The 228,850-nt window shown below is 73.5% G+C and carries 210 protein-coding genes, 3 tRNA genes and 2 pseudogenes (1 of these 215 cut by a window edge); 134 read left to right on the forward strand and 81 right to left on the reverse strand.

Annotated elements, in window-relative coordinates; all coding sequences use genetic code 11:
* Positions 1-51: 51 nt before the first annotated feature.
* The 9 genes from PH189_RS13540 to PH189_RS13580 all read right to left on the reverse strand — a co-directional run bounded on the left by PH189_RS13540 (position 52) and on the right by PH189_RS13580 (position 9,579).
* Positions 52-996 (reverse strand): alpha/beta fold hydrolase, encoded by a 945-nt coding sequence (locus tag PH189_RS13540; protein WP_274189330.1) that lies wholly within the window; start codon positions 994-996, stop codon positions 52-54.
* A 578-nt stretch (positions 997-1,574) separates the two neighbouring features.
* The gene (locus PH189_RS13545; protein WP_274189331.1) at positions 1,575-2,981 is read right to left on the reverse strand and encodes an NADH-quinone oxidoreductase subunit N; all 1,407 of its coding nucleotides are present in this window, start codon (positions 2,979-2,981) and stop codon (positions 1,575-1,577) included.
* 43 nt (positions 2,982-3,024) lie between these two features.
* Positions 3,025-4,530: a complex I subunit 4 family protein gene (locus PH189_RS13550; protein WP_274189332.1), complete on the reverse strand. Its 1,506-nt coding sequence runs from the start codon at positions 4,528-4,530 to the stop codon at positions 3,025-3,027.
* A gap of 2 nt (positions 4,531-4,532) precedes the next feature.
* A complete protein-coding gene (locus tag PH189_RS13555; protein WP_274189333.1) occupies positions 4,533-6,347 on the reverse strand; it encodes an NADH-quinone oxidoreductase subunit 5 family protein in 1,815 nt (604 codons plus the stop codon).
* A 2-nt stretch (positions 6,348-6,349) separates the two neighbouring features.
* On the reverse strand, positions 6,350-6,655 hold the full coding sequence (locus tag PH189_RS13560) for an NADH-quinone oxidoreductase subunit NuoK (protein ID WP_274189334.1): 306 nt from the start codon (positions 6,653-6,655) through the stop codon (positions 6,350-6,352).
* Positions 6,652-7,215, reverse strand: a complete 564-nt coding sequence (locus PH189_RS13565; protein ID WP_274189335.1) for an NADH-quinone oxidoreductase subunit J — start codon at positions 7,213-7,215, stop codon at positions 6,652-6,654. The genes PH189_RS13560 and PH189_RS13565 overlap by 4 nt, the downstream gene beginning before the upstream one ends.
* Before the next feature lie 2 nt (positions 7,216-7,217).
* Complete coding sequence (locus tag PH189_RS13570; protein WP_274189336.1) at positions 7,218-8,159, reverse strand: NADH-quinone oxidoreductase subunit H; 942 nt, start codon at positions 8,157-8,159, stop codon at positions 7,218-7,220.
* The gene (locus PH189_RS13575; RefSeq protein WP_274189337.1) at positions 8,156-9,238 is read right to left on the reverse strand and encodes a hypothetical protein; all 1,083 of its coding nucleotides are present in this window, start codon (positions 9,236-9,238) and stop codon (positions 8,156-8,158) included. Before PH189_RS13575 ends, PH189_RS13570 begins: the two co-directional genes overlap by 4 nt.
* Positions 9,229-9,579, reverse strand: a complete 351-nt coding sequence (locus PH189_RS13580) for an NADH-quinone oxidoreductase subunit A (RefSeq protein ID WP_378014975.1) — start codon at positions 9,577-9,579, stop codon at positions 9,229-9,231. The genes PH189_RS13575 and PH189_RS13580 overlap by 10 nt, the downstream gene beginning before the upstream one ends.
* Positions 9,580-9,829: 250 nt before the next feature.
* Here PH189_RS13580 and PH189_RS13585 point away from each other — a divergent pair, with 250 nt between their 5' ends.
* From PH189_RS13585 to PH189_RS13600, 4 genes are all read left to right on the forward strand, one after another.
* Positions 9,830-10,111 carry a metal-sensitive transcriptional regulator gene (locus PH189_RS13585; protein ID WP_274189338.1) on the forward strand — a complete coding sequence of 94 codons (282 nt, stop codon included), beginning with the start codon at positions 9,830-9,832 and terminating at the stop codon, positions 10,109-10,111.
* 127 nt (positions 10,112-10,238) lie between these two features.
* Positions 10,239-10,463 carry a heavy-metal-associated domain-containing protein gene (locus PH189_RS13590; protein ID WP_274189339.1) on the forward strand — a complete coding sequence of 75 codons (225 nt, stop codon included), beginning with the start codon at positions 10,239-10,241 and terminating at the stop codon, positions 10,461-10,463.
* Positions 10,464-10,693: 230 nt separating this feature from the next.
* The gene (locus PH189_RS13595) at positions 10,694-11,518 is read left to right on the forward strand and encodes a hypothetical protein (RefSeq protein WP_274189340.1); all 825 of its coding nucleotides are present in this window, start codon (positions 10,694-10,696) and stop codon (positions 11,516-11,518) included.
* A gap of 159 nt (positions 11,519-11,677) precedes the next feature.
* Positions 11,678-13,897: a heavy metal translocating P-type ATPase gene (locus PH189_RS13600; RefSeq protein WP_274189578.1), complete on the forward strand. Its 2,220-nt coding sequence runs from the start codon at positions 11,678-11,680 to the stop codon at positions 13,895-13,897.
* A gap of 73 nt (positions 13,898-13,970) precedes the next feature.
* Here the strand turns inward: PH189_RS13600 and PH189_RS13605 are convergent, their stop codons facing one another.
* From PH189_RS13605 to PH189_RS30485, 3 genes are all read right to left on the reverse strand, one after another.
* Complete coding sequence (locus PH189_RS13605) at positions 13,971-14,177, reverse strand: beta propeller repeat protein (RefSeq protein ID WP_274189341.1); 207 nt, start codon at positions 14,175-14,177, stop codon at positions 13,971-13,973.
* A 204-nt stretch (positions 14,178-14,381) separates the two neighbouring features.
* Entirely contained in the window at positions 14,382-15,029 is a 648-nt protein-coding gene (locus tag PH189_RS13610; protein WP_274189342.1) for a DUF305 domain-containing protein, read from the reverse strand.
* A gap of 119 nt (positions 15,030-15,148) precedes the next feature.
* Positions 15,149-15,823 carry a DUF6153 family protein gene (locus PH189_RS30485; RefSeq protein WP_345332704.1) on the reverse strand — a complete coding sequence of 225 codons (675 nt, stop codon included), beginning with the start codon at positions 15,821-15,823 and terminating at the stop codon, positions 15,149-15,151.
* 88 nt (positions 15,824-15,911) lie between these two features.
* On the opposite strand from PH189_RS30485, the gene PH189_RS13615 reads away from it, so the two are divergent.
* From PH189_RS13615 to PH189_RS13630, 4 genes are all read left to right on the forward strand, one after another.
* Positions 15,912-16,415, forward strand: coding sequence for a hypothetical protein (locus PH189_RS13615; protein WP_274189343.1), 504 nt, complete (start codon positions 15,912-15,914; stop codon positions 16,413-16,415).
* A 173-nt stretch (positions 16,416-16,588) separates the two neighbouring features.
* On the forward strand, positions 16,589-17,662 hold the full coding sequence (locus PH189_RS13620) for an NAD-dependent epimerase/dehydratase family protein (protein WP_274189344.1): 1,074 nt from the start codon (positions 16,589-16,591) through the stop codon (positions 17,660-17,662).
* 316 nt (positions 17,663-17,978) lie between these two features.
* The gene (locus tag PH189_RS13625; RefSeq protein ID WP_274189345.1) at positions 17,979-18,761 is read left to right on the forward strand and encodes an N-acetylmuramoyl-L-alanine amidase family protein; all 783 of its coding nucleotides are present in this window, start codon (positions 17,979-17,981) and stop codon (positions 18,759-18,761) included.
* A gap of 110 nt (positions 18,762-18,871) precedes the next feature.
* Entirely contained in the window at positions 18,872-19,276 is a 405-nt protein-coding gene (locus PH189_RS13630) for a cupredoxin domain-containing protein (RefSeq protein WP_274189346.1), read from the forward strand.
* Positions 19,277-19,455: 179 nt separating this feature from the next.
* Here PH189_RS13630 and PH189_RS13635 read toward each other — a convergent pair whose 3' ends face one another.
* Together PH189_RS13635 and PH189_RS13640 are read right to left on the reverse strand one after the other, a co-directional pair.
* Positions 19,456-20,160, reverse strand: coding sequence for a DinB family protein (locus PH189_RS13635; protein WP_337994155.1), 705 nt, complete (start codon positions 20,158-20,160; stop codon positions 19,456-19,458).
* A gap of 472 nt (positions 20,161-20,632) precedes the next feature.
* Positions 20,633-21,376: a PIG-L deacetylase family protein gene (locus PH189_RS13640; protein WP_274189347.1), complete on the reverse strand. Its 744-nt coding sequence runs from the start codon at positions 21,374-21,376 to the stop codon at positions 20,633-20,635.
* 169 nt (positions 21,377-21,545) lie between these two features.
* On the opposite strand from PH189_RS13640, the gene PH189_RS13645 reads away from it, so the two are divergent.
* The gene (locus tag PH189_RS13645) at positions 21,546-22,010 is read left to right on the forward strand and encodes an ArsI/CadI family heavy metal resistance metalloenzyme (RefSeq protein ID WP_274189348.1); all 465 of its coding nucleotides are present in this window, start codon (positions 21,546-21,548) and stop codon (positions 22,008-22,010) included.
* A 46-nt stretch (positions 22,011-22,056) separates the two neighbouring features.
* On the opposite strand, the gene PH189_RS13650 is transcribed toward PH189_RS13645, so the two are convergent.
* Complete coding sequence (locus PH189_RS13650; protein ID WP_274189349.1) at positions 22,057-22,665, reverse strand: sigma-70 family RNA polymerase sigma factor; 609 nt, start codon at positions 22,663-22,665, stop codon at positions 22,057-22,059.
* 1,840 nt (positions 22,666-24,505) lie between these two features.
* On the reverse strand, positions 24,506-24,646 hold the full coding sequence (locus tag PH189_RS13655) for a hypothetical protein (RefSeq protein WP_274189350.1): 141 nt from the start codon (positions 24,644-24,646) through the stop codon (positions 24,506-24,508).
* 633 nt (positions 24,647-25,279) lie between these two features.
* On the opposite strand from PH189_RS13655, the gene PH189_RS13660 reads away from it, so the two are divergent.
* A complete protein-coding gene (locus PH189_RS13660; protein ID WP_274189351.1) occupies positions 25,280-26,608 on the forward strand; it encodes a phenylacetate--CoA ligase family protein in 1,329 nt (442 codons plus the stop codon).
* Here PH189_RS13660 and PH189_RS13665 read toward each other — a convergent pair.
* Positions 26,605-26,868, reverse strand: a complete 264-nt coding sequence (locus PH189_RS13665; RefSeq protein WP_274189352.1) for an SHOCT domain-containing protein — start codon at positions 26,866-26,868, stop codon at positions 26,605-26,607. The genes PH189_RS13660 and PH189_RS13665 overlap by 4 nt on opposite strands.
* A 252-nt stretch (positions 26,869-27,120) precedes the next feature.
* Here PH189_RS13665 and PH189_RS13670 point away from each other — a divergent pair, with 252 nt between their 5' ends.
* Entirely contained in the window at positions 27,121-29,736 is a 2,616-nt protein-coding gene (locus tag PH189_RS13670) for a heavy metal translocating P-type ATPase (protein ID WP_274189353.1), read from the forward strand.
* Between the two features lie 134 nt (positions 29,737-29,870).
* On the opposite strand, the gene PH189_RS13675 is transcribed toward PH189_RS13670, so the two are convergent.
* A complete protein-coding gene (locus PH189_RS13675; RefSeq protein ID WP_274189354.1) occupies positions 29,871-30,623 on the reverse strand; it encodes an NADH-quinone oxidoreductase subunit N in 753 nt (250 codons plus the stop codon).
* Positions 30,624-30,667: 44 nt separating this feature from the next.
* On the opposite strand from PH189_RS13675, the gene PH189_RS13680 reads away from it, so the two are divergent.
* Positions 30,668-30,988: a hypothetical protein gene (locus tag PH189_RS13680; protein WP_274189355.1), complete on the forward strand. Its 321-nt coding sequence runs from the start codon at positions 30,668-30,670 to the stop codon at positions 30,986-30,988.
* Between the two features lie 10 nt (positions 30,989-30,998).
* On the opposite strand, the gene PH189_RS13685 is transcribed toward PH189_RS13680, so the two are convergent.
* The 5 genes from PH189_RS13685 to PH189_RS13705 all read right to left on the reverse strand — a co-directional run bounded on the left by PH189_RS13685 (position 30,999) and on the right by PH189_RS13705 (position 34,417).
* Entirely contained in the window at positions 30,999-31,163 is a 165-nt protein-coding gene (locus tag PH189_RS13685; RefSeq protein ID WP_274189356.1) for a hypothetical protein, read from the reverse strand.
* Entirely contained in the window at positions 31,160-31,720 is a 561-nt protein-coding gene (locus PH189_RS13690; protein WP_274189357.1) for a hypothetical protein, read from the reverse strand. The genes PH189_RS13685 and PH189_RS13690 overlap by 4 nt, the downstream gene beginning before the upstream one ends.
* A gap of 153 nt (positions 31,721-31,873) precedes the next feature.
* A complete protein-coding gene (locus tag PH189_RS13695) occupies positions 31,874-33,373 on the reverse strand; it encodes an alpha/beta hydrolase (RefSeq protein WP_274189358.1) in 1,500 nt (499 codons plus the stop codon).
* A gap of 15 nt (positions 33,374-33,388) precedes the next feature.
* Positions 33,389-33,895 (reverse strand): DUF6448 family protein, encoded by a 507-nt coding sequence (locus PH189_RS13700; protein WP_274189359.1) that lies wholly within the window; start codon positions 33,893-33,895, stop codon positions 33,389-33,391.
* A gap of 126 nt (positions 33,896-34,021) precedes the next feature.
* Positions 34,022-34,417: a hypothetical protein gene (locus PH189_RS13705; RefSeq protein WP_274189360.1), complete on the reverse strand. Its 396-nt coding sequence runs from the start codon at positions 34,415-34,417 to the stop codon at positions 34,022-34,024.
* 650 nt (positions 34,418-35,067) lie between these two features.
* Between PH189_RS13705 and PH189_RS13710 the strand changes: the two genes are divergently transcribed.
* The 3 genes from PH189_RS13710 (at position 35,068) to PH189_RS13720 (ending at position 37,691) form a co-directional block, all read left to right on the forward strand.
* On the forward strand, positions 35,068-35,760 hold the full coding sequence (locus tag PH189_RS13710) for a 2-thiouracil desulfurase family protein (RefSeq protein ID WP_274189361.1): 693 nt from the start codon (positions 35,068-35,070) through the stop codon (positions 35,758-35,760).
* Positions 35,761-35,943: 183 nt separating this feature from the next.
* Complete coding sequence (locus PH189_RS13715; protein WP_274189362.1) at positions 35,944-36,690, forward strand: alpha/beta hydrolase; 747 nt, start codon at positions 35,944-35,946, stop codon at positions 36,688-36,690.
* A 329-nt stretch (positions 36,691-37,019) separates the two neighbouring features.
* Positions 37,020-37,691, forward strand: coding sequence for a GOLPH3/VPS74 family protein (locus PH189_RS13720; protein WP_274189363.1), 672 nt, complete (start codon positions 37,020-37,022; stop codon positions 37,689-37,691).
* 143 nt (positions 37,692-37,834) lie between these two features.
* On the opposite strand, the gene PH189_RS13725 is transcribed toward PH189_RS13720, so the two are convergent.
* A complete protein-coding gene (locus PH189_RS13725) occupies positions 37,835-38,407 on the reverse strand; it encodes an L-2-amino-thiazoline-4-carboxylic acid hydrolase (protein ID WP_274189364.1) in 573 nt (190 codons plus the stop codon).
* Positions 38,408-38,739: 332 nt separating this feature from the next.
* Between PH189_RS13725 and PH189_RS13730 the strand changes: the two genes are divergently transcribed.
* The gene (locus PH189_RS13730) at positions 38,740-39,600 is read left to right on the forward strand and encodes an alpha/beta fold hydrolase (protein WP_274189365.1); all 861 of its coding nucleotides are present in this window, start codon (positions 38,740-38,742) and stop codon (positions 39,598-39,600) included.
* Here PH189_RS13730 and PH189_RS13735 read toward each other — a convergent pair.
* Both PH189_RS13735 and PH189_RS13740 read right to left on the reverse strand, forming a co-directional pair.
* A complete protein-coding gene (locus tag PH189_RS13735) occupies positions 39,483-40,133 on the reverse strand; it encodes a site-specific integrase (RefSeq protein WP_274189366.1) in 651 nt (216 codons plus the stop codon). The genes PH189_RS13730 and PH189_RS13735 overlap by 118 nt on opposite strands.
* Positions 40,134-40,557: 424 nt before the next feature.
* Positions 40,558-40,632, reverse strand: a tRNA-Arg gene (locus tag PH189_RS13740).
* A gap of 51 nt (positions 40,633-40,683) precedes the next feature.
* On the opposite strand from PH189_RS13740, the gene PH189_RS13745 reads away from it, so the two are divergent.
* On the forward strand, positions 40,684-41,682 hold the full coding sequence (locus tag PH189_RS13745) for an NAD(P)-binding domain-containing protein (protein WP_274189367.1): 999 nt from the start codon (positions 40,684-40,686) through the stop codon (positions 41,680-41,682).
* On the opposite strand, the gene PH189_RS13750 is transcribed toward PH189_RS13745, so the two are convergent.
* Together PH189_RS13750 and PH189_RS13755 are read right to left on the reverse strand one after the other, a co-directional pair.
* The gene (locus PH189_RS13750) at positions 41,679-42,458 is read right to left on the reverse strand and encodes a DUF305 domain-containing protein (RefSeq protein WP_274189368.1); all 780 of its coding nucleotides are present in this window, start codon (positions 42,456-42,458) and stop codon (positions 41,679-41,681) included. The genes PH189_RS13745 and PH189_RS13750 overlap by 4 nt on opposite strands.
* On the reverse strand, positions 42,455-43,135 hold the full coding sequence (locus PH189_RS13755) for a DUF3105 domain-containing protein (protein ID WP_274189369.1): 681 nt from the start codon (positions 43,133-43,135) through the stop codon (positions 42,455-42,457). Before PH189_RS13755 ends, PH189_RS13750 begins: the two co-directional genes overlap by 4 nt.
* 376 nt (positions 43,136-43,511) lie before the next feature.
* Between PH189_RS13755 and argS the strand changes: the two genes are divergently transcribed.
* From argS to PH189_RS13885, 26 genes and pseudogenes are all read left to right on the forward strand, one after another.
* Positions 43,512-45,164 carry an arginine--tRNA ligase gene (gene argS / locus PH189_RS13760; RefSeq protein WP_274189370.1) on the forward strand — a complete coding sequence of 551 codons (1,653 nt, stop codon included), beginning with the start codon at positions 43,512-43,514 and terminating at the stop codon, positions 45,162-45,164.
* 37 nt (positions 45,165-45,201) lie between these two features.
* The gene (gene lysA / locus PH189_RS13765; RefSeq protein ID WP_274189371.1) at positions 45,202-46,635 is read left to right on the forward strand and encodes a diaminopimelate decarboxylase; all 1,434 of its coding nucleotides are present in this window, start codon (positions 45,202-45,204) and stop codon (positions 46,633-46,635) included.
* The gene (locus PH189_RS13770) at positions 46,636-47,997 is read left to right on the forward strand and encodes a homoserine dehydrogenase (RefSeq protein WP_274189372.1); all 1,362 of its coding nucleotides are present in this window, start codon (positions 46,636-46,638) and stop codon (positions 47,995-47,997) included. It begins immediately after the preceding gene.
* A gap of 95 nt (positions 47,998-48,092) precedes the next feature.
* Entirely contained in the window at positions 48,093-49,109 is a 1,017-nt protein-coding gene (gene thrC / locus PH189_RS13775) for a threonine synthase (RefSeq protein WP_274189580.1), read from the forward strand.
* 32 nt (positions 49,110-49,141) lie between these two features.
* Entirely contained in the window at positions 49,142-50,035 is an 894-nt protein-coding gene (gene thrB / locus PH189_RS13780; protein WP_274189373.1) for a homoserine kinase, read from the forward strand.
* Between the two features lie 420 nt (positions 50,036-50,455).
* A complete protein-coding gene (gene rho, locus PH189_RS13785) occupies positions 50,456-52,639 on the forward strand; it encodes a transcription termination factor Rho (protein ID WP_378014977.1) in 2,184 nt (727 codons plus the stop codon).
* 126 nt (positions 52,640-52,765) lie between these two features.
* Positions 52,766-53,206 (forward strand): SRPBCC family protein, encoded by a 441-nt coding sequence (locus PH189_RS13790; RefSeq protein ID WP_274189375.1) that lies wholly within the window; start codon positions 52,766-52,768, stop codon positions 53,204-53,206.
* 45 nt (positions 53,207-53,251) lie between these two features.
* Positions 53,252-54,313 (forward strand): nitroreductase family protein, encoded by a 1,062-nt coding sequence (locus PH189_RS13795; protein WP_274189376.1) that lies wholly within the window; start codon positions 53,252-53,254, stop codon positions 54,311-54,313.
* Positions 54,310-55,863 carry a phenylacetate--CoA ligase family protein gene (locus PH189_RS13800; protein ID WP_274189377.1) on the forward strand — a complete coding sequence of 518 codons (1,554 nt, stop codon included), beginning with the start codon at positions 54,310-54,312 and terminating at the stop codon, positions 55,861-55,863. The genes PH189_RS13795 and PH189_RS13800 overlap by 4 nt, the downstream gene beginning before the upstream one ends.
* A 137-nt stretch (positions 55,864-56,000) precedes the next feature.
* Complete coding sequence (rpmE, locus tag PH189_RS13805) at positions 56,001-56,222, forward strand: 50S ribosomal protein L31 (protein ID WP_274189378.1); 222 nt, start codon at positions 56,001-56,003, stop codon at positions 56,220-56,222.
* A gap of 93 nt (positions 56,223-56,315) precedes the next feature.
* Complete coding sequence (prfA, locus tag PH189_RS13810; RefSeq protein ID WP_274189379.1) at positions 56,316-57,458, forward strand: peptide chain release factor 1; 1,143 nt, start codon at positions 56,316-56,318, stop codon at positions 57,456-57,458.
* Positions 57,459-57,463: 5 nt separating this feature from the next.
* Complete coding sequence (gene prmC, locus PH189_RS13815; RefSeq protein WP_274189380.1) at positions 57,464-58,282, forward strand: peptide chain release factor N(5)-glutamine methyltransferase; 819 nt, start codon at positions 57,464-57,466, stop codon at positions 58,280-58,282.
* An 11-nt stretch (positions 58,283-58,293) separates the two neighbouring features.
* Complete coding sequence (locus PH189_RS13820) at positions 58,294-58,938, forward strand: L-threonylcarbamoyladenylate synthase (RefSeq protein ID WP_274189381.1); 645 nt, start codon at positions 58,294-58,296, stop codon at positions 58,936-58,938.
* 97 nt (positions 58,939-59,035) lie between these two features.
* Positions 59,036-60,322 carry a serine hydroxymethyltransferase gene (locus PH189_RS13825; protein WP_274189382.1) on the forward strand — a complete coding sequence of 429 codons (1,287 nt, stop codon included), beginning with the start codon at positions 59,036-59,038 and terminating at the stop codon, positions 60,320-60,322.
* Between the two features lie 54 nt (positions 60,323-60,376).
* Positions 60,377-61,510 (forward strand): glycosyltransferase family 4 protein, encoded by a 1,134-nt coding sequence (locus tag PH189_RS13830; protein ID WP_274189581.1) that lies wholly within the window; start codon positions 60,377-60,379, stop codon positions 61,508-61,510.
* Positions 61,511-61,549: 39 nt separating this feature from the next.
* Positions 61,550-62,071: a Cg1360 family ATP-synthase-associated protein gene (locus PH189_RS13835; RefSeq protein WP_274189383.1), complete on the forward strand. Its 522-nt coding sequence runs from the start codon at positions 61,550-61,552 to the stop codon at positions 62,069-62,071.
* Positions 62,072-62,161: 90 nt separating this feature from the next.
* Positions 62,162-62,467 carry an AtpZ/AtpI family protein gene (locus PH189_RS13840; protein ID WP_274189384.1) on the forward strand — a complete coding sequence of 102 codons (306 nt, stop codon included), beginning with the start codon at positions 62,162-62,164 and terminating at the stop codon, positions 62,465-62,467.
* A complete protein-coding gene (gene atpB / locus PH189_RS13845; protein ID WP_274189385.1) occupies positions 62,464-63,291 on the forward strand; it encodes a F0F1 ATP synthase subunit A in 828 nt (275 codons plus the stop codon). Before PH189_RS13840 ends, atpB begins: the two co-directional genes overlap by 4 nt.
* Before the next feature lie 85 nt (positions 63,292-63,376).
* Complete coding sequence (atpE, locus tag PH189_RS13850; protein WP_116706531.1) at positions 63,377-63,583, forward strand: ATP synthase F0 subunit C; 207 nt, start codon at positions 63,377-63,379, stop codon at positions 63,581-63,583.
* Between the two features lie 40 nt (positions 63,584-63,623).
* Positions 63,624-64,226, forward strand: a complete 603-nt coding sequence (gene atpF, locus PH189_RS13855; protein ID WP_274189386.1) for a F0F1 ATP synthase subunit B — start codon at positions 63,624-63,626, stop codon at positions 64,224-64,226.
* Positions 64,223-65,071 (forward strand): F0F1 ATP synthase subunit delta, encoded by an 849-nt coding sequence (locus PH189_RS13860; protein WP_274189387.1) that lies wholly within the window; start codon positions 64,223-64,225, stop codon positions 65,069-65,071. The genes atpF and PH189_RS13860 overlap by 4 nt, the downstream gene beginning before the upstream one ends.
* A gap of 61 nt (positions 65,072-65,132) precedes the next feature.
* Positions 65,133-66,743 (forward strand): annotated as a pseudogene (gene atpA, locus PH189_RS13865) (F0F1 ATP synthase subunit alpha); the annotation flags it as partial.
* Between the two features lie 122 nt (positions 66,744-66,865).
* Positions 66,866-67,912: a F0F1 ATP synthase subunit gamma gene (locus PH189_RS13870; protein WP_274189388.1), complete on the forward strand. Its 1,047-nt coding sequence runs from the start codon at positions 66,866-66,868 to the stop codon at positions 67,910-67,912.
* Between the two features lie 11 nt (positions 67,913-67,923).
* On the forward strand, positions 67,924-69,378 hold the full coding sequence (atpD, locus tag PH189_RS13875; RefSeq protein ID WP_274189389.1) for a F0F1 ATP synthase subunit beta: 1,455 nt from the start codon (positions 67,924-67,926) through the stop codon (positions 69,376-69,378).
* On the forward strand, positions 69,378-69,776 hold the full coding sequence (locus PH189_RS13880) for a F0F1 ATP synthase subunit epsilon (protein WP_274189390.1): 399 nt from the start codon (positions 69,378-69,380) through the stop codon (positions 69,774-69,776). The genes atpD and PH189_RS13880 overlap by 1 nt, the downstream gene beginning before the upstream one ends.
* Positions 69,777-69,795: 19 nt before the next feature.
* On the forward strand, positions 69,796-70,239 hold the full coding sequence (locus PH189_RS13885; RefSeq protein WP_274189391.1) for a DUF2550 domain-containing protein: 444 nt from the start codon (positions 69,796-69,798) through the stop codon (positions 70,237-70,239).
* A 4-nt stretch (positions 70,240-70,243) separates the two neighbouring features.
* Here PH189_RS13885 and PH189_RS13890 read toward each other — a convergent pair whose 3' ends face one another.
* A complete protein-coding gene (locus PH189_RS13890; RefSeq protein WP_274189392.1) occupies positions 70,244-70,987 on the reverse strand; it encodes a FadR/GntR family transcriptional regulator in 744 nt (247 codons plus the stop codon).
* 64 nt (positions 70,988-71,051) lie between these two features.
* Between PH189_RS13890 and PH189_RS13895 the strand changes: the two genes are divergently transcribed.
* Genes PH189_RS13895 through rutA form a run of 8 tightly spaced genes read left to right on the forward strand, consistent with a single transcriptional unit; the run spans position 71,052 to position 79,146 of the window.
* Positions 71,052-71,594: a MaoC family dehydratase gene (locus PH189_RS13895; RefSeq protein WP_274189393.1), complete on the forward strand. Its 543-nt coding sequence runs from the start codon at positions 71,052-71,054 to the stop codon at positions 71,592-71,594.
* Positions 71,591-72,820, forward strand: a complete 1,230-nt coding sequence (locus PH189_RS13900; RefSeq protein ID WP_274189394.1) for a CaiB/BaiF CoA transferase family protein — start codon at positions 71,591-71,593, stop codon at positions 72,818-72,820. Before PH189_RS13895 ends, PH189_RS13900 begins: the two co-directional genes overlap by 4 nt.
* Complete coding sequence (locus tag PH189_RS13905; RefSeq protein WP_274189395.1) at positions 72,820-73,983, forward strand: acyl-CoA dehydrogenase family protein; 1,164 nt, start codon at positions 72,820-72,822, stop codon at positions 73,981-73,983. Before PH189_RS13900 ends, PH189_RS13905 begins: the two co-directional genes overlap by 1 nt.
* Complete coding sequence (locus PH189_RS13910; RefSeq protein WP_274189396.1) at positions 73,980-74,174, forward strand: hypothetical protein; 195 nt, start codon at positions 73,980-73,982, stop codon at positions 74,172-74,174. The genes PH189_RS13905 and PH189_RS13910 overlap by 4 nt, the downstream gene beginning before the upstream one ends.
* Positions 74,171-75,568: an amidase gene (locus tag PH189_RS13915; protein ID WP_274189397.1), complete on the forward strand. Its 1,398-nt coding sequence runs from the start codon at positions 74,171-74,173 to the stop codon at positions 75,566-75,568. Before PH189_RS13910 ends, PH189_RS13915 begins: the two co-directional genes overlap by 4 nt.
* 53 nt (positions 75,569-75,621) lie before the next feature.
* The gene (locus tag PH189_RS13920) at positions 75,622-77,013 is read left to right on the forward strand and encodes an MmgE/PrpD family protein (RefSeq protein WP_274189398.1); all 1,392 of its coding nucleotides are present in this window, start codon (positions 75,622-75,624) and stop codon (positions 77,011-77,013) included.
* On the forward strand, positions 77,006-78,070 hold the full coding sequence (locus PH189_RS13925) for an LLM class flavin-dependent oxidoreductase (protein WP_274189399.1): 1,065 nt from the start codon (positions 77,006-77,008) through the stop codon (positions 78,068-78,070). The genes PH189_RS13920 and PH189_RS13925 overlap by 8 nt, the downstream gene beginning before the upstream one ends.
* Before the next feature lie 23 nt (positions 78,071-78,093).
* Complete coding sequence (rutA, locus tag PH189_RS13930; protein ID WP_274189400.1) at positions 78,094-79,146, forward strand: pyrimidine utilization protein A; 1,053 nt, start codon at positions 78,094-78,096, stop codon at positions 79,144-79,146.
* 54 nt (positions 79,147-79,200) lie between these two features.
* On the opposite strand, the gene PH189_RS13935 is transcribed toward rutA, so the two are convergent.
* Positions 79,201-79,713: a hypothetical protein gene (locus PH189_RS13935; RefSeq protein ID WP_274189401.1), complete on the reverse strand. Its 513-nt coding sequence runs from the start codon at positions 79,711-79,713 to the stop codon at positions 79,201-79,203.
* Between the two features lie 140 nt (positions 79,714-79,853).
* Here PH189_RS13935 and serA (PH189_RS13940) point away from each other — a divergent pair, with 140 nt between their 5' ends.
* Positions 79,854-81,053, forward strand: a complete 1,200-nt coding sequence (gene serA, locus PH189_RS13940) for a phosphoglycerate dehydrogenase (protein WP_274189402.1) — start codon at positions 79,854-79,856, stop codon at positions 81,051-81,053.
* A gap of 55 nt (positions 81,054-81,108) precedes the next feature.
* Here serA (PH189_RS13940) and PH189_RS13945 read toward each other — a convergent pair whose 3' ends face one another.
* Entirely contained in the window at positions 81,109-82,812 is a 1,704-nt protein-coding gene (locus PH189_RS13945) for a heparan-alpha-glucosaminide N-acetyltransferase domain-containing protein (protein WP_274189403.1), read from the reverse strand.
* A gap of 290 nt (positions 82,813-83,102) precedes the next feature.
* Between PH189_RS13945 and PH189_RS13950 the strand changes: the two genes are divergently transcribed.
* Genes PH189_RS13950 through sbnB form a run of 3 tightly spaced genes read left to right on the forward strand, consistent with a single transcriptional unit; the run spans position 83,103 to position 91,629 of the window.
* Positions 83,103-87,908: a Pls/PosA family non-ribosomal peptide synthetase gene (locus tag PH189_RS13950; RefSeq protein WP_274189404.1), complete on the forward strand. Its 4,806-nt coding sequence runs from the start codon at positions 83,103-83,105 to the stop codon at positions 87,906-87,908.
* Positions 87,909-87,935: 27 nt separating this feature from the next.
* Positions 87,936-90,557 carry an amino acid adenylation domain-containing protein gene (locus tag PH189_RS13955; protein ID WP_274189405.1) on the forward strand — a complete coding sequence of 874 codons (2,622 nt, stop codon included), beginning with the start codon at positions 87,936-87,938 and terminating at the stop codon, positions 90,555-90,557.
* Between the two features lie 43 nt (positions 90,558-90,600).
* A complete protein-coding gene (gene sbnB / locus PH189_RS13960) occupies positions 90,601-91,629 on the forward strand; it encodes a 2,3-diaminopropionate biosynthesis protein SbnB (protein WP_274189406.1) in 1,029 nt (342 codons plus the stop codon).
* Positions 91,630-91,645: 16 nt separating this feature from the next.
* Here the strand turns inward: sbnB and PH189_RS13965 are convergent, their stop codons facing one another.
* Positions 91,646-92,251, reverse strand: a complete 606-nt coding sequence (locus tag PH189_RS13965; RefSeq protein ID WP_274189407.1) for an FHA domain-containing protein — start codon at positions 92,249-92,251, stop codon at positions 91,646-91,648.
* 160 nt (positions 92,252-92,411) lie between these two features.
* Between PH189_RS13965 and PH189_RS13970 the strand changes: the two genes are divergently transcribed.
* The 3 genes from PH189_RS13970 to PH189_RS13980 all read left to right on the forward strand — a co-directional run bounded on the left by PH189_RS13970 (position 92,412) and on the right by PH189_RS13980 (position 96,095).
* Positions 92,412-93,869, forward strand: a complete 1,458-nt coding sequence (locus tag PH189_RS13970) for a serine/threonine-protein kinase (protein WP_274189408.1) — start codon at positions 92,412-92,414, stop codon at positions 93,867-93,869.
* 174 nt (positions 93,870-94,043) lie between these two features.
* A complete protein-coding gene (gene sbnA / locus PH189_RS13975; protein ID WP_274189409.1) occupies positions 94,044-95,054 on the forward strand; it encodes a 2,3-diaminopropionate biosynthesis protein SbnA in 1,011 nt (336 codons plus the stop codon).
* A gap of 66 nt (positions 95,055-95,120) precedes the next feature.
* Complete coding sequence (locus PH189_RS13980) at positions 95,121-96,095, forward strand: TauD/TfdA family dioxygenase (protein ID WP_274189410.1); 975 nt, start codon at positions 95,121-95,123, stop codon at positions 96,093-96,095.
* Between the two features lie 183 nt (positions 96,096-96,278).
* On the opposite strand, the gene PH189_RS13985 is transcribed toward PH189_RS13980, so the two are convergent.
* Positions 96,279-97,583 (reverse strand): D-arabinono-1,4-lactone oxidase, encoded by a 1,305-nt coding sequence (locus tag PH189_RS13985; protein ID WP_274189411.1) that lies wholly within the window; start codon positions 97,581-97,583, stop codon positions 96,279-96,281.
* A 23-nt stretch (positions 97,584-97,606) separates the two neighbouring features.
* Between PH189_RS13985 and PH189_RS13990 the strand changes: the two genes are divergently transcribed.
* Entirely contained in the window at positions 97,607-98,779 is a 1,173-nt protein-coding gene (locus PH189_RS13990; RefSeq protein WP_274189412.1) for an alanine racemase, read from the forward strand.
* Between the two features lie 8 nt (positions 98,780-98,787).
* On the opposite strand, the gene PH189_RS13995 is transcribed toward PH189_RS13990, so the two are convergent.
* The gene (locus PH189_RS13995) at positions 98,788-99,369 is read right to left on the reverse strand and encodes a cob(I)yrinic acid a,c-diamide adenosyltransferase (protein WP_274189413.1); all 582 of its coding nucleotides are present in this window, start codon (positions 99,367-99,369) and stop codon (positions 98,788-98,790) included.
* 159 nt (positions 99,370-99,528) lie between these two features.
* Here PH189_RS13995 and murA point away from each other — a divergent pair, with 159 nt between their 5' ends.
* Entirely contained in the window at positions 99,529-100,797 is a 1,269-nt protein-coding gene (gene murA / locus PH189_RS14000) for a UDP-N-acetylglucosamine 1-carboxyvinyltransferase (protein ID WP_274189414.1), read from the forward strand.
* A gap of 43 nt (positions 100,798-100,840) precedes the next feature.
* Here the strand turns inward: murA and PH189_RS14005 are convergent, their stop codons facing one another.
* Positions 100,841-101,137 carry a hypothetical protein gene (locus tag PH189_RS14005; RefSeq protein WP_274189415.1) on the reverse strand — a complete coding sequence of 99 codons (297 nt, stop codon included), beginning with the start codon at positions 101,135-101,137 and terminating at the stop codon, positions 100,841-100,843.
* 150 nt (positions 101,138-101,287) lie between these two features.
* Between PH189_RS14005 and PH189_RS14010 the strand changes: the two genes are divergently transcribed.
* On the forward strand, positions 101,288-103,303 hold the full coding sequence (locus PH189_RS14010; RefSeq protein WP_274189416.1) for a protein meaA: 2,016 nt from the start codon (positions 101,288-101,290) through the stop codon (positions 103,301-103,303).
* 22 nt (positions 103,304-103,325) lie between these two features.
* On the opposite strand, the gene PH189_RS14015 is transcribed toward PH189_RS14010, so the two are convergent.
* Positions 103,326-103,697 carry a nuclear transport factor 2 family protein gene (locus PH189_RS14015; RefSeq protein ID WP_274189417.1) on the reverse strand — a complete coding sequence of 124 codons (372 nt, stop codon included), beginning with the start codon at positions 103,695-103,697 and terminating at the stop codon, positions 103,326-103,328.
* A gap of 116 nt (positions 103,698-103,813) precedes the next feature.
* Between PH189_RS14015 and PH189_RS14020 the strand changes: the two genes are divergently transcribed.
* Positions 103,814-104,221 carry a PaaI family thioesterase gene (locus tag PH189_RS14020; protein WP_274189418.1) on the forward strand — a complete coding sequence of 136 codons (408 nt, stop codon included), beginning with the start codon at positions 103,814-103,816 and terminating at the stop codon, positions 104,219-104,221.
* Positions 104,222-104,316: 95 nt separating this feature from the next.
* Positions 104,317-104,985 (forward strand): alpha/beta fold hydrolase, encoded by a 669-nt coding sequence (locus PH189_RS14025; RefSeq protein WP_274189419.1) that lies wholly within the window; start codon positions 104,317-104,319, stop codon positions 104,983-104,985.
* A gap of 7 nt (positions 104,986-104,992) precedes the next feature.
* Here the strand turns inward: PH189_RS14025 and PH189_RS14030 are convergent, their stop codons facing one another.
* Both PH189_RS14030 and PH189_RS14035 read right to left on the reverse strand, forming a co-directional pair.
* A complete protein-coding gene (locus PH189_RS14030; protein WP_274189420.1) occupies positions 104,993-106,054 on the reverse strand; it encodes a methyl-accepting chemotaxis protein in 1,062 nt (353 codons plus the stop codon).
* A 108-nt stretch (positions 106,055-106,162) separates the two neighbouring features.
* Positions 106,163-106,648, reverse strand: a complete 486-nt coding sequence (locus PH189_RS14035) for an NUDIX domain-containing protein (protein WP_274189582.1) — start codon at positions 106,646-106,648, stop codon at positions 106,163-106,165.
* Positions 106,649-106,742: 94 nt separating this feature from the next.
* Between PH189_RS14035 and nucS the strand changes: the two genes are divergently transcribed.
* From nucS to PH189_RS14070, 7 genes are all read left to right on the forward strand, one after another.
* Positions 106,743-107,402 (forward strand): endonuclease NucS, encoded by a 660-nt coding sequence (gene nucS, locus PH189_RS14040; protein ID WP_274189421.1) that lies wholly within the window; start codon positions 106,743-106,745, stop codon positions 107,400-107,402.
* A 5-nt stretch (positions 107,403-107,407) separates the two neighbouring features.
* Complete coding sequence (locus tag PH189_RS14045) at positions 107,408-107,899, forward strand: HIT family protein (protein WP_274189422.1); 492 nt, start codon at positions 107,408-107,410, stop codon at positions 107,897-107,899.
* A gap of 98 nt (positions 107,900-107,997) precedes the next feature.
* A complete protein-coding gene (locus PH189_RS14050; protein ID WP_274189423.1) occupies positions 107,998-109,506 on the forward strand; it encodes an aldehyde dehydrogenase family protein in 1,509 nt (502 codons plus the stop codon).
* A 180-nt stretch (positions 109,507-109,686) separates the two neighbouring features.
* Positions 109,687-110,832, forward strand: coding sequence for an MBL fold metallo-hydrolase (locus PH189_RS14055; protein ID WP_274189424.1), 1,146 nt, complete (start codon positions 109,687-109,689; stop codon positions 110,830-110,832).
* Positions 110,829-112,289 (forward strand): MFS transporter, encoded by a 1,461-nt coding sequence (locus PH189_RS14060; RefSeq protein ID WP_274189425.1) that lies wholly within the window; start codon positions 110,829-110,831, stop codon positions 112,287-112,289. Before PH189_RS14055 ends, PH189_RS14060 begins: the two co-directional genes overlap by 4 nt.
* A 60-nt stretch (positions 112,290-112,349) precedes the next feature.
* Complete coding sequence (locus PH189_RS14065; RefSeq protein ID WP_274189426.1) at positions 112,350-114,134, forward strand: 3-hydroxyacyl-CoA dehydrogenase family protein; 1,785 nt, start codon at positions 112,350-112,352, stop codon at positions 114,132-114,134.
* A gap of 14 nt (positions 114,135-114,148) precedes the next feature.
* Entirely contained in the window at positions 114,149-114,433 is a 285-nt protein-coding gene (locus PH189_RS14070) for a hypothetical protein (protein WP_274189427.1), read from the forward strand.
* Between the two features lie 4 nt (positions 114,434-114,437).
* On the opposite strand, the gene PH189_RS14075 is transcribed toward PH189_RS14070, so the two are convergent.
* The 3 genes from PH189_RS14075 to mce all read right to left on the reverse strand — a co-directional run bounded on the left by PH189_RS14075 (position 114,438) and on the right by mce (position 117,562).
* A complete protein-coding gene (locus tag PH189_RS14075; RefSeq protein WP_274189428.1) occupies positions 114,438-115,595 on the reverse strand; it encodes a DivIVA domain-containing protein in 1,158 nt (385 codons plus the stop codon).
* 64 nt (positions 115,596-115,659) lie between these two features.
* Positions 115,660-116,991: a crotonyl-CoA carboxylase/reductase gene (gene ccrA / locus PH189_RS14080; protein WP_274189429.1), complete on the reverse strand. Its 1,332-nt coding sequence runs from the start codon at positions 116,989-116,991 to the stop codon at positions 115,660-115,662.
* A gap of 121 nt (positions 116,992-117,112) precedes the next feature.
* Positions 117,113-117,562, reverse strand: coding sequence for a methylmalonyl-CoA epimerase (gene mce, locus PH189_RS14085; RefSeq protein WP_274189430.1), 450 nt, complete (start codon positions 117,560-117,562; stop codon positions 117,113-117,115).
* A 115-nt stretch (positions 117,563-117,677) separates the two neighbouring features.
* Between mce and meaB the strand changes: the two genes are divergently transcribed.
* A complete protein-coding gene (gene meaB, locus PH189_RS14090) occupies positions 117,678-118,631 on the forward strand; it encodes a methylmalonyl Co-A mutase-associated GTPase MeaB (RefSeq protein WP_274189431.1) in 954 nt (317 codons plus the stop codon).
* A gap of 22 nt (positions 118,632-118,653) precedes the next feature.
* Here the strand turns inward: meaB and PH189_RS14095 are convergent, their stop codons facing one another.
* A complete protein-coding gene (locus PH189_RS14095; protein WP_274189432.1) occupies positions 118,654-119,553 on the reverse strand; it encodes a M56 family metallopeptidase in 900 nt (299 codons plus the stop codon).
* A 32-nt stretch (positions 119,554-119,585) separates the two neighbouring features.
* Entirely contained in the window at positions 119,586-120,017 is a 432-nt protein-coding gene (locus PH189_RS14100; protein WP_337994156.1) for a BlaI/MecI/CopY family transcriptional regulator, read from the reverse strand.
* Between the two features lie 95 nt (positions 120,018-120,112).
* On the opposite strand from PH189_RS14100, the gene PH189_RS14105 reads away from it, so the two are divergent.
* From PH189_RS14105 to cydC, 3 genes are read left to right on the forward strand one after another with little or no spacing between them, the layout of a single operon-like run.
* Positions 120,113-121,543 (forward strand): cytochrome ubiquinol oxidase subunit I, encoded by a 1,431-nt coding sequence (locus tag PH189_RS14105; RefSeq protein ID WP_274189434.1) that lies wholly within the window; start codon positions 120,113-120,115, stop codon positions 121,541-121,543.
* 9 nt (positions 121,544-121,552) lie between these two features.
* Positions 121,553-122,515 carry a cytochrome d ubiquinol oxidase subunit II gene (gene cydB, locus PH189_RS14110; RefSeq protein ID WP_274189435.1) on the forward strand — a complete coding sequence of 321 codons (963 nt, stop codon included), beginning with the start codon at positions 121,553-121,555 and terminating at the stop codon, positions 122,513-122,515.
* Entirely contained in the window at positions 122,512-125,838 is a 3,327-nt protein-coding gene (gene cydC, locus PH189_RS14115) for a thiol reductant ABC exporter subunit CydC (protein WP_274189436.1), read from the forward strand. Before cydB ends, cydC begins: the two co-directional genes overlap by 4 nt.
* Here the strand turns inward: cydC and PH189_RS14120 are convergent.
* On the reverse strand, positions 125,814-126,317 hold the full coding sequence (locus PH189_RS14120; protein WP_274189437.1) for a MarR family winged helix-turn-helix transcriptional regulator: 504 nt from the start codon (positions 126,315-126,317) through the stop codon (positions 125,814-125,816). The two genes, cydC and PH189_RS14120, sit on opposite strands and share 25 nt — an antisense overlap.
* A gap of 60 nt (positions 126,318-126,377) precedes the next feature.
* Here PH189_RS14120 and PH189_RS14125 point away from each other — a divergent pair, with 60 nt between their 5' ends.
* Together PH189_RS14125 and PH189_RS14130 are read left to right on the forward strand one after the other, a co-directional pair.
* Positions 126,378-126,695 (forward strand): thiamine-binding protein, encoded by a 318-nt coding sequence (locus tag PH189_RS14125; protein ID WP_274189438.1) that lies wholly within the window; start codon positions 126,378-126,380, stop codon positions 126,693-126,695.
* A 90-nt stretch (positions 126,696-126,785) separates the two neighbouring features.
* Complete coding sequence (locus PH189_RS14130; RefSeq protein WP_274189583.1) at positions 126,786-127,742, forward strand: tetratricopeptide repeat protein; 957 nt, start codon at positions 126,786-126,788, stop codon at positions 127,740-127,742.
* A gap of 100 nt (positions 127,743-127,842) precedes the next feature.
* On the opposite strand, the gene PH189_RS14135 is transcribed toward PH189_RS14130, so the two are convergent.
* From PH189_RS14135 to PH189_RS14160, 6 genes are all read right to left on the reverse strand, one after another.
* Entirely contained in the window at positions 127,843-129,225 is a 1,383-nt protein-coding gene (locus tag PH189_RS14135) for a neutral zinc metallopeptidase (RefSeq protein WP_274189439.1), read from the reverse strand.
* A 47-nt stretch (positions 129,226-129,272) separates the two neighbouring features.
* Positions 129,273-131,501: a 1,4-alpha-glucan branching protein GlgB gene (glgB, locus tag PH189_RS14140; RefSeq protein WP_274189440.1), complete on the reverse strand. Its 2,229-nt coding sequence runs from the start codon at positions 131,499-131,501 to the stop codon at positions 129,273-129,275.
* On the reverse strand, positions 131,498-132,934 hold the full coding sequence (locus PH189_RS14145; RefSeq protein WP_274189441.1) for a maltokinase N-terminal cap-like domain-containing protein: 1,437 nt from the start codon (positions 132,932-132,934) through the stop codon (positions 131,498-131,500). The genes glgB and PH189_RS14145 overlap by 4 nt, the downstream gene beginning before the upstream one ends.
* Positions 132,934-134,742, reverse strand: a complete 1,809-nt coding sequence (treS, locus tag PH189_RS14150; RefSeq protein ID WP_274189442.1) for a maltose alpha-D-glucosyltransferase — start codon at positions 134,740-134,742, stop codon at positions 132,934-132,936. The genes PH189_RS14145 and treS overlap by 1 nt, the downstream gene beginning before the upstream one ends.
* An 82-nt stretch (positions 134,743-134,824) precedes the next feature.
* Complete coding sequence (locus PH189_RS14155) at positions 134,825-135,334, reverse strand: FxsA family protein (RefSeq protein WP_274189443.1); 510 nt, start codon at positions 135,332-135,334, stop codon at positions 134,825-134,827.
* A 183-nt stretch (positions 135,335-135,517) separates the two neighbouring features.
* A complete protein-coding gene (locus PH189_RS14160; protein ID WP_274189584.1) occupies positions 135,518-137,626 on the reverse strand; it encodes an alpha-1,4-glucan--maltose-1-phosphate maltosyltransferase in 2,109 nt (702 codons plus the stop codon).
* A 1,934-nt stretch (positions 137,627-139,560) separates the two neighbouring features.
* Between PH189_RS14160 and glgP the strand changes: the two genes are divergently transcribed.
* Positions 139,561-142,104 (forward strand): alpha-glucan family phosphorylase, encoded by a 2,544-nt coding sequence (gene glgP, locus PH189_RS14165; protein ID WP_274189444.1) that lies wholly within the window; start codon positions 139,561-139,563, stop codon positions 142,102-142,104.
* A gap of 50 nt (positions 142,105-142,154) precedes the next feature.
* Here the strand turns inward: glgP and glgX are convergent, their stop codons facing one another.
* Positions 142,155-144,200, reverse strand: coding sequence for a glycogen debranching protein GlgX (gene glgX / locus PH189_RS14170; protein WP_274189445.1), 2,046 nt, complete (start codon positions 144,198-144,200; stop codon positions 142,155-142,157).
* Between the two features lie 154 nt (positions 144,201-144,354).
* Between glgX and PH189_RS14175 the strand changes: the two genes are divergently transcribed.
* From PH189_RS14175 to PH189_RS14195, 5 genes are read left to right on the forward strand one after another with little or no spacing between them, the layout of a single operon-like run.
* Entirely contained in the window at positions 144,355-145,119 is a 765-nt protein-coding gene (locus PH189_RS14175; protein WP_274189585.1) for an ABC transporter ATP-binding protein, read from the forward strand.
* 55 nt (positions 145,120-145,174) lie between these two features.
* A complete protein-coding gene (locus PH189_RS14180; RefSeq protein WP_274189446.1) occupies positions 145,175-145,954 on the forward strand; it encodes an enoyl-CoA hydratase/isomerase family protein in 780 nt (259 codons plus the stop codon).
* Complete coding sequence (locus PH189_RS14185; protein WP_274189447.1) at positions 145,951-146,892, forward strand: class I SAM-dependent methyltransferase; 942 nt, start codon at positions 145,951-145,953, stop codon at positions 146,890-146,892. Before PH189_RS14180 ends, PH189_RS14185 begins: the two co-directional genes overlap by 4 nt.
* A complete protein-coding gene (locus PH189_RS14190; protein WP_274189448.1) occupies positions 146,892-148,085 on the forward strand; it encodes a THUMP-like domain-containing protein in 1,194 nt (397 codons plus the stop codon). The genes PH189_RS14185 and PH189_RS14190 overlap by 1 nt, the downstream gene beginning before the upstream one ends.
* A gap of 21 nt (positions 148,086-148,106) precedes the next feature.
* Positions 148,107-148,439, forward strand: a complete 333-nt coding sequence (locus PH189_RS14195) for a TraR/DksA C4-type zinc finger protein (protein ID WP_274189449.1) — start codon at positions 148,107-148,109, stop codon at positions 148,437-148,439.
* On the opposite strand, the gene PH189_RS14200 is transcribed toward PH189_RS14195, so the two are convergent.
* A complete protein-coding gene (locus PH189_RS14200; RefSeq protein ID WP_274189450.1) occupies positions 148,430-149,368 on the reverse strand; it encodes a nucleoside hydrolase in 939 nt (312 codons plus the stop codon). The two genes, PH189_RS14195 and PH189_RS14200, sit on opposite strands and share 10 nt — an antisense overlap.
* Entirely contained in the window at positions 149,356-150,219 is an 864-nt protein-coding gene (locus PH189_RS14205) for a ribokinase (RefSeq protein WP_274189451.1), read from the reverse strand. Before PH189_RS14205 ends, PH189_RS14200 begins: the two co-directional genes overlap by 13 nt.
* Before the next feature lie 23 nt (positions 150,220-150,242).
* On the opposite strand from PH189_RS14205, the gene PH189_RS14210 reads away from it, so the two are divergent.
* A complete protein-coding gene (locus PH189_RS14210) occupies positions 150,243-150,992 on the forward strand; it encodes an acyltransferase (RefSeq protein WP_274189452.1) in 750 nt (249 codons plus the stop codon).
* 28 nt (positions 150,993-151,020) lie between these two features.
* Here PH189_RS14210 and PH189_RS14215 read toward each other — a convergent pair whose 3' ends face one another.
* Positions 151,021-152,253, reverse strand: coding sequence for a glycosyltransferase family 4 protein (locus tag PH189_RS14215; RefSeq protein WP_274189453.1), 1,233 nt, complete (start codon positions 152,251-152,253; stop codon positions 151,021-151,023).
* Between the two features lie 75 nt (positions 152,254-152,328).
* Positions 152,329-153,876, reverse strand: a complete 1,548-nt coding sequence (locus PH189_RS14220; RefSeq protein ID WP_274189454.1) for a 1,4-alpha-glucan branching protein domain-containing protein — start codon at positions 153,874-153,876, stop codon at positions 152,329-152,331.
* A 117-nt stretch (positions 153,877-153,993) separates the two neighbouring features.
* Here PH189_RS14220 and PH189_RS14225 point away from each other — a divergent pair, with 117 nt between their 5' ends.
* On the forward strand, positions 153,994-154,317 hold the full coding sequence (locus PH189_RS14225; protein ID WP_274189455.1) for a hypothetical protein: 324 nt from the start codon (positions 153,994-153,996) through the stop codon (positions 154,315-154,317).
* On the opposite strand, the gene PH189_RS14230 is transcribed toward PH189_RS14225, so the two are convergent.
* Complete coding sequence (locus tag PH189_RS14230) at positions 154,295-155,065, reverse strand: class I SAM-dependent methyltransferase (protein WP_274189456.1); 771 nt, start codon at positions 155,063-155,065, stop codon at positions 154,295-154,297. The two genes, PH189_RS14225 and PH189_RS14230, sit on opposite strands and share 23 nt — an antisense overlap.
* Positions 155,066-155,185: 120 nt before the next feature.
* Here PH189_RS14230 and PH189_RS14235 point away from each other — a divergent pair, with 120 nt between their 5' ends.
* The 6 genes from PH189_RS14235 (at position 155,186) to PH189_RS14260 (ending at position 161,988) form a co-directional block, all read left to right on the forward strand.
* A complete protein-coding gene (locus PH189_RS14235; RefSeq protein WP_274189457.1) occupies positions 155,186-155,602 on the forward strand; it encodes a DoxX family protein in 417 nt (138 codons plus the stop codon).
* Between the two features lie 437 nt (positions 155,603-156,039).
* Positions 156,040-157,485, forward strand: a complete 1,446-nt coding sequence (locus PH189_RS14240) for a lysine N(6)-hydroxylase/L-ornithine N(5)-oxygenase family protein (RefSeq protein ID WP_274189458.1) — start codon at positions 156,040-156,042, stop codon at positions 157,483-157,485.
* Positions 157,482-158,243, forward strand: coding sequence for an SDR family NAD(P)-dependent oxidoreductase (locus PH189_RS14245; protein WP_274189459.1), 762 nt, complete (start codon positions 157,482-157,484; stop codon positions 158,241-158,243). The genes PH189_RS14240 and PH189_RS14245 overlap by 4 nt, the downstream gene beginning before the upstream one ends.
* An 81-nt stretch (positions 158,244-158,324) precedes the next feature.
* A complete protein-coding gene (locus PH189_RS14250) occupies positions 158,325-159,587 on the forward strand; it encodes an isochorismate synthase (protein ID WP_274189460.1) in 1,263 nt (420 codons plus the stop codon).
* Complete coding sequence (locus PH189_RS14255; RefSeq protein WP_274189461.1) at positions 159,584-161,314, forward strand: (2,3-dihydroxybenzoyl)adenylate synthase; 1,731 nt, start codon at positions 159,584-159,586, stop codon at positions 161,312-161,314. Before PH189_RS14250 ends, PH189_RS14255 begins: the two co-directional genes overlap by 4 nt.
* Complete coding sequence (locus PH189_RS14260) at positions 161,311-161,988, forward strand: isochorismatase family protein (RefSeq protein ID WP_274189462.1); 678 nt, start codon at positions 161,311-161,313, stop codon at positions 161,986-161,988. Before PH189_RS14255 ends, PH189_RS14260 begins: the two co-directional genes overlap by 4 nt.
* Before the next feature lie 39 nt (positions 161,989-162,027).
* On the opposite strand, the gene PH189_RS14265 is transcribed toward PH189_RS14260, so the two are convergent.
* Positions 162,028-162,195 carry a hypothetical protein gene (locus tag PH189_RS14265; RefSeq protein ID WP_274189463.1) on the reverse strand — a complete coding sequence of 56 codons (168 nt, stop codon included), beginning with the start codon at positions 162,193-162,195 and terminating at the stop codon, positions 162,028-162,030.
* Positions 162,196-162,455: 260 nt separating this feature from the next.
* On the opposite strand from PH189_RS14265, the gene PH189_RS14270 reads away from it, so the two are divergent.
* The 7 genes from PH189_RS14270 to PH189_RS14300 all read left to right on the forward strand — a co-directional run bounded on the left by PH189_RS14270 (position 162,456) and on the right by PH189_RS14300 (position 168,376).
* Positions 162,456-163,238 carry an electron transfer flavoprotein subunit beta/FixA family protein gene (locus PH189_RS14270; protein WP_274189464.1) on the forward strand — a complete coding sequence of 261 codons (783 nt, stop codon included), beginning with the start codon at positions 162,456-162,458 and terminating at the stop codon, positions 163,236-163,238.
* 30 nt (positions 163,239-163,268) lie between these two features.
* Positions 163,269-164,228 (forward strand): electron transfer flavoprotein subunit alpha/FixB family protein, encoded by a 960-nt coding sequence (locus tag PH189_RS14275; protein WP_274189465.1) that lies wholly within the window; start codon positions 163,269-163,271, stop codon positions 164,226-164,228.
* Between the two features lie 147 nt (positions 164,229-164,375).
* Positions 164,376-165,563 (forward strand): cysteine desulfurase family protein, encoded by a 1,188-nt coding sequence (locus tag PH189_RS14280; protein ID WP_274189466.1) that lies wholly within the window; start codon positions 164,376-164,378, stop codon positions 165,561-165,563.
* Positions 165,564-165,600: 37 nt separating this feature from the next.
* Positions 165,601-166,674, forward strand: coding sequence for a tRNA 2-thiouridine(34) synthase MnmA (gene mnmA, locus PH189_RS14285; protein ID WP_274189467.1), 1,074 nt, complete (start codon positions 165,601-165,603; stop codon positions 166,672-166,674).
* A 74-nt stretch (positions 166,675-166,748) separates the two neighbouring features.
* On the forward strand, positions 166,749-167,213 hold the full coding sequence (locus tag PH189_RS14290; protein WP_274189468.1) for a hypothetical protein: 465 nt from the start codon (positions 166,749-166,751) through the stop codon (positions 167,211-167,213).
* Between the two features lie 11 nt (positions 167,214-167,224).
* Positions 167,225-167,581 (forward strand): PRC-barrel domain-containing protein, encoded by a 357-nt coding sequence (locus tag PH189_RS14295; RefSeq protein WP_274189469.1) that lies wholly within the window; start codon positions 167,225-167,227, stop codon positions 167,579-167,581.
* 9 nt (positions 167,582-167,590) lie between these two features.
* Positions 167,591-168,376 carry an enoyl-CoA hydratase/isomerase family protein gene (locus PH189_RS14300; protein ID WP_274189470.1) on the forward strand — a complete coding sequence of 262 codons (786 nt, stop codon included), beginning with the start codon at positions 167,591-167,593 and terminating at the stop codon, positions 168,374-168,376.
* Here the strand turns inward: PH189_RS14300 and PH189_RS14305 are convergent.
* Genes PH189_RS14305 through PH189_RS14325 form a run of 5 tightly spaced genes read right to left on the reverse strand, consistent with a single transcriptional unit; the run spans position 168,361 to position 175,095 of the window.
* Positions 168,361-169,527, reverse strand: a complete 1,167-nt coding sequence (locus PH189_RS14305) for a xanthine dehydrogenase family Fe-S subunit (protein ID WP_274189471.1) — start codon at positions 169,525-169,527, stop codon at positions 168,361-168,363. The genes PH189_RS14300 and PH189_RS14305 overlap by 16 nt on opposite strands.
* Complete coding sequence (locus PH189_RS14310; protein ID WP_274189472.1) at positions 169,524-170,378, reverse strand: FAD binding domain-containing protein; 855 nt, start codon at positions 170,376-170,378, stop codon at positions 169,524-169,526. The genes PH189_RS14305 and PH189_RS14310 overlap by 4 nt, the downstream gene beginning before the upstream one ends.
* Before the next feature lie 15 nt (positions 170,379-170,393).
* The gene (locus tag PH189_RS14315) at positions 170,394-171,173 is read right to left on the reverse strand and encodes an enoyl-CoA hydratase/isomerase family protein (RefSeq protein ID WP_274189473.1); all 780 of its coding nucleotides are present in this window, start codon (positions 171,171-171,173) and stop codon (positions 170,394-170,396) included.
* Positions 171,164-173,563, reverse strand: coding sequence for a xanthine dehydrogenase family protein molybdopterin-binding subunit (locus PH189_RS14320; protein ID WP_274189474.1), 2,400 nt, complete (start codon positions 173,561-173,563; stop codon positions 171,164-171,166). The genes PH189_RS14315 and PH189_RS14320 overlap by 10 nt, the downstream gene beginning before the upstream one ends.
* Positions 173,563-175,095, reverse strand: a complete 1,533-nt coding sequence (locus tag PH189_RS14325; protein WP_274189475.1) for a class I adenylate-forming enzyme family protein — start codon at positions 175,093-175,095, stop codon at positions 173,563-173,565. Before PH189_RS14325 ends, PH189_RS14320 begins: the two co-directional genes overlap by 1 nt.
* Positions 175,096-175,192: 97 nt before the next feature.
* On the opposite strand from PH189_RS14325, the gene PH189_RS14330 reads away from it, so the two are divergent.
* A complete protein-coding gene (locus tag PH189_RS14330) occupies positions 175,193-175,723 on the forward strand; it encodes a PadR family transcriptional regulator (RefSeq protein ID WP_274189476.1) in 531 nt (176 codons plus the stop codon).
* Here PH189_RS14330 and PH189_RS14335 read toward each other — a convergent pair.
* On the reverse strand, positions 175,720-176,946 hold the full coding sequence (locus PH189_RS14335; protein WP_274189477.1) for an acyl-CoA dehydrogenase family protein: 1,227 nt from the start codon (positions 176,944-176,946) through the stop codon (positions 175,720-175,722). The genes PH189_RS14330 and PH189_RS14335 overlap by 4 nt on opposite strands.
* A 104-nt stretch (positions 176,947-177,050) precedes the next feature.
* Complete coding sequence (locus tag PH189_RS14340) at positions 177,051-177,968, reverse strand: helix-turn-helix domain-containing protein (RefSeq protein WP_274189478.1); 918 nt, start codon at positions 177,966-177,968, stop codon at positions 177,051-177,053.
* A 145-nt stretch (positions 177,969-178,113) separates the two neighbouring features.
* On the opposite strand from PH189_RS14340, the gene PH189_RS14345 reads away from it, so the two are divergent.
* Together PH189_RS14345 and PH189_RS14350 are read left to right on the forward strand one after the other, a co-directional pair.
* Positions 178,114-179,547 (forward strand): HNH endonuclease signature motif containing protein, encoded by a 1,434-nt coding sequence (locus PH189_RS14345; RefSeq protein ID WP_274189479.1) that lies wholly within the window; start codon positions 178,114-178,116, stop codon positions 179,545-179,547.
* 16 nt (positions 179,548-179,563) lie between these two features.
* On the forward strand, positions 179,564-179,857 hold the full coding sequence (locus tag PH189_RS14350) for a DUF222 domain-containing protein (protein ID WP_274189480.1): 294 nt from the start codon (positions 179,564-179,566) through the stop codon (positions 179,855-179,857).
* Here PH189_RS14350 and ykgO read toward each other — a convergent pair.
* Genes ykgO through rpmG form a run of 3 tightly spaced genes read right to left on the reverse strand, consistent with a single transcriptional unit; the run spans position 179,848 to position 180,243 of the window.
* Positions 179,848-179,970 carry a type B 50S ribosomal protein L36 gene (gene ykgO, locus PH189_RS14355; RefSeq protein WP_274189481.1) on the reverse strand — a complete coding sequence of 41 codons (123 nt, stop codon included), beginning with the start codon at positions 179,968-179,970 and terminating at the stop codon, positions 179,848-179,850. The genes PH189_RS14350 and ykgO overlap by 10 nt on opposite strands.
* A gap of 17 nt (positions 179,971-179,987) precedes the next feature.
* Complete coding sequence (locus PH189_RS14360) at positions 179,988-180,071, reverse strand: uS14 family ribosomal protein (protein ID WP_274189586.1); 84 nt, start codon at positions 180,069-180,071, stop codon at positions 179,988-179,990.
* 7 nt (positions 180,072-180,078) lie between these two features.
* A complete protein-coding gene (rpmG, locus tag PH189_RS14365) occupies positions 180,079-180,243 on the reverse strand; it encodes a 50S ribosomal protein L33 (RefSeq protein WP_274189482.1) in 165 nt (54 codons plus the stop codon).
* A 59-nt stretch (positions 180,244-180,302) separates the two neighbouring features.
* On the opposite strand from rpmG, the gene mrf reads away from it, so the two are divergent.
* Together mrf and PH189_RS14375 are read left to right on the forward strand one after the other, a co-directional pair.
* Positions 180,303-181,595 carry a ribosome hibernation factor-recruiting GTPase MRF gene (gene mrf, locus PH189_RS14370; RefSeq protein ID WP_274189483.1) on the forward strand — a complete coding sequence of 431 codons (1,293 nt, stop codon included), beginning with the start codon at positions 180,303-180,305 and terminating at the stop codon, positions 181,593-181,595.
* On the forward strand, positions 181,592-181,966 hold the full coding sequence (locus tag PH189_RS14375) for a hypothetical protein (RefSeq protein WP_274189484.1): 375 nt from the start codon (positions 181,592-181,594) through the stop codon (positions 181,964-181,966). Before mrf ends, PH189_RS14375 begins: the two co-directional genes overlap by 4 nt.
* Here PH189_RS14375 and PH189_RS14380 read toward each other — a convergent pair.
* On the reverse strand, positions 181,947-182,807 hold the full coding sequence (locus tag PH189_RS14380) for a 3-methyladenine DNA glycosylase (protein ID WP_378015026.1): 861 nt from the start codon (positions 182,805-182,807) through the stop codon (positions 181,947-181,949). The genes PH189_RS14375 and PH189_RS14380 overlap by 20 nt on opposite strands.
* Before the next feature lie 117 nt (positions 182,808-182,924).
* On the opposite strand from PH189_RS14380, the gene PH189_RS14385 reads away from it, so the two are divergent.
* The 7 genes from PH189_RS14385 (at position 182,925) to PH189_RS14415 (ending at position 191,591) form a co-directional block, all read left to right on the forward strand.
* Entirely contained in the window at positions 182,925-183,857 is a 933-nt protein-coding gene (locus PH189_RS14385; RefSeq protein ID WP_274189486.1) for an ArsR/SmtB family transcription factor, read from the forward strand.
* Positions 183,854-184,939 carry a uroporphyrinogen decarboxylase/cobalamine-independent methonine synthase family protein gene (locus PH189_RS14390; protein WP_378015025.1) on the forward strand — a complete coding sequence of 362 codons (1,086 nt, stop codon included), beginning with the start codon at positions 183,854-183,856 and terminating at the stop codon, positions 184,937-184,939. Before PH189_RS14385 ends, PH189_RS14390 begins: the two co-directional genes overlap by 4 nt.
* A gap of 27 nt (positions 184,940-184,966) precedes the next feature.
* Entirely contained in the window at positions 184,967-185,908 is a 942-nt protein-coding gene (locus PH189_RS14395; protein ID WP_274189487.1) for an NAD(P)-dependent oxidoreductase, read from the forward strand.
* 107 nt (positions 185,909-186,015) lie between these two features.
* Positions 186,016-186,750, forward strand: coding sequence for a hypothetical protein (locus PH189_RS14400; protein ID WP_274189488.1), 735 nt, complete (start codon positions 186,016-186,018; stop codon positions 186,748-186,750).
* A 46-nt stretch (positions 186,751-186,796) separates the two neighbouring features.
* The gene (ligA, locus tag PH189_RS14405; protein ID WP_274189588.1) at positions 186,797-188,962 is read left to right on the forward strand and encodes an NAD-dependent DNA ligase LigA; all 2,166 of its coding nucleotides are present in this window, start codon (positions 186,797-186,799) and stop codon (positions 188,960-188,962) included.
* A 233-nt stretch (positions 188,963-189,195) separates the two neighbouring features.
* Positions 189,196-190,014: a 3-keto-5-aminohexanoate cleavage protein gene (locus PH189_RS14410; RefSeq protein ID WP_274189489.1), complete on the forward strand. Its 819-nt coding sequence runs from the start codon at positions 189,196-189,198 to the stop codon at positions 190,012-190,014.
* A 185-nt stretch (positions 190,015-190,199) separates the two neighbouring features.
* Positions 190,200-191,591 carry an FAD-binding oxidoreductase gene (locus PH189_RS14415; RefSeq protein WP_274189490.1) on the forward strand — a complete coding sequence of 464 codons (1,392 nt, stop codon included), beginning with the start codon at positions 190,200-190,202 and terminating at the stop codon, positions 191,589-191,591.
* Between the two features lie 6 nt (positions 191,592-191,597).
* Here the strand turns inward: PH189_RS14415 and PH189_RS14420 are convergent, their stop codons facing one another.
* A complete protein-coding gene (locus PH189_RS14420; protein WP_274189491.1) occupies positions 191,598-192,257 on the reverse strand; it encodes an ACT domain-containing protein in 660 nt (219 codons plus the stop codon).
* Positions 192,258-192,555: 298 nt separating this feature from the next.
* On the opposite strand from PH189_RS14420, the gene gatC reads away from it, so the two are divergent.
* The 4 genes from gatC to PH189_RS14440 all read left to right on the forward strand — a co-directional run bounded on the left by gatC (position 192,556) and on the right by PH189_RS14440 (position 196,577).
* Positions 192,556-192,852 (forward strand): Asp-tRNA(Asn)/Glu-tRNA(Gln) amidotransferase subunit GatC, encoded by a 297-nt coding sequence (gatC, locus tag PH189_RS14425; RefSeq protein WP_274189492.1) that lies wholly within the window; start codon positions 192,556-192,558, stop codon positions 192,850-192,852.
* Complete coding sequence (gatA, locus tag PH189_RS14430; RefSeq protein WP_274189493.1) at positions 192,849-194,402, forward strand: Asp-tRNA(Asn)/Glu-tRNA(Gln) amidotransferase subunit GatA; 1,554 nt, start codon at positions 192,849-192,851, stop codon at positions 194,400-194,402. The genes gatC and gatA overlap by 4 nt, the downstream gene beginning before the upstream one ends.
* Complete coding sequence (gatB, locus tag PH189_RS14435; RefSeq protein WP_274189494.1) at positions 194,399-195,907, forward strand: Asp-tRNA(Asn)/Glu-tRNA(Gln) amidotransferase subunit GatB; 1,509 nt, start codon at positions 194,399-194,401, stop codon at positions 195,905-195,907. The genes gatA and gatB overlap by 4 nt, the downstream gene beginning before the upstream one ends.
* Positions 195,908-196,088: 181 nt before the next feature.
* Entirely contained in the window at positions 196,089-196,577 is a 489-nt protein-coding gene (locus PH189_RS14440; RefSeq protein WP_274189495.1) for a hypothetical protein, read from the forward strand.
* 115 nt (positions 196,578-196,692) lie between these two features.
* Here the strand turns inward: PH189_RS14440 and PH189_RS14445 are convergent, their stop codons facing one another.
* The gene (locus PH189_RS14445; RefSeq protein WP_274189496.1) at positions 196,693-197,862 is read right to left on the reverse strand and encodes a PQQ-dependent sugar dehydrogenase; all 1,170 of its coding nucleotides are present in this window, start codon (positions 197,860-197,862) and stop codon (positions 196,693-196,695) included.
* A 197-nt stretch (positions 197,863-198,059) separates the two neighbouring features.
* On the opposite strand from PH189_RS14445, the gene PH189_RS14450 reads away from it, so the two are divergent.
* From PH189_RS14450 to PH189_RS14460, 3 genes are all read left to right on the forward strand, one after another.
* Positions 198,060-198,263 carry an alpha-ketoglutarate-dependent dioxygenase AlkB gene (locus PH189_RS14450; RefSeq protein ID WP_420791495.1) on the forward strand — a complete coding sequence of 68 codons (204 nt, stop codon included), beginning with the start codon at positions 198,060-198,062 and terminating at the stop codon, positions 198,261-198,263.
* Positions 198,264-198,287: 24 nt separating this feature from the next.
* On the forward strand, positions 198,288-199,217 hold the full coding sequence (locus PH189_RS14455) for a 2-hydroxyacid dehydrogenase (RefSeq protein WP_274189497.1): 930 nt from the start codon (positions 198,288-198,290) through the stop codon (positions 199,215-199,217).
* A gap of 96 nt (positions 199,218-199,313) precedes the next feature.
* Complete coding sequence (locus PH189_RS14460) at positions 199,314-199,496, forward strand: hypothetical protein (RefSeq protein ID WP_274189498.1); 183 nt, start codon at positions 199,314-199,316, stop codon at positions 199,494-199,496.
* A 55-nt stretch (positions 199,497-199,551) separates the two neighbouring features.
* Here the strand turns inward: PH189_RS14460 and ilvD are convergent, their stop codons facing one another.
* The 5 genes from ilvD to PH189_RS14485 all read right to left on the reverse strand — a co-directional run bounded on the left by ilvD (position 199,552) and on the right by PH189_RS14485 (position 204,584).
* The gene (ilvD, locus tag PH189_RS14465) at positions 199,552-201,393 is read right to left on the reverse strand and encodes a dihydroxy-acid dehydratase (protein WP_274189499.1); all 1,842 of its coding nucleotides are present in this window, start codon (positions 201,391-201,393) and stop codon (positions 199,552-199,554) included.
* Between the two features lie 43 nt (positions 201,394-201,436).
* Positions 201,437-202,240 carry a PH domain-containing protein gene (locus PH189_RS14470; protein WP_274189500.1) on the reverse strand — a complete coding sequence of 268 codons (804 nt, stop codon included), beginning with the start codon at positions 202,238-202,240 and terminating at the stop codon, positions 201,437-201,439.
* A gap of 366 nt (positions 202,241-202,606) precedes the next feature.
* Complete coding sequence (locus tag PH189_RS14475; RefSeq protein WP_274189501.1) at positions 202,607-203,377, reverse strand: hypothetical protein; 771 nt, start codon at positions 203,375-203,377, stop codon at positions 202,607-202,609.
* Positions 203,358-204,254: a hypothetical protein gene (locus tag PH189_RS14480; RefSeq protein WP_274189502.1), complete on the reverse strand. Its 897-nt coding sequence runs from the start codon at positions 204,252-204,254 to the stop codon at positions 203,358-203,360. Before PH189_RS14480 ends, PH189_RS14475 begins: the two co-directional genes overlap by 20 nt.
* A gap of 12 nt (positions 204,255-204,266) precedes the next feature.
* A complete protein-coding gene (locus tag PH189_RS14485; RefSeq protein ID WP_274189503.1) occupies positions 204,267-204,584 on the reverse strand; it encodes a hypothetical protein in 318 nt (105 codons plus the stop codon).
* A 337-nt stretch (positions 204,585-204,921) separates the two neighbouring features.
* Here PH189_RS14485 and PH189_RS14490 point away from each other — a divergent pair, with 337 nt between their 5' ends.
* From PH189_RS14490 to lysS, 8 genes are all read left to right on the forward strand, one after another.
* On the forward strand, positions 204,922-206,817 hold the full coding sequence (locus PH189_RS14490) for an acetolactate synthase large subunit (RefSeq protein WP_274189504.1): 1,896 nt from the start codon (positions 204,922-204,924) through the stop codon (positions 206,815-206,817).
* On the forward strand, positions 206,814-207,320 hold the full coding sequence (gene ilvN, locus PH189_RS14495) for an acetolactate synthase small subunit (RefSeq protein ID WP_274189505.1): 507 nt from the start codon (positions 206,814-206,816) through the stop codon (positions 207,318-207,320). Before PH189_RS14490 ends, ilvN begins: the two co-directional genes overlap by 4 nt.
* A 40-nt stretch (positions 207,321-207,360) precedes the next feature.
* Positions 207,361-208,383, forward strand: a complete 1,023-nt coding sequence (gene ilvC, locus PH189_RS14500) for a ketol-acid reductoisomerase (RefSeq protein WP_274189506.1) — start codon at positions 207,361-207,363, stop codon at positions 208,381-208,383.
* A gap of 246 nt (positions 208,384-208,629) precedes the next feature.
* On the forward strand, positions 208,630-210,225 hold the full coding sequence (serA, locus tag PH189_RS14505) for a phosphoglycerate dehydrogenase (RefSeq protein ID WP_274189507.1): 1,596 nt from the start codon (positions 208,630-208,632) through the stop codon (positions 210,223-210,225).
* Positions 210,226-210,408: 183 nt separating this feature from the next.
* The gene (locus PH189_RS14510; protein WP_274189508.1) at positions 210,409-211,455 is read left to right on the forward strand and encodes a 3-isopropylmalate dehydrogenase; all 1,047 of its coding nucleotides are present in this window, start codon (positions 210,409-210,411) and stop codon (positions 211,453-211,455) included.
* A gap of 26 nt (positions 211,456-211,481) precedes the next feature.
* Positions 211,482-211,784 carry a hypothetical protein gene (locus PH189_RS14515; RefSeq protein ID WP_274189509.1) on the forward strand — a complete coding sequence of 101 codons (303 nt, stop codon included), beginning with the start codon at positions 211,482-211,484 and terminating at the stop codon, positions 211,782-211,784.
* A gap of 28 nt (positions 211,785-211,812) precedes the next feature.
* Positions 211,813-212,604, forward strand: a complete 792-nt coding sequence (locus tag PH189_RS14520; protein WP_274189510.1) for a fumarylacetoacetate hydrolase family protein — start codon at positions 211,813-211,815, stop codon at positions 212,602-212,604.
* 54 nt (positions 212,605-212,658) lie between these two features.
* Complete coding sequence (gene lysS / locus PH189_RS14525) at positions 212,659-214,311, forward strand: lysine--tRNA ligase (RefSeq protein WP_274189511.1); 1,653 nt, start codon at positions 212,659-212,661, stop codon at positions 214,309-214,311.
* 3 nt (positions 214,312-214,314) lie between these two features.
* On the opposite strand, the gene PH189_RS14530 is transcribed toward lysS, so the two are convergent.
* Positions 214,315-215,064 (reverse strand): AIM24 family protein, encoded by a 750-nt coding sequence (locus PH189_RS14530; protein WP_274189512.1) that lies wholly within the window; start codon positions 215,062-215,064, stop codon positions 214,315-214,317.
* Positions 215,065-215,317: 253 nt separating this feature from the next.
* On the opposite strand from PH189_RS14530, the gene PH189_RS14535 reads away from it, so the two are divergent.
* On the forward strand, positions 215,318-216,613 hold the full coding sequence (locus PH189_RS14535; RefSeq protein WP_274189513.1) for an MFS transporter: 1,296 nt from the start codon (positions 215,318-215,320) through the stop codon (positions 216,611-216,613).
* A 3-nt stretch (positions 216,614-216,616) separates the two neighbouring features.
* Here the strand turns inward: PH189_RS14535 and ileS are convergent, their stop codons facing one another.
* The gene (gene ileS, locus PH189_RS14540; RefSeq protein WP_274189514.1) at positions 216,617-219,754 is read right to left on the reverse strand and encodes an isoleucine--tRNA ligase; all 3,138 of its coding nucleotides are present in this window, start codon (positions 219,752-219,754) and stop codon (positions 216,617-216,619) included.
* Positions 219,755-219,930: 176 nt separating this feature from the next.
* On the opposite strand from ileS, the gene PH189_RS14545 reads away from it, so the two are divergent.
* A tRNA-Gln gene (locus PH189_RS14545) sits at positions 219,931-220,002 on the forward strand.
* A gap of 48 nt (positions 220,003-220,050) precedes the next feature.
* Positions 220,051-220,123: transfer RNA gene (locus PH189_RS14550), tRNA-Glu, on the forward strand.
* 89 nt (positions 220,124-220,212) lie between these two features.
* On the opposite strand, the gene PH189_RS14555 is transcribed toward PH189_RS14550, so the two are convergent.
* Complete coding sequence (locus PH189_RS14555) at positions 220,213-220,677, reverse strand: GNAT family N-acetyltransferase (protein WP_274189515.1); 465 nt, start codon at positions 220,675-220,677, stop codon at positions 220,213-220,215.
* Positions 220,678-220,688: 11 nt separating this feature from the next.
* Positions 220,689-221,096 (reverse strand): SAM-dependent methyltransferase, encoded by a 408-nt coding sequence (locus PH189_RS30490; protein WP_378015023.1) that lies wholly within the window; start codon positions 221,094-221,096, stop codon positions 220,689-220,691.
* Positions 221,097-221,260: 164 nt separating this feature from the next.
* Between PH189_RS30490 and PH189_RS14570 the strand changes: the two genes are divergently transcribed.
* Positions 221,261-223,180, forward strand: a complete 1,920-nt coding sequence (locus PH189_RS14570; RefSeq protein ID WP_274189516.1) for a S9 family peptidase — start codon at positions 221,261-221,263, stop codon at positions 223,178-223,180.
* 31 nt (positions 223,181-223,211) lie between these two features.
* On the opposite strand, the gene PH189_RS14575 is transcribed toward PH189_RS14570, so the two are convergent.
* Positions 223,212-223,598: a MerR family transcriptional regulator gene (locus PH189_RS14575; RefSeq protein WP_274189517.1), complete on the reverse strand. Its 387-nt coding sequence runs from the start codon at positions 223,596-223,598 to the stop codon at positions 223,212-223,214.
* 56 nt (positions 223,599-223,654) lie between these two features.
* Between PH189_RS14575 and PH189_RS14580 the strand changes: the two are divergent.
* The 6 genes and pseudogenes from PH189_RS14580 to PH189_RS14600 all read left to right on the forward strand — a co-directional run.
* Positions 223,655-224,356, forward strand: a pseudogene (locus PH189_RS14580) (NAD(P)-dependent oxidoreductase); the annotation flags it as partial.
* 71 nt (positions 224,357-224,427) lie between these two features.
* Positions 224,428-224,526, forward strand: coding sequence for an imine reductase family protein (locus PH189_RS30495; RefSeq protein WP_378015029.1), 99 nt, complete (start codon positions 224,428-224,430; stop codon positions 224,524-224,526).
* Positions 224,527-224,824: 298 nt separating this feature from the next.
* On the forward strand, positions 224,825-225,037 hold the full coding sequence (locus PH189_RS14585; protein ID WP_274189519.1) for a hypothetical protein: 213 nt from the start codon (positions 224,825-224,827) through the stop codon (positions 225,035-225,037).
* A gap of 193 nt (positions 225,038-225,230) precedes the next feature.
* Entirely contained in the window at positions 225,231-225,527 is a 297-nt protein-coding gene (locus PH189_RS14590) for a DUF3040 domain-containing protein (protein ID WP_274189520.1), read from the forward strand.
* A 65-nt stretch (positions 225,528-225,592) separates the two neighbouring features.
* Positions 225,593-226,297, forward strand: coding sequence for an alpha/beta fold hydrolase (locus PH189_RS14595; RefSeq protein ID WP_274189521.1), 705 nt, complete (start codon positions 225,593-225,595; stop codon positions 226,295-226,297).
* Positions 226,298-226,464: 167 nt separating this feature from the next.
* Positions 226,465-227,913, forward strand: coding sequence for a ferredoxin reductase family protein (locus PH189_RS14600; RefSeq protein WP_274189522.1), 1,449 nt, complete (start codon positions 226,465-226,467; stop codon positions 227,911-227,913).
* 196 nt (positions 227,914-228,109) lie between these two features.
* Here the strand turns inward: PH189_RS14600 and PH189_RS14605 are convergent, their stop codons facing one another.
* Positions 228,110-228,850, reverse strand: partial view of a polysaccharide deacetylase family protein gene (locus tag PH189_RS14605; protein WP_274189523.1) — the 3' portion only. 150 nt of this gene lie beyond the right edge of the window; only the last 741 of its 891 coding nucleotides appear in the window; its start codon lies off the right edge, out of view — the gene reads right to left on this strand; its stop codon occupies positions 228,110-228,112.

A 228,850-nucleotide genomic window follows, 5' to 3' on the forward strand; every position in this document is an offset into this window, starting at 1 on the left:
CGCACACCAAGATCTTGTCAGAGCCCTACCCGACGATTCATCAGACACGCCCTAGGGCCCGGCGGCCGAGGGCTCCCTGCCGGCGCGTCCGCGGCGGCCGGCGGGGCGCGCCGCGAGCAGCGCCTCCAGCTCGGCGACGAATCGCCCGGGCTGCTCGACGTGGGGCAGGTGCCCGCAGGCGCGGAACAGTGCCAGCCGACCCCGGGGCAGGCGGTTCACCGCGACCCGGGCGTGGTGGGCGGGCAGGACGAGGTCCCACGTCCCCCACATGACCAGGGTCGGCATCGTCAGGGTGTCGAGCTCGTCGAGCAGGACGTCGCGCTGCCCGAAGGCGCTGAACAGGGCGCGGGCCAGGGCGGTGGAGGCCTCGAGCTGTCCGGGGCGCCGGCCGAGGGCGTGCGCCTCGGTGAAGAAGTCGGCGGGCACCCGCCAGGGCTGGGCGAACAGCATCGCCGCCGACATCATCGTGCGCTGCAGGTGCCCTCCGGGGAGGCGGCTGAGCATGATCGCCCATTCGCCGAGGCCCGGGAGCGTGTCCAGGGCGATGAGCGGGTTCACCGCGCGCCCGAGCCCCGCGCTGGCCACCAGCGTCAGCGTCCGCACCCGGTCGGGGTCGGCCAGGGCCAGGTGCAGGGCCACGGCGCCGCCGACGGAGTGCCCGACCAGGTCGACACCGTCGATCCCGAGGGCGTCGAGGAACTCGGCCACCGACGCGGCGAGGTCACGGTTGGGGGCGTAGCCGTCCAGCGGCGGAGCGCTCTCCCCGTGCCCGGGCAGGCTCACCGCGATCACCCGCCGGTGGCCGGCCAGGGCCGGCATCACGTGCCGCCAGCTGGCGGCGTTCTGCTCGTGACCGTGCAGCATCACCAGCACCGGGCCGCTGCCGGCCTCGAGATAGCGGGTGTCGACACCGCGGACGACGACTCGGCGCTCCCGCACGGCGAGGTCGTCGCCCGCTCCGGACGGAACGGGCAGGCGCGAGGTACCGGTGGCCACGATCGACACGGGACTCCCTGGAATCCGGACGGCAACGACACGGAGTCCTCGGGGCTGGGACGACACCGACCACACGGGTACCCGCCGCCGATCACCCGAACCGCGCGCGGGACCCCGGGACCACCAAGCCCCCGACGACCACGTGTCGGACGCGGGGCACTCCCGACACCCTCGCTGCGTTTCCGCTCGTAGCGCATCGCCTCCCGACGTTGAGCACCGCGATGACGAGGTGCTCACGCGTCTGGAAGGGCCAGGCTCGGCCGACTGGGGCCGCTTCGAAGGCGCGGTCACGCGGGGTAGGTGGCGCCGCATCGCCCGTGGTCATCGGACCGGCCGCCGCGGTCGCGGTCGCACCCCGAGCCGCCGGGACGTCAACTGCCGCCTGGCCGGAACCATCGGTGCCGCCGGTGTCCCCTCCGGCCGCCAGGGCACTGCGTCGCCGCCTTCACCGGTCGCCGGAACGGCGAGCCCGAGCATCGCTCAGCGCTCCGGGGTCCTGCACGCCACGCGGTCGAGCGTCTCGATGGCGGTGGGCTCCGCACCATGCCCCACGTGGGCCGACGTCGCCGACGACCGGGTCACGACGCGGCGAACAGAGGCAGGATCAGACCGGCGGCGACGCCGAGGACCAGCGAGAGAGTCGCGGCGGTGACTGCGCCGTGGCGCGCCGTGCGGGATTCGCTGCTCTCGTCGGCGGGCTCCGGCGACTCGTCGCGGAACAGCGGGGCGATCCAGCGCAGGTAGTAGAAGAGTGAGGCGACGGTGTTGACCGCGGCGAGTACGGCGAGCCAGGCCATGCCGCCGTCGAAGGCCGCGGTGAAGGCGGTGAGCTTGCCGACGAACACGGCCGTGGGCGGGGTCCCGACCAGCCCGAGCAGGCTCACGACGAGGGCGATCGCGAGGAGTGGTCGACGCCGGCCGAGCCCGCGGAACTCGTCGACGGTGCGAGCAGGGTGTGCGGCCACCGCGGCGAAGGCCCCGATGTTCGTGAGCGCGTACGCGGCGAGATAGAAGAGCAGGGCCGGCTGGGCCTCGGGGGTGCGGGCACCCACGGCGATGATGATCAGCACGTAGCCGACCTGCGAGACCGTGGAGTAGGCGAGCAGTCGCAGGACGGACGACTGGCTGAACGCGGCGAGGTTCCCCAGGCTCATGCTGACCGCGGCGATCACCGCAATGAGCAGCGGCCAGGGCACGATGTCCTCCGGCACGTCCAGGAGGAGCCGCCACATCGCCGCCAGTGCCCCGATCTTCGGAATCGTGGTCAGGACGGCGGCCACCGGTGGGGGCGTGCCGTCGGTGACGTCCGGAACCCAGAAGTGGGCGGGGACGGCCCCGGCCTTGAACGCCAGGCCCGCGAGCACGGCGACCAGACCGACGGCCGCGGGTCCCGCTGCTCCTGTCGCGAGCCCCTCGGGCAGGGTGTCGTAGCCGGTCGTCCCCGCCGCCCCGTAGAGCAGCGTGGTGCCGGCGAGCATGGTGACCCCGGCGAAGGCGCCCGAGAGGTAGTACTTCAGCGCGGCCTCGGTGGTCGCGCCCGACTTGGCCCAACCCGCGAGGGCGTACAGCGGGACGCTCGCGAGCAGGAAGGCGGCGAAGAGCAGCAGGAGGTCCGCGGCGCCCGCCATCAGGACCGCTCCGAGACCACCGAGCAGGACGAGCGCGGTGAACTCGCTCTCGCGCGGGTGCGCGGCCACGGCGTCGCGGGACCACCACAGGATCAGGGCGACCGAGACCAGCACGATCGCGCGGACGGCGTGGGTCGTCGTGTCGAGGACGTAGGTGTCGAAGGTCGTGCTCGGCGGCTTCGTGGCGGCGGTGATCGTCCCGATCAGGCCCACCCCGACGGCGACCAGGGCGAGGACGCGCACGCGTCCTTGCCGGCGGCGCGGTGTCCACGCACCGACGAGCACGGCGAGGACGGCTCCGGCGAGCAGCGCCAGCTCCGGGATCAGGGTGGCGGGGTCCTCGTTCATCATGACCATGGCCCCTCCCGGCGACCGACGGGTGACGCCGCCGTCGGGCCGTTCATCGCGCGACCAGCTCGTTGAGCACTCGCGACGCCGGATCGATCGTGTCGAGCAGCGTCCGCGGCACCAGCCCGATCAGCGTGGCCAGCAGAAGCAGCGGGACGATCGCCGCGAGCTCGCGGGCCCGGAGGTCGGGGAAGGGACGCGGCGTGCCGGGCGCGTCGGGGTAGCGCAGCCCGCCGAGCAGCATCCGGGAGAGAGCCACCAGGAACAGTCCGGCGGTGAGGAGGATGCCGACGACGGCGATCGCGGTCGCCACCGGCGTCGCACCCAGCGCGCCGGTGAAGATCTGGAACTCGGCGATGAACCCGGAGAAGCCGGGGAGCCCGAGCGAGGCGAAGGCAGCCACCGCGAACAGGCCGGCGAACCGCGGCGTGCGCGCCGCCAGGCCGCCGTAGGCACCCATGTCGTAGGTGCGGCCACGTTCGTGCAGCGCGCCCGCGAGCAGGAACAGCGCCCCGGTGATCAGCCCGTGCGACACCATCTGGGTCACCGCGCCCGTGGTGGCGAGCTGCCGAGCCTGCGCATCGGTTTCGGCGACCAGGCCCGCGGCGCCGACGCCGAGCAGCACGTAGCCCATGTGGTTCACCGAGGTGTAGGCGATCATGCGCTTCAGGTCGGTCTGGGCGAGCGCGACCAGCGCGCCATAGATGACCGAGACCACGCCGAGCACCACCACGACGCCGGCGAACTGCCGCCACGAGGCTGGCAACAGTGGCATCGCGATGCGGACGAAACCGTAGGTCCCCATCTTCAGCAGCACGCCGGCCAGCACCGCGGAGCCCGCGGCCGGGGCCTCGGTGTGTGCCGGCGGCAGCCAGGTGTGGAACGGGACGAGCGGGGTCTTCACCGCGAGCCCCATACCGATCGCCAGGAGCGCGGCCCCGGCGACGGGACCTCCGGCGGTCAGCGGGTTCTGCGCGGCGAGCGCGGGGATGTCGAAGGTGTGGGGCGTCGCCGCGAGATAGATCAGGATGAACCCGAGCAGCAGCGCGAGCGAGCCCAGGAACGTGTAGAGGAAGAACGTCAGCGCCGCCGAGCGCGCCCGGGAGCCCTGGCCCCATCCGGCGATGACGAAGTACATGAACACGATCGACAGGTCGAAGAACAGGAAGAACAGGATGAGATCGAGGGCGACGAAGACACCCACGCTCACGGTCTGCAGCGCCAGGAACAGCAGCACGTAGGACTTCGGCCGTTGGTGCTCGCGAAGCGAGTAGATCGCGGCCGCCGTGAACACGACGACGGTCATCGCCACGAGTGGGAGCGAGAGCCCGTCGACCCCGAGGTGGTACGAGATGCCCGCGCTGGGGATCCAGGCGACCTGCTCGACGAACCCGTAGCCGCTGGGGGGGAGCTGCAGCCACATCACGGCGACGAGCACGAGCTGCACCAGGCCGGTGACCACCCACGGCACGGTGTAGCGGCGCGGTGTGCTCGTGTCGGGGAGCGCGGCGAGAGCGAGCGCCACGACGGCGGGCAGGAACACGACGATGGAGAGCACGGTCAGCTCACCCCGATCAGGAGCACGGCGAGGGCGGCCAGCACGCCGAAACCGACGGCGGCCTGGGCGTAGTACTGGTGCAACTGGCCCGTCTGGGGCCGGCGAGCGGTGCGGCCGAGAGCTCGGGCACCCGCCGCCACGCCGTCGACGCCCCGGTCCAGCCCCCGCTCGACGTGCCGGTCGATCAGGGCCGCGACACGGACCGCGTCGCGTCCCGTCCCGAGCACGACGCGGTGGTGGAGCGCGTCGTCGCCGCGGGCGAGCGCGGCAGCCAGTTGCCGCGTCGGCCGGACGAGGAGCACGACGGCCAGCCGCTCGAGCCGCAGCCACGAGAGGAGCAGAGCGGGTTCCGGGAGCCGCCCTGCGACCCGCCACGTCACCCCGATGCCGACGACGGCGACCGCACCGGAGACGAGCAGCTCGAGGCCGCTCGGCGCCGGGTCCGGCCGGAAGACGGCAGGGCCCAGGGCGAGCAGCCCCGCGGCCGCCGCGGCCACCGCGAGCGCCACAGCCACGACGGCCTGGACCCGCTCGCCGGCGGGTGCGACGGCCATGTCCTCGACGGGGTTGGGCGAAGGGTGCCAGACGAACCACAGAGCTTTGGCCGCGTAGCCGGCCGAGACCAGGCCTGCGGCCAGACCGACGGCGTAGAGCGAGGGGCCAGTCGCCATCGCGCCCGCCAGGACGGCGTCCTTGCTCACCCACAGCCCGGTCGGTGGCACTCCGGCGAGGGTCACCGAGCCGACGGTGAAGGCCGCGCCGAGGACGGGGTGGCGGCGCGCGGCCCCTCGGAGGTCGTCGAGTCGGCGGCTGCCGACGCGCACGAGCCACGCGCCGGCCACCAGGAAGAGCAGGCTCTTGGTCGCCGCGTGTGCGACGGTCTGGAGCACGCCGGCGGGCACGGCTCCGACGCCGGCGGCGAGCACCATGAACCCGATCTGGGCCGAGGTCGAGGCGGCGAGCAGCTGCTTGAGGTCGTCCTGCGCGAGGGCGACGAGACCGAGCAGCAGCGCCGTGCTCACGCCGACCCACGCCACCAGCGGCGCGGCCCACCCAGTGGCCTGCAGGCCGGCCGTGGTCCGGAGGAGCAGGTAGGCGCCGGCGGCGACCATCGTCGCCGAGTGCAGCAGCGCCGACACCGGGCTCGGGCCGTGCATGGCCCCCGAGAGCCAGAAGCTGAACGGCAGCTGCGCGGACTTGCCGAGCGCGGCGACCACGATGCCGGCGACCGCGAGGTCCCGCCATCCGCCGGCCACGAGGGGCAGCGCGTCGATCGCGAGGGTCGGCACACCGCCGGCGAGGAGCGCACCTGCGGCGAGGTACAGCCCGAGGTCGGCGGTGCGCGTGGTCAGGAACGCGGTCCTCGCACCACGGGCCGCTTCAGGGTCGCTGGTGTGGTGGGCGATGAGGGCCCAGCTGACGGCGCCCATGACCTCCCACGCGGCGAGCAACGGCGGGAGAGTGGTCGCGGTGACGGTGGCGAGCATCGCCCCGGCGAAGACGAGCATGAGGCCGACGAACCGGCCCGATCCCAGCGCTGGCTCGCCCGCGGCGAAGGCCAGCACCGCGAGCAGGGCGACCGCGACCAGCACGACCATGACCGCCGACAGCTCGTCCACGGCGAAGCCGGCCGCGACGCCGTCGAACAGCGGCAGGCCGATGTGTGGACGCTGCAACGCCGCGACCACGGCCAGGCCCACGGTCGCGGCGGCGACCGCGAGCCCCACCGGGACCGCAGCGCGAGGTGGGCGCACCACCACCAGCGTGACGCCGCCGATGAGGGGAACGAGAAGCAGGGCCACGAGGAGGACGTCCATGGTCAGCCCCGCAGCTCAGCGGCGTCGTCGGTCATGTCGATGCGCTTCGCGCGGTAGATCGCGGTCGTGACCGCGAACCCGGCCGCCATCTCGATGGCCATCGCCGTCACAACGATGACGATCAGCACCTGACCTTCGGTGCCCGCGGGCGCCAGGAAGTACCAGAACGCCGCCGCGCCCAGGATGACCCCGTTGAGCAGGAGCTCGAGGCCCATCATGAGCATGACGATCGACTGCTGGGTCAGCGCTCCGAAGAGCCCGACGGAGACCAGCGCCGCGGCGACGACGAGGTAGGCCTGCAGGTTCATCGCCCGACACCGCCCCGGTCCCGGTCGTCGGACTCCGCCGCGCCGAGGTCATCGCCCAGCCGGTCGTACCGACCTCGGCCAGTCGCCAGCACGACACTGCCCACGATCGTGGCGAACAGCGTCACGCCGAGCGTCATCATCGTCAGCATCTGGCCGCTCATGAGGCTCTCGCCGAGGGCCATCGTGAGGTCTGGAGCCGGCACGCCACCACGAACTGGCCAGTCCACCACCAACGCACCCGCCGCGAGTGCGACGAACACGGTTGCTGCGATGGCCACGGCACCGCGTGTGTTGTGGAACATCGTCATGGTCATGAGCCCGGCCGGGTTCATCATGTACATGATCATGAAAACAGCCATGACGACCATCTCGATGACCATCATCAGCACGATGACCACGCCGAGGTACTGAAGTCCGGTCATGAGCACGAGGCCGGCGACCGCGAGGAACGAGAGCAGCAGCAGGAACGTCGCGCGCGCCATCGAGTCGACGCGGAAGACCAGCGCGCCCGCCACGATCGCCGTGGCCGCGAGGACCACGAACAGGGCAAGAGTGATCATCGTCAGACTCCTCCTTCGCCGAGCACGACGAGGGTCACGACGAGCGCCTGGGCGATGGTGGCCGGCGTGAGGACCACCAGGGAGAACTCCGTCCAGCGCTCCATGCGGATGGTCGGAATCCGGTGGCGCAGCCCGACCAGCGCCGCCAGCACAGCCAGGGTCTTCACCAGCACCCAGGCCCACGCCGGCAGCCACGGGCCGTGCCCCCCGCCGAGGAACAGCGGCACCGCCATGGCCGCTGCCGCGACCAGCAGGAGCCACCGCCCGGTCAGGACGACGAGCCGGTCGACGCCTCCGAGCTCCGCCGCCGCCCCGCCGGCGAGGTCGCGCCCGACGGGCGCGCCGAACGGGCCCCAGAACGCCATGGCCGCCACGCTGAGCAGGAAGGCCACGAACGCCACCGGCATGATCACGACGAACCACAGTCCCTGCTGAGCGGCGACCACGTCGCTGACACGCAGGCTCTGCGCCCCGATCGCGGCCGTGATGAGGGCGAACATGTGCGGGAGCTCCCAGCCCAGGCCCTGAGCCACGAAGCGGTAGCCACCGATCAGCGACATCGTGCTGTTGGCGCCCCAGCCGACCAGCCACACCGCGGCCCACGCGAACACCTCCATCGCGTTGAACCACACGATCCCCACCCCGAGATCAGCCACGGGGCGTAGCCCGAGCGGGAGAACCGCGGCGGCCAACAGTGCCGCGATCGGGAGGACCGCGCCCCCGACCCCGCGCAGCAGCTCGTCACCGGCCACGGCGCGTCGGCGCTGCCCCACGAGCAGTCGCAGGGCCTCGCGCCCGGGGAGGGCGGCGGCGGTGGTCCAGGGTACGGGGCGACCCGCCGCCCGCCCGGCGACAACGACGTCCGCGGCGACCGCTGCCCACGCGACGGCGAGCAGGAGGACCGGCAGGAGGACCGCCCAGCCGAGTGGCAGTGCGACGTTCACGACGCACCGCCCTGATCCGTCGGCCGCGCCAGAGCGGGTTGGGGGAGCGGGTCCGCGACGGCGACGATCAATCTCGCCGCGGCGAACTCGACGCCCACCAGTCGGGCGTCGAGCGAGGGGAGGTCGGTCGCGACCGGCGCCTCGGCGCCGGCCCCTGCGACGGCCGCCCTGGCCGAGAGCAGCTTGTCGTCGAGGGCCTCGAGGACCTCGCTGCGTCCGGCGCCGGCGGACCGGAGCACCCATCGCAGGAGCCGCGACCGCCGGACCCGGCGGCGCAGGTCGTCGAGCTCCTCGAGGATGCGCACGGTCTCGCCCCCGCCGAAGAGCAATACGTCCCGTAGCCCGCGGGCCCGTGCGGCCGGGCCTTCCCAGCCGCTGAGGGCGAGGACGCGCGCCGCGGAGTCGAGCGCTCGGGCCGCGTCGGGCTGGCGCTCGACGGCAGCGACGTCGTCGAGGAACCGCGAGCGTGCCTCCTGGATGACGTCGCCCTGCAGGACGATGTCGACGACCAGCCCGCTCGGCCACTCGGGCAGCACGGGACCGAGCGGGACGTGCAGCTGATCGAGGGCGAGCCCGTCACGGTCCTCACCGAGGTCGGCCATCGCCAGCCCGCCGGGCAGCTCCATGCCGCCGTCGTGATGGTGATGGCCGTGCTCGCCGGGCTCGTCGTGGCCGCTCTGCTCGCTAATGTCATGGCCCTGCTCCGGGGGGAAAACGCCGGTGTGTATCGCCGGCAGCCCGGAGCGGGGTGCGTGGGCCCGTTGCGCGGCGAGGTCCGCCAGCTCCTGGACGGAGTCGTCGAGCGCCGAGGAGACCTCGTCCTCGTCTGTGATCCATATCTGACTGCGAGGGGCGGGCACTCCGGTCCAGACGCCGTCGATGACGGCTCGGAGCTCCGGGCCGGGCCGTCCGATGACCACCACGACATCCGCGTCGGCCGGCGCGGACGCCACGGGCCACCCGCGCCGAGCCACTTCCTGCTCGACCCGCGCGCGGAGCCGGTCGGTACCGAGTCCGCCGATGATCAGGACGTGGGGCCGCGCGGCGGCTGCACGCAGGAGGGCTCGCCTCAGGTCCATCGGAGCGCCCCTTCGCGCCAGGCGTAGAGCACGCCGGCCATGAGGAGCGCGAGGAAGCCGAACATCTCGACCACCGCCGCCGGGCCCTTCTGCGCGACGACCAGGGTCCAGGGGTACATGAAGATCATCTCCATGTCGAAGGCCAGGAAGACCATGGTCACGACGTACCAACGGACGTGGAACCGGGAGACGGGGTGCTCGACCGGCGGCAGGCCGCCGGCGTGCGGCAGAACGTCGGTCAGCGGCGCCGCGACGCTGACGGCACGCGCCAGAATTCGCACTCCGGTGACCAGTAGGACCCCGAAGGCCAGCATCACCAGGGCCGGCGTCAGTGTGTCCACCGTGGCTCCCTCTCGCTGCACTAATACCCCAGGGGGGTACGGGCATGTGAAGCGACGATAGGGGGTAGGGGTATAAGACACAAGGGCGTCGAGGGCCGCCTTCTCTCGGGGAGTCGTCCGTGCGGCGGCAGTTGAGCCCGTCTGCCAGGAAGTTCCGGGTCGGCCGCACGGGTCCGCGCATCGCGACACCCGATCGCGCTTGACAAGCTACCCCCGGGGGGTATCGTCGACCGCGACGAGAGGACCGGTGATGAACGGTTACGCCGCGGAGAAGGACGCGTATCTGAAGCGGTTGCGCCGCATCGAAGGACAGGTGCGCGGCATCGCCAAGATGGTCGACGAGGACAAGTACTGCATCGACATCCTGACCCAGGTCTCAGCCGCGACCAGCGCCCTCGAGAACGTCGCGCTCGGCCTGCTCGACGACCACCTCAGCCACTGCGTGGCCGAGGCAGCCGCGCAGGGTGGCGACGTGGCGAACGAGAAGATCTCCGAGGCCAGCGCAGCGATCGCGCGACTGGTCAAGTCCTGATCGCTCTCGGGGAGACGGCGTAGTCCGTCTTCCACGCCAGCCCTGCGCTCGCCCGCCTCGGGCGGACGCGCACGCCCATCCCCCCTCTGACCGTCCTCGGGCGGTCGACGAGAACGGAGACGACCCCGTGAGCGAGACCAGCACCTACTCCGTGACCGGAATGACCTGCGACCACTGCGTGGCCTCGGTCCGGGAGGAGGTCGGGGGAGTTCCGGGCGTGTCGGACGTCGATGTCGATCTCCCCACCGGTCGCGTGGTCGTGACCGCGGCGATCTCGGTCGACGACGACGCTGTCCGCGCCGCGGTGGAGGAGGCCGGCTACCAGCTCGAAGGTTCGGGGAGGACGTCGTGAGCACGACGAGCCCGGAGAGGTCGGAGCAATCGACGACCCGTTCCGTCGATCCTCCCGATGCGCCGGCGATGGGGCCTCCCTCGTGGTGGTCGCGGCTCGATCGCCCCGCTGTCCGTCTTCTCGGGTTCGCCCTCGCGCTCGTGCTCGCCCTCGCCGTGGGTGGAGGAGTCGCCGCGGTCGCAGCACCCACCCCGGCTCCCGCGCCAGCCCTGCCACCCACTCCCGCACCCGTGCAGGGGGAAGCCGGGCCGGGCGCCCCCACCACCGCGGGAACCGACGTCAGCGGCCTCGCCGTCGCCAAGGACGGCTACACCCTCGACGTCCTCGCCGCGCCCGAGCAGGCCGACAGCCCCGGCGAGCTCACGTTCCGGGTCCTGGGTCCGACCGGTGCACCCGTGACGGCCTTCACCCCCACCCACGACAAGCCACTGCACCTGATCGTGGTGGGACGCGATCAGAGCGGTTTCCAGCACCTCCACCCGGTCATGGACGCGAACGGCACCTGGCGCACCACGACGACCTTCGCCGCCAGGGACCACCGGGTGTTCGCGGACTTCGCGCCGGACGGGCGCAGCGAGGCGCTGACCCTCGGCCGCGACATCGCGGTCGCCGGTACCTACCGCCCGGTGCCCCTGCCGCCCCCGTCCACCACCGCCACCACCCCGGACGGCTATACGGTGACCCTGACGGGCGCCCTCGTCCCCGGGACCCAGAGCCCGCTGACGCTGTCGGTCTCGCGTGACGGAGCACCCGTGACGGATCTGCAGCCCTACCTTGCCGCCTACGGCCACCTCGTCGCCCTTCGGACCGGTGACCTCGCCTACCTGCACGTGCACCCCACCGGGAGCCCCGGCGACAGCCGCACTCCGGCGGGGCCGGCCATCCAGTTCCTCGCCGAGGTGCCCTCGGCCGGTCCGTACCGGCTCTACCTCGACTTCGCCCACCAGGGTGTCGTCCGCAGCGCGGAGTTCACGGTCGTTGCGGCGACCGGCCCCGGGACGCCGGTCAGCGCCCCGGGCGGCCACGGCGACTCGGGTGCACCCCATGGCCATTGATCGCCCACCGTCGACCGTCGAGGGCGGGCTCTCCGAGGCTGCCGAGGAAGGACACGCGGGATGAGCACCGTCACCGAGAACACCGGCGCGGACGCCGCCGGCGCCTCGCCCGACCAGCGAGACACCCCGATCCAGCAGGTCGAGCTCGTCCTCGGCGGCATGACGTGCGCCTCGTGCGCGAACCGCATCGAGCGCAAGCTCAACAAGCTCGACGGAGTCCAGGCGTCGGTCAATTTCGCCACCGAGAAGGCACGCGTCTCCGTGACGTCCGACATCACCACCTACGACCTCATCGGCGCGGTGGAGGCGGCCGGATACACGGCATCCGTTCCGGCGCCGCCGTCGGGGGGTGAGGACAACGACACCGAGGCCGACGGGGACCGCGGAGGTGAGGCGGACAGCCTGCGGACCCGGCTGGTCGTCTCCCTCGTCCTCTCGATCCCCGTGGTCGTCCTCGCGATGGTGTCGGCGGTGCAGTTCACCTACTGGCAGTGGGCGTCTCTCGCGCTCGCCGCCCCAGTGGTCGTGTGGGGCGCTCTGCCGTTCCACCGCGCCGCCTGGGCGAACCTGCGCCACGGCACCGCGACCATGGACACCCTCATCTCGCTCGGCACCCTCGCTGCCTTCGGCTGGTCGCTGTATGCGCTCTTCCTCGGCACCGCCGGAGTGCCCGGGATGGTGCACCCGTTCGAGCTGTCCATCGAGCCGACCGACGGCGCCGGCAACATCTACCTCGAGGTCGCGGCCGGGGTCACCACGTTCATCCTCGCCGGCCGCTGGTTCGAGGCGAGGGCCAAGCGCCGCGCGGGGGCCGCGCTACGCGCACTGCTCGAGCTCGGCGCCAAGGACGTCGCCGTGCTTCGCGACGGCGTCGAGCACCGGATTCCCGTCGAGCGGCTGGCCGTCGGCGACCGCTTCGTCGTCCGGCCCGGGGAGAAGATCGCCACCGACGGCGAGGTCGAGGACGGCAGCTCTGCAATCGACGCCTCCATGGTCACCGGCGAGTCGGTGCCGGTCGACGTCGGCATCGGCGACACCGTCATCGGCGCCACCGTGAACGCCGGCGGCCGCCTCGTCGTCCGAGCTACGCGGGTCGGCGCGGACACCCAGCTGGCGCAGATGGCGCGCCTGGTCGAGGACGCCCAGACGGGCAAGGCCGCCGTCCAGCGCCTCGCCGACCGCGTCTCGGGCGTCTTCGTCCCGATCGTCATCCTGCTCGCGGCCGCCACCCTCGGCTTCTGGCTGGCCGCCGGGATCGGGGCCGCGGGCGCCTTCACCGCGGCCGTCGCGGTCCTGATCATCGCCTGTCCTTGCGCCCTGGGCCTGGCCACACCGATGGCGCTGATGGTCGGCACCGGTCGAGGTGCTGCCTTGGGCATCCTCATCAAGGGCCCCGAGGTGCTCGAGTCGACCCGCCGCGTCGACACCGTGGTCCTCGACAAGACCGGCACGATCACCGAAGGCCGCATGTCCCTGGTCGACGTCCACCCCGTCACCGGAGAGGACGCCGCCGAGGTCCTCCGCCTCGCCGGAGCCCTCGAGGACGCCTCGGAACACCCGGTCGCCCGAGCCATCACCGCCGCGGCCCGCGGCCGCTCGGACCGGCCCCTCTCCGCCGTCGAGGAGTTCGCCAACGACGAGGGCCTCGGGGTGCACGGCACCGTCGGCGGCCACGCGGTCCTCGTCGGGCGGCCACGGCTGCTCGAGGACTGGTCGGTGGACGTGCCGGCCGACCTCGCCGCGGTGAAGTCGGACGCCGAGGCCCGCGGACACACGGTCGTGGCTGTGGCGTGGGACGGCGAGGCGCGCGGGCTGCTGTCGGTCGCCGACACGGTGAAGGAGGGCAGTGCCGACGCTGTGCGCGGGTTGCGTGCTCTTGGTCTGACCCCGGTCCTGCTGACCGGCGACGCGGAGCCGGCCGCCCGTGCCGTCGCGTCGGAGGTCGGTATCGACCCGGGGCGGGTCATCGCCGAGGTCATGCCCGCCGACAAGGACGAGGTGATCGCCCGCCTCCAGGAGGAGGGAAGGGTTGTGGCCATGATCGGCGACGGTGTCAACGACGCCGCAGCGCTCGCGCGGGCCGACCTGGGGCTGGCCATGGGCACCGGCACCGATGTCGCGATCGAGGCCAGCGACCTCACCCTGGTGCGCGGAGACCTGCGGGTCGGGGTCGACGCCATCCGGCTCTCCCGCCGCACGCTGGCGACCATCAAGGGCAACCTGTTCTGGGCGTTCGCCTACAACACCGCGGCGCTGCCGCTGGCCGCGGCCGGGCTGCTCAACCCCATGCTCGCCGGTGCGGCGATGGCCTTCTCCTCGGTCTTCGTCGTGGCCAACAGCCTCCGTCTACGGCGTTTCCGCGCTCGCGGCATCGCGTGACACACCCGGGACGCGCTCCCGGAGACGTTCCGTGCGGGCGTCCTCGCGTGTGTTCGCCGACGTCGGCGGCGGGTCAGGTGGCCAACGCCGCGATGGTGGAGAACGCCCTCCCGCCGTCACGGCTCTCGTGGATGCCTCCGGCGGTCGCGGCCAGCACACGCCCCTGCCCGACGGCGGTCAGCGACTGCGCCCGACCTCCCGGGACGGTGGCGCGCGGGAGCCAGGTGGCTCCCCCGTCGGGGCTCGCGAGTAGGCGGGCATCGGGAGTCAGCCCGAACAACTCGCCGTCCGCCGGCCGACACGATCGCTCGACGGTAGCGCCGAGGAGTCCTGGTCACATTCGCCTCCTCTCAAGGCAACGGAGGCCGCCGCGTGTCGCTCTGCGCGAGCACGCGGTGGACGACGGATCCGGGTTCGGGGACGGGCGCCCACGTGCCGGGCCGTGGGGGGAGACGGACGGCCGCGGCCGCCCGTCCCCGACCGGTCAGACCCTGCTGAGCAGGGCCTGCATCTCGGAGATCTCCTGCTGTTGATCGGCGACGATGGCGCCGGCGAGCTGCTTGGCCTGCGGGTTCAATCCCTGGGCCTGCTCGGTCTGGGCCATCTGGACAGCACCGTTGTGGTGCTCGACCATCATCTGCAGGAACATCCGGTCGAACGCCGGGCCGGACTGCGCGGCCAGCTGCTGCATCTGGGCCTCACTCATCATCCCCGGCATGGGCATGCCTCCCATCGGCATCCCGGGCATCCCCGGCATACCAGGCATCGCCGTGCTGCCCGGCTGCGGCAGCGGTGCCCCCCACGCGGCGAGCATCTGGTTCATCTGCTCGATCTCGGGGCCCTGGGCCTGTTCGATTCGGGCGGCCAGGTCCTTGATCTCTTGAGAGGCTGCGCGCTCCGAAGCCTGCGCGGACATGGCGATGGCCTGCGTGTGGTGGGGGATCATGCCCTGGGCGAACATCATGTCCGCCTCGTTGTGCTCGGGCGAGATCGGCGCAACGGCCGACTGGGACGAGACTGACGGCGAGGCGGCGGGACCGTCCGCCGGGGCTGTCGACGAGCCGGAACAACCCGCAGTCAGGGCCGTGGCGGTGGCGGCGGCGATGACGCCGCCGATGAGACGTGCATGCACGACGATTCTCCTTCGGCTGAGCACCGGCCGATGCGCACTGGTCGGTGCCTGAAGACAGGGCTCGGCGCCGCTGCACGGGTCCGTGATCTCGTGGACACGCGTGCAGGCGGTGGGCCGGCCTACAGCCGAAGGAGTTGGAGCTCCGCGAGCCTCGACGAGGTTGGTGGAGCGCGCGGCTCCGCGGATGCCATGTGACCGGTCTGCGCGGTACTGCGACGCGGTAGTCGCCACCACGACGCGACGAGGACGAGCACGAGGAGCAGGATCGCGGCGCCGAGCAGTGCCACGAGGCACATGTGGAGCAGCGACCCTGAGTGGTCGTGGCCGCTTCCGCCGGGGTGGTGGTGCAGGACGGCGGCGCTGCTCCTGACGAGCATGCCCGCCGGGGTGTCGGGGCCCCTCGCCTGCTCGCTGTCGAAGGCAGCCGCCGGGACCGGGGCAAGGTCGTGATCATGGTGTGCGGTCGGCGGCGCCGCGGTGGGTCCGGCCATCGAATGAGCGGCGGGCCCAGCCTGCGGTGGGCTCGGGCTCGCGTGCTGATGGGCCCCCACGACGTGGTGCATGAGGACCAGCCCGAGTGCGATCACCAGGAGAGCGAGCCGGCCGGACCAACTGGTCGACACTCGCCCCGACGCCGCGTTCGAGCGGAGCCGCGAGCTGCCGTGCCAGCGGATCACGCCGTCGACGATACCGAAGACGACCGGCGCGCCAAGGGCACTCCTGCGCCGGTCGGCGTCACGGGTGGAGGACACCCGTGACCATGGGCCGCGAGTAGCTCGTCTGGCCATCACCATCGAGTGCTAGCGTCGCGCCGTGTCCGGTTCGGTTGCGACTCAGCGTGACCACTCGCGCGTACGCGCCGCTCTGCTGGCCGCGTCGTCCGTGCTCGTGCTCGTCGTTGCTGTCGGCTTCGACCTGCTCGCCGATGAACCCCCGACCCATGCCCTTGCGGTCGGCTTGGTCGCGTTGGTCGTCGGCATCGGACGGCTCTGGTTGCCGGGCCGATTCCGGGGCGCATTCGCGGCGGCCAACCTCGCGGTCGTTGGACAACCTGCGGTGCACGCCCTGGGCAAGGTGACCCAGGCCGGCACCGAGTGGCTGCCGCACTCGCACGGATGGCCCCAGAGCTTCTCCACCGTCGCGCTCCACGTCGTCGTCGCGCTCCTCGTCGTTGCCGTCGCCGCGAGCGAACCCGCATGCTGCTACGTCGTCTCCACCGTCGTGCTCGTGCTCGCCCGGGTCCGGCACCTCCCTGCCACGCCGATCTCGACGTGCGTCATCACGACCGAGCGCGGTGCCGGACCCCGAGCACGCGAGCACCATCTGCTCTTCTCCCGACAGGTTCACCGACGCGGGCCTCCGATGCTTTCCGTGCTCGCTTCCTGATCGACGGCTGACTCCACCACCTCCGAGGTTCCCGCTTCGTGAGGACTGCGTGTGCGCCCCGAGGACGTCCCGCGCGCCGCGCAACTCCGTATTGATCATCGACGCGAGCTTCACAGGAAACCGTCGGCGCCGGGTGCACACACGCACCCGCCACCCCTGTGAGGACCTCACTCATGACCGGCGCTCTCGCTGCGGACCTTCCCCGTCCCCGGCCCGCCACGACCTTGTCCGACATCCCGAGCCTGGCCTCTCGTCGAGTCCTGGTGACCGGAGCCCGTGGCTTCATCGGCGGGCATCTCCTCGCGCGGCTCCTGGACGTCGGCGCAGACGTGCACGCTGTCGTCCGCGCGGGTCGCGCTCCGACCGGTACCCCGCGCCCCGGCCTTCCCGGGCATCGCCGTGTGACGTGGCACGAGGGAGACCTCGCCGACGCCGAAGCCGCTGACCGCATCGTTCGGAAGAGCAACCCGGAGGTCGTTCTCCACCTGGCCAGCACCGTCGCCGGCCACCGCAGTGCCGAGGTCCTGGGCACCATGCTCGAGAACAACACGCGGGCCGCGGTGAACGTGATGACCGCGGCGCACCGCTCGGGCACCAGGAGGGTCGTCCTCGCCGGCTCGGTGGAGGAACCGCACGCGGGTGAAGCGCCGTGCTCGCCCTACGCCGCGGCGAAGGTCGCGGCGACCGCCTGCGCTCAGCTGTTCCATCAGCAGTGGGACCTTCCGGTGACCGTCCTGCGCCCCGCCATGGTCTACGGGCCGAGCCAGCCCGACGAGACGAAGCTGCTCCCCTACGTCATCGGAAGCCTGCTCGAGGGTCGTGCACCGCGCTTGAGCAGCGGTACGCGACCCATCGACTGGGTCTACGTCGACGACGTTTGTGACGCGTTCCTGCTCGCCGCCGTCCACCCCTCGGCGCCGGGGCTCGTGGCCGACATCGGATCGGGCACCTCGACCACCATTGCGGACACGGTGCGGATGGTCGCCACGCTCATCGGTTACGAGGGCGCCTTCGGGTTCGGCGAGCTCGCGGACCGGGCGAACGACGTCGCCCACCTCGCCGACCCGTTACCGGCTCTCGACGGACTGGGCTGGCGCTCCACCACGTCTCTCACGCACGGCTTGACCCAGACGGTGCACTGGCATCTCACGCGCCACGACGCTCATCATGAACGGGCCGGTGTGCCTGGGAAGTCTCAGGCCGAGGTCCGAAGCCTGTTCCGCCTCCATGTGCAGGGCCGCACGTGACCGCCTCTGATCGGAACAGACCGGCCTCGGTGAGGCCGACGTGACGTCTCGTCGTGACGACCGCACCCCGACGGAGCCGATCTGCCGCCCGAGAACGACGCATGGAGCGCGGAGTGCCGCCGGGACACCTGGTCTCCGCGAGGACAAGAGTCGGGCTCGGCGACGTGGTCGGTCTGGCCATCGGATGGCCCGTCGGCAGCACGGTGCACGGCGCGGGCTCCTTGCGGCGCTCGTGGGGGCCACCCTCGCTGCATGGTCGGTCCTGAGTGCGCAGTTCGTGAGCGAGACTCCTCGGCCGGAGGAACGACCGGTAGCGATGCCGGTGACGCCGTCGTCGATCGTCCTCGATGCTCGGTCCTTCGCTCCGGGAGGATGCATCGCCTTTCCGTCCGGCCCTGCATCGCGGGGCACGGTCCTGGTGGACGCAGGGCATGGTGGGCCTGACCCCGGTTCCGTCGGTACCACGCTCGACGGCCGAACCGTCGCCGAGAAAGATCTGACCCTGCCGGTGGCCCTCGCCGTGGCCTCCCGCCTACGAACAGCCGGATTCTCCGCGGTGCTGTCGCGTTCGACGGACGAGCTCGGCAGCACGATCGAATCCGACGACGTGCAGAACGGATCACTGACGACTGCCGCGAGCCAGGAGGACCTCGTCGCCCGCGTGCGGTGTGCCAACGTCGCGCGCGCCGACGCGCTCGTCTCGGTGCACTTCAACTCCTTCGACGATCCCGCGGTGACGGGCTCGGAGACCCTGTACGACGTCGACCGCCCGCTCGCGCCCCGCAGCCGCGCGCTCGCTCAGTCCCTGCAGACCAACATTCGCGCCGGCTTGGCGGCACTCGGCGAGCCCTCGCCCGACCGCGGCGTCATCGACGACTCGTCGGGTAGCGAGGCCGGGGGCGGCGATCTCGTCCTCCTCGGGCCTGGCGTCCCCGGCTCGAACGACGAGCCGAGCGCGATGCCGGGGGCGCTCGTCGAGCCCCTGTTCCTGACCAACCCGGCCGATCTGACGGCGGTGGCGACTCCGCGGGGCGTCGACATCCTCGCGGGTGCCATCAGCTCCGGGGTCGAGGACTACCTCGACGAGGAACGTCGATGACGCGCGACGAGGTTGTCCGTGCGCCACAGGGTGTGTCGGGCCGCGGGGGCGCGGGACGCAGCCGAGCACCGCATGGGGGACGAGTAAGGCGTAGAGCCGCGGCGCTGCTCATGGGCGCCGTGGTGATCGGTCTCGTGACGGGATGCGGCAACACGGTCACCCCAGCTGCTGCCGTGCCCCCCAGTGCGACGCCGGCCGCGCCTTCCGACGGAGCGAACGACGACGATGCTCCGCCGATCGTGACACCGCCGAACGGCACGGTCGTCTCGATCCTCTTCGAGCGGGGTCGACTCGCTCGGAAGTCGGACCAGGTCGAAGTCGGAAGGGGCAGCACGGTGTTGCTCGCGGTGTCGACCGATGTCGCTGACGAGATTCACCTGCATGGCTACGAACGCGTTGCCCCGACCAAGCCGGGAGAGCGAGCTGTCCTCGAATTCACGGCGGATCGGTCGGGCGTCTACACGGCTGAGCTCGAGCGCAGTGGTGTGAGCTTGCTCGTAGTCACCGTTCCTTAGCGGCGGCTTGCTCCGGCTCCCGATGGGCGAGGGACCGCGGCGCCTGCCGCCGGGGGTGGGGTTCCTGCGCCTGCTGCCCGTCGCGACCTGCGGGCTTCTCGTGGTCGTCATGGCCGCAGTAACGACCACGTCCGCGAATTCTGGTCCGACCTCCTGGCACGCGTTGGACGCCCTCCACCTCAGGTCGTCTCGGTCGTCTCGAGGGTGAGCTGTTGGCGGTGGAAGTCGAAGTGCTGAGTCGGGAAGCGGTAGACGTCGGCGAGGGTCATGTAGGGCGTGAAGAACGGGTCCCATCGTGTGGGGTAGTGCATCCCGCGGGCGAGATCGGCGTCGGTCTCGGTGTCGAGGCGGCGGCGCAGAGCGGCGATGACCCGGTCGAACAGCATGGTCTGCCCGGTCCGGCCCAGAGCGGTCCCGCCGGCCCAGGAGCCGAGGTAGTTGGCGAGGTCGAACGGGCGGGTACCGGCGTCGAGGACGGCCGCGAAGCCGCGGCTGACGCCAGGTGGCAGCCGCCCGAACAGCCGGACGAGATTCCCCAGGGCGCGAATGATCAGGTAGCCCAGCAGCATGTGGAATAGCAGTTGTTGGTTGTTCCACCTCGTGCCGTCGGAGCGGCGCTTCAAGTCGGCACGTGACGCACGCGCGTGCAGATCGTGGAACGTCGATCGCGCGTGTTCGAGCTCGTGGTGAACCGCCTGTCGGTCCATCGGTGCAGTTTGCGCTTCATCGAGACAGTGACGCGAGGACTGGATGACGGCGGCGCCGAAGCCGTTGGCGACCTCCTGGGTGGGGGTGGCCGATCTCCGTGAGCCCTGCCTTCTCGAGCTCGGCGCGATAGCGCTGCGGGCCGTCACTCCGGTGTGGCCCTGACCGATGTGGCCCACTCCGCGACGGTGGCTGCGTCGGCCTGGTCGTCGGCCACGAGGTCGGACACGCCGACCCGTCTGCCGGGTCGCCATCTGCTGCTCGCGCCGAACTGAGCCTGAGCAGTGGGACGCGCCCACGCTGTGCCGCAAGCGCAGCGTGCGCGACTCGTCGCCCACATCATCAGCTACGACGACCTCGGACCGGTCGGGCTCGTCGGGCGCTTGGCGGCCGGGCGGTTCAACCCCGATCAGGCCAACCAGGTCGGAGTCGACCAGTACACGACCCTCAGCTCGGACGAGCTGCTCGCGGAGCTATCTCCCCATCGACCGGATGCCGCCGGTTGTCACCCACGTGCGAGCTCGGTCCTCGGAGAGGCCCGCGGCCACCAGCCGGTCGAGCACGGTGGCGCCCACCGTCTTCCTCGAGCGCCGTCGCCGCGGCCAGATTGCGTGACGCTACCCAGAGTCGGAAGGACGGCCCTGGCAGTCGTTACAGGCCCTGGAGCTGTATCTGGCCGAACGCGACGGCGTGCGGAACGCCGAGGGCCGGCCCGGCCATTGCGGTCATGCCACGCACGAACGTCTCGGGGTCGAAGTCGCGGCCCAGCCCACGCAGGTATGCCTCGTGCGCACGGAGCGAAGCAACCCCGGGCTCGAGGGCGTCGGTGACGTCGACCGCGTGGGTGGGCTCGTTCGCGCCCATCACGTAGACGTGGCGTACTCCGTCCCACGGCGCGTAGCCGTCGTCGAGCAGCTCCGAGAAGATCCACCGGTTTCCGGCGTCGCGCGCGGCATCGAGCACCGCGACGCCGACGGCCCGGTGGTCGGCCTGGTTCAGGATGTGCTGCCCGGCGCCCATGCCGTAGGTCAACTCGAAGGTCGCGGTGACCAGCACCTCCGGGCGGAACCGACGAATCTCGCGGGCCATGTCGCGGCGCAGGTCCAGGCCACCCTCGACGACGCCATCGCGGTGTCCGAGGAAGGCCACGTCGCCCACCCCGACGAGTGCGGCACTCGCGACCTGCTCCTTCTGCCGCACCGGCCCAGCCTCGGCCGGGTGGAGACCGTCGATGCCTGCCTCGCCGTCGGTGACGATGACGTAGGCGACCGACCGGCCGGCCCGGGTCCAGCGCGCGATCGCGCTGGCCGCGCCGTACTCCAGGTCGTCGGGGTGGGCGACGATGGCCATCGCCCGACTCCAGTCCTCCGGCACGACCTGCAGCTGACCGTTCATTACGCACCTCCGAGGACGTCCTGTGTGATGCCGGTACCGACGACGACCACCCGCGAAGGACGCGGCTGCGTCCCTCGCGCTCTGCTGCCGTCAGTGGCGGTGACACCACGGTGACCGGGGACCCGACGGGGGTGACCCGGCCGGGTGCCGGAGATCAGGGAGACCCGACATGACCACCACCCGCGTCCAGCTCGCGCTCAACGTCACCGACCTCGCGGCCGCGACGTCCTTCTACACCGCGCTGTTCGGCGTGCCGCCGCACAAGCAGCGCGAGGGCTACGCGAACTTCGCCGTCGAGGACCCGCCCCTGAAGCTGGTGCTGATCGAGAAGCCGGAGGAGGGCGGGCACCTCAACCACCTCGGGGTCGAGGCCGAGTCCCCCGACGAGGTGACCGCGGCGCTGACCCGCTTCCGCGACGCCGGTCTCGAGGCGACGCTGGCCGAGCACGACGTGTGCTGCCACGCGGCCCAGGACAAGGTGTTCGTCACCGCTCCGGACACACCCACCGGCTGGTGGGAGTACTACGCCGTCACCGACGATGCGCCCGCCAACCCCGACGGGGAATCGACATCGGTGTGCGCCGCCGCGTGCGAGGCGAAGGCCGCCGCTGCCGGCGGGACGTGCTGTAGCTGACCGCAGCGGGTCGGGGTCCCGCCGTCAACGGGACCCCGACCCGGGCTCAGCCACACGGACAGCCGGCCGGTCGGGTGTAGTCCATCGGGGTGCCCTGCGCGTCGAGAGTCAGCTCGCAGCACCGACCGAGCAGCTCGGCCAGTCGACGCCGGCCACGCTGCACCCTCGACTTCATCCCCGAGACCGACACGCCCTCGCGTCCGGCGGCCTCGACCTGGGTCAGCCCCTCCAGATCGGTCAGCTCCAGCGCCCGGCGCTGCTCGGGTGGCAACCCCTCGAGCAACGGCCGCATGCACAGTGCCAGCTCCCGCAGAACCGTCGGGTCGTCCTCGTCGTCGACCTCGCCGGCGAGCTCGGCAGCGTCGTCGGGCAGCGCGCGCTCCCGGGCACGCTCTCGCTCGGCCCGCCGGTACTCGTCGACGATCGCGTTGCGAGTGATCCGCCAGACCCACCGGGTCAGGTGCTCTCGGTCCTCGACCCGACCGAGGTTGCGGTGGATGCGCAGCACGATCTCCCCGAGAACGTCCTCCGCGCGCTGCGGATCAGCGACCCGTCGATGCACGAACGCGCGCAGCTGCGCCCCGAACTCCCGCCAGACGTCCTCGGTCGTCCGGCTGCCCGAACCGGCCACCGTCTCGTGGGTTGATGCCGTCATGCCGACCCCCGTACATGGGTGCGGGATAGAGATGGACAGTCCCACAGACGACAGACCCGTCGAAAGGACGCAGCACCGGCACAGAAGCAGCCCGTTGCAGGGCGACTACACAGTCGATCGCGGAGGCCGAGATCGCCGACAGCCCTTCGACGGTCCCGTTCCTGAGCAACGAGCCGCTCGATGGACGCGGCCGACGCTGGTGGCCGAGGCCCGCTTCCGGTCCTGGTCCGACGACGGGTCCTGCGGCACTGCTCCTGGCGAGGGCTGCGCTCCGACCGACACCCCGACGACCTGGGCGCTGGTCTCCCGACGGCTCATCGGGGGAAGCCGCTCCTCGAGGACACCGCTGGCACAACGGTCGACGCTAGGGCGGGTGGTCGGTGACATCGCGGCGGCTGACCGGGCTCTCGTAGCCCGCGGGTAGCGGCCGCGGAACCCGCGCGCACCGCGAGTAGGAGGATTCGTCCTACGATTCGTCCCACGCGGACTCGGGCCGGTAACGATCCCGAGGACCTTTCGCTGGTCAGAACGTGGTGCCCCCGGCAGGATTCGAACCTGCGCCACCGCCTCCGGAGGCCGGGCGACCGGGTGGTCGTGAGCGTCCTGCCTCGTCCTCAAGGCGGCGCCGAGTCGCGCCGGAGGCCTCTGGTGGCCTCTGACAGCCCTTCGTTCGTCCCACGAGCCGTCCCATGGGTCGACTGCCCTCGGGCCGAGAACGTCATCGCCGAGGGCATGCTCGCCGACAAGACCATCGTCGGTCGCTCGGCTCCACATGGCCATTGAGGCCGGCGACCTCGCGCTTGTCCACGTGACGTCCGCGCCGCGGTCTGGTCTGCACCTTCGCCTACAACGTCGCCGCCCTACCCCTCGCCGCGGTCGGCCTGGTCATCCCCAAGCTAGCCGCTTCTGTATCATCGCTTTCCGCTCGATAAACGACACGTTGACCTCTTCGTATAGTCCTGCCTGATCCTGCTCGTACTCTCCGAGGCAGACTTGAAGCTCACGGAAGACTCGGCTGGGCCGAGGGACAGGCTCTCCCACTTCGTAGTTCGCGAATGCAGTCCTGAGCTCCCGTGCGATATAGCCGATTATCGAGCTCTGGCTAAGCCTATCGGAATCTTCAATGATCCTCACTGCTAGAGTCAGCTTGCTCTTCAGTTCATCAGAAAGAAAGAGGCCTGCAACGACCAGCTCGTTTCCTACTTCTTCCCGTTTACTCTCGAGAGTCAGCCAGAGGTTCGTATTGGAATCGCCTCCGTCAAGGTGAGGCTCGGCATCGAGCGCCGTCCTCGCCTCGAGCGTCAGGCTCCAAAGTGTCGATGAGAGTGAAACACGTACCCGCCGCTCGAACTTGTCGAAGTCGAGAATCTTTGGCCGAGTCCGCGGCGAGGGTCCTGCGATGCTGGCGCGTTGTTGAGACGTAAGTCGAGACCCCTCCGACTATCGTCCCCGCAAGTCCGGAGCTAGCTGCAATAATCGCGCTCAACGTTGCTGGGTCCAACAGTCCGCACCCTTCTGCCGAACTAGTATCCCCGGGAGCGTGGAGGGGCCCGATCCGCGCGTGCATCCCGGGTCGCGTTTACTCGTACCACCCCGGGCACGCCTGAGATCGAATCGCATCCGGAGCGCTGCCGCGGGACGGTCCGGCTTCTTCAACGAAGAGTCCCCGACCCCTACTCGCCTTCGGCCATCGAGGAGTATGACCCGACAACCTTGGCCCGACTGGTGGAGCTGTTTTTGCGGAGGCAGCGTCGTCGAGCCTAGTAGACGCGAACTACACGCACCTGAAGCAAGAACCGGCCCGCCCGGCCATTCTTAACTGGTTGCAGACCGGGGTTCCTCAAAAGGAGATATCCAGATAGTAGCCGAAGAACCGGGACGCGTCCTTCGATCGGTTCTCGGCGCCTACGCCGGGATCGTCGCCCAACGGGGCGAGCACGGTGCCGAACTCGGCGCGTTGCTCCATCGTGCGGGCGAGCACCTAACAGCGAGGAGTTGGTGGACGGGCTTCTTCGACGAGCGCTGACCTCCGCCGTCGAGTCACGCCGGGTGCGGGCGGATGTGGATGTGGATGTCCTAATCACTTACTGCCGGCATGCGCTGGGAGCGGCGGCGGAGCTGTCGGCGGAGGGCGTCGATCGTCTCCTCGAGCTCACTCTGGCGGCGTTGAGACCGGACAGTGCCGGTTCGGAATCCTCCAGAGGCGCAACGGCCTATGTGAGTCGGCCTGATGTCCGACATGTTGACCACCCCTGCGTCGACAAGGGCCGACACGTGTAGCGACGTCTCGGGCAACAGGGAATCGGCGTCGCGACGGCGGAGGAGACTCTAGGTCTCCGACGCCGGCACCCGGCCCCGGCAGTTGGTCCCCCCGCGGCGGCCAGCCGCGTGCCATGGACCCGCCTCTCGTGCACATCGCCTCAGCGGACGCGCTGGTTCGGCTCGAGATGCTCGCGCGTCTACCGGAGCGGATCGGGCCGCTGGGTGCCGAAGAATGGGTCCTGACGGCCCTGTTGCCCGTCGATTGGACGGCCAGGCTCGGCCAAGTCGTCAGTCGAGGGAGATATCGATGGTCCAAGCAGCCGTCCCACACCGATTCCGCAACTCCACGCTGGTGCTGCGGGTCCTGGCTCGTCGGCAGCGGCTTCGGCGTCGGGATCACTGGAGCCGGGCTGCATTGCTCGCCCACCAATCTCGCGCACTCTCCGAGCTGCGGGCGTTCGCGTGTGACCGGTCCGCGTTCTACCGGCGGTTCCACCGAGGCATAGGCGATGCGCCGCTGGGGGAACTGCCGGTGTTGACCAAGGCGCTCGTCATGGAGCACTTCGACGAGGTGTGTACGCGGCCCGAGGTCCGCATCGCCGACGTGGAGCGCTACCTCCAGGTCGCATCGGTCGACGAGCTCCTGGGTGGTCGCTACTACGTCGCGGCCACAGCCGGCACGACCGGTCGACGGGGCGTGTTCGTGTGGAGTCCCGCGGAGTGGGTGGACGTCGTCGCGTCCTACAACCGGGCGTTCGACTGGGCCGGCTCCACCGCCGGGCTGATGCGTCGAGTGAGAACCGCGGTGGTGAGCTCGACGAACCCCTCGCACCAGTCGGCGCGGGTGGGCGCCTCGGTGCACAGCCGCTGGTTGCCGACCCTGCGCCTGGACGCCGGCGACGCGCTGCCGACCCTCGTCGAGCGGCTCAACAGCTGGCAGCCGGAGATGCTGATCGGTTACGCCTCGATCCTGCGCTCACTGGCTGTGGAGCAACTCGCCGGCCGTCTCTCCCTCGCCCCCAGGTTCGTGTTCTCCGCGTCCGAGGTGCTCACCGCGTCGACCCGCGCGCTGGTCGAACGCGCTTGGGGTCCCCCGCCCCACGATGTCTACGGAGCTACCGAGACCTCCGGCATCGCCGCGGAGTGCGGCGAGCACCAGGGCATGCACGTGTTCGATGACCTCGTGGTGCTCGAGGTCGTCGACCACGAGAACCGGCCCGTTCCCGCCGGCCAGTACGGGGCGAAAGTGCTGGTCAGCGTCTTGTTCTCGCGCACGATGCCCCTGATCCGTTACGAGATGAGCGATAGCGTGCAGCTGGCCGCCGAGGGCGACTGTGGATGCGGACGGCCGTACATGCTGCTCAAGGGCATCCAGGGCCGCGTCCAGGAGACACTGCGTTTCCCCACGCCCGGCGGCGGCACCCGTGACGTCCAGCCCGTGACGTTCCACCACGTGATGGACACCGTCACGGTCGCGGGCTGGCAGATCGTCCAACGGTCGGCCGGGCTCGAGGTCGTGCTCGCCCGACCCGGCGATGTCGACACCGCGGTCCTGGCGGCGTCGCTGAGCTCAGCCCTGGAAGCCCAAGGTGTCGTCGCGCCTCCCGTGACGGTTCGAGCCGTGGAGACCATTCCGCACACCGCTCTGGGAAAGGCGCCCCTGATCGTGCGAGGAACCTAGGGCTTGGCGCGTGAACGTGTACCGGAGGTCATGATGTCCACACGACGTCGGTATTCCTCGTCGTCGATCTCTCCGCGCGCGAAGCGCTCGTCGAGGAGTTGCTGGGGCGTCGGTCGCTCGGTAGTGACCTGACCAGCCCGCCCGATGTAGCGGACGAGTGCGACGATCCCGAAGATGATCAACGCCCAGAACAGCACCACGCTGACGGTCATGAGCCCGTAACCCCAGCCGTTCATGCCTGGGCCGTACCACCACATCATGTCCCTCGACCTTCCTCCCGCGTCCCGCCGGTTCTGCTGGTCGTAGCCGACGCTGCCGCGGACGGCCCAGCCTCCTTCGAACGATGCTGAGCTTTCGTGGGGCTCGAGGGATCGGGCAGGGCCCGGCGTCGGCAGCACGGCGAGTCAAAAGGCCCTCGTCCGTACCGCCGTCAGTCCCTGTCCGGACGAACTCGTCGGTGGTGACGATCGACAGCATCTGCGAGGCGCACTGTGTTGCTGAGGGAGCCGTCGATGAGCACGATCGAGGTCGCGGTGCTGCTCGCTGCGGTCGTGGTGATCCTCGGGCTGGGCTGGTTCTTCTTCGGACCCCGCCGCGCTCTCGCCGCCACCCTCAGCGGTGGCGTGCAACGCGTCGAGGTGACGGTGCACGGTGGCTATCAGCCCGAAGTGATCCAGGTGCGGCAGGGGCTACCCGTGGAGTTGGTGTTCGATCGGCAGGAGAGCGGCGACTGCACCTCGCGCGTCGTGTTCCCCGACTTCGGAATCAGCGCGGCGTTGCCGGCGTACTCCCGCACCACCGTGGCGTTGGATCCGGCGCAGCCCGGGACGTTCCCGTTCGCCTGCGGCATGAACATGATTCACGGGTCGCTCGTCGTCGAGACCGCCGAGACCGCCGAGACCGCCGAGACCGCCGAGACGCCCGAGCCCGCGGCCCCGACCTCGGCGGACGAGGAGACGTCGGGACCACGCTCGACCACGGCGCCGGCCTCGCGCGATGCGACCGAGGACGAAGCCGCACAGGCGCGGGAACGGCGCGCGGAGATCACTGATCTGACCCGACGGCTGATCGTCGGGACCGTCCTCACTCTCCCCGTTCTCGTCGCGGTCATGGCTCATGACCTGTTCGGTGCCGACTGGGTGCCGGGCGTGCTACTCGACCGTTGGGTGCAGCTGGCGCTGATCACTCCGGTGATGCTCTACACCGGCTGGCCGATCCACCGGACCGGGTGGCTCAGCCTGGCCCACCGCAACGCCGACATGAACAGCCTCATCACCCTGGGCACGCTCGCGGCCTACGGCTACAGCCTGCTCGTCACCGTCGCCCCGGGCCTGCTGCCCGAGGACGTCCGCGAGGTCTACTTCGAGGCCGTCGGGGTGATCCTCACCCTCATCGTGCTGGGTCGGTTGCTCGAGGCCCGCGCGAAGGCCGGCACCGGCGAGGCCATCCGCGCCCTGCTCGGCTTGCAGGCACGAACCGCCCGCGTCGTCCGCGGGGGGATCGAGACCGAGGTCGGCGTCGACGAGGTCGTCGTCGGGGACGAGGTCCTCATCCGCCCCGGGGAGAAGATTCCCGTCGACGCCACCGTGGTCTCGGGGAGCTCCGCGGTGGACGAGTCCATGGTCACCGGCGAACCGATCCCGGTCACCAAGCACGCCGGCGACCTGGTCGTCGGCGCCACCATCAACACCACCGGCTCCCTTCGCGTGCAGGCTGCCAAGGTGGGCGCCGACACGATGCTGGCCCAGATCGTGCGGATGGTGCAGCAGGCGCAGGCGTCCAAGGCACCCATCCAGCGCCTCGCCGACGCGACGTCTGCCTACTTCGTGCCCGTCGTCATCGCCGTCGCCGTCGTCACGTTCGCCGTCTGGTACCTCGCCGGACCACCACCGGCGCTCACCCTCGCGCTGGTGTCCGCGGTCGCCGTGCTGATCATCGCGTGTCCGTGCGCCCTCGGCCTGGCGACACCACTTTCGATCATGGTAGGTACCGGGAAGGGCGCCCGGGCCGGCATCCTCATCCGCTCCGCCGAAGCCCTGGAGACCGCACAAGAGCTCGACACCGTCGTGCTGGACAAGACCGGCACCATCACCGCCGGCCGACCGGCCCTGACCGACATCCGAGCCATCGGCACCGTCGCCGAAGATGACCTGCTGCGCCTCGTCGCCGCCGCCGAGGCCGACAGCGAGCACCCACTGGCCACTGCCATCGTCACCGCCGCCCATATCCGCGGGCTCAGCGACGCCACCGCGGACCGGTTCACCTCGATCACCGGTAAGGGTGTCCACGCCACCGTCGAGGGTCACGACGTCCTGGTCGGCACCCGGCTCCTGACCGACAACGGCGTCGACACCGCCTTGCTCGACCCGATCGCCGCCGAGCTCTCCGCAGAGGGCAAGACGCCGATCATGGCCGCGGTCGACGGGCAACCCGCAGGTGTGGTCGCCGTGGCCGACACCGTCAAGGACGACTCCGCCGCCGCCGTCGCCGCCCTGCACCACCTCAGGCTCGACGTCGTCATGATCACCGGGGACAACGCACGGACCGCTGCGGCGATCGCCCGCCGAGTCGGTATCCGGCGGGTGCTCGCCGAGGTCCTCCCCGAGCACAAGGCCGACGAGATCCGCCGATTGCAGGCAGAGGGCCGGCGCGTCGGCATGGTCGGGGACGGGATCAACGACGCGCCCGCCCTCGCGCAGGCCGACGTCGGCCTGGCCATCGGCACCGGCACGGACATCGCGATCGAGGCCGCCGACGTCACCCTGATCTCCGGCTCGCTGGCCGGCGTCGTCACCACCATCCGGCTCTCCCGAGCCACCATGCGTAACATCCGGCAGAACCTGTTCTTCGCCCTGGTCTACAACGCGATCGGCATCCCCGTCGCCGCCGGCGTCCTCTACCCCCTGCTCGGCCTGCGGCTCAGCCCCATGCTCGCCGCCGCCGCCATGGCCCTGAGCTCGCTGTCCGTGGTCGGCAACGCCAACCGGCTGCGCCGGCACCACGCCACGCCCCTGGCCAACGCGCCGGTCGGCGTCGTCGAACCGATCGTCGAGACGGGGGCGGAGCTCGAGCGGCACGGCTCGGTCCGACGAGTGGCCAGCTCGTCCCCACGTGTGGCAAGTCGCTGACACCCGTCTCGGGACGGCCGCTGCTCGGTGTCGCCACAGGGCCGACGTCGAGCTGCGTCGGACGGCGTGCGATGCCGGCACCGGCCTGTGAGCCGCGCTTCACAGCCTCACCATCACCCCCGCGTAGGTGCCGGTCACGACGCGGCGAACAGGGGAAGGATCAGACCGGCGGCGACGCCGAGGACCAGCGAGAGAGTTGCGGCCGTGACCGCGCCGTGGCGCGCCGCAGGGGATTCGCCGGTCTCATCCGTGGACTCCGGCGACTCGTCGCGGAACAGCGGGGCGATCCAGCGCAGGTAGTAGAAGAGTGAGGCGACGGTGTTGACCGCGGCGAGTACGGCGAGCCAGGCCATGCCGCCGTCGAAGGCCGCGGTGAAGGCGGTGAGCTTGCCGACGAACACGGCCGTGGGCGGGGTCCCGACCAGCCCGAGCAGGCTCACGACGAGGGCGATCGCGAGGAGTGGTCGACGCCGGCCGAGCCCGCGGAACTCGTCGACGGTGCGAGCAGGGTGTGCGGCCACCGCGGCGAAGGCCCCGATGTTCGTGAGCGCGTACGCGGCGAGATAGAAGAGCAGGGCCGGCTGGGCCTCAGGGGTGCGGGCACCCACGGCGATGATGATCAGCACGTAGCCGACCTGCGAGACCGTGGAGTAGGCGAGCAGTCGCAGGACGGACGACTGGCTGAACGCGGCGAGGTTCCCCAGGCTCATGCTGACCGCGGCGATCACCGCAACGAGCAGCGGCCAGGGCACGATGTCCTCCGGCACGTCCAGGAGGAGCCGCCACATCGCCGCCAGTGCCCCGATCTTCGGAATCGTGGTCAGGACGGCGGCCACCGGTGGGGGCGTGCCGTCGGTGACGTCCGGAACCCAGAAGTGGGCGGCCATGGCGTTCTGGGGCCCGTTAGCCGCTGGTGGGCAGCTGCAGCCACATGACGGCGACCGACACCAGCACGATCGCGCTCCGAGCACGACGCGATGGTGGCCTACGGCTTCGTCCGCATCGCGATGCCGCTGCTGCCGGCGTCGTGGCGGCAGTTCGCCGGCGTGGTCGTGGTGCTCGGGGAGTCGACCATGTCGGCGGCGCGGACGGCGCCGCGTGGATCCCGAGCGCGGGCAACACGAGGACGGAGAGCACGTCAGCTCACCCCGATCAGAATCACGGCGAGGGCGGGCAGGCGCTCGGTGACATCGAGGTCGAGGTCGAGGTCGAGGTCGAGGTCGAGGTCGAGGTCGAGGTCGAGGAAGCGTGAGCGTGCCTCCTCAGGGCGAGCCCGTCGCGGTCCTCGCCCGTCGGGCGCGACGTCGCCGGCGGGGCGGCCGCGGAGGCGCCAGGAACAGCAGCACGTAGGACATCGAAATGGTCGTCATGGCCATACCGGCGAGGGCGAGGACGCGCGCCGCGGAGTTGAGCGCTCGGGCCTTCACCGTCGGCGCCGTGCCGGCGCGTGGCTCGTGCGCGTCGGAACCCGCCGAAAACACGATCGGCTCGGCGCGTGGCCGGATGCACGACACGACGCCGCCGGGTACCGCTCCTCGCCAGGGGGCCTCCGGCGCGAACCCCAATAACCGCTGAATCGACGAGCCGTGGTCAATGAGCCGTTCTCTAGGGCCACGGCGACCAGAGCGACGGCCGCGGGTCCCGCTGCTCCCCCCGTGGCGAGCCCCTCGGGCAAGCCGTCGTAGCCGGTCGTCCCGGCCGCGCCGTAGAGCAGGGTGGGTCGGCGTGAGCACGGCGCTGCTGCTCGGTCTCGTCGCAGGTCACGAAGCCCCGCGCTGCCATAGGCGAGGGCGATCACCAGGATGGCCAGCAGAGCGAAGATGGGATTATCCGCCATCATGGCCACCACCATGAGCGGATCCAGGTCGCCCAGCTCGGCGTCGGTGCCGATGAGGTTGGTGGTGCCCAGAAAGGCACCGGGGCCGACGACGATGAGGGTGGGGCCGAGTCCGAACGCCAGTACCAGAACATAGAAGACCCGCACCGCGTGCCTCGCGGGGAAAGCACGAGGGGGCATGTGTTGCCTGTCTTCATGTTGCGGCCTGCCCTCCTCCCACGGCCCCTCGCCGATACCCCTCGACCCGGGGACTCCAGGACGGGCACACGCCCGGGGCAAGTCGGCCCTTTCCATCATTCGTCATCCGGGCGACCCCGTCGTCGGTGCGGTGGCTTTCCAGTCATGGGGCGAGGCCAGCAGCCCCAGGAAGCGGTCGACGTCGTACATCGCGGCTTGGGCGGCCGGTGAGAACGTTGGCAGGAACATGTCGAAGGCGTGGTCGGTGCGGGGGAACTCCACGTACACCGACGGGACTCGGGCCTCCTGGAGCTTGCGATGCAGCGCGACCTCTCGACCGTGCCTCGAGAGGTAGACGTCGTGCTCGCCGACGAATTGGAGGGTGGGGGGCGTGCCCGGACCGACATGAGTGATCGGCGACACCCGTCGGTAGAGCTCGGACCAGTCCTCGGGCTGACCGCCGAGCAACACCTGAGGGGCCCAGTCCCCGGTGTCGTCCACGGCGAGCTCGGACCCGGAAAAGCGTTCCAGGAGCTTGGTGAGCAGCCTGGCGACACGCTTCTCCACCGCGGTCCGGTTGACGGCGACCTTGCTCTCCGGCCGGTAGTCGCCAGCGAGGTAGTAACCGACCACACCCCGCACGGTGAGGTCCATCCCGCGGACGTCTTCCGGGGTCAGCAGCGGATGCTCGGGCGTATAGGCGGCGAGCAGCGCCAGGTGCGAGCCTCCCGATCCGCCCCCGAGGACGATGTGCCGAGGGTCGACGCCGTACTGGTCGGCGTGGCGCTTGAGCCAGGCCACCGCTCGCTTCACGTCACCCTGCATGCCGGGCACGTTGGTCTCGGGTATCAATCGGTACGAAACATCCATCACCACGTGTCCCTGGACGGCCAGATGCCGGAACCAGGGTTCGGTCGGCCCGCCCTTGTCGAACGCCGTGTAGCCACCGCCGTGGGTGTAGATGAAGCCGAGACCGGAGGGCGGAACCCCGTCCGGAGGCGACCAGAGGTCAGCGAGCAGGCTCCGGTGGGTGCCCGGCAGGGTCGCGAAGGCGACGTCTCGCACGACGCGCGCCCCCGACGGGACCGGGACCTTCCAGGTCCAGCGCCGAGCCAGCATCGCGCCCTGGATCCGGGCGGGAATCCGGTCGCGCCACTTCGTGCCGAACGCGGCACCGAAGTCACCCTCTGCCGTCACCACCTGGCGGGTGTACATCGCGTTCACCGCAGCGGCGCTGAGGCCTGCCACGACAACCAGGGGAGCGCCAGGGCCGGTCCGCTTCGTCGCGACGCGGTGCGTCCCGCCCTCCAGCCAGAGTGCGGACAGGCCGCAGGCCGCTCCGATCGCTCCCGCCGCAGCCAGGAAAGGCGCCAGCGCGGCGCAGAGCAGCTTGGGTATCGACAGCAGGAACGCACCGGGCCCGAGCCTCGAGCTCGAAACCCGGTAGAACTGGCTGCTGCCCAGCGCCAGCGCCGAGAGCGAGAGCGTGCCGCCGACGATCTTCGACGTCCGGATTGCGCTTTTCATCTCCTCACCTCCGTCGTTCGCATGGCCGAGAGGGACATCGGCTCCGGGGGCAGAGCGAAGCTGTGAGGAGCGCCCTCCCCGGCGACCTCGAGGCACAGATCCGAGCTGTGTTCAGGCCTCGTGGCGTCCCTCATCCGCCCGTGCGTGCGCCTCGCTGAGCGCCTGCCGGTACAGACCGTGCGCCCACACCTGCAGGCCGAGCGCGGCCTCGACGTACTCCCGGGCCCGAGGAACGCTCTCGCCGGAGCGCTCCTTGAGCGCCATCGCGTGCGTGTGTCGACGTTGGAGCTGGTCGCGCACGATCCCGCACAACACCTCGCCGAGCTGATCGGGCCTGCCCGACTCGAGAGCGTGCTCCGCGGCGGGAATCACCGGGCCGACGTCCCCACCCGCCGGCTTGAGCCCGGTGAACGGTGCCCCCTCACCAGCCCGGTGCAGGCGCACGGCCGTCTCAAAGAACCAGCGGTCGGCCACCTCGCGGGCCGCCGGCCCGAGCGCACGCGCAGCGACGGCGAGATCGAAGGCCCGACGCAGCTCCGCTTCATCCTCCGCCGGGACATACGGCGCAACGCGCTGCACCTCTCCGGACGTCACCGCCTCCCGAGCGGCGGTGACCACCGGCCCATCCAAGGAATCGCAGTGCGGGGGCATCCTGCTCACCTCCTTGCCTCGGCAACGACGTGCCGGGCTGCGGCTGATCCACCTGACCCGCCGCAGCGAAAGAGCGCTGATCGAGTGGCGCCATCACGCTCCCGCCATGACGTGCCCGTTGACCCATCGTTCCAGGGCGGGCACCCCGAGCAGGACCAGAACGCCTGCGCTACCGAGTGCGTGGATCAGCACGTTGAACCATGGGGTGATCTCATCGGCCTGCTGGGCGGCAACCCAATAGGGGATCAGCACGATCAAGCCGAGGACCGCTGAAGCGAGCGCGACGTTCTCCCACCAAGGCATCCTGGTGAACAACCCGTAGGTGGCCAAGGTGAAGCCGGCGAGCACGGCGAGCGCGAGGACCTGCGTCACCGCCCACCAGGCTCCCCGCGTCGGGATACCCGGGCTCGCGAACATCGGGGTCAACCACAAGAACGTGGTACCGAAAAGGAACAACGCGACCCCACCAACAGAGCGGATCGTGAACACCGTACCCACCTCCGCCGCCGACTCTGTGACCTCCGGAAGCGATTCGGCGAGGGGTCGACGGTCCCGTCCCTGACGGCCCTTGGTCCGCCCGAGTGCGCCCGACGTTCCCTGTGCGAACCCGGCCGTGGTGATGCGAGATCGGGCCGCGAGGGATCGGCGCCGTCACCGTCGTGAGCCGCCTCGTTCCGAGGTGCCTTGGGGCTCGACGACCTCGCGCCAGTGCTCGAACGCTCCACACATCGCGCCCCACGAACACCGTCCTCCGGGTGCCGGCGGGACGTCCTACCGTGACCGACCGTCCGCCGCCTCCCAGGGTGTGAACGGCGCCCGATGGCGGTACCGACGAAGGAGTTTTCCGATGGGCGGCCGCAAGCGGAAGACATCTTCTCGGGTCAGTCTCGTGGCCCGCAGCGAGAAGGTCGTGGACCCGCACTCGGTCCGCATCCGGCGCATGGCTGTTGGGCGGACCCGTGGCAACGATCGCCAGCTGCCACTCGTCGGGTTGGTCCCCGGGCCGATGCTGGCCCGTATCGGGGTCGTCGTCCTGGCGCAGACGAGGATCCGCCGTTCGTGGGCCGCCAGGACCGGGCGTTCTCGGTCGAGCACCGAGCCGGCCTGCGCCGCGCCCGAGGCACGGGCAGAGCGACTCCATGGCTGAGCGACGCAGGAGCGAGGTGGCCTGGGAGACGCGGCTGGGCGACGCGCGCGGCCGCCGGGTCGTCTTCCTGTCCCACTGTCTGCTCAACGAGAACACCCGGTACCTCGGCGGCGCCGCCCGGCCCGGCTGCGTGCGGGAGATCGTCGACGCCTGCGCCGAAGCCGGCCTGGGGATGGTGCAGCTGCCCTGCCCGGAGGAGCAGGCCTGGGGTGGAGTGCACAAGCGCCGGCTCCTGCGGCTCTACGGCTCGGCCCGCTGGCTGCCGCGCCCGCTGCGCCGTGCCGCGCTGCCGGTGCTGTTGGCCTACACGCGCTGGGTCTACAAGCGATTGGCGCGAGACGCCGTACGACAGATCGCCGACTACCGGCGCACCGGGCACGAGGTCGTGGCCCTCGTCGGTGTCGACGGCTCACCCTCATGCGGAGTGCGCCGGAGCCTCGACATCCGGGTGGCACTGGAACGTCTGGCTGAGGCCGATCGCGAGTCGCTCACGACCGACCGGGTCAACGCCATCCTGCGCGCCACGTCGGTCCCCGGGGAGGGGATGTTCACCGAGCAGGTGCGTCGACGACTGCGGGCCCGGCGGATCGGCGTGCGCTTCGTGGCGCACGACCTTCAGCGCGAGCTCGACGGGGAGCCCTCATCCGCCGCGACCGCGCTGCGGGACATCACCGGCCGACGCTGACGGCGCGCTCACAGTCGCCGGCCGTACTCGTCGCACCCCAGGAGCACCCGCGAGGCGAGCCGACACGGAGCCGGATGACTCCGCGGACCAGGACCTTGCGCCCTGTCGTCCGCCACGAGGTGAGCGTGCCCTGTCCTCGACCCGTCGGTTCGACGGCACCCACACCCGCACGAGGTGGAGCACATGTCCGTTCGCGAGGAATTCTTCGATTCCCACGGCTCCCGATGTGCCGCCGACCTCTACCTCCCCGATGAGCGCATCCGTCCGGTGCCCTGCGTCGTTCTCGCACACGGCGGCAGCGGCACCAAGCGACTGGGTCTTCCCGCCTACGCCGAGAAGTTTGCCGCCGGCGGGATCGCGGCGCTCGTCTTCGACTACCGCGGATTCGGCGCCAGCGAGGGACAGCCACGCCAGGTCATCGACGTCGCCGCCCAACGCGCCGACTACCTCGCCCGCACTCTGCAGTTCACCCTCGCCGCGATCCGTGATCGCCGGCGTGCTCGCCGCGGGGAACCGCCGTTGCTGGTCCCGGTCGTAGCTCCCCCCGGGCAGGTGGCGGTGTTCACCGAACCCGACGCGAGAAGGACGTTCGAAGCCCTCGGCGGAGAAGCCACGGGGTGGCGCAACGAACTCGCCCCGCGGTTCTTCTTCGCACTTCCCCGATACGAGCCCGGCACCGCCGAGCGACTGCACATGCCGCTCCTCGTGTGTCTGGCGGACCACGACCTGCAGGCGTCCAGCGCGTTCGCCGCGCGGATCGCAGCGACGGCGGCGTGTGTCGACATCCGGCACTACCCACTGGGTCATTTCGACGTCTACCGGAACCCGGCCTTCGAGCAGATCAGCGACCTACAACTGGCGTTTCTCCGCGCGAACCTCCGCTCCCGCGCCGCCGTCGACTCGACGGGAGGCGCGCTCACGGCCCTGTGAAGAGATCTATTCCGTTCTCACGAAGGTCTTGCGGGCTCGGAGTGGAGGAGGTCGCGGCGGCGCCCCCGGTGCCGACCAGGTGTCGACGCTCCCGTCGAACGGCAGCACCGGTCGGCGCCTCCCGCCGAGACGGTCGAACGGAGATCTCACGGCAGGTGTCCCGCGTCCCCCGGCCCGTTCTGCGGTCTCGTCCTGCACCGGCCGGGCCGTCCTCGTCCACGGGCTGGTTCCGAACCGGGAGGCTCGGCGTGCACCCGGGCCGATGGACTCGTCCTGACGTGGTCGTAGGACCGTGTCGGCCACGCGCGGGAAGACCCCACGGTCGAGGCATGCTCATCGCCGAGGACCTCCTGCTGCTCCTGACCGCCGACGACAGCGGGAAGCTGGCTGCCGACGGCACGAACGTGAACATCGCACTCGGTGGGGCGTTGCTGGCCGAGCTCTCACTCCTCATGCGCGTCGACGTCGCAGGCTCCGACGAGCAGGTACGCGAAGGCCGACTGGCAGTCCGGGATTCCAGTCCCACCGGGGACGGCGTGCTCGACGAGGCCCTGGCCACCGTCGGCCACAAGGAAGGCGAGAAACCGCAGAGCGTCGTGGCCACGCTGGGCAAGCGAGTCCGGCCACGGCTCTACGAGCGGCTCGCCGAGGGCGGCCTGGTCCGAGCGGAGCAGGGCCGGATCCTCGGGATCTTCCCGGTACACCGGTGGCCCGCGGAGCACGCCGACCACGAGACGGCCCTCCGAGCCGACGTCCTCACCGCCCTGCGCCACGGCGTGACCACGGATGCCAGGACCCGAGCGCTCATCTCTCTCCTGTGCGCGCTCAAGGCCGTGCACAAGGCGGTGGCTTCGGAGTCCGTCGGGCTCTCCAGGCGGGAGCTTAACGAGCGCGCCAAGCGGATCGCCGGGGACGACTGGGTGGGGAAGGCCGTCCGGTCGGCGATCAACAGCGAGGACGCGGCGATCTACGCAGGAGGAGGGGCCGCCCACGGTTTCTGACCGCACTCCCGTATAGCCCGATCAGCTGCACAACGTCATCGCCACCACGCTGGTGCAGCGGCACCACGCCGCCATCGGCCGGTGGCGGGCGCGCGCCGCTTCGCGCCAACCGCCGGCAAACCAGAGCCACCGCCCCACGGCGCTCAGCGGGGGAGCCGTGGGGACCGCTTCTGGACCGGTTGGACCTGCCCGACGTCGCGATCGCCGACGACGTACCGGAAGTCGCACCGGTCGGCACCTCCGGCCAGGGTGCCGGTGCGCAGGAGCACCTCCCCGTGCCCCTCGGCCATCCGCAGGTCCTGGTCGCACAGGACCCGCTCACAGAACGTCCCCTCGCCGCGGCCGCCCAGGTAGTCGGCGTACAGGCAGCGGCGCACGTCGAAGGCGTAGCAGCCAGGGGCGTCGACGTCGGTCATCACCCAGTCGGGGCGGCGGTAGAACGCCCGCCGAGCCAGCTGCTCGCGCAGCCGGGTCCGCGCCAGCCGACTTCCGGGGTGCACCGTCGCGGCCACCAGGTTCAGCGGCTGCTGCAGCCAGCGCATCAGCCGGTACATCGTGTCGGCCAGCAGCTTCTCCGCCTGATCCATCGGCATCCCCGAGTGCACCAGGGCATCTCGAAGCGCCAGCAGGTAGGACGCGATGCGGAGATCGACGCGTCCGGCGCGGGTGCCGGCCAGGGCCGGCGGCAGCTGGTAGCGCTCGGCGGTCAGCGCCACGACATCGGCGGCACCGTCCCTTCCCAGCAACCTCCCGAGCGCACCGCGCGCGATCACGCCGAACAACACGGGGGGCCGCTGCGCCACGGCGCGGCGGGCAGGAGGAACGGCATGCACTCGATCCGGCTCGGTCATACGGTCGAGGCTGCGCGTGGAGCATCTCCCGGGGCAGGGCCGGATCGCCCGGCAGAGGGGGCCTTCGGCACGGACTAACCCGGCCTGAGGAGAGTCGTTTGGACCCGCCGGGCGAGCCCTCGGGCGGTGTCCGTCGAGCGTCGGTCCGACGAGCCTCGGTCCCCACGACGACCGTTCCGGCGAGGCGGGTGAGCACGGTGATCTCACAGACAGCCGCGACCAGCGAGCAGCTGGGGGCTCGATTCGAGGCGTTCTGGCAGCGGTTCCCCTACCGGCAGGTGCCGGTCGACGGCGTGGAATGGCACTACGTGGACACAGGCGGCGACGCCCCGCCGATCCTTATGCTGCCCGGCGGCAGCTACCGACCGGACAACTACTTCCAGCTGATCGACGCTCTGGCCGACGACTTCCGGATCATCTCCCCGGCCTATCCACCGGTGTATCCGCTGCGGCGCGTGCTGGACGGGGTGGCCGGGGTGCTGGACGACGCTGGGCTGGACGCGGTGACGGTGTTCGGGTGCTCCTACGGCGGCTACGTGGCCCAGGCCATGGCCCAGGCCATGCCCGAGCGCGTGCGCGAGCTGGTGCTCGCCCAGACCGGCACCCGCCACTTCGCCGGGCCGGGCACGATGCGCGTCTTCCTCCCGCTGTTCGCGGCGATGCCGCTGTCGATGATCCGGGCGTTCACCTGGCGGCTGTGGACCCGCTGGTTCACCGCTCCGGCGCAGTCCGAGGCGTTCTGGCGAGCTCGGCTGCGGACCGAGCTGATGGAGATGTCCCGCCCCCAGCACGTCGCCGGCGTGCGCAACATCGTCGACTTCATGGCCACCTGCACACCGGCGCCCGGCTGGCTGCAGCCCTGGCACGGTCGGGTGCTCATCCTGGAGGCGACCCAGGACCAGGCCTTCTCCGCCGAGCAGCGCGAAGAGCTGCGGCTGGCCTACCCGGAGGCGACCGTGCGGCCACTGACCGCCGGCCACACCGCCCTGTTCACCGCCCCGGACCAGTTCACCGCCGAGATTCGCCGCTTCTTCGAGGAGGACGGCGGGCACCCGTGAGCGGGGCCCTGCCGTTGCGGCTCGCGGTGCGCCTTGAGGAGCTCGACCGTGTGCTCGTCGAGGGCGACCTTGCGTCGTTGATTGGTCTTGGACCTCTTCTCCTTGAGCCCCGCCTTCGTCTGCGCGTTCGCCTGGTGCACCCACAGCAGCCCACGGTCGAAGTCGATGTGACGCCAGCGCAGCGCCGAGACCTCGCTACGGCGCGGGCCAGTCAGCATGGTCAACCAGAGCAGCACTCCCCACTCCGGGTCGCTCCAGGCGGCGTTCATGAGCCGGGCCGCCTCGTCGGCGCTGGGCGGGTCGGGCTCGGTGCGGCGTGGAGCCGCTGCTTCCGCCATGGCTGCCTTGTTGACCGCGAGGTGCCGCCAGCGCACGGCTCGGTCGAGCGCGCCGCGGATGATGCAGTGCACCTTGCGCGTAGTGCTCGTGCTGAGCGGTTGGCAGATGTGGCCCCCACGCGGCTTGCCGTTGCACGCCAGATCACGGCAGCGGTGGAGCCGCGCGTAGAAGCGCTCGAGGAGCTCTGCGTCCAACCTTCCCGCCGGCAGATCGCGCCGACGGTCGGGAGCACGTAGAGACGGATCAGGTCGTCGTAGCGCTCGCGGGTGGTGTCTTCGAGCACGACGACCTCGAGCCACTGCTCCACAGCCCGTCGCACCGTGATCTCGGACTTGGGGTGCTGATCGTCGTCGACCTGACGCTGCAGCCGCGTCAGCGCCTTCTCTGCCTCGGCGTAGGTGCCCACCGTCTCGCGCAGACGTCGCGGACGACCGGTGAGTGGGTCGGTGCCGGCATAGACCCAGGCGCGATGGGAGCCGCTCGGAAGTTGCTCGATCCAGCCGCGCCGACGGCGCGTGCGAGGTGGCATGGGGCGAGAGTAGGAACGTTCGTCCCACGACTCGTCCCACGCGGACTCGGGCCGGTCACGACCCGAGGACGTTTTCGCTGGTCAGCCTATGGTGCCCCCGGCAGGATTCGAACCTGCGCCACCGCCTCCGGAGGGCGGTGCTCTATCCCCTGAGCTACGGGGGCGGACCGGGGCTGAGCCTAGCGCACGGGCCGCCGAGGACCGACGCTCGGGTGATGGCACACGCAGAGATCCATCGGGACCGTCGCATCGACTCGGCGGACCTCGCCGTCCTGTCCGGACGCACGATCGCGGTGATCGGTTTCGGCAACCAGGGCGCGGCTCAGGCGGCGAACCTGCGCGACTCGGGGTTCGCGCCGCTGGTCGGCAACCGGGACGACGAGTACGCGACCTCGGCCGCGGAGGAGGGCTTCGACCTGCGCCCGATCGCCGACGCCGCGGCGGCCGCCGACATCGTGCTGCTGCTGGTCCCCGACGAGGAGCAGCCCGAGCTCGTGCGTAGCGAGGTCGCGCCCGGCCTGCGCGCGGGCGACACGCTCGTCGTCGCCAGCGGCTACAACTGGCACTTCGGCCAGCTCGAGGTGCCCGAGGGCGTCGATGTCGTCATGGTCGCGCCACGCATGATCGGCGCGGCGGTGCGCGACCGCTACGTCGACCGGCACGGGTTCCCGTGCTTCGTCTCCGTCGAGCGCGACGCGAGCGGGCACGCGTGGGAGACGACGATGGCGATCGCGCGCGCCATCGGCGGGACGCTCGGCGGCGCGATCGTCTCGAGCGCCCGCGAGGAGGCGGCGCTGGATCTGTTCAGCGAGCAGGCGATCTGGCCCGCGATCCTCGACGTGATGCGCACCGCCCACCGGGTCGCCGTGGAGGCGGGGTTCACCGAGGAGGCCGTGCTCAACGAGCTCTACCTCTCCGCCGAGCCCGCCGAGGTGTTCGCCCGTATCGCCCGCGAGGGGGTGTTCGGCCAGCTCGGGCTGCACTCGCGGACCTCGCAGTACGGGCAGCTGCGGTCGCTGTCGGCGCTCGACGAGGGCGGCGAGCTGGCCGATCGCTTCCGGCACGTGATGCACGACGACATCCTGTCCGGGGCCTTCGCGCAGGAGTGGAGCCGTCCCGAGGCGGGGGAGCGGCTCGACGCGATGCGCGACGAGGTCGGGGCCACGCGGCTCGCCACCGCCGAGGCCGAGGTCCGCGCCCGCCTGGACTCCTAGTTCATGCCGTGCATGCCCGCGTGCGCGTCGACCGGGGCGGGCAGGGGAGCGGCGCCGCGCTGGGCGAGCATCTGCGTCATCACCGCCGCCTCGGAGGTCTGGGACGCCACCATGCTCTGGGCGAGCGCCCGGACCGCGGGCACCGAGGCCTCGTCGGCGGCCGCCTGCATCATCGGCAGGCCGCCCTGGTGGTGACGCAGCATGAGTTGGAGGAACACGACGTCGAGCGCGGATCCGGTGGACGCGCGCAGCCGCGCGAGGTCCTCGGGCGAGGCCATCCCGGGCATCGCCGGCGTCGCCATGCCCATCCAGCCCATGTACTGGCCCGAAGGCGGGGTCAACGGCTGGCCCCAGAGCGTCAGCCAGCCCTGCATGCGGCCCACCTGGGCGGTCTGCGTCGACTCGATGTCGAACGCGAGCTGGCGGATCTCGGGGTTCGCGGTGTTGTTCCGCGCCCACACGGCCATCTCCACGCCCTGGCCGTGGTGGGCGTTCATGTCCTGCAGGAACCCGACGTCGATCGAGCCCTCGGCGGGCCCGTAGGTCGTCGCGGTGGAGCGCCCCAGGGCGATGCCGCCGATGACGCCGGCGAGCACCAGCACCAGCGCGAGGCCGCCGGCGACGAACGCCTTGGCCCAGGTCGGGCTGGCCGACCACCAGCCTCCGCCGGAGCCGCCGTCGTCCGCACCGTCGTCGTCGACCGGAGGCGGCGGCGGGTCGGTGCGGTCGCTCACGCTCGCCGGGGTGTCGGTCATGTCGATGCGGGTGGCGCTCATCCGCCGTTGCCCGCGGCCGCGCCGCGACCGTCCATCGTCACCGCGTCCGGCGGCGGGGGCGAGGGGTCGAACGGGGGCGGGTTGTCCGGGTCGAAGTAGCCCGGGCCGAGAGCGTCGCAGCTCGCCCCGACCTCGGGGTACTGGTACTGGTTCTGGCGCAGCGACTGGATGAACTGGTCGATCCGCGGGTCGTTGGGGTCGGAGACCTTGAGCTCGTGGCCCCACGACTGCAATGCGATCGGCTGGTCGAGGCCGGGGTACGGCGACATCATCGTGTAGTCCTGGCCCTGGACCCGGCCGGCCAGCGCCTGCACCCCCGGGCCCTGCACGCGCGCCGGGTCGTAGGCGATCCACACCGCGCCGTGCTCGAGGGAGTGGACCATGTTCTCGGTGCGCACCGGGGTCGGGTAGACCACGCCGGTGCAGGCCGCCCAGTAGGCGTCGTGCGGGCCGCCGAACGGGGGCGAGCGGTCGTAGGCCACGCGCTGTTGTGCGGTGACGTGCTGCTGGCCGGCGTACTGGCCGGTGACGATGCCCGGGATGGCCAGAGACGGGTCGCGGTTGCTGTCGCTCGGGCGCCAGGCGCTGACCTCGCCCTCGCGCATCAGCGCGAAGCCGATGACGCCGACGGCGAGCAGCACGACGACGGTGATCGCGCCGAGGAGCAGCCACGGCACCTGCCGACGGGTCCCGGGGGCGGGGCGCTTGCCGCGGGTGACGGGGTTGGGTCCCCGCTTCGCGCCCGGGCGCTGGCCGTTCTTCGCGCCGCCCCGAGCGCCGCCCCGAGCGCCGCCCTGGCCGTTCTGTCTGCGCTGACCGCCCGAGGACGACCGCCCCGAGGACGGCGTTCCCGACCCGGCCGACCCGGATCGACGACCGGAACCACCACTCGCCATGGCACCGAGTCTACGGAGCACGCGGTGACGCTCGAGGGACGGGTACACACCCGCGGTGATCACCGCTCGTCCTTCACGCGGCCATCACCGCAGCGTGTGACCAGTGCGCTGCCCTGGCCCGGAGGTCGGCCGCGCCCCGGTCCCTAGAATCAGCGGGGTGACCCCCGCTGCCCTGGCCGACCTGCTGCACGCCGTCGCCGTGGACGTGCTCACCGAGCGCGGCCTCGACACGGCGGTGCTGCCGGACACGGTCACGGTGGAGCGCCCGCGCAACCCCGAGCACGGCGACTACGCCACCAACCTCGCGCTGCGCTCGGCGAAGAAGGCCGGGGTGGCGCCCGCCGAGCTGGCGGGCTGGCTGGCGACGCGCCTCGAGGACACCGACGCGATCGCCACCGCCGAGGTCGCGGGCCCCGGCTTCCTCAACCTGCGCCTCGCCGCCGACGCCCAGGCCGGGATCGTCGACGCCGTGCTCACTGCCGGCGAGGCCTACGGTCACACCGACGCGCTCACCGGCTGGGCGATCAACCTCGAGTTCGTCTCGGCGAACCCCACCGGTCCCATCCACCTCGGGGGCACGCGCTGGGCCGCGGTCGGCGACGCGCTGGGCCGGGTCCTCGCGTCGCAGGGCGCCGCGGTCACCCGCGAGTACTACGTCAACGACGCCGGCGCGCAGATCGACCGGTTCGCCGAGTCCCTGCTCGCGGCGGCCGAGGGACGTCCCGTGCCCGAGAACGGCTACGGCGGGGCCTACATCGCCGAGGTCGCGCAGAAGGTCGTGACGGCTTCCGAGGGCCTGCTCGACCAGCCCGAGGCCGAGAAGCTCGCCGCGTTCAAGCGCCTCGGCGTCGAGGCGATGCTCGAGGAGATGCGCGCGAGCCTGGAGTCGTTCGGCACCCACTTCGACGTCTGGTCCTCCGAGCAGGCGCTGCACAGCTCGGGCGCGGTCGAGCGGTCGGTGCAGGAGCTCAAGGACGGCGACGCCCTGTACTTCGCCGACGGCGCATGGTGGCTGCGCTCCTCGGACCACGGCGACGACAAGGACCGCGTCGTCATCAAGAGCGACGGGAGTCCGGCGTACATCGCGGGCGACATCGCCTACTACCGCGACAAGCGCGCCCGCGGCGCCGACCTCGCGATCTACATGCTGGGCGCCGACCACCACGGCTACATCCACCGCCTCAAGGCCGTGGCCGCGGCGTTCGGCGACGACCCGGCGCGCGTCGAGGTGCTGATCGGCCAGCTCGTGAGCCTCGTGCGCGACGGCCAGCCGGTGAAGATGTCCAAGCGCGCCGGCACGATCATCACGCTGGAGGACCTCGTCGACGCCGTCGGCGTGGACGCGGCGCGCTACACGCTGGCGCGCTCGTCGGTCGACCAGGTGCTCGAGATCGACCTCGACCTGATCTCGAGTCGCACGAACGAGAACCCCGTGTTCTACGTGCAGTACGCGCACGCCCGGCTCGCGTCGCTGGCCCGCAACGCCGCCGACCTGGGTGTCTCCGCGGAGAGCCCGGACCTCGCGCTGCTGACCCACCCGCGCGAGGGCGACCTCATCCGCACGCTGGGGGAGTTCCCGCGCGTGCTGTCCTCGGCCGCGAACCTGCGCGAACCCCACCGCGTCGCGCGCTACCTCGAGGAGCTGGCGGGCGCCTACCACCGGTTCTACGACACCTGCCGCGTCCTGCCGCAGGGCGACGAAGTCCCGGGAGCCCTCCACACGGCCCGCCTTGCGCTCTGCTCCGCCGCGCGCCAGGTGCTCGCCAACGGTCTCGGCCTGCTCGGTGTGAGCGCGCCCGAGCGCATGTGACCCACCCGTCCACCCACCAGGTCTGGTTGAACCCACGATGACCCGCGCCCACCCTGCCGGGCCCCGCCACGCCGACGTGATCCCGCAGCACGAGGACGCCGGTGGGCCGCCGCCCGAGGCCGCCCTCGACGCCCTGCCGGCCGCCGTGTGGCCCCGGAACGCCGCCCGCGAGGCCGACGGCGTCGTCCGCCTCGCCGGCGTCGACGTCGTTACCCTCGCCCGCGAGCACGGCACCCCGCTGTTCGTCGTCGACGAGGCCGACTTCCGCTCACGGTGCACCGAGCACGCCGCCGCCTACGGCGACCCCGCGCTCGTGCACTACGCGAGCAAGGCGTTCCTGACCACGGAGATCGCGCGCTGGGTGGCGGACGAGGGTCTCGGGCTCGACGTGTGCACCGAGGGCGAGCTGCGCACGGCGCTGCGCGCGGACTTCCCGCCCGAGCGCATCACGGTGCACGGCAACAACAAGAGCCGCCACGAGCTCACCGCCGCGCTGGACGCCGGCGTCGGCGCGATCGTGCTCGACTCCTACGTCGAGATCGCCCGCCTCGACGAGATCGCCCGCGACCGCGACGTCCGCGCTCAGGTCATGGTGCGGGTGACGGTCGGCGTCGAGGCCCACACCCACGAGTTCATCGCCACCGCGCACGAGGACCAGAAGTTCGGGTTCTCGCTGGCCGCGGGCGACGCCGCCGAGGCCGTGCGCCGGGTGCTGAAGTCGCCGGGGCTGCACCTCGTGGGCCTCCACAGCCACATCGGCTCGCAGATCTTCGACGCCGACGGCTTCGAGCTCGCCGCCCGCCGGGTGATCGGCCTGCTCGCCGAGATGCGCGACGAGCACGGCTCCGACAACCCCGCCGTCGCCGACGCGCTGACCACGGTCGACCTCGGCGGCGGCATGGGCATCGCGTACACGGTCGCCGACAAGCCCCGCTCGCCCGCCTGGCTGGCCGGGGAGCTGCGGGCGATCGTCGAGCGCGAGTCCGCGCGGGTGGACCTGGTGCCGCCGCGGATCGCGGTCGAGCCCGGCCGCGCGATCGCCGGCCCGGGCACGGTGACGCTCTACGAGGTCGGCACCGTCAAGGACGTCGAGCTCGGCGGAGGTGCGCGCCGCCGGTACGTCAGCGTCGACGGCGGGATGAGCGACAACATCCGCACCGCGCTCTACGACGCCCACTACGACTGCCGGCTGGTCTCCCGGCACGCCACCGGGGCGCCGCCGGTGCGCTCCCGGGTGGTCGGCAAGCACTGCGAGTCCGGCGACGTCGTCGTGCGCGACTGCTGGCTGCCCGCCGACGTCGCGCCCGGCGACCTCGTCGCGGTGGCCGCGACCGGGGCCTACTGCTACGCGATGTCGAGCGCGTACAACAAGGTCCCGCGCCCCGCGGTCGTCGCGGTGGCGGACGGCACGTCGCGCACGCTGCTGCGGCGCGAGACCCTCGACGACCTGGCGCGACTGGAGGTGGGATGAATGGTCGGCAACGAGGGGCGAGCGATCAACGTCGCACTCCTGGGCTGTGGCGTCGTCGGGTCGCAGGTGGTCCGCCTGCTCACCGAGCAGGCCGACGAGCTGGCCGCCCGCATCGGGGCGCCGCTGCACCTCGTGGGCATCGCGGTCCGCCGACCCCAGCGGCACGCCGACGTGCCCGCGGACCTGCTGACCACCGACGCGGCCGGGCTGGTCGCCCGCGACGACGTCGACATCGTGGTCGAGCTGGTCGGTGGCATCGAGCCCGTGCGCGGGCTGCTGCTCACGGCGCTGAAGAACGGCAAGTCGGTGGTCTCGGCGAACAAGGCGCTGCTGGCCGAGGACGGCGCGGCCCTCGCGGCGGCCGCGGACGAGTCCGGCGCCGACCTCTACTACGAGGCCTCCGTCGCCGGCGCGATCCCACTGCTGCGGCCGATCCAGCAGTCGTTGGCCGGCGACCGCATCCGGCGCATCGCCGGCATCGTCAACGGCACCACCAACTTCATCCTCTCGGCCATGGCGACCTCGGGCGCGAACTACACCGAGGCGCTCGAGGAGGCCGGCCGGCTGGGCTACGCCGAGGCCGACCCGACCGCCGACGTCGACGGCTACGACGCGGCGTCGAAGGCCGCGATCCTCGCCAGCCTCGCCTTCCACACCCGGGTGACCGCCGACGACGTCTACCGCGAGGGCATCCGCGACGTCTCCGCCGCCGACATGGCCGCGGCGAAGGCGCTGGGCTGCACGGTGAAGCTCCTCGCGATCTGCGAGCAGTCCGACGGCGCCGTGACGGCCCGCGTGCACCCGGCCATGATCCCGCGGTCGCACCCGTTGGCCTCGGTGTCCGGGGCCTACAACGCGGTGTTCATCGAGGCCGCCGCCGCGGGCCAGCTCATGTTCTACGGCCAGGGCGCCGGCGGACCGGAGACCGCGAGCGCCGTGCTGGGCGACCTCGTCGCGGCGGCGCGCAACCGTGTCATCGGCGGGCGCGGGCCGCGCGACTCCGCCCACGCGCACCTGCCCGTGCTGACCATGGGCGAGACCCGCACCCGCTACCACGTCGCGCTCGACGTCACCGACCGCGCGGGCGTCCTGGCCCAGGTCGCGGGCGTGTTCGCCGACCACGACGTGAGCATCGCGACCGTGCGCCAGGAGGGACGGGGCCAGAACGGGGGTGACGCGGGTGATGGCGTCCCGAACACCCGGGACGCCACACTGGTGATCGTGACCCACTCGGCGACGGACGCGGCCCTCGCGAGCACCGTCGAGGCGCTCACCGGCCTCGACGCCGTGCAAGGGGTCGCGGGAGTGCTGCGCGTCGAGGGCCTGGGACGTCCCGTGACCGAGCTGGGAGGTGCGTCGTGACCGGTGTGGTCGGTGGGGCTTTCGCCGGGGGTCCGGGGGTGGCACTCGGCGCCCGCGTCGAGTGGCCCGGGATCATCCCCGCCTACCGGGACCGCATGCCCCGGGTCCAGGACGGCTGGGAGGTCGTGACGCTGCGCGAGGGCGGGACACCGCTGCTGCCGGCGCCGCACCTCTCCGAGCTGACCGGGTGCGAGGTCCACCTCAAGATCGAGGGCGCGAACCCCACGGGCTCGTTCAAGGACCGCGGCATGACCGTGGCCATGACCGAGGCCCTCGCGGGCGGCGCGAAGGCCGTGATCTGCGCGTCGACGGGCAACACCTCGGCGTCGGCGGCCGCCTACGCGACGCGCGCCGGGATGACGTGCGCCGTCCTCGTGCCCCAAGGCAAGATCGCGCTCGGCAAACTCGCCCAGGCGACGGTGCACGGGGCGCGGATCCTGCAGCTCGAGGGCAACTTCGACACGTGCCTGGAGCTCGCCCGCCGCGCCGCCGAGCAGTACCCGATCGCGCTGGTCAACTCGGTGAACCCGGCGCGCATCGAGGGGCAGAAGACCGCGTCGTTCGAGATCTGCGACCAGATGGGTCGCGCGCCGGACATCCACGCGCTGCCCGTCGGCAACGCCGGCAACATCACGGCCTACTGGCGCGGCTACACCGAGTACGCCGGTGACGGCGTCGTGGCCGGCACCCCCCGCATGCTGGGCGTGCAGGCCGCGGGCGCCGCACCGCTCGTGCACGGTGCGCCCGTGACCGACCCGGAGACCCTCGCCACCGCCATCCGGATCGGCTCGCCCGCGTCCTGGGACGGGGCGATCGCGGCGCGGGACGAGTCCGCCGGCGAGATCATCGCGGTGGACGACGACGCCATCCTCGAGGCCTACCGTCTGCTGGCGGCCCGCGAGGGCGTGTTCGTCGAGCCGGCCTCGGCCGCCTCGGTGGCGGGGCTGCTCGCGAAGTCCCGGGCCGGGCGCCTCGACACGGGGCAGCTGATCGTCGCGACGGTGACCGGGCACGGGCTGAAGGACCCCGCCACCGCGCTCGCGGACGCCGCCGAGCCCGTCGTGCTCCCCCCGCACGTGGACGCGGTGGCCGACGCCCTGGGCCTGCGCTGAGCGCCGGGGCGCAGGTCGCGCAGGAGCCGGCCGTGCCGGCCCGCGCCACCGCGCGCGTCCGGGTGCCGGCGACGTCGGCCAACCTCGGTCCCGGCTTCGACACGCTCGGGCTGGCCCTGGGTCTGTGGGACGAGGTCGAGCTCGGCGTCGTCGACGCCCCGTCCTGCACGGTCGACGTCGAGGGCGAGGGCGCGGGCCGGGTGCCGCGCGACGGCCGGCATCTCGTGCTGCGGGCCGCGCACGCCACCTTCGACCGGGCCGGCGCGCCGCGGGCCTCGCTGCACCTGCGATGTCGTAACGCGATCCCGCACAGCCGGGGTCTCGGTTCGTCGGCGGCCGCGGCCGTGGCGGGGATCGTCGCGGCGCGCGCGCTGCTCGCCGACACCCACCCGCTCGACGACGCCGCGGTGCTCGACCTCGCGGCCGGGTTCGACGGGCACGCCGACAACGTCGCGGCCTGCCTGTTCGGGGGCCTCGTCGTCAGCTGGGGCCACGAGGGTTCGTGGCACGCCGCCCACCTGACGCCGCACCCGGCGCTGCGACCGGTGGCGCTGGTCGCCGACCGCTCGAGCTCCACCGAGGCCACGCGCGGACTGCTGCCCGACCGTGTCCCGCACGCGGACGCGGCGTTCACCGCGGCCCGGTCGGCGCTGATGGTCCACGCCCTGACCTGCGAGCCCGAGCTGCTGCTCGCCGCCACCGAGGACCGGCTGCACCAGCCCTACCGACGCCCCGCGTACCCCGAGACCGCGTCGGCGGTCGATCATCTGCGGGCGGCCGGCATCCCCGCGGTGGTCTCCGGGGCGGGGCCGACGGTGCTCGCGCTGACCCTCGACGGACGGCTTCCCGACGACCTCGACACCACCGGCTTCGCCGTCCGCCCGCTCGCGGTGGACACCGAGGGCGCGCGGGTCGAGACGCGCTGACCGGGCGTCGCCGTCCGACACCGCCGCGCGGGGGGTGGTTGTTGCCGGTGCCCACGACGGGGTCTACATTGACGGTCACAGCGACCACGCGTGTGGCGCGTCGGTGCCCTGGTTCCGTCATCGTTCGGGGCCAATCTCTCCTTCAGTCGCCGGGATGCCTGGCGGCCGGACACTCATGATCGCTGTACGACAACTCCGCGGGTCCTCCCGCCCGGGGCCGGTGATCCTCATCGGACCGCCGGACCGGCCCGGACCCGCGAGACGCCCCGCCCCGTGCGGGACGGACACATCCGCTGGTCAGGGTGGTCCCCGGGCCGGTCAGGAAGGACCTGCGTGACCGAAACCGACGTCATCTCCACCGACGCCGAGGGATCCTCGGCCTCCGCGCCCGAGCGGCGCCGTCGGGGAGGTGTCTCCGGCATGGTGCTGGCCGAACTGCGCGAGCTCGCGACCTCGCTCGGCGTCTCCGACACCACCGGGATGCGACGCAACGACCTCATCTCCGAGATCAAGCGGCGGCAGTCCGGCAGCGGGGACCAGCTCCCGCTCGCCGAGGGCGCCTCCGAGGGATCGACGGGCTCGAGCGCTCCCACCGAGAGCCCCGCCGAGAGCCCGACCCCGGCCGACGAGCCGGCCGCCGAGGGCGCCCCCACACGCCGCCGCGGCACCCGCCGTCGCGCCACCGCCGCCTCCGGCCCCCCGCCGGCCGGCGACGAGGCGCCCGCGACCAGCGGCGATGCCCGCGAGGCCAGCACGGTGACCGCCGCCTCCGACGCGCTGCCCGGCGCCGAGGCCGCGGCGGCCGCGGCCACCGAGGCGCCGTCCCCGAACGGCTCGTCCAGCTCGTCGGAGAGCTCCGGCTCGTCCCGGCGCGGCCGTCGCGGCGCGCGCCGCGAGGCGGGTCCGGGGGTCGGCGACGCCGAGTCCGGCAGCGCTCCCGCAGCGGCTGCCGAGACCCCCGCGGAGAACCCCACCGAGAGCCCCGCCGGCACTACGGACGTCGAGGCCGCCGCGGCGACCTCCACCGAGCCGGCCCCCGCGCCGACCACCACCCCCGACACCGACGGTGACGGGCGTGGCGGGCAGCAGGGCGGCGAGCAGGGCGGCGGCCAGTCCCGTCGTCAGCGCGAGCGAGACCGCCAGCAGGGCGGTCGGCCCGAGCAGAACGGCCAGCAGGGCGGCGGCCGCGGCCAGCAACAGGGTGGCGGCCAGCAGGGCGGCGGCAACCAGCAGGGCGGCGGCCAGCAGGGCGGCGGCCAGCAGGGCGGCGGCAACCAGCAGGGTGGCGGCCAGCAGCAGACGAACCAGCGCGACGACGACGACGAGGACGAGGACGGTGGTGGCCGTCGCCGCGGCCGTCGCTTCCGCGACCGTCGCCGCAACCGCAATGACCGCGGGGACCGCCCGGAGCGCAACGACCGCGGTCAGGGCGGCGGCGGGGGCGAGCCGGAGGTCCGCGACGACGACGTCCTCATCCCGGTCGCCGGCATCCTCGACGTGCTCGACAACTACGCGTTCGTCCGCACCTCGGGCTACGCGTCGGGGCCGAACGACGTCTACGTCTCGATGTCGCTGGTGCGCAAGCACGGCCTGCGCCGCGGTGATGCCGTCACCGGCCAGGTCCGCCAGCAGCGCGAGGGCGAGCAGAACCGGCAGAAGTTCAACCCGCTGGTCCGCATCGACTCGATCAACGGGCTGGACCCGGAGGCGGCGCGCAAGCGCCCCGAGTTCACCAAGCTCACCCCGCTCTACCCGAACGAGCGGTTGCGCCTCGAGACCGAGTCGCACCTGCTGACCACCCGTGTGATCGACCTGGTCATGCCCGTCGGCAAGGGCCAGCGCGCGCTGATCGTCTCGCCGCCCAAGGCCGGCAAGACGATGGTGCTGCAGGCGATCGCCAACGCGATCACCACGAACAACCCCGAGGTCCACCTCATGGTCGTGCTCGTCGACGAGCGGCCGGAGGAGGTCACCGACATGCAGCGCTCGGTGAAGGGCGAGGTCATCGCCTCGACCTTCGACCGGCCGCCGTCGGACCACACCTCGCTCTCGGAGCTGGCCATCGAGCGGGCGAAGCGCCTGGTCGAGATGGGTCACGACGTCGTCGTCCTGCTCGACTCCATCACCCGCCTGGGCCGCGCCTACAACCTGGCGGCCCCGGCGTCCGGGCGCATCCTGTCCGGCGGTGTCGACTCGACGGCGCTCTACCCGCCCAAGCGGTTCCTGGGGGCGGCGCGCAACATCGAGGACGGCGGCTCGCTGACCATCTTCGCGACGGCCCTGGTCGAGACCGGGTCGACGATGGACACGGTGATCTTCGAGGAGTTCAAGGGCACCGGCAACGCCGAGCTCAAGCTCGACCGCAAGCTCGCCGACAAGCGCATCTTCCCCGCGATCGACCCCGACCCGTCGGGCACGCGCAAGGAGGAGCTGCTGCTCTCGCCGGACGAGATGGCGGTGACGCACCGGCTGCGGCGCGTCCTGGCCGCGCTGGACTCCCAGCAGGCCATCGAGCTGGTCCTCGACCGTCTGCGCAAGTCGCGGACGAACATCGAGTTCCTCATGCAGGTCGCCAAGACGACGCCCGGCAAGGACGACGAGTAGGACGACCGGCCCCAGGCGCTGAACCGTCTGCGCACGCCTCCCGAGAACGAACGGCGCTTTCGCTGCTTCCGAAGCAGCGAAAGCGCCGTTCGTTCGTCCGGGGGCCGGCGCGCGATGATGGCCACCATGGACACCGACCAGGTGGTGAGCGCCCGCCGCGAGATCGACGCCGGGGCCGAGGTGATCTTCGAGTTCATCGCCGACCCGGCGCGTCAGCCGGAGTGGGACGGCAACGACAACCTCGCCGAGGCGGCGCCGGGGCAGCGTGTGCGCGCCGTCGGCGACGTCTTCACCATGCGGCTGACCAACGGCGGCCTCCGCGACAACCACGTGGTGGAGTTCGAGGAGGGCCGGGTCCTGGCGTGGCAGCCGTCGGACCAGGGTTCGCCGCCGGCCGGTCACCGGTGGCGGTGGGAGCTCGAGCCCCTCGGCCCGGGCCGCACCGCGGTCACCCACACCTACGACTGGACGCAGCTCACCGACGAGGGCCGCTTCGCCCGGGCGCGCGCCACGACGTCCGACCGGTTGGCGGCGTCGCTCGAACGGCTCGCGGCGAGGGTTGAGTAGTTCCACCGGAGACCCGGGGCGGGGTCGGCGGCGAGGCTCCACGGCATGACAGAGCAGCCCGGCGCCGGCCTCCCCGGTCCCTGGACGGCGATCCTCGACGAGGCGCGCCGCTACCCCTCGCCGCACAACTCCCAGCCGATCACCGTGCGGGTGCACGACGACCGCCGAGCGGAGTTCTTCTACGACCTCGACCGCGGCCTGCCCGCCGAGAACTTCGGCATCCCGTTCGCGCACGTCTGCGCCGGGGTGTTCCTCGAGTCCCTCGCGACGGTGGCGGCGGCGCACGGTTGGGCGGTCCGCGAGACCCTGCGCCTCGCCGGGATGGACTTCTCGTCCCCGCAGCGCCAGCACCTGCTCGGCGGCCTGGAGCTCACGCCCGCCCCGGTCACCGACGCGGCCCGCGAGCAGATGGCGGCGTTCCGCAGGCGCCGGACCTCGCGTCGCCCCTACGACCGCCGTCTGGTCGACCGGGCCGTCCTGGAGGAGGTCCCGGCGCTCGCGGGCGGGATGGGCCAGCGGTTCGGGTGCACCGACGAGCAGGTCCTCGTCGACGACCTCATCCGGATCAACCAGGAGACGCTCTTCGACGACCTGCGCGACGACGCGGTCCACGAGGAGATCCTCACCTGGATCCGCACGTCGAAGCGGCAGGCGGCCGCCACCCGCGACGGGCTCTCCGCCGAGACCATGCTGATCCCCGGCCCCCTGCTCCGGATCGCGATGCGCCACCGGTGGCTGTGGGACCTGCCCCTGGTCGGCGGCCTCTTCCGCCGGGTCTACCTCGCGACGATGCGCGGGGTCCGCGAGCTGGGCTGGCTCACCGGCCCCTTCGAGACCCCGGCCGACCACGTCGAGGCCGGCCGCTGCTTCCTGCGCCTCTGGCTCGCCTTCACCCGCCACGGCGTCGACCTGCACCCCTTCGGCACCGTCATCACCAACCCGCGCTCGCACGCCGCGTTCGTCGAGCGGACCGGGATCGACGAGTCCGGCGGCCGGATGGCCTGGATGCTCTTCCGCTACGGCACCGGGAAGCCGCCACCCCGGGCCCGGCGACGGACGCTCGACGCGATGCTGCTGGACCGCGAGACGACGGCGGTGGCGTCATGAGGCTCCTGTGGTGGTGCCAGGAGATGGTCATCGACCTGCTCGGGCGGTTTCCGAGGACCCACGCCCTGCTGCTCGCCCCCGGGTTCGAGCGTCTGCGCTGGTGGCTCGGCCGCCGCCGTGCCCAGCGCACCGTCGCCCGCGCCGTCCGCCGGGTGCCGGCCTACCGGGCGTTCCTGGCCGAGCGGGGTGTCTCGTCCCGCGCCCTCCCGCGTTCCCTCTCGGCCCTGCCCGAGACCGACAAGAGCAGCTACATCACCCGGTATCCCATCCCCGAGCGGTGCGTGGGCGGGCGGCTCCCGCGGCGCGGGGTCGTCGTCGACGAGTCCTCGGGCTCGACGGGCACCCCGACCAGCTGGGTGCGGGGGCCGGTGGAGCGACGGGCGTCGCGCGAGGTCCTGCGCGTCGGCTTTCTGCGCCATGCCTCCCCCGATGCCACCCCGGACCGCCCGGTGTTCGTCATCAACGCCTTCTCGCTCGGGGCGTGGGCGACGGGGATGAACGTGACCGCCGCGCTGACCCGGGTCTCGACGATCAAGTCCTGCGGGCCGGACCGCGACAAGATCATCAACACGATGCGGGAGTTCGGCACCCGCTACACGTACGTCATCACGAGCTACCCGCCGTTCCTCAAGGGCCTGCTCGAGGACGACCGGCTCGACTGGGCGGCCTACGACGTGGTCTGCGCCTTCGGGGGCGAGGGGATCAGCGAGGGCATGCGCGACCACATCCTGCGCCGCGCCCGGAAGGTCGTGGGCGCCTACGGGGCCAGCGACCTCGAGATCAGCATCGCCGTCGAGACCGAGTTCACGATCGCGCTGCGCCGGGCCGTCGCCGCCGACCCGGCCCTCGCCACCGCTCTGACCAGGCAGGACGAGTACGGCGTGCTCCCGAACATCTTCCAGTTCAACCCGTACGCCTACCTCGTCGAGGAGAACGACGAGGGCGAGCTGGTCGTCACCATCACCCGTCCGCAGAACGTCGACCCCCGGATCCGCTACAACATCCACGACCGCGGGCACGTGCTGCGGATGCGTGACGTGCTGCCGGTGCTGCGCCGCTTCGGGCTCACCGACGTGCTGGACGAGCGGGTGCTCGATCTGCCCCTGCTGCTGCAGTACGGGCGCAGCGACCACTCGGTGGACTACAACGGCGCGGTCGTGCCACCCGACGGGGTCCGCGACGCCGTGGCCGCCGACGCCGAGCTGGTGGAGGCCGTCGAGAACCACCGGGTCGTCTCGTTCGAGGACCGCGCCGGCGACCGGCGTCTGCACCTGGCCCTCCAGCTCGCCGACGGCCGTGCGCTGGTCGACCCCGCGGCGGCCGCCCGCCGGCTGCTCGCGGCGATGCGGCGCGCCAACCGCGACCTGGACAACGCGATCCGGACGAGCTCGCCGGGCACCGAGCCCACGGTCGGGGTCTACCCCTTCCGGACCGGCGTCTTCGCCGGTGACGGGGGCCGGCTCAAGAACGAGTACGTGTGGATCCTCGACGCCCCGGGGGCCGAGGCGGCGGGTCTCGACGAGCAGGTCGTGGCCGCCCGGACGGGGTGACGACGCGGGAACAACACGACCCCCGAGGTGGTTGTGCAGCTCAGCGGGCGGTCCTGCGAGAATGGCCCGCACATCAGGTACCGGTTCACCCCAGCACGCACGGGGACCCGGCGACCACGACGCGAGAGGACCAGACCGTGAAGAGCGGCATCCACCCCGATTACCACGAGACCTCGGTGCTCTGCAGCTGCGGGAACTCGTTCACCACCCGGAGCACGAAGCCCGGTGGGAACATCACCGTCGAGATCTGCGCCGCGTGCCACCCGTTCTACACGGGCAAGCAGCGGATCATGGACACCGGCGGTCGTGTGGCCCGCTTCGAGGCGCGCTACGGCAAGCGCACCCCGACCAAGAAGTAGCTCCCGCGACGCCCGTCGCCCCTGCGCCACGCGCGGGGCGGCGGGCGTTCTGCGTGTTATGGGGCAGTTTCACCTCACGAGAGGAGGCGCGCGATGGCATCGCAGGCACCGGCGGACTCGATGACGTCGTCGCCCGGCGTCACGGCCCTGCTCGAGGAGCACGCGGGGCTCGAGGCGCGCCTCGCCGACCCCGACGTGCACGCCGACCAGGCGCTCGCGCGCTCGCTGGGCCGCCGCTACGCCGCGCTCGCCCCGGTCGTCGCCACCGTGGCGGAGCTGCGCGCGGCCGAGGCCGACCTCGCCGACGCGCGCGAGCTCGCCCGGGAGGACGCCGCGTTCGCCGCCGAGGCCACCGAGCTCGAGGCGCAGGTCGGGACGCTGCGCGACCGCCTGTCCGAGCAGCTGGTGCCCCGCGACGCGGCGGACGCGAACGACGTGGTGGTCGAGGTGAAGTCGGGGGAGGGCGGCGAGGAGTCGGCGTTGTTCGCCGGCGACCTGCTGCGCATGTACTCCCGCTACGCCGAGCGCCGGGGCTGGAAGGTCGAGGTGCTCTCGGCGACGGAGTCCGACCTCGGCGGCTACAAGGACGTCACCGTCGCCGTCACCGCGCCGGGCAACAGTGCTTTCGACGATCCTGGCCGCGAGGGCGTCTGGGCCTGGCTGAAGTACGAGGGCGGGGTGCACCGGGTGCAGCGCGTCCCGGTCACCGAGTCCCAGGGCCGCATCCACACCTCGGCGGCCGGCGTGCTCGTCTACCCCGAGGTGGACGCCGCCGCCGACGTGGAGATCGACGAGAAGGACCTGCGCGTCGACGTCTTCCGGTCGTCGGGCAAGGGTGGGCAGGGCGTCAACACCACCGACTCCGCGGTCCGGATCACCCACCTGCCCACCGGCGTGGTCGTCTCCTGCCAGAACGAGCGCTCGCAGCTGCAGAACAAGGCCCGCGCGATGGACGTGCTCCGCAGCCGCCTGCAGGCGATCGCCGACGAGGCCGAGGCGGCCCAGGCGTCGGCCGACCGCCGCAGCCAGGTCCGCACCGTCGACCGCTCCGAGCGCGTGCGCACCTACAACTACCCGGAGAACCGGATCTCCGACCACCGCGTCGGCTACAAGTCGCACGACCTCGACCGGGTGCTCGACGGCGACCTCGACGCGGTGCTCGACGCCCTGCGCGCCGCGGACCGCGCCGAGCGGATGGCACAGACCGGGCCGTCGGCGGACGAGCCGGGCTCCTGAGCCCCGTGGATGCCGTCGCCCGGGCGGCCGCCCGGCTCGTCACGGCGGGCGTCGCCTCCCCGCGCGTCGACGCCGAGCTGCTCGTCGCCCACGTCCTGGGCGTCCCGCGCGGCCGTCTGCTGCTCGCGGACCCGCCGGACGAGGCGCAGCGCGCGGTGCTCGAGGCCCTCGTCGTCCGCCGCGCCGCCCGTGAGCCGCTGCAGCACCTGCTCGGCACCGCGGTGCTCGGTCCGGTCGAGGTGGCCGTGGGTCCGGGCGTCTTCGTGCCGCGCCCCGAGACCGAGGTGCTGCTGGAGCGCGCACTCCGGATGCTCGATGCCGACCCACCGATCGTCGTCGACCTCTGCACGGGCACCGGCGCGCTCGCCCTCGCGCTGGCCCGCGCCCGCCCGGACGCCGTGGTCCACGCCGTCGAGACCGCGCCCGAGGCCCTGACCTGGGCCGCGCGCAACCTCGCCGGCTCGGGCGTCACGCTGCACGACGCCGACGTGACGCGGCCCGGTGTCCTCCCAACGCTGGACGGCACCGTCGACCTCGTGACCTGCAACCCGCCCTACGTGCCCGAGGGGCTGGCCGTGCCGCCCGAGGTGCACGCCGACCCGCACGGCGCGGTGTTCGCCGGCCCCGACGGCCTGGAGGTGATCCGTCCCGTCGCCGCGCTGGCCCACCGGCTGCTGCGGCCCGGGGGAGCGGTGGCGCTCGAGCACGACGACTCCCACCCCCTCGCGGGGCGCGAGGTGCTCGCCGGCGCCGGGTTCGCCGACGTGACCACGCACGACGACCTCACGGGGCGCCCCCGCGTGACGACGGCGCGCCGGTCCTAGGCTGGCCCGCCGTGAGCACGACGTACGACTGCGAGGACCCCGCGACCCGACCCACCGGTCTGGCGGCGGCGGCCGCGGCGGTGCGGGCGGGACGGCTGGTCGTCGTCCCCACCGACACCCTCTACGGGATCGGCGCGGACGCCTTCTCGGCGCGCGCGGTGGCCGACCTGCTGGCCGCCAAGCAGCGCGGACCGGACATGCCCGTCCCGGTGCTGGTGGGCAGCTGGTCGACGATCGACGGGCTGGTCGGCGCCGTGCCGCGCGTCGCCCGCGACCTCGTCGAGGCGTTCTGGCCCGGCGGGCTCTCGATCGTCCTGCCGCACGCCCCGAGCCTGGCCTGGGACCTCGGGCGCACCCGCGGCACCGTGATGCTGCGCATGCCCCTGCACCCGGTGGCCCTCGAGCTGCTGCGCGAGGTCGGCCCCATGGCCGTGAGCAGCGCGAACGTCTCCGGGCGCGAGCCGGCGACCACGGTGACCGACGCCCGCGAGCAGCTGGGCGAGAGCGTCGAGGTCTACCTCGACGGCGGGGTGTGCGCGACGGGCGTGGCCTCGACGATCGTCGACCTCACCGGCGACGTCCCGCGCCTGCGCCGCGAGGGCGCCGTCACCGCCGACCAGGTCTCCGAGGTCATCGGCTCCCCCGTCTCCCTGTGAGCATCCGCCCCCATCGGGGCGGATGCCCACGTGGGGATGTGACCCAGGTTCCAGGGGCGGGGCGCGCTGCGGTGAATGGCCGGTAACGTGAGGCGTCATGGCAGCCGACTCGCAGCACTTCTGGGGACCGGACTACGACGCTCTGCGGGCCGTCGACCCCGAGATCGCCCAGGTCGTCGACGACGAGCTCACCCGGCTGCGCGGCGGACTGCAGCTCATCGCCAGCGAGAACCTCACCAGCCCGGCCGTCCTCGCGGCGCTGGGCTCGACGCTGTCGAACAAGTACGCCGAGGGCTACCCCGGCCGCCGCTATTACGGCGGCTGCGAGGTCGTCGACCGCGCCGAGGAGATCGGCATCGAGCGCGCCAAGGAGCTCTTCGGCGCCGAGCACGCCAACCTCCAGCCGCACTCCGGCGCCAACGCCAACCTCGCGGTCTACGCGGCGTTCTGCCAGCCCGGCGACAAGGTGCTGGCGATGTCCCTGCCGCACGGCGGGCACCTCACGCACGGCGCGAAGGTCAGCTTCTCGGGCAAGTGGTTCGAGCCGGTGCCCTACACCGTCCGCGAGGACGACGGGCGCATCGACTACGACCAGGTGCGCGACCTCGCGCTCGAGCACAAGCCGAAGATGATCGTCGCCGGCGCCACCGCCTACCCGCGCCTCATCGACTTCGCGACGTTCCGCCAGATCGCCGACGAGGTCGGCGCGAAGCTCTGGGTCGACGCCGCCCACTTCATCGGCCTCGTCGCCGGCCAGGCCATCCCCAGCCCGGTGCCGTACGCCGACGTCGTCACCTTCACGACGCACAAGGTCCTGCGCGGCCCGCGCGGCGGCATGCTCGTCTCGAAGGCCGAGCACGCGAAGGCGCTGGACAAGGCTGTCTTCCCGTTCCTGCAGGGCGGGCCGCTCATGCACGCCGTGGCCGGCAAGGCCGTCGCCCTGGCCGAGGCGGCGACGCCGGACTACCAGCGCTACGCCCGCCAGGTCATCGCCAACGCCCAGGCCCTGACCTCGGGCCTCGAGACCCAGGGCATGCGCGCGATCTCCGGCGGCACCGACACCCACCTCGCGCTGCTCGACCTGCAGCCGCTCGGGGTCACGGGCAAGGAGGCCGAGGCCCGCAGCGGGCTCGCCGGCATCACGCTGAACAAGAACGCGATCCCGTACGACCCGCAGCCGCCGATGACGGCCTCGGGCATCCGCGTCGGGTCGCCGTCCATCACCACGCAGGGCATGACGGAGTCCGAGATGGGCGACGTCGCGCGGCTGATCGCCTCGGCCGTGACGGCCGACGAGACCAGCGAGGTGGGCAAGAAGGCCCTCGCCGACGTGCGCGACGAGGTGACGGCCCTCGTGTCGCGCTTCCCCGCGTACCCCCGCTAGACGAGAGCGGGTCTACCCTCGGGCTCCGTGGGCCCGTCAGCGGATTTCGCCCCGATGGGGCTCCCGATCCGGGAGTACCTCCTGGTCGGGCTCTGCGCGGCGGTCGTCACCTACCTGCTCACAGGGCTGGTCCGCCGCCTCGCCATCCGGGCCGGCGCGATCGCGGTGCCGCGCGGGCGGGACGTCCACACGGTGCCGATCCCGCGCCTCGGCGGCATCGCGATCTACCTCGGTGTGGTGGCCGGGGTGTTCGTGGCCAGCCAGCTCCCGGTCCTGCGGCGCGCCTTCGACTACTCGAACGAGACGGTCGCGGTGCTCGTCGCCGGCGGGCTCATCGTCACCGTCGGGGCCCTCGACGACCGCTACGGCCTCGACGCGCTGACCAAGCTCGCGGGTCAGGCCACCGCCGCGGGCGTCCTCGTGCTCATGGGCGTGCAGTGGACGGCGGTGTACCTGCCCTGGGGCGGCACCGGCGGGAGCACCGGTTCGGTGCTGCTGCTCGGGCAGGACCAGGGCGTGCTCATCACCGTGTTCCTGTGCGTGCTGCTGGTCAACGCGATGAACTTCGTCGACGGCCTCGACGGCCTGGCCGCGGGCATCGGCACGATCGCGGCCACCGCCACCTGCGCATTCGCGCTCGGGCTGCTCGGCCAGCAGAACGGCGACGTCAACGCGTACCCGCCGGCCCTCATCGCGGCGGTGCTCGCCGGGGCGTGCGCCGGCTTCCTGCCGCACAACTTCCAGCCCGCCCGGCTGTTCATGGGCGACTCCGGCTCGATGTTCATCGGGCTGACGCTCGCGGCGGCCACCACCACCGCGTCGGGGCGCACCAACTACTCGACCACCGGTGCCACCGGCGCGCTCGCCCTGGTCACGCCCCTGATCGTCGTCGCCGCGGTCGTCTTCGTGCCGCTGCTCGACCTGCTCATGGCCGTGGTGCGGCGCACCCGGGCGGGCACCAGCCCGTTCGCGCCGGACAAGATGCACCTGCACCACCGGCTGCTGGAGATCGGCCACTCCCAGCGCCGCGCCGTGCTCCTGATCTACCTGTGGGCCGGGGTGCTCGCGTTCGGGGCCGTCGCCCTGGCACTGATCGACAACGCGTTCGTGGTGGTCTGGATCGTCACCGTGGGCGTGCTGGTCGCCGTGCTGGCCTCCGCCGTCCCCCGCCTGCGCCCCCGCGCCTGACTCCCCGACACCTCCCCCGAGGAACCGATGACAGACCCGATGACCAGCCCCGAGCCGGACCCCACGCCCCCCGTGACCCCGCCGTCCGCCACACCCGACGGCACCACGGCCAACCCGCTCAACCCGTCCCCGCTCAACCCGTCGGCGACGCCCGCGAACACCGCCCAGGTCCTCGAGGCCAGCCGGGCGATGCTGTTCGGCGGCCTGTGGCCGGCGATCGCCGTCGCGGTGCTCGCCGCGGTGGTCGCCGGGCTGCTCGCGGGCACGACCGGGGTCGTCGCGGCGATCGTCGGCGCCGTCGTCGTCATCGCGGTCTGCTCGCTCGGACCGCTCGTGATGCGCTGGACCGCCGCCGCCGACCCGATGGTCGTCATGGCCGCCGCGCTCGTCTCGATGATGGGCAAGCTCGGCCTGCTGCTGGTCGTCTTCCTCGTGCTCCAGGCCCTCGGCGTCGTCGACACGCGCATCGCCGCGCTCGCGCTCGGCCCGACGGCGCTGGCGTTCATCGTCGGCGAGGTGATCGCCTTCGCACGGCTGAAGACACCCACGATCGCGGTGTGATCGTCGCCCGAACGGCCGTCCCCTACTCGGCGGTGTGGCCTCCGACGGCCCGTAGTGGACGGGGACGAACCTGCTGATATGGTGCGCCCGATGGCGCAGGACAGCCTCCGCGGTGATGCGGGACGCACCCCTCCGAAGGGGTCCGCGGACCAGTCACCGTCGGAGGCCTGGACGGTGCTCTCCCATCTGATCACCGGAATCCTGGTGTTCGGACTGGCCGGATGGGGAATCGACACCCTGCTCTCGACGCGCTGGTTCCTGCTGGTCGGGCTCCTGCTCGGCGGGGCCGCGTCCTTCAGCTTGATCTACATCCGCTACCTTTACATCCCCCCTGAGCCCCTCGGTGGACCCGGTGAACCCGCCGGCCCGGAGGACCGGAAGGAGCAGCACGGGTGATCTCGTCGTTGACGCAGGTACCGGCGCCACCGGTCCCGCCTCCGATGCCTGCCGAGGGCTTCAAGGCCCCCGGCGTCGAGGACTTCAACCTCCCCCCGATCTTCGAGGGCATCCCGGTCCTCGAGTGGTTCGACAAGGTCTCGATCCAGTTCATCGTCGCCGCCCTCTTCGTGTGGGCCTTCTTCGCGCTCGCGACGAAGGACCCGAAGGTGGTCCCCGGGCGGCTGCAGTTCCTCGCGGAGAAGTTCCAGGGGATCGTCCGGGACCAGATCGCCCGGGACAACATCGGTCCCGAGTTCCGCAAGTACGTGCCCTACCTGGTCGCGCTCTTCGCGTTCATCCTCGTGAACAACGTCTTCGGGATCCTGCCCTTCGTGCAGTTCCCGTCGTTCTCGCACCCGGGCATGGCGTACGCCCTCGCCGCCATCACGTGGCTGATCTACAACTACGTCGGCATCAAGAAGCAGGGCTTCGGCGGCTACGTCCGGCTCATGACCTGGCCGCCCGGGGTACCGGCCTGGGTTCGGGTCATCCTGACCCCGATCGAGTTCCTCTCCAACTTCATCCTGCGGCCGGTCACGCTCTCCCTGCGGCTCTTCGGCAACATGCTGGCGGGCCACCTGCTGCTGCTGGTCTTCATCTTCGGCGGCGAGTACATGCTGACCGTCGCGGACGACCTCATCCTCAACGTGCTCTCGCCGTTCGCGTTCCTCTTCGCGATCGTCATGACGTTCTTCGAGGCCTTCATCCAGGTGGTGCAGGCCTACATCTTCACGGTCCTCACGGCGTCGTACATCGGTGCGTCGCTGGCCGACGAGCACTGAGCTCCACACCGATCCACCGGGTCGCCGAAACCACCGGCGCCGTCCCTCCCCGATTCAGCGAACGAACACCGGAAAGGAACCCCTCATGGTTCAGGGCAGCCTCAACATGGTCGGCTACGGCCTCTCCGCCGTCGGCCCCGGTATCGGCGTCGGCATCGTCTTCGCCGCGTTCATCAACGGCGTGGCGCGTCAGCCCGAGGCCCGCGGCCAGCTGCAGACCATCGCGTTCATCGGCTTCGCCCTCTCCGAGGCGCTGGCGATCATCGGTCTGGTCCTCGCGTTCGCCATCTGATTCCCCCTGACCGGTCGCCGGAGGGGCGGGAGGTGAACACATGAGTGCCATCGAGGTGCTCGCCGAGCAGCCGGCGGGCGAGCCGTACGCCGCGTTCCCGCACGTCGCGGAGATCATCGTCGGCCTGATCGCCTTCTCGCTGCTCGTCTACGTGATCGGGAAGTTCGCGTGGCCGAACGTCGTGACCTCGCACGAGGACACGAAGAAGCAGATCGAGGGCGGCATGGCCCGGGCCGAGGCCATGGAGGCCGACGCCAAGGCGGAGCTCGCACGCAGCCGTCAGCGGCTCGCCGGTGTCGACGACGAGACCGCGCGCATCCGTGACGACGCACGGGCCGATGCCGAGCGCATCGGCCAGGACATGGACGCCAAGGCGCGCGACGAGGCCGAGCGCATCAAGGCCCAGGGCCAGCAGTCCCTGGACGCCTCGCGCTCACGCACGATCTCGGACCTGCGTGCCGAGACCGGGCACCGCTCGGTGGAGCTGGCCCGGCGCATCGTCGAGTCCTCGCTGTCCGACGACCGGAGCCGCGGGGAGAGCGTCGACCGCTTCCTCGCCGAGCTCGAGGCCATGGGCGGCTCGACAGGTGGACCAGCAGGCGGGACCGGCAACGGTGCCCGCGGGAACGGGGGCCAGGCATGAGTGCCTCCACCGCCGGCGTCCTCGCCGACTTCCACGCCGCGAGCCGTGACGCGCTCGAGGCCACGCGCCGTCGCCTCTCCGAGGTCACGGCGCAGGCGACGGCGGGCGACCTCGACACCGTCGCCGAGCAGCTCGACTCCCTGGCCGACCTCCTCGGTCGCGAGGGCGAGCTGCGACGCACGCTCGCCGACGCGTCGCGCACCGCGGAGGACCGTGAGGGCCTCGCCGACCGGCTGATCGGTCGTCAGGTCACCTCGACCACCGGGGACATCGTGAAGACCGCGGTGTCGTCGTCGTGGTCGCGGCCCGAGGACCTCGTCACGGGTCTGCGCACCGTCGCCCGTGAGGCCCTCCTCGTCTCGGCCGAGCGTGACGGCCGGCTCGACGCCGTCGAGGACGAGCTGTTCCGGCTCGGTCGCATCGTCGGCGGCTCGCCCGACCTCGAGCGGCTGCTGGCCGACCCGGCCGCCGACGCCGAGGGCAAGCAGCGGGTCCTCGACCAGCTGCTCGCCGACCGGGCCGAGCCCGTCACCCGCAAGCTCGCCGCCCAGCTCGTCGCCCACCCGGTGGCTCGCGGCATCGCCCAGGGCCTCGAGCGCCTGGCCGAGCTCGCGGCCGAGCGCCGCGAGCGGTCGGTCGCCACGGTGCGCTCGCCCATCGCCCTCTCGGACCAGCAGCAGCAGCGGCTGGCCGACGCCCTGACGCGCATCTACCGTCGGGACATCACCCTGCACCTCGAGGTCGACCCCGGCATCGTCGGCGGTCTCGTGATCCAGGTGGGGGACGAGGTCATCGACGGCAGCGTTGCCGGACGGCTCGACGAGCTCGGCCGAAGACTGGGCTGAACTGTCGGCTCGCCTGACGTCGACCAACGAACCCCCCTAACGACTAGCGAGAGCGGAAGCCATGGCCGAGTTGACCATCTCCTCCGACGAGGTCCGTAGCGCGATCGAGGACTACGTGTCCTCGTACTCCGCGGACTCGACCCGTCAGGAGGTCGGCATCGTCGCCTCGACGGGCGACGGCATCGCATACGTCGAGGGCCTTCCCTCGACCATGACCAACGAGCTCCTCGAGTTCCCCGGAGGCGTGCTGGGCCTGGCCCAGAACCTCGAGGAGCGCGAGATCGGCGTCGTCATCCTCGGTGAGTACGAGACCATCGAGCAGGGCCAGCAGGTCACCCGCACCGGCCGCGTGCTGTCGGTGCCGGTCGGCGACAACTTCCTCGGCCGGGTGGTCAACCCCCTCGGCCAGCCCTTGGACGGGCTCGGCGACATCGAGTCCGAGGGCGAGCGGGAGATGGAGCTGCAGGCGGCCACGGTCGTCCAGCGCCAGGGCGTCACCGAGCCCCTGCAGACCGGCATCAAGGCGATCGACGCCATGACCCCGGTCGGCCGCGGCCAGCGCCAGCTGATCATCGGCGACCGCAAGACCGGCAAGACCGCGGTCTGCACCGACACGATCATCAACCAGCGCGAGGCCTGGGAGACCGGCGACCCGGAGCAGCAGGTCCGCTGCGTCTACGTCGCCGTCGGCCAGAAGGGCACCACGATCGCCGGTGTCCGCCAGGCCCTCGAGGACGCCGGCGCGATGGAGTACACGACCATCGTCGCCGCCCCGGCCTCCGACCCGGCCGGCTTCAAGTACATCGCCCCGTACGCCGGCTCGGCGATCGCCCAGCACTGGATGTTCCAGGGCAAGCACTGCCTGATCGTCTTCGACGACCTGTCGAAGCAGGCCGAGGCCTACCGCGCGATCTCGCTGCTGCTGCGTCGCCCGCCGGGCCGCGAGGCCTACCCGGGCGACGTCTTCTACCTGCACTCCCGGCTGCTCGAGCGGTGCGCGAAGCTCAACGACGAGCTCGGCGCCGGCTCGCTGACCGGCTTGCCGATCGTCGAGACCAAGGGCGGCGACATCGCGGCCTACATCCCGACGAACGTCATCTCGATCACCGACGGCCAGTGCTTCCTCGAGGCCGACCTGTTCAACCAGGGCCAGCGGCCCGCGCTGAACGTCGGGAACTCGGTGTCGCGCGTCGGCGGTGACGCCCAGATCAAGGCGATGAAGTCCGTCGCCGGCCGTCTGCGCGTGGAGCTGGCGCAGTACCGCGAGCTGGAGTCCTTCGCAGCCTTCGGCTCCGACCTCGACGCCACCTCGCAGGCGCAGCTCGACCGCGGTGCCCGCCTCATGGAGCTGCTCAAGCAGGGCCAGGGCGAGCCGTACCCGGTCGAGGAGGAGGTCGTCGGCATCTTCCTCGGCACCCGTGGTCACCTCGACTCGGTGCCGGTCGAGGACGTCAGCCGCTTCGAGACCGAGTTCCTCGAGCACGTGCGTCGCGACGGCAGCGTGCTCGCCGCGATCCGCGACACCGGCAAGCTCTCCGACGAGGATGAGGAGCGGCTGAACAAGACCGTCTCCGAGTTCAAGCAGCAGTTCGCCACGGAGTCCGGCGAGGCCGTCGAGGACGACGGCGGCACCGGCGAGCTCGCCACCGGCGACGGGTCGTCCGACGAGTCGTCGGAGGGTTCCTCCGAGGAGTCGTCCGAGAGCTCGTCGCAGAGCTCGGACGAGAGCTCGGACGGGACCTCGGACGAGAGCTCGGACGAGAACGCCGACTCGGGCGCGAGGAGCTAGACGGCATGGCCGCATCCCTCCGCGTCCTGCGACGGCGCATCCGGTCGACCAAGAACATCGCCCAGATCACCAAGGCGATGGAGATGGTCGCGGCTTCGCGCATCGTGAAGGCGCAGGCCCGCGTCCACGCCGCGCGGCCGTACTCCGACGAGTTCACCCACGTCCTGAAGACGGCAGCGAAGGCCGGCGCCAGCGACCACCCCCTGCTGGTGGCGCGCGAGGAGCCGGGCCGGACGGGCGTCCTGGTCGTCACGAGCGACCGCGGCCTGTGCGGCGGCTACAACGCCAATGTGCTGCGCGAGGCCGAGCGGCTCATGCGCGAGCTGGACAGCGCGGGCAAGGAGCCCCAGCTGTTCGTCATCGGCGGCAAGGGCACCGCCTACTTCCGCTTCCGCAAGCGGGACATGGCCGGGCAGTGGACGGGCTTCTCCGAGGTCCCCGACTACCCGAACGCCACCCGGGCCGCGGACACCATGACCGCCTGCTTCCTCGCCGGGAGCGCCGAGACGGTCCAGGGCGAGTCCGAGGACGAGCAGCAGGGCTCGAGCAGTGGCTCGGGCGAGGGCTCCGGTGAGGGCGGTTCCTCGCGGTCCTCCTCGTTCGTCCCGCCGGAGGAGGCCGAGGGCCTCGACGGGGTCGACGAGCTGCACGTGGTCTACACCGCGTTCAACTCCCTCGCGAGCCAGCGGGTCACCTCCTCGCAGATCGCCCCGCTGGAGCTGGAGGAGGACGACGAGTCCTCCGACGGCGAGTCCGACGGGTCCGGTTCGGGGGACTCGCAGGAGCGGCAGGCCGAGTACGAGTTCGAGCCGGAGCCCGAGGTGCTCTTCGACCGGCTCATGCCCAAGTACCTCCGCGCGCGTGTGTTCGCGGCCCTGCTCGACGCCGCGGCGTCCGAGTCGGCGGCCCGGCAGCGCGCCATGAAGGCGGCGACGGACAACGCCAACGACCTGGTCGACAACCTGACCCGGGAGGCGAACCAGGCCCGCCAGGCCCAGATCACGCAGGAGATCAGCGAGATCGTTGGCGGCGCCAACGCCCTCGCCGAGTAGGGGAGCTGACGATGACCCAGTCCACCGCCCCGGCCGAGGGCACCGAGCAGAACGGCTCGCAGGGTGCCGTCGGCCGCATCACCCGCATCCTCGGGCCCGTCGTCGACGTGGAGTTCCCGCGCGGCGAGGTGCCCGAGCTCTTCAACGCGCTGACCACCGAGGTCACGCTCGGCGAGAACACCAAGACGCTGACCCTGGAGGTGGCCCAGCACCTCGGCGACAACCAGGTCCGCACGATCTCCATGCAGCCGACCGACGGTGTCGTGCGTGGCCACGACGTGCAGGACCTCGGCCGCCCGATCACGGTGCCCGTCGGCGACGTCGTCAAGGGCCACCTGTTCAACACCCTGGGCGACTGCCTCGACGACCCGGGCTACGCCTCGGACGCCGAGCGCTGGAGCATCCACCGCGACCCGCCGGCGTTCGACCAGCTCGAGGGCAAGACCTCGGTGCTCTGGACCGGCCTCAAGGTCGTCGACCTGCTCACCCCGTACGTCGAGGGCGGCAAGATCGGCCTCTTCGGCGGTGCGGGCGTCGGCAAGACGGTGCTCATCCAGGAGATGATCCAGCGCATCGCCCGCAACTTCGGTGGCACCTCGGTGTTCGCCGGCGTGGGCGAGCGGACCCGTGAGGGCAACGACCTGTGGGTCGAGCTCGGCGAGGCCGACGTCCTCAAGGACACCGCGCTCGTCTTCGGTCAGATGGACGAGCCGCCGGGCACCCGCATGCGCGTCGCCCTCTCGGCCCTGACGATGGCCGAGTACTTCCGCGACGTGCAGGAGCAGGACGTCCTCCTGTTCATCGACAACATCTTCCGGTTCACGCAGGCCGGCCAGGAGGTCTCGACCCTGCTGGGCCGCATGCCCTCGGCCGTCGGTTACCAGCCGACGCTGGCCGACGAGATGGGCGAGCTGCAGGAGCGGATCACCTCGACCCGCGGCCGCTCGATCACCTCGATGCAGGCGATCTACGTGCCCGCCGACGACTACACCGACCCGGCGCCGGCCACCACGTTCGCCCACCTCGACGCGACCACGGAGCTCTCCCGTGGCGTGTTCGCCAAGGGCATCTTCCCGGCGGTGGACCCGCTGACCTCGACCTCGACGATCCTCGACGCGCAGTACGTCGGCGAGGACCACTACCGGGTCGCCCGCGAGGTCATCCGGATCCTGCAGCGCTACAACGACCTGCAGGACATCATCGCCATCCTCGGCATCGACGAGCTCTCCGAGGAGGACCGCCTCACCGTCGCCCGCGCGCGGCGCATCGAGCGCTTCCTCGGTCAGAACATGTACGCCGCCGAGCAGTTCACCGGCGAGCCGGGCTCGTTCGTCGACGTCAAGGACACCGTCGAGGCGTTCGACAAGATCGCCAAGGGCGAGTACGACAACTACCCGGAGCAGGCCTTCGCGATGTCCGGCGGTCTCGACGACGTCGAGGCCAACGCGAAGAAGTACTCCTCCTGATGGCGACCATGGAGGTCGCCATCGTCGGCGTCGAGAAGCGGTTGTGGTCGGGGGAGGCGAGCTTCGTCTCCGCCCGCACGGTCGACGGCGACATCGGTCTGCTGCCCGGGCACCAGCCGATGATCGCCGCCCTCGACGAGGCAGGCGTGGTGCGGATCGACCCCAGCGAGGGCGAGTCGTTCCACGCCGCGGTGTTCGGCGGGTTCCTCTCGGTCACCGCGGAGTCGGTGACCATCCTCGCCGAGCTGGCCGAGATGGCCGAGGAGGTCGACGTCGCGGCGGCGCGGGACGAGCTCCAGCGCGCCGAGGGCGGCGGGGACGACTTCGACGACGCGGCAGCCGCCGCGGCCAGGGCGCGAGCGCGTCTCCGGGCCGCCGGCGAGTCCCCGGACCGCTGAGGGACGGCGAGCAGCACCCGTGGGCGTGACGATGATCGCCGAGTTGGCGGCCATCGTCGTGCTCGCGGTGCTGCTCGTCGTCGCCCTGCTGGTGCTGCGCCGCATCCGGCTCCTGCGCCGGGGCGGCGTCGACGTCGCCCTGCGCGGGGCGCGGGACACCGAGGACCTCCGCGGGTGGCACTCGGGGCTCGGGCGCTACCGGGGCAACGAGTTCCGCTGGTACCGCATCAGCGGCCTGAGCTCCGGACCGAACGTGGTCCTCGACCGCACGCGCCTCGAGATCACCGACCGGCGCGCCCCGATCGACGGCGAGATGCACCCCGCCGGCTCGACGGTGCTGACCTGCCGCAACGGTGCCGACGTGTGGGAGCTGGCGATCAGCGCCGACGCGCTCACCGGCTTCTCGTCGTGGCTCGAGTCCACCCCGCCGGGACGCTCCACGGGCTACCGGCAGGCGAGCTAGCGACTCACGTCCAGAAGCCGTCGCGCTCGTAGAGCCGCCGGAGCTCGACGATGTGGTCCCGCATCGCCTCCTCGGCCTCGCCCGCCCGGCCCTGCGCGATGTGATCCGCGATCTCGCGGTGGCAGGCGTCGACCTTGTCCCACTCGCCCGGCTCGACGCCGGCGCGGCGCAGGCGCGTGCGCAGCACGTCGTTCACCGGCTGGCCCATGAGCGTCAGCATCAGGTTGCCCGTGGCCATGAGCAGCGTCGTGTGGAAGTCGAGGTGCCCGACGAAACCGCTCGGGTCGCGGTCGTCGCGCCGGGCCGCGGCCGCGGTCCGCACGGCCTCGACGGTCTCGGCGTCGGCCCGCTGGGCGGCCAGCCGCGCGGCCGCGGGCTCCAGCAGCAGGCGGGCCTCGAGCAGGTCGCTGACGTGCAGCTGCGGGGTCATCACGAGCACACCGAGCGCGCTGCCGACGTCCTCGACGACACGCGCGGGATCGGGCTCGCTGACGAACGTGCCGCCCTGGACGCCGCGGTGGGTCTCGACGAGATGCTGGCTGGACAGCACCCGCAGCGCCTCGCGCGCCGTGCTGCGGCTGACCCCGAACGCCCGGCCGAGTTCAGCCTCGTTCGGCAGCCGGGTGCCCGACGGCAGGGTGCCGGCGAGGATCTGGGTGCGCAGCTCGTCGGCGACCTGCCGGTACGCGGGCCGCACGCGCTGCACGCGCAGGTGTGCGACCGGAGCGGTACTCGAGGTCCTGGGCACGGTCCGAGGGTAGTCGCTCGCCGGTGCTTGTGGCAGATACGTCAGACGTTTAGCGTCCCCGGGCATGTCCGTCGTGGCGGGGTGGCAGGGCCGGTTCTTCGAGGACTTCGTGGTGGGTGACGTCTACCAGCACCCGCTGGGACGCACGATCACCGAGACCGACAACACCTGGTTCACGTTGCTGACGATGAACACGAACCAGGCGCACTTCAACGCCCAGGTCGGCGCGGAGTCCGAGTTCGGTCGAATGCTCGTCGCGTCGCCCCTGACGATCTCGATCGTGATGGGGCAGTCGGTGTCGGACACCAGCCAGAACGCGTTCGCGAACCTCGGGATCGACGAACTGCGCCTCACCGCGCCGGTCTTCGCGGGCGACACGCTCTACGCCGAGTCGCTCGTGCTGTCCGCGCGCGGCTCGGGCAGCCGCCCGGACGCCGGCATCGTCGGCGTGCGCACCCGCGGGCTCAACCAGGACGGCGTCGAGGTCCTGACGTTCAAGCGCGCCTTCTACGTGCACCGGCGCGACGCCCCGCGCGCGGCGGCGCCGTTCCCGCAGGCCGCGACGCCCCTGTCCCTGGAGAACGAGGCGCTGGAGAACGAGCAGTGAAGCCCCTCGAGGACATCCGGATCGTCTCGCTCGAGCAGTACGGCGCCGGGCCGTTCGGGTCGATGCACCTCGCCGAGCTCGGCGCCGAGGTCATCAAGATCGAGGACCCGTCGTCGGGCGGCGACGTCGGGCGCTACGTGCCGCCGTACGCCCAGGACGGCGACTCGCTGTTCTTCGAGTCGTTCAACAAGAACAAGTCGTCGGTGCTGCTCGACATCCGCGCCGACGCCGGGCGCGAGGTGTTCCACGACCTGGTCCGCAGCGCCGACGCCGTGTACTCCAACCTGCGCGGCGACGTCCCGGCGAAGCTCGGCATCCGGTACGCCGACCTGGCCGACGTCAACCCGCGGATCGTGTGCTGCTCGCTGACCGGGTTCGGCATGACCGGACCCCGCTCCGGCGAGCCCGGCTACGACTACGTGCTGCAGGCGCTCGGCGGCTGGATGTCGCTCACCGGGGAGCCCGGCGGCGCGCCGCAGAAGGCGGGCCTGTCGCTCGTGGACTACAGCGGCGGGTTCGTCGCCGCGATCGCCCTGCTCGCCGGCATCCACGCCGCGCGCCGCGACGGCGTCGGCACCGACTGCGACCTGTCCCTCTACGACACCGCGGTGAGCCTGCTGACCTACCCCGCGACGTGGCATCTCACCGAGGGCTACACGCCGGCGCGCACGCACCACTCGGCCCATCCGTCGCTCGTGCCGTTCCAGGCGTTCGAGGCGGCCGACGGCTGGCTCGTCGTGGGGTGCGCCAAGGAGAAGTTCTGGCAGCGGCTCACCGTCGTGCTCGAGCGCCCCGACCTCGCCGAGGACCCCCGCTTCGCGACGTTCCGCGACCGCGACGTGCACCGCGACGTCCTCGTCCCGGTGCTCGAGGAGCTGTTCGCGGCGCGCGACGTGGGGGTCTGGATCGCGGCGATGGGCGCGGCGGGCATCCCGTGCGCGCCGATCCACGACGTCGGCGAGGCCCTCACCGACCCCCACACCGCCGCGCGCGGGCTCGTGGCCGAGACCGGGCACGCCCACTGGGGGACCGTGCGGTCGCTGCGCTCGCCGGTGCGCGTCGGTCCGCCCGGCGACGACACGCGGCCGGCCCGCGGCGGCCCCGCGATGGGCGAGCACACCCGGTCGGTGCTGCGCGGGATCGGCTACGACGACGAGCAGCTGGCCGCGCTGCGCGACGCGGGCGCGTTCGGCACCCACGACATCGGGTTCGGGGAGGACCGCTGATGGACTTCCGGCTGAGCGACGAGCAGCGCCTCTTCCGCGAGACCCTGCGCACGTTCGTGGACCGCGAGATCGTGCCGGTCGCGCGCGACTGGGAGCACGAGGGCCGCTACCCCACCGAGATCGTCGAGGGCATGCGCGGACTCGGGCTCTTCGGGCTCGCGGTGCCCGAGGCCTACGGCGGGCTCGAGGCGGACACCGTGTCGTTCGCGCTGACGTTCGAGGAGATCTCTCGCGGCTGGATGGGCATCGCCGGCATCCTCGGGAGCCACTCGGTGTCCTGCTGGATGATCGCCCGCCACGGCACCGAGGAGCAGAAGCAGCGCTACCTCCCGGAGCTCGCGACGGGGGAGCGGCGCACCGCGATCGCGCTCACCGAGCCGGGCGCGGGCACCGACCTGCAGAGCATCACCACCACGGCCCGGCGCGACGGTGACGACTACGTCGTCCGCGGCACGAAGATGTGGATCACGAACGCCCGCCACGCCGATCCGCTGCCGGTGCTGGTGAAGACCGATCCCGGTGCCGAGCCGGCCCACCGTGGCATGAGCATGCTGCTCGTCGACGCGGGCGCGCCCGGGCTCGAGATCACCAAGGACATGGGCAAGCTCGGCTACAAGGGCACCGAGTCCTGCGAGGTCGTGCTCGACGACGTGCGGGTGCCGGCCACGCAGCTGCTCGGCGGGGTCGAGGGCCGCGGGCTCCAGCAGGCGCTGTCGTCCCTGGAGACCGGGCGCATCAACATCGCCGCACGCTCGGTGGGCATCGCCCAGCGCGCCTACGACGAGTCGCTGTCCTACGCCCGCGAGCGCCAGGCGTTCGGGCACGCGATCGGCGACTTCCAGGCCGTGCAGCTGCGCCTCTCGGCCATCGCGGTGCGCCTGCAGGCCGCCCGCCTGATGACCTACTGGGCGGCGTCGCGCATGGACGAGGGCGTGCGGATGGACACCGAGTCGGGCATGGCGAAGATCTTCGCCTCGGACGCGGCGCTGGAGTGCGCCACCGACGCCATGCGCATCCACGGCGGCTACGGCTACTCGACGGAGTTCGAGGTGGAGCGGCTCTACCGCGACGCCCCGCTGATGTCGATCGGCGAGGGCACGAACGACATGCTGGGCACCGTCGTCGCGAGGTCCCTGCTGGCGGGGAAGGCGACGATCCGGTGAGCGTTCCCGATCCGGCCGAGCTGGCCGCCCTCGCGGCCCGCCTCGGGTACCGGATCGACGACGAGGTCGTCCTCGCGCTGCGCGCCGCGGTGGTCGGGACCGAGGACGCCGTCGCGAGGCTGCGGGCCCGGCCGCTGCCGGCCGACGGGGCGGCGGATCCGGCGCACGGCGACGCGTGGTTGCGCCGGTGAGCGATCTCGACGCCGTCGGATTGCTCGATGCGTACGCCGCGGGCACTCTCGATCCGGTCGACGCCGTGGACGACGCACTCGCGCGTCTCGCGGCGGCGCACGAGGCGCTGAACTGCACCATCCGGGTCCTCGACGACCGCGCCCGCGCCGCGGCGGAGGAGTCCGTGCGCCGCTGGGCGTCCGGCACCCCGCGGCCCCTGGAGGGTGTGCCGTTCGGGGTCAAGGACGTCATCGACGTGGCGGGTGTGCCGACCACGGCCGGCTCCTGGTGCCACGGCCTCGACGGAGATGCGCCCGCGGCGACGTCGGCAACCGTCGTCCGGCGCCTCGAGGAGGCCGGGGCCATCGCGGTCAGCAAGGACGCGACCACCGAGTTCGCCGTCGGCGGCCCGCACCCGCCGCGCTTCGGCGCCGTGCGCAACCCGTGGGACCACGAGCGCTGGGCGGGCGGGTCGTCGACCGGCTCGGCGGCCGCGGTCGCGGCGCGCGCCGTCCCGTGCGCGCTCGGCACGGACGTCGGCGGGTCGGTGCGCCTGCCCTCGGCGTGGTGCGGCCTGACCGGGCTCAAGCCCACCGCGGGCGCGATCCCGCGCACGGGGGTCTTCCCGCTGTCGTGGACCACGGAGACGGTCGGCCCGATCGCCCGCAGCGCCCGCGATGCGGAGCGGCTGTTCGCGGTGCTGCGCGGACCCGACGGCGCCGACCCGCGCAGCGGGCCGCTGCCGTCGTTCGACGTCCCGGAGGGTGGCCATCTCACCGGCCTGCGGATCGCCGTGCCCGGGGGCGCGTTCACCGAGCTCTGCGACGCCGCCGTGCGGGCCGGGGTCGCGCACCTCGTCGACGTGCTCGTCGCGGCCGGTGCCGAGGTCGTGCCGGGCGAGGTCCCGTCGGCGGCCGAGGCCCTGCCGATCGGCTACCAGGTCGTGTTCACCGAGGCGGCGACGCTGCACCGCGTCGACGCCGACCGCTGGGACCGCTACGACCCGGTCGTGGTGCGGCGGATCAGCCAGGGGATCGTCACGCCGGCGGTCGACTACCTGCGTGCCCTGCAGTTCCGCGTCGAGCTGCAGCGCGAGCTCGACGCGGTGTTCGCCGGCGCCGAGCTCCTCGTGGTGCCCACCTGCCCGTCCACCGCGCCCCGGCTGCCCGACGGCACCGTCGTCGTCGACGGCGAGGAGTTCCCGCTCTACGCCGCCCAGTCGCGCTCGACGATGCTCGGCAACCTCACCGGCGCCCCCGGGCTCGCCGTGCCGACCGGGCTCGCGCCCGACGGCTGCCCGGTCTCCGCCCAGCTCGTGGCCGCTCCGCACCGGGAGGCCACGGCGCTGTGGGCGGGGCGCGTGTTCCAGGAGCGCACGGGCCACCACCTCGTGGCACCCCCTTCCGCCACCTAAACGTCTGACGTATGTTGCTGTGGTCCCGGTCACCGCACCCCCTGGAGCGGCTCGTGTCGTTGGAGAGCCCCACCCGGACCGCGCTCGCCGGTCGTGTCGCGGAGTTCGCCGCCGCGCTCGACCCGGCCGACGTCCCGGACGAGGTCCTCGAGCGCGCCCGTCACCTGGTGCTCGACGCGGTCGGCCTGGCGTACGCCTCCACCGCCTATCGCTTCTCCGGCGTGGCCCGCGACGCGCTGGCCACGTTCGGCGGCGGTGACCACCCGGTGCTCGGCATGCCCGACCGGCTCTCCCCGCGCGACGCCGCCGTGCTCAACGGCGTGCTCGTGCACGGGATGGACTTCGACGACACCCACATCCCCGCCGTCACCCACGTCTCCGCCGCCGCGCTCCCGGCCGCGCTCTCCGCGGCCACGGTCGCCGGGGCGAGCACGCGCGAGATGCTGCTGGCCTACGTCCTGGGCGTCGAGGTCTCGGCGCGTGTCGGGCTCGGCGGCGCCGGCGGCTTCCACGACGTGGGCTTCCACCCCACGGCCGTCGCCGGGGCGTTCGGGGCCGCGGTCGCGGCGGGCCGGCTGACCGGGCTGGACGCCGACGGCCTCGTCGCCGCGCAGGGCGTCGTCGGGTCGATGTCGGCGGGCCTGCTGGAGTTCCTCGAGGACGGGTCGTGGACCAAGCGCCTGCATCCGGGGTGGGCGGCGATGTGCGGTCTGACCGCCGCGGCGTTCGCCCGCGCGGGCTGGACCGGCCCGGCCGCCGTGTACGAGGGCCGCTTCGGGCTCTACGCCACGCACCTCGCCGGCCGGTCGCACCGCCCGGAGGCGGTGGGGGAGGACCTCGGCACCCGCTGGGAGCTGATGCGCACCGCGGTGAAGCCGTACCCGATCTGCCACTTCAACCACGCGTTCGCCGACGCGGCGCTGGTGCTGCGCTCCGAGCACGGCATCGACGCCGCCGACGTCCGCGCGATCCGCTGCGCGATCCACCCCGTGCCGGGCAAGGTCGTCTGCCAGCCCCCGGAGAACAAGTGGGTGCCGCGCGACGAGTACGACGCCAAGTTCAGCCTGCCGTTCGTCGTGTCGGCGGCGCTCGCGCGCGGGCGGTTCACGCTCGCCGAGCTGGAGGACGAGGCCCTCGCCGACCCCGGGATCCTCGCGCTGGCGCGGAAGGTCGAGGTCGTCGACGACCACGAGGGCCTGTTCCCCGACGCCTACTCCGGGCGCGTGGAGATCGAGCTCGCCGACGGGCGCGTCGTCGCGCACCGCGAGCAGGTGAACCGGGGCCACGACCAGCGCCCGCTGACCAACGCCGAGATCGTCGAGAAGTTCGAGGGGACGATCGGGCGGGTCGCCGACGCCGCGACGGCCGAGCGCGTGCGCGCCGCGGTGCTGGCGCTCGGCGACGACCGTCCCGCCGCCGAGTTCGCCGAGGCGTGCCGTGGCTGACCTCCCGGGCGAGCGGCGTGTGCGGGCGGGGGTCTTCCTCACCCACCAGCAGCCGCCGGGCCGCGACCCCCTCGTCGCCCTCGACGAGCAGCTGAGCCTGGTGCGCACCGCCCGCGACGCGGGCATGGACTCGGTCTTCGCCGGCCAGCACCACCTCGCGGAGTCGATGGCGCACATCCAGCCGCTGCCGTGGCTCGCGCGGCTGGCCGCCGAGGCGGGCGACATGACCGTCGGCACCGGGATCCACCTGCTCGCCCTGCACAACCCCGTCGACACCGCCGAGGCCTACGCGGGCCTCGACGTCGTGTGCGGCGGCCGGTCGGTGCTCGGGGTCGGGCTCGGCTACCGGCAGGTCGAGTACGACGCCTTCGGCATCCCGCCCGACCAGAAGGTCCGGCGGTTCACCGAGAACCTCCGGATCGTCGAGGCGCTCTGGCGCGGCGAGGCCGTGTCGGCCGATCTGCCCTGGACGCGCCTCGACGGCGTACGCACCACGTTCCGTCCCGTGGCCCGGTCGTCCCCACCGATGAGGCCGCCGATCTGGATGGCGGCCAACTCCGACGGCGCGGTACGGCGGGCGGCCCGTCTCGCCGACACCTGGATGATCAATCCGCACGCCACCCGGGCCACCGTCGCCCGGCAGCTGGAGCTGTTCCGGGCCGAGCGGCAGGCCGCCGGACGCGGCCCGGTCGGCGAGCTCCCGCTGATCCGGGAGGTGTTCTGCGCCCCCACGCGCGAGCAGGCCCTCGAGCAGGCCATGCCGTACCTGGCGCGGAAGTACGAGGTCTACGCCGACTGGGGCCAGGACCGTGTCATGCCCGGGACGGAGTCGTTCCGGGTCGGTTACGACGACCTCTCCCGCGACCGTTTCGTGGTGGGGTCTCCGGAGGACTGCACCGCGGCGCTCCTCCCGTGGCGCGACGAGCTCGGCGTCGACCACTTCGTGTTCCGCACCGACTGGGCCGGCATGCCGGTCGAGGCGGCGCGGACCTCCCTCGACCTCCTCGCCCGCGAGGTGGTCCCGGCGCTGCGCGCGCTCCCCCTCCCCGTTCCCTGACCCCGCAGGAAAGAGAGCTCCTCGTGGACTTCGGCGTCTTCATCCCGATCGGCAACAACGGCTGGCTCATCTCGGAGAACTCCCCGCAGTACATGCCGACCTGGGAGCTCAACAAGAACGTGGTGCAGGAGGCCGAACGCCAGGGCTTCGCGTTCGCGCTCTCGATGATCAAGTTGCGCGGTTTCGGCGGGAAGACCGAGTTCTGGGACCACAACCTCGAGTCGTTCACGCTGATGGCGGGTCTCGCGGCGGTCACCGACCGGATCAAGCTCTACGCCTCGACCGCGGTGCTGACGCTGCCGCCGGCCCTCGTGGCGCGGATGGCCTCGACGATCGACCAGATCGCGCCCGGCCGCTTCGGGGTCAACATCGTCTCCGGCTGGGCCAAGGGCGAGTACGAGCAGATGGGGCTCTGGCCCGGCGACGACTACTTCGGCTACCGCTACGACTACTCCACCGAGTACGTGAAGGTCCTGCGCGACCTGTGGGAGACCGGGCGCTGCGACCTCGACGGTCAGTACTTCCAGATGGACGACTGCGTGCTCTCCCCGAGGCCCTCGGGCAAGGTCGACATCGTCTGCGCCGGGCAGTCGGAGCGGGGGATGAGGTTCTGCGCCGAGTACGGCGACTACAACTTCATCCTCTCGCCCGGGGTGAACAACCCGGAGGTCTACCGGGAGCCCACCGAGCGTCTGGCCTCCTTCGCCAAGGAGACCGGCCGCGACGTCCGGTCGCTGCCGCTGTTCATGGCGATCATGGCCGAGACCGACGAGGAGGCCCACGCGAAGTGGCGCTCCTACAACGAGGGCGCCGACGCCGGCGCGCTCGGCTACATGGCCGACGAGGGCAGCGCCGACACGACCGCCGACGGGTCGGGCACCGCGCGGACGATCAACCTCCCCGAGGGCGCGGTCAACTTCAACATGGCCACCCTCGTCGGCTCGTACGAGTCGGTCGCGCGACAGGTCGACGAGGTCGCCAAGATGCCCGGCGTCCAGGGGATGATGTTCACCTTCGACGACTTCGAGCAGGGCGTGCACGACTTCGGCACGCGCGTGAAGCCCCTGCTCGGCTAGGACTCCGGTGGCGGACTCCGTGCCCCCCGCGGGGTCCGTCACCGGGGGCTCGGCTCAGGCGCGTTCCTGGGCCGCCAGCACCGCCTCGCGGAACCGCGTGACGTCGGGGCCGCTGCCGGTCGGGACGTGGCGGGTCGTGCGCCGGGTGGCGCCCAGCGGCGTGCTCGTCACCGTCAGGGCGTCCTTCGGCGGCCCCGGCGGGCTGCCGTGTGTGCGCCGCTGCATCCCGGCCGGCGGGGTGGCGACCTCGAGCTCGGCGAGCCGGTGGAAGCTGACGCGCGTCGTGGGCCCGATCCTCTCGCCGCCGTCGTCGCCGCCCTCGCGGTAGGAGATGATCAACAGCTCGGGCGTCAGGAGCATCTCGACCGTGTGGCGCTCCGTCTGCAGGCCCCGGCCACCGGGGCGCGGGCCCAGCGTCTCCTCGTCGGTGCGCAGCCCGTGCGTCGTCTCGGGGAGCGGGTCGCGGTCCAGCCCCCGGAGCTCGGCCTGGGCGCGGATGAACGCCGCCATGGCGGGCGGGAGCTCCTCGACCGTGAGGGGCCGGGGCGTCAGGTTGCGGGCGGCCACGGCGTCACGGTGGTGCAGCCGGGGGCGGGGGTCAACGCCGGACCGTCCGCGAGCGGGCGGCGCCGTGTCACCGTTCTGCCGGACGCGATGGACCGGGCTGCCGTCTGTGACAGGCCGCACCGCTGTCTTAGTCTCAAGGCGTGAAGGCGCTGCTCCTGGAGAACATCCATCCTGTGGCCGCGGAGGCGTTCCGTGCTCAGGGTGTCGAGGTCGATGCGCGTTCGGGCGCGATGAGCGGGCCCGAGCTGGCTGATGCCCTGTCGGGGGTGTCGGTGCTGGGGATCCGGTCGAACACCACGATCTCCCCCGAGGTGCTCGAGGCGGGCAAGGATCTGCTGGCGGTGGGGTGCTTCTGCATCGGCACCAACCAGGTGGATCTGAACGCGGCGGCCGAGCGTGGGGTGGCGGTGTTCAACGCGCCGTTCTCGAACACTCGCAGTGTGGTGGAGCTGGTGCTCGGGGAGATCATCGCGCTGGTGCGGCGGCTGCCGGAGAAGAACGCGCGGATGCACGAGGGGGTGTGGGACAAGTCCGCGCGCGGCAGCCACGAGTTCCGGGGCCGCACGTTGGGGATCGTGGGGTACGGCAACATCGGGACCCAGTTGTCGAACATCGCCGAGGCGGTGGGGCTGCGGGTGATCTTCTTCGACACCGCGGACCGGCTCGCGCACGGCAACGCCCGCAAGGTGGAGTCGTTGGAGGCGTTGCTGGCCGAGGCCGATGTGGTGAGCCTGCACGTGGACGGGCGGCCGGGGAACGCGGGGTTGTTCGGGGCGGAGCAGTTCGCGTTGATGAAGCCGCGGTCGATCTTCATCAATGCCTCGCGCGGGATGGTGATCGATGACGAGTCGTTGCGGGAGCATCTGCTCTCGGGGCACATCGCCGGGGCGGCGATCGACGTGTTCCCGATCGAGCCCAAGGCGCAGGGCGACGTCTTCGAATCACCGTTGCGGGGGTTGGACAACGTGATCCTGACTCCGCACGTGGGTGGGTCGACCCAGGAGGCGCAGGAGGAGATCGGCGGGTTCGTCTCCACCAAGTTGCTGCAGTTCGTGGGCACGGGCCGGACGGCGCTGTCGGTGAACCTGCCGGAGGTGGCGCTGCCCGCGGCGCCGACGGCGTCGCGGATGGGTTACCTGCACACCAACACCCCCGGAGTGCTGGCCGGGATCAACCAGGTGCTGCTCGACAGCGGGGTGAACGTGGTGAGCCAGGCGCTCTCCACCCGCGGCGAGCGTGGCTACGTGCTCACCGACACCGACAGCCCCGTCCCCGAGGACACGCTCGCCGAGCTGCGCCGCTCGCCGCACACCGTGTGGCTGCGCACCTGGACGCCCTGACGCCGACCTCGGGCCGATGTCAGGGCTTCCGTCACGGCCTCGGCCGGGGTGAGCCTCAGTCGTCCTCGGTCCCGGACTGTCCCTCGTCCTGGGGGACGGTCGCGTCCTCGTCGGACGGGACCGGCTGGTCGGCCTCGGGAGCGTCCCCGGCGACGTCGGACCCCGGGCCGTCGACCCCTGCACCGTCGACCCCTGCACCGTCGACCTCCGCGCCGTCGACCTGCTCGCTCGTGGCCGATGACGAGGACGTCTCGGCCGTCGGGTCCCCGGCGACCGCGAAGGCGCCACCCACGATGGCCGCGAGCACGAGCGCGGCGACGAGGCCCGCCCGCCACGGGCGGGTCGGTGCGGGTCGACCGGTCGACCGGCTCGACGGTGCGGGGGCGACGACGTCGGTGAGCGTGCTGACCCCGGCCTCGAGGGGACCGCGCCCGACGAAGCGCTGCCAGAGCAGGCCGACGGCCAGCGCGACCGTGACCTGGGCGAGGTAGAGCGCCCAGGGCGCGGCGGCCTCGGCGGCGAGTCCCGCGACGACGACGTGGAGGGTGTAGAAGGTCAGCGTCATCGAGCCGGCCGCGGCCAGCGGGGACCGCGCCGCGTCGGCGATCCGGGCCCACGAGGACGAGCCTCCCCGGGCGAGGGCGCGGTCGACGAGCAGCATGGCGCCGAGCACCGCCAGCGAGGTCCCCACGGTGCGCGCCAGGTCGAGCGGGGTCGACGAGTGCGCGGTGTCGACCGCGAGCCACCACCAGGTGGTGGCCGGGGTGACGCCGTTCGGTCCCTCCGTGAGCGCGGCCCGCAGCTCCTCGGCGGGCAGGCCCGGGTCGGCGAGGATCCGGCCCAGGCCGCCGGCGGTCACCAGCGCCAGGTGGGACACGGCCGCGGCGGCCGCGACGAGTGCCACACCGCAGGCCGCGAGCACGGCGGCGGTGCGCGTGGTGGCGAGCGAGCAGCGTCCCACCGCCATGCCGACGCAGAGGTAGGTCAGCCAGGGCCAGATCGGGTACGCGCCGGTGAGGAACAGGGTGGTGAGGAGGCCGGCGGGGTCGGTGACGAGCGCGGTGAACGACGGATCGATCAGTTCGGCGGGGGGCATGCCGGTGCGCAGGAGATGGCTCGTGATCGGGGCGACCACGGCGAGCACGGCGCCGAGCGCGAACAAGGCGCGCGTCGGCAGCAGGATCAGCGGGATGGCGAGCAGGAACAGCACGCCGTAGTAGGTCAGGATGATGTCGACGTCGCCGAGTGCCGCCTCGCCGAGCGCCAGGCCGAGCACGCCGACGGTCAGGCCCCGCACCGCCAGGCGCGCGGCGTGGGTCCCGAACGTCCCGGCGTCGACGGTGACCTGCCGGCGACCGGTCAGGAGGGCGACCGACACCCCGACGAGGAGACCGAACAGCGCCGCCGAGGTCCCGCCGGCGAGGAGGCCGACGGTGGTGAGCTCGCCGTTCTCGGACGTGGGCAGGGTGTGGACCGCGATCATGCCCAGGAGGGCCAGCCCGCGGGCGGCGTCGATGCCCCGGACCCGGGACCCGGACGCGCCGGCGTCACGGACCACGGGGAGACGGACGGTCGGGGCGTCGGGCGGCCCGGCGGCGGGGTGCCGCTGCTCCGGGAGGAACGTCGTCCTGCGGTCGCCGTGGCCCGTCCGCGGGTCGGCCACGGGACGGTGGAGATGCACCGTGCCCGGTGTCGTCCCTCGTGTCGCCGCCGGCGGCGCCAGGCCCTCGACACGGGGCAGTGCGGCGGTCCTGGCCATCGGGTGACTCCTCGGAACTCGGCGAGCTTTCGTGTGAGGGCCAGCGTTCGCCGGTCGGACAGCAGGGACCATCGCCCGGCGGTCAGCCTTCCCGCTGCTCGGGGCCACAGCTTTGTCACCGTCGGGTAAGGATCACCGAGGGTGTCCGACTCACCGCTCGCTGCGGTCGGTCCGCGGAATGTTCGCCGGGCTATTACTTCATTCGAGTGATGACGGTGTGCGACGAGACTCCTGTACGTGACGATGCCGGGGTCCGGGTGCGCGCCTGCGCAGAGGGTCACGGGACGAACGTGGGGGTCGCGATGGTCGCCGGCGCAACGCACGGCGTCGCCTCGGCGCCCCCCGTGCCGCCGGCGACGCGGCGCCGGTGGACGGGGTCGCGACGTCGTCCCGGTCCCGGTCCGGGGTCCGGGGCCGGTCCGGCGCCCGCGCCCGCCGACGAGCGGATCGACCGGCTCGTCGAGCGGACCTGCGATGAGCTCCGCCGCCACGGCCGGGCGACCAGCAACGCCGTCGAGACGGCCGACGGCCCGATGTCCTACGTGGCGCTCGAGACCGCCGCCGTGCGGCTGGCGCGCTACCTGCGGCGGCGCCGGATCGCCGCGGGCGACCGGGTGGCGCTCCTGCTCGCTCGTCCCGAGGACGCCCTCGTCGCCCAGCTCGCGGTCGCGCGGATCGGTGCCGTCTGGGTCCCGCTCGACGCCCGGCTCCCCGACGTGGCGCTGGCGGCCGTGCTTGAGGCGGCCGGCGCCGGCGTCGTGCTCACCACGACCGACGAGGCGTCACGGCTCGACAGGTCCGATGTCGACGCCATCTATCTCGACCGCGTCCGCGCCCGGGTCGACACGGAGGACGCGCAGCGGCTGACCGCGGCCGAGCGCGGCTCGGTCGCCGACAAGCCCGCCTACGTCGTGGTCCACGCCGCCGACCGCTCCGGCGGGGCCCACGGCGGCCTGCGCGCCACGGCCGTCGGGCACGAGGCGGCGGCCGCCTTCCTGCGCGGGGCGGCAGGGCTCCTCCAGATCGGGTCCCAGGACCGCGTCCACCACGACCCCCGTGCGGGCTCCGACCTCGCGGTCCTCGAGACGTGGCTCGCCTGGTCGTGCGGGGCCACCGTCGTCACCGCGCCGGCGGGGCCGCGGCTGCGCGGCGCCGAGCTCGGGCGCCACCTGCGCGACCAGCGCGTCACGGTCCTGCGCGCGAGCGCCGAGGACCTCGACGGCGTGGAGGAGACGCTGCCGGATCTGCGCCTGCTCCTGCTGTCCGGCACCGACCGCCCGCAGGCGCTGCTCGCCCGGTGGCACCGGAGCGGCCGCCGGATCGTCGGGCTGCACGGTGCCCCCGAGACCACGGTCGCCTCCCTGGGCACCGAGCTCCGTCCCGACCGTCCGGCCACCCTCGGGCGCCCGCTGCCCGGCTACGGCGTCGTCATCGCCGACCCCGCCGACCCGCGGCGCGTCCTGCCCGCCGGCGGGATCGGCGAGATCGCCATCACCGGTCCCGGTGTGGCGCGCGGCTACGTCGGGCGCCGGGACCTCACCGCGGAGGCCTTCGTCCCGGCACCCGGCCCCTCCACCCCCGGCCGGGGTGCGGGCCTGATGTTCCGCACCGGCGACCTCGGCCGGATCACGCCCGCGGGCGACGTCGAACGCATCGCGCGGCTGGACGGCGCCGGCGGACGGGGGGAACGGATCCCGCCGTCCGGGGTGCGACCGCCGCCGCGGCCCGCGCCCCGCCGGTCGAACCGCACGACCGTGATGACCCTGCCGGCTCCGTCCGTCGACGAGGCCGAGCCGGCGGCGGACGCCCCGGCGGAGGTGGTCCCGCCGGAGGAGGCCCCGGCGGAGGAGGCCCCGGCGGAGGAGGCCCGGGCAGGGTCGGTCGACGACGTCGCGCCCGAGGGGACGGCGCCGCATCCCGCACCCGCGCCGGACGCGGTCGAGGACGCCGGCCAGGGGACGACCCCGCACCGGCATCCCGGGGCCGCACCGGCACCCACACCCACGTCCGCTCCGCCGAACGCGGTCGACGCGCCGACGACCGCGGTCCGGGCGACGCCGCCCCCGGCGGCCCCCCGGGCGTTCCGGCCCCAGACCCCGCCCGGGCGGCGTCCCACGCCTCCCGGGCCCGCGACCCCGGGACCCGGCACTCCCGGGCCCGCGACCCCCGGATCCGGGCTTCCCGGAGCCCGAGGATCGGCCGCGCCCCCGCGCTGGGGCCCGCCCCTGCGACAGGGCGGCCCCGTCCCACCGGGCGCGCCCGCCCGCCCCGGTGCGCCCGGGCGACAGGGTCCGAGCGGGCCGGGATCCGCCGGACCGGGCGTCCGACCGCCGACGTCGGGCCGGCCCGGTGGCCCGGCGGCACCGTCAACGCCTGCGGCGAGCGCACCGTCCTCCGCGGCCCCGGCGGCCGGCGCCACCGAGGCGCTCCTGCGGGAGATCCTCGTCGAGATCCTGGGGCGCCCCGACGTGCCGAGGGACGGCAACTTCTTCGACGACCTGGGTGCCGACTCCCTGCTCATGGCGCGCTTCTGCGCCCGGATCCGCAAGCACCCCGACCTGCCGTCGGCGGCGATGCAGGACATCTACCAGCACCCGACGCTGGCGAAGCTCTCCGTGGCCCTCGCGCCCACCCCGAAGAAGTCCGACGGCTCCGGCGCGGCGCGCACGACCTCCGGGCTCGGCGCGGTGCTCGCCGAGATCCTCGAGCGCCCCGACGTGCCGCCCCACGCGAACTTCTTCGAAGAGCTCGGCGCGGACTCGCTGCTGATGGCCCGCTTCTGCGCCCGTACGCGCAAGCGCGACGACCTCCCGTCGGTGGGGATGCCCGACGTGTACCGGAACCCGACCATCGCGAGCCTGACCGCGGCGCTCGACGGCGGCGCGGACCCCGACCGTGTCCGCTCCGGGCCCCCGGGCCCCCCGGCCACCGAGACCGAGGAGCCCACCGGTCCGCGCGCGACCACGGCCGCGTTCGTCCTCTGCGGCGCGGCGCAGCTGGCCTGCGTGCTGGCCTACAGCTACATCGCCGCCGTCATCCTCACCTGGGGCTTCGAGGCGGTGACGGCGGCGACCGGACTCGTGGCCGGGTACGTCCCCGCCCTCCTCGCCGGGGTCATCGGGTTCGTGACGCTGTCCGTGGTGCCGATCGCCGCGAAGTGGGCGCTGATCGGGCGCTGGCAGCCCGGCTCGATCCGCGTGTGGAGCCCCGCCTACCTCCGGTTCTGGGTGGTCAAGACGCTGGTCCGCTCCAGTCCGATGGTGCTGTTCGCCGGGACGCCCGCGTTCACGCTCTACCTCCGCGCGCTGGGGGCGAAGGTCGGCCGCGACGTCGTCTACCTCTCGAGCCAGGTGCCGGTGTGCACCGACCTGTTCAGCATCGGCGACGGCAGCCTCGTCCGGAAGGAGAGCGTCGTCGCGTGCTACCGCGCGCACGACGGCCGGATCGAGATCGGCGGGGTCAGCATCGGCGCGGGCGCCTTCGTCGGCGAGGCGACGGTGCTCGACGTGCGCACCGCCGTCGGCGACGGGGCGTCGCTCGCCCACAGCTCGTCGTTGCACGCCGGGCAGGCGATCCCTGCGGGGGAGGTCTGGCACGGCTCGCCCGGACGCCGTGCCGACGGCCCGCTGCCCGCGGTGCCGCCCGCCCCCGGCAGTCGCTCGCGCCGGGTGCTGTACTCGACCGTGCTCGGCGTGTTCGTCCTCGCCGTGGCCTCGCCCGCCGCCCTCGTGATCGCCGGCGCGCTGTACTCGCTCGTGCCGCAGTTCGCCGCCCTGCTCGCGCCCGCTCCCGGCGCGCTCGCCACCGTGGGATTCCACCTGGACCTCCTCGCGCTCAGCGGCCTGCTCTACTTCGGTGCGCTGGTGCTCGGTCTGGTCGTGAGCACGACGGTGCCGCGGCTGTTCGCGCTCGGGGTCCGCCCCGACGTCGTCTACCCGCTCTACGGGGTCCGCTACTGGCTGCACCGATCCATCGGGACCCTGACCAACGTCAAGGCCTTCGTCGAGCTGTTCGGGGACAGCTCCGCGATCGCCCACTACCTCGTGCTCATCGGGTACCGGCTCCGTCCCATCGAGCAGACCGGCTCGAACTTCGGGATGGCGGTCGCGCACGAGAACCCCTTCCTCACCAGCGTGGGGCGCGGCACCGTGGTCGCCGACGGCCTGTCGGTGATGAACGCCGAGTACTCGGCGACGTCGTTCCGCGTCTCGCGCACGGCGATCGGGGCGAACAACTTCCTCGGCAACAAGATCGCCTACCCGCCCCAGGGCCGCACCGGCGACGACTGCCTGCTCGCGACGAAGGTGCAGGTCCCGCTGCACGGACCGGTCCGCCAGGGGGTGGGCCTGCTCGGCTCCCCGAGCTTCGAGATCCCGCGGACCGTCGCCCGCGACAGCGCCCTCGACGTCGCCGACCCGCAGGAGCTGGCCGCCTCGCTGCGCCGCAAGAACCGGCACAACGGCGTCTCGATGGCGCTGCACCTGCTCGTGCGGTGGTTCTTCCTCTACCTGACGCTCGTGAGCGTCGCGGTGATCGCCTCGCTGCCGATCCAGGCGGGGCCGGGCGAGGTCGTCCTCGCCGAGCTGGTCGGCCTCGTCCTGCTGGTCGGCTGGTTCGCGCTGGTGGAGCGCGTCCTCTCGCCCCTGAAGTCGCTCGCGCCGCAGGGCTGCTCGATCTACGACCCCGCGTTCCTGCGCCACGAGCGCTACTGGAAGGTCCCCGCGCCCGACTGGGTGCAGCTGTTCAACGGCACGCCGTTCAAGCCCCTGGTCTGGCGCCTGCTCGGGGTCCGCATCGGCGCACGGGTGTTCGACGACGGCGTCAACCTCACCGAGAAGGGGTTCACGACGATCGGCGACGACGTCACGCTCGGCGAGGGCTGCGTCGTCCAGTGCCACTCGCAGGAGGACGGCGGGTTCAAGTCCGACCACGTGGTGATCGGGAACCGCGTCACGCTCGGCGTCTCCTCCTTCGTGCACTACGGCACGACGATCGGCGACGACGCGATCCTCGCCCCCGACACCTTCCTGATGAAGGGCGAGGAGGTGCCGCCGGGGGAGTCCTGGGGCGGCAACCCCGCCCGCGGCAGCGACTGACCCCGAACCCCGAGGACGGACGGACCCATGACCCAGGCCACGACGTGCGCAGTCACCGACGACACCCGCTGGCGTGCCGTCCTGGCGAGCGGGGCCACCGCCGTGCCGCGGTGGAGCCGCACCCCCGGGACGTCGGGCGACGGACCCGTCGCGACCGCCGTCGCCGTCCCGGTCGAGCTGGCCGCCGCGGTCTCCGCGCAGGCCGAGGCCCTCGGCGTCGGCCCCGAGGCCCTGCTGCTCGCGGCGCACGCCCGCGTCCTCGCGGCGCTCACCGCCGAGCCCGAGGTCCTCGCCGGGGTCGCGGTCACGGACCGGACCCTGCCGTGCCGCCTCGACACCGACGTCGCGTCGTGGCGGGCCCTGGTCGCGGACGCGGCCGCGGCGGTGACCTCCCTGACGGCCGCGGACCACGCCGACGAGGCGGCCGCCCTGGCCCGGGCGCGACGCGACCTGGCGGGGCTCTGGCCCGAGACCGTCCTGGGGCTCGGGGCCGCTCCGGGGGGCTCGGGGGAGAACGCCCTCCTCGCGGACGACACCGTGTTCCGGGTCGACCGCCCCGCGGGCGACCTGCTGCGGGTCGTCCACCGCCCGGGCGACCTGGACGCCGAGGCCGCCGAGCGGATCGCGGGCTACCACCTCACCGCCCTCGGGCAGCTGTGCGCCGACCCGGACGCGGCGCCCGGGGCGGCGGGACTCGTCGGCCCCGAGGAGCTGGCCTACCAGGTCGACGGCCTCGCCGGCCCGGAGCGCCAGCGTCCCGATCTCCCCGCGCACGAGATCATCCGGGCGCGGGCCGCTGCCGACCCCGACCGCGTCGCCGTGCGGCACGGCGACCGGTCGTGGACCTACCGCGAGCTCGACGAGGTCACCGACCGGATCGCGCGCGCACTGCTGGCCCGCGGCCTGCCCCCCGAGGGCATCGTCGCGGTGGTCGCCGAGCGGACGCTCGACTGGGCGGCGAGCGTGCTCGGCATCCTCAAGGCCGGCGCCGCGTACCTGCCCCTGGAACCCCACTTCCCGCCCGACCGCATCGCCACCGTGCTGACGCGGGCCCAGGCCCGGCTGGTGCTCGGCGAGCGGGGCAGCACCACGACGCTCGACGAGGCGCTGGCGAGCCTCGGCGCAGCGGCTCCCGAGCGCCTGCTCGTCGACGACGCCGTCGCGGAGGAGCACGGGGACGCGGTCCCGCGGGTCGAGATCGCCGGCGACCGGCTCGCCTACCTGTACTTCACCTCCGGCTCCACCGGCGAGCCGAAGGGCGCCATGTGCGAGCACGCGGGGATGGTCAACCACCTCTACGCGAAGATCGAGGACCTCGGGATCACCGAGGGCACGGTGGTCACCGAGACCGCCCCGCAGTGCTTCGACATCTCGCTCTGGCAGCTCGTGGCGCCGTGGCTGGTGGGCGGCACCACCGTCCTCGTCGAGCAGGAGACGATCCTCGACGTCCCGTCCTTCGTCGACCTCCTGGCCCGCCGGCGGGTCGAGGTCGCCCAGCTCGTGCCGTCCTACCTCGACGTCGTCGTGTCCTACCTCGAGCAGCAGGACGTCCCGGCGGCCGAGGTGCTGCCCGCGCTGAAGCGCATCGCGGTCACCGGCGAGGCCGTCAAGAAGGAGCTGGTGGCGCGCTGGTTCTCCGTGCGTCCCGACGTCGCGGTGGTCAACGCCTACGGGCTGACCGAGACCTGCGACGACACCAATCACGAGATCCTCACCGAGGTGCCCGCCGGCGAGCGCGTGCCGCTCGGACCGGCCGTCCCCAACGTCCGCGTCTACGTCGTCGACGAGGCGCTGAACCCGGTCCCGCTCGGCGCGCCGGGGGAGATCGTGTTCTCCGGGGTGTGCGTCGGCCGCGGCTACGTCAACGACCCCGACCGGACCGCGAAGGCCTTCGTGTCCGACCCGCTGCGCCCCGGCGAGCGGCTCTACCGCAGCGGCGACCACGGGCGCTGGCTGCCCGACGGGAAGCTCGACTTCCTCGGGCGCCGCGACCACCAGGTGAAGATCTCCGGCTTCCGCATCGAGATCGGCGAGGTGGAGAACACCCTGCTGCGCGCGCCCGGCGTGCGCGACGCCTCGGTGGTCGTCGCCGAGCGGCCGGGGCGCGGCAAGCAGCTGGTCGGCTTCTACGGCGCCGCCGCGCCGGTGGAGACCGAGGTGCTGCGCACGACCCTCGGCGCGGCGCTGCCCGCCTTCATGGTCCCGCCGGTGCTGCACCACCAGGAGACCCTGCCGCTCACCCCGAACGGGAAGATCGACCGCAAGGCACTGACGGCGCTCGCGCTCGCCCTCGACGAGCCCGAGGCCCCCGACGCCGACGCCGACGCGACCCCCCTCACGCCCACCGAGGCGCGGGTGGCCGCGGTCTGGGCGCCGCTGCTGGGCGTCGACGTGTCGGCGATCGGCCGTGACACCCACTTCTTCGACCGCGGTGGCTCGTCGCTGCTCGCGGTGAAGATGGCCGTCGGGCTGAAGAAGGCCGTGAGCCTGCCGGACATCGTGCGGCACCCCGTGCTCGCCGACCTCGCCGCGCTCATCGACAGCACGACCGCACCCGCACCCGCACCGACCCCCGGGCCCGCCCCCGTGGCCGAGGACGAGGCGCCGACCGTCCGCCTGCAGCCGTCCGGCCTCGCCCCCTCGTCGTGACACCCCAGAAGACCCCGAGAAGACGACTGCGAAGGAGCCACTCATGTCGGTGACGGTGCCGCCGTTCGCGGTGATCCCGGGCGCACAGGTGGGGGAGGCGCTGCGGGGACGGGAACCCGACGTCGTCGCCCTCATGGAGGAGACCTACCGGCTCCACGACGCCGGCCGGACCCACAACCCGCCGTCGTACTTCCTGACGTTCTCCGACCGCCCGACCTCGCGCATCATCGCGCTCCCGGCGTCCGTCGGCGGCGACGTGAACGTCGACGGGATCAAGTGGGTCTCGAGCTTCCCGGAGAACGTGGCGGCGGGGGTGCCCCGCGCCTCGGCCGTGCTGATCCTCAACGACCACGACACGGGCTATCCCTTCGCCTGCCTCGAGGCCTCGATCATCAACGCGAGCCGCACCTCGGCGTCGGCGGCGCTGGCCGCCGACCGGCTGACCCGCGGCCGGGAGCGGCCCCGTCGCGTCGGCTTCTTCGGCGTGGGGCTCATCGCCCGGTACCTGCACACCTACCTCGCGGCGACCGGCTGGACGTTCGACGAGACCGGCGTGTTCGACCTCAAGACGGAGAGCGCCGAGGGCTTCCGCGGCTACCTCGAGACGCAGGAGGGCACGGGCACGATCACCGTCCACGACGACGCCGAGTCGCTGATCCGGGGCAGCGACCTGGTCGTCTTCGCCACGGTGGCCGGGACGCCCCACGTGCACGACCCGGCGTGGTTCGACCACCACCCGCTGGTGCTCCACGTCTCGCTGCGCGACCTCGGCACCGAGGTCATCCAGGCGTCGACGAACATCGTCGACGACGTCGACCACTGCCTGCGCGCCAACACCTCGGTGCACCTGGTGGAGCAGGAGACCGGCAACCGCGACCACGTCGACGGGACGCTGGGTGACGTCCTGGAGGAACGGATCACGCTGCCGACCGACCGGACCGTCGTGTTCTCGCCGTTCGGCCTCGGCATCCTCGACCTCGCGCTGGGCAAGGACGTGTACGACCACGTCCAGAAGACCGGCGGCCTGCACGTGGTCGACGACTTCTTCCACGAGCTCAAGCGGTACGGCTAGGGCGGCCCGGGTGGGCTCAGGTGAGCTCGCCGGGGGTGACCGCACCCCGCTCCAGTGCCGCGTTGGCGAGCTCGACGCGGCGCCGGGTGCTCGCGGGGTCCAGGCCGAACTTGTCGTACAGGCGCAGCAGGTGCTGCTTGACCGCGGCCTCGGAGACGACGAGCTCCGTGGCGACGGCGCGGGCTGTGGCGGGCTCGGTGAACACCGCACCCGAGAACAGTGGCCGGCACAGGGCGACGAGGACGTCCCGCTCGCGGCGGGTGAGCTCCGGGGGCCGGTGCGGTGCGGTCGTGGGCGCCGCGCGGCCCGCCGGACCACGGAACACCAGCCGCGTCGACCCGACCTGGATCGCGTCACCGTGACGCAGGGCGCGCTCGGCGATGAGCCGCTCGCCCGCCACGACGGTGCCGTTCGTGCTGCCGAGGTCGCGGATCGCCCAGCCCGCCCCGTAGGACTGCAGCACGGCGTGCAGGGACGACACCTGGCGGTCGTGGTCGAGCACGACCCCGTTGCCCTCGTCGCGCCCGATGGTCATCGTCGGCCCGTCGAGCAGGACCACCTCGACACCGCCGGGCCGCCACACCTCGAGGAAGCTCGGCGCGCGCGCCCCGTCGCCGGTCATGCCTCTCCTCCTCGACACGGGCCCGAGACGCCGCCGCACCCTCCGGCGGCGGTCACCGACCGTCACATTCGAGTGAGAGTACGCCAGACGGTCTATCACGTTCGGGGGTCGTTGCGACATAGTGTCATCAGCGTCGACTGACCGGAGGGGGGTACCTCGGGTGACCGAGCGGTTTGGGCCATATGAGTTACTCCGCGTGGTCGGCCGCGGCGGAATGGGTGAGGTGTACGAGGCCCACGACACCGACCACGACCGGGTCGTCGCCCTCAAGCGTCTGGTGGCCGAGGCGGCCGGCGACGACGAGTACCAGCGTCGCTTCCGCCGGGAGGCCAAGCTGGTCGCGCGCCTGCGCAGCCCGCACGTCATCCCGATCCACTCGTACGGGGAGATCGACGGGCGGCTGTTCCTCGACATGCGACTCGTCGGGGGCGCCGATCTCGAGAAGATCCTCGAGACCGAGGGTCGGCTCCCGCCCGCGCGCGCGGTGGCGATCGTGGAGCAGGTCGCGTCCGCGCTGGACGCCGCCCACCACGCGGGCCTGATCCACCGCGACGTGAAGCCGTCGAACGTCCTCATCGACGACGGGGTCGGCGCCCACGACTTCGTCTACCTCGTCGACTTCGGGATCACCCGCTCGGTGGGGGGTGACGAGAGCGCGCCGCTGACCGGCACCCGCGTGCTGATCGGGAGCCTCGACTACATGGCCCCCGAGCGCTTCTCGGGCGAGGGCGGGCTCGGGATCGACGTCTACGCGCTGGCGTGTCTCCTGTTCGAGTGCCTCACCGGGAGCAGGCCCTTCCCGATCGACGAGCCCGTCGAGCTGATGACGGCGCACCTGACCTGGACCCCGCCCACGCCGTCGCGCTCGGTTCCCGGCCTCGACCCGGCCTTCGACGCCCTGATCGCCGCGGGTCTGGCCAAGGACCCCGCGAAGCGGCCCGCCAGCGCGGGTGAGCTCGCCGCCGCGGCCCGGGCGGCGCTCGACGCCGGCGCCGGCCGTGCGGTGCCGTCGACCCCCACCACGGCGCAGTGGCGCCGGAGCGAGACGGAACCCGAGGCGCGCGCCGTGCCCCGCCGGGGCGGCACCCAGCAGTCGCCCGCCTCCGCGCCGATCGAGGTGCCCACCACGGTCGTGCCGGCCACGAGCGCGGGCCACGCGGTCCCGGTCGACGCCACGGCGGTTCTCCGGCCCACGGCGCGGCCGGCGACGGGCGCCGCCCCGACCCCCGCCCCACCCCGGGGTCCCGGTGGCCCGCCCCGGACGGCGATGCGCCCGGGCTGGGCGCCGGGGCAACCGCCGGTGGGGAGCGGGGCCCGACGCGCGACGGGCGGGTCGCCGGGAGGAGGCCGGCCGGCCGGGGCCGGCGCGCCACCGGCGCGCACGCCCGCCCCCGCGGACCCCACGTCCGACCTGCGGGTCGACCAGCCCCGGACCGTGACGGTGGCGGGTCCGGCCCCCGATCCGGCGCCCTCCGCCGACCCGGCCCCGTCGGCGTCGCCCGACCGGCGACGCCTCCTGCGGAAGGCGCTGTGGATCGTCCTGTCCGTCCTCCTCGTGGCGCTGGTCGTCGCGTCCGCCGTGTACGTCGCGGTGCTCCTGACGCCCGCCGCCGGCTGAACGGGAGCTCACGATGAACGCCGTCCCGATGCCACGCCCACCCTTGCTCCGCGGTGACAGAACCCTGACCCCGAGCAGTGGCAAGGGTGGCCGCGCGGCGATGTCGACGCGGCCCGGCCCGGCCCATCCTTGGAGCCACTCCGGAACGACGACAGCGAAACCGAGGAGGTCGCCATGACCATCATCTCCGCGCCCCAGCAGTACAACACCGACGACCTCTTCGTGGACCTGCGCGCGATCGTCGAGAAGTCGCTGTTCCTCAAGGTCGAGGGCATGAACTTCGCGGGCTCCGTGAAACTGAAGGCCGCGGCCTCGATGATCGGCGCGGCCCAGGCCGAAGGGCGGCTCAACCCCTGGTCGATCGTCGTCGAGTCGTCGTCGGGCAACCTCGGCGTCGCGCTGGCGATGGTCTGCGCGAACTACGGCTACCGCTTCATCTGCGTCACCGACGACCGCTGCAACATGCAGACGCGCAAGCTCATCGAGGCGTTCGGCGGCGAGGTCCACGTCGTCGACAAGCCCCACCCCGAGACCGGCCTGCTCGGCGCCCGCCTCGAGCACCTGGACTCGATCTGCGCGGAGAACCCCGACGCGGTGTGGCTGAACCAGTACGAGAACCCGGCCAACGCGGGCGCCCACTACGCCCAGACCGGACCCGCCATCGCCCGGACGTTCCCCCACGTCAACGTCGTGTTCGTCGGCGCGGGCACCTGCGGGACGCTGATGGGCACCGCCCGGTGGTTCAAGCAGCACCGCCCCGACGTCAAGATCGTCGCCATCGACGTCGAGGGCTCGGTGAGCTTCGGCGGCCCGGCCGCGTCCCGCCGTATCCCGGGGTTGGGCATGGGCATGACCCCGCCGGCGCTCGACCGCTCGATGATCGACGACGTCGTCATCGTCCCCGAGACCGAGACCCTGCGGATGTGCCAGCGCCTCGCGATGCGCGGGTTCCTGTTCGGCGGTTCGACCGGCACGGTCGTCGCGGGTGCCGCCGACTGGATGGGCCGGAACGGGTGGCCCGGCATGACCGCCGTGACCCTCGCGCCCGACTCCGGCGAGCGCTACCTCGAGACCGTCTACGCCCCGCTCTGGCGCGAGGAGCACTACGGCGCCCGGGCCCGTCTCACCGGCCGTCACGTCCTGCCCGACAACCTGCCCACCGCCCCGCCGGCGTCCACCGCCTGATCCCGCCCAGCACCACCGCAGCCCGCCCAGCCCCAGCCAGACAGCTCGATCCCGACCGGAGTCACCATGTCGTCCACGATGCACCAGCCCGCCGCCGGCAACCTCGACCTCCGTCCCGGCCGTCCCCCGATCCTGTGGGTGAACCCCGGTCCCGACCCGGTCGGCTGGGCGGCGCACTTCCGCAACGACGTGCGACAGATCGTCGCCCGCCACGGCGTGGTCATGATCCGCGGTCTCGGCGTCCGTGACCACCCGCAGACGGCCGCCGTGTTCGCCCGTCTCTCGGCGAACGGCCTGCTGCCCGAGCGCGAGGCCTTCGCGCCCCGCACCCCGCTCGGGAACGGGCTGTACTCGTCCACCCAGTGGCCGGCAACCCAGCAGATGTGCCTGCACAACGAGCTGAGCTACCTGCCCGACCCGCCCGCCTTCATGTTCTTCGCCTGCCTGATCCCGCCCGCCGCCGGCGGTGCCACCCCGGTCGGCGACGCCTCGGCGGTCCTCCAGGCGCTGCCGCCGGCGCTGGTGGCGCGGCTCGAGCACGAGGGCTGGCTGCTGGTCCGCAACTACAACGACGAGATCGGCGCGTCGTGGGCCGAGGCCTTCGGCACCAGCGACCGGGGCGCCGTCGAGCACTACTGCCGGAGCCAGGGCATCGAGTTCAGCTGGAACGGCGACAGCCTGAGCACCCGTCAGCGCCGCCGCGCCGTGGTGCGTCACCCCGTCGACGGACGCCCCTGCTGGTTCAACCAGGTCGCCTTCCTCAACGAGTGGACGCTCGACCCCGACATCCGCGAGTACCTCGTCGAGTCCTACGGACCCGACGGGCTGCCGTTCACCACACGCTTCGGCAACGGCGAGCCGATCGGCGAGGACGTGGTGAACCTGATCAACAATGCGTACGCCGCCCACACCGTGAGCGAGCCGTGGCAGGCGGGGGACGTCATGGTCGTCGACAACATCCGCACGGCCCACGGCCGCGAGCCCTACCAGGGCGACCGCGAGGTGGTCGTCGGGATGGCGGACGCGATCCGCCTGGGGTGAGTCGGGCCTCGGAGGCGGTGCCGCCCGAGCAGCAATGCTTCGGAAACCGAAGCATTCCCGTGGACCGGGACAGGTCCCCGGGCGCGGACGCCGGCGTGAGCAACGCGCCTTCGCGAGAGGCACGTCTCGCATGATCGTCGGGCGCGCGGACCTGCCGGACGTGCCCCTCGTCGGCGGCGAGGCTCAGACCGGGCCCAGAATTCGGTCGAGGTGGTCGTTCGCGAACAGGCCGATGGGGTCGACGTCGCGGCGCACGCGGCGGAAGTCGTCGAAGCGTGGGTAGCGCTGGGCCAGGTCGGTGGCGTCGAGGTGGTGCTCCTTGCCCCAGTGGGGACGCCCGCCCGCGGCCGCGGCGACGTCGCCGAACGCCGCGAAGTACGCCCGGTACGGCGCGCCGACGTACTGGTGGATCGCGACGTAGGCGGTGTCACGGCCGTGGGCGGTCGAGAGCCAGACGTCGTCGGCGGCGGCGACGCGCACCTCGACGGGGAAGAGCACGGGGTGCTCGAGACGGGACACGAGGGCGCGGAGCTCGGCGAGCACCTCGCCGAGGCGCGCGCGAGGCAGCGCCCACTCCGACTCCACGAACCGGACTCGGCGCGTCGTGGTGAACACCCGGTACGAGCGGTCGCCGTACTCGCGGGCCGAGAGCACCGCGCCGGCGACGCGACCCAGCGGGACGACTGTGCGGGGCAGCGCGCGACCGACCCGGCACAGGGCCCCGAAGGCGGCGTTCTCGACGAGGTCGTACTCCACGAAACGCCGCACCGGGTGCAGAGGCGGCGGCGCCTCGTCGGCCGGCACGCGGTGGTGGCGCTTGACCAGGGCGTGGTCGCCGTACGGGAACCAGTAGAACTCGACGTGGTCGGCGCCGGTGAGCAGGCCGTCGAGGTCGCCGAGCACCTCGTCCAGCGGTTCCGGGCGCTCGCTCGCCCGCAGGGTGAAGGCGGGCACGGCCTGCAGGGTCACGTGGGTGACGACGCCCAGCGCGCCGAGCCCGACGCGGGCGGCGGCGAACAGCTCGGGGCGCTCGGCGGCGTCGGCGTGCACGGGTGTGCCGTCGGCGAGCACGAGGTCGAGCGCGGTGATCTGCGTGGCGAGCCCGCCGAGCCGGGCGCCGGTGCCGTGCGTGCCGGTGGCGACGGCTCCGGCGACGGTCTGGGCGTCGATGTCCCCGAGGTTCGCCAGCGCCAGTCCGTGCGCGTCGAGCGCGGCGTTGAGGGCGCGCAGGGTGGTGCCGGCGCGCACCCGGACGCGCCGGCTCGCGGTGTCCAGCGAGTCGATGCCCGTCCACTGCCGCAGGTCGATCGCGTGGTCGTCGGTGGCGGCGAGCGCGGTGAACGAGTGGCCGCTGCCGCGGGGCCGCAGGTGCGAGCCCCGGGCGGCGTGCACCGCGGCGACGACGTCGTCGACGGACCGGGGGAGGTGCACCTGGGACGGGGTGGCGACCACCGTCCCGGCCCAGTTCCGCCACGTACCGCGAGTCACCTCGGCACCGTAGCGTCGCCGCTGTGATCGATCGCTGGGATCGCGCGACCGCCGACCTCGACCCGCCCTTCGCGATCGTCGATCTGGACGCCTTCGACGCCAACCTCGAAGACCTCGTCGCGCGGGCGGCGGGGCTGCCGATCCGGCCGGCCACCAAGTCCCTGCGGTGCCGCGCCCTCATCGAGCGCGCGGTCGAGCGGCCGGGCGTCACGGGACTGATGTGCTACGCGCTGCGCGAGGCGCTCTGGCACGTCGGGAACAGCACTGCCGGCGACGTCCTCGTCGGCTACCCGACCGTCGACCGCGCGGCGCTCTGCCGGCTCGCCGGCGACGAGCACGCGCGGGCCCGGGTGACGATCATGGTCGACTCCGTCGAGCACCTCGACCTGGTCGAGGGCGTCGTCGGCGCCCGGCACCCCGAGCTGCGCGTGTGCCTCGACCTCGACGCCGCCTGGCGTCCCGTGCCCGGCGTGCACGTCGGCGCCCGCCGGTCACCGGTGCACACGGCCGCCGACGCCGCCCGGCTCGCCCGGGCGATCGCGGCGCGCCCGGCCTTCCGGCTCGTCGGGCTCATGGCCTACGAGGGGCAGATCGCCGGGGTGCCGGACGCCACCGGCTCGCGGGCCCGCGACGCGGCGGTCCGGTGGATGCAGCGACGGTCCGCCGCCGAGCTGGCGGAGCGCCGCGGCGCGGTGGTGCGCGCGGTGCGGGAGGTCGCCGACCTGGAGTTCGTCAACGGCGGCGGCAGCGGCAGCGTCGAGACCACCCGCGCCGACCCGTCGGTCACCGAGATCGCGGCGGGCTCGGCGTTGATCGGCTCGACGCTCTTCGACGGCTACACCCGCATGCACCCGCGGCCCGCCGTCGCCTACGCGCTCCCGGTGGTGCGCCGCCCCGACGGCCGCCACGCCACTCTGGCCGGTGGGGGCTGGGTGGCCTCGGGTCCCGCGGCCGCATCGCGGCTGCCGACCCCGTTCGGCCCCGGCGATCTGGTGCTGACCGGCACCGAGGGGGCCGGCGAGGTGCAGACGCCGGTGACGGGCCACCGGCTCCCGGCGCTCGGCGACCGCGTGTGGATGCGCCACGCCAAGGCCGGCGAGCTCGCCGAGCACGTCACCGAGTACCACGGGATCCGGGGCGACCGGATCGTGCTCACCACCCCGACCTACCGCGGTGAGGGGCAGGCGTTCGGTTGAGGGGAGCTCTAGCGCTGCTCCTCCGGCCCGCCCGGCACCCAGAGCACGTCGCCGCCCGGGTTGGCCACGCGCCCGAGGATGAACAGCAGGTCCGAGAGCCGGTTGAGGTAGTGCGCGGGAAGCGTGCTCGTCCGGTCGGGGTCGGCCGCGATGACGGCCCAGGTGCTGCGCTCGGCGCGACGGGTGACCACCCGCGCGATGTTCAGGTACGCGGCCGCGGGGGTGCCCCCGGGCAGGATGAACGAGTCGAGCTTGGGGAGATCCTCGTTGAACTCGTCGCACCAGCCCTCGAGCCGCTCGATCTGGCGCTCGGTGACGCGCAGCGGCGGGTACTCCGGGTTCTCGATCACCGGGGTGGCGAGGTCGGCGCCGACGTCGAAGAGGTCGTTCTGGATCTGGCGCAGCGGCGCGACGATCGCCTCCGGCGGCGACCCGACGGAGAGCGCGACGCCGATCGCGGCGTTCGCCTCCTCGGAGTCGGCGTAGGCCGAGAGCCTCGGGTCGGTCTTGGGCACGCGCGAGAAGTCCGACAGGCCCGTCGTCCCGTCGTCGCCGGTGCGCGTGTAGATCCGGGTCAGGTGTACGGCCACGGCGTCAGTCTAGGGACGCGGCGAGGTGCGCGGAGGACCGGAGACCGGGACCTCGATGGTCGTCCCGCGGCGCCGCGGCGCGGCCCCGCGTCGGAGAAGGGGGCCCGCACCGGCGCCGCCGACGGTGCGCTCCGGGCCGACGGGTAGCGTCCTGTCGCGATGAACGAGCACTTCGTGGTGCGCGGCTCGGGCCCGCTGTCCGGGGCCGTCGACGTCGTCGGCGCCAAGAACAGCGTGCTCAAGCTCATGGCGGCGGCGTTGCTGGCCGAGGGCCGGACGATCCTGACGAACTGCCCCGAGATCCTCGACGTCCCGCTGATGGCCGACGTCCTGCGCAGCCTCGGCTGCACGGTCGACGTCGCCGGCGCGACGGTGACGATCGATGTGCCGGCCGATCTCACCTCCGAGGCCGACTACCGCTCGGTCTCGCGGCTGCGGGCCTCGGTGTGCGTGCTCGGGCCGCTCGTCGCCCGCTGCCGTCGCGCGGTGGTGCCCCTGCCGGGTGGCGACGCCATCGGCTCGCGGCCCCTCGACATGCACCAGGCGGGACTGCGCCTGCTCGGGGCGTCGAGCGAGATCTCCCACGGGTGCGTGGTCGCGGACGCCGAGACGCTGCGCGGCGCCCAGATCTGGCTCGACTTCCCCAGCGTCGGGGCCACCGAGAACATCCTCATGGCCGCCGTCTTCGCCGACGGCACGACCGTGATCGACAACGCCGCGCGCGAGCCCGAGATCGTCGACCTCGTGACGATGCTCCAGCAGATGGGCGCCAAGATCGAGGGCGGCGGTACGTCGACGCTCACCGTGCACGGCGGCGGGGCGCTCACGCCCACGAACCACCGGGTGATCGGCGACCGCATCGTGGGCGCCACCTGGGGCTTCGCCGCGGCCATGGCCGGCGGGGACGTCACCGTGCGCGGCGTCGACCCCCATCACCTCGACCTCGTGCTCGACCGGCTCGCGCAGGCGGGCGCCGAGGTCAGCGCGCAGGAGGAGGGCTTCCGGGTCGTCATGGGGAGCCGTCCGCGCTCCGTCGACTGGGTGACGCTGCCCTACCCGGGCTTCGCCACCGACCTCCAGCCGATGGCGATCGCGCTCTCCGCCATCTCCGAGGGCACCTCCATGATCACCGAGAACGTGTTCGAGGGCCGGTTCCGGTTCGTCGAGGAGATGGTCCGGCTGGGCGCCGACGCCCGCACCGACGGCCACCACGCCGTCGTCCGTGGCGTGCGGCGGCTCTCGTCGGCGCCGGTCTGGGCGTCCGACATCCGCGCGGGCGCCGGGCTCGTTCTCGCCGGGCTGTGCGCCGACGGGGAGACCGAGGTCTGGGACGTCGCCCACATCGACCGCGGCTACCCGCTGTTCGTCGAGAACCTCGCCGCCCTCGGCGGCGGCATCCACCGGGTGGTCGCGCCGCCGGTGCGCTGATTCCCTCGTGAGTGAAGTTCGGGGCTATCGCCCCGAAGATCACTCACAGTGCGTGCAGCACCAGGCGGGCGTCGTTCGCGTCGCGGGGGAAGGCCAGCAGCGCCCAGCCGTCCTCGCGGTGGCTGACCGTCACCCGCACCTTCTCGCGGGCCAGCTTGCCGACGAGCACGTCGGCGGCCTCGCGGGTGGGCACCACGGCGACGGTCTCGAGCAGGCCGAGATCGCCGTTCTCGTCGGGCAGCGCGCCCTGCGGGCCACGGCCGAACGTCCACCGCAGCAGCCCGGCGATGAAGATCATGAGCGAGATCGCCATCAGGATCTCGCCGATCGAGCCGATCATGTGTGTCTCCTCCGGACCCGACCATCCTGACCGATCCTGTGGCTGACGGCATCCCGTCGGCCGCCCCGCGGGCCGGACCCGTCGGTAACATCAGCGGGTCATCCGGCAGGTGACGCGATGCTGCCAGGTGACACGATGAGGAGGTCCCACGTGCCCTACCCCAGCGACGACGCCCGCGACCGGCCCTGGGTCATGCGCACCTACGCCGGCCACTCGTCGGCGCGCGCGTCGAACGAGCTCTACCGGCGCAACCTGGAGAAGGGGCAGACCGGCCTCTCGGTCGCGTTCGACCTGCCCACGCAGACCGGGTACGACCCCGACGCCGAGCTCGCCAAGGGTGAGGTCGGGAAGGTCGGCGTGCCCGTGTCGCACATCGGGGACATGCGGGCGCTGTTCGACCGGATCCCGCTCGACGAGGCCAACACCTCGATGACGATCAACGCCACGGCGATGTGGATGCTCGCGCTCTACGTCACCGTCGCCGACGAGCAGGGCGCCGACCGGGCGAAGCTCGCGGGCACCACCCAGAACGACATCGTCAAGGAGTACCTCTCCCGCGGGACCTACGCGTTCCCGCCCGGGCCGAGCGTCCGGCTGATCACCGACATGATCGCCTGGACCTACACGAACGTCCCCAAGTGGAACCCGATCAACATCTGCAGCTACCACCTGCAGGAGGCGGGGGCGACGCCGACGCAGGAGGTCGCCTACACGCTCTCGACGGCGATCGCGGTGCTCGACGCGGTCCGCGACTCGGGCCAGGTGCCCGAGGACGACTTCGGCCAGGTCGTCGGGCGCATCTCGTTCTTCGTCAACGCGGGCCTGCACATCATCGAGGAGATCGCGAAGCTGCGGGCGTTCTCGCAGCTCTGGGACGAGCTGTGCCGCGAGCGCTACGGCGTCGACGACGCCAAGATGCGGCGCTTCCGCTACGGCGTGCAGGTCAACTCCCTGGGGCTCACCGAGGCCCAGCCGGAGAACAACGTCCAGCGCATCGTGCTGGAGATGCTCGCGGTGACGCTGTCGAAGGACGCCCGGGCCCGCGCGGTGCAGCTGCCGGCGTGGAACGAGGCGCTCGGCCTGCCCCGGCCGTGGGACCAGCAATGGGCGCTGCGGATGCAGCAGGTGCTGGCCTACGAGACCGACCTGCTCGACCACGACGACATCTTCGCGGGCTCGCACGTCATGGAGGCCAAGACGGCCGCCATCGTCGAGGGGGCGCGCGCCGAGATGGCCAAGGTCGCCGAGATGGGCGGCGCCGTGCCCGCCGTCGACTCCGGTTACATGAAGTCGCAGCTCGTCTCGTCGCTCGCGCAGCGGCGGATGCGCCTGGAGTCCGGCGAGGACGTCGTGGTGGGCGTCAACAAGTTCACCTCCACCGAGCCCAGCCCGCTGCAGGCCGAGGGCGCCGACGCGATCTTCACCGTCGACAGGTCGGTGGAGGACGAGGCCGCCAAGGCCGTGCAGGAGTGGCGCTCGGGCCGCGACCAGGTCGTCGCGGACGCGGCGCTCGACCGCCTGCGCGAGGCCGCGACCACCGACGAGAACCTCATGGAGGCGACGCTCGCGTGCGCCCGCGCCGGGGTCACCACCGGCGAGTGGGCGGGGGCGCTGCGCGACGTCTTCGGCTCGTACCGGGCGCCGACCGGGGTGTCCGGGGCGTCCTCGGGCGCCGGGGAGGCGCCCGAGGACCTGACCGCGGTGCGCGCCCGCGTCAAGGCGACCGCCGAGGAGATGGGCACGGCGTCGCTGCGCATGCTCGTCGGCAAGCCGGGTCTCGACGGGCACTCCAACGGCGCCGAGCAGATCGCCGTACGCGCCCGCGACGCGGGCTTCGAGGTGATCTACCAGGGCATCCGGCTCACGCCCGCCGAGATCGTCGCGGCGGCCGTGCAGGAGGGCGTGCACGTCGTGGGCCTGTCGGTGCTGTCGGGCTCGCACCTCGAGGTCGTCCCCGCCGTGCTCGACGGGCTGGCCCGTGCGGGCGCCGAGGACATCCCGGTGGTCGTCGGTGGCATCATCCCGCCGAAGGACGCGGAGCAGCTCCAGCGCCTCGGCGTGCACCGCGTCGTGACGCCGAAGTCGTACTCGCTGACCGGGATCATGGGCGAGTTCGTCGACGTGATCCGCGAGGCGCACGGGCTGGACGCGCCGGCGGCGGTGTGAGCCGGCGCGTCCACACCCGCGGTCACCCGGGCACGCGGTCCAGGAAGCCGTGGACGCGCTCGAGCCGCCCGTCCTCGGCCACCTCGGCGACGTCGAACCCGATCACCACGGGCTCGGCGCCTGCCGGGCCGAGGTGCCAGGTGAATCGGACGACGTCGTGGTGGGCGTCGAGCACCTCGCCGGGGGAGAAGGTCAGGCCGGCGAACTGCTCCTGGGCGCCGGCGATCAGCGCGTCGACGCCGTCGTGACCCCGGACGTCGGCCAGCGGGTCGACGTAGCGGGCGTCGGGTGTGAACGCCGCGGCGATCGCCTCGCGCCGTGCGGCGGGGTCGGTCGCGTTCCAGGCGGCGAGGTAGCGCTGGACGAGGGCGGCGGTGTCGGTGGTGTCGGTCATGAGGTCCTCCTCGGTGCGTCGTGCTGACGGGGAGAACCCTCACCGCGGGCCGGTAGGCGGGTCGATGACCTCGTGGGTCATGGACGATCAGCGCCCCGTCCCGCGAGGCTTCCGCCATGAGCGACGACCTGATCGGGTCCATGCCCTTCGCCGCCGGGCTCGGCATCCGGCTGGAGACCGCCGGCCCCGACGAGACCGTCGCCGTCCTGCCCTGGTCCGACGCGCACACCACGGCCGGCGGCCTGCTGCACGGCGGCGCGCTGATGACCCTGGCCGACACCGCGGGCGCCGTCTGCGCGTACCTCGGGCTGCCGGCGGGGGCGCGGACGGCGACGACGCAGTCGGGCACGTACCTGCTGCGCGCGGTGTCGGGCTCCTCGGGCTCCTCGGGCTCCGAGGTCCGGGCGACGGCCCGTCCCGTGCACTCCGGGCGCACCCAGATCGTCGTGCAGACCGACGTCACCGACGACCGGGGCCGCCTCGTCGCCCGGACGACCCAGACGCAGGCCGTGCTGCCGGCCTGACCTCGGCCTTCCGGGGACCGGAAACGACGCCCTGCGCGGGGTGTGGCCCGCGCCACGATCCGCGGCGACCGATCCCGGCGATCTCGGAGGACCCGATGCCGCGCCCCACCCTGCTCCTCGTCCACGGCGCCTGGCACGGCTCCTGGTTCTGGGAGCCACTCGTCGACGAGCTCGGGGAGTTCGACGTGCGCACCGTCGACCTGCCCAGCTGCACCGGGGGCCCGGACGAGCTGGGCGGCCTGGAGGACGACGCGCAGACGGTGCGGGAGGCGATCGCGGCGATCGACGGCCCGGTCGTCGTGGTCGCGCACTCCTACGGCGGGCTGCCGGTGTCGGAGGCGGCCAGCGGGCGGGTGACGCACCTGGTCTATCTCTGCGCTTTCATGCTGGAGGCGGGGGAGTCGTTGCTCGCCGCGGCCGGCGGCACCCCGCCGCCGTGGTGGGAGGTGCACGAGCGGCACATCGTCGCGACGACCCCCGAAGCCGTCTTCTACAACGACCTCGACCCCGCCACCGCGGCGTCGGCGGCCGGCAGGCTCGGACTGCTGAGCCGGGCCGCCACCGAAACGCCCCTCACCCGGGCCGCCTGGCACGACACCCCGAGCACCTACGTCGTCTGCGACCGCGACGCGGCGATCCCCTCGTCCGCGCAGGAGGCGATGGCCCAGCGGGCCGGGACCGTCGTGCACCTCGACGCCGGGCACTCCGCGGCGATGTCGCGGCCGCAGGAGGTGGCGTCGGTGGTACGCGGGGCGGCGTCGTGAGCCGTCGTCAGACCTCCTCCTCGTCGTCCTTGGCGGCGCCGCGCTTCTTGAGGAAGCCGAAGCCGGGGATGCCGTCGATGGCCTGACGCAGGTCCTTGGTGACGTCGAGCAGCTCGTGGAGGTCCGGTCCGACGCGATCGAGGGTCGCGAGGATCGGCATGATGTCGGTGACCATGTGCTCGGTGAACTGGGGCATCTCGTCGACGAGCTTGATCAGCGCGTCGACCTCCTCCGGGCTGAGCTCGTCGACGAACCGGCCGGCGAGCGGCGCGGCCCGCTGGAGCATCGGCTGGTAGAGGTCCAGGAGCTCCTGGGCCGACCGGCTCGTCTCCCCGGCGCCCTCGACGATCCCCCGCGCGCCGTCGGTGATCTGCTTGGCGTCGCCGACGACGCCCTCGGCGCCACTCGTGATGGATCGGGCGGACTCGACGACCTCGTTCGCGCCGCTGGTGATCGAGCGGGCGGAGGTGACCACCTCGTCGGCCCCGGAGGTGATCGAGCGGGCGGAGGTGACGACCTCCTCCGCGCCGCCGGTGATGCGACGGGCCGACTCGACGACGTCGTCGGCACCCAGCGTGATCTTGCGGGCGCTGCCCACGACCTCCTCGGCGCCCGCGGTGATCGACCGCGCGGAGCCGACGACCTCCTCGGCACCGGAGGTGATCGACCGGGCGCTGCCCACGACCTCCTCGGCGCCCGCGGTGATCGAGCGCGCGGAGCCGACGACCTCCTCGGCCCCGGAGGTGATCGATCGGGCGCTCCCGACCACCTCGTTCGCGCCCTCGGTGATGCTCCGGGCCTCGCCGAGGACGCCGTCGACGCGCTCCATGACGCCGTCGACCCGGACCACGATGCCGTCGGCGCGGTCCACCAGCCCGTCGACGCGGTCGGCCAGCGTGCCGAGCACGCCCACCAGCCGCGTCACCTCGTCGAGCAGCGCGTCCACCCGCCCGGGCAGCCGCGCGCCGACGTCGACGAGCTCGCCGACCCAGCCGAGCACCGACCGCCCGGTGTCCACCACCTCGCCCGGGGAGGGCACCGCCAGCGGACCGAACCGCACCAACGCCATGCCCCCACTCTGCCCGCGAGCCCGCGGCGCCACGCGCCCACGCCGTGTCGAGATGGGGGATTTCCTGACGTTGAGCGTCAGCGTGGCCCCCAGGCTGGTCTGAGGGCGCTAGAGCGAACGGAGCAGCAGGAGCGCGTAGGCGGCGAGGGTCTGGGCGTCGGTGATCTCGCCGTCACGGACTCGCCGCTCGAACTCGGCGCGGGGGACCCAGGCGAAGCGCATGTCGGCCTCGGTGTCCTCGCGGGCCGGCTCGCCGGCGGTGAGGTCGGTGGCGAGGTAGGCCCGCCCGCGCTGGGAGGACAGCCCGGGAGCGACGTCGAGCAGCCCCAGGTAGGTCCAGGTGGCCGCGGTCAGGCCGGTCTCCTCGCGGAGCTCCTGGGCGGCGAGCTCCGGGGCGGCCATTTCCGCACGGTCGGGGGCGGTGCCCTGCGGGAACTCCCAGCGCCGCAGCCCCAGCGGGTAGCGGTACTGCTCGACCATGGCCAGCCGGTCCCCGTCGAGGGCCACGACCAGCGCGTAGTCGGGCTTGTCGACCACCCCGTAGACGCCCTCGGCCCCGCCGGGGCGACGGAAGGTGTCCTCGCGCAGGGTCATCCAGGGGTTGGCGTAGACCTCGCGGGTGCTCGTCGTGACGGGGTGCTCCACACCCCGGGATGATCCACGTCGGCCGTCTCCTAGTGTTCGGGTCGTGCGCCTCGTCATCGCCCGATGCACGGTCGACTACGACGGCCGCCTCACCGCCCACCTGCCGAGCGCGCTACGGCTGCTGCTGGTCAAGGCGGACGGGTCGGTCAGCGTCCACGCCGACGACCGCGCCTACAAGCCGCTGAACTGGATGAGCCCGCCGTGCTGGCTCACAGAGGCCCCCGGCGTCTGGACCGTGAAGAACAAGGCCGACGAGACGCTGACGATCACCCTCGAGGAGATCCAGCACGACTCGTCCCACGAGCTCGGCGTCGACCCGGGGCTGGTGAAGGACGGCGTCGAGGCGCACCTCCAGCAGCTGCTCGCCCAGCACGTCACGACACTGGGGGAGGGGTGGACGCTCGTCCGCCGCGAGTACCCCACCGCGATCGGGCCGGTCGACCTGCTCTGCCGCGACGCCGACGGAGGGTCCGTCGCCGTGGAGATCAAGCGCCGCGGCGAGATCGACGGCGTCGAGCAGCTGACCCGCTACCTCGAGCTGCTCAACCGCGACCCGCTGCTCGCCCCGGTGGCCGGTATCTTCGCGGCGCAGCAGATCAAGCCCCAGGCCAAGGTGCTCGCGAACGACCGCGGCATCCGCTGCGTCACGCTCGACTACGACGCCCTGCGCGGCGCGGTCGTGGACGAGTTCCGGCTGTTCTGACGCCCGTGGGCGGCCGTCTCTCCCGCGCACTCGCGCGACGGCTCGGACGGAGTCGCCTGCGCGAGCACCTGCCCGCCGAGGTCGACGGCGAGTGCGTCTTCTGTCGCATCGTCGACGGGCGCGGCGAGGCGAGTGTCGTGGCCTCCTCCGACCGCGCCGTCGCGTTCCTGGACCTGCAGCCTCTCGTCCCGGGCCACGTGCTCGTCGTCCCGCGGGCGCACGCCGCGCACCTCGCCGACGTCGAGGACGTCGACGGGGCCGCACTGTGGTCGCTCGCGGCGCGTGTGGCCGCGGGTCTGCGGGCGGCGGGCCTCGCCGACGGCGTCAACCTCCTGCTCGCCGACGGTGCGGTGGCCTGGCAGACGGTGTGGCACGTCCACCTGCACGTCATCCCGCGCCGGCGCGGTGACGGGCTGCGCCTCCTGGCCGCCTGGACCCGTCCGGAGCGGGCGCGCCTCGACGCCACGGCCGAGCAGATCCGCGCATCGCTCGAGTGATCGACGGAAGAATACGGACACTGGATGTCTGCGACGGCACTTCGCTGACATGGCTCGAACGGTCGCGCCTGACCGCTACTGGTGCGTAGATTCGCGCCATGACGAGCACCCGCGACGCGGTGTCGGTCCCCGCGAGCGAGCAGCCGGACACCTTCGACTCCCTGGATCCCCGCAACGGCCAGGTGATCGCCAGCTACCCGCGCCACACGCCCGAGCAGGTCGGCGAGGTCGTCGCGCGGGCGCGGCGGGCGTCGCGGTGGTGGAACGACCTCGGGTTCGACGGCCGGGCCCGCAAGCTCGCGGCCTGGCGGCAGCTGCTCGACCGCCGGCGCGACGAGCTCGCCGCCGTGGTCAGCCGGGAGACCGGCAAGCCGCTCGACGACGCCCGGATCGAGGGCATCCTCGCGCTCGACCACCTGCACTGGGCGGCCAAGAACGCCGCGAAGGTGCTCGGCCCGCGCAACGCGGCGGCCGGCCTGCTGATGGTCAACCACAAGGCCAGCGTCGAGTACCCGCCGATGGGCGTCGTCGGGGTGCTCGGGCCCTGGAACTACCCCGTCTTCACCCCGATGGGCTCGATCGTCTACGCGCTGGCCGCGGGCAACACCGTGGTGTTCAAGCCCAGCGAGCTCACCCCGGGCGTCGGGAAGTGGCTGGTCGACAGCTTCGCCGAGGCCGTCGGTGAGGACGCGGTGTTCCAGCTGATCACCGGCGAGGGCGAGACCGGGGCCGCGCTGTGCCGCGCCGGCGTCGACAAGGTCGCGTTCACCGGGTCGACGGCCACCGCGAAGAAGGTCATGGCCACCTGCGCCGAGACGCTGACGCCGGTGCTCGTCGAGTGCGGCGGCAAGGACGCCCTGTTGGTGGACGCCGACGCCGACCTCGACGACGCGGCGGCGGCTGTCGTGTGGGGCGCGATGTCCAACGCCGGGCAGACCTGCGTCGGCGTCGAGCGGGTCTACGTCGTCGACGCGGTGGCCGAGGACCTCCTCGACCGGGTCGCCGCCCGCGCCGCCACCATCGCGCCCGGGGGCGCACCCGACGCCCACTACGGGCCGATCACCATGCCCTCGCAGCTCGGGGTCATCTCCGGCCAGATCGACGACGCGCTGTCCCGCGGCGGGCGGGCCGTCGTCGGCGGGCGGGACTCCGTGCGCGCGCCCTACGTCGAGCCCGTGGTGCTCGCCGACGTCCCCGAGGACAGCTCCGCGGTCACCGACGAGACCTTCGGGCCCACCGTGGTGGTCAACCGCGTCCGCGACATCGACGAGGCCGTCGACCACGCCAACGCCTCGCGCTACGGCCTGGGCGCCTCGGTGTTCGCCAAGTCCCGCGGCCACGAGGTCGCCCGCCGGCTGCGCGCCGGCATGGTGTCGGTGAACGGGGTCATCGCCTTCGCGGGCATCCCGTCGCTGCCCTTCGGCGGCGTCGGCGACTCCGGCTTCGGGCGCATCCACGGCGTCGACGGGCTGCGCGAGTTCACCCGGCCGCTGGCGATCTCCGAGCGCCGCTTCCGCAGCGTCAACGTCATGACCTTCGACCGTCCGGGCTGGGTCGTGAAGGTCCTCGCCGTACTGGTCAGCGTGCTGTACGGGCGGCGGCGCTGACGGACAGGCTCCCGCCTGCACGTCCTCACCGGGCCCAGCCCCTCGTCCGGCTTCCCGAGACCCGAGGAGGTCGCGCGGATCCTTCGCGCTCCCCGAACGGGCGCAGGAGTGGAACACCGGGCGCCCGAGTAGCGATGCTTGTCCGGAGACGGTCGGACGGCCGCCCCGGAGAGGACCGCGATGCCCGGCGAGCACACCCTCGGCGACCTCGTCGAGATCGACGACCGCACCGTCCTGGTGATCGGGCAGGAGCTCGACGTCGCCCACGAGCAGCCGGACGTCGGCCACGCGCTCGTGCACCGCGCGGGGGAGTACCTGGTCCTCGTCGACACGGGCGTGACGGAGGCCTTCCGCGCCGCCCTACGGGCGGCGGTCGACCGGGTCGGGCCCTGGTCGCGGCTGCTGCTGCTCACCACGCACGGCCACACCGACCACGTCGGCAACAACGACCTCGTCGACGAGCTCGCCGCCGAGCGTGGCTTGCCGGCGGAGCACTGGGTCCCGGCGCGGGACCTCGCGCAGATGCGCGACCCGGTCACCTACTGGGAGCACGCCTTCGAGCGGATCGCCGGCGTGGCCGCGCTGCCGGCGCCCCCGGCGCTGGCCGCGAGAAAGATCGTCTCGCTGTTCCAGCCGCTGCGCCCGTTCGGCGCCACGACCCGGGCCTATGAGGAGCGCCCGCTCGAGCGCCTGCGGCTCGGCTCGGCGCGGATGACCGGGTGGTCCTTCGCCGACGGCGCCGTCCGCGTGCTGCGCAGCCAGGGGCACACCGCGGGGCACGTCGTCGTCCACCTGCGCGATACCGGCCTCGTCCACCTCGGCGACGAGGCCAACGGCGGCTGCGGGGCGATGCCCGACGCCGACCAGCTCAAGCTGCACACGGTCCTGGGCGCCGTCGCCACCGCGGTCGCCGACGGCGCGGTGGCGACCGTGACGCAGGCGCACGACGCCGCCGTCCGGCGCGGTGACGACGCGGTGGCCCATCTCGACGAGCTCGTCGACCAGGGCGTGGCCCTGCAGGACGCGGCACTGGAGGTCACCGCCGGCCACGAGCCGGTCGATCCGCACCGGTTCCTCGACGACTTCACCCGGAAGATCTCCGAGGTCGGCGGCGGGCCGAACCCGAACCCCGTGTTCACCGGGATGATGGCGGTGAACGTGCTCGCCGAGATCGGCCTGCGGCCCGACCGCGGTCGCGACGACCAGTCCTGGTCGCGCCCCGCGCCGACCGACCCGGAGCCGGTCGCGGGGATGCCCCACGGCCTCGCCCTCCTGCCGGCCGCCGCGGCGATGGTCGGCTGGAAGCTGCGGGGACGGGACAGGTGAGCGCACCGGCGGGCGAGGTGTCGCCCCAGCGGTGGCTGGTCCTCGTCGCGATGACCGGCTCGCTGTCGATGATCATGCTCGACCAGACGGTGGTGTCGGTCGCCCTGCCGACGATGGGGCGCGACCTGTCGCTGTCGCCGGGCGCGCAGCAGTGGGTGGTCAACGCCTACGTCCTGGCGCTCGCGGCCCTGGTGGCCCTCGGGGGCAAGGCCGCGGACCTGCTCGGTCCGCGGCGGGCGTTCCGGTCCGGGGTGAGCCTGTTCTTCCTCGCCTCCGTCGGCTGCGGGCTGGCCCCGGCGGGGGAGTTCGGCGAGGCGACGATCCTCGCCTGCCGGACGCTGCAGGGGGCCGGAGCGGCGCTGATGGTGCCGGTGTCGGGCGCGATCGTCATCGCCTCGTTCGGGCCGGGGGAGCGCGGGCGGGCCATGGCGATCTTCGCCGGCATCAGCCAGATCTTCGTGGCGCTCGGGCCGCTCATCGGCGGGCTCCTCACCGAGTACGTGTCCTGGCGCGCGGTGTTCTTCCTCAACGTCCCGGTCGGCATCGCGACGCTCGTGCTCGTCGCAATCGCCCCGGTCCCCGCGGCGCGCGTCCCCGGGGCCGCCGTCCGGCCCCTCGACGTGCTGCTCGTCGTGGCGGGTCTGGCCGCGACGACGTTCGGGATCCAGCTCGCGGGCACCGACGGCCTCTCGTCGCCGCTGGTCCCGGCCCTGCTCGTCGGCGGGCTCGCGGCGACGGGCTGGTTCGTCGTGCGCCAGGTGCGGGCGGCCGACCCGCTGATCCACGTCCGGCTGTTCACCGACCGCGCCTTCACCGGTGACGCCGCCGTCATGGGGTTCGTGCAGTTCGGGCTGCTCGGCCTGGTGCTCTACAGCTCGATCTACCTGCAGGAACTGCTCGGCTTCGGACCCATGGCGGCCGGGCTCGCCGTCCTGCCGCTGATCCTGCCGCTCACCGTGGCCGCCCAGCTCGGAGGACGCTGGTTCGACCGAGCAGGCGTCCGCGGTCCGGTGATCACCGGCCTGGTCCTCTGCGCGGTCGGGACCGTCCTCTGGCTGCTCGCGCTGCCGGGCCTGGAGTACGCCCTCCAGACGCCCGGGATGGCCCTGGTCGGCATCGGTCTCGGGCTGACGCTGTCGCCGACCAACACCGACGCGCTCGCCCGTGTCGGCGTCTCGGAGCGCACCCAGGCCTCGGGGGTCGTGCAGACCGTCCGCCAGCTCGGCGGCACGCTCGGCGTCGCGGTCATCGGTGCCGTGGTGATCGCGGCGGACGGGGAGACGCCGGGGCAGACCGCCGCGCCGTCCGGGATCGCCGCCGGGTTCTGGGTCGCGGCGGTGGCGTTCGCGCTCGCCGCGCTGGTCGGCGCGACCCTCCTGGCCCGGCGCGACACGCCCGTGCCTACCGGAACGGTCAAGCTACCCGCGAGTAGAGACCCATCCCTCGGGTCGGGGTGAGACGCCGCCGCGCATGGCAGGATCGCGCCCGGACAACCGTCGTCGGCAGGAAGGTCGGACGTGGCGCGCGAATTCGCCCGGGTGGGAGTGGTCGGTCTCGGCACCATGGGGGCGGGCATCGTCGAGGTGTTCGCCCGCGCGGGGATCGAGGTGGTCGCCGTCGAGGTCGAGGCCGCCGCCGCGGACCACGGCCGCGAGACCCTCGAGGCCTCGACCCAGCGGGCCGTGGACCGCTCCAAGCTCGCCGCCGAGGACCGCGAGGCGCTGCTGTCCCGCGTGCGCGTCACCACCAACCTCGACGACCTCGCCGACGCCGACCTCGTGGTCGAGGCCGTCCCCGAGCGCCTCGAGCTCAAGGCCGAGGTGTTCGGCGCGCTGGACAAGGTGTGCGGCCCGGAGACGATCTTCGCGTCCAACACCTCGTCGCTGTCGATCACCGAGCTGTCGGTGCGCACCGAGCGGCCGCACCAGGTCGTCGGCATGCACTTCTTCAACCCCGCGCCCGTCCAGGCGCTGGTCGAGGTCGTGCGCACCGTCGTCACCGACCCCGAGGTGCTCTCCGACGTCACCGCCCTGGCCGTGACGCTCGGCAAGAGCCCGGTGGTGTGCGGCGACCGCGCCGGGTTCATCGCCAACAACCTGCTCTTCACCTACCTCAACCAGGCCGTGGGCATGTTCGAGGCCCACTACGCCGGGCGCGAGGACCTCGACGCGGCCATGCGCTTCGGCTGCGGCTACCCGATGGGCCCGCTCGCGCTGATGGACCTCATCGGCCTCGACACGGCCTACGAGATCCTCGACACGATGTACAAGCAGTCGCGCAACCAGCGGCACGCGCCGGCCCCGATCCTCAAGCAGATGATCACCGCCGGCCTGCTGGGCCGGAAGTCCGGGCGCGGCTTCTACACCTACGCCGCCCCCGGATCGCCCGAGGTGGTCGCGGACTCGCTGACCCCGCCGCCGCCCGGCCAGGAGGCCGTCGACCAGCGCGCGATCTCGACGGTCGGCGTCGTCGGCACCGGGACGATGGCCACCGGCATCGCCGAGGTGTTCGCGAAGGCCGGGTACGACGTCGTGGTCCGCGCGCGCACCGAGGCCAAGGGCGAGGGCGTCGTCGCCGGCATCCGGAAGTCGCTGGAGAAGGCGGTGGTCAAGGGCAAGCTCAGCGAGTCCGCCCGCGACGAGACCCTCGCCCGCGTCCGCCCGACGACGACGTTCGACGACCTCGCGGGCGCCGACCTCGTCGTGGAGGCCGTCGCCGAGGACCTCGAGGTCAAGCAGGCCGTCTTCGGGGCGCTCGACGATGTCTGCAAGCCCGGCGCGATCCTCGCCACCACCACGTCGTCGCTGCCGGTGGTCGAGTGCGCCGCGGCGACCCATCGCCCCGACGACGTCATCGGGATGCACTTCTTCAACCCGGCGTCGGTGATGAAGCTGGTCGAGATCGTCAGCCCGATCACGACCTCGCCGGACGTGACGTCGACCGTGCGGGCGGTCACGGCGAAGATCGGCAAGCACCCGGTCCTCTGCGGCGACCGCGCCGGCTTCATCGTCAACGCCCTGCTCTTCCCGTACCTCAACGACGCGACGGCGATGCTCGAGGCGAACTATGCCACCGCCGACGACATCGACTCGGCCATGAAGAACGGCTGTGGCCTGCCCATGGGGCCGTTCGCGCTGCTCGACGTCGTGGGTCTCGACGTGTCGCTCGCGATCGAGCGGTCGCTCTACCTGGAGTTCCGCGTGCCCGGGTTCGCCCCGGCGCCGCTGCTCGAGCACCTCGTCACCGCCGGCCGCCTGGGCCGCAAGACCGGCCAGGGCTTCCGGGACTACCAGAAGAAGTAGGTCTCCCGCGCCCGATGGCCCGCCGCTCGCGTCGCCACCCCGTTCGCCCCGCACCGGCCCCTCCGCCGCTGCGGGGCGGCTGGGTGCGCGAGGAGGGCGGCTGGACGGTGCGATCGATCAGCGGGACGGCCGCGACGAAGACCTACCGCTGTCCGGGCTGCCACCAGGAGATCCCGCCGCGCACGCCGCACGTGGTCGCGTGGCCTGCCGACGAGGTCGAGGACGACGACAGCGCCAACAGCGAGCGCCGGCACTGGCACACCGGATGCTGGCGCCGGGAGCGCGCCCGGTCCGGGTGAGCCGCTAGCGCGTGGGCGCGCCGGTGCGCTGCTCGGGCGCCTGGGCCCCGCCGAGGTCGCCGCCGTGCCCGTTGCCCGCCTCACCGTGCGGGGTCGGTGAGGGACGCGGGGCGGAGGCCGGCGGGTCGGGCAGGACCGGGCGCTGCTCGGTGCCGCCCTCGTCGGGGAACGCGTCGACGGCGGGCAGGGCGCCCAGTGCCGCGCGCAGCATGTTCAGCTGCCCACCCACGCGGTCACGCAGCCGCCGCATCTCGGCGACCTCGGCGTCGGCCTCGCGCAGCCGGCGGCGGGCCTCCTCGGCGGCGTCCTGCACGTGCTTCTCGGCGCGCTCCTTCGAGGCCTGCTCGTCGGCCTCCAGCTGGCGCATCGCCTCCCGGCGGCGGGCGGCCATGGCCACCGAGAAGTCGGTCTCGACCTGCTCGCGGGTCGCCCGGCCCTCGGCGTCGAGGCGGTCGCGCTCCTGCTCGGACTCGGTGCGCAGGCGCGCGGCCTCGGCCCGCGCCCCGTCCATGAGCGCGCGGTGCTCGTCCTCCATCGCCCGGCGGCGCCGGTCGTTGTCGGCGAGGCCCTCGTCGTAGCGGGTGCGCGCCCGCTCGGCGTCCGCCTCGGCGCGCTCGTGCAGCTCACGGGCCTGCCGACGGGCCTCGTCGAGCGTGCCGCGGGCCTGGTCCTCGGCCTCCTGCACCGTGGAGCGGGCCTGCTCCTCGGCGTGCTCGACCGTGCGGCGGGCGCGGTCCTCGGCGCCGGCGACGACGGTGCGCGCGTGCTCGTCCGCCTCGCCGGTCTTGCGGCGGGCGTACTCGTCGGCGTCCGCGCGGACGCTGCGAGCCGCCTCGGCGGCGTCGTCGCGCATCGCGCGGGTCTCGTCCTGGGCCAGGCGCAGCATGCGCTGGAGGCGCTCCGAGAGCCCCTCCATGGTGTCCGGCGGCGCGGAGAGCCGGTCGACCTGGGCCCGCAGGTCCTCCACGTAGGCGCGGTGGTGGTCCAGCGCGCGGGCGAGCTCGGTGGCCTGGGCCACCGCGGCGTCGCGGTCGGCGGTGAGGATCCGCAGGTCGGCCTCGACGCGGTCGAGGTGCTCCTCGACCTGGCCGCGGTCGTATCCGCGGCGCACGACGTCGAAGCCGGTCCCCAGCGGCAACAGCTCGTGCTCGTCGGACGGCATGCGGGTCACGGTACCGGCGGCGCGGGGGCCGCTCCACGGACGGGTGAGGCCGAACGGATGGTCCTCACACCCCGCGGAAGCGGTTGATCGAGGCCTCGTGCTGCGCGCGCTTCTCGGTGTCCGTGACGCCGAGGCCCTCCTCGGGAGCGAGGCAGAGCACGCCGACCTTGCCCTGGTGGTTGTTGTGGTGGACGTCGTTGGCCGCCTCGCCGGTCTCCTCCAGCGCGTAGGTCTTCGACACCGTGGGGTGGATCTTCCCCTGGGCCACCAGGCGGTTCGCCAGGTAGGCCTCCTTGTAGTTCGCGAAGTGCGACCCGATGATCCGCTTGAGGTTCATCCACAGGTACCGGTTGTCGTACTGGTGCATGAAGCCCGACGTGGAGGCGCAGGTGACGATCGTGCCGCCGCGCTTGGCGACGTAGACCGAGGCGCCGAAGGTCTCGCGGCCCGGGTGCTCGAACACGATGTCGGGGTCGTCGCCGCCGGTCAGCTCACGGATCTTCGAGCCGAACCGCTTCCACTCGCGCGGGTCCTGGGTCTCGGGGTCCGACCAGAACTTGTAGCCCTCGGCGGAGCGGTCGATGATCAGCTCGGCGCCCATCTTGCGGCAGAGCTCGGCCTTCTCGGGCGAGGAGACGACGCAGACCGGGGTCGCGCCGCCGTTGAGCGCGAACTGGGTCGCGTAGGAGCCGAGACCGCCCGACGCGCCCCAGATCAGGACGACGTCGCCCTGGGTCATGTTGGCGCCGTGGGGGCTGACCAGCTGGCGGTACGCCGTGGAGTTGACCAGGCCGGGGGACGCGGACTCCTCCCAGGTGAGGTGCTCGGGCTTCGGCATCAGCTGGTTGGTCTTCACCAGCGCGACGTCGGCCAGGCCGCCGAAGTTCGTCTCGAAGCCCCAGATGCGCTGCTCCGGGTCCATCATCGTGTCGTCGTGGCCCGCGGGGCTCTCCAGCTCCACCGAGAGGCAGTGCGCGACGACCTTGTCGCCCGGCTTCCACATCTGCACGCCGGCGCCGACCTTGAGGACGACGCCGGAGAGGTCGGAGCCGACGACGTGGTACGGCAGGTCGTGGCGCTTGGCGAGCTCGGAGATGCGGCCGTAGCGCCGGAGGAAGCCGAAGGTGGACACGGGCTCGAAGATCGAGGTCCACACGGTGTTGTAGTTGATCGCGCTCGCCATCACGGCGACGAGGGCCTCACCGGGTGCGACCTCGGGCGTCGGCACCTCGTCGAGGTGCAGCGACTTGCGCGGGTCCTTCTCGCGCGAGGCCATCCCCTCGAACATGTCGGCCTCGTCGGCGTGGACGGTGATGCCCCGGTAGGACTCGGGGACCGACAGACCGGCGAGGGCGGCGGTGTCGTCGGCGAGGATGGCGTCGCGGATGTCCTGCACGGTTCTTGCCTCCGGATGTGTGCGGTCGCCGCAGGCTACCGGTGGGTAACGTTTCTGGGGACCGGGGTGTGAGCGGGTCGGTGGGCGCGGCTCAGTGCACTGCGGCTCGGTGGTCGGCGGCTCAGTGCTCGGCCGCGGGCTCGACGAGCTCGACGAGGACGCCACCGGCGTCCTTGGGGTGGACGAAGTTGACGCGGGAGCCTGCCGTTCCCCGGCGCGGGGCGTCGTAGAGCAGGCGCAGCCCCTTCTCCCGCAGCGCCGCGGCGCTCGCCTCGACGTCGGTGACGCGGTAGGCCACCTGCTGGAGTCCGGGGCCGTTGCGGTCCAGGAACTTCGCGATCGTCGACGACTCGTTCGCCGGCGCCAGCAGCTGCACCGCCGGGCCCGAGTCGTCGCCGGGTGCGTGGAGCATCGCCTCGCGCACCCCCTGTTCCTCGTTGACCTCCTGGTGGGTCGCGACGAGGCCGAGGTTCTCGGCGTACCAGGCGATCGCGGTGTCGAGGTCGGCGACGGCGATGCCCACGTGGTCGATCGTCGTGATCCCGCTCGCGCTCAGGTCGTCGGATGGCATGGCGCGCACCCTAACCGTCTGAATCGAACTGCCACCCCCGTGACGCAGCGCACGCTTGATTTCCCAAGCTCCATCCGGCGATGGGTCCCGGTCGCGGTGGGTAACGTGGCGCGCCGTGGATCTGGACCGTCTGGTGGCCGACGCACGCGAGGGCAGCCCGCGGGCGGTGGGGCGGCTGATCTCGCTGGTCGAGGACGGCAGTCCCCGACTCCGGGAGCTGGCCGCGGCTCTCGCCCCGCACACCGGGCGCGCCCGTGTGGTGGGCCTCACCGGCTCTCCGGGCGTCGGGAAGTCGACGACGACCTCCAGGCTGGTCTCCGCGCTGCGGGCCGACGACCGGCGCGTCGGCGTGCTCGCGGTCGACCCCAGCTCGCCGTTCTCGGGCGGGGCGCTGCTCGGCGATCGGGTCCGGATGGGTGACCACGCGACGGACCCGGGTGTGTTCATCCGATCGATGGCCACCCGCGGCCATCTGGGTGGTCTCGCGGCGGCGACGCCACAGGCCCTGCGCGTCCTCGACGCCGCCGGGTGCGACGTGATCCTGGTCGAGACGGTGGGGGTGGGCCAGTCCGAGGTGGAGGTCGTGGCCCTGGCCGACACGACGGTCGTGCTCCTGGCTCCCGGGATGGGGGACTCCGTCCAGGCGGCCAAGGCCGGGATCCTCGAGGTGGCCGACGTCTTCGTGGTCAACAAGGCCGACCGGGACGGCGCGGACGCCACCGTGCAGGAGCTCCAGCACATGATCTCGCTCAACCGCCGCGAGGTCGACGGCCCGTCCTGGCGCCCGCCCGTGGTGCGGACGGTGGCCGCCACGGGGCAGGGGATCGACGAGCTCGTCGCCGCGCTCGACCGGCACCGCACCTGGGCGGCCGACCACGACCTCCTCGCCGAGGGGCCCCGCCGCCGCGCCCGCGCCGAGATCGAGGCCATCGCCCTGGCCGACCTGCGCGCCCGTATCCGGGACATGTCGGGCTCGGCGACGCTGCCGGCCCTCGCCGAGCGTGTGGTCGCCGGCGAGCTCGACCCCTACGCCGCCGCCGACGAGGTCGTCGCCTCGGTGCGGACCTGAGGGTCCGTCGGCTCTGGCCCTGTCACTGCAGGCCCGCGGCCGGCAGCGCCGCGGAGAGCCAGGGGATGACGACGGCGACCGTCGGCACGACGACCACCGCGGCCGCCGCGAGGTAGATGCCGGTGGCGAGGCGGCGGTCGCCGCAGCGCAGGGTCCGCACGCGCTCGAGCCGGGCGGCGATCTCGGTGTCGCCGGTGACGACGAACGCCTCGAGCGCACCGGCCATCGCGGTGTCCGAGGACCTGGTGCGGGCGGCGTCGTCGGCGAGCATCTCGAGCAGCAGGCCCACGGCATCGCGGGCCTGCCGGCTGCGGACCAGCACGGGGAACGCCTGGTGGAGGGCCACGAAGCTCTCGCGGACGAGGTCGTGGCGGGCGTCGAGGTGGGCCTGTTCGTGGGCGAGGACGGCGCGCAGCTCCTCGGGCGCGAGGGTGTCGAGCGCCGCCTCGGTGACCACCACGCGGGGGGCGCGCCCGGGCACGCAGTAGGCGAAGGGCACCGCGCCGTCGAGGACGCGCAGCACGGCGCGGGCCCCGGGGCTGCCGACCGTGGCGCTGCGCTCGGCGCGGTCGAGCAGGTCGACCATGTCCCGGTGCCGGGCGCGACGCCGGCGGGTGCGCACACCCAGCAGGACGAGGACGGCGGCCAGGCGCAGGACGATCAGCCCGGCGATCGTCGCGGCGACGGCGACGGCGATCAGCAACGGGGTGCCGGTGCGCTGCTCCGGCCCGAGGGCGCGCAGCAGCTCCTCGGGCGCGGCGAGCGCGCTGCCGACGGCGGCGAGCACGGCCGCGAGTGCGACGGCCTGCCACAGCACGATCGCGGCGCGCGGCACGCGCGCGGGCCAGCGGGCGCGGGCGAGCGCGGAGGGGACGGGGCCGGCCAGCACGAGGGCCAGCACGGCCAGCCACACCGAGGCCATGGTGGGTCAGTCTGGGCCCGGAGGGGCGGTGATCACGAGTCGGGGGCGCGCTCGTCGCCGTCGACACGTGGCTGGGGCACCTGCGGCATCTCCGGCATCTCGGTGGCGGGGGCCGTCGACGGCCCGGTCTGCAGGGCCGCGCGCAGCGTGGCGGCCTCCTCGGGGCCCACGCGGTCGACGAAGGCCACGAGGGCGGCGGTGCGGTCGTCGCCGACGTCGCCCAGGGCGTCGAGCATCAGCGAGGCCGTCAGCTGCTCACGGGTGGAGGCCGCGGCGTAGCGGTAGGCCTTGCCGTCGCGCTCCTGCCGGACGACGCCCTTCTTCGCGAGGCGCCCGAGCACCGTCATCACCGTCGTGTAGGCGAGCTCCCGTTCGAGCCTGTCGTGCACCTCACGCACCGTCAGGGGGCCGGGAGCGGCCCACAACTGCCCCATCACCGCGCGCTCCAGCTCACCGAGGGCCACGCCACGCATCCTAACCGTGGATCCCCTTGCCAACGCAACCCGTCGTACTACGCTCGGTCGTAGATACGACGTCGTGTCGTAGGTGGGAGGTCGCCATGACCGCGCTGGAGCTGTCCCGACTGCAGTTCGCGGTCGTGACCGTGTACCACTATCTGTTCGTCCCGTTGTCGATCTCGCTGGCGACGCTGACGGCCCTGTTGCAGACCTTCCACCACCGCACGGGCGACCCGCGGTGGCAGCGGTTGACGCTGGTCGCGGGCAAGCTGCTCATGATCACGTTCGCGGTCGGCATCGTCACCGGGCTCGTGCAGGAGTTCCAGTTCGGGCTCTCGTGGTCGGACTTCGCCCGCTTCTACGGCGACGTCTTCGGCCCGACGCTCGCGATCGAGGGGATGCTCGCGTTCTTCCTCGAGGCCACGTTCCTGGGCCTGTGGTGGTTCGGGGCCGACCGGCTGCGTCCCGCCCTGCACCTGGCGACGATCTGGATCGTCGCCGTCGGGACGATGATCTCGGCCTACGTCATCCTCGCGGCCAACGCGTTCATGCAGAACCCGGTGGCCTACACGCTCGACCCGGTCACCGGCCGGGCGCGCCTCGGCGACTTCACCGACCTGCTGACCAACCAGGTCGTCCTCGCCGCCTTTCCGCACACGATCGCCGGCGCCTTCCTCGGCGGCGGGGCGTTGCTGCTGGCGATCGGGGGGTACCGGCGTTGGCAGTCGGCCGGGGGCGACGCCACGGGGCAGTGGCGCCTGCTCGTGCGCGTCGGGGCCTGGACGACGCTGGTCTCGGGGACGGCGGTCGCGCTCACCGGCGACCTGCTGGGCAAGGTCATGACCAGCGTGCAGCCGATGAAGATGGCGGCCGCCGAGGCGCTCTACGCCACGCAGGCGGGGGCCCCGTTCTCGCTCTTCGCCGTGGGCGCGCCGGGGGACAGGGAGCCGTTCTTCTCGCTCGACGTGCCGTGGCTGCTCTCGTTCCTCGCGACGGGTGACCCGACGGCCACCGTGCGCGGCATCGACGACCTGCAGGCCCAGTACGTCGCGCAGTTCGGGCCCGGCGACTACGTCCCGGTCGTGCCGGTGGCCTACTGGAGCTTCCGCTTCATGATCGGGTTCGGGGTAATGGCGACGATCGTGGCGGCCTGGGTGCTGTGGCGGATGCGCCGTGGCCGGGACCTCTCGCCCGGCGTGCCTGGGGTGTTCGCGCTGGTGGACCGCTGGCTGCTGCGCGGGCTGTGGATGGTCCCGGTCCTGCCCGCCCTCGCCGCGACCGCGGGCTGGCTGTTCACCGAGACCGCCCGCCAGCCCTGGCTCGTCTTCGGCCTGTTCCGCACCGCCGACGGGGTCTCGCCCGGGCTGACACCCGTCGAGATCGTCGCCTCGCTGGCCGGGTTCGCCGCGGTCTACGGCCTGCTGGCGGTGGTCTGGGTCCGGCTCGTGCTGCGGGTGGCCCGGACCGGCGGCGACGCCCCGGTCCCCGAGGCCGCCGAGACCCCCGACCGTCCCCTCGTCCCGTCCTACTAGGAGCCCGCGATGGACCTCCCCACCCTGTGGTTCGCCCTGGCGGTCACCTGCTGGGTGCTGTTCTTCGTGCTCGAGGGCTTCGACTTCGGCGTCGGGGTGCTCGCGGGCGCGCTGGGTCGCGACGACCACGAGCGCGGCGCGGGGGTGACGACGATCGGCCCGGTGTGGGACGGCAACGAGGTGTGGCTGGTGGCCGCCGTCGGCGTCACGTTCGCCGCGTTCCCCGACTGGTACGCCGCGCTGATGAGCGGGCTCTACCTGCCGTTCGTGCTGATCCTGCTCGCGCTGGCCGCACGCGGGGTGGCGCTGGAGTTCCGGTCCAAGGGCGGCACCGCACGCTGGCGCGCCGCGTGCGACGGGGTCCTCGCGGGCTCGTCGCTGCTCGTCGCGGCCCTGTGGGGCGCGGTGCTCGGCGTCCTCGCGACCGGGCTCGCGCTGGGCGCGGACGGGGAGGTCGTCGGGTCGGGCCTCGGGCGTTCGGTGGCGCCGCTGGTGTCGACGCCCGCGCTGGTGGGGGCGGCGCTGGGCGTCGGGGTCGCGCTGGTGCAGGGGGCGACGTTCCTGGGCCTGCGCACGACGGGCCCGCTGCGGGCCCGGGCGCGGGTGGCGGCGCTCGGGGCGCTGGTGCCGGTGGCGGTGCTGGCCGTGGCGGTCGCGCCGCTCGGGCTGGTGGCCGTCGGGGTGGTGGCCGTCCTGGTGGCGGACCGGCGCGAGGTGCTGGCGTTCGCGGCGACCTCGGTGGCCGTGGCCGGCGGCGTCGTCGCGGTGCTCGCCGCGCACCTGCCCGTCGTGCTGCCGAGCACCCTGGACCCGGCGTTCTCGCTGACCGTCGCCGGCGCGGCCGCGAGCCCCGGCGCGCTGCGGCTGATCACGATCGCCGCGGTGCTCGTGCTGCCCGGCGTCGTGGCGTACCAGGCCTTCTCGTACTGGGTGTTCCGTCGGCGCGTGGCCAGCGAGCGGGTGGCGACGTGAGGGGCCCCGTCGACCCGCGGCTGCTGACGCTCGCCCGCGGGGCGTCGCCCGGCGTCACAGGGCTGGTGCTCGTGGGGATCGCGCAGGCCGCCGGCACCGTGGCGGCGGCGCTGGCGGCGGCGTCGGTGGTCACCGCCCTGGTGACGGGCACCGAGGGCGTGCCGCGCGGCGCGGTGGCCGTGCTCGCGCTCGTGGTGGTCGCCCGGGCGCTGCTGGCGTGGCTCGAGCCGTGGCTCGCGGCGCGCACCGGGGAGCAGGTGGTCGAGCGCGAGCGTGAGCGGTTGCTCGACCGCCTCGGCCACGACGACGCGCCCGCGGTCGTGGGGCTCGCCGGGCACGGCGTCGACGCGCTGCGCGGGTGGTTCACCACGACCCTGCCCGCGCTCGTGCTCGCGGTGCTGCTCCCGCCCGCGGTGCTGGTGGTGCTCGCGCTCGCCGACCGGCCGTCGGCGCTGGTCGTGGCCGCGACGCTGCCGCTGGTGCCGGTGTTCGCGGTGCTGCTGGGGTGGGCCGCGCGGGCCCGGGCGCGCCGCGAGTGGGAGGCCGGCGAGCGGCTGGCCGGGCACTTCCTCGACACCGTCTCCGGCCTCGCCACGCTGCGCCTGTTCGGGCGCGGTCGGCGGGCCGTCGATTCCGTCGCCGCGCTCGGCGAGCGGCACCGCGAGGCGTCGGTCCGCGTGCTGCGGGTGGCGTTCCTGTCGTCGACGGCCCTGGAGCTGCTCGGGACGCTGTCGGTCGGGCTCGTCGCGGTCGGGGCCGGCGTGCGCCTGGTCGAGGGCACGATGGCGCTCTACCCCGCCCTCGTCGCGATCCTGCTCGCGGGCGAGGCCCACCGCCCCGTGCGCGAGGCCGGGGCGCGCTTCCACGACACCGCGCGGGCCACAGCGGTGCTCGACGAGCGGGACGCGGTGCTCGCGTCGTCCTCGCCGGCGCCCGCAGGGTCGGCGCTCGAGCGGTCGGTGTCGGCGGGTCGTGCGCGCGTGTCCGTGCGGGACCTGGTCGTCCGGCACCCGGGACGGCGCGCGGCGACGCCCCGCCTGGCCGCCCTCGACGGCGCCGGCGGCGAGCTGCTCGTCGTCGCCGGGCCCTCGGGCGTCGGCAAGACGACGCTGCTGCGCGCGCTCGCCGGCACGCTCGACGACGCCGCTCACGCCACCGGTGAGGTCGAGGTGCACGGGCGTCTCGTCGTGCTCGGCCAGCATCCCCGGCTCCCGCACGCCGCGACCGTGGGCGAGGCGCTGGGCGACGGGTCACCGGCCCTGCTGCGGCGCCTCGGCCTCGACCTGGACCCCGTGGCACCCCTCGCCGAGGCCGGGCGCTCGCTGTCCTCGGGCCAGCGGCGCCGCCTCGCCCTCGCCCGGGTGCTCGGTAACGCCGCCACCGACCCCGCCGGCACCGTCGTCCTGCTCGACGAGCCCACGGCGCACCTCGATGCCGCGAGCGAGCAGGCCGTCGTCGCCGAGCTCCGAGCCCTGGCGGGGGCGGGCGCGCTCGTGCTCGCCGTCGCCCACCGCGACGCCCTGCGCCACGCCGCCGACCGCGTCGTCGACCTGGCGGGTCCGGGGAGTGCGGGAGCGAGGGACGCCCTCGCTGCCTCCGACGCAGGCGAGGCGTCCCTCGGTGCGGCGCGTGTCGCGGGCCCTGTCGGACCGAGGGACGCCCTCGCTGCCTCGGACGCAGGTGAGGCGTCCCTCGCTGCGACGACCGGGCCCGGCGGGCTCCCGCGCGCGGTCGTGCTCGGCACCGGGGCGGCGCTGGCGGGGGTGGCGCTGACGGCCTCGGCGGCGTGGCTGATCGCGCGCGCCGCGGACCAGCCGCCGATCCTCACGCTGTCGATCGCGGTCGTCGCCGTGCGGGGCTTCGCGATCGCGCGCCCGCTGCTGCGCCACCTCGAGCGGGTCGCGGCGCACGCCGACGGCCTCGGCCGGATGGTGCGCTGGCGCCGGGACGTCGTGGCGGCGCTCGCCGAGCGCGTGCCCGGCGCGGTCGCCGGCCGTCGGGGCCACCTGCTCGCCCGGGTCACCGACGACGTCGACGTGCGCCTCGACGGCCTCGTGCGCGGCGTGCTGCCGCTCGCCGTGGCGGCCCTCGCCCTACCCGCGCTCCTCGGCACGGCGACCCTGATCGGGCCCGGCGTCGCCGGTGCGCTCCTGCCGGGGCTGGCGCTCGCGGTGGTCGGCGCGCCCCTGGTCGCCGCGGTGCTGGCACGCCGCCACGGGCCCGCCGTCGAGCGCGGCACCGACGACCTGCGCGCCGCGGTGGTCGAGACCCACGCCGCCCGCGACGAGCTCGCCGCCCGCGGACCCGAGGCGCTGCGCGCCGTGCCCCGCGCGCGGGCCGCCGCGCTCGCCCGTGCCCGCCGTGGCGACGCCGCCGGTGGGGCCGTCGCCGCCGCGCTCGCGCAGCTCGGGCTCGGCGCCGCCGCGATCGGCGCGGCCCTCGCCGCCCCGGCGGCGGTGTCGCCGGAGCTCGCCGCGGTCGCGGTGCTCGCCCCGCTCGCTCTCGGCGAGACCGTCCTCGCGCTGCCCGCCGCGGCCGCCGCCGTGGTCCGCGGACGCCGCGCCCGGGCCCGGCTCGCCGCGCTCGCGACCCCCGTCCCACCGGCGGCGGAGCCCGAGCACCCGGCGGATCCCCCGCGCCGGGGGCGCCTGGTGCTCCACGACGTCACCGCCGGCTGGGGACCCGTGCCGGCCCTGCGCCACCTCGACCTCGACCTCCCCGCCGGCCACCATCTCGGTGTCACGGGTGCCTCGGGGTCGGGCAAGTCGACGCTCGCCGCGGTGCTGACGCGCCTGCTCGACCCGGCGGCCGGGAGCATGACGCTCGGCGGGGTCGACGCCGCCGCCGTGCCCGGCGACGGCTGGCGCCGCGCGGTCGCCCTCGTCGGCGAGCACGACCACGTCTTCGCGACCACCCTGCGCGAGAACCTCCGCTTCGCGGCCCCGACGGCCACCGACGCCGACCTCGTCGCCGCGCTGCACCGCGTGCGCCTCGCGCCCTGGCTCGACGGCCTGCCCGAGGGCCTCGACACCTGGCTGGACACCGGCTCGGTCTCGGGGGGCGAGCGCCGCCGCCTGGCCGCCGCCCGGGCGCTGCTCGCCGACCCCGCCGTGCTCGTGCTCGACGAACCCACCGAGGGCCTCGACCCGGCGACCGCCCGCGCCCTCGTCGCCGACCTCGTCGACGGGGCGGCGGGCCGCACGGTCGTCCTGCTCGCCCACCGGGGCGAGGGTCTCGATCTCGTCGACGAGGTGGCCCATCTCGAGGACGGGGTGCTGCAGCCCGTGCAAAGCAGCGTTCAGGCGAAGTCGCCCGCGGCGTGACGCACGCTCGCGAGCAGGCTCGTCAGCATCTCGGTCTGGCCCTCGTCGAGCCCGACCAGCCCGAAGTCGATGGCCGTGACCGACGCCGTCGCCGCGGCGCACAGATCCCGCCCGGCGTCGGTGATCTCCACGAGCGTGGTGCGCCCGTCCGTCGGGTGCGGGCGGCGGACCACGAGGCCGGAGCCCTGGAGGCGGTCGACGATGTTGGTGATCGACGTGGGGTGCAGCTGCAGCCGCTCGCCCATGATCCGCATCGGGAGTGCCCCGGCCCGCGAGAACCGCAGGAGCACCAGCGCCTCGTAGCGGGCGAAGGTCAGGCCGTGCGGGCGCAGGGCCGCGTCGACCGCCTGCTGGAGGATCTGCTGGACCCGCATGACGCTCGTGACCGCCGCCATCGCGCGCGGTTCGCCGATCCGCTCGTTCCAGAGGGACGCGGCCCGCGCGATCGGGTCGAACGGCAGTGGTGCGGACGCGGTCATGGCGTCGGCGAATTTATCAGCGCCCGATGAGATTTCGGGGGTACGTGGCAGGCTGGACGCGTGATCGTGGCGTTCAGCGTCTCCCCGTCCGGTGTCGGCGTCGACGGCTCGCCGAGTGCGGACGGGTCGGTCTCCGAGGCCGTCGCGGCGGCGGTGCGCGTCGTGCGCGAGTCGGGCCTCCCGCACGAGACATCGTCGATGTTCACGTCGATCGAGGGGGAGTGGGACGAGGTGATGGACGTTGTGCGCCGGGCGACCGAGGCGGCCGGGCGCTACGGGTCGCGCGTCTCGCTCGTGCTCAAGGCGGACATCCGCCCCGGCCACAGCGGGCAGATGCAGGCGAAGATCGCGCGCGTCGAGGAACGCCTCCAGGGCTGACCACGAGGGCTCGCCGCACCTGGCAGACTCGACGTCGTGGCACGTCCCGATTCCCGCCAGGCGGCCCAGGCCGCAGCGCTCTCGTCCGCGATGGCCGGAGCCGTCGATCTGTCCGGCCTCAAGGCCCGCGCCGAGCAGCGCACCCCCGCCAGCGGCGCCCCGCAGCGTCCCGCCGAGCCCGCGGGCGGCGGTGGTCCGCCCGCCGCCGGTGGCGGCGCCGCAACGACCACCGTCCTGGACGTCACCGAGGAGACGTTCCAGGCCGAGGTCATCGAGCGCTCCATGCAGGTGCCGGTCGTCGTCGACCTCTGGGCCGAGTGGTGCGGGCCCTGCAAGCAGCTCTCGCCGGTGCTGGAGAAGCTCGCCGCCGAGGGCCGCGGCGCGTGGATCCTCGCGAAGATCGACGTCGACGCGAACCCGCGCATCTCGCAGGCCTTCCAGGTGCAGTCGATCCCGCACGTCGTCGTCGTGGCCGGCGGCCAGCCGGTGACGTCGTTCAACGGCGCCCAGCCCGAACCGCAGCTGCGCCAGTGGATCACCCAGCTGCTCGACGCGCTGCGCGACCAGATGCCCGGCATCGCGGAGGCCGAGGCCCGCGCCGGCGGCGAGGTCGACGCCGGGCCCGTCGAGGAGCCCGAGGACCCGCGCATCGTCGCGGCCGAGGAGGCCCTGGAGCGCGGCGACTACGCCGCGGCCGCCCAGGCCTACGAGCAGATTCTCGCGAGCGAGCCGGCCCACGCCGAGGCGGCGGCCGCGCTCGCGCAGGTGAAGTTCCTCGAGCGCGCCGAATCGGCGGACCCGTCGGCCATCGGCCGCGCGGACGCCGCGCCCGACGACGTCGACGCCCAGATCGCCGCCGCGGACGCCCAGGTGGCCGCCCAGGACGTGACCGGGGCGTTCGACCGGCTCGTGCAGACGGTCGCGCGCACCGCGGGCGACGACCGCGACCGCGCCCGCACCCACCTCGTCGAGCTGTTCGAGCTGTTCGGCACCGACGACGAGCGCGTCACGACCGCCCGCCGGGCCCTGGCGCGCGCGCTGTACTAGGTCCTCGCCCCCGTCGAGTGCGTGGCCCTGGCGGCGCGTTCCCCTGATTCGGACAGTCGACGTCTGCGACGGCACGCCGCTGACACCTGGGCTCCGCCGTTCAGACCCCGCGCAGGCACGCGTCCGCGCCGCCGGTGACGCCGGCGCGGAAGACGCGGATGCGCTCGTAGCCCGTGGCGGCGGCGGCGACGCCGTCGGTGCCGCGGGAGGCGGTGTCCTCGCCGAGCAGCAGGGTCACCGACTCGTCGAGGTCGCCGGGGGACAGGCCGAACGCGCTGTCGCCGGTGCCGACGGCGGCGCTGTAGGCGCCGGCGAGGCAGAGCGCGGCGCGCCCGCCCTCGGGGCCCGTGGTGGGCCGCCCGAGCGCGGCGAGCGCGGCCGAGCCGTAGCGCGAGGCGAGCAGGGTGCCCGTCGAGAAGTCGCCGATGCGGGCGTGGTCGGCCGCGAGCGTGCCGCCGGTCTCGATGCGCACCGCCGACGGGCCGCCCTCGCCGCCGCACCAGGCCACCGGCCCCTGGACATCGCCGTCCGTCCCGGGGCAGGTCGGATCGCCGCGCTCGGCGCCCGGAGCGGTCCACTGCCCACCGCGGCGGCGGACCTCGTCGCCGAACCAGCGGTCGAGATCGGGGACCATCGCCCGGATCAGCTCCTCGACGCCGAGGTTGCCCCCCGAGCTCTCGTCGGCGGGGGAGCGGAACGACTGCTGCGTGAAGACCCGCTCGCGACCCATCGACGCGCAGGCGGCGGGATCGCCGTCGAAGCCGTCCTGGAACGACGAGACCCGGTCGAAGGCGTTGCCGTGGGCGTCGGCGTTGCGCGGGGAGGTGCCCACCGGGTCGCGGAAGGTGATCAGCGCGCCCATGGCCCCGTCGATGCCGGTCGCGCCCGTGCGCAGGTCGGGGAGCGCGCCGTCGCGCACGCGGCGCAGGAACACGCCCGCGTAGCAGTCGGCCTGCGCCTCGAGCAGGATCGTCGGCGCGGCGGCGAGGGCGCCGTCCTGGTCGAGCCGGCCCTGCACGCTGTGCCCGAACTCGTGGGAGAGCACGACGACCACGGCGGCGTCCCCGAACTCGCGGCGCAGCTGAGGCAGCAGGTTCGTCCGGTCCCACGCGATGACGTCGGAGCGCGGGCAGTAGAACGCCGTGCCCTCGATCTCCTGCGGGTTGGGCAGGCACGGCACCGGGCGCTCGCCGCGGCCCTGAGGATCGACCGAGAAGTAGCCGGCCAGCGGCGCGAACGCCCGCCCCCCGGCCAGCGACGGGAACTCCCGGCCCCAGAAGCCCTCGAGGTCGCGCATCGTCGCGGCCGCGAGGCGGTCCTCCTCGCTGCCGTTGGTGCCCGAGATGAACGAGGGATCGGCGCCGACCGTCACCTCACGACTGGGGATCGCCCGCCCGTCGACGGGGAACGCGCACGCCGACGTCAGCAGCACGGCCAGCACCGAGAACGTCACGACCAGCGCTCGCCCGAGCGATCCCCCCACGGCCGACATCATGCCCGGCCCGTCGGCGCCGCGCGGGCGGATCCGGGTCAGAGGCCCGGGGAACTGCGGTCGAGGGCCAGCCAGATCACCGCGGACGCCGGGAGCGTGACCTCCGCGGACGCCGGACGTCCGTGCCACGGGCTCGACGAGGCGATGACCGCCCCGTAGTTGCCGACCCCGCGCCCGCCGTAGACGTCGGCGTCGGTGTTGACGACCTCTCGCCAGCGACCCGCGTGCGGCAGGCCCACCCGGTAGTTCGGGTGGTCGACGCCGGCGAAGTTGACCAGGCACGCCACCGCGTTGCCCTCGCGGTCGTGGCGCAGGAACGACAGCACGTTGCCCGTGGCGTCGTTGGCGTCGATCCACGAGAAGCCCGCGGGGTCGGAGTCGAGCTGGTACATCGCCGGCAGCGACCGGTAGGCGGCGTTGAGGTCGCCCACCAGCCGTCGCAGGCCCCCGTGACGGGGGTCGTCGAGCAGCTCCCAGTCCAGCGAGCGCTCCTCGGACCACTCGCGGACCTGGCCGAACTCGCCGCCCATGAACACCAGCTGCTTGCCCGGGTGCGCCCACATGTAGCCGAACAGCGCGCGCACACCCGCGGCCTTGCGGTCGTCGTCACCGGGCTGGCGCGTCCACAGCGAGCCCTTGCCGTGCACGACCTCGTCGTGCGACAGCGGCAGCACGTAGTTCTCGCTGTAGGCGTACGTCATCGAGAACGTCATCTGGTTGTGGTGGAAGCCGCGGTGCACGGGGTCGCGCCCGACGTAGTCGAGCGTGTCGTGCATCCAGCCCATGTTCCACTTGAAGCCGAAGCCGAGCCCGCCGAGGTGGGTCGGGCGCGTGACACCCGGCCACGCCGTCGACTCCTCGGCGATCGTCACGACGCTCGGGTGGTGCTTGTAGACGGTGGCGTTGACCTCCTGGAGGAACGACACCGCCTCGAGGTTCTCGCGACCGCCGTAGCGGTTGGGGGTCCACTCGGTGCGTGAGTAGTCCAGGTAGAGCATCGAGGCGACGGCGTCGACGCGCAGGCCGTCGACGTGGAACTCGTCGAGCCAGTACAGGGCGTTCGCGACCAGGAAGTTCCGCACCTGGGAGCGCCCGAAGTCGAACACGAGCGTGCCCCAGTCGAGCTGCTCGCCGCGGCGCGGGTCGCCGTGCTCGTAGCAGGGCGTGCCGTCGAAGCGCGCCAGCGCCCACTCGTCCTTGGGGAAGTGGGCGGGCACCCAGTCGACGATCACGCCGATGCCCGCGCGGTGCAGGCGGTCGACGAAGTACCGGAAGTCGTCCGGGGTGCCGAAGCGCGAGGTCGGCGCGTAGTACGAGCTGACCTGGTATCCCCACGAGCCGCCGAACGGATGCTCGGCGACGGGCAGCAGCTCGACGTGGGTGAAGCCGGTCTCGGTGAGGTACTCGGCGAGCTCCTCGGCGAGCTCGCGGTAGCCCAGCCCCTGGCGCCAGGAGCCCGGGTGCAGCTCGTAGATGCTCATCGGCTCGCTGTGCGGGGTCGAGGCGTCCCGCGCGGTCATCCACGCCTGGTCGGTCCACTCGTGCGTCGACGTGGTGACCACCGACGCCGGCGTGGGCGGCAGGTCGGCGGCGTAGGCCATCGGGTCGGCCTTGTCGAGCCAGTTGCCGTCCGGGGTGAGGATGCGGAAGCCGTAGCGGGCGCCGTCGCCGATGCCCGGGACGAACAGCTCCCAGACGCCGGAGCCGAGCGCGCGCATCGGCGTCGCCGTGCCGTCCCAGCCGTCCCAGTCGCCGCACACCCGCACGCCGCGGGCGTGGGGCGCCCACACCGCGAACGACGTGCCCTCGACGGGGCCCGCGGGCGTGGGCCACCGGCGGAAGTGCGCCCCGAGCGCGTCCCAGAGCCGCTCGTGGCGCCCCTCGCCGATGAGGTGCAGGTCGACGGGCCCGAGCACCGGGGAGAACCGGTACGGGTCGTCCGCGACCGTCTCGACGGTCTCGCCGGTGGTCTCGTCCGTGCGCCGGGTCGCGAGGCGGTAGCGCGGCAGCGGCCCGGGCACGCCGGCGGCGAACACGCCGGCCGCGTGCACCGCGGCGAGCGGGTAGCGCCCGGCGGTCGGACCGTCGTCGATCACGACGTCGACGGCGTCGGCGCCGGGGCGCAGGGCACGGACGATCACGGTGCCCGGCGACTCGGGGTCACGGTGCGGCCCGAGCACCGAGTGGGGGTCGCGGTGCGAGCCCTCCATGAGCAGGTGGACGTCGAGGTCCGAGGGCGCGGGGGTCAGCGGACGGGACCGGGTCATCGCTCGCTCCGCCCCGCGGGTGTGAGCAGCCGGCGCATCGACCGCAGCGGGATCGACACCCATCCCGGCCGGTTCCGGGTCTCGTACAGCACCTCGTACACCGCCTTGTCCAGCTCGTAGGCCCGCAGCAGCTCGGGCGTGTCCCGGGGATCGGTCCCCGCGACCTCGGCGTAGCCGTCGCAGAACGCCGACCGGTTGCGGTCGGCCCACTCCTGCGCGCGGCGCTCCAGCTGCGGATCGGGGTCGTCGGTGGCCTGTTCCCGCTCGGAGAGCTGGTGGAACGCCGCATAGTCGAACGAGCGCAGCATCGCGGCGACGTCGCGCAGCGGGGAGTCGGGGCGCACCCGGTCGGCCAGCGACTTCGACGGCTCGCCCTCGAAGTCGATGACGAGCCATCCGGTGGGCGTGCGCAGCTCCTGGCCGAGGTGCAGGTCGCCGTGGATGCGCTGGATCGTCGTGGGACCCGCGTCGCTCACCCCGTGGAACACGGCGGCGATGGCGTCGCGCTGCTCGGCGACACCCTCGACGGCGGACGCGGCGCGGTCGAGCCGCTCGAGCATCCAGGCCTCGATCTCGGTGGCCACCTCGGCGTCGAGCGGGCGGGTGCCGAGCGCCGCAGCGAGCTCGCGGTGCACCGCCCCCACGGTCTTGCCGATGCGGTGGGCCTCGCCGGCGAAGTCGCCGCCGACCTCGTCGGCGCGCAGGTCGGCCTCGGCGAGCAGGTCGCGGACGCTGGCCAGGGCCATCGACCAGCCGTCGGCCGAGTTGGCCGCGTACTCCTGGAGCATCGCCACGGTCATGGGCTCGCCGTCCATCGAGCCCTCGACCGCCCCGAGCAGGGGCGCCACCTCGGCGCTGCCCTCGCGCCGCAGGGCCCGGTGCAGCTCGAGGTCCGGGTTGAGCCCGGTCGTGGCGCGGCGGAAGAGCTTGAGGATGGCGCGCTCGCCGTAGATCACCGAGCTGTTCGACTGCTCACCCTGCAGCGGACGCCCCGGTCCCACGATCACCGGCTCGGTGTCGGGCTCGGCGACGAAGCGCAGCGGCTCGCGCGTCGCGTTCTCCGTGATGAGCGCGAGGAACAGCCGGCTGATCCGCCCGTCGGCGAGCCCGTCGTAGACCACGTCGTCGCCGTGGTCGGTCGGGCGCCGGCCGATGACGGCGTGCTCGAGGTCGCCGGGCGGCTGGCGCTGCGACCCGAGGACCAGCTGGTAGCGCTCCTCGGCGGCCCCGTCGGCGAACGACACGGTGATCACCGCGTGCTCCACGGTCGGCGTCTCACCGGGCCGGGAGATCACGGAGTGGGAGGCCGTGCGCACGCCGGCGACCTGGCGGCCCTTCGCGGGGAACCAGCGCTGCGTGGGCAGCCAGGCGATGAGGGCGTCGTGGAGTCCGGCGAGCGGGTCGGGGGACCCGTCGGGCGTCAGTGCGGACATCAGCGCTCCTCGGCCGGGTGGATCGCGAACCAGTAGAAGCCGTGGCCGGGCAGCGTCAACAGGTAGGAGAGCTCACCGATCGGCGGGAAGGGCACCCCGCCGGTGAGTTCCGTGGGGACCATGCCCTTCCAGGCGATGAGGTCGAGCTCCACCGGTTGCGGGAAGCGCGACATGTTGTTCACACACAGCACGACGTCCCGGGTGCCCTCTGCGTCGGTGTACTCACGCAGGTAGGCGAGGACGCTCGGGTTCGTGCCGCCGAGCTCGTGGAACGAGCCGAGGGCGAACGCCGGGTGCTGCTTGCGGATGTCGATCATGCGGCGGTTCCAGTGCAGGAGGCTCGCGGTCGAGTTGGACTGCGCCTCGACGTTCACCGCCTGGTAGCCGTAGACCGGATCCATGATCACCGGCAGGTTGAGCCGGCCCGGGTCGCACCGGGAGAAGCCGGCGTTGCGGTCCGGCGTCCACTGCATCGGGCTGCGGACCCCGTCGCGGTCGCCGAGCCAGATGTTGTCGCCCATCCCGATCTCGTCGCCGTAGTAGAGGACGGGGCTGCCGGGCAGACTCAGGAGCAGGGCGGTGAAGAGCTCGAGCTGGTTGCGGTCGTTGTCGAGCAGCGGGGCCAGGCGCCGGCGGATGCCGATGTTGGCCTTCATGCGCGGGTCCTTGGCGTACTCCGCGTACATGTAGTCGCGCTCGTCGTCGGTGACCATCTCGAGCGTCAGCTCGTCGTGGTTGCGCAGGAAGATGCCCCACTGCGCGTTCGACGGGATCGCCGGCGTCTGCGCCAGGATCTCCGAGATCGGGAAGCGCGACTCCCGCCGCACCGCCATGAAGATGCGCGGCATCAGCGGGAAGTGGAACGCCATGTGGCACTCGTCGCCGCCGATCTCGGCGTCGCCGAAGTACTCGACGACGTCCGACGGCCACTGGTTGGCCTCGGCCAGCAGGACCCGGCCCGGGTACTCGTCGTCGACCACCTTGCGCACCCGCTTCAGGAACGCGTGCGTCTCGGGGAGGTTCTCGCCGTTGGTGCCGTCGCGCTCGAAGAGGTAGGGCACCGCGTCGAGCCGGAACCCGTCGATCCCGAGGTCCAGCCAGAACCGCAGCGTGTCGAGCATCGCCTCGCACACCGCGGGGTTGTCGAAGTTCAGGTCGGGCTGGTGGGAGAAGAACCGGTGCCAGTAGAACTGCCCGCGCCGGGAGTCGTAGGTCCAGTTCGACGCCTCGGTGTCGACGAAGATGATCCGGGCCTCGGACCAGCGCGTGTCGTCGTCCGACCAGACGTAGAAGTCGCCGTAGGGCCCCTCGGGGTCGCGGCGGGACTCCTGGAACCAGTGGTGCTGGTCCGAGGTGTGGTTCATGACGAGGTCGGTGATGACGCGGATGCCCCGCGCGTGCGCCTGGTCGAGGAGCTCGACGAAGTCCTCGACGGTGCCGAACTCGCCGAGCACCTTGCGGAAGTCGCGGATGTCGTAGCCGCCGTCACGCAGCGGCGAGTCGTAGAACGGCGGCAGCCACAGGCAGTCGACGCCGAGCCAGGCCAGGTAGTCGAGCTTGTCGATCAGCCCGCGCAGGTCGCCGAACCCGTCGCGGTTGGAGTCGGCGAAGGCCCGGACCAGCACCTCGTAGAAGACGGCGCGCTTGTACCAGTCCTCGTCGACGGGCAACGTGCGCGCGTGGCGGAACGCCGCGGCGCTCGGTTCCTCGAGGGCGTGGGCGCCCTTGTCCTCCGTGTGGTCCCGGACGTGGACGCCCGGGTCCTCGTGCGCCACCGTGCCCGCCTCGGTGCTGACTCCCTCGTTCATCAGGCGTCACGCTAGTGGTCCCGCGCGGCCGTGTTCCGCACTGGGAGGGCGCGGCACCGGGCGGACGGCGGCGCGACGACCGTCAGGAGTCGGGGTCGTCGGCGGGTCGGGCCTCGATGACCGTGCCGCGGAACGAGCGCGTGCCCGCCGGGTCCGGCCCCGCTCCCCAGGTCGGCGCCCCCGCACCGGCCGGGCCGCCGACGCCGACGACGGTGACCGTCGGGCCCATCCGCGCGCTGCCGGCCCGCACCGCGCGGGCGGCGGCGCGGCGCGCGAGCGCCCGGCGCACCGGCGGGACCAGCAGGACGAGCGCGGCGAGGGTGGAGAGCAGGCCGGGCACGACCAGCAGCACGCCCGCGAGCGCCACGTACATGCCGTCGGCGACCTCGGCCTCGGCGGGCCGCCCGGAGCGTGCGGCGCGGCCGAGCTCGACCAGCGAGCGCCGGCCCTCGTGACGCAGCGCCCAGGCTCCGATGACGGCCGACAGCACCAGGACCCCGAGCAGCCCCCAGAACCCGATGGCCTGTCCGACCAGGACGAGGACGGCGATCTCGACGGCCAGACCGACCGCCAGGGCGACGAGTACGCGCACTTCTGACCTCCTACCCGGGGACCTCCCAGGGCTCTCGTCCGGTTAAACGCCCGACGTCGGAGGATCGTGCCCGATGCGCCCGGTTCTCAGCGGGCGCACAGGGTGGGGGGGCGATCGGCTCGTCCACCGGCTCGTCCATCGGCTCGTCCATCGGCTCGTCCATCGGCTCGTCCATCGGCTCGTCTATCGGCGGAGCACCGAGATGACGTGCGCGACGTCGCGCCACGGCTCGAGGCGCACGTAGTTCGTCTCGCCCCACTCGAACGTCTGCCCGCTGACCTCGTCGTACGCGCCGAACCGGTCGTGGCGCTCGAGGCCCAGGGCCGACATGTCGAGGTGCAGGTTGCCCTCCTCGATGCCGAACGGGTTGAGCGTCACGACGCACAGCACGGTGTCCCCGGTGAGCGGGTCGGTCTTCGAGTAGGCGAGCAGCGCCTCGTTGTCGGTGTCGTGGAACCGCACCGTGCGCAGCTGGCGTAGCGCGGGGTGGTCGCGGCGCAGCTGGTTCAGGCGCGTGATCCACGGCTCGAGGCTGCGGCCCTCGGCCAGCGCGCCGGCGAAGTCGCGGGGGCGCAGCTGGTACTTCTCCGAGTCCAGGTACTCCTCGCTGCCCGGGCGCACCGGCTGGTGCTCGAAGAGCTCGAAGCCCGCGTAGACGCCCCAGCTCGGGCTCAGCGTGGCCGCCAGCGCCGCCCGGATCGCGAACATGCCCGGGCCGCCGACCTGCAGCGACTCGTGGAGGATGTCCGGGGTGTTGACGAAGCAGTTCGGTCGGCACTCGTCGAGCCGGTCGCGGTGCAGCTCGAAGAACTCGCGCAGCTCGTCGCGGCCCGTGCGCCACGTGAAGTACGTGTAGCTCTGGCTGAAGCCGGCCTTGGCCAGCCCGAACAGCCGCGCGGGACGGGTGAACGCCTCGGCCAGGAAGATGACGCCCGGGTCCCGGCGGTGGACCTCGGCGATCAGCCAGTTCCAGAAGTTCGGCGGCTTCGTGTGCGGGTTGTCCACCCGGAACACGCGGATGCCGTGCTCCATCCAGTACAGGACGATCCGCAGGACCTCGGCGTAGATGCCCTCGGGGTCGGTGTCGAAGTTGACCGGGTAGATGTCCTGGTACTTCTTCGGCGGGTTCTCGGCGTAGGCGATCGTCCCGTCGGGGCGGATCGTGAACCACTCCGGGTGCTCGGTGGCCCAGGGGTGGTCCGGCGCGCACTGCAACGCCAGGTCCAGGGCCACCTCGAGGCCCAGCTCGTTCGCGTGCGCCACGAAGGCGTCGAAGTCCTCGATCGTGCCGAGGTCGGGGTCGATCGCGTCGTGACCGCCGGCGGCCGAGCCGATGGCCCACGGGGAGCCGACGTCCTCGGGCCCCGGGGTCAGGGTGTTGTTCGGCCCCTTGCGGTTGACCGTGCCGACCGGGTGGATCGGCGGCAGGTAGGCGATGTCGAAGCCCATCGCGGCCGCGCGGTCCAGCTCGCGGGTGGCGGTGGCGAACGTGCCGTGCACCGGCCGGCCCTCGGCGTCCCAGCCGCCGGTGGAGCGCGGGAAGAACTCGTACCAGGCGCCGGCCAGGGCGAGCGAGCGCTCGACCTGGACGTGGTGGGTCTCGCCCTCGGTCACGAGCTCCCGCACCGGGTACTCGGTCATGGTGCGGTGCACGGGCACCGACAGCGCGAGCCCGACGCGCTGGGGCAGCTCGAGGTCGGTGTCGCGCAGTTCCGCGGCGGCCTTGGTCAGTGTGCGGGCGAGGTCGAGCACCGGAGGCATCGCGATGCCGCCCGTGCGCTCGCTCGCCGGGTCGTCGTCCGCTCCACCGTCGGCGACGCGGGGGGTCTCGCGCAGGCGCTGCTCGATGCCGTCGGCCGCCCGCTCGAGCAGGCGGGCACCGGACTCGAGGTCGTTGGACAGCTCGGCGGCACCCTGACCGGCCCGCGTCTTGACGTCGACGGCGTGGCGCCAGGTCGCCCACGGGTCGCTCCACGCGTCGACGCGGAAGCTCCACAGGCCCTCGGCGTCGGGGACCACCTGGCCGGCGAACCGGTCGGTCAGGGCGCCCGTCGGCACCATGCGCGTGCTCCGCGGGGCCTCGTCGCCGCAGGGGATCGTGGCGTCGGGGTTCTGCCCGTGGCTCTGCGCGCCGCAGCGCTGCCAGACCACGGTCGCCGCGACGGCGTCGTGACCCTCGCGCCAGACCGTCGCCTCGACCGGGACGACCTCGCCGACCACGGCCTTCGACGGGAACCGCCCGCCGGAGACCTCGGGGGTGACCTCGTCGATCCCGAGCCGTCCCTGCGGCAGGGCGTGCCGGTCGATCGCGTCGGCGGGGATGCCGGCACGGGGCGCCGGTGCCGGGGTGGGGGTGCTGGCGTCCGTCGTGTCGGTGCTGGTCGTGTCGGTGCTGGTCGTGTCCGGGCCGGTGGCGGGCGCGGTGGCCGTGGGCGAGACCGCGGCGGCGTCCGTCGCGGGGGCGCCGGCCGGCTCCTCGGCGGGGACGTCCGCGCCGTCGGGGTCGGTCACGGTCAGGTCGCCGGGGGCGTCGCCGCCGCGGAGGTCGGTGTCGGCGGGCGCCGCGCTGTCCGCGGCCGGGATCTCGTCGCGCGGGCGGTCGGGGGCGTGGTCGACGGGGGGGTCGGCGGGGTCCTCGTCGGCACGCTCGTCAACGGGGTCGACCGGCAGCGGCCCGATGCCGAGGGGGTCGTCGTCGTCGGGGACGACGTGACGACCGTGTCCCGAGGACACGGTCGACGTCGGCGGGTCGACGGGGTCCGGGGCGGTGGTGCTCGCCGAGGGGGTCGTCGGCTGTCGCTCGACGGGCTCGTCGGCGGCCACGGGCGTGCTGTCCGAGGGGGTCGTGTCGGCACCGTGTCCCGGGGACACGGTCGTCGTCGGCGGGTCGACGGGGTCCGGGGTGCTCGGCGCGGGTGACCCGAGTCCCGAGGTGTCCGGCCACGGCCGGGGGCGGAGTGACGTGGTGCTCTCCGGGGTGGTCCCGGAGGTGCTCGCCGGCTCCTCGGAGCGGTCGTCGGACCTCGATGCCGCCCCGGCCGCGAGCCCGGCGACGCCCAGGCCCGCGGCGCCCCCGGCGGCGGTGCGCCAGCCCGTGGCGGAGCCGGCCGCGTCGTGGGCCGGGGCGTCGATCGGGGAGTCCTGCGGGCCGTTCCCGGTGTTCGTGGTCGGCGTCTCGGGCTCGTCGTTCGTGGGGGCCGCGGAGCCGACGGGCGCGTAGGGCGTCCGGGGCATGAACCAGGACGCGTCGTCGGCGGCGGGGGGCCCGGGCCGATCCGCCTGGGGCCGATCCGCCTGGGGCCGGTCCGTACCGGGACGCTCCGGGGCAGAACGGTCCCCGACCGGCGGGGTCACGCGTCCGGTCGTCTGGTCGGGATCGCGGTCCGACGACGAAGTCATGCCTGGCCCGCTACCCGCAACCGGCGGAATCGATGCGGAGGGCCGGTCGGGCGTCGACGAGGGGCGCGTGGCGGGCCGTCCGGTGGCGACGCCCCAGGGCGGGGTCGCCGGCCGGCGCCACGGCGGCAGAGTCGGGGTGGGGGAGCCGCCGGTCTCCGCCCCGGTCGGCATGCCGGGCATGTCGCCGCCGACCGCGTGGAAGCCGTTGGCGGGCGTCACCGGGTCGTCCGACGTCGTGCGGGTCGGGCCGTACGTCCCGAACGGGGGGACGACGGGGCGCTCGGCGGGCCGCTCCGATCGCTCGACCGGCGACGGTCCTCCCGACGGGGGACCGACCGGGCGGCCGGACATCGGGATGCCGCCGGAGGGTGGGCCGGTGGTGCGCCCGGGCACCGGGAACGGGCCGGTGGTGGGTCCGTGCGGACGGGCGTCGGGCGGCGGGGGAGGTCCGACCTCGACGTCCTCGGCCGACCCCCAGCCCCGTCGCCTGCGGCGCCAGGATCCCGACGGCGGGCCGGTCTCGACCTCGCCGGTCGTCCGGCCGGTCCCGACCTCGCCGGCCTCCCGGTCCGTCGCGAAACCGCCGAGGAAGGGCGGGCTGGCGGCCCCGTCGGACCCGACGGTGGCCTGCTCGCCGGTGAGGTCGCGGGGCGTCTCCGACGAGGGTTCGGGCGGGGCCTCGTCCCGGCCCTGCGCCTGCTCGGAACGTCGCCCGGACCGCCACCATCTCCCCAACGCGCTCACGCCACGCAGCGTAGTCATGGGATCGATCCAGGGAAGGTGGGGCCGCACGGCGCGTCGCGGGTCGAGCCGTAGGCTTCGGCCGCGTGAAGGCTCTGCGTCGCTTCTCCGTCCGTGCCCAGCTCCCGGCCGCTCTCGCGCCCCTCCAGGAGCTCGCGATGAACCTGCGCTGGACGTGGCACGGCCCCACGCAGGACCTGTTCGCGGGCGTCGACGAGGCGGTCTGGCGCTCGTGCGGCGGCGACCCCGTCCGGATGCTCGGCGAGGTCCGTCCCCAGCGCCTGGCCGAGCTGGCCGAGGACGCCGGGTTCGTCGGCCGCGTGCAGGAGCGCGCCGAGGACCTGCGCGCCTACCTCCGCGAGCCGCGCTGGTACCAGGGCCGCGCCTCGGAGGGCCTGCCGTCGGCGATCGGCTACTTCTCGATGGAGTTCGGGGTCAGCGAGGTCCTGCCGAACTACTCGGGCGGGCTCGGCATCCTCGCGGGCGACCACCTCAAGGCGGCGAGCGACCTCGGCGTGCCGCTGGTCGCGGTCGGCCTGCTCTACCGCTCCGGCTACTTCCGCCAGTCGCTCTCGCTCGACGGCTGGCAGCAGGAGCAGTACCCGGCGCTCGACCCCCAGGGGCTGCCGCTGCACCTGCTCGCGGACTCGTCGGGCGAGCAGGTCCTGGTCGGCGTCGCGATGCCCGGCGGCCGGACGCTGCGCGCGCGGGTGTGGATCGCGTCGGTCGGCCGCGTGCCGCTGCTGCTGCTCGACGCGGACATCGAGGAGAACGACCCCGACCTTCGCCAGATCACCGACCGCCTCTACGGCGGCGACGCGGAGCACCGCATCCGCCAGGAGATCCTCGTCGGCATCGGTGGCGTGCGCGCGGTCCGCGCGTTCTGCGGGCTGACCGGGCACCCGGCGCCCGAGGTGTTCCACACCAACGAGGGCCACGCGGGCTTCCTCGGCCTCGAGCGGATCCGCGAGCTCGTGGCCGACGCGGGCCTCGACTTCGAGCAGGCGCTCGCGACCGTCCGCGCCGGCACCGTCTTCACCACCCACACCCCGGTGCCCGCGGGCATCGACCGCTTCCCGGTCGGTCTCGTCGAGCACTACTTCACCGCCGACATGCTCCCCGGCATCGAGCCGTCGCGGGTGCTTGCGCTGGGCCGGGAGCCGGCCGGCGACATGTTCAACATGGCGCACATGGGCCTGCGCCTCGCGCAGCGCTCGAACGGTGTGTCCCAGCTGCACGGCGAGGTCTCGCGCGGGATGTTCCAGTCCCTCTGGGGCGGGTTCGACGCCCCCGAGGTGCCGATCGGCTCGGTGACCAACGGCGTCCACGGCCCCACCTGGACCGCCCGCGAGATCGGTGGGCTCACTGCCGGGGCCGAGACCTCGGGCAGCCCGGAGCTGTTCGGCGTCTCCGACGCGCTGCTCTGGGAGCTGCGCGGGACGCTGCGCCGTCGCCTCGTCGAGGAGGTCCGCCGGCGGGTGCGGGCGTCGTGGCTGCAGCGCGGGGCGTCCGAGCCGGAGCTGGCGTGGACCGAGCGCATCTTCGATCCGGACGTCCTCACCATCGGCTTCGCGCGCCGCGTCCCGACCTACAAGCGTCTGACGCTCATGCTGCGCGACCCCGAGCGGCTCAGGTCGATCCTGCTCGACCCCGAACGTCCCGTGCAGCTCGTGATCGCGGGCAAGTCGCACCCGGCCGACGAGTCGGGCAAGGCCCTGATCCAGCAGATGGTCCACTTCGCGGACGACAACGGGGTGCGCCACCGGATCGCGTTCCTGCCCGACTACGACATGTCGATGGCGCGCTACCTGTACTGGGGCTGCGACGTCTGGCTGAACAACCCGCTGCGCCCGCTCGAGGCATGCGGCACGTCGGGGATGAAGTCGGCGCTCAACGGCGGGCTCAATCTGTCGGTGCGCGACGGCTGGTGGGACGAGCTCTACGACGGCCGCAACGGCTGGGCGATCCCGACCGCCGACGGTGTCGACGACCCCGACCGCCGCGACGACATCGAGGCGAACGCCCTCTACGACCTGCTCTCGACCCAGGTCGCCCCGCTGTTCTACGACCGTGGCGCCGACGGCGTGCCCGACCGCTGGACCGCGCTCGTGCGCCACACCCTCGCGACGCTCTCGCCGAAGGTGCAGGCGACGCGGATGGTCACCGACTACGTCGAGCAGTGGTACGCCCCCGCCGCCCGGTCCGCCGCGCGCGTCGTGGCCGACGGGTGGGCCGGTGCCAAGGAGCTCGCGTCCTACCGCGCGCGCCTCGACGCCGCCTGGGCGTCCGTGTCCGTCGCCGAGGTCGACGCCTCGGGCGGCGCGGACACCCCGGTGCTCGGGGCGCCGATGACCGTGCGCGCGGAGGTCGTCCTCGGGGGCCTCGACCCCTCCGAGGTGCTCGTCCAGGCCGTCGTGGGCCGTGCCGACGACGCCGACGAGCTCTCGGAGGCGACCGTCCAGCCGATGACCTCGATCGGCCCGGGCCACGACGGCTCCCACCGCTTCGAGGCGGTCGTCGCCCTGCCCCACGCCGGCGTCTTGGGCTACACCGTGCGCGTGCTGCCCCGCCACGACCTCCTCGCCGCCCCCGCGGAGCTGGGCCGGGTCGTGCTGCCGGCGCAGGGGTGACGCGACTTCGGTGACGAGACCCGCGCTCAGCGCGGGTTCCGCCACCAGAGTCAGCTCGCCGGCACCGCCCGCAGCACCAGGGCCGTGTGGGCCGGGACGGCGAGGAGCTCGCCGGCGGGCAGGGGGTCGGTCGCGGGCGGGGCACCGCCGGGCGTGCCGGCGTCGAGCACCGGGGTCCAGGCGGCGTCGCCGAAGGCGCCGGGCAGGAGGACGTCGACCGGGGCATCGCCGGCGTGGAGCACGAGCAGCAGCGAGGGCGTCGCGTCGACGCGGACCACGAGCGTCCGGCCGTGGGCGTGGAAGTCGGGCTCGACGAGCTCGCGGCCGTCGGGGTGCAGCCAGGCGATGTCCGGGGTGGCGTCGTCGGGGTCGGTGTCCTCGCGGCCGTAGAAGAAGTCGGTGCGCCGCAGCGCCGGGGTGGCGCGCCGCAGGGACAGCGCGCGGGCGATGAAGTCGACCAGCTCCGGGGAGTCCCACGCGCGCCAGGACGTCTCGTCGTCGGCGCAGTAGGCGTTGTTGTTGCCGTGCTGGGTGTGGCCGAGCTCGTCGCCACCCAGGAGCATCGGGGTGCCCGCCGAGAGCAGCAGCGTGGTGAGCAGGTTGCGCGCCTGCCGGGCCCGCAGCGCCAGGATCGCGGGGTCGGACGTCGGCCCCTCGACGCCGTGGTTGGCGCTGCGGTTGTCGTCGGTGCCGTCGCGACCCTGCTCGCCGTTGGCCTCGTTGTGCTTGCGCTCGTAGGACACGAGGTCGGCCAGGGTGAAGCCGTCGTGCGCGGTGACGAAGTTGACCGAGGCGGCAGGGGTGCGGGCGGGCCAGTAGAGGTCGGAGGAGCCGGCGAGGCGGGTGACGACTCCCGAGAGCGGTCCGTGACCCCGCCAGAAGTCGCGCACGTCGTCGCGGAACCGCCCGTTCCACTCCGCCCACGCGGGCCCGAAGCCGCCGACCTGGTAGCCCTCGCCGGTGGCGTCCCAGGGCTCGGCGATCAGCTTGACGGCCGAGAGCACCGGGTCCGAGGTGATGTCGGTGAGCAGCGGCGCGGCCGGCTCGAAGCCGCCGCCGCGGGGACGTCCCAGGGTCGACGCGAGGTCGAAGCGGAAGCCGTCCACGCCCATCGTCGTCACCCAGTGGCGCAGGGAGTCGACGACCAGGCTCCGGACCAGCGGCGAGGCGGCGTCGAGGGTGTTGCCGCAGCCGGTGAGGTCGATGTCGCGGCCCCGCGCGTCGAGGGCGTACCAGCCGGCGGCGTCCAGGCCACGCCACGACAGCGACGGGCCGTCGGCGCCGCCCTCGCAGGTGTGGTTGAACACGACGTCGAGCACGACCTCGAGGCCCGCGGCGTGCAGGGTCGCGACCATCGCCCGGAACTCCTCGATCTCGCGGCCGGGCGTCGACGCGTAGCGCGGCTGCGGGGCGAGGTAGGCGAGCGTCGAGTAGCCCCAGTGGTTGGTGCGCCCGCGGGAGAGCAGCCCCGGCTCGTCGGCGTGGGCGAACACCGGCAGCAGCTCGAGCGTCGTCACCCCGAGCCGGACGAGGTGGTCGATGACCGCCGGGTGGGCGAGTCCGGCGTAGGTGCCGCGGAGGTGCTCGGGGACGGCCGGGTGGCGCATCGTGAGGTCGCGGACGTGGGTCTCGTAGATCACTGTGTCCGGCCACGGCACCTCCGGCCGCGCGCCCGCGACCGGCCCCAGCGGCGCGGTGACGACCCCGGACGGCACCGAGCCCGCCGAGTCGTGGTCGTCGGGGCGGGCGGAGAACGGGTCGGTGCCCTCGAAGGCGCGCGCGGCCGCCAGGGAGGTGATCGAGCCCTCGACGCGACGCGTCCAGGGGTCGACGAGGAGCTTCGCGGGGTTCGTGCGCACCCCGCGCCCCGGCTCCCACGGGCCGTGGACGCGCAGGCCGTAGGGGTCGCCCGCGGTGACGCCGTCCGCGGTGCCGCGCCACCAGCCGTCGCCGGAACGGCCCAGCTCGATGCGCCGCTCGCCGCCCGGGCCGGGGAGGCAGAGCTCCACCGCCTCGACGCTGGGCCCGGCGGGGACGCAGGCACGCAGCACGTCGCCGTCGAGATGGGCGCCGGCGTCGATCGGGGTGGTGGACATCGGAGGGGATCGTGCCCGATCGCGGGCGGGCCGTCGCCCGAAGCGGAGTGTGATCCGACAGGATGGTCCGCGACCGAGGTGGACACCGGCGCGAATCCACGGGGTGACCCAGCGAGTGACCGAGCACGTGCCCGATCCGGACACCGTGATCCGCATGACCGGCGTGGGCGTACGGCGCAGCGGCAACGACCTGCTGGCCGACCTCGACTGGACCGTCGAGCTCGACGAGCGCTGGGTGGTGCTGGGACCCAACGGGGCCGGCAAGACGACGCTCCTGCGGCTCGCGGCGGCCGAGATGCACCCGACGACGGGCACCGTCGAGCTGCTCGGGGAGCGGCTCGGGCGTGTCGACGTCTTCGAGCTGCGGCCGCGGATCGGGCTCGCCAGCGCGAGCCTCGCCGGCCGCATCCCGGCCGACGAGACCGCCCACGACATCGTCCGCAGCGCCGGCTACGGCGTCCTGGGCAGCTGGCGTGAGCAGTACGACCCCGAGGACGACGCGCGCGCCGCGGGCCTGCTCGACGTCATGGGCGCGGCCGCGCTGTCCGGACGGGCGTACGGGACGTTCTCGACCGGCGAGCGCCAGCGCGTGCTCCTGGCCCGCGCGCTCATGACCGACCCCGAGCTCCTGCTGCTCGACGAGCCCGCCGCGGGCCTCGACCTCGGCGGCCGCGAGGACCTGGTGGCACGTCTCACGCGGCTGGCCGCGGACCCCGAGGGCCCGGCGACGGTCATGGTCACCCACCACGTCGAGGAGATCCCGCCCGGCTGCAGCCATGCGCTGCTCCTGCGCGACGGCCGGGTGGTCGCCCAGGGCCTGCTCGACGACGTGATGACGTCGGAGAACCTGTCGGCCACCTTCGGCCAGCCGCTCGAGCTCGCGAGCCGCCGCGGTCGCTTCACCGCGATCCGCAGATAGGGTCGCGGCCGGTCCGGATTAGATCGTCGGCGCAGAAGATCGAGGAGGCTCACCGGTGACGGAGTTCGTGCGGCTCGAGGTCGAGGGCGGGGTGGGCACCATCCGCCTGGACCGCCCCCCGATGAACGCGGTGAACCGGCAGCTGAACCTGGAGCTCGCCGAGATCTCGGCCGAGGCGGCGGGACGCACCGACGTCCGGGCGGTCGTGGTCTACGGCGGCGAGAAGGTGCTGGCCGCCGGGGCGGACGTCAAGGAGATGGCCGACCTCACCTACTCCGAGATGGCCGAGCGCGCCCACGAGCTGTCGTTCGGGTTCGGCGCGGTCTCGACGATCCCCAAGCCGGTCGTCGCCGCGATCACCGGCTACGCCCTCGGCGGCGGCTTCGAGCTGGCGCTCTCCTGCGACCGCCGGATCGCCGGCGACAACGCCAAGGTCGGCCAGCCCGAGATCCTGCTCGGGATCATCCCCGGCGGCGGCGGGACGCAGCGCCTCGCGCGGCTCATCGGCCCGTCGAAGGCCAAGGACGTGATCTTCACCGGCCGGATGTACAAGGCCGAGGAGGCGCTGGCCCTCGGGATGGTCGACGAGGTCGTCGCCCCCGACGACGTCTACACCCGCGCCCACGCGTGGGCCTCGCAGTTCGTCAACGGCCCGACGCGCGCGATCGCGGCCGCCAAGGCCGCCATCGACCGCGGGCTCGACACCGACCTGCGCACCGGCCTGAACCTCGAGAGCGAGATGTTCGCGGCGCTGTTCGGCACCGAGGACCAGACGATCGGCATGCGGTCGTTCGCCGAGAACGGGCCCGGCAAGGCCCAGTTCCTGGGCCGATGAGCGTCTCCCACCCGACGCAGGCCGAGGTCGACGCCGCACGCGACGACCCGAAGCTCGCCAACGTCCTGTACCACGACTGGGAGTCGGTCTCGTACGACGAGAAGTGGTCGATCTCGTTCGACGAGCGCTGCACGACGTTCGCGGTGGACCGCTTCAGGGCTGTGGTCCCTGGCTCCCAGACGTACGAGCACGCGCTCGAGCTGGGCTGCGGCACCGGGTTCTTCCTGCTCAACCTGATGCAGGGCGGGATCGCGCGCCGGGGGACGGTCACGGACCTCTCGCCGGGGATGGTCGAGGTGGCGACGCGCAACGCGTCGGCGCTGGGCCTGGATGTCGAGGGCCGCGTGGCCGACGCCGAGACGATCCCGGTGCCCGACGCGTCCGTCGACCTCGTCGTCGGGCACGCGGTGCTGCACCACATCCCCGACCTCGACACGGCGTTCCGCGAGATCCTGCGGGTGCTGCGGCCGGGCGGGCGGTTCGTCTTCGCGGGCGAGCCGACGCGGCTCGGCGACCTCTACGCCCGCAAGCTCGGCCAGGCGACGTGGTGGGCGACGACGCGCCTCGCCCCGTCCTCGTGGCTCAAGCCGCAGTCCGAGCTCGACGAGTCGTCGCGGGCGGCGGCGCTCGAGTCGGTGGTCGACCAGCACGTCTTCGACCCCGACCGCCTCGAGCGCTACGCCCACGCCGCGGGTGCGGTCGACGTCCGGGTGGTCACCGAGGAGCTCTCGGCGGCGGTGTTCGGCTGGCCGGTCCGCACGTTCGAGGCCGCGGTGCCGCCCGAGAAGCTGGGCATGCGGTGGGCGATGTTCGCCTACCGCACCTGGCAGCGGCTGTCGTGGGTCGACGAGCACCTGCTGTCGAAGGTCGTGCCCCGCTCGCTGTTCTACAACGCGCTGGTCACCGGGGTGCGACCGCCCGATCCCGTCCGGGTGTAGTGGTCTACGCCTTCACCCTCGACGACGTCGCGTACCTGGCGTCGTCGGCGGGGCGTGAGGCCGTTCTCCGGGCGTCGGAGCTGGTCGGCGACGACCGTCTGCGGGCGGTCACGGTGCTGCGCGAGCGTCTCGGCGACCGGGCCGCACCCGTGCTCGAGACCGCACTGCTGCAGGCGCGCGTCCGCGGGCGTGTCCCCGAGGGCTGGTTGCTGACCGCCGACGCCGCCGAGCAGGCGACCGCGGCGCCGGTCGCCGCGCACCGGGCGTCCCGGCTGGCGGGCCGCGACGTGCACGACGTGACCTGCTCGGTGGGCGCCGAGCTGGACGCCCTGCGGCACACGGCCTCGCGGCTGGTGGGCTCCGACCTCGACCCGGTGCGCCTGGCGATGGCGCGGGTCAACGTGCCCGGCGTGCCCCTGGTGCGCGCCGACGCCCTCGCCCCGGTCACCCGGGGCACGGTGCTCGTCGCCGACCCCGCGCGCCGCACGGCCTCCGGCCGGCGCACCTGGCGCCCCGCCGACTTCGTCCCGCCGCTCGATGAGCTCGCTGCCGTCGGTGATCGAAGTACCGATACGGACACTCGACGTCTGCGACGGCACTTCGCTGACACCCACGATCTCGTCGTCTCCACCGCGCCCGGCCTCGATCCGGCGCTCGTGCCCTGGGCGGCCGAGGTCGAGCTGGTCAGCCTCGACGGCCGGGTCCGCGAGGCGGCTCTGTGGTCCCGGGGGCTCGCGACGACCCGCCGGCGCGCGACCGTGCTGTCGACCCGCGGCCCGGGCTGGCAGGTCACCGACGCCGAGGAGGACGACTGCCCGGTGGGCCCGGCGGGCGAGTGGATCGTCGACCCCGACGGCGCCGTCGTCCGCGCCGGCCTGGTGCGCCAGTACGGTGCGCGCCACGGGCTGTGGCGGGTCGACGAGCACCTCGCCTACCTCACCGGCGACGCCCCGCCGGCGGGCGTCCGGGCGTTCCGGGTGCTCGAGCACGGTCGCTACAGCGAGAAGACCCTGCGCACGACCCTGCGACGGCGCGAGGTGGGCCGCGTCGAGATCCTCGTGCGCGGGCTCGACGTCGACCCGAACGCCCTGCGGCCCCGTCTCAAGCTCGCCGGCCCGCGGGAGGCCACCGTCGTCCTGGCCCGCCTCGAGACGGGGCCGGAGGCCTACGTGTGCGAGGCGTACGGACCGTGACCCGCGGGCAGTCCCGTGCCCATGGATGCACAGCAGGCGCGGACGCAGATGACCGAGGAGCGGGAGCGGCTGGCTGAGATGGGGCGGTCCGTCGAGCAGGAGGCGCCGGACCCCTCCGACGACACCGAGGGTGCGCTGGGCCAGCGCGCGGCCGACGCCGCCACCGAGGTCGAGACCCGCATGGAGGACAAGGGTCTCGCCGACGACGTCGAGCGCCAGATCGCGGGGATCGACGCCGCGCTCGCACGGACCGACGACGGCACGTGGGGTGTCTGCGAGGTCTGCGGGAAGGCGATCGACGACGAGCGTCTCGAGGCCCGCCCGGAGGCGACGACCTGCCGCGATCACATGTGAGTGCCCAGGCGCTCCAGGAGGGCGGCGCGGACCGCGTCGACGTCGGTGCCGTCGGGCAGCGCGACGTCGACCGTCCGACCGCCGGGAGCCCGGCCCCGGCGGTCGGCGTGCACCGTCCCGCGGCCGGGGCCGAGCGACGTGTCGACCTCGACCTCCAGCGGCACCGTGGCGAGCGTCCCGGGGACGATCGCCTCGAGCAGCGCCACCGCGTCGTGGATCGGGACGCGGTCCTCGCCCAGCCCCTCGCCGCGCGCGTAGACCGTGCGGGTCGCCGCCAGGGCCTCGCCGACCGGCCCGGACGCGGCGAGGGCGTCGAGCCAGGCGCGGTCGACGGTCACCTCGTGGGTGAGGTCCAGGGGCACCAGCGTCGTCGGCACCCGTTCCTCGACGAGGACGCGACGCGCGGCCTCGGGGTCGGACCAGACGTTGAACTCCGCGGCCGGGCTGACGTTGCCGCCGACCCCGACCGACCCGCCCATGACGACGAGCCGGCCGATCCGCTCGGCGAGGTCGGGGCGGGTCGCGAGCAGCAGGGCGACGTCGGTCAGCGGGCCGATCGCGGCGAGGACGACGGGTTCGGTGCTGGTCCCGAGCACGCGGGCGATCACGTCGAGCGCCCGTCCGGCCGGCTCGGGACCGAGCGGCCCGAAGCGCTCGGCGACCCCGCCCAGCCCGTCGTCGCCATGGACGTCGGCCGCGCGCCCGGTCGTCGGGTGGATCAGCGGCCGGTCGGCGCCCACCCCGAGCGGCACGTCCCCGCGCCCGAGCATCCCGAGCAGGCGGCGCGCGTTCGTCGTGGTGGTCGGCAGGTCGACGTTGCCGAAGACGGCGGTGACGGCGCGCAGGTCGACCTCGGGGGCGTGCGCGGCGAGCGCGAGCGCGTAGGCGTCATCGACGCCGGGGTCGGTGTCGACGATCAGCGGGGCCACGGGACGTCGATCTCCTCGAAGGTCGGCAGCGACGGCTGGGCTCCGGGACGTGTCGCGGTCAGCGCGCCCGCCCGGCAGGCCCGCGTCAGGGCGCTCTCGTCGTCGACGCCGGTCGCCAGCGCGATCGCGAGCGCGGCGGTGAACGCGTCCCCGGCCGCGGTGCCGTCGACGGCGTCGACCGGCGGCGACGCGACGTGGGCGACGACCCGCCCGCGGCGGCGCAGCTCGGCCCCCGCGGCGCCGTGGGTGATCGCGACGGCGACGACGTCGTCGAGGTCGGCGTGAGCGGCGAGGGCGCCGTACTCGCCGGCGTTGACGCACAGCAGGTCGAGCCCGGCGAGGACGTCGCCGGCGACCGCCCGTGCAGGGGCGGCGTTGAGGACGGTGAACCCGGACGCCGCCATCGCCGTCGCGACGGGCTCGTCGGGCACTTCGAGCACGGTGAGCACGACGTCGGCGTCGAGGGCGGCGGGGTCGACGGTCAGGGTCGCGTTGGCGCCGGGGTCGACGACGATCGTGGTCTCGCCGTCGTCGTCGACCTGGATCACCGCGGTACCCGTGGGGGCGTCCCGGACCCGGCGGACCGACCCGAGCTCGACCCCGCCGTCGCGGAGCAGCGTCAGCGCCTCCCCGGCGAGGGGATCGGTGCCGACGGCGGCGAACAGCCGCACGCGGGCGCCGAGCCGCGCCGCGGCGAGGGCCTGGTTGGCGCCCTTCCCGCCCGGGACGCGGGTGACGCTGCGCGCGGTGAGGGTCTCCCCGGGCGCCGGCAGCCGCTCGACCCGGGCGACCAGGTCGAGGTTGACGCTGCCGACCACGGCGACGGTCGGGCCGGATCGGGGGGACGCCACGGCGCGATCGTAGGGTCAGGCCCGTGAGGTCGGATCCGCGCCAACCGCGGCTGGTCACCTGGGCGTCGTTGCGCTGGATCGTGCGCCACCGCGCGTGGTCGCCGTTCTACCTCGTCCGGTACTGGCGGATGATCAAGGTGCGGGTCCGGCAGCCGCACATCGTGCTGCACGGGCTGGTGTTCCTGGGCAAGGGCGTGCGGCTCGATGCCCGCGAGGGCTTCGGGCGGCTGGAGATCGGCCGGTTCGTGCACATCGGCGACAACACCCGTGTGCGCTGCCACGAGGGCTCCCTGCGCATCGGGGACAAGTCGGTGTTCGGCAACGAGAACACGATCAACTGCTACCTCGACATCGAGTTCGGCGAGGCGACGCTGCTCTCCGACTGGATCTACGTCTGCGACTTCGACCATCGCTACGCCGACGTGCACGCGCCGATCAAGGACCAGGGCATCGTGAAGTCGCCGGTGCGCATCGGTCCGGAGACGTGGATCGGGACCAAGGTGACGGTGCTGCGCGGCGCGCGGGTCGGCCGCGGCTGTGTGCTCGGCGCACACGCCGTGGTGCGGGGCGAGGTGCCGGACTACTCCGTCGCCGTGGGCGCGCCGGCCCGCGTGGTCCGCGACCGGCTGGCCGACTACGAGGCCGCGGCCGCCGACCGCGCCGCCCTCGCGGACATCGCGCGCAAGACGGCCCTGGCCGCGGGGCAGGCGGTGGCCTCCCCGGACGGCGCACCGGGCACGTCGGCGGGCGAGCCGGCCGCCGATCGTGCGTGAGCTTCTGAGCCATGGTCCCGGAGACTGCTCACGAGGTGCCGAAGACGTTGCCCGTCGGGATCTTGGGGCGACCGAGGACGCGCGGAGGACCGGGGCGGGCCGCGGTGTAGAGGCCTGCGGTCTCGGCGGCGATGGAGGGCCAGGCGAAGTCGGTGTCGAGGCGTCGGCGGGCCGCGTCGGCGCGCGCCCGGGCGGCCACGGGGTCGTCCAGGCACCGGGTCACCGCCGCCGCCAGCCCCGGCACGTCGCCGGGCGCGAAGGACAGGCCGGTGACGCCGTCGACGACCACCTCGCCCAGCCCGCCCGCCCGGGACGCGACCAGCGGCGCGCCCGCCGCGGCGGCCTCGAGCGCGGTGATGCCGAAGGGCTCGTAGCGGCTGGGCAGCACGGCCGCGTCGGCGCCGGCGAGCAGATCGCGCAGCGTGGCGTCGTCGACGTGGCCGAGCAGTCGCACCGCCCGCCGCACCCGCGCGACACGGGCCCTTTCGGCGAGCCAGTCCGAGCACGAGCCGGTGCCCGCGACGAGCAGCTGCGTGCCGGGGTGGGCGCGGCGGATCGCAGGGAGGGCGGCGACGAGGTCGTGCACGCCCTTCTCCCACTCGAGGCGCCCGAGGTAGACGAGGCGGGGCGGGCTGTCGCGGTCCGGCGCGGCACGGCCCGCCCACCCCGAGGGGTCGATGCCGTTGTGCACGACGGCGACGTCGTCCGGGTCGAGGTCGAAGAGCCCCGAGACCTCGGCGCGCATGGCCTGCGAGCAGGTGACGACGGTGTCGGCGCGCCGGGCGAGCCACCACTCCACGGAGTGCACCTGCTGGTTGAGCGGCTGCGAGAGCCAGCCGCCGTGCCGGCCGGCCTCGGTGGCGTGGATCGTGGCGACCAGCGGCGCGCCGGTGAGGTCCGCGAGCGCGATCGCCGCGTGGGCGACGAGCCAGTCGTGGGCGTGGACGACGTCGGGCGTCCAGTCCCGCAGCAGGCCGGCCGTCGCGCGCAGCATCGCGTGGCCCAGCCCGAGGGTCCAGGCGACGAGGTCGCGGACGAACTCCAGGTGCGGCGGGTCCTCGGCCACGCGCAGGACGCGCACGCCGTCGACGCGCTCGATCGCCGTCGGGTGCGTCTCGGCGTCGGTGCCTGCGGGGTGGCGGGAGACGACCACCACGTCGTGCCCCGCGGCGCCCAGGGCCGTCGCCAGCGCGTGGACGTGGCGCCCGAGACCGCCGACCACCACCGGCGGGAACTCCCAGGACAGCATGAGCACCCGCACGCGCGCCGGCCCTCCCGCCCATGATCGAAGTACCGATACGGACACTGAACGTCTGCGACGGCACTTCGCTGACATTCAGGCGAGCGAGCCTACTCCGGAGTAGGTAGGGGCGGCGCGCCGGTCGTCCGAGGGCCGACGGCGCAGGGCGCGGGCGTCGAGGCGCCCGAAGACGTCGTCCTGGGCGGCGAACTCGGCGGCCCGGGAGGCCGCGAGGTCGTGCCGGCCGGCGGGGAGCAGGTCGGTCAGCTCGCGGACGCGGTCGCGGTGCTGCGCCGCGCGGCGACGGGCGTAGTGCGCCGCGGAGTCCTTGGTGACCATGAACGCCCAGTCGCTCGAGAGCGCCAGCGCGGCCTGGGTCGCGAGGGTGTCGAGGGTGGCGTCGCGGCCGGCGGACGGCGGGCCGCCGTCGATCGCCGCGAGCAGGCGGCGCGCCACGTCCTCGTTGTCGGCCACGAGGTCGCGCACGGCGAGCCCGTCCCACACCCGCCAGTCCTTGCCCGACCCCCAGGACGACGCGGGCAGCACCACCGGCTCCTCGACGTGGCCGGCCTCGACCGCGCCCCGCAGGGTCGTCACGCGGACCCCGGTCGCCGGCAGCGCCGCGAGCACCGCCTCGAGCCACGCGGGGCCCTCGTGCCACCAGTGGCCGAACAGCTCGGTGTCGAACGCGCTGACGACCAGGCCCGGCCGCCCCCGCTGCGTGCGCAACGCCTCGAGCCGTGCCCGCACCACGTCGACGAAGTCCTGCGCGTCGCGCGCCACCGCCGCGGCGGCGCGCGCGGGGTCGTAGGGCTTCTTGTCCGCGGTGGCCACCCGCCGGCCGGTGACCCGCGCGGGCTTGAGGCCGGTGTCGTGGTCGTAGGTGTGGAAGTCGCGGTAGTCGGGGCCGCCCGGGTATCCCGCGCGCGGCGACCACACCCGGTAGGTGACCTCGAGGTCGCGCGCGAAGGCCACGACGTCGGTGCCGTCGACGGGGTGCGCGGCCGCGGTGTCGCCGCGCAGCGCCGGGCCGTCGACGAGGAAGCGCTCGACGCCCGCCGCCGCGTAGTCGTGCTCGAGCCCAGGGGTGTAGCCGCACTCGGGCGCCCAGATCCCCGCAGGCCGGCGGCCCAGGCGCAGGGCCGAGTCGCGCAGGCCGGCGTCGAGCAGGAACCGGCGCACGCGCCCCGGCAGCAGCGGCGCGAACGGGTGCGTGGCGGGCCCGCCGAGCAGCTCGACGACCCCGGCGTCGGCGAGGCGACCCAGCACCGGCGAGGCGCCGTGGCGCCAGTCGCGCTCGAAGACCTCGAGGGCGTGGGCGGCGGCGCGGTGCTCGCGGGTCGAGAGCGCGGGATCCCGCGCCTCGTGCGCGCGCAGTTGCCAGTCCGCGAGCCATGTGTGCATCGACCGCAGCGCCGCCGGGTGGTCGAGCTGGGCGGCCAGCACGGGCGTGACGCCGAGGGTCAGCACGTCACGCCGGCCCCGGGCCGCCAGGCGTTCGAGCGTCTCGACGACGGGCAGGTACGCGTGCGCCCAGGCCTGGTAGAGCCAGTCCTCGCCCACGGGCCAGGCGCCGTGGCGCAGCAGCCACGGCAGGTGGGAGTGCAGGACCAGGCAGAACGTGCCGACCGGTTCCCTCGACACGTCCGTCCTCCCGTCGTCCGACCCCGGTGCGACCCCGACGGGAGAGTTTCCCACCGTCCCCGGACGGCGGAGCGGCCGCCGGGGCCATCACGGGGAGCGGGCGCGCCTCGTTGGACCGTGAGCGTCACCCCCGACCCCGGAAGGGACCCCATTCGGAGCACGTCTCGGATCGTCGCCGGAGCACTCGCCACCGTCTCGGCGGGCGGTGCCCTCCTCGGGCTCGCCGGCACGGCCGTCGCCTCGCCCGTCCCGGGCGTCCCGGTGACCACCGCCGAGCAGTGCACGGGCGGCGGCGGGGAGCTCACCGGGGGCGGCCTGACCTGCACCGGCGGCGGCGACACGGGCGACGTGGTGGTCGGCGAGGCCGCGGCGGGCGCGATGCGTCAGGCGCTGCCCGAGGAGGTCGCCGACCCGGCCCTCACGGCCGTCGGACGGCGCTGACCAGCAGGTCCAGCGACGCGTCGATCTCGTCGGCGCGCAGCTCGAAGTCCCCGGCCGACACCGCGGCCACGTCGGCGGCGAGCTGATCGGGCCACGGTGCCCCGGACAGCGCGAGCGCGATCTGCGCGTCGATGAGCGAGCCGCCGTGGCGCGCGTCGAGCGCCCGCAGCGCCGGGCCGTGGTGCAGGCCGGTCAGCGACTCCACGGCAAGGCCGGCGTCGGCGACGAGCCCGGCGAGCTCGGGCCCGGTCAGCTCGCGGGTGTGGAACGGGTTGAGCGGACGGTCGTCGGGCCCGGCGCCGGGGGAGAAGGTCAGCCGGTTCGGGGTCGCGCAGAACAGCCGCCCGCCGGGGCGCAGGACGCGCGCACACTCCGCGAGGAAGCCCGGCTGGTCCCACAGGTGCTCGATCACCTGCAGCGTCACCAGCGCGTCGACCGTCCCGTCGGCCACCGGCAGGGCCTGCAGGTCGGCGCGCGTCACGCCGACGGTCGGGTAGCGCGCGGCGACGTGGGCGGCGACGGCCGGGTCCAGCTCGACACCGACCACCCGGCGGGCCGACGAGGCCAGCAGCGCCGCCCCGTACCCCTCGCCGACCCCGGCGTCGAGAACGAGCGCCCCCGCGCACGCGGGCGCCAGCGCCAGGTAGACGGCCTCGTGGCGGCGGAACCAGTAGTTCTCGACGTCGAGCCCGGGCACCGTGCGTTCGCCGGTGAGGGGGAGCGCCGGCTCCCGCGCGAGGTCGCTCATCGCGTCACAGTGTCCGACGCGCCGACCGGCAGCCGCCCCCGGGTCCCGCGCGCTCGCGGTCTCGGACGGCGCTGACGGGGTACCTCCCCGCGACGTCCCCGTCAGGAAGGTCCGAGACCCATGACCGCCAGCACGACGCCGCCGCTCACCCAGCAGCTGTGCCGGTGGGGGTGGGGCGCCGGCCTCATCCTCGCCGGCACCGGCCACCTCACGTTCGTCCGCGAGGAGTTCCGGTCGCAGGTCCCGCCCTGGGTGCCGATCGACGCCGACGACGTCGTGCTGCTGAGCGGCGCGGTGGAGATCTCCCTCGGTCTCGGGCTGCTGGCCCTGCCGAAGGAGCGCCGGCGGATGTCGGCGCTCGCGACCGCGTTCCTCGTCGCCGTCTTCCCCGGCAACATCGCGCAGTACCGCAACCAGGTGGACGGCCTCGGGCTCGACACCGATGGCAAGCGGCTCGTGCGCCTGCTCATCGAGCCGGCGCTGTGGGCGACGGCGCTGCACGCCGGTGGCCTACTCCCGGGTGTGCGCCACCGCTGACCGCGGCTCCTCCGGCACGCGCAGCGGCACCCCGCGAACGGGTGTGCCGACACCGCCGACGAGGACGGAAAGTTCACGGCCAACGGCGGCACCGACGGCGACGCGGCGCTGGGCAACGTCCTCGCGCAGGCGCCCGTCGGCGGGGCCGACGTCGGCAACATCGTCTGCAACCGCGTCCTGAACGACAACCTCAGCGGCAACACCATCGCGATCAGCGTGCTCTGACGAGCGCACCCGAGGTCCACGACGGGCCCGGCCCCACCGATCGGGGGCCGGGCCCGTCGCGCGTCGCGGCCGGTGCTGACCCCGGAGCCGGCCCGTGGCGGCAACACCCCGTGACCGCCCGACCACGCGATGTGGGAGGGCCGACATGGTCATCGCCGCATTCGTCTGGTTAGGTTAGGGTTCCCTAACGGTCGCCGACGCCGGGGAGAACGATGAATCGCGAACCGGGATCGCCTGGGGATGTCGTGGACATCCTCGGGGTGGGGTTCGGGCCCTCGAACCTCGCGCTGGCCCTGGCGGTGCAGGAGCACAACGAGCGCGTGCCGGACTCCTCGCGGATCCGCGCGTCGTTCGTCGAGCAGCAGGCCGCCTTCGGCTGGCACCGCGGGATGCTCCTCGACGGGGCCACCATGCAGGTCTCCTTCCTCAAGGACCTCGTGACGATGCGGGACCCGACGAGCCCGCGGTCCTACCTGAACTACCTGCAGGGCCAGGGCCGGTTGGCCGACTTCATCAACAACAAGTCGCTGTTCCCCTCGCGGGTCGAGTTCCACGACTACCTCGAGTGGTGTGCCGCCGACGTCCGCCACCTCGTCGCGTACGGGACGCGGGCTGTCGCGGTGCACCCCGTGACCGGGCCGGACGGCGAGATCGACCAGATCGACGTCGTCCTTCGCGACGCCCAGGGCAGCGCCGCCGAGTCCCGGGTCGTGCGCACCCGCAACCTCGTGCTCGCCACCGGCCTGGTCCCGTGGCTGCCCGAGGGGGTCGCGCGCGGGAGGAGGATCTGGCACAACAGCGAGCTGCTCTCCCGCCTGGACGAGCTCCCGCCCGCCGGTCCGCGCCGCCGCCGCTACGTGGTCATCGGCGCGGGCCAGAGCGCGGCGGAGACGACGGCACACCTGCACGACCGCGAGGACGCGTCCGAGGTGCACTCGGTGTTCTCCCGCTACGGCTACAGCCCGGCCGACGACACGTCGTTCGCCAACCGCATCTTCGATCCCGAGGCGGTCGACCACTTCTTCGCGGCCTCCGGCGAGGTCAAGCAGATGCTGCTCGACTACCACGCCAACACGAACTACTCCGTGGTCGACCCGGACCTGATCGCCGAGCTCTACCGGCGCGCCTACCAGGAGCAGGTCCGGGGGCCGCGGCGCCTGCACGTGCACGGGGCCTCGCGGGTGTCGAGCGTGCGCTCCCCGGATCCCGACGTCGACGGCGACGGACCCGGAGCAGGGGCCGACGGTCCCGACGTCGAGGTCGACGTCGAGGTCCTGACCACCGGCCACCACCACACGATCGCCGCCGACGTCGTCGTCTACGCCACCGGCTACCGGCCGATCGACCCGAGCGGGCTGCTCGGCGACATCGGGGCCTGGTGCCGGCGGGCCGAGGACGGCGAGCTGCTGGTCGACCGCGACTACCGGCTGCACACCGTCGAACCGCTCACGGCCGGCGTCTACCTGCAGGGACCCACCGAGCACACCCACGGCATCAGCTCGACGCTGCTCTCGACCACGGCCGTGCGGGCGGGCGAGATCCTCGACTCGGTGCTCGGGCACCGGCGTCCGGAGCCCGACCTGCCGGTCGCCCACGAGAGCGGCGAGCCCGCCACCGTCGGGCCGCGGTGGGGCGACCCGGGGGTGGTGACGTCGTGACGGCCCTGGTGACAGGCGCCGCCGGCGGCATCGGGCTCGCGGTCTGCCGGCGCCTGGCCGACGCGGGCGCGCCGATCGCGCTGCTCGACCGCGACGCCGAGGCCGTCGAGGCGGCCGCCGCAGCGGTCCGCGAGCACGGCGGCGCCGCGGTCGCGGTGCCCGCCGACGTCACCGACGCCGCCGCTGTCGAGAAGGCGGTGGACGCCGCCGAGGAGGCGCTCGGGCCGCTGGACACGCTGGTCAACGTCGCCGGCGTGCTGCACGTCGGCCGGATCACCGAGCTCGACGACGCCGACTGGCGGCACTGCCTCGACGTCAACGCCACCGGCGTCATGCACGCCTGCCGCGCCGTCGGCGCCCGGCTCGCCGACCGCGGGCGCGGCTCCGTCGTCACCGTCGCGTCCAACGCCGCGGGCGTCCCGCGGACGGGGATGGCCGCGTACGCCGCGTCGAAGGCGGCCGCCGTCGCGCTCACACGCGTCCTGGGCCTCGAGCTCGCCGGGCGGGGCGTGCGCGCCAACGTCGTCTGCCCGGGGTCGACCGACACCGGGATGCTCAGCGCCATGGGCGACCTGCCCGCCGACCACGCCGCCCTCGTCCGCGGCTCGGCCGAGACGTTCAAGCTCGGCATCCCCCTCGGGCGGATCGCCGCGCCGCAGGACGTGGCCGAGGTCGTCGCGTTCCTCGCCTCCGACGCCGCCCGTCACGTCACCCTCCAGACCGTCTACGTCGACGGCGGAGCCTCCCTCGGGCCCTGAGCCGACCGTCCCCCGACCTCCACCGCTGCCGTCCCCGCACGTCCGACCACCGCCCTCGGCCCGCACCGTGAGAGGACCCCGATGACCAGCACCCCGACCAGCGCCGGCCCGGAGCTCGAGCCCGTGGGGCAGGACGTGTCGGTCGACGTCCCGCCCGGCCCCGGTTCCGGTCCGGGGGCGTTCCTCTTCTCCACCCGGGAGGTGACGCTGCGGACCACCGGGGTGCGGACCCGTGTCCCGGACGCCTCGCCGGGCTCGGTGGGTGCGATGGCCGCGGCGACGCTCGCGGCCCAGCGGGCGGCCGGCAACCCCGACCCGCTGGTGGTGGGGGCGGTCGGGTTCGCGCCCGGCAAGGCCCGCCTCGTGGTCCCGGGGCACGTCCACCGCACGCCGACCTTCGCGCGCGACGAGGGCGACGCCCCGCCCGCACCGCCGCTGACCGCGCCGCCCTCGGCGCCCGCGTCGGTGGGCACCCGGTGGGATTTCCGCGCCGAGCCGGCCCCGCCGCGGTACGCGGCCGCCGTGCGCCGCGCGCTGGAGATGATCGCCGAGGGCGACCTGGAGAAGGTCGTGCTCGCCCGCGCGGCGACGCTGACCGCGCCCGCGCCCCTCGACCTCGCCGTGGTCCTCGAGCGCCTCGCCGCCCGCAACCCCACGGGGTACGTGTTCGCGGCGGACGTCACCGACCCGGCGGAGAACGCTGCCGACAACTCCGGCGCCCGCACCCTCGTCGGCAACAGCCCGGAGCTGCTCGCGGCCCGCCGCGGCGACCTCGTCGTGTCCCACCCCCTCGCCGGGACGGCCCCCCGCAGTCCCGACCCCGACGAGGACGCCCGCCGCGGGGAGGAGCTCGCGTCGTCGGTCAAGGACCTGCGCGAGCACGCGCTCGTCGTCGACCGGGTCGCCGAGCGGCTGGCGCCCTACTGCACGTCGCTGCAGGTCCCCGCCGCACCGAGCGTCACGCGGACCGCCTCCCTGTGGCACCTCGGCACCCGCATCGAGGGCACGCTGCGCGACCCCGCGCCGACCTCGCTGCAGCTCGCCGAGGCGCTGCATCCCACTCCCGCGGTGTGCGGGGAGCCGACCGATGCGGCCCGCGCCGCCATCGAGGAGCTCGAGGAGTTCCCGCGCGGCTTCTACTCCGGCCTCGTCGGCTGGTGCGACGCCGATGGCGACGGCGAGTGGGCGGTCACGATCCGGTGCGCCGAGGTCGCGGGACGCGCGGTGCGCGTCTACGCGGGGGCCGGGGTCGTCGAGGGCTCCCGCCCCGAGGCCGAGCTGGCGGAGACGAGTGCCAAGTTCCGCACACTGCTCTCGGCGCTCGGGCTGGAGGCGACGCCGTGACCACCACCGCACGCCCCGCGGAGGAGGGCGTCGTCCCGTACCCCCCGGAGGTCGCCGAGCGCTACCGGGCCGCGGGCTACTGGACCGGTCAGACCTTCGCCGGCCTGCTCGACGCCGCCGTCGCCGCGCACGGCACGCGCACGGCCGTCGTCGGCACCGGCCCGTCGGGCCCGCAGCGCTGGACCTACGACGAGCTGGACGCCCGCGCCCGAGGCCTCGCCGCCGGGCTGGGCGAGCTCGGCGTGGCCCCGGGCGACCGCGTCGTCGTGTGGCTGCCGAACGTGCCCGAGTACCTCGAGGTCGTCTTCGCGCTGTTCCGCCTGGGCGCACTGCCGGTGTTCGCGCTGCCCGCGCACCGCGCCAGCGAGATCCGCTACTTCGCCGAGCACGCCGAGGCGACGGCGATCGTCACCGTGGGCCGGCGCGACCGCTTCGACCACGCCGCGGCGGCGCTCGAGGTGGCCGGGGCCGTCGACGCGGTGCGCCACGTGGTGGTCGCCGCGCCCTCGGCCGGTGACGTGCCCTCCGGCGTCGTCACCCTCGGCTCGCTCCGCCGCACCCCGGCCGGTGCCCTGCCCGGGGACGACGCCGACCCGTCGTCGATCGCGTTCCTGCAGCTCTCGGGTGGGACGACGGGCCTGCCCAAGCTGATCCCGCGCACCCACGACGACTACCTCTACAGCGTCCGGGCCAGCGCGGAGATCTGCGGGCTGGGCCCGGACACGGTGTACCTCGCGGCCCTGCCCGCCGCGCACAACTTCACGATGAGCTCGCCGGGCCTGCTCGGCGTGGTCCACGCCGGCGGCACCTCGGTGCTCGCGCCCTCGCCGGACGCCGACACGTGCTTCGGGCTGATCGAGGCCGAGGGCGTCACGTTGGCGGCCGTGGTCCCGCCGTTGGCGGCTGCCTGGGTCCAGGCCACCTCCTCGACGTCGCGGGACCTCTCGAGCCTGCAGGAGCTGCAGGTCGGCGGGGCCAAGTGCGCCGCCGAGCTCGCGCGGAAGATCGGGCCCGTGCTGGGGGCGCGCCTGCAGCAGGTCTTCGGGATGGCCGAGGGGCTGGTCAACTACACCCGCGCCGACGATCCGGACGACATCGTCGTCGAGACCCAGGGCCGCCCCATCTCCCCGGACGACGAGATCCGCGTGGTCGTGCCCGACGACCCCGAGGAGCGCGACGTCGCTCCGGGCGAGGTGGGCGCGCTGCTGACCCGCGGGCCCTACACGATCCGCGGCTACTACCGCGCCGAGGAGCACAACGCGACGGCGTTCACCGCCGACGGCTTCTACCGCACCGGCGACCTGGTCCGGCTCGACCCGGCCGGGAACATCATCGTGTCGGGCCGCGTGAAGGAGCAGATCAACCGCGGCGGCGAGAAGATCGCGGCCGAGGAGGTGGAGAACCACCTGCTGGCCCACCCCGACGTCGTCGACGCCGCGATCGTCGGTGTCCCGGACGACTTCCTCGGCGAGCGCACCCACGCCTACGTCATCCCGGTGCCCGGCCGGGAGCCCCCACGCCCCGCGGCGCTGCGCCGTTTCGTTCGCGACCGCGGGGTCGCGGCCTACAAGGTGCCCGACACCGTCGAGGTGGTCGACGCCTTCCCCGCGACCGGCGTGGGCAAGACCAGCCGCCGGGCACTGCGGGCCGCGCTGGCCGACCACGCGCGCCGCCCGACACCAGGACAACACCCCGACCCTGACGCCGACGAGGAGAGCCCGTCGTGAGCCTGCCGACCATCGCGCCCTACACCCTGCCGCGGGCCCACGAGCTGCCGGCGAGCCGCCCGGACTGGACGCCCGACCCCGCGCGGGCGGTCCTGCTCGTGCACGACATGCAGCGCTACTTCGTGGCCCCGTTCTCGCGCACCGAGGAGCCGGTGAGCCGCTGCGTCGAGAACATCGCCGCGCTCGCGGCCCGCGCCCGGGTCCTCGGCGTCCCGGTCGTCTACACCGCGCAGCCCGGCGAGCAGCCCCCTGCGGAGCGCGGTCTGCTCGACGACTTCTGGGGCCGCGGCCCGGCCGCCGCCTACGTCGAGGATCCCGGCGTGGTGGCGATCCTCGACGAGCTCGCCCCCGAGCCCGGCGACGAGGTGCTGACCAAGTGGCGCTACAGCGCCTTCCAGCGCAGCAACCTCGACGATCTGCTCGCCGACGCGGGCCGCGACCAGCTCCTGATCACCGGCATCTACGCGCACATCGGCTGCATGGTGACCGCCGTCGAGGCGTTCATGCGCGACGTGCAGCCGTTCCTGGTCGCCGACGCGACGGCGGACTTCTCCCGCGCCCACCACGAGCAGGCGATCACCTGGACCGCGCAGCGCTGCGGCGTCGTCACCTCGACCGACCGGGTGCTCGACGCGCTGCAGAGCGACCTCGAGACGATCGTGCCGCGGGTCTGAAGGAGCACCCGCGGCACGGAGATCGTCAGCGCGGGCCGGTCAGCGGTGTCCGCCGCCCTGACCGCCCTTGCCGCGGAACTTGTTGAGCATCCCCTGAGCCTTCTCGCGGTTCTTGGGGTCCGACGCGTAGCGCTTCGCCTGGTCGGTGTACTTGCGGCCCTGCGGGCTCCGCAGGAACTCCTGGACCTTCGAGAACAGACCGGGCACGACGACTCCCTGGGGGTGTCGGGGCGGTCCTGTCCGCCCCGGCGTGGGGTCAGGATATCCCCATCGTGGGCGGGACCAAGTTACCCACGAGTAGGTGCCTACACCCTACTCGTCAGTAACATGAGAGGGATACGCCACGCTGCTCTGCGCACGCAGGCGTGGGAGAGTCGGGGCAGAACGCAAGTTACCGACAAGTAAGCTACCCGTCGGTAGCCACTCGTCGCGAGACGGATGCGAGCACAGGAGGTCGCAGGAGGCCCATGAACATCGTCGTGCTGATCAAGCAGGTGCCCGACACCTGGTCGGAGCGCACCCTCTCCGACTCCGACAAGACCCTCGACCGCGCGTCGTCCGACGCCGTGCTCGACGAGATCAACGAGCGCGCCGTCGAGGAGGCGCTCAAGATCAAGGAGGCCGGCGACGCGGAGGTCACGATCCTCACCGTCGGCCCCGACCGCGCCACGGACGCCATCCGCAAGGCCCTCTCGATGGGCGCGGACAAGGCCGTGCACGTCAACGACGAGGCCCTCCACGGGTCGGACGCCGTGACCACCGCCAAGGTGCTGGCCAAGGCCGTCGGCACGGTCGGCGACGTCGACCTCGTCCTGGCCGGCAACGAGGCCACCGACGGCCGCAGCGGCGCGATGGCCGGGATGCTCGGGGAGCTCCTCGGCTGGCCGTCGCTGACCCACGCCAACGCACTGACCGTCGAGAACGGCACCGCGAGCGTGAAGCGCGAGACCGACGAGGGCACCTGCGACGTCACCGCGTCGCTGCCCGCCGTCGTCAGCGTCGGCGAGAAGATCAACGAGCCGCGGTACCCCTCCTTCAAGGGGATCATGGCCGCGAAGAAGAAGCCGGTGAGCGCGCTCGGCATCTCCGACCTCGGGCTCGAGGCCGGCGAGGTCGGCCTGGCCGGCTCGCTGGTGCAGGTCGACTCGTTCGCGCCGCGGCCGCCGAAGTCCGGTGGCCAGAAGGTCGAGGACGAGGGCGACGGCGGCCAGAAGATCGCCGAGTTCCTCGTGGGCCAGAAGCTCATCTGATCCGCCCCACCGACACCGCAGAGGAGAACCATGGCTGAGGTCCTGGTCCTCGTCGACCACGTCGACGGGGAGATCAAGAAGAACACGTACGAGATGCTCACGGCGGCCCGCCGCCTGGGCGAGCCGTCGGCCGTCGTCGTCGGCACCCCCGGCACCGCGGCCAAGCTGGCCGAGGGCCTCGCGGCGCACGGCGCCGAGAAGGTCTACGTCGCCGAGTCCGACGACGCGGTGAACTACCTGTCCACCCCGCAGGTCGACGCCCTCGCGGCGCTGGTCGAGCGGGTCTCGCCGCCGGCCGTGCTCATCGCCGCCGGCGCCGACGGCCGCGAGGTCGCCGGCCGTCTGGCCGTCCGCACCAACTCCGGCTGGCTCAACGACCTCGTCGAGGTCGACGGCCAGCGCGAGGGCACCCACTCGATCTTCGGTGGCGCCTTCACCGTGCAGTCGCACGCGACCACCGACACCGCGGTGATCTCGTGGCGCGCGGGCTCGATCGAGGTCGAGGAGAACGCCGGGGCGGGCACGCAGGAGAACGTCGAGCTCCCGGCGATCGACGAGGCGAAGTCGGCCAGGGTGTCGAACCGCGCGCCGATCGTCGGCGGCGACCGCCCCGAGCTCACCGAGGCGAACGTCGTCGTGGCCGGCGGGCGTGGTGTGGGCTCGGCGGACAACTTCAACGTCGTCGAGACCCTCGCGGACTCGCTGCACGCCGCGGTCGGCGCCTCGCGCGCCGCCGTCGACTCCGGCTACTACCCCAACCAGTTCCAGGTGGGGCAGACCGGCAAGACGGTCTCGCCGCAGCTCTACATCGCGCTCGGCATCTCCGGCGCGATCCAGCACCGCGCCGGCATGCAGACCTCGAAGACGATCGTCGCGGTCAACAAGGACCCCGAGGCCCCGATCTTCGAGATCGCCGACTTCGGCGTCGTGGGCGACCTCTTCTCGATCAGCCCGCAGCTGACCGAGGAGGTCGGCAAGCGCAGCTCGTAGGCGCGCCCGACAGGTGAACCGAAGGGCACCTTCGCTCGGAGAGATCGAGCGGAGGTGCCCTTCGCTCGTCCCGGGGCGGGCCCGAGCGGGACCTGACCCCGGAGCGGGGGAGCCGATCGTGCACGAGGGGATTACGCTGGCCGGTCGATGACCTATCTCGACCACGCGGCGACCACGCCGATGCTGCCGGAGGCGGCGGCCACCCTCACCGAGGCGCTCGGGCGCGTCGGCAATGCGTCGTCCCTGCACTCGGCGGGCCGCCGGGCGCGGCGGGCGATCGAGGAGTCGCGCGAGTCGGTCGCCGAGGCCGTCGGGGCCCTGCCGTCGGAGGTCGTGCTGGCCACCGGGGGCACGGAGGCCGACAACCTCGCCGTCAAGGGCCTCTACTGGGCCCGCCGCGCCGCCGACCCCCGCCGCACCCGCGTGCTCGTCTCGGCCGCGGAGCACCACGCGGTGCTCGACGCGGGGGAGTGGCTCGCCGAGCACGAGGGCGCCACCCTCGACGTGCTGGCCGTCGACGCGACGGGCCGGGTCGACGTCGCGACCCTGCGGGAGGCGCTCGCCGCCCACCCCGGCGAGGTCGCCGTCGTCAGCGTCATGTGGGCCAACAACGAGGTCGGCACCGTCAACGACGTCCGGGCGCTGGCCGAGGTCGCGCACGAGCACGGCGTCCCGTTCCACACCGACGCGGTGCAGGCGGTCGGGGCCGTGCCCGTCGACTTCGCCGCCAGCGGCGTCGACGCGCTGTCGCTGACCGGCCACAAGCTCGGCGGACCCGTCGGCGCCGGCGCCCTGCTGCTGCGCCGTGACGCCGCGTGCACCCCGCTGCTGCACGGCGGCGGGCAGGAACGCGACGTCCGCTCCGGCACCCTCGACGTGCCCGGCGTGATGAGCCTGGCGACGGCCGTGCGGGCCGCCGTCGGCGACATCGAGCGGCGCACCGCGACCCTCACCGCCCTGCGCGACGACCTCGTGGCACGCGTGATCGCCGAGGTGCCCGACGCGCGCCTCAACGGCGTCCCGCTCGACCGGCCCGGCGAGCGCCTGCCCGGCAACGCGCACCTGTCGTTCCCCGGCTGCGAGGGCGACAGCCTGCTCATGCTGCTCGACGCCCGGGGCATCGAGTGCTCCACCGGCTCGGCCTGCACCGCGGGCGTCGCCCGCCCCAGCCACGTCCTGCTGGCCATGGGCCTCGACGACGACCTCGCCCGCGGCTCGCTGCGCTTCTCCCTCGGCCACAGTTCCACCGCCGCCGACGTCGACGCCGTCGTCGAGGCGATCGGCCCCGTCGTCGAGCGCGCCCGGCGCGCCGGGGACGCGCTGGCGCGGTCATGAGGTCCTATCGGCGTGCTGTGTTGATCTGGAGCGCACCGTGAGGGTCCTGGCCGCGATGAGCGGCGGGGTCGACTCGGCGGTGGCCGCGGCGCGGCTGCGCGACGCGGGCCACGAGGTCACCGGCGTCCACCTCGCGCTCGCGGCGAAGCCCGCGACGATGCGCGAGGGCGCCCGGGGCTGCTGCTCGGTGGAGGACTCCCGCGACGCCCGGCGCTGCGCGGACGTCCTCGACATCCCGTTCTACGTCTGGGACCTCGCGACCCGCTTCCGCGACGACGTCGTCGAGCCCTTCGTCGCGGAGTACGCGGCCGGGCGCACGCCCAACCCGTGCCTGCGGTGCAACGAGAAGATCAAGTTCTCGGCGGTGCTGGAGCGGGCCCGGGCGCTGGGCTTCGACGCGGTGGGGACGGGCCACTACGCGCGGCTCGAGGACGGCCTCCTGCGCCGGGCCGTCGACCCCGACAAGGACCAGTCCTACGTCCTCGGCGTGCTGCGCCCCGACCAGCTCGAGGGCGCGCTCTTCCCGCTCGGCGACAGCCCGAAGGCGCAGGTCCGTGCGGAGGCGGCGATGCGCGGGCTCGTCGTCGCGGAGAAGCCCGACAGCCACGACATCTGCTTCATCCCCTCCGGCGACACCCAGGCGTTCCTGGCCGAGCGCATCGACGAGGCGCCCGGGGAGATGGTCGACCCGTCCGGAGCTGTCGTCGGGCACCACCGCGGCGTCCACGACTTCACCGTCGGCCAGCGCCACGGCCTCGGCATCCCCCGGCCCGCTCCGGACGGGCGGCCGCGCTACGTCCTGGGTCTCGAGCCGGTCAGCCGGACGGTCCGTGTCGGCCCGGCCGAGGAGCTCGACGTCACGGCGCTGACCGCGTCCGACCCGGTGTGGCTCGTCGACCCGCCGGTCGGTCCGCTCGCCTGCGCCGTCCAGGTCCGCGCCCACGGCGGGCTCGTCGCCGCGACGGTGCGGGCGGGCGACGACGGCGTCGACGTGGTGCTCGAGCAGCCCCTGCGCGGGGTCGCGCCCGGTCAGGCGGCCGTGTTCTACCGGCCGGACCCCGACGGGGACGTCGTGCTCGGCAGCGCCACGATCGCCGCGACAACGCGCTGAGCCGCGCGAGCCGCGCCCTGGCGTCTGGCGTCTGGCGTCTGGCGTCTGGCGTCAGGAGTAGAATCGGGCTCAGCATGAGCACCTTCTGCATCGGGTGCGGCCGCGAGATCGCGGCGGAGCGCGCCGAACTCGGATACACCTACTGCACCGCCCCGGCCTGCCAGGCCGAGTACCGCCGGGGCCCGACCGTCACCGCGGTGGCCGTCAACAAGAGCGGCGACGCCTTCCGCGTCGCGGAGCCCGACGAGATCGCCGCGCGGGCCGCCGCGGGCGAGTTCGCCACGAAGAACACCGGCCTGGGGACCGTGCACGAGACGACTCCCCCCATCCCGGCCCCTCGCCGGCCCCGGCCGGCGCGACCGGTCCGGCCCGCGGAGCCGTCCTGGACCCCCGCCCAGGAGAACATCGTCCGGCTCTACGCCGACATGGGTCTCTCGCCCCGGCAGATCGTCGAGCGGGCCCGGCAGAACACGCCCCGGCTCGGCGTCACCGAGACCCTCGCGGTGCGGATCCTCTCCTCGGCGCGGCGCTCGCCCTAGGCTGCGCGGCCATGGGCTTCGAGGCGGAGAACATCCGCGACTGGCAGGGCAGGTCCGTCGTCGACCCCGCGGGCGGCAAGATCGGCAGCCTGGAGGCGATCTACGTCGACACGGTGTCCGACGAGCCCGTGTTCGCGACGGTCGTGGTCGGCATGGTCGGTCGCCGCCGGCTGGCGTTCGTCCCGCTGACCGGGGCGACGGTCGCGCCGGACCACGTGCGCGTGACGGTGGCCAAGGACCTCGCCAAGCACGCGCCGTCGATCGACACCGACGGCGAGCTCGCCGCCGAGGACGAGCCGGCGGTGTTCGAGCACTACGGCCTGCCGGCCGCCTCGGTCGGCGCCGCGCGCCGCCTCGCCCGGCGCTGAGGGCGCGTCGTGCCCATCCGCGTCGACGACGACGCCGAGGACCCGCGGGTCAGCGTCCTGACGATCGACCGTCCCGACGCCCGCAACGCGCTCGACCCCGAGCACCAGCAGGCGCTCGGCGACGCCGTGGCCGCGTTCGAGGCGGACGACGAGAAGCTCGTCGCCGTGCTCACGGGCGCGGGCGACACGACGTTCTCCGCGGGCGCGGACCTCAAGCGCCTCATCCCGACCTATCGCGACCGCGTGCGCGCCGGCGAGGACCCGCCCTGGAACTTCGGCGGGTTCACCGCCACCCGGCGCGCCAAGCCCCTGATCGCGGCGGTGAACGGGCACGCGCTCGCGGGCGGGCTGGAGATGGCGCTCGCCTGCGACATCCGCGTGTGCTCGCACAACGCCACCTTCGGGCTCGCCGAGACGAAGTGGGCGATCATCCCCGGCGCCGGCGGGACCGTGCGCCTGCCGCACGCGGTGCCGCTGGGCCTGGCGATGGAGATGATCCTCTCGGGCGAGCCGATCGACGCCGCCGAGGCGCACCGCGTCGGGCTGGTCAACCGGGTCGTGCCGCTGCCGGACCTGCTCCCCACGGCGCTGGGCCTGGCGCGGTCGATCGCCGACCGCGGGCCGCTCGCCGTGCGCGAGGCCCGCGAGCGGGTGCTGGACGGGCTGGGTCTGGAGCACGAGGAGGCGATGGCGCGCGAGCACGAGGCATTCCTGCGGGTCATGCGCACCGACGACGCCCTCGAGGGCCCCGCCGCCTTCGCCGAGAAGCGCCCGCCGCGCTACCGGGGGCGCTGAACCAGACGGCGGAGCCGGGCGAGCAGGGCGCCGAGGGCCAGACGCAGCGGGCTCGTCCTCGTCGTGGGGGCCTCGCCGGTGCGGGCGGCCTCGTCGACGGCCTCGGCGAACTGCTCGAACAGGCGCCGGGACACGTCGCCCGCGAGCGCGCGGCCGAACTGCGCGACCCGCCCGGACAGGTGCACGTCGGCGTCGGCCCACAGCACCGTCCCGCCGTGCTCCGCCGGGTCCGCGGCCAGCCGGATGACGGCCTGCGTGCTCGAGCCGCCGCGGTCGGTGCCCTGCGCGAGCACCCGCATCCGGCGCGCGGACGGGTCGTGCTCGACGACGTGCGCAAGCCCCTCGAAGCGCAGGGACACCGGTCCGAGGCCGACGGTGGCGCGGCCCCGGTAGCGGTCGTCGCCGAGGTCGGCGGTCATCTCCGCGCCGGGGAGGCAGGCCGCGAGGCGGTCGAAGTCGGCGAGCACGGCCCACACGTCGTCCACCTCGGAGGTGAGCTCGCTGCGGACGTCGACGGTGGCGGTGGGCGTGCCGGACGGGATCGCGATCTCGTGGGGAATCGAGCCGGTGGATTTCCTCACGTCTGACGTCAGCGTGGCCCCCACGCTGGCACTCCCCGAGCGCCCGACGAGCGCCGGCGGCACGGCGGCGCGGGGTGGCGGGACGCCGTCGGGATGGGTCGCCGCGACGTCGGCGATCGCGGCGAGGATGCCGCGGTAGCCGGTGCAGCGGCAGAGCACGCCGGACATGTCCTCGGGCAGGGTGTCGGGGGAGTAGGTGCCGCCCGCGAGCAGGTCGTAGGAGCTCATGAGCATCCCGGGCGTGCAGAACCCGCACTGCAGCGCGTGGTGGTGGGAGAACGCCCGCTGCAGGGGATGCTGATCGTCGGCCGAGCCCAGGCCCTCGACGGTGGTCAGCGACGCGCCGTCGCACTGCACGGCGAACAGCAGGCAGGCGCGCACCGCCTCCCCGTCGAGCAGCACCGTGCACATCCCGCACACCCCGTGCTCGCAGCCGACGTGCGTGCCGGTGAGCCCGAGCCGGTCGCGCAGGACGTCGGAGAGCGTCGTGCGCGGCGCCACCGCGAGCGTCACCTCGCGCCCGTTGACGGTCACGGTCACGTCGACGGTGCCGTCCGCCTCGACCCTCATGCGTGTGCCTCCTGGTGGGCTTCCCGATGAGCTCGGACGAGTTCGCGGGCGGCGAGCACACCCAGCAGGCGGGCCCGGTAGCCGCGCGAGCCGTGGGCGTCGCCGGCGGTGTCGACGATCTCGTCGGCCATGGCATCGGTCGACGGACGCAGCCCGGCCTCGGTCGGGTCGTCCTCGAGCAGCGCTGTCACGTCGCGCACCACCGGGCGGTCGGAGACCCCGAACGCCGCGAGCGTCGCCCCGCCGCCGCGGCGCACGTGCACGGCCACCCCGGCCAGCGCGTAGTCGCCGTGCCGACGCGCGATCTCGGCGAAGCCGAACCCGTCCCCGGACGCCGCCGCCGGGAAGCGCACCTCGGTGATCAGCTCGTCCGGGCCTGCCGAGGTGGTCATCGCGCCGACGACGAGCTCGCGGGCCGGGACCTGCCGCGTGCCGCGCGGGCCGCGGAGCACCACGGTCGCGTCGAGGCAGGCGGCCACGGCGGGGAGCTCGGCGGCCGGGTCGGCGTGGGCGAGGCTGCCGCAGACGGTGCCGCGGCTGCGCAGCTCGCGGTGGCCGACGAAGGGCATCGCACGCCCGATCAGCGGGACCGCCCGCACGGCCTCGGACCGCTCCACCGTGCGCTGGCGCACGGCCGCGCCGATCCTCAGGACCCCGCCATAGACCTCCAGGTCGTCCAGCCCCGGCAGCCGGGTGATGTCGACGAGCGTCCCGGGCCGGCCGAGGCGCATCGCGAGCACGGGGACCAGCGACTGTCCGCCGGCGAGCACCTTGGCGTCCCCGCCGGCCAGGGCGTCCACGGCCTCGTCCACCGAGTCCGGGCGGTGGTAGGCGAAGGGTGCGGCCTTCATGTCAGCGCCCTCATCTCAGCGCCCGGTGAACGACGGCGTGCGCTTCTCGCCGAACGCCGCCACGCCCTCGGCGAAGTCGTGGCTCGCGCGCAGCATCGCGTAGGCCTTGCGCTCCAGCTCGATGCCCGAGTAGAGCGGCGCGTCGATCCCGCGGTCGAGCACCTCCTTGGCCGAGCGCAGCGCCATCGGGGAGAAGCCCAGCAGGGTCGTGACCAGCGCCTCGGTCGCCGCGTCCAGCGCCTCGCGGTCGGGGTGGAGCTCGGCGACGACGCCCCAGTCGGCGGCCTCCTGCCCCGTCATGCGTCGAGCGGTCATGATGTGGTGCTTCGCCCGGGAGAGCCCGATCAGCCGGGACAGGCGCTGCGTGCCGCCGGAGCCGGGGATCATGCCGAGATTCATCTCGGGCAGGGCGAAGCGGCTGCGCTCGGTCGCCAGGCGGATGTCGCAGGACAGCGCGAGCTCGAGACCGACGCCGAAGCAGTAGCCGTCGACCGCGACGACCACCGGCTTCGTGCTGCGCGCCGGGGCCGTCACGTTGTGCCCGAGGTCGGTGAAGTCGACGGGGTCGACCTCCATGAACCCGGCGATGTCGCCGCCGGACGAGAAGTGCTCGCCGTCGGAGCGGATGACCACCACCCGCACGTCGTGGTCGCGGTCGATCTCGGCGAAGCGCTCGGCCATCAGCTGGCGCATCTCCCACGTGATCACCGTGTAGCGGCCGTGGGACAGGGTCACCTCCGCGACCCGCCCGTCGTGCGACCGCTCGAGCCGCACCTCGCCACCGGTCAGCGCCATGAGACGTCTCCCCTCAGGAGTTGGTGGACGACCTCGCCGTGCAGGGGCAGCGAGTCGATCGTGACGCCGGCGGGCGCGAGGGCGTCGGCGACGGCGTTGGCGTAGGCCACGGGCAGGCTCATCGAGCTCCCTTCGCCGCACCCCTTGGCGCCGAGCGGCGTGAGCGGGGACGGGGACGAGACGTGGTCGGAGACCAGCTCGAACGCCGTCTCGGCGCTGGTCGGGCAGAGGTAGTCCAGGAACGTGGCCGAGGTCGGCTGGCCGGCGGGGGAGTAGCGGAACTCCTCGTACGCCGCCCCGCCGAGCCCGTGGACGAGCGCGCCGAGGACCTGGCCCTCGATGAGCACCGGGTCGAGCACCGTGCCCGCGTCGTGTACCGTCGCGACCCGGTCCAGGGTGACGAGCAGGGTGTCGGGGTCGATGCGCACGCCGACCATCTCCGCGACGAAGCCGTAGCAGAGCGACGAGTTGATCGTGTCCTCCGCGGTGGCGGCGACGGCCTCGGGCGGCACGAACTCGCCCTCGGTCGCCAGCCGCGCGGGGGCACCCTCCGGCAGCGACCCCGGGTCCCAGTGCACGACCCCGGCCGCGTGGCGGAAGAGGCACGACGCCCCGGACGACGGGTCGCGCACCGACCCGTCCGCCAGCTCCAGCCCGGCCGGGTCGACACCGAGCAGGACCGAGGCCCCGGCGCGCACCGTCTCCGCCAGCCGGTCCACCGCGGCGACCACGGCGCTGGTCACGAGCGGGGCGAACCGCGAGGAGTAGCTGCCCGAGGTCACCGTCCACGGCGTGGAGGCGGTGTCCATGTCGACCACCGCGCGCACCTGCTCGACCGGCAGGCCCAGCCGCCGCGCCGCTACCCGGCGGGCCACCGTGGCGTGCCCCTGGCCCTGCGGGACCGAACCGAGCAGCACCGTCACGACGCCCTGCAGGTCCACCGAGGCGCGCACGATCTCGGTCGAGCCGGACTTGTCCCGCCCCGGCTTCCGCTCGGACGCCGGTGTCGCGAGCCCGACGTAGCCGATGTTGGTGCCCGACGGGTCGACGACCAGCGCCAGGCCGACCCCGTAGTACGCGCCTTCGGTGCGAGCGCTCTCCTGCCGTGTGCGGAGCTCGTCGTACCCGCCCTCGGCGAGCAGCAGGTCCAGCGCGGCCGGGTAGTCGCCGGAGTCGTAGAGCCCGCCGGTCGGGGTGCGGTGCGGGAACGCGCGCACGAGGTTGCGGCGCCGGACCTCGGCGACGTCGAGCCCGGTCCGCGCGGCGACCGCGTCCATCAGTCGCTCGAGCCCGAAGTAGAGCTGCTGGCCGCCGAAGCCGCGGTTGAGGCCGGTGGGCGCCCGGTTGGTGACGGCGGCGCGCGCCCGGATCGCCACCGCCGGCACGTCGTACGCGCCGGTGATGTTGCCGAAGCAGCGGTAGAGCGTGCTCGGCTCGGGCGGGCGCAGGTAGGCGCCGACGTCGTCGACGAGGTCCACGCGCAGCGCCTCGACGGCCCCGTCGCGGGACACGGCGGCGGAGAACGCCATCGCTCGCCCCGCCCCCGACGAGCTGGCCAGCAGGTGCTCGGTCCGGTCCTCGGTCCAGCGCACGGGGCGCCCGGCGTGCTTCGACGCCAGAGCCATCAGCACGACGTAGGGGTAGATGCCCGACTTGATGCCGAAGCTGCCGCCGATGTCGGCCGGCACGTGCAGGCGGAACCGCGAGACCGGCACGCCGAGGGACCCCGCCGCGACCGGCACCATCGTGAACGGCCCGTGGAAGTTCGCCCAGCACTCGACGGCGGGGCCCTCGGACTCGTCGCGCCACTGCGCCACGACGCCGTAGCACTCCATCGGCACCGAGGAGTAGCGCGGGAACGTGTACTCGCCGTGCACGACGTGGTCGGCGCGCGCGAAGGCGTCGTCGATCGGCCCGAACGAGAACGTGCGGTCGGTGGCGACGTTGGTGCCCGCCTCCGGGTGCAGCAGAACCGCCCCGGGCTCGAGGGCGGCGCGGGTGTCGACGACGACGTCGAGCGGCTCGTAGTCGACCTCGACGAGCTCGGCGGCGTCCTCGGCGACGTAGCGGTCGCCCGCCACGACCACCGCGACGGGCTCGCCGACGTAGCGCGCGGTGTCGACGGCGCTGGGCAGGTACGGCATGGGCGTCGAGGTGGACAGCGGGAACGGGCGCACCGCCGCGCCGATCTCCTCGGGGCCGATCACCGCGGCCACCCCGGGATGAGCGCGGGCCCGTGCGAGATCGACGCCCCGGATGCGGGCGTGCGGGTGCGGGCTGCGCACGATCGCCGCCACCAGGGTCCCGGGCAGCGGGTCGAGGTCGTCGACGAAACGGCCGGCGCCGCTGACCAGGGCGGCGTCCTCGTCGCGGGCGGGCGTCCAGGTCATCACGCGGCTCCAGCGGTGTCCGCGAGGGCGACGAAGTCCCCGTCGACGAGCACGCGGCGCAGCGTCTTGCCGACCGCGGACCGGGGCACGGCGTCGACGGCGACCACGCGCTTCGGGCGCCGCAGCGAGGGCAGGACCCGGCGGGCCCAGGCGTCGGTCGCGGCGACGGCCTCGCCCGGGGCGACGTCGGCGGCCGGGACGACGAACGCCGTGACGGCCTGGCCCCACCGCTCGTCGGGGAGGCCGACCACGACGACGTCGGCGACCGCCGGGCAGCACACGAGCGCCGCCTCGATCTCGTCGGGGTACACGTTCTCCCCACCGGTGTTGATCATGTCGTCGACGCGCCCGGAGACCCACAGGTCGCCGTCCTCGTCGGCGACGGCGAGATCGCCGGTGAAGTACCAGCCGTCGCGGACCGCCCGCTCGGTGGCGTCCGGCCGCATCCAGTAGCCGGCGAAGGCCTCCGGGCTCGCCATCGACACCGCCACCTGCCCCGGCTCCCCCGCGGCGACCTCGTCGTCGGGGGAGGCCCCGGTCGACGGGTCGACGAGACGGACCCGGCTGAACATCCCCGGCCGGCCCGCGCAGCCCGGCTTCGCCGCGACGTCCGGGCCGATGGTGAACGTGTAGATCTCGGTGGAGCCGAAGTGGTTGACGAAGGTCTCCGGGGCGACCGCCTCGGTGAGCTGCGCGGCCAGCGCCGGCGCCATCGCCGCACCGGCGTAGGCGAGCCGCCGGACGCCCGCGAGCCGGGCCGGGTCGGCGTCGCGCAGCAGCGACCAGTACATCGTCGGGACGAGGTAGAGCGAGCTGATCCGCTCGCGGACGATGAGCTCGGCGGCCTCGCCGGCGTCGAACCGGGCCTGGGGCACCCACGTGCCGCCCGCCAGGACGGTGGCGAGCAGCGTGCGCAGCCCCATGGTGTGGAACAGCGGCATCACGCCGAGCGTCACGTCGCCGGAGCGCTGGCCGGTCTGCACGAGGTGCGCGACGGCCGCGGCGTGCTCGGCCCGGTGGGTGCGCGGCACGCCCTTCGGCCGGCCGGTGGTGCCGGACGTGAAGAGCATGACGCTGAGGTCCTCGGGGCCCGGCGCGGCGAGCGGGGCGGCGTCGGAGCGGTCGGCGGCCCGGCGCTCGAGCTCGTCGAGGTCGAGGTGTGTCACGGGGCGGATGCGCTCGTCGGCGAGGGCGGTCGTCGTCCCCTCGGCGGTGGCGGATTCGCTGACGACGAGCGCGGGGGCGGCGTCGGCCAGGCAGTGCGCCAGCTCCGGAGGGCCGAACCGGTGGGACAGGGGCGCCGCGATCGCCCCGAGCCGCTGGAGCGCGAGGTGCAGCGACGCCGCGGGCTCGCCGCCGATCAGCACCAGGGCGACCCGGTCGCCGGGGCGCACCCCGAGGTCGGTCAGGGCGTGCGCCAGGCGGGCGGTGCGGGCGTCCCACTCGGCGTAGGTCATCGGTCGCGGTCCGCCGACGGCGCGTCGCGTCGGGTGGCGCTCCACCGCCCAGGCCCAGGCCGTCGCGAGGTCCATCGGAGCCCGCCTCCCGATCATGCTCCGGCGCATACGATCCGTTTCGGACGGTATGGCACGTATGCTGAGAGGGCAAGGATCGGTACGCTGCGTGCTCGTGGCCGACCGGCTGTCCCCGACCTCGTACGTCGTGCTCGGCACGATCGCGCTCCGCGGCCCGTCGACCTCCTACGACCTCAAGCGGGCCGTCGGGCGGTCCATCGGCTACTTCTGGCACTTCCCGCACGCGCAGCTCTACTCCGAGCCGCAGCGGCTGGTGGAGCTCGGTCTGCTCGACGCCGAGACCGAGGCGCAGGGACGCCGCCGGCGCACGTTCCGTCTCACGGACGCCGGGCTGGACGAGCTGCGCGCGTGGCTCGCCGAGCCGACGCCCGAGCACTTCCAGATGCGCGACATCGCCGAGCTCAAGCTGTTCTTCAACGAGGTCGGCGAGCCGGGCGACGTCGCCCGGCTCGCGCGCGAGCAGGTGGCCGCGCACCGCGAGCGGATCGCGGTCTACGAGGACATGCAGGCGCGCTACGCCGACCTCGACGCCGTCGCCAAGCGCATGATCACCCTGCGTCTCGGGCTCGAGATGGAGCACGCCGCCCTGCGTTTCTGGTCGGCGCTGCTCGACGAGGTCGGCTAGCTCATCCCGGACGCGGCCAGCGGGTCGTAGCCCGGCGTGCGCAGGAGGTCCTGGAGCTGACGACGCCGCACGCCGATGTTGCTGCCCTCGATCACCGGGTAGGCGAGCGCCTCGTGGAGGTACTCGACGATCGGGAACGCCTCGTCGTACGCCGTCACCCCGACCAGCTTGACCAGGTCGTTGAGCACCTCCACGCCGGTCTCGGAGCCGAAGACCTTGGCGTGCAGGGCCAGCTCGGGCGCCGCGGGGTGCTGGGCCATGACGGCGTCGAGCGCGCGCCAGGTCAGGAGGCGGACGGCCTCGATCCTCCCCTTGGCGTCGGCCAGGACGTCGGACACCGCCTGGTGGTCGATGATCGGGACGGCGCCGCCGCGGGTCTCGGTGGTCGCGAAGCGCAGGGCGACGTCGAAAGCCCCGCGCATGGCGGCGACGGCGAAGATGCCGATGGACGCGCCGCTGGGCAGGAAGGCGTTGCGGGTCAGGGCGACGCCCTGCCCCTCGGCGCCGAGGAGGTTGCCACGCGGCACCCGCACGTCGTGCAGGCGGACCCGGGACGTCAGGCACCCCCGTAGGCCCGGCAGGTCGTAGTGCTCCTCGACCTCGACGTGCCCGGCCAGGTGCTCCCGCTCGGCCACGATCAGCGACACGCCGCCGGGGGCGCGGCAGACGATGGTCATGAGGTCGGGGCCGTCGCCGTCCCAGCCCGACAGGTGGGACGCCCAGGCCTTGCGTCCGTTGATCACGTAGTCGTCCCCGTCGGGCGTCGCCGTCGTGCGCGTCCCGGTGGGCGCGTCGAAGTTGGCGCTGCCCTCGGGCTCGCTGAAGGCCATCGCCGCCAGCGGCGCTCCGGAGTCGGCGAGGAACGGCGCGACGAAGCGCCGGATCTGCTCCGGTGTCCCGGCCTCGTAGACGGGTGCGAGCGCGATGAGCGGGCCGGCCAGGGAGATCGTGAGGTCGGGGCTGTGCACCGCCCACTCCTCGATGAAGATCGCCGCGTCGACGCCGCTGGACGCCGAGCCGCCGAACGGTGCCGGGACGAGGCCCTTGAGGAAGCCCAGCCCGACCGCCTTCTCGATCACCGGGCGGGCCAGCAGCGCCCGGGTGAGCGGGTCCGGCTCGGCCCGCACGGCGGCGGCGAGGTCGCGCAGGTGCTCCTCGGCGAAGCCGCGCGCCGCGGCCTTGAGCTGCTCTTGCTCGGGGCTCAGCAGGAACGACACGGCCATGGGGACTCCTCGGGTGCGGGGTCCCCAGACTGGCTCGCGGGAGGTCGCCCGTCTCGGCCGTGCGTGCAGCGGTGCCGTGCCGTTCGTGCACGGGCTCCCGTGGTTCAGGGGCGTACTTCCCGTGGTGAGATCCCGAAGCGGCGGCGGAACGCACGGCTGAACGCCGTGGGGTCGTCGAAGCCGTGCGCGGCGGCGATCTCGATCACGGTCGCCGCGGTGCCCGGCTCCGCGAGCGCCGCCGCGGCCCGCTCGAGACGGAGGTTCCGCACCGTCGCGGCGAACGACGTGTCCGCGTCGGCGAACAGGTTGTGCAGCGTCCGCGGGGAGATCGCGAAGCGGCGGCACACGCCCGTGACGGTGAGGTCGCGGTCGCCGAGGTGGCGCTCGACGTGGGCGAGGACGGCGGCGCGGGTGACGCCGGTGTGGGTCCTCGTCTTGGCACTCGTGGTGCTCGTCGCGGCGGCCACGGCGGTGGCGAAGGAGTCGACGAGCTCGCCGGCGCCGGGGGTGGCGGAGTCGATCGACCAGAGGGCGGGCATCAGCGCGCGCACCGCCGCGCCGGCCCCGACCGCGGGCACGGGTCGCCCGAGGTCCGGACGCCGTCCGCGCAGGGCGGCGTCGAGGGCGGCGTGCGGCACCCGGAAGGAGAGCATCTGCCAGGGCCGGTCGAGGTGGAAGAAGTAGGGCTCGCTGGTGTCGACGACGACGAGCTCGCCGCGCCGGACGACGGTGGTGCGGCCCTCGACGGTGGTGATGCAGCGGCCCGCGAGCTGGAGGTTGACGAAGTAGTAGGCGCCGTCGGTCCGTGCCACCTCGCGCGGGCCGTGGTCGGTGCGCTGCGGCCGGGAGCGCAGGCGGGCCCGGTTCATCCCCGCGAGGCGACGGGTCTCGACCTTCGCGGCGAAGCCCTCCTCGTCCAGCGTGCGGTGGGGCGTCAGCGGCACGAAGGCCTGGCAGATGACCTCGTGCCAGTAGCTGAACTGCTCCCGCTCGGGCAGCGCCGCGATGTCCCAGACGCCCATCGCTCACTCCCTCCGAAGCCCACGACGGACGGTACGACCCGGCGCGACGTGAGCGAAGGGCCCTTTCCTCAGGCTCGCGAGATTTCTGCCCCGGGGTTGCGGAAGTGCCCCGGCGTTGTCGGGGGTGTGGGTTAGATTCGAACACATGAGCGAAGGCGTGGGTGCGGTCGAGCGGGAGGCGCTCGACCGTGCCCGCACGCGCATGATCGCGCTGCGCGCCGAGCAGTACCGGCTGCTCGAGGACATCGCCGAGCTCGAGCGGCTCGGGGTGGCTCAGCAGACCGGGGACCGCAGCTCGGTGCGGTTGTTGCAGGAGTGCGGCAATGTCGATGCGCCGGAGGCGAAGCGGCTGGTGAGTGAGGCCGCCGACCTGACGGCTCGGGTGTCGCTGCGCGGTGAGCTGTTGCCGCCGCGGTTGCCGGTCACCGCGACCCTTGCTGGGTCGGGGCAGATTCACTCGGGGCACATCGCGGTGATCCGGGAGACGATGACCCGTCTCGATCGGGTCGACGGTGTGTCGGTGGCCGACTGGCTCGGGGCGGAGCGCACGCTCGCGGAACACGCCCGGGTGCTGCCGCCGCGGATGCTGCGCCGGTACGCGAAGGCGTTGATCGAGCACTTCGATCCCGACGGGGATGTCCCGCCCGAGGGTGAGGATGCCTGCGACGAGCTGCAGGTGGTGCGCCGTCGGAACGGGTCGCTGGCGTTCACGGGCCGGTTGCACGATCCGACCGACGCCGAGGCGTTCTTCGTGGTGATCGACGGGCTGGCCGAGCCGTTCGGTCCCGATGATCCCCGCAGCCTCGAGCGCCGCCGGATCGATGGGCTCAAGGACCTCGTGCACGACGCGCGTCGCCCCGGCGGCCTTGCCGACGACACCCGCCACGAACACTCCGACACCGGGACCACCGACGGCGACGGCGACGGCGACGCGACCGAGGCGGAGGCCGGCGAGCCGGACGCCGGGCACACCGAGTCGGACTCGGACGGCACCGAGGGCGCTGACGAGTTCGAGGACGCCCTGATCCCCGAGCCTCGCCGCCCCGAGCCGTCCCCGCGCCCGACGTCCTCTGCGCGCCCGGTGCCGGTGGAGCGTCCGGGCCGTCCCCTGTTGACGATCACGATGGACCTGCGGTGGCTGCAGCAGGCGATCGGGCACGCCACCCTCGACTCCGATGCGCTGGTCGACCCGCGCACCGTGCGTCGCTGGGCCTGCGACGCCGAGATCGTCCCGATGCTGCTCGGATCGAAGTCCGAGCCGCTGGATGTGGGGCGCCTGTCGCGCAGCGTCACCGATGCCATCCGCCGCGCGCTGAACCTGCGCGACGGCGGTTGCGCGTTCCCGAGCTGCTCACGGCGACCCCGGCGCTGCCACGCCCACCACATCCGCCAGTGGTTCGACGGTGGTCCGACCTGCCTGGACAACCTGGTGCTGCTCTGCCGGTTCCACCACCAGCTCCTCCACGCCGGGCACTGGGTCGCCGAGATCCACAACGGGCTGCCGTGGTTCACCCCACCGGCCTGGATCGACCCCGACCAGCAACCCCGCCCCGGCGGACGACCCCGCGTTCCCCTGTAGATCGAGAGAGGTCGCCATGACGACACCCCACGCCGACCTGGTAGCCGGCGAGCCACGTTCCGTGCTGCGCGAGGCGCTGGCGCACATGAGCACGCACCGCCACGACGACGGGTCGCTCGAGCTCGTCGGCGAGGTGCCGCCCGAGCTGTCGGACCCGCTCGTCCGCGCGCTCGAGACCGTTGCCGACGAGCTGCGCGCCGAGGACGAGCGACGGGGCGTGCGGCCCCGCAGCGGCGGGCACCTGCACGCGGACGCGCTGATCGCCCTGCTGCTGCGGGTCACCGACACCGGAGAAGCGGATCAGCCCTGACGGGCCTTCCACTGCGGGTTCTTCTTGTTGATCACCAGGACCCGTCCGTGACGGCGCACGACGCTCGATCCCGGCTTCTGCTCGAGGGCCTTCAGTGACGCGCGGACCTTCATGCGACCTCCTCAGGTGATCAGCTGGACTTCATCACGCCCGGCAGGTAGCCGGCGTGGGCGTACTCGCGCATCCGCACCCGGGAGGGCCCGAAGGCGCGCAGGTGAGGCTCATCGCTCCTCGCGGAAGTCGACGTGCCGGCGCACGCGCGGGTCGTACTTGCTGAGCACGAGGCGGTCGGGGTCGTTCCGGCGGTTCTTGCGGGTCACGTAGGTCGTGCCCGTCCCGGCCGTCGAGCGGAGCTTGACGATCGGACGGATGTCGTTGCGGGCCACCGCTTGCCTCCCAATTGAGAATGATTATCGTTCACGTTAACGCAGAGGGAGGGAGCTCTATGCCCGAGGGTCCGGAGACCGAGCTTGCCCAGCTGACCGAGCTGACCGTGGTGTGCAGCGTGGATGGAACGGCGGCGGCCGGCGTCGCGGCGGCGCTGCGTGCCCGGCACACGAGGACCGCTGTGCTCGTCACCCATGACCTGCGCGCGCTGGGCGAGGGCGTGGTGCGCCGACGGGTCGTGGAGGACGACGGCGAGCACGACGCGGTGCTCGAACTGGCCCACGCCTGCGTGTCCTGCACGCTGCGCGAGGATCTGCTGCCGTTGCTGGTCCGTCTCGCCCGCGACCCGGACGTGGCGCACGTGGTCCTGCTGCTCGACCCGGGCGTGGAGGTCGAGGCGACGTGCGAGGCGCTGCACGGCCTGGTCCCCGAGGGGCTCGACCGCCCGGTCACCGACCTGTTCGCGATGCGTGCTGTGGTCGCCGTGCTCGACGCCGCGACCTGGCTCGACGACGCGGGCAGCGACGACGCGTTGGTCGAGCGCGGGCTCGCCCTCACCGCCGACGACGAGCGCACGGTCGCCCAGATCGTGGTGGGACAGGCCGAGTTCGCCGACGTCCTGGTGGTCGGCGGCCAGTGCGCCGGCGCCTGGGAACGCGTGCGGCTCGACGCCGTCCTCGCCCGGCTCGCGCCGCGGGCCCGTCAGGTCACGGTGGCCGACGGACCGGGAGCGCGGCGCGACACCGAGATCGCCGCCATGCTCGACGGCCTGGTCAACGACCTGCCCGGCGACGCCCGCCGGGGCGTTCCCGACGACGCGCACGTGTCGCTGCTGCGCGGGCAGCCGCCCCTGGCGCGGGAGGCCGGGGTCTCGTTGCTGCACGTCGGCCACCGACGTCCGTTCCACCCCGAACGCCTGCACGCGGCGTTCGACGTGCTCCTGCACGGCACGATCCGGGTCCGAGGCCGGGTGTGGGTGGCCTCGCAGCCCGAGCGCGTGCTGTGGCTCGAGTCCGCCGGCGGCGCCTTGCAGATCGGCGTCGCGGGCACCTGGTTCGCCGCCGACCCGACGGCGTGGGAGGACGCCGACGACGAACGTCGCGCCGCCGCGTCCCTGTCCTGGCACGAGCGCTGGGGCGACCGCGAGCAGCAGCTCGTGGCCCTCGTCCACGACGCCGACCCGGCGGGGATCGTCGAGGCCCTCGACGCCGCGCTGCTGACCGACGAGGAGCTCGCCCTCGGCGAGGACGCCTGGCGTCGCCTCCCCGACCCGTTCGAGCACCGGCACACCGACCCGTGCCCCGACCTCGACACCGGCGTCGAGAGCCGTCGTGGTGAGGGGTGGGGATGAGCGACACCGTCGGCTTCACCGCCGTGCACTGCGGAGCGGCGGGCTGTCCCCATCATCAACGTCCCGCGCCGGACGCCGAGGCCGTCGGCGACGCCCTCCGTGGTGCGGTGCGTCGCTGCCCGCACGGGGTGCTCGTGCGCGCGTCCTGTCTCACGGCCACGGCGTGCGGCCACGGCACCGCCCCCGTGGGTGCCGGCGCCCTCGTCCTGGTGCAACCCTGCGACCACGAGCGCACGCCCACGTGCCCCGCGGTGATGGCCGGTCCGCTGCACGAGCCCGCCGACGTCGACGACCTGTGCTCCTGGCTGGCCGCGGGCGCGGCCGACCCGCTGCCGCCGCACCTCGACGCGGTCAGCCCACCGGGGCGCTGAGGGGATCGAGGACAGCGAGCAGGCGCCTGCGCAGCTGACCGCCCCGGTCGGCGAACACACGCTGGGCGTCGACGTAGGCGGCCTTGCCCTCGGGCGTCTCGATGCGCACCGGGGCGTACCCGAGGTCGGCGAGGTCGTAGGGCGAGGCGCGCATGTCGAGCTCGCGGATGTCGCGGGCGAGGGTGAACGCGTCGAGCAGGAGCTCGCCGGGCACGAGCGGGCCGAGCTTGTCCGCCCACTTGTAGAGGTCCATCCCGGCGTGCAGGCACCCCGGCTGCTCGAGCTCGACCTGGCGTTCCCGCGTCGGGTGCAGGGTGTTGCGCGGCGCGGCCGTGGGCGTGAAGAAGCGGTAGGCGTCGAAGTGGGAGCAGCGGATCCGGTGGGTCTCGACGACCTCGTCGGTGCCCGCCGCGCCGAGCCGCAGCGGGACCGGGTGCCGTGTGGAGTCGTCGCGGTGCACCATCGCCCACTCGTGCAGGCCGAAGCACCCGAGCTGGGGCGCCCGGTCGGCGGTGGCCCGCAGCAGACCGGCGACGAAGTCGATCGTGGCGGTCCGCTCGCGGAGCAGGGTCGCGTGGTCGACGCGGACGCCCTCGCCCTCCGCGACGTAGTGCCGCCAGCCGGCGCGCTCGCCGGCGCCGACGAGGAGAAGCCGTGCACCCGGGTGCCAGCGGCGGAGCCGCGACGGGCGGGTGGGGTAGTAGGTGTAGAGGAAGTCCTCGACGGGGTGGCTCTCGCCCAGGGCCTTCCGCGCGCGGTGCCCGGCGGTCAGGTCGTCGGCCCGGGCGGCGTGCGCGTCCGCTCGCGCCCGCCACTCGCGCTCCGCCAGCACCTCCGCCACGCGCTCCATGCTGCCAGCCGGGATGTCAGCGGCGCGGCGTCGCTGACGTCCGGTGTCCGTATCGCCACGCGCTCGCTTCGGCGCACACCGAAACGCGCTGGGCCTACCGTCGGCGGCATGACATCGCCAGCTCCCGGCGTCCAGGCCGGGGGAGACGTCGACATGGCCGCGGTGGGCGAACTGCTCGCCGACCGCAGCCGCTGCCGCATGCTGCTGGCGCTCGCGGACGGCCGGGCCCTGCCCGCGAGCGTCCTGGCGTCCGAGGCGGGGGTCGCCCCGTCGACCGCCAGCGGGCACCTCGCGCGGCTGACCGGGCGCGGGCTCACCGAGGTCGTGGCCACCGGGAAGTACCGCTACTACCGGCTCGCCGGTCCCGAGGTCGCCCGGCTCGTGGAGGTCCTGGGACGGATCGCGCCGACGGGCCCCGTCCGGTCGCTCCGGGAGGGCACGCGCGCGCACGCCCTGCGGATGGCGCGCCGCTGCTACGACCACCTGGCCGGCCGTCTCGGCGTCGCCGTCACCGACGCCCTGCGCGACCGCGCCTGGATCGAGGGCTCCGACGGCACCGTCGACCCGACCGAGCGGGACGGGCACCAGCTGCCCGGCCGCCTTCCCGAGGACGGCGCCTACCGGCTCACCGACGCCGGCCGCGACGGGCTCGCGGGGCTCGGCGTCCCGGTGCCCGCCGGCCTGACCGCCGTGCGCTGCTGCGTCGACTGGACCGAGCAGCGCCACCACCTCGCGGGTCCGCTCGCCGAGGCGCTCCTGGCGCGCTTCGACGCGGACGGCTGGCTGCGCTCCACCCCGGGCCACCGGGCACTGCGGGTCACCGACGACGGCGTCGCCGGGCTGGCGGCGAGCCTCGGCGTCGGCTGGCCGCCGCCGGCCGCGGTCCTCGCCGGGGTCGGCGCTGGCGCCGGCCGTGGCGCTGCTGGCGCTGGCGAAGGGCGCCCCTCGCCCCTCTGGTCGGCCGAAGGTGCCCTTCGCGCGGAACCAGCCCGGCCCGCGCGGCGCACGGTTTCCCGCCGGGGAGGACGCTGGGGGACGTGAGCGAGACGATCGAGCCGACCGACACCGTGGTCACCACGCCCCCCCGCGAGCCGCAGCCCGGCGACCGCGCCACCGGGCTGGGCTCCTGGCCCGGCACCGACCCCCGGGAGGTCGCGCGGACGGTGGTCGGCGAGCTCCCCGGCCTGCCCTATGTGCCCGAGCTGCCCGCCCGCGGCGTCGGCGCCGACATGATCGGGCGCACCGCGGCGCTCCTGGTCGACATCGCCACCGAGGTCTGGCCGTCGGGCTACCGCGTCGCGCGCCGGCCCGGCGGCGACCACCGGCGCGGGGTCGAGCTGCTCGCCCGCGACGTCGACGCCCTCGACGAGGCGCTCGGCGAGGCGGGCGCCACCCCGGCCGCCGTGAAGTGCCAGGTCGCGGGCCCGTGGACGCTCACCGCCGGCGTCGAGCTGCACTCCGGGCACCGCGTGCTCACCGACCGCGGCGCCGTCACCGAGTTCGCCGCGAGCCTCGCCGAGGGCCTCCGGGTCCACGTTGCGGAGCTCGGCCGGCGGGCGAACGCCCCCGTCGTCGTCCAGATCGACGAGCCGACGCTGCCCGCCGTCCTCGCGGGCTCGCTGCGGACCCCGTCGGGCTACGGCACCGTCGGCTCGGTGCCGGGGGCCGAGGTCCGCGCCCTGCTGGCCGGCGCGGTCGCCGCGGCCCGGGAGGCGGGCGCGGCGCAGGTGGTCGTGCACTGCTGCCACCCCACGCCGCCGCTGGCGCTGCTCGGGGCGGTCGGCGCCGACGCCGTGGCCGTCGACCTGGGGGCGCTCGGCGGCGCCGACGCCCCGAAGGACGTCCTCGACGCCCTGGGCGAGCTCTGGGACGCCGGCACCGAGCTCTGGCTGGGCATCGTCCCGTCGACCGACCCCGACGCGCCGCCCGCCCTGCACGACCTCGCTGCGCCCGCGCTCGGGCTGGCCGACCGCCTCGGCTTCGACCGCGCGCGCCTCGCCGACCGGGCCGTCGTCACCCCGGCGTGCGGGCTGGCCGGCGCGAGCCCGCGGTGGGCCCGGACGGCGACGGGCACGACCGTCGAGCTCGCCCGCGCGTTCGTCGACCCACCCGCGAGCTGGTGACCAGCTGAGCGGTGATCCACTGAGAGCGTGCGGATCGGACTGGTGGGCGGCGGGTTCGCCGCTCTGAGCGGAGCCCTCCGGACGGCCTTCGACGAGGCCGGGTGGACGGGGATCGAGATCGTCGACGTCCCGGTGGACGTGCCGCCGGGCGGGCTCGAGCGGGTCGACGTCCTGTGCCCGATGGGCAGCTCGATCTCCGGCGCGCTGATGGACGCGACGACGCCGCGCATGATCCAGCAGTTCGGGGTGGGCCTGTCGGGCGTGGACATGCCGGCGGCCGCCGAGCGCGGGATCCCCGTCGACAACGTCTCGGGCGCGGAGTCGGGCAACGCCGTCGCGGTCGCGGAGATCGCGCTGCTGCACCTGCTCGCCCTGCTGCGCCGGTTCACCGAGGCGCAGGCGAACGTCGCGCGCCGGGTCGTCGGGGAGCCGTCGGGCATCACGCTGGCGGGCAGGACGGTCGGCGTCCTGGGGGTCGGCGACATCGGCGCCGAGGTGGTCGTGCGGCTGCGCGCGTTCGGCGCCGTGCCCGTCGGCATCGGACGTCGTCCGCGGACCGAGACGCCCCGGGCCGTCGCCCTGCTCGACGAGGAGCACTACCACCGCACCGACGACCTGCTCGCCGCCCTCGCCCGCTGTGACGACCTCGTCGTGGCCTGCCCGCTCACCGACGAGACGCGGGGGATCGTCGGCGCCGACGCGCTGGAGGCCCTCGGCCCCCGGGGGCACGTGGTCAACGTGGCGCGCGGTCCGGTGATCGACCGCGACGCCCTGCTCGCCGCGCTGCGCGCGGGACGGGTGGCCGGCGCGGGCCTCGACGTCACCTGGGTGGAGCCGATCGACCCCGAGGAGGAGCTGCTCGCCTGCAACGTCGCGGTCACCCCGCACGTCGGCGGCGTCACCGAGACGTCCTACGCCGGGATCGCGCGCGGCTTCGTGGCGTCGGTGGAACGCCACCTGGGTCGATGACGGCGCGTCACTGACGGCGGATCGGCGCACACCACCGTGAACGATCAGGGCCACGTTCGGCCCTACGCGAGTACTCTTCGTGTGCATCGCGGAAGCTGGGGGCGATCATGGCCCGATCGGTGGTGCTCGGCGGCGCGGTCTGTGCCCTGGCGTGGGTGGCGGCCGTGCTGACCGCCCTCGCGGCCGTCCCGCCCGAGGGGCTCGCCCTCGACAGCCCGCGCGGTGCCTGGCTCGCCGTGCTGTTCGTGTCCCTGCTGGCGGTGGCCGGGCTCGCGGTGCTCGGCCTCGCCGGCGCGCCGCCGCGCTCCGGGCGGCAGCTGGTGGTCGCCGGTGTCGTGGGCGGGATCGCGTGGGGCGCGGCGATGCGGGGGTTCATGGCGACGGTGGCCGGACGGGAGTCCGTGGTCAGCTGGCTCGGGACGTTCGGCTTCCTCCTGCTGCCGAGCGCCGTCGTCGGCGGACTGCTCGGGTACGCCGAGCACCGGCGGCGTCTCGGCCGCCCGCGCCGCCGTCTGACGCTCGTGCCGCTGATCTTCGCGGTCGACCCCTCCGCTCTGCTCCTCGTGCTGCCGGCCATGGCGGGCGGGTGGGCCCTGGCCGGGAGCGGGACGCGGGCCCGGCGACGGCTGGCCTGGTCGGCGATGATCGTCCCGGTCGCGGCCTTCCTGGTCATCGTGGCGCTGGTCGGGGACATCCCCCGCCTCCTCACCCCCGCCGGTGTCGTCGCCGCCGTCCTGCTGTTCTCCTGCCTCGCCGTCCTGACGCTCGCGTGCTCGATCCCCTACCGCGACGCGGCCCGGGACGACGCGAAGACGCGGTCCACTGTCGGGGTCGACGGCTAATCTCGCCCCCGTGACCAGCGAGACCGCACCGATCGCGCCAGCCGGGATGGGGCAGACCGACGTGCCCGCGGAGGCCGCGCAGCGCCACCGCGAGCTGTCCGAGGTCGTGGCCGACCATCAGTTCCGCTACTACGTCCTCGACGCCCCGATCGTCTCCGACGGCGAGTTCGACGAGCTCTTCGGCGAGCTGCAGGGCCTCGAGGAGCAGCACCCGACCCTGGTCACGCCCGCGTCGCCCACACAGCGGGTGGGCGGCGGCTTCTCCACCGACTTCGTCGCGATGGACCACCTCGAGCGGATGCTCTCGCTCGACAACGCCTTCGCCCCCGAGGAGCTGCGCGAGTGGGTCCTGCGGGTGCAGCGCGAGCTCGACCACCCGACCGAGGAGCTGCTCTACCTCTGCGAGCTCAAGATCGACGGGCTCGCGGTGAACCTGCTCTACGAGGACGGCCACCTCACGCGCGCGCTCACCCGCGGCGACGGCCGGACGGGCGAGGACATCACGCTCAACATGCGCACGCTGGCCGACGTGCCCACCGAGCTGACGGGCACCGACGAGTTCCCCGTGCCCGAGCTGATGGAGGTCCGCGGCGAGGTGTTCTTCCGTCTCGCCGACTTCGAGGAGCTCAACGCCGGCCTCGTCGCGGCGGGGAAACAGCCGTTCGCCAACCCGCGGAACTCCGCGGCGGGCTCGCTGCGCCAGAAGGACCCGCGGGTCACCGCGACGCGCCCGCTGCGGCTGATCTGCCACGGCCTGGGCAAGCGGCGCGGCTTCACCCCGGTGCGCCAGTCACAGGCCTACGACGCGCTGGCGGCGTGGGGGCTGCCGGTGTCCACGCACACCCGGGTGCTGCACGGCGTCGACGCGGTCATCGAGCACGTCGGGTACTGGGGCGAGCACCGCCACGACGCCGAGCACGAGATCGACGGGGTGGTCGTCAAGGTCGACGACGTCGCCCTGCAGCGCCGGCTCGGGTCGACGTCGCGGGCCCCGCGCTGGGCGATCGCCTACAAGTACCCGCCGGAGCAGGCGACGACGACGCTCAAGGGCATCAGCGTCAACGTCGGGCGCACCGGGCGCGTGACGCCGTTCGCCGAGATGGAGCCGGTGCTCGTCGCCGGGTCGACGGTCTCGTTGGCGACGTTGCACAACGCGGGCGAGGTCGAGCGCAAGGGCGTCCTCATCGGCGACCGCGTGATCATCCGCAAGGCCGGCGACGTCATCCCCGAGGTACTCGGCCCGGTCGTCGAGGCGCGCACCGGCAACGAGTACGCGTTCGTCATGCCGACGCACTGCCCCGAGTGCGGCACCGAGCTGCGGCAGATGCGCGAGGGCGACAAGGATCTGCGCTGCCCCAACGCCCGCTCCTGTCCCGCGCAGCTGCGGGAGCGGCTGTTCCACGTCGCCGGCCGCGGCGCATTCGACATCGAGGTGCTCGGTTACGAGGCCGCCACCGCGCTGCTCGACGCCGGCGTGGTGCAGGACGAGGGCGACGTCTTCCGGCTCACCGAGGACGACCTCGGCCGGGTCGACCTCTTCCGCACCAAGGCCGGCAACGTCTCCGCCAACGGCCGCAAGCTGCTGACCAACCTCGAGACGGCCCGGCACCGCCCGCTGTGGAAGGTGCTCGTGGGCCTGTCGATCCGCCACGTCGGTCCCACCGCGGCGCAGGCCCTCGCCCGGCACTTCCGGTCGGTCGACGCCATCGACGCCGCGAGCGAGGAGGAGCTGGCCGCGGTCGACGGGGTCGGTCCGACCATCGCGCACGCGGTGCGCGAGTGGTTCTCGGTCGACTGGCACCGCGAGGTCGTCGAGAAGTGGCGCGCCGCGGGCGTCGAGCTCGAGGAGGAGGCCGACGAGTCGATGCCCCGCACCCTCGAGGGTCTCTCGATCGTGGTCACCGGGTCGCTGCCCACGCTCTCGCGCGACGAGGCGAAGGAGGCGATCCTCGCTCGCGGCGGGCGCGCGGCCGGCTCGGTGTCGAAGAAGACGGCGTTCGTGGTGGTCGGCGACGAGCCGGGCTCGAAGTACGACAAGGCCGTCGCCGCCAAGGTGCCGATCCTCGACGAGGGCGGCTTCCGGGTGCTCCTGGAGCAGGGGCCGGAGGCGGCCGCCGGTGTCGCGTTGGTCACCGCGACCGACGGGGCGGGCGAGGCGGACGGGACCGCTGGGAACGGTGAGGCGCCGGCGGAGGAGGACGCCGGCGCCTGAGGATGCTCGGAGATCACCCGAGGTCCGAGGGCGCCGAGGCATTCGTGGCCGCGTGCGGCACACTCGCACCGACGGGTGACGGGTGACGGGGCCGTCTGGGTGGCAGTGGCGATTCTCGCCGCTGACGGCGCGACGGCTCGCAGCTCGGCGTTGCCCTCGTCGCCGGGAGCGTCGAAGCTGGACGCCAGCTGAACTCAGGGCCCCGGGTCGCAGGTGGAGGGAGGGTCGCCGCGGTGCTGCAGTGCTGCCTCAACGGTGCCCGACCGGCCGACGTGTACCCCGCGGTCCCGATGAGCCCGCGCCACCTCGCCCGGGACGCACGCGCGGTGGCCGCCCTGGGCGTCACGAGCCTGCACGTCCACCCGCGTGACCGCGACGGGCAGGAGAGCCTCGACCCGCGGGTCATCGGCACGGTCGTCGACGCCATCCGCCGGGAGGCCCCGGAGATCGAGATCGGGGTCACCACCGCACGATGGGTCGAGCCCGACCCCATGCGGCGCACCGAGATCATCGCCCAGTGGGGACGCCTGCCGGAGCAGGCCCGCCCCGACGTCGCCGCCGTCAACGTGCACGAGCGCGGCTGGCAGCGGGTCTGCGAGGCGCTCGACGCCGTCGACATCGGCATCGAGCTGGGCGTCTGGACCACCGGCGACGCCGTGCAGCTCAAGCAGGCCGGCCTCCCGCGGGGCACCGCCCGCGTCCTCGCGGAGGTCACGGTCACCGATCCCGACACCGCGGTGGCCGAGGCCGTGCGCATCCTCAAGGCCCTCGGTCCCGTCCCCGCGCCGATTCTCCTGCACGGCGAGGAGGCCGGCGCCTGGCCGGTGCTCGAGTACGCCAAGCGGAACAACCTCGACACCCGCATCGGCTTCGAGGACACCCTCAAGGGCCCCGACGGCACCTGGCTCGCCACGGGCAACGAGGAGCTCGTGCGCTACGCCCTGGGCAAGGACGTGGCCGGGCGCTACGAGCGCCGCCGCAACGGCACCCGTGCGGGCGGCCTGCGGTCGTCGCCGCTCTGGCCCGGCTCCCGGGCCGAGCACCGCCGCTGAACTCGCGCCGACCCTCACGCTCCGTGACGATGCCGGGACGGAGGCTCTTCGTACTTCTACGTATGTGGCCTCGTCCGGCGCAGCGCGACGATACGGAGAGTCGCGCGGGCGGAGTCCGTCGGGACGCCAGGAGCCCCGGACCCAGATCGCTCCGACGACGCGATCCACGGGGACGGAGCACGGCCATGACCCACGTCGTTTCACGCTTCGACGATCTGCGCACCTCGCTGTCCGGCACCGTCGTCACCCCGGAGGACCCGGGGTACGACGACGCCCGCCGGGTGTGGAACGCGGACATCGACCGGAGACCGGCCGCCGTCGTCTACTGCGCCACCACCGAGGACGTCGCCCGCGCGGTGTCCTTCGCCCGCGACGCGCCGCTCGAGATCTCGGTGCGCGGCGGCGCCCACTCCGCGTCCGGGATGTCTGTGGGGGACGCGGGGATCGTCATCGACCTGAGCAGGATGAACGACGTCGAGGTGGATCCGGAGGCCCGGCGGGCCACGGCCGGGGGCGGTGCGCTGCTCAGAGACCTCGACGCCGCGACCCAGATCCATGCGCTGGCGGTGCCGAGTGGCGAGATCGGGCACACCGGCCTTGCCGGGATCACCCTCGGCGGGGGGATGGGTTGGCTGACGCGACAGCACGGGCTCACCAGCGACAACCTCGTCTCGGCACGCGTCGTCCTCGCCGACGGACGGGTCGTGCGCGCGGCGGCGGACGAGAATCCCGATCTCTTCTGGGCCATCCGTGGCGGGGGCGGGAACTTCGGGATCGTCACCGAGTTCGAGTTCGCCCTGCACGAGGTGGGACCGCAGATCGAGCTGGGCATGCTCTTCTACGGCATGGATCAGGCGGCCGACGCCCTGCGGGTCGCGCGCGAGGTCATCCCCGTTCTCCCGCCCGACGTGAGCTTCCAGGTGGTGGCCATGCCCGCGCCGCCCGAACCGTTCGTCCCCACCGAGCACCACTTCCGCCTCGGGATCGCCCTCGTCGCGGTGGGTTTCGGTGGCGAGGAGAGCCATCGGGGCGTCGTGGACCGCGTTCGGAAAGCGCTGACGCCGCTCTTCGAGATGGTTACACCGATGCCCTTCACCGCGTTGCAGCAGATGTTCGACGAGCCCTACGGCTGGGGTGTTCACGCCTATGAGAAGTCCCTCTACCTCGAGCGATTCACCGACGGAGCCATCGACGTGATCGTCGAACAGGTCGCCGGCATGGTCTCGCCAACGTCCGTCGTGCACTTCTACGTGCTCTCCGGGGCCTTCTGCACCGCCGACGACGCAGGCACGGCCTTCGGCGGAGGGCGCTCACCGCGGCTGTGTGTCTTCATCATCGGGATGACACCGCAGGCCGAGGCGCTGCCCGTTGAACGCGCGTGGGTGCGGGGCTTCTACGACGCGCTCGCGCCGCACGCGATGGGCACGGGTGCCTATGTCAACGAGCTGATGACCGACGACGTCCACCGCGTGCCGGCCACCTATGGTGCCAAGCTCGTGCCTCTACAGCGCATCAAAGCCGTCTACGACCCGGAGAACGTCTTCCACCGCAACGCCAACATCCTGCCCGCGACCTGAGGGCCGTCAGCCCACGATCGTCGCCACGATCCCGGCGAGGTGGGACAGGCGGGCGAGCTCGGAGGGCCGGAACGCGGGCCCGCCGGGGCGGCCCACCACGAGCGCCCGCTCGGGGCGGCCGACGGGCGCGGCGGCCAGCTCGGTGTCGAGGGCGGTCCAGGCCTCGGGCACGAGGTGCCCGCCGGCGGGGTCGAGCACGGTCGCCTTGTCCAGCGGCAACCAGGCGAGCTCGACGGCCTCGGTCTCCGGCGCGGCGGCGCTCGAGGCCACGCGGCGCACCCTGGCCCCGGAGCCCGTGGCCTCGGTGACCAGGGCCCAGGCCGAGCGGAAGAGGCCCGGCACGCCCTCGGCCAGCAGGGTCACGCCCATCTCGGGGCGGGCGGCGACGGCCTCGACCAGCTCCAGCTCGCGCGTGGTGTCGAGAGCCCCCGCGAACGGCCGCACCGACTCGACCACCACGCCGTGCACCGACTCCGCGGCGGTGATGAGCACGTCGGGGGGCCGCGAGCTGGGCATGTCCACGACGAGGTCGTCCACGGCCGTCCCGGCGCCGCGCTCGACGACGTCGACGGAGAGGATGTCCGCGCCCTCGGTACCGAGCGCCGAGGCCAGGGCCCCGAGGGTGCCGGGCCTGTCGGGCAGCACCACGCGCAGCAAGTAGGTCACGGCCCTCCTCGACCCCCCGAGACTCCGGCGAGTCTCCCGACACCGACGTGGACCCCGCGTGCGGCCTGGTACCCGCCGCGGACCCGGCGCATCCTCCCAGGCCGACCCCCGCGGGGGCGAGTGACGATCACACGCGCCTCCCGGCAAACCTCGTCGAGGCCCGGGTCGGCGCGGTCCTAGACTGGGTGTTTCGCGCGCGGGTGATGCAACGGAGCTCGGCCCGACGTCCCGGGAGACGACCTCTCACCCGACGCCGCGCGGAGCTCGACCCGACCATCGTGCACGACCCCGGAGGGACATGTCCGACATCACCCGCGACGACGTCGCCCACCTCGCCCGCCTGGCCCGCCTCGCGGTGACCGACGCCGAGCTGGACACGTTCTCGCGCCAGATCGACGCGATCGTGGACACGGTCTCGGCGGTGGGCGACATCCCGGACGACATCCCGCCGACGGCGCAGGTGGTGCCGCAGACGAACGTGCTGCGCCCCGACACCACGGAGCCCTCGCTGCCGCGCGAGGCCGCCCTGGCGGGCGCGCCCGCCGCCGAGGAGGGCCGCTTCCGCGTGCCGCGGATCCTGGGGGAGGAGCTGTGAGCGGGGCGAGCACAGCGACGGGAGGACAGAGCGAGCTGATCTCCCTCGACGCCGGTGAGCTGGCCCGGCGCATCCACGCCCGTGAGGTCTCGTCGGTCGAGGTCACCCGGGCGCACCTGGAGCGCATCGAGGCCGTCGACGGCCCCGACGGCGTGCACGCCTTCCTGCACGTCGACGCCGAGGGCGCCCTCGCGGCGGCCGAGGCGGTCGACCGCGCGGTGGCCGAGGGCGGGCCCGTCTCGCCCCTGGCCGGGGTCCCGGTGGCGGTCAAGGACAACATGACCACCACCGACATGCCGACCACCTGCGCGTCGGCGATCCTCGACGGCTGGCGCCCGCCCTACGACGCCACCGTCGTCGCCCGGCTGCGGGCGGCCGGACTGATCCCGCTGGGCAAGACCAACCTCGACGAGTTCGCCATGGGCAGCTCGACCGAGAACTCGGCGTTCGGCACCACCCGCAACCCCTGGGACCTCTCGCGCATCCCCGGCGGCTCCGGGGGCGGGTCGTCGGCGGCGGTCGCCGCGGGCGAGGCGCCGCTGGCCCTCGGTTCGGACACCGGCGGCTCGATCCGCCAGCCCGGGGCGGTCACCGGCACCGTCGGGGTCAAGCCCACCTACGGCACGGTCTCGCGCTACGGGCTCGTCGCGTTCTCGTCCTCGCTGGACCAGATCGGGCCGTGCGCGCGGTCGGTGCTCGACGCCGCGCTGCTCCACGAGGTGATCGGCGGGCACGACCCGCGCGACCAGACCTCGGTCGACGGCCCGCTGCCGCCGGTGGTCGAGGCCGCGCTGGCCGGTGCCCGGGGCGACCTCGCGGGGGTGCGCGTCGGCATCGTCAGCGAGTTCTCCGGCGAGGGCTACCAGCCCGGCGTGCTCGCCGCGTTCACCGACGCCGTGCGCGTGCTCGGTGAGCTGGGCGCGGACGTCGTCGAGGTCTCGTGCCCGTCGTTCTCCTACGCCTTGCCGGCCTACTACCTCATCGCGCCGAGCGAGGCCTCGAGCAACCTGGCCCGCTTCGACGCCATGCGCTACGGGCTGCGGGTCGGGGACGACGGCTCGCAGTCCACCGACGAGGTGATGTCGCAGACGCGCGAGAAGGGGTTCGGCGCCGAGGTCAAGCGCCGGATCATGATCGGTACGCACGCCCTGTCGGCCGGCTCGTACGACGCGCTCTACGGCAAGGCCCTCAAGGCCCGCACGCTGATCGTCCGCGACTTCACCGCCGCGTTCGAGACCTGCGACGTGCTGGTCTCGCCGACCACGCCCACCACGGCGTTCCCGATCGGCGAGCGCACCGACGACCCGCTGGCGATGTACCTCGCCGACCTCTGCACGATCCCGTCGAACCTCGCCGGCAACGCCGCGCTCTCGGTGCCCTGCGGCCTCGCCGCCGACGACCAGCTACCGGTCGGCATGCAGATCATGGCCCCCGCCCTCGCCGACGACCGTGCCTACCGCGTCGCGGCGGCCTACGAGACCGCGCGCGCGTCGGCGTCGGACGCCGGCCCCCGTATCCCGGAACTGCGTGCCCTGGAGACGTCCCGATGACGGCCACTGTCGAGTCCGCGCCCTACACCGTCGAGGAGGTCTGCGAGCAGTTCGACCCCGTCATGGGGCTCGAGGTGCACGTGGAGCTCAACACCGCGACGAAGATGTTCTGCGGCTGCGCGAACGCCTTCGGTGCGGAGCCCAACACCCACGTCTGCCCGGTGTGCCTGGGCCTGCCGGGCTCGCTGCCGCGGCTGAACGGCACCGCCGTCGAGTCCGCGATCAAGATCGGCCTGGCGCTCAACTGCCGGGTCCGGGAGCGCTCCGGCTTCGCCCGGAAGAACTACTTCTACCCGGACATGCCGAAGAACTTCCAGATCTCCCAGTACGAGGACCCGATCGTCTTCGACGGGTACCTCGACGTGCCGCTCGACGACGGCACCACCTGGCGCGTGGAGATCGAGCGCGCGCACATGGAGGAGGACACCGGCAAGTCCCTGCACGTCGGCGGGGCCACCGGGCGCATCCACGGAGCGGACTACTCGCTGCTCGACTACAACCGCTCCGGCGTGCCGCTGATCGAGATCGTCACCAAGCCGATCATCGGGGCCGGCGTCCGGGCCCCCGAGGTGGCGCGCGCCTACGTCACGGCACTGCGCGACGTCCTGCGCGGCCTCGGGGTCTCCGACGTCCGGATGGACCAGGGCTCGATGCGCTGCGACGCCAACGTGTCCCTCATGCCGAAGGGCGCGACGGGGTTCGGCACCCGCACCGAGACGAAGAACGTCAACTCGCTGCGGTCGGTGGAGCGCGCGGTGCGCTACGAGATGGGCCGCCACGCCGGCGTGCTGCTCTCCGGCGGCACCATCCGACAGGAGACCCGGCACTTCGACGAGCAGTCGGGGACCACCTCGCCGGGCCGGCCGAAGGAGACCTTCGCCGACTACCGCTTCTTCCCCGAGCCCGACCTCCCGCCGCTGGAGCCCTCGCGCGACTGGGTCGAGACGCTGCGCGCCGCCCTGCCCGAGCGCCCCTGGGAGCGCCGCGCGCGCATCCAGACCGAGTGGGACCTCTCGGACGAGGAGCTGCGCGACCTGGTCAACGCCGACGCGCTCGATCTCGTCGCCGACACCGTCGACGCCGGCGCCCCGCCGGAGGCCGCCCGTTCGTGGTGGGTCTCGTACCTGTCCCAGCAGGCCAACACGGCGGGGGTCGCCCTGACCGCGCTCCCGATCACGCCGGCGCAGGTCGCCCGGGTCATCGCGCTGGTCGAGGACGGGACGTTGACCAACAAACTGGCGCGCCAGGTCGTCGACGGCGTCCTCGCGGGCGAGGGCGAGCCCGACGACGTGGTCGCCGGGCGGGGTCTGGCCGTGGTCAGCGACGAGAGCGCGCTGACCGCCGCGGTGGACGAGGCACTCGCCGCCCAGCCGGCCGTGGCCGAGAAGATCCGCGCGGGCAAGACCAAGGCGGCCGGGGCGATCGTCGGCGCGGTGATGAAGGCCACCCGGGGGCAGGCGGACGCCGCCCGCGTTCAGGAGCTGGTGCTCGAGCGCTGTCAGTGACCAGAACTCGTCCGGGCAGCATCTTTTTTCGAGACCTCCCCGTAACTCGAACGAGATCCCTCCGTTGGGTGATTCAGGAAGCAGCCTGTAGCGGCTTCTGAACCGGGCGTCACCGTCGATCGGTGGTGTACGACCGTCCGGTTCATCCCCCGAAGCCAGATGAACTACCCAGGAGGGTCGAATGGGTGCACACAGTGCCCGCCAGGCGAGCACGGTCGGCAAGATCGCCGGCCGGGGCGCACTGACCGCCGCGGCCGCGCTCGCGCTGACGGGCGGCACTGCGTCGTTCGCGTTCGCCGCCGAGGCGCCGAACGTCGACAACACGTCGTCCACCCTCGAGGACGTGGCGTCCAGCAACATCGAGGGCGTGCAGGAGCTCCCCGAGACGGACGTGCCCACGACCGTCAAGGGCGGCGAGGAGTTCGTCGGCGGCCACGCCTCCGCGGCCCAGCACGACGTCAACCGCATCACCTCGGCGCTGACCTCGGACCTGCAGACCGCCGCGAACGCCAACGGCGTCCCCGTGGGCAGCCAGGCCACCGACACCGAGCAGGAGATCTCCGGCTCGGTCAACGAGGTCTCCGGTCAGGTGCACGACGCCACCGGGTCGGGCGCCCAGCAGGTCGACGACGCGATCTCGAGCGGCTCCAGCATGCTCTCGTTCTCCTGATCCGCTCCCCAGATCAGGACGGACCCGCGGCCCCGGTCCTCCTCCCCACCCGGGGGAGGGCCGGGGCCGTGGTGCGTCCGGAGGTGGTGCGTCGGGAGGTCGGCTCCTCGGGCCGCTAGTCGGCCCCGCTGGCTCCACCCGACGGCGGACGGATGCGCACGACGCGGTCGTCGGTCGGCGTGACGGGGCCGCCGGCGTCCTTGTTGGCCGTGGTGAACCAGATCAGGCCGTCGGAGGCGACGTCGGTGCCGGTGATCCGCCCGTAGGCGCCCGCCAGTACCGCCTGGGGCGTGCCGACGAACCCACCCTGGGGTGTGGGGCGCAGGACGAACATCGCGCTCGAGCCCCGGAGCCCGACGACGAGCGTGCCCGGCAGCGCCACGCACCCGGCCACCCCGGGTCGCTCGGGCCACGTCCAGGCCGGGGCGGCGGCCGCGTTCGGACCCGGCGCGACCCCGGGCCGCACGGCCAGCAGGACGTCGCGCGGGCCGGCCCGGTCGGTGACCCAGCTGACGCCGGCCGCCGCGTCCGCACACACGTCGCCGGGGGCGTGCAGGCCGCTGCCCACCACCGGCGACGCCGGGTCGGGCGTGCCGGGGGCGGGCCGCCCGAACGGGTCGATGCGCAGCAGCTTGCCGGCCAGCGAGGTGGGCGAGGCCGCCGCCGCCCGGTCGCCGCCGTCGCCCGTGGCCACGAGCAGGGTGCCGTCGGGCTCGACCCCGATCGCGCCGCTGTTGCCCGACGCCCCGCGCGGGATGCCGCCCAGCACCGTCTTGGGCACGTCCCCGGGCGCGATCCGCAGGACGGCGTTGCCGCTCGGGGTGGTGGCGTAGGCGTAGAGGAGCTGGTCCTCCGCGTAGGAGGGGGAGAGCGCCAGCGAGGTGAGCCCTCCGTCGCCCGCCGCGTCGACGGGCACCGTCGCCACGGTCTCCGGGGTCTCCTCGGGGGCGACGCGCAGGATGCGGCCGGTCGTGCGCTCGGCGACCAGGGCGGCGGCTCCACCCGGCAGCGTCACGACCGCGGACATCGGCGCGAGGCAGGTGGCGACGACCTGCGGGTCGGGGTCGACGCACGGCGGGGGCACCGAGGGCCCGTCCGAGTTCGGGGCGGGCGTGGGCTCGCCGGTCTCGGGCAGCTGCGGCTGCGGCGCCCGCTCGGCCGAGAGGTCGGGGCGCTCGCGCCAGGGCTGCTGCCCGGCGTCGGGGAACTGTGCGCAGCCGGCGAGCAGCGCCGCGAGCGTGGTCAGTGCGGCGAGCAGCAGCACGTACCGCGACGGACCGGACACGGCTCGACACACTAGGCGTCCCCTGCTGTGCCGGCCGTGAGACGGGGGCTGCCGCCGAGCCACCCACGGCCCCGGGGGCACGCGCGGCGCGGCTGCCCCCGGACGGGCGATGAGCGTCGAGACCGTGTGTCTGGGCCGGCACCGGATCCCCTACCGCTACTCGCGCACCCGCGACGACCAGGTCGCTGAGCCTCGGGGTGGCCTGTGTGTTCCGCATCGGCAACACCGAGAACCGCGGGCGCCCGTACGCCGACCTGGTGCTCGACTCCGGGGATCTCGTGGTGTTCGGCCGGGAGAACCGGCTGGCCCACCACGGGGTACCGAGGATGCCGCCGAGGACATCGGCCTGCCCGAGGGTCGCATCAAACATCACGCTGCGGGTGTCCGGCCTGCAGGACTGACGCCGGCGACTACCCTCCCGCCCCGTGAGCGCCGAACCCGTGACCGTGCTGGTGCCCCACGACGAGGGGGAGGCCGCGCTCGCCGACATCGACGGCCTCGAGCTCGTCCGCTACGACGAGCAGGCCGACGCCCTGCCCGACGCCGCGGAGCGGGCCGCGGTGCTGATCCCCGGCTTCCTCGCGACGACCGACGCGTTGAAGCTGGTCGGACGGTGCCCGAACCTGCGTCTGGTGCAGCTGCTCTCGGCCGGCGCGGAGATGTGGGTGGGCCGGCTCCCCGAGGGCGTGCAGCTCTCCGACTGCCAGGGTGCGCACGGCGGGGTCACCGCCGAGTGGGTGCTCGCCGCGACCCTCGCCGTGCTGCGCGAGATCCCGCCGTTCGTGCGCGCCCAGGACGGGGGCCGCTGGGACCAGCACATCACCGACACGCTCACCGGCAAGCGGGTCCTGCTCGTCGGCGCGGGCGACCTTGCCGACCAGACCGCGCGCCGGATGGAGACCTTCGACGTCGCCGCCATCACCCGCGTCGGGCGCCGGGCCCGCGAGGGCGTGCACGCCACCTCCGAGCTACCCGATCTGCTGGGCGACCACGACGTCGTCGTGCTCCTCGTCCCGCTCACCGACGAGACCCGCGGCCTCGTGGACGCCGCGTTCCTCGCCGCGATGCCCGACGGCGCGCTGCTGGTGAACGCCGCGCGGGGCCCGGTGGTCGACACCGAGGCCCTGCTCGCCGAGCTGCGTGCCGAGCGCCTGCGTGCCGTGGTCGACGTCGTCGACCCCGAGCCGCTGCCTGCCGACCACCCCCTGTGGTCCGCGCCGAACCTGCTGATCACCCCGCACGTCGGCGGCAGCGTCCCGGGGCACCTCGAGCGGGCCTACCGCGTCGTGCACACCCAGCTCGAGGCCGTCGCCCGCGGCGAGGATCCGCCGAACCTGGTGATCAACGGGTACTGAGCGCTCCGATGCTTACTTGCTAGGCAGCACGCAAGTATGTAGAAAGGGGACACGCCCACGCGCCGAGACGTGGACGACGTCGGAGCGGAGCGGGCGATGACAGCGTGGACGAGCGTCAGCACGGGGGCGGGCGAGGAGATCGTGCGGGTCGACGTCGAGGACGGCGACCCGTTCGCGGTGATGGCCCTGGGCCGGCACACCGTCGTGCTCACGCGCGACGAGTGCCGCCGGATCGCCGACGCGCTGCGCGCGGCGTCGCGCCGGTCTCCGCCGCGGTGACGCGACCTCGGTGCCGAACCCCGCGCTGAACGCGGGATGCGCCACCGAGGACGACCTAGACCGAGCGGACCGCGCCCGTCGCCCCCGAGGTCACGAGCTTCGCGTAGGCGCGCAGGGCGCTGGTGAGCTGGCGGTTCCGCTCGACGGCGGGCTGCCACGGACGCTCCGAGGCCTCCATCTTGGCGCGGCGCTCGGCGAGCACGTCGTCGTCGACGAGCAGCTCGATGCGCCGGGCGTCGACGTCGAGCAGGATCTCGTCACCGTCCTGCACGAGCCCGATCGTGCCGCCGGCCGCCGCCTCGGGGGAGACGTGCCCGACGGAGATGCCGCTCGAGCCGCCGGAGAAGCGGCCGTCGGTGACGAGCGCGCACACGGCGCCGAGGCCCGCGCCCTTGAGGAATGCGGTCGGGTGCAGCATCTCCTGCATGCCGGGGCCGCCGGCCGGGCCCTCGTAGCGCACGACGATCACGTCGCCGGGCTGCACCTGCTTCCCGAGGATGATCGAGACGGCCTCCTCCTGGCTCTCGACCACCCGCGCGGGGCCGCGGAAGTACCGCCCGTCCTCGGGTAGTCCGGCGCTCTTGATGACGGCGCCGTCGGGGGAGAGGTTGCCGGCGAGCACGGCGAGCCCGCCGTCGGCCGAGAACGCGTGCGCGACGTCGTGGATCACACCGCTGACGCCGTCCTGATCGAGCGACGACCAGCGGTTGGTCGTCGAGAACGGCTCGACGGTGCGCACACCGCCGGGCGCGGCGTGGAACAGCTCGACGGCCTCCTCGGACGGCGAGCCGCCCCGGATGTCCCAGGCGCCGAGCCACGCGTCGAGCGAGGGGGCGTGGACCGTGTGCACGTCGCGGTGCAGCAGGCCGCCGCGGTCGAGCTCACCGAGGATCGCGGGGATGCCGCCGGCGCGGTGCACGTCCTCCATATGGTGCGAGGAGTTCGGCGCGACCTTCGAGACGCACGGCACCCGACGGCTGACGGCGTCGATGTCGGCGAGCGAGAACTCGAGGTCGGCCTCGTGGGCGGCGGCGAGGATGTGCAGCACGGTGTTCGTCGAGCCGCCCATGGCGACGTCGAGGGCCATCGCGTTCTCGAACGCGTGCCGCGACGCGATGTTCCGCGGCAGCACCGAGTCGTCGTCCTCGGCGTAGTAGCGCCGGGCCAGGTCGACCACCGTGCGGCCCGCGTCGAGGAACAGCTCGCGGCGGGCCGCGTGCGTCGCCAGCGTGGAGCCGTTGCCGGGCAGCGAGAGCCCGAGCGCCTCGGTGAGGCAGTTCATGGAGTTCGCGGTGAACATCCCCGAGCATGACCCGCAGGTGGGGCAGGCGGAGCGCTCGATCTCGGTGAGCCCGTCGTCGCTGACCTGCGAGGACGCGGACGCGGAGATCGCGGTGATGAGGTCGGTCGGGGCCTGGGCGACGCCGTCGACGACGACGGCCTTGCCGGCCTCCATCGGTCCCCCCGACACGAACACGGTCGGGATGTTGAGCCGCAGCGCGGCGTTGAGCATGCCCGGAGTGATCTTGTCGCAGTTCGAGATGCACACCAGCGCGTCCACGGCGTGGCCCTGGACCATGTGCTCGACGCCGTCGGCGATCACCTCGCGGGACGGCAGCGAGTGCAGCATCCCGCCGTGTCCCATGGCGATGCCGTCGTCCACGGCGATCGTGTGGAACTCGCGCGCGATGCCGCCGGCCTCGCGCACCGCGCCCGCCACCAGCTCGCCCAGCTCCTTGAGGTGCACGTGCCCGGGCACGAACTGGGTGTAGGAGTTGGCGATCGCGACCAGCGGCTTGCCGAAGTCGGCATCGGTGAGACCGGTGGCGCGCCAGAGGGCGCGCGCCCCGGCGGCGTTGCGGCCCTGGGTGGTGACGCGCGAGCGGAGCGGCGGCACAGGTGACCTCACAGGACGATCAGGTGGGGGCGACCGCCCGAGGTTACGCCCGCTCGGATCCCTCGCCCGGGGTCGCGTCCGCGGCGTCCCGGTCGGTGTCCTGCTCGGCCTCCTGCTCGGTCTCCTGCTCGGCCTCGCGGAGCCTCGCGATCCGCATCCGGGTGGCCTCGAGCTCGCGCTGGTGCGCGGCGGCGTCCTCGACCTCCTCGGGCGTCGGCATCGTGATGCGCCCGCGGCTGGCCTGCGCGACGCGCCCGAGGTCGCGGGTCCGGACGCCGACCAGCGCCAGCTCGCTCTCGTCGCCACGCACCGCTCGCACCCACCCGCGCTCGACGACCCGCAGGGTGGCGACGTCGTCCCACGCGACCCGTTGCGAGCCCCGCACCGAGCGCACCCGCAGGGCCTCGACGTCGACGGTCGTGCGCGTGCGCACCACCCACCAGCCCAGGGCGAGGGGGAGGAGGAACACCAGGAACCAGGCGCCGCCGAGGAACGCGATCGGGGAGACGCAGATCGCGACGAAGCCGACGGCGATCAGCGCCGACATCGGGACGGCCCGGAACGTGGCCGGGCGGGCCTCGGGGCCGGCCGGCCCCTCGTCGGTCGCCCCGGTCGTCCCTGCCGTCGTCCCCCGCTCGTCGCTCACTCCCGCGATGGTGCCAGCAGGCCGGTGCTCGGGCGCGATGTGCCATCGGAGGACCAGGCGACGGGCAGCGGCGTCCCGGCCGGCAGGGCAGGCGGTGTCGCCGGCGACGAGGTACATGCCTGCCTCGGTGTCGACGACCTCGAGCAGCGTCCCGGCGCGTCCGTCCGCGGCGGAGTGGGCGAAGGTCCACCACCGCAGCACTCCGGGCTCGCGGGTCAGCTCCGCGACGGCGCGGCGACGGCGCGAGGGCGGACGGGGGCCGAACGGCGGCGGCGCGCGCGAGGACGCCGCGCACGAGCGTCGGGTGGACGCGGAGGAGCGTGCGGCGTCCGTCCTCGTCGGCCGGCGTGAGCAGGGCACCTGCAGGGAAGCGCTCGGGCAGGGCGCGGCGGACCGCGTCGCTCCAGCGGTCCAGGTCCGCGGGGGTGAGCGGCGCGGTCTCGCGGGTGAGGACGGCGGTGACGGGCAGGGAGTGGTCGGTCCCGTCGCCGGCCACGAGCGTCCTGATCGCGCCCTCGGGACCGTCGGGGATCTCCTGCCACCCGGGCGGGACGTCCACCGGCGCGCTCAGCCCGGGGTCCGGCGGGCGCCGTAGAGGCCGACGAGGTCGTCGGCGACGGCCCGGGCACGGGCGCACTCGAAGCGGTGGGTCGTCCCGTCGACCGTGTGGATCGCGACGGTGGGGAAGCGGACCTGGGGCGCCCGGGTCCGCGTGGTCGGGGTGACCTCGACCGTCGCGACCGAACCGGCGGGGATCGCGCGGATGGTGGGCCCGGGCCGGACCGCGTCGTCGGCCGCCTCGGCGCAGAACACGATCTCGTCCGGGTAGAGGAGCAGGTGTCCGGGCACCAGGTCGGGCTCGCCGATGCCCTCCGGGGCGCCGAGCCCGGGCTCGAGCAGCGCCGCGTGGCGCCTGCGGCCCGGCGTCGCCGGACCGCGCGCGCTGCGGGCCAGCGCCTCGCTGTTCTGCGCGGGCGCCGGCTGCCGGTCCGCGGCGGGCGTCGCCGTGCCCCGCGCGTGGCGTTCGCGGTACCACCGCGGCCCGAACCACGAGGGGCCCCAGAGCCCGAGGACGATCACCAGGATCGCGGCGAGCAGCAACGGCGCGGCGATCCGCGACCCGGTCCTGCCCTCCGGGAGGACGAACGTCGCGGCATAGTCGAAGGCGAGCAGGGCGCCGGCGGGGAAGACGAACAGCGGCGCCGAGCCCGTCGGACCGCCCACCCAGCTCCGCCACGTCCCGCGCCAGACCAGCACCGACACCACGACGCCGCCGAGGCCGAGGGCGAGCGCCACCCAGCCCTGGACGGCCGGGGTGTCACCAGGGGACGACGTCATCGGCCTGCTCCCCGACCCGGTCGACGGCGTCGTCGTTGACCTCGTCCATCAGCACCGCCCCGCCCCAGCCACCGAGGGCACCCAGGGCGAACCCGGCGACGGTACCCACGCCGGGGAACAGCAGCGTGCCGAGCGCGGCGCCCGCGGCGGCTCCACCGAGGGCCCCGACGCCCACCGTCGCCCCCTGCGCCGCCGCGCGCCCGGCGCGCTCCGCCGCGCTGAAGCGGGGGTTGTCGGCGTCCGAGAGCAGCTGCCCGGCGGCGGGGCCGACGAACGCCAGCCGGTTGCCGAGCGTCGTCACGTCCGCGTAGCGCGCGCCGGCCGCGGCCCTCGCCGCCGGGTCTGGCGCCGCCGCCGCGGCCTCCCGCAGCAGGTTCTGGTGCGCGCCGACGGCGCCCAGCCCGGTGCCGACGGCGACACTGGTCATCGTGCGCAGGGACTGCTCGACGGCCATGGCGTCGCGGGCGGCCGACCCGATCTGCTCGATCTCCGCGGCGGCGCGCTCGTTCGCGGCTCGTGCGCGGTCCTGCGCCTCGCTCAGCGCCTGCGCGGCCGGCTCGTAGCCGGAGGTGCCGTAGCCGTACGCCGCCGCACCGAAGTTCGCGTTCCACTGACCCTGGGCCGCCTCGAGCTCGGCCGCGTACGTCTCCAGCGGTCCCGCCGCGTCGGCGAGGACGGCGACGGCCCGGAGTCGCGCCGCGGTGGCGAGGGCGGCGACCGCGAACGCCTCGGCGGCCTGCCCCGTCCAGGAGCCGGTGGTGCGCTCGGGCGCGTCCTGCACCTGGCGCGCCGCCTCCTCCGCGGTCCGCCGCGCGCCCCGCAGCCGGGCGGCGGCGGCGCGCAGCGCCACGGGATCGCCGGCGAGCGTGCGGGGCATCGGGGTGGCGCCTCAGCCGAAGGGAATCGTGTCGAGGGACGCGCCGGCCTCGCCGTCGCGCCCGCGGTAGGCCTCGGCGCTGTCGGCCAGGTCCTGCGACAGCTCGCGGCACTCGCGGCCGCGCTCGTCCGCGCGGCTGCGTGCCCCCGCGCCGAAGGCGGCGAGGACGTCCGCGAGGGGTCCCTCGCCTGCCGCACCCCCGGCCGTGTCGGCCGCCGCGGCGACCTCCTCGCCGTAGGCCCGCATCGTCGACTCGGCCGCGGCCGTCGCGACGGCGGCGACGTCGACGACGGCGGGATCGACCCGGAACCCGCCGCCCGGCGCGGTCATGCGGCCCTCCCTCGCCCCGGTGCTGCGCGGGTCCGACTGTACGAGCGGACCGGGGTCGCCGAGGGCGGAACGGGCCAATTCGTGGTGCCTCCGCCGTGACACCGGGGAGCGGGACGGATCACCACCGCGCGGTGGCGGGGTGGGGGACGGGCCGTGCTACCGTCCTTGCATGCAGCGAATTCTCGTACTCGCCGGGCGCGTCAGCGCCTGACGAGCCTCGTGCTCGCTGCCTAGTTCGCTGACGCGCCGGCCCTCTCCGCCTCCTGGCGGCGAGGGCTTTTTCGTGTCCGGGGCTCGTTCACACACTCGTACCTGATCCCCCAGAGGCTGATCACCGATGACCACAGCCAGACCGCGCCCGGCGCCGCGCTCCGGCGTGCCGACCGAGCAGCAGGACCAGGCCGCGCAACCCGCGACCCGTCCGGCCGCTCCTCGTCCGGCCCGCGTCGACCCCTCCCCGGCGACGGGGGCCCAGTCCCTCGTGCGCTCGCTCGAGGCCGTCGGCTGCGACGTCGTCTTCGGCATTCCCGGCGGCGCGATCCTCCCGGCCTACGACCCGCTCTACGACTCCACGCTCGTGCGCCACATCCTCGTGCGTCACGAGCAGGGGGCGGGCCACGCCGCCACCGGCTACGCGCAGGCCACCGGCCGGGTCGGCGTCTGCATCGCGACCTCCGGCCCGGGGGCGACGAACCTCGTCACGCCGCTCGCGGACGCGATGCTCGACTCGGTGCCGATCGTCGCGATCACGGGGCAGGTGGGCCGCAAGCTCATCGGCACCGACGCCTTCCAGGAAGCCGACATCTGCGGCATCACGCTGCCGATCACCAAGCACAACATGCTGGTCACCGACCCGGCGGACATCCCCCGGGCGATCACCGAGGCGTTCCACATCGCGTCCACCGGGCGTCCCGGGCCGGTCCTGGTCGACCTGCCCAAGGACGTCCTCCAGGCGCAGACCACCTTCAGCTGGCCGGTCGAGACCCGGCTGCCCGGCTACCGGCCGACCACCCGGCCGCACTCCAAGCAGATCCGGGAGGCCGCCCGCCTGATCGGCGAGGCGCGTCGCCCGGTGCTCTACGTCGGCGGCGGTGTGATCAAGGCCGAGGCCTCCACCGAGCTCCTCGACCTCGCCGACGAGACCGGCGCGCCCGTGGTCACCACCCTCATGGCCCGTGGCGCGTTCCCCGATGGCCACCGCCAGAACCTGGGGATGCCGGGCATGCACGGCACCGTCGCCGCCGTCGCGGCGATGCAGAAGTCCGATCTGCTGATCGCCCTCGGGGCGCGGTTCGACGACCGCGTCACCGGCGACCTCTCGACCTTCGCCCCCGAGGCGAAGATCGTCCACGCCGACATCGACCCCGCCGAGATCGGCAAGAACCGGCCGGCGGACGTGCCGATCGTCGGCGACGCCCGCGAGGTCATCATCGAGCTCACGAGCGCCCTGCGGGCCGCGGGGGAGGACGCCCGCAGCGGCCGTCACGAGCAGCAGCGTGACTGGTGGGACCAGCTCGAGCGCTGGCGGTCGACGTTCCCCCTGGGCTACGACGACCCGCCCGACGGCACCCTCTCGCCCGAGTACGTCATCGAGCGGATCGGGGCGATCGCCGGCCCGGACGCGATCTACGCGGCGGGCGTGGGGCAGCACCAGATGTGGGCGGCGCAGTTCATCCGCTACGAGAAGCCGCGCACGTGGCTCAACTCCGGCGGTGCCGGGACCATGGGCTACGGCGTGCCCGCCGCCATGGGGGCGAAGGTCGGCCAGCCGGACACCACCGTGTGGTGCATCGACGGCGACGGCTGCTTCCAGATGACCAACCAGGAGCTCGCGACCTGCGCGATCGAGGGCATCCCGATCAAGGTCGCGGTCATCAACAACGGCAACCTCGGCATGGTCCGCCAGTGGCAGACCCTGTTCTACGAGGAGCGCTACTCGAACACCGAGCTCGGCACCCACAAGCACCGTGTGCCCGACTTCGTGATGCTCGCCGAGGCGCTCGGGTGCGTGGGCCTGCGCTGCGGGTCCAAGGACGACGTCGACCGGGTCATCGCGGAGGCCATGGCGATCGACGACCGCCCGGTGGTCGTCGACTTCACCGTCGGCGCCGACGCGCAGGTCTGGCCGATGGTCGCGGCCGGGACGGGCAACGACCAGATCATGGCGGCCCGCAACATCCGGCCGCTGTTCGACGACCCCGAGGCCGGCGGAGCGGACGAGGTGCCCGCATGACCACCACACACACCCTGTCCGTCCTCGTCGAGGACAAGCCCGGCGTGCTCGCCCGCATCTCCGGGCTGTTCTCGCGGCGCGGCTACAACATCCAGTCGCTCGCCGTGGGCCCCACCGAGGAGGAGGGGATCTCGCGCATGACGATCTGCGTGACCGTCGACGACTTCCCCCTCGAGCAGGTGACGAAGCAGCTCAACAAGCTCGTCCACGTCATCAAGATCGTGGAGCTGGAGCCGGCGACCTCGGTGCAGCGCGAGCTCGTCATGCTGAAGATCCGCGCGGACGCGAGCGTGCGCTCGCAGGTCCTCGAGGTCACGCAGATGTTCCGGGCCAAGGTCGTCGACGTCGCCCCCGAGGCGGTCACCGTCGAGGCCACCGGCACCGAGGACAAGCTCAACGCCCTGCGTCGCATGCTCGAGCCCTACGGCATCCGCGAGATCGTGCAATCCGGGATGGTCGCGCTGTCCCGTGGGCCGCGCTCCATCGCGGCACACCACCGCTAGGTTCGAATCGCTCCATCCCCGGAAGGAAGTAGTACCGCTCATGAGTGCCCCGACCACCGGCAACGCCGAGGTCTTCTACGACTCCGACGCCGACCTCTCGATCATCCAGGGACGCAAGGTCGCCGTCATCGGCTACGGCAGCCAGGGCCACGCCCACGCGCTGTCCCTCCGCGACTCGGGTGTCGACGTGCGGGTCGGCCTGCCGGAGGCGTCGAAGTCCCGCGCGGCCGCCCAGGAGGAGGGGCTGCGCGTCGTCACGCCGGCCGAGGCCTCCGCCGAGGCCGACGTGATCATGATCCTGGCGCCGGACACCAAGCAGCGCACGATCTACGCCGATGACATCGCCCCGAACCTCGAGTCGGGCAACGCGATCTTCTTCGGCCACGGCTTCAACATCCGTTACGACCTCATCCAGCCGCCGAAGGACATCGACGTCGCGATGGTCGCCCCGAAGGGGCCCGGCCACCTCGTGCGCCGCCAGTTCGTCGATGGCAAGGGCGTGCCGTGCCTGATCGCCGTCGAGCAGGACGCGACGGGCGGGGCGCAGGCGCTCGCGCTGTCCTACGCGGCGGCCATCGGCGGCGCCCGCGCAGGCGTCATCAAGACGACGTTCACCGAGGAGACCGAGACCGACCTCTTCGGCGAGCAGGCCGTCCTCTGCGGCGGCACGTCGGCGCTGGTCCAGGCCGGGTTCGAGACGCTCGTCGAGGCCGGTTACCAGCCCGAGATCGCCTACTTCGAGTGCCTCCACGAGCTCAAGCTGATCGTGGACCTCATGTACGAGAACGGCATCTACGGCCAGCGGTACTCGATCAGCGACACCGCCGAGTACGGCGACCTCACCCGCGGCCCGCGCATCGTCAACAACGCGGTCAAGGAGGAGATGCGCAAGATCCTGGGCGAGATCCAGGACGGCACCTTTGCCCGCGAGTGGGTGGCCGAGGACGACAACGGCCGCCCGAACTTCACCAAGCTCGAGGAGGAGGGCAAGGCCCACCAGATCGAGCAGGTCGGCGCCAAGCTCCGCGGCCTCATGCCCTGGATGGCCCGCCCGACCACCTGAGTCGCGCCCGGTTCTTCCGCGCGAAGGGCACCATCAGCCGGTTCTCGCGGCCGATGGTGCCCTTCGCTCGTTCCCGGCGAGCTCCCTGCCGATCATGTGAATCGGTTCACGACCGATCGGTAAGGTCGTCGTGAGTGCGGGACGATGCCCCGCAGCACGTCGGCGTGCGTTGACATCGGTCGGTGCAGGGCTCGTCGGCGTGGCCGATCAGCGACCCACCGCCGACCCCCGGGAGCGAACGCACCGATGACCACCGCCGCCACGAAGCCCGTCGTCCTGATGGCCGAGCAGCTCGCGCCGTCGACGCTGGAGGTGTTCGGCGACGAGGTCGAGATCCGCACCGTCGACGGCACCGACCGCCCGGCTCTGCTCGAGGCCGTGGCGACCGCCGACGCCCTGCTCGTCCGCTCGGCCACCCAGGTCGACGCCGAGGTCTTCGACGCCGCCAAGCAGCTGAAGATCGTCGGCCGCGCCGGGGTCGGGCTCGACAACGTCGAGGTCCCGGCCGCGACGGCGCACGGCGTCATGGTCGTCAACGCGCCGACCTCGAACATCGTCTCCGCCGCCGAGCACGCGCTCGCGCTGCTGCTGGCCACCGCCCGGCGCATCCCCGAGGCCGACGCGAGCCTGCGGGCCGGCAAGTGGGAGCGCAGCAAGCTCTCCGGCGTCGAGATCCAGGGCAAGACCGTCGGCGTCATCGGCCTCGGCAAGATCGGGCAGCTGTTCGCCAGCCGGATCGCGTCGTTCGGCACCCACGTCATCGCCTACGACCCGTACCTGCCGCAGAGCCGCGCCACCCAGCTCGGCATCGAGCTCGTCGAGCTCGACGAGCTCCTGGCCCGCGCGGACATGATGACGATCCACCTGCCGAAGACCCCCGAGACGCAGGGCCTCATCGGCAAGGAGGCGCTGGCCAAGACCAAGCCGGGCGTCATCATCATCAACGCCGCCCGCGGTGGGCTCGTCGACGAGGAGGCGCTGGCCGAGGCCGTGCGCTCCGGGCACGTCGCCGGCGCGGGCGTCGACGTCTACGTCACCGAGCCGACCACCTCGAGCCCGCTCTTCGAGCTTCCCCGGGTCACGGTGACCCCGCACCTCGGCGCCTCGACCGCGGAGGCCCAGGACCGCGCCGGCACGGACGTCGCGCACTCGGTGCTCGCCGGGCTGCGCGGCGACTTCGTGCCCGACGCCGTGAACGTCTCCGGCGGCGCCGTGGGCGAGGAGGTCCGGCCGTGGCTGGGCATCACCCAGAAGCTGGGCGTGCTGCTCTCCGACCTGGTGGGCGCCCCGCGTGAGCTGCAGGTCCTGGTGCGCGGCGAGCTCGCCCACGAGGACGTCTCCGTGCTCTCGCTCGCCGCCCTGCGCGGCGTGTTCGGTGAGGTCGTCGACGAGCCGGTCACCTTCGTCAACGCCCCGGCCCTCGCCGAGGAGCGCGGCGTCAGCGTCGCCGTCGAGACCGAGAGCGAGAGCCCCAACCACCGCAGCATGGTCACCCTGCGCGCAGTGCGCGAGGACGGCGACGCGATCTCGGTGTCGGGCACCCTGACCGGCGAGGACGAGGTCGAGAAGCTCGTCGAGATCAACGGCCGCAGCTTCGACCTGCGCGCCGAGGGCGACGTCCTGCTCTTCGAGTACTCGGACCGTCCCGGCGCCATGGGCGTCGTCGGCACGATGCTCGGCGAGTCCGACGTCAACATCGAGGCCGCGCAGCTGTCGCAGACGCGGGACAAGTCGTCGTCGATCATGCTGCTGCGCGTCGACCAGCCCGTCGCGACGGAGGTCCTCGAGCCCATCGGAGCGACCCTCGGCGCGCGGACGACGCGGCTGATCAGCTTCGGGTGACCGTTTCGTCCGGCGGGGTGAGGGCCGTGGCCCAAACCCCGCCGGGCGCAGCAACCCGGTCGCACGACGAACTCCAACGATCTGGCGATCCGGCTGCGTGATCGGCCGACACGCCTAGTAGTCTCCGCGAGTCAGCCCCGGTCACCCTGTCGCGGGGCGACCCGCTCGTGGAGGTTGTTGCGGATGCGACTCGCGGTGGTGCCCGGCGACGGCATCGGTCCCGAGGTCGTCGGCGAAGCGCTCAAGGTGCTCGACGAGGTCGCCCCGTCGGTGGAGACCACGCAGTACGACCTCGGTGCGGCCCGCTGGCACTCGACGGGCGAGCTGCTGCCCGAGTCGGTGCTCTCCGAGCTGCGCGAGCACGACGCGATCCTGCTCGGCGCGGTCGGCGACCCGTCGGTGCCCAGCGGCATCCTCGAGCGCGGGCTGCTCCTGCGCCTGCGCTTCGAGCTCGACCACCACGTCAACCTGCGCCCCGCGCGGCTGTACCCGGGGGTGCGCGGGCCGCTCTCGGCGGCCCAGGAGATCGACCTCGTCGTCGTTCGCGAGGGCACCGAGGGTCCGTACGCGGGCACCGGCGGCCTGCTGCGCAAGGACACCCCGCAGGAGATCGCCACCGAGGTCAGCATCAACACCGCGTTCGGTGTCGAGCGCGTCGTGCGCGACGCCTTCACCCGGGCCTCGCTGCGGCCGCGCCGCAAGCTGACGCTGGTGCACAAGACCAACGTGCTCACCCACGCCGGCTCGCTGTGGTCGCGCGTGGTCGAGGAGGTCTCGCTCGAGCACCCGGACGTCGCCGTCGACTACCAGCACGTGGACGCGACGACGATCCACATGGTCACCGACCCGGGCCGCTACGACGTGATCGTCACCGACAACCTCTTCGGCGACATCCTCACCGACCTCGCGGCGGCGGTCACCGGCGGTATCGGCATCGCGGCGTCGGGCAACCTCGACGTCTCGCGCGCCAACCCGAGCATGTTCGAGCCGGTCCACGGGTCCGCGCCCGACATCTCCGGCAAGGGCATCGCCGACCCCACGGCTGCGATCCTCTCCGTGGCCCTGCTGCTCGACCACCTCGGCGAGCCCGAGCTGGCCCGCCGGGTCGAGGCCGCGGTGGCGTTCGACCTCGCCACCCGCGACCACACCAACCCGGGCGGCACCCACGCGGTCGGCGACCGCCTGGCCGCCCTGGTCTCCTCCGCCGCGGGCACCCGCACCCCGGCGTAGGCGCCCCCGGGTATCAGCCTGGGGGCATGCGCCTCGAGCACCTCGACATCGGCGAGCGCCACCGCCTCGGCCTCCGCCTCGGCGACGAGGTCCACGACCTCGACTACCGCGGCGCAGGGAAGTACCTCAGCACCGTCCTCCACGTCGCCGTGGCCCGCGCCGCCCACGCGCACGGGCGGCGCCTCGCCTGGCTCCGGGCCGACCAGGGCGTCTGGATCGCGGCGCTGCGCGGCGGGACGACGGTCGAGGCGCTCAACGCCGAGCCGGCCGGCAGCGAGCCCTGGGAGTGGGCCGACGAGCAGCCCCCGACGGCCGCGGGCGAGCCGTGAGACGGCGGTAGGGATAGGGTCCGCGCCCGTGCGTCTCGCCCGGATCACCCACGCGGACGGTGTCTCGTTCGCCGCTCTGCAGTCGCCCACCACCGCGGGCGGTGAGCCCGACGGCGGAGACATCTGCGCCGAGATCGCCGAGCACCCGTTCGGCGACCCGACCTTCACCGGACGGACCTGGCCGCTGGCCGACGTCCGGCTGCTCGCGCCGATCCTGCCCACCAAGGTCGTGTGCATCGGCAAGAACTACGCCGACCACGTCAGCGAGATGGGCGGCGAGGCCCCGCCCGCGCCGCTGATCTTCATGAAGCCCTCGACCACGGTCATCGGCCCGGGCGTCGCGATCCAGATGCCGCCGGACTCGCAGCGCGTCGACTACGAGGGCGAGCTCGCGATCGTCATCGGCCTGCCGTGCCGCGACGTCCCGGAGGCCCGCGCCCGCGACGTCGTCCTCGGCTACACGGTGGCCAACGACGTCACCGCCCGGGACCTCCAGCAGGCCGACGGGCAGTGGACGCGGGCGAAGGGCTACGACTCGTTCTGCCCCCTCGGGCCCTGGATCGAGACGACCATCGACCCCGGTGACCTCGCGATCCGCACGGAGCTCGACGGCGAGGTCCGCCAGGACTCCCGCACGCACCTGCTGCTGCACCCCGTCGAGGAGCTCATCGCCTACATCTCGCGGGTCATGACCCTGCTGCCGGGCGACGTGATCCTCACCGGCACCCCGGCGGGCGTCGGGCCGATGTCGCCGGGCCAGCAGGTCAGCGTCACCGTCGAGGGCATCGGCACGCTGACCAACCCCGTCCAGGCGAGATAGGGCGCCCCGTACCCTGGACGGGATCGATTCGTCGGACCGAAGGGACGCGCGCAGGTGGTGGAGACGGCCGGGACACCGGAGCCGGACTGGGTGTCGACGATGGCCGACGAGGTGATCGAGGCCGCCACGCGGCGCCATCCGCACCAGAGGATCGTCTGCGCCTCGGGCCTGAGCCCCTCGGGCCCGATCCACCTGGGCAACCTGCGCGAGGTCATGACCCCGCACCTCGTCGCCGACGAGATCCGCCGCCGCGGGTACGACTGCGAGCACCTGATCTCGTGGGACGACTACGACCGCTTCCGCCGCGTCCCCGCCGGGATCGACCACGCGTGGTCCGAGCACATCGGCAAGCCGCTGTCGGCGGTCCCGGCCCCGTTCGGCAGCCCGTTCGACTCCTGGGCCGACCACTTCAAGGCGCCCATGATCGCCGCGCTGGAGGAGCTCGGCGTCCCGTACCGCGGCATCAGCCAGACCGAGCAGTACACGTCGGGCGCCTACCGCGACCAGGTGCTGCTCGCGATGCGCGAGCGCGCCCGGATCGACGGCATCCTCGGGCGCTTCCGCACGAAGAAGAAGCCGACCCCGGAGAACGACGACCCCGACGACGACGTCGTCACCGGCACCGAGTACTTCCCGTTCAAGCCCTACTGCGGGGCCTGCGGGCGCGACGACACCACGGTCACCGCCTACGACGACGAGACCACGGAGATGACCTACACGTGCGCGTGCGGGTCCTCCGAGACGGTGCTGCTGCGCGAGTTCACGCGCGGCAAGCTCGTGTGGAAGGTCGACTGGCCGATGCGCTGGGCCTACGAGGGCGTGCACTTCGAACCCTCGGGCGTCGACCACTCCTCGCCCGGCTCGTCGTTCCAGGTCGGCGGCCTCATCGTGGACGAGGTCTTCGGCGGCGAGGCCCCGATCGGCCCGATGTACGCGTTCGTCGGCATCACCGGGCAGGCGAAGATGTCGAGCTCGCGCGGGTCGGTGCCCACGCCCGGCGACGCCCTGGAGATCCTCGAGGTGCCGGTGCTGCGGTGGTTGTTCGCCCGCCGCCGGCCCAACCAGGCCATCAAGGTCGCGTTCGACCAGGAGATCCATCGCCTCTACGACGAGTGGGACGCCCTCGGGCGGAAGGTGACCGCCGGGACGGCAGGCGGCATCGAGACCACCGGGCACCTCCGTGCGGTGACGACGGCCGAGCGCGCGCTGCCGACGACCCCGGAGCCGGTGGCCTACCGGACGCTCGCGTCGGTCGTCGACATCACTGCGGGCGACCCCGTCCAGCTCGAGCGCATCCTCGCCGGGCTGGATGCGACGCCCGACGGCGCGCGCCCGCGCCTCGACCGGGCCGCCGCGTGGGTGGCGTCCTACATGCCCGAGGACGCGCACACCCGCCTGCGCGAGGAGCCGGACGCCGCTCTGCTCGCCGAGCTCGACGAGCAGGACCGCGAGGCCGTTGCGATGCTGCGCGACCACCTCACCGACGACTGGTCGCTCGACGGCCTGACGACACTGGTCTACGGCGTGCCCAAGAAGCAGGCGGGGCTCCCGCTCGACGTCAAGCCCACCGACGAGCTCAAGGCCGCCCAGCGCCGCTTCTTCGTCACGGTCTACCGGCTGCTGGTCGGCGCCGACACCGGCCCGCGCCTGCCCACCCTGCTCCTCGCCGCCGGCCCGGAGCGGGTGCGGCACCTGCTGGGCGGCTGATCCCTACCGCAGGAAGCTCCCGAGCACACCGGCGACGCCGCTCTGGCCGGCCTGCTGGCCGCTGCCCTGGCCGGCGACACCGCTCACCGGCACCTCCTCGGAGGGCTGGACGATGACGAAGCCGCGACCGGCGAAGCCCATGGTGAAGGCCTCGCCCGTCGTGCGGCCGAGCAGCGTGCCGAGGCCGAGCTGGTCGGCGCGGTGCACCCCGACCTGCAGGCCGGCCGACCACGCGATGGCGGCCTGCGGGTCGGCGTAGGTCGGCTGGTCGACGTTGAGGACCACCGGCGACCCCTTGCACGTGATCGCGAGCCGGCCGCGTCCGCGGAACACGCAGTTGAAGAGCCCGGCCCCGGACATCGACCCGGCGCCCTGCACCATCGCGATCTCGTAGGAGAGCGACGGCTCGAACGCCAGCACGTTCTTCCCGTTGATCGTCAGCGCGTCGTCCGGGCCCTCGAGGTCGATGAGGTGCACGTCCGAGGCCGCGTCGGCCAGGAAGACGTCGCCGCGCCCGCTGATCTTCATCAGCGGCACGCCCTCCCCTGTGAACTGCTGCTTGAGGAAGTTGCCGATCCCGCCCGAGCCGAGGGCCTCGAAGTGCACCTGTCCCTGGAACGCCACCATCGAGCCCTGGCGCGCGAGGCACTCGCCGTCGAGCTCGACCTTCAGCATCTTCCCGTTCTGGAGCCGCAGGCCCGGCTGCGCGGACTCCTGCTCCTGGTTCTCCGGGGCGAACAGGTTGCTGCGCATCGGGGCTCCTCGTGACCTTGCGTGACAGAGAGTGCTCGCCGGGGGAGCATCCGGCGTAATCATTCCGCCGCCGAACACGAGGAGTCAACGTCGGCGTCACCGGGGAACAGGAGGACGACGACGGTGTCCTCATCGGCGAGCCCGCGGTGTGTGCCGACGCGGCGCATCCGAGTCGGCACAGACGGTTGCCCTCACCCGTCCGGGTGCGCTTCCATCCCGTCCAACCTGGGACCCGGAGTCGAGGAGGACACCCGTGGCCGGCTCGCCGAGCGCACCGTCCCGCCGGAGCATCTTCGCGGCGAGCTTCATCGGCACGTCGATCGAGTGGTACGACTACTACATCTTCGGCACCGCCGCCGCGCTGGTGTTCGGGACCCTCTTCTTCCCGCAGTTCTCCTCCGTGGCCGGCACGCTCGCCGCCTTCGGCACGTTCGCGGTCGGGTTCATCGCGCGGCCGCTGGGCGCCGCGGTGATCGGGCACTACGGGGATCGCATCGGCCGCAAGGCGATGCTCGTCCTGACCCTGCTGCTCACGGGCGGGGCGACGGCGCTCATCGGCCTGCTGCCGACGTACGCGGCGATCGGCGTCGCCGCCCCCCTGCTGCTCGTGCTCCTCCGTCTCCTGCAGGGCTTCGGTGTCGGCGGGGAGTGGGGCGGCGCGGTCCTCATCGCGACCGAGCACGCGTCGCCGCGGCGGCGCGCGGTCTACGGCAGCTTCGCGCAGTTCGGTGTGCCGATCGGCGTCCTGACGTCCAACCTCGCCTTCCTCGCCGTGGCCGGCCTGCCCGACGAGTCGTTCGTGTCGTGGGGCTGGCGCATCCCGTTCCTGCTGTCCGTCGTGCTCGTCGTCGTCGGCTTCGTGGTGCGCAGCCGCCTGCAGGACGCGCCCGAGTTCGAGCAGGTCAAGGCGAAGCGGGAGACGAGCACGGTGCCGTTCACCGAGCTCCTGCGCCGCCACCCCCGGGTGCTGGCCCTGGCGAGCCTCGCCTCGATCGCACCGCCGGCCGTCGGCTACACCGTGATCGTCTACATGCTCAGCTACGGCACGACCGCGCTGGACTACGAGCGCACCACCCTGCTCACGCTGATCATGCTCTCGACGGTCGTGTGGGTGGCGACGATCGTCGTCGCGGCGCTGTTGTCCGACCGCTTCGGCTCCAAGCGTGTGTTCGTGATCGGTGCCCTGACGGCCGTGATCTGGCCGGTCCCGATGTTCGCGCTGGTCAACACGGGGTCGGCCGGGCTCGCGGGCCTCGCCTTCGCGGTGGCCGCGGTCGTCCAGGGCATCATGGCCGGCGCCCAGGGCGGGCTGTTCAGCGAGATCTTCCCCGTCCGCGTGCGGTACAGCGGCATCTCGATCGCCTACCAGGTCGGCGGGATGGTCGGCGGGGCCATCACCCCGCTCGTCGCCACCGCGCTGTTCGGGGCCACCGGCTCGTCGACGCCGATCGCGCTCTACGTCACGGCCCTCTCGCTGCTGAGCCTCGTCGCGGTCTTCGGGCTGCGGGAGGGGTCCGCGCGATCCGCCGAGCAGGTCCCGGTGCGGTAGAGGTCAGACCTCCGTCGGAGTGATCGCCACGGCGAGCGCGAGGTCGTCGGAGCGTGCCGCGGCGTCCCCGTTCACGGTGCCCTCCGTCATCGACACCGCCAGCACCTCCTCCGCGATGGTGCCCGCGTGCGCGCGCACCGCGTCGGCCACGTCGGCGCGCCCGGCGGTCCAGGTGAGGGCGATCCGGTCGGACACCTCGAGCCCGTGGGTCTTGCGGGCCTCCTGCACCACGCGCACGACGTCGCGGGCGAGCCCGGCGGCGCGCAGCTCATCGGTGAGCTCGGTGTCGAGGCCGACCGACAGGCCGCCCTCGGACCGGACCGCCCAGCCCTCGCGCGGGCTCTCCTCGACGAGGATCTCGTCACCGGAGAGCGTGATCTCCTCGCCGTCGACGACGACGGTGAGCGTGCCGTCCACCGGGGTGTCGGTGGAGGCCTTGACGGCCTCCGCGACCACCGGGGTCCGCTTCGCGAACCGCTTGCCCAGCGCCCGGAAGTTCGGCTTGACCGTCACCTCGACGAGGTCCGCGCCGGCCGCCTCGACCCGCGCGACGTTGAGCTCCTCGGCGATCTCGGCGAGCAGACCGTCCTCGAGGGCGCCGAAACCGTTCGCGGCCACGACGGCGCGGGCCAGGGGCTGGCGGGTGCGCACGCCGCTGGCGGCGCGCGTCGAGCGGCCGAGCTCCACGATCCGGCGCACGAGCGCCATCCGGTCGGCCAGCCCGCGGTCGATCGCGGCCTCGTCGACCTCGGGCCAGTCGGTGAGGTGCACCGAGTCGGGCGCGCCCTCGACCACGTCGCCCTGGAGCAGCGTCCAGAGGTGGTCGGTGGTGAACGGGGTGAACGGTGCCATGAGCCGCGAGAGCGTCTCGACGCAGTGGTGCAGCGTGGCCAGCGCCTCGGGCTCGCCCGCCCAGAAGCGGCGGCGCGAGCGGCGCACGTACCAGTTCGACAGGCCGTCGACGAACGACGTGATCGCGCGCCCGGCACTCGAGGAGTCGAAGTCGTCAAGCGCGCGGGTGACCTCGCGGACGCAGCCCGCGAGCTCGCCGAGCACCCAGCGGTCCATCGGGTGGGTGCTCTCCACCGGCTCCCCGGTGGGCCGCCAGCCCGAGGCGTTGGCGTACGTGACCAGGAACGACGCGGTGTTCCAGTAGGTCAGCAGGACCTTGCGGACGATCTCGCGCAGCGCCTCGTGCCCGACGCGGCGGTCGACCCACGGCGAGCCCTGCGCCAGCATCAGCCAGCGCACGGCGTCGGCGCCGTGGGAGTCGAACAGCTCGAACGGGTCGAGCACGTTGCCGAGGTGCTTCGACATCTTGCGGCCCTGCTCGTCGAGCAGCAGGCCCAGGCAGACGACGTTCTCGTACGACGACCGGTCGAACACCAGCGTGCCCACGGCCATCAGCGAGTAGAACCAGCCGCGGGTCTGGTCGATGGCCTCGCAGATGTACTGCGCGGGGTAGGCCGCCTCGAAGTCGGCCTCGTGGTGGTGCGGCGCGCCCCACTGGGCGAACGGCATCGCGCCCGAGTCGTACCAGACGTCGATGACGTCGGTGACCCGTCGCATCGTGCCGCTGCCCGACGGCGCCGGGAACGTCACGTCGTCGACGAAGGGACGGTGCGGGTCGAGCTCGGAGAGGTCCTCGCCGGCCCACCGGCCCAGCTCCGCGAGCGAGCCGACGCAGACCATCTCCGACGGGTCGGCGTCGTTGCGCCAGATCGGCAGCGGCGTGCCCCAGTACCGGTTGCGCGAGAGCGCCCAGTCGACGTTGTTCTCGAGCCACCCGCCGTAGCGGCCGTGCTTGATGTGCGGCGGGTACCAGTTCGTCCGCTCGTTCTCCTCGACCAGGCGGTCGCGGATCTCGGTGGTGCGGATGAACCACGAGGGCAGCGCGTAGTAGATCAGCGGCGTGTGGCAGCGCCAGCAGTGCGGATACGAGTGCTCGTAGGACTCGGAGCGCCACAGCACGCCGCGCGCACGGAGCTCGTCGACCAGCGTCGGGTCCGCGCCCTTGAAGAACATGCCGCCGACCAGCGGGACGTCGGCGTAGAAGTGCCCGTCCGGGCCGATCGGGTTGACCATCTCGAGGCCCTCGGCCTTGGCCACGAGGTGGTCCTCGGCGCCGAACGCGGGCGCCATGTGCACGAGGCCGGTGCCGGCGTCGGTCGTCACGTGGTCGCCGTGGACGACGCGGTGCGCGTCGCCGAAACGCTCGTCGGAGATCAGGTCGAGCGGCCTGCGGTAGTGGCTGCCGAGCAGGTCGGAGCCCGCGAGGCGGTCGGTCACCCGGGCGTCCTCGCCCAGCACCGCCAGCAGGTCCTCGGCGACGACGAGGTCGTCACCCTCGCCGACGGTGGCGCGCACGTAGGGGATGTCGCGGGCGACGGCGACGGCGGTGTTCGACGGCAGCGTCCAGGGCGTCGTCGTCCAGACCAGCAGGTCGGCGCCGGCCCAGGGACCGTCGGTGAGCGGGAAACGGACGTAGACCGAGGGGTCGACGTCGTCCTCGTACCCGAGGGCGACCTCGTGGTCGGACAGCGGCGTCTCGTCGCGCGGGCAGTACGGCGTGACGCGATGGTCCTCGACGAGAAGGCCCTTGTCGAAGATGGTCTTGAGCGACCACCAGACGCTCTCGACGTAGCGCGGGGCCATGGTCAGGTAGGCCTCGTCGAGGTCCACCCAGTAGCCCATGCGCTCGGTCATCGCGGCGAACGCCGAGACGTTGCGCAGTGCGGACTCCTTGCAGGCCGCGTTGAACTCCGCGATGCCGTAGTTCTCGATGTCGCCCTTGCTCGTGAAGCCGAGCTCCTTCTCCACCGCGAGCTCGACCGGCAGGCCGTGGCAGTCCCAGCCCGCGCGACGCGGGACGCTGTAGCCGCGCATCGTCTTGAACCGCGGGAAGAGGTCCTTGAACGCCCGGGCCTCGACGTGGTGGGTCCCGGGCTGGCCGTTCGCCGTCGGCGGCCCCTCATAGAAGATCCACGGCTCACCGCCCGCGGTGCGCTCGAGGCTGCGACGGAACACGTCGCGGTCGGCCCAGCGGGCCAGCACCTCGCGCTCGACGGCGGGCAGGTCCACGCTCGCGGGCAGGGCGGCGAACGCGGCCTTACCGGTGGCGGGGGACGGCGGAGAGCTCACGTCTCGATCTTCCTGGTGGTGCGGCAGCCCAACTCAGCCAGCCTACCGGGGGGTCCGAGGCGGTTCTGACCTGCGGGCCCGGCGCGGCCGCGGGGGGTGTCGAACCCGCTGGGGCCGATGTCTTAGACTTGTCGGCGTCGTCGAGCGCGGCGCTTCGTCACGCTCGGTGATCGCCATGGGGTATGGTGTAATTGGCAACACGGCTGATTCTGGTTCAGTTGTTCTAGGTTCGAGTCCTGGTACCCCAGCTGCGAGCAGTGTCGGACCGTGATCTAGGGTCGTCACCGTTCTCCTAGGGCCCCGTCGTCTAGCGGCCTAGGACGCCGCCCTCTCAAGGCGGTAGCGGGGGTTCGAATCCCCTCGGGGCTACACCACACCGACGCGGTGCACCGGCTCTCCGGTGCACCGCGTTCGTCGTTCCGGGGCTCTCGTCGTTCCCGGGGTTCGTCGGGCCGGGCTCACCCCCGGGCGCTGGAACGTCGCAGGTGGATGATCGGGAACGGCTTGCCGTCGGCGTCGGTGGCGGAGCGCCCGACCTCGACGAAGCCCCGCCGGCCGTACCACGCGCGGGCCGCCGGGTTCTGCTCGTTGACGTCCAGCGTGAGGATCGGGTGGTGGGCGGCCACCTCCTCGAGCAACGCCGTCCCGGCACCCCGACCGTGCACCGAGGGGTCGACGAAGAGCCCGTCGACCTCGCCGCCGCGCGCGGTGAGGAAGCCGACGACCGACCCGTCGCCGGGATCGGTCGCGAGCCGGAGGACGAGGCGCGGGAGCTCCCGGCGCAGCTGCACCTCGAAGCCGTCGACGTCGGCCGGAGCGAGGAAGTCGTGGGTGGCCTCGACCGCGCGTCGCCACACGCGCAGCACGTCCTCGAGGTCGTCGGGGCCGGCGTCGCGCAGGGACCAGGGGGTGGGCGCCGTCATCGCCGGACCGCTCAGAGCACGCGGGCGATCGCGGCGTAGCCCCCGGTGGGGCGTTCGCCGGGGCTGGTGGTGGGCCAGTCGACGATGTCGACCATGCCGGGCGGGACCAGGTCGAGCCCGCCGAGGAGATCGGTGATCTCCGGGCGCGAGCGCAGGACGACCTCGGTGGCGCTGCCGCGGTGCACCCGCGCGTCGGGACGCTGGGCGAGGGCGATCTCGTGGACGTTGCCGACCGTCGGGACCCCGGAGCCGAGGTCGAGGATCGTCGCGGCCTGCTCGCGGTCGACGGCGACGTTGTACGCCCCGCCCAACATGTACTCGTAGATCCGGGCGGCGTTGGCGCGGTCGAAGTCGATGCCGGCCTCCAGCGCTCGTTCGGACTCCGGCCAACGGTCCTCGTCGCCCGATCCAGCCGTCAAGACACGCTCCGTCCCCGCGCACGCCACCCCGGCGGTGATCGTCGCACCGGGCCGGCCGTGCGGGGTGTGGGGCGCACCGGCCGCGCCTTGAGTGTGCCGCGACGGCACGGTGTTCCGTCGTTCCCGGACCTGCTCGCCACGCACCGAGAGAACGGAGCGCCGTGATGACCGACACCGCTCGTGTCGCCACCCTGCCGAGGCCGATCGAGGTGGAGGAGTTCTTCGCCGACCCCGCCTTCTCCCACCCGTCGATCTCGCCGGACGGGACGCGCCTGGCCTACCTGGCGCCGCGGTACGGCCGCACCCAGGTGTGGGTGCGGGGGATCGACGAGGAGCACGCGGACGCGGTGTGCGTGACGCACGACGCCCGGCGCGGCATCACGACCTTCTCCTGGACCGACGACCCGCGCTGGCTGCTCTACCTCCAGGACACCGACGGCAACGAGGACTGGCACCTCCATCGGGTCGACCTCGGGGCGCCGGACACCCCGGCCGTCGACCTGACGCCCCTGCCGGCGGGGTCACGCGTGGTCGGCTTCGAGCCGGTCCGGTCGGCGCCCGGGTACGTGCTCGTGTCGATGAACCGGCGGCCGATGTTCCTCGACCTCTTCTGGGTCGAGGTCGCCACCGGCGAGACGACGGTGCACCTGGAACAGCCCGAGCCGCGGGGCGACTTCCTGGTCGACCGCGACGGCCGGGCGGCGTTCTACTCCTACCTCGCCGACGACGGCGCCCAGGAGTTCTCCGCGGTGGACGCCGAGACCGGGCAGATGCGCTTCCTGCGTCGGGTCGGCGGCCCGGAACACCCGACGGGGGTGCAGCCGCAGAAGGTGACGCCCGACGGGACGGGCCTGCTGGTGGGCATCTACCAGGACTCCGACGACCTGCGGCTCGTCCGGATCGACCGGGAGACCGGCGAGGAGACCGTGGTCGCGGCCGTCGAGGGACGCAGCCTGGACATCATGGGCACCGCCGCCCCGGGCATGCCGCCCACCGTGTACACCGACCGTCGCACCGGCGAGGTCCTCGCGGCCCGCTTCGTCGGCGACCGCCCCGTCATCGAGGTGGTGGACCCGCACTTCGCCGAGGTGTACGCCGCGCTCTCGCAGCTCTCGGACAGTGGGCTGGGCACGGTGTCGTCGGACGAGAGCGGGCAGCGGTGGGTCGCGTCGTTCATCCACGACCGCGAGCCCGGCCTGACCTGGTTCTACGACCACGGCACCGGGGAGAGCCGCCTGCTGTTCCGGCCGCTCCCGCACCTGGACCCGGCCGACCTGGCGCCCCGGACGCCGGTCGGCTTCCCGGCCCGCGACGGGCTGCCGCTGCACGGGTTCCTGACGCTGCCGGTCGGGGTCGAGCCGACGGGCCTGCCACTGGTCCTGGTCGTGCACGGCGGGCCGTGGGCCCACGACACGTGGTCCTACGACCCGGAGGCGCAGTTCCTGACCAACCGGGGCTACGCGGTGCTGCAGGTCAACTTCCGCGGCTCCTCGGGGTACGGACGGCGGCACACCCTCGCCGCGATCGGTGAGCTCGCCGCCGCGATGCACGACGACCTCCTCGACGCCGTCGACTGGGCCGTGGGGGAGGGCTACGCCGACCCGGAACGGGTCGGCATCTACGGCGGGTCCTACGGCGGCTACACCGCGCTCGTCGGCGTGACGGTGACGCCCGACCGCTTCGCCGCCGCCGTGGACTACGTGGGCATCTCGGACCTCGCGAACTTCATGCGCACGCTGCCGCCGTTCGTGACGCCCTACATGGTGGCCAACTGGTACCGCTACGTCGGCGACCCCGCGGTGCCCGAGCAGGAGGCGGACATGCTGGCGCGCTCGCCGATCACCATGGTCGATCGCATCCGCACCCCGCTGCTGGTGGCCCAGGGCGCCAACGACGCCCGCGTCGTGCAGGCGGAGTCCGACAACATCGTCGCGTCGCTGCGCGAGCGCGGGGTCCCGGTGGAGTACCTCGTCGCCGAGGACGAGGGCCACGGGTTCGCGAACCCCGAGAACCGGTTCCGGCTGTACCGCGCCATCGAGCGGCACTTCGCCGAGCACCTCGGGGGGCGCGGCGGCATCGGCTGAGCCCGGCCTCAACCCCCCCCTCAGGTCCGGATCACGAAGGGGCCGCGGAGGTGGCCAGCACCTCGTCCGGCACCGCCGTGGCGATGACCGCGTCGAGCCCGTCACGGGCGCCCGAGAGCTCGTCGATCATGGCCGTCAGGCGGTCCCGCTCGCGCTGGAGGTCGTCCAGCAGCTCCGGGCACGACGCGATGAGGCGTGGGCCGTCGGCACCCATACAGGGCAGGAGCTCGGCGATGGTGGCCGTGGACAGCCCGGCGGCGAGCAGCGTGCGGACGTGGTGCACCACGTCGACGTCGCCCTCGGCGTACTCGCGGTAGCCCGACGGGGAGCGGTGCGGGCGCAGCAGGCCCTGCTCCTCGTAGTAGCGCAGCAGGCGGGGTGCCACGCCCACGCGTCGCGCGAGCTCACCGATCCGCACGAGTCGGCCCTCCGGGCTTGACCTTCACACCGGTGTGAGACTTTAGCGTTCCCGGCATGGACATCGAGAACGAACCGGTCACGGTCCTCGGCCTCGGCGCGATGGGGACGGCCCTGGCCCGGGCCCTGCTGCGCGCCGGCCACCCCGTCACCGTCTGGAACCGCACCCCCGCCCGCGCCGAGGCCCTGGCGGCCGAGGGCGCCCGCGTCGCCCCCGACCCCGCGGCCGCCGTCGCCGCCGGAGCGCTGACCGTCGTCTGCCTGCTGGACGACGCCGCCGTCGCCGCCGTGCTCGACCCCCTCGGCGGGGACCTGGCGGGCGCCACGCTCGTGAACCTCACCTCCGGCACCCCGGAGCAGGCCCGCGACGCGGCGACGCGGCTGACCCACCTCGGCGCCGACGTCCTGGCCGGGACGATCATGGTCCCGACGCCGCTGGTGGGGACGCCCGACGCGCTCGTCCTCTACAGCGGGGTGGCCGGGGTGCACGAGGAGCACCGGCCCACGCTCGAGGCCCTCGGCCGCACGGACTACCTGGGCGCGGACCCCGGGCGCGCGGCCCTGTTCGACCTCGGCATGCTCGACGTGTTCTTCGCCGGCATGGCCTCGTTCCTCCACGCCGCCGCCGTCGTGGGCCGCGACGGCATCACCGGCGCCGACTTCGCGCCCTACGCCGAGCAGGTCGCCGCGATCCTCCCGGCCACCTTCCGCGGGCTGGCCGCGGACGTCGACGCGGCGAGCCACCCCGGCGACGAGGACAACCTCGTCATAAACCCACGGCGCTCGCCCACATCGTCGCGGCCAGCCGGAGCCGGGGCGTCGACCCGTCCGTGCCCGAGCTGGTCCACCGGCTCGCGCAGCGGGCCATCGACCGCGGTCACGGCGCCGACGGGTTCTCGCGCCTCGTCGAGGAGTTCGCGCCCGGATAGGACGGGTCGGCCCCACGCGCTCGCCGCCCGGCCCATGGCCCGGTGGACCGCCGCGCGGGAGGGCTCGGTCGCGTCGTCGTGACCTGCGACCGGGCGACACGCTGCGCCCCTGACCTCGGCGGACGTTGTCCGCTCACCGAAGGGCCAGTACGGTGCGCGACGGCGGGCGCCCGGATCGGCCGCGCGCCTGTTCGGCCCAGGCGGCATCCCCGCCTGCCCGGGGTCACCGTCTGCGAGCGTCCTCCCCCCGGCCGCTCGCCGGGTGGCTCCGGGTCCACCACCGAGGGGGTGGACCGGGGTGATCGCCGTGACCGGTGGCGATCCCGACCTGGACCGCTGCGACGGGTACGTGGTGCTGGTGGTCGACCCGGTCACCGGCGAATCCGACTGCTACGGACCGTTCGTCGAGGTGACCGAGGCCGGCCAGGAGGTCATGCGCTTCCGCGAGGAGTTCTCCCTGCGGGAGTTCGACGAGGTGCTCGTCGAGCTGGTGCGCTGGCACCGTCGCTGACGCGCCGCCCGCGACACGACGGGTGGCGCCCGTCCCGTCCCACGAACCGGTGACCGCTGGCGACGAACCGCTCACCCGGCGCGAGTTTCGACGCCTGGAGCAGGGGAATTGCTCAGGAGGACGCCCAACGATCGGTCTGGCCCCGTGCATGCTCCGGAGGTCCCCGACCGACCTACGTCGAGGAGGCACTCCGGTGCTCGACGACCGTGAGCAGTACATCCTGCGCGACATCCAGCGCCACATCGAGGCCAGCGACCCGAAGCTCGCGCGGCTCGCGCGCCGGGAGCAGGGCCACCGGACCTACTGGCTGTCGATCGCGTCGCTCGTCATGGGCGTCGTCCTCGGCGTCGCGCTCGCCGCACTGGGTCCGGTGGGCGCGGGCCTCACGCTGATCACGCTCGGGGCCGTGCCCATGAGTGTGTGGCACTGGCGGCGGCCCGGGACGGCGAGCCCACTGCAGTCCGCCCAGATCCAGGAACGGCGCGGGTAGGAACCCACCCCACGGGCCTCCATACTGCGACCCACGCGCAGGGGACCCACGCGCAGGGAGGGTCGATGACCGTGTTCGTGCTGGTCCACGGCGGCTGGCACGGCGGGTGGTGCTGGCGTCGCGTCGCCACGCGGCTCTGGGCGGCCGGGCACGAGGTCCACACGCCGACGCTCACCGGAGTCGGCGACCGCGCCCACCTCGGCACCCCGGACACGGGTCTCGCGACGCACGTCGAGGACGTCCTCGCCGTCCTGGAGATCGACGACCTGCGCGAGGTCGTGCTCGTCGGCCACAGCTCGGGTGGTGCCGTCATCAGCGGGGTCGCGCAGCGGGCGTCCGACCGGATCGCGCAGCTCACCTACCTGGACGCCTTCGTCCCGGCGCCGGGCCAGTCGGTGTTCGACCTGCTCCCGCCCGCGCGCCGCGACCACTTCCGCGCCCTGGTCGATGACAGGGGCCGAATCGTCCTCGACCCGGACGTGGCCATGGACGGCTGGGGGCTCCGCGCCGAGGACGACCGCGCGTTCGTGCGGGCCCGACTGCGCCCGCACCCGGTCGGCGGTCTGGCGGACCCGCTCCCCGAGGCTCCGCTGCCCGACCTGCCGCGGCACTTCGTGCACTGCGCCGAGAAGCCCGCACCCGACGTCTTCGCGGCGTTCGGGGACGCGGTGGGGTCCGGACCGCGCGGGCGTCTCGACGTGCTGGACGCCGGCCACGACGCCATGATCACCGCCCCCGACGAGGTCGCGGCACTGCTGACGCGGGAGTGAGGGGTGCGGCGCAGGACTCCGTCCTGAGAGGACGAGCCGGCGTTGATCCCCCGATCGGCCCAGCGGATCGGCAGTCGGCCGTGCGCGAACGGCCGCTGGTCTCGGGAGTCGATCAGTCGTTCTCAGGCGCGACGGATCTCCCGGACGCCGCCCCTAGCGTTGCCGGCGTGTCGAAGCGCGCGAAACGGGCCCTCTGGTCGGCGGTCGCGATCCTCGTGCTGGTCGGTCCGCCGGCGGTGTTCCTCGGCCGGCAGGGCAGTGAGGCGGGCGGGGAGGCGGGCGAGCTCCTCGACCTCGCGGTGGTCCTCTCCGGGATCGTCGCCTCGGTGGCGATGGTGCTGGCCACCGTCGGCGCCTCGCGCATCCGGGCGCTGACCACCGCGCTCGGGATCGACCGGGTCATGAGCGGGCACAAGTGGCTCGGCGTCGCCGCCCTCGTCCTGGTGCTCGGGCACATGGTCGCGGCGATCGTCGAGAGACCGAAGCTGCTCAACCCGTTCGCCGCCTCGCTCGGCATCCAGTTCGGCTACGCGGCCGCGGTGGGGATGGTGCTGCTCTCGGGGGCCGCCGCCTGGGGCCGACGGCGCGGCGCGCGCTACGAGTGGTGGGCGCGCGCCCACATCCTCGGCGCCGCGCTGGCGCTCGCCCTGGCCGGGATGCACGTCTTCTGGCTCGGCGACCTCCTCGAGGACCCCGTCATGCGGGTCGTGTGCTCCGCCCTCGCCCTGATTCTGCTCGCGGTGCTCGCCCGCCGATGGGTGTGGCAGCCGCTGTTCTCCCGGCGCGGGGCCTACGTCGTCTACGGCGTGCGCCACGAAGGGGCCGACGTCGCCACGCTGGCGCTGACCCCGGTGTTCCGCGGGCGGGCGCTGCGCTTCGCCCCCGGCCAGTTCGTCTGGCTCCGCCTGCACCGGCGGGTCGTCGGCGTCCAGGAGCACCCGTTCACGATCGCCTCCAGCGCCGAGCTCACCGACCGTCTCGAGCTCACCGTCCGCGCCAACGGCGACTTCACCCGGGCGCTCGCCCGCCTCGGTCCCGGCCAGAAGGTGTGGCTCGACGGCCCGCACGGCAGCTTCACCCCCGACGCGCCGGAGCGGGTCGACGGCCTCGTGCTGATCGCCGGCGGGGTCGGGATCACGCCGATGATGAGCATGCTGCGCACGCTCGCCGAGCGCGGCGACCGCCGCCTGCACCGCCTCGTCCTGGCCGAGCGCCCCGACCAGCCGCTGTTCGGCCCGGAGCTCGAGGTGCTGACCCGCCGGCTCGACCTCGACGTCCTGCGGACTGCGGGGCGCCGCGTCGACGCCGACCTGCTCGCGGAGCTCCTGCCCCGCGCCCGCGGGCGTCTCGAGTACTACGTGTGCGGGCCTCCCGGGCTGCTCACGGGATCGCTCGCGGCCCTCGACCAGCTCGGCGTCCCGCCGGGCCGGATCCACAGCGAGCAGTTCGGCTGGACGGGGCCGTTGCCGACGTCGGGGTCCGGGACCCGATCGACGAGCGTCGCGGCGTCGACCCGTCAGGGCTCGGCCGGGTCGCCCGCGGACCGACGGCCGACCCACCCCTCGATCCCGGTCCCTCGCGTGGAGGAGCGGTCGGCGTCGACGCGGAGCAGCTGAGTCGACGCCCCGGGTCGTGACCCGCTGAGGAGCTCGGCGCGCATGATCGTCGGGCCTCGGCGGCCGGGCGACGGTGCCCTTCGAGGGGAGCAGCGCGGCCCGCCCTGAACCGACCTGACACGGATGCTTCGCAAACCGAAGCGTTGGTGCGAGGCGTCGACAGCACCCGCACCGCGGTCCGCCTGAGCTCGCCGGGTCAGAGGTCGAGCTCGGTCCACCACTGCACGACCTGCCAGCGGTGGACCAGCGCGATCTCCGGCTGGCCGGCGACGTACGCCAGGAAGTCGCGCACGGCGCCCGCCCGCGCGGCCTGACCGCTCCAGCGCGGGTGCAGGCCGACGGTCATCAGCCGGGCCCCGGCGCCGTGGCGGGCCTCGTCGAGCAGGAAGTCGGCGGCGGCGATCAACGTCTCGGCGAAGTGCCGCGGCGTCGCGTAGGTGGGCGCGAGGAAGTAGCGGGTGTCGTTGTGCACCTTGGAGTAGGGGACGACGAGCCAGCGGCGGCCCTCGACCTCCGTCCAGTACGGCAGCTCGTCGTTGACGGCGTCGCTGTCGTAGACCAGGTCGGGGTGCGCAGCGGCGAGCCGCCGGGTCCGCTCGCTCGGGAACGAGCGGACGTACCAGCCACGCACGGGGCGGCCGACGAGATCGGGCAGCACGCGCATCGCGTGCTCGAGGTCGGCGCGCTCCTCCTCCTCGCTCATCGTCGTCACCTCGGCCCAGCGGTAGCCGTGGCCGAGGACGTCGTGCCGGCTCGCACGCAGCCATGCGGCGAAGGGCGGGTTGCGCTCCAGCGCCCGGGCGCACACGCCGAACGTCACGTCGGCGTCGAACCGCTCGAACAGGCGCACCAGCCGCCAGATGCCGACGCGGCTGCCGAACTCGAAGTGGCCCTCGGTGCCGAGGTCGCGGATCGCCGGATCGATCGGGATCGCGTA

The sequence above is a fragment of the Actinomycetospora chibensis genome, from assembly GCF_028737215.1.
Taxonomy (GTDB): Bacteria; Actinomycetota; Actinomycetes; order Mycobacteriales; family Pseudonocardiaceae; genus Actinomycetospora; species Actinomycetospora chibensis.

What these genes read in the sequence shown, in the direction of transcription:
- PH189_RS14105 (WP_274189434.1), top strand. Translation starts at nt 120,113, where the DNA reads ATGACCGCGCTGGAGCTGTCCCGACTGCAGTTCGCGGTCGTGACCGTG.
- PH189_RS13560 (WP_274189334.1), bottom strand. Translation starts at nt 6,655, where the DNA reads ATGAACCTGCAGGCCTACCTCGTCGTCGCCGCGGCGCTGGTCTCCGTC.
- PH189_RS14400 (WP_274189488.1), top strand. Translation starts at nt 186,016, where the DNA reads ATGGCCCGATCGGTGGTGCTCGGCGGCGCGGTCTGTGCCCTGGCGTGG.
- PH189_RS14230 (WP_274189456.1), bottom strand. Translation starts at nt 155,065, where the DNA reads ATGAGCGACCTCGCGCGGGAGCCGGCGCTCCCCCTCACCGGCGAACGC.
- PH189_RS14175 (WP_274189585.1), top strand. Translation starts at nt 144,355, where the DNA reads ATGACCGGCGTGGGCGTACGGCGCAGCGGCAACGACCTGCTGGCCGAC.
- PH189_RS14485 (WP_274189503.1), bottom strand. Translation starts at nt 204,584, where the DNA reads ATGACCGCGCCGGGCGGCGGGTTCCGGGTCGATCCCGCCGTCGTCGAC.
- PH189_RS13790 (WP_274189375.1), top strand. Translation starts at nt 52,766, where the DNA reads ATGGACACCGACCAGGTGGTGAGCGCCCGCCGCGAGATCGACGCCGGG.
- mrf (WP_274189483.1), top strand. Translation starts at nt 180,303, where the DNA reads ATGCCCGAGGGTCCGGAGACCGAGCTTGCCCAGCTGACCGAGCTGACC.
- PH189_RS14030 (WP_274189420.1), bottom strand. Translation starts at nt 106,054, where the DNA reads ATGGCGTTGGTGCGGTTCGGTCCGCTGGCGGTGCCCTCCCCGGGCGAG.
- PH189_RS13870 (WP_274189388.1), top strand. Translation starts at nt 66,866, where the DNA reads ATGGCCGCATCCCTCCGCGTCCTGCGACGGCGCATCCGGTCGACCAAG.
- PH189_RS13980 (WP_274189410.1), top strand. Translation starts at nt 95,121, where the DNA reads ATGTCGTCCACGATGCACCAGCCCGCCGCCGGCAACCTCGACCTCCGT.
- PH189_RS14305 (WP_274189471.1), bottom strand. Translation starts at nt 169,527, where the DNA reads ATGAGGGTCGAGGCGGACGGCACCGTCGACGTGACCGTGACCGTCAAC.
- glgB (WP_274189440.1), bottom strand. Translation starts at nt 131,501, where the DNA reads ATGACCCGGTCCCGTCCGCTGACCCCCGCGCCCTCGGACCTCGACGTC.
- PH189_RS13835 (WP_274189383.1), top strand. Translation starts at nt 61,550, where the DNA reads ATGACCAGCCCCGAGCCGGACCCCACGCCCCCCGTGACCCCGCCGTCC.
- PH189_RS14295 (WP_274189469.1), top strand. Translation starts at nt 167,225, where the DNA reads ATGGGCTTCGAGGCGGAGAACATCCGCGACTGGCAGGGCAGGTCCGTC.
- PH189_RS14145 (WP_274189441.1), bottom strand. Translation starts at nt 132,934, where the DNA reads ATGTCCGCACTGACGCCCGACGGGTCCCCCGACCCGCTCGCCGGACTC.
- sbnB (WP_274189406.1), top strand. Translation starts at nt 90,601, where the DNA reads ATGTCGGTGACGGTGCCGCCGTTCGCGGTGATCCCGGGCGCACAGGTG.
- PH189_RS14515 (WP_274189509.1), top strand. Translation starts at nt 211,482, where the DNA reads ATGCGCCTCGAGCACCTCGACATCGGCGAGCGCCACCGCCTCGGCCTC.
- PH189_RS14240 (WP_274189458.1), top strand. Translation starts at nt 156,040, where the DNA reads ATGAATCGCGAACCGGGATCGCCTGGGGATGTCGTGGACATCCTCGGG.
- atpE (WP_116706531.1), top strand. Translation starts at nt 63,377, where the DNA reads ATGGTTCAGGGCAGCCTCAACATGGTCGGCTACGGCCTCTCCGCCGTC.
- PH189_RS14195 (WP_274189449.1), top strand. Translation starts at nt 148,107, where the DNA reads ATGGATGCACAGCAGGCGCGGACGCAGATGACCGAGGAGCGGGAGCGG.
- PH189_RS13945 (WP_274189403.1), bottom strand. Translation starts at nt 82,812, where the DNA reads ATGGCCAGGACCGCCGCACTGCCCCGTGTCGAGGGCCTGGCGCCGCCG.
- PH189_RS14025 (WP_274189419.1), top strand. Translation starts at nt 104,317, where the DNA reads ATGCCGCGCCCCACCCTGCTCCTCGTCCACGGCGCCTGGCACGGCTCC.
- PH189_RS13770 (WP_274189372.1), top strand. Translation starts at nt 46,636, where the DNA reads ATGGTCGGCAACGAGGGGCGAGCGATCAACGTCGCACTCCTGGGCTGT.
- PH189_RS14035 (WP_274189582.1), bottom strand. Translation starts at nt 106,648, where the DNA reads ATGACCCTGCGCGAGGACACCTTCCGTCGCCCCGGCGGGGCCGAGGGC.
- PH189_RS14055 (WP_274189424.1), top strand. Translation starts at nt 109,687, where the DNA reads ATGCCCGGCGAGCACACCCTCGGCGACCTCGTCGAGATCGACGACCGC.
- PH189_RS13905 (WP_274189395.1), top strand. Translation starts at nt 72,820, where the DNA reads ATGGACTTCCGGCTGAGCGACGAGCAGCGCCTCTTCCGCGAGACCCTG.
- PH189_RS13680 (WP_274189355.1), top strand. Translation starts at nt 30,668, where the DNA reads ATGACGGCGACCGACACCAGCACGATCGCGCTCCGAGCACGACGCGAT.
- rho (WP_378014977.1), top strand. Translation starts at nt 50,456, where the DNA reads ATGGTGCTGGCCGAACTGCGCGAGCTCGCGACCTCGCTCGGCGTCTCC.
- PH189_RS14530 (WP_274189512.1), bottom strand. Translation starts at nt 215,064, where the DNA reads ATGCGCAGCAACCTGTTCGCCCCGGAGAACCAGGAGCAGGAGTCCGCG.
- PH189_RS13720 (WP_274189363.1), top strand. Translation starts at nt 37,020, where the DNA reads ATGCTCATCGCCGAGGACCTCCTGCTGCTCCTGACCGCCGACGACAGC.
- PH189_RS13840 (WP_274189384.1), top strand. Translation starts at nt 62,162, where the DNA reads ATGGCGCAGGACAGCCTCCGCGGTGATGCGGGACGCACCCCTCCGAAG.
- PH189_RS13860 (WP_274189387.1), top strand. Translation starts at nt 64,223, where the DNA reads ATGAGTGCCTCCACCGCCGGCGTCCTCGCCGACTTCCACGCCGCGAGC.
- PH189_RS13565 (WP_274189335.1), bottom strand. Translation starts at nt 7,215, where the DNA reads ATGATCACTCTTGCCCTGTTCGTGGTCCTCGCGGCCACGGCGATCGTG.
- PH189_RS13710 (WP_274189361.1), top strand. Translation starts at nt 35,068, where the DNA reads ATGGCTGAGCGACGCAGGAGCGAGGTGGCCTGGGAGACGCGGCTGGGC.
- PH189_RS13585 (WP_274189338.1), top strand. Translation starts at nt 9,830, where the DNA reads ATGAACGGTTACGCCGCGGAGAAGGACGCGTATCTGAAGCGGTTGCGC.
- PH189_RS14015 (WP_274189417.1), bottom strand. Translation starts at nt 103,697, where the DNA reads ATGACCGACACCACCGACACCGCCGCCCTCGTCCAGCGCTACCTCGCC.
- PH189_RS14375 (WP_274189484.1), top strand. Translation starts at nt 181,592, where the DNA reads ATGAGCGACACCGTCGGCTTCACCGCCGTGCACTGCGGAGCGGCGGGC.
- PH189_RS14315 (WP_274189473.1), bottom strand. Translation starts at nt 171,173, where the DNA reads ATGGCGCTGACCGGTGGCGAGGTGCGGCTCGAGCGGTCGCACGACGGG.
- PH189_RS13620 (WP_274189344.1), top strand. Translation starts at nt 16,589, where the DNA reads ATGACCGGCGCTCTCGCTGCGGACCTTCCCCGTCCCCGGCCCGCCACG.
- serA (WP_274189507.1), top strand. Translation starts at nt 208,630, where the DNA reads ATGACCACCGCCGCCACGAAGCCCGTCGTCCTGATGGCCGAGCAGCTC.
- PH189_RS14350 (WP_274189480.1), top strand. Translation starts at nt 179,564, where the DNA reads ATGACGACACCCCACGCCGACCTGGTAGCCGGCGAGCCACGTTCCGTG.
- lysA (WP_274189371.1), top strand. Translation starts at nt 45,202, where the DNA reads ATGACCCGCGCCCACCCTGCCGGGCCCCGCCACGCCGACGTGATCCCG.
- murA (WP_274189414.1), top strand. Translation starts at nt 99,529, where the DNA reads ATGAACGAGCACTTCGTGGTGCGCGGCTCGGGCCCGCTGTCCGGGGCC.
- PH189_RS13625 (WP_274189345.1), top strand. Translation starts at nt 17,979, where the DNA reads ATGCCGGTGACGCCGTCGTCGATCGTCCTCGATGCTCGGTCCTTCGCT.
- PH189_RS13630 (WP_274189346.1), top strand. Translation starts at nt 18,872, where the DNA reads ATGGGCGCCGTGGTGATCGGTCTCGTGACGGGATGCGGCAACACGGTC.
- PH189_RS13575 (WP_274189337.1), bottom strand. Translation starts at nt 9,238, where the DNA reads ATGGACCTGAGGCGAGCCCTCCTGCGTGCAGCCGCCGCGCGGCCCCAC.
- PH189_RS13715 (WP_274189362.1), top strand. Translation starts at nt 35,944, where the DNA reads ATGTCCGTTCGCGAGGAATTCTTCGATTCCCACGGCTCCCGATGTGCC.
- PH189_RS14095 (WP_274189432.1), bottom strand. Translation starts at nt 119,553, where the DNA reads ATGGCCTCGGTGTGGCTGGCCGTGCTGGCCCTCGTGCTGGCCGGCCCC.
- cydB (WP_274189435.1), top strand. Translation starts at nt 121,553, where the DNA reads ATGGACCTCCCCACCCTGTGGTTCGCCCTGGCGGTCACCTGCTGGGTG.
- gatB (WP_274189494.1), top strand. Translation starts at nt 194,399, where the DNA reads ATGACGGCCACTGTCGAGTCCGCGCCCTACACCGTCGAGGAGGTCTGC.
- PH189_RS14250 (WP_274189460.1), top strand. Translation starts at nt 158,325, where the DNA reads ATGACCAGCACCCCGACCAGCGCCGGCCCGGAGCTCGAGCCCGTGGGG.
- PH189_RS13640 (WP_274189347.1), bottom strand. Translation starts at nt 21,376, where the DNA reads ATGAACGGTCAGCTGCAGGTCGTGCCGGAGGACTGGAGTCGGGCGATG.
- PH189_RS14510 (WP_274189508.1), top strand. Translation starts at nt 210,409, where the DNA reads ATGCGACTCGCGGTGGTGCCCGGCGACGGCATCGGTCCCGAGGTCGTC.
- glgX (WP_274189445.1), bottom strand. Translation starts at nt 144,200, where the DNA reads ATGTCCACCACCCCGATCGACGCCGGCGCCCATCTCGACGGCGACGTG.
- ykgO (WP_274189481.1), bottom strand. Translation starts at nt 179,970, where the DNA reads ATGAAGGTCCGCGCGTCACTGAAGGCCCTCGAGCAGAAGCCGGGATCG.
- PH189_RS30485 (WP_345332704.1), bottom strand. Translation starts at nt 15,823, where the DNA reads ATGGTGATGGCCAGACGAGCTACTCGCGGCCCATGGTCACGGGTGTCC.
- PH189_RS14595 (WP_274189521.1), top strand. Translation starts at nt 225,593, where the DNA reads ATGACCGTGTTCGTGCTGGTCCACGGCGGCTGGCACGGCGGGTGGTGC.
- PH189_RS13675 (WP_274189354.1), bottom strand. Translation starts at nt 30,623, where the DNA reads ATGGCCGCCCACTTCTGGGTTCCGGACGTCACCGACGGCACGCCCCCA.
- PH189_RS13795 (WP_274189376.1), top strand. Translation starts at nt 53,252, where the DNA reads ATGACAGAGCAGCCCGGCGCCGGCCTCCCCGGTCCCTGGACGGCGATC.
- PH189_RS13665 (WP_274189352.1), bottom strand. Translation starts at nt 26,868, where the DNA reads ATGATGTGGTGGTACGGCCCAGGCATGAACGGCTGGGGTTACGGGCTC.
- PH189_RS14340 (WP_274189478.1), bottom strand. Translation starts at nt 177,968, where the DNA reads ATGGGCGTCTGGGACATCGCGGCGCTGCCCGAGCGGGAGCAGTTCAGC.
- PH189_RS13825 (WP_274189382.1), top strand. Translation starts at nt 59,036, where the DNA reads ATGGCAGCCGACTCGCAGCACTTCTGGGGACCGGACTACGACGCTCTG.
- PH189_RS14235 (WP_274189457.1), top strand. Translation starts at nt 155,186, where the DNA reads ATGACCGCCAGCACGACGCCGCCGCTCACCCAGCAGCTGTGCCGGTGG.
- PH189_RS13600 (WP_274189578.1), top strand. Translation starts at nt 11,678, where the DNA reads ATGACGTGCGCCTCGTGCGCGAACCGCATCGAGCGCAAGCTCAACAAG.
- thrC (WP_274189580.1), top strand. Translation starts at nt 48,093, where the DNA reads ATGCCCCGGGTCCAGGACGGCTGGGAGGTCGTGACGCTGCGCGAGGGC.
- PH189_RS14480 (WP_274189502.1), bottom strand. Translation starts at nt 204,254, where the DNA reads ATGCCCCGCACGCTCGCCGGCGATCCCGTGGCGCTGCGCGCCGCCGCC.
- ilvC (WP_274189506.1), top strand. Translation starts at nt 207,361, where the DNA reads ATGAGTGCCCCGACCACCGGCAACGCCGAGGTCTTCTACGACTCCGAC.
- PH189_RS13955 (WP_274189405.1), top strand. Translation starts at nt 87,936, where the DNA reads ATGACCCAGGCCACGACGTGCGCAGTCACCGACGACACCCGCTGGCGT.
- PH189_RS14005 (WP_274189415.1), bottom strand. Translation starts at nt 101,137, where the DNA reads ATGATCGGCTCGATCGGCGAGATCCTGATGGCGATCTCGCTCATGATC.
- PH189_RS13895 (WP_274189393.1), top strand. Translation starts at nt 71,052, where the DNA reads ATGTCCGTCGTGGCGGGGTGGCAGGGCCGGTTCTTCGAGGACTTCGTG.
- PH189_RS14570 (WP_274189516.1), top strand. Translation starts at nt 221,261, where the DNA reads ATGACCGACACCGCTCGTGTCGCCACCCTGCCGAGGCCGATCGAGGTG.
- PH189_RS14020 (WP_274189418.1), top strand. Translation starts at nt 103,814, where the DNA reads ATGAGCGACGACCTGATCGGGTCCATGCCCTTCGCCGCCGGGCTCGGC.
- PH189_RS14070 (WP_274189427.1), top strand. Translation starts at nt 114,149, where the DNA reads ATGGCCCGCCGCTCGCGTCGCCACCCCGTTCGCCCCGCACCGGCCCCT.
- PH189_RS13830 (WP_274189581.1), top strand. Translation starts at nt 60,377, where the DNA reads ATGGGGCTCCCGATCCGGGAGTACCTCCTGGTCGGGCTCTGCGCGGCG.
- PH189_RS13645 (WP_274189348.1), top strand. Translation starts at nt 21,546, where the DNA reads ATGACCACCACCCGCGTCCAGCTCGCGCTCAACGTCACCGACCTCGCG.
- PH189_RS14185 (WP_274189447.1), top strand. Translation starts at nt 145,951, where the DNA reads ATGAGCGTCTCCCACCCGACGCAGGCCGAGGTCGACGCCGCACGCGAC.
- PH189_RS13670 (WP_274189353.1), top strand. Translation starts at nt 27,121, where the DNA reads ATGAGCACGATCGAGGTCGCGGTGCTGCTCGCTGCGGTCGTGGTGATC.
- PH189_RS14440 (WP_274189495.1), top strand. Translation starts at nt 196,089, where the DNA reads ATGGGTGCACACAGTGCCCGCCAGGCGAGCACGGTCGGCAAGATCGCC.
- PH189_RS13880 (WP_274189390.1), top strand. Translation starts at nt 69,378, where the DNA reads ATGGCGACCATGGAGGTCGCCATCGTCGGCGTCGAGAAGCGGTTGTGG.
- PH189_RS14475 (WP_274189501.1), bottom strand. Translation starts at nt 203,377, where the DNA reads ATGACGTCGTCCCCTGGTGACACCCCGGCCGTCCAGGGCTGGGTGGCG.
- PH189_RS14270 (WP_274189464.1), top strand. Translation starts at nt 162,456, where the DNA reads ATGAACATCGTCGTGCTGATCAAGCAGGTGCCCGACACCTGGTCGGAG.
- prfA (WP_274189379.1), top strand. Translation starts at nt 56,316, where the DNA reads ATGGCATCGCAGGCACCGGCGGACTCGATGACGTCGTCGCCCGGCGTC.
- PH189_RS13745 (WP_274189367.1), top strand. Translation starts at nt 40,684, where the DNA reads ATGGCACACGCAGAGATCCATCGGGACCGTCGCATCGACTCGGCGGAC.
- PH189_RS13555 (WP_274189333.1), bottom strand. Translation starts at nt 6,347, where the DNA reads ATGGACGTCCTCCTCGTGGCCCTGCTTCTCGTTCCCCTCATCGGCGGC.
- PH189_RS14050 (WP_274189423.1), top strand. Translation starts at nt 107,998, where the DNA reads ATGACGAGCACCCGCGACGCGGTGTCGGTCCCCGCGAGCGAGCAGCCG.
- PH189_RS14415 (WP_274189490.1), top strand. Translation starts at nt 190,200, where the DNA reads ATGACCCACGTCGTTTCACGCTTCGACGATCTGCGCACCTCGCTGTCC.
- sbnA (WP_274189409.1), top strand. Translation starts at nt 94,044, where the DNA reads ATGACCATCATCTCCGCGCCCCAGCAGTACAACACCGACGACCTCTTC.
- PH189_RS14120 (WP_274189437.1), bottom strand. Translation starts at nt 126,317, where the DNA reads ATGACCGCGTCCGCACCACTGCCGTTCGACCCGATCGCGCGGGCCGCG.
- PH189_RS14320 (WP_274189474.1), bottom strand. Translation starts at nt 173,563, where the DNA reads ATGACCTGGACGCCCGCCCGCGACGAGGACGCCGCCCTGGTCAGCGGC.
- PH189_RS13545 (WP_274189331.1), bottom strand. Translation starts at nt 2,981, where the DNA reads ATGGTCATGATGAACGAGGACCCCGCCACCCTGATCCCGGAGCTGGCG.
- PH189_RS14385 (WP_274189486.1), top strand. Translation starts at nt 182,925, where the DNA reads ATGACATCGCCAGCTCCCGGCGTCCAGGCCGGGGGAGACGTCGACATG.
- PH189_RS14325 (WP_274189475.1), bottom strand. Translation starts at nt 175,095, where the DNA reads ATGGACCTCGCGACGGCCTGGGCCTGGGCGGTGGAGCGCCACCCGACG.
- PH189_RS13650 (WP_274189349.1), bottom strand. Translation starts at nt 22,665, where the DNA reads ATGACGGCATCAACCCACGAGACGGTGGCCGGTTCGGGCAGCCGGACG.
- mce (WP_274189430.1), bottom strand. Translation starts at nt 117,562, where the DNA reads ATGCCATCCGACGACCTGAGCGCGAGCGGGATCACGACGATCGACCAC.
- PH189_RS13750 (WP_274189368.1), bottom strand. Translation starts at nt 42,458, where the DNA reads ATGAGCGCCACCCGCATCGACATGACCGACACCCCGGCGAGCGTGAGC.
- gatC (WP_274189492.1), top strand. Translation starts at nt 192,556, where the DNA reads ATGTCCGACATCACCCGCGACGACGTCGCCCACCTCGCCCGCCTGGCC.
- PH189_RS13800 (WP_274189377.1), top strand. Translation starts at nt 54,310, where the DNA reads ATGAGGCTCCTGTGGTGGTGCCAGGAGATGGTCATCGACCTGCTCGGG.
- atpD (WP_274189389.1), top strand. Translation starts at nt 67,924, where the DNA reads ATGACCCAGTCCACCGCCCCGGCCGAGGGCACCGAGCAGAACGGCTCG.
- PH189_RS14130 (WP_274189583.1), top strand. Translation starts at nt 126,786, where the DNA reads ATGGCCGGAGCCGTCGATCTGTCCGGCCTCAAGGCCCGCGCCGAGCAG.
- ligA (WP_274189588.1), top strand. Translation starts at nt 186,797, where the DNA reads ATGGGGCAGACCGACGTGCCCGCGGAGGCCGCGCAGCGCCACCGCGAG.
- PH189_RS14280 (WP_274189466.1), top strand. Translation starts at nt 164,376, where the DNA reads ATGACCTATCTCGACCACGCGGCGACCACGCCGATGCTGCCGGAGGCG.
- PH189_RS14275 (WP_274189465.1), top strand. Translation starts at nt 163,269, where the DNA reads ATGGCTGAGGTCCTGGTCCTCGTCGACCACGTCGACGGGGAGATCAAG.
- PH189_RS14345 (WP_274189479.1), top strand. Translation starts at nt 178,114, where the DNA reads ATGAGCGAAGGCGTGGGTGCGGTCGAGCGGGAGGCGCTCGACCGTGCC.
- PH189_RS13965 (WP_274189407.1), bottom strand. Translation starts at nt 92,251, where the DNA reads ATGACCGGCGACGGGGCGCGCGCGCCGAGCTTCCTCGAGGTGTGGCGG.
- treS (WP_274189442.1), bottom strand. Translation starts at nt 134,742, where the DNA reads ATGAACGAGGGAGTCAGCACCGAGGCGGGCACGGTGGCGCACGAGGAC.
- PH189_RS14335 (WP_274189477.1), bottom strand. Translation starts at nt 176,946, where the DNA reads ATGGCCGTGTCGTTCCTGCTGAGCCCCGAGCAAGAGCAGCTCAAGGCC.
- atpF (WP_274189386.1), top strand. Translation starts at nt 63,624, where the DNA reads ATGAGTGCCATCGAGGTGCTCGCCGAGCAGCCGGCGGGCGAGCCGTAC.
- PH189_RS14290 (WP_274189468.1), top strand. Translation starts at nt 166,749, where the DNA reads ATGAGCACCTTCTGCATCGGGTGCGGCCGCGAGATCGCGGCGGAGCGC.
- ilvN (WP_274189505.1), top strand. Translation starts at nt 206,814, where the DNA reads ATGACCACCACACACACCCTGTCCGTCCTCGTCGAGGACAAGCCCGGC.
- PH189_RS14460 (WP_274189498.1), top strand. Translation starts at nt 199,314, where the DNA reads ATGACAGCGTGGACGAGCGTCAGCACGGGGGCGGGCGAGGAGATCGTG.
- PH189_RS14310 (WP_274189472.1), bottom strand. Translation starts at nt 170,378, where the DNA reads ATGAAGGCCGCACCCTTCGCCTACCACCGCCCGGACTCGGTGGACGAG.
- PH189_RS14490 (WP_274189504.1), top strand. Translation starts at nt 204,922, where the DNA reads ATGACCACAGCCAGACCGCGCCCGGCGCCGCGCTCCGGCGTGCCGACC.
- PH189_RS14075 (WP_274189428.1), bottom strand. Translation starts at nt 115,595, where the DNA reads ATGCCGTCCGACGAGCACGAGCTGTTGCCGCTGGGGACCGGCTTCGAC.
- PH189_RS14555 (WP_274189515.1), bottom strand. Translation starts at nt 220,677, where the DNA reads ATGACGGCGCCCACCCCCTGGTCCCTGCGCGACGCCGGCCCCGACGAC.